At 58.8% G+C, this 162919-nt stretch carries 151 protein-coding genes, 1 tRNA gene, 1 other RNA gene, 1 pseudogene and 2 riboswitches; of the genes and pseudogenes, 94 read left to right on the plus strand and 60 right to left on the minus strand.

Annotated features, from left to right (window positions below; genetic code table 11):
• Positions 1-223 precede the first annotated feature (223 nt).
• On the minus strand, positions 224-808 hold the full coding sequence (gene sodB / locus AB5Y82_RS02595; protein ID WP_005334664.1) for a superoxide dismutase [Fe]: 585 nt from the start codon (positions 806-808) through the stop codon (positions 224-226).
• A 288-nt stretch (positions 809-1096) separates the two neighbouring features.
• Between sodB and AB5Y82_RS02600 the strand changes: the two genes are divergently transcribed.
• Positions 1097-1438 carry a Grx4 family monothiol glutaredoxin gene (locus AB5Y82_RS02600; protein ID WP_111900855.1) on the plus strand — a complete coding sequence of 114 codons (342 nt, stop codon included), beginning with the start codon at positions 1097-1099 and terminating at the stop codon, positions 1436-1438.
• Between the two features lie 117 nt (positions 1439-1555).
• Positions 1556-2510, plus strand: a pseudogene (locus AB5Y82_RS02605) (IS1595 family transposase).
• 123 nt (positions 2511-2633) lie between these two features.
• Here the strand turns inward: AB5Y82_RS02605 and AB5Y82_RS02610 are convergent.
• Positions 2634-3845, minus strand: a complete 1212-nt coding sequence (locus tag AB5Y82_RS02610; protein ID WP_111900853.1) for an RsmB/NOP family class I SAM-dependent RNA methyltransferase — start codon at positions 3843-3845, stop codon at positions 2634-2636.
• A 215-nt stretch (positions 3846-4060) separates the two neighbouring features.
• Between AB5Y82_RS02610 and AB5Y82_RS02615 the strand changes: the two genes are divergently transcribed.
• The 12 genes from AB5Y82_RS02615 to AB5Y82_RS02670 all read left to right on the plus strand — a co-directional run bounded on the left by AB5Y82_RS02615 (position 4061) and on the right by AB5Y82_RS02670 (position 16825).
• Complete coding sequence (locus AB5Y82_RS02615) at positions 4061-6037, plus strand: reprolysin-like metallopeptidase (protein ID WP_368173613.1); 1977 nt, start codon at positions 4061-4063, stop codon at positions 6035-6037.
• Complete coding sequence (locus tag AB5Y82_RS02620) at positions 6034-6363, plus strand: hypothetical protein (protein ID WP_111900851.1); 330 nt, start codon at positions 6034-6036, stop codon at positions 6361-6363. The genes AB5Y82_RS02615 and AB5Y82_RS02620 overlap by 4 nt, the downstream gene beginning before the upstream one ends.
• Before the next feature lie 252 nt (positions 6364-6615).
• Positions 6616-8580, plus strand: a complete 1965-nt coding sequence (locus AB5Y82_RS02625) for a reprolysin-like metallopeptidase (protein ID WP_159144119.1) — start codon at positions 6616-6618, stop codon at positions 8578-8580.
• Complete coding sequence (locus AB5Y82_RS02630; protein WP_159144118.1) at positions 8559-8897, plus strand: hypothetical protein; 339 nt, start codon at positions 8559-8561, stop codon at positions 8895-8897. The genes AB5Y82_RS02625 and AB5Y82_RS02630 overlap by 22 nt, the downstream gene beginning before the upstream one ends.
• 306 nt (positions 8898-9203) lie before the next feature.
• Positions 9204-11330, plus strand: coding sequence for a reprolysin-like metallopeptidase (locus AB5Y82_RS02635; protein ID WP_368173614.1), 2127 nt, complete (start codon positions 9204-9206; stop codon positions 11328-11330).
• Positions 11331-11506: 176 nt separating this feature from the next.
• The gene (pdxH, locus tag AB5Y82_RS02640) at positions 11507-12145 is read left to right on the plus strand and encodes a pyridoxamine 5'-phosphate oxidase (protein WP_069555642.1); all 639 of its coding nucleotides are present in this window, start codon (positions 11507-11509) and stop codon (positions 12143-12145) included.
• Positions 12146-12181: 36 nt separating this feature from the next.
• Complete coding sequence (locus AB5Y82_RS02645) at positions 12182-12796, plus strand: glutathione S-transferase family protein (RefSeq protein ID WP_213390316.1); 615 nt, start codon at positions 12182-12184, stop codon at positions 12794-12796.
• A complete protein-coding gene (locus AB5Y82_RS02650; protein ID WP_368173615.1) occupies positions 12796-14436 on the plus strand; it encodes a GNAT family N-acetyltransferase in 1641 nt (546 codons plus the stop codon). Before AB5Y82_RS02645 ends, AB5Y82_RS02650 begins: the two co-directional genes overlap by 1 nt.
• A 6-nt stretch (positions 14437-14442) precedes the next feature.
• Complete coding sequence (locus AB5Y82_RS02655; RefSeq protein ID WP_368173616.1) at positions 14443-14946, plus strand: GNAT family N-acetyltransferase; 504 nt, start codon at positions 14443-14445, stop codon at positions 14944-14946.
• A gap of 19 nt (positions 14947-14965) precedes the next feature.
• The gene (locus AB5Y82_RS02660) at positions 14966-16060 is read left to right on the plus strand and encodes a hypothetical protein (RefSeq protein WP_368173617.1); all 1095 of its coding nucleotides are present in this window, start codon (positions 14966-14968) and stop codon (positions 16058-16060) included.
• A gap of 11 nt (positions 16061-16071) precedes the next feature.
• A complete protein-coding gene (locus tag AB5Y82_RS02665; protein WP_368173618.1) occupies positions 16072-16389 on the plus strand; it encodes an STAS-like domain-containing protein in 318 nt (105 codons plus the stop codon).
• 16 nt (positions 16390-16405) lie between these two features.
• Positions 16406-16825 carry a hypothetical protein gene (locus AB5Y82_RS02670; RefSeq protein ID WP_368173619.1) on the plus strand — a complete coding sequence of 140 codons (420 nt, stop codon included), beginning with the start codon at positions 16406-16408 and terminating at the stop codon, positions 16823-16825.
• Positions 16826-16875: 50 nt separating this feature from the next.
• On the opposite strand, the gene AB5Y82_RS02675 is transcribed toward AB5Y82_RS02670, so the two are convergent.
• The 15 genes from AB5Y82_RS02675 to AB5Y82_RS02745 all read right to left on the minus strand — a co-directional run bounded on the left by AB5Y82_RS02675 (position 16876) and on the right by AB5Y82_RS02745 (position 34099).
• Positions 16876-18006, minus strand: coding sequence for a cupin domain-containing protein (locus AB5Y82_RS02675; protein ID WP_368173620.1), 1131 nt, complete (start codon positions 18004-18006; stop codon positions 16876-16878).
• Positions 18007-18145: 139 nt separating this feature from the next.
• The gene (gene purB, locus AB5Y82_RS02680) at positions 18146-19516 is read right to left on the minus strand and encodes an adenylosuccinate lyase (protein ID WP_047434256.1); all 1371 of its coding nucleotides are present in this window, start codon (positions 19514-19516) and stop codon (positions 18146-18148) included.
• A gap of 129 nt (positions 19517-19645) precedes the next feature.
• Positions 19646-20260: a high frequency lysogenization protein HflD gene (gene hflD, locus AB5Y82_RS02685; protein WP_005334622.1), complete on the minus strand. Its 615-nt coding sequence runs from the start codon at positions 20258-20260 to the stop codon at positions 19646-19648.
• A gap of 23 nt (positions 20261-20283) precedes the next feature.
• Positions 20284-21390: a tRNA 2-thiouridine(34) synthase MnmA gene (gene mnmA, locus AB5Y82_RS02690; RefSeq protein ID WP_005353619.1), complete on the minus strand. Its 1107-nt coding sequence runs from the start codon at positions 21388-21390 to the stop codon at positions 20284-20286.
• 303 nt (positions 21391-21693) lie between these two features.
• Positions 21694-22185 (minus strand): NUDIX hydrolase, encoded by a 492-nt coding sequence (locus AB5Y82_RS02695; protein ID WP_368173621.1) that lies wholly within the window; start codon positions 22183-22185, stop codon positions 21694-21696.
• Positions 22185-23108 carry a 23S rRNA pseudouridine(2457) synthase RluE gene (gene rluE, locus AB5Y82_RS02700; RefSeq protein ID WP_368173622.1) on the minus strand — a complete coding sequence of 308 codons (924 nt, stop codon included), beginning with the start codon at positions 23106-23108 and terminating at the stop codon, positions 22185-22187. The genes AB5Y82_RS02695 and rluE overlap by 1 nt, the downstream gene beginning before the upstream one ends.
• Positions 23109-23212: 104 nt before the next feature.
• A complete protein-coding gene (locus AB5Y82_RS02705) occupies positions 23213-23980 on the minus strand; it encodes a PTS sugar transporter subunit IIA (protein ID WP_368173623.1) in 768 nt (255 codons plus the stop codon).
• Entirely contained in the window at positions 23980-24285 is a 306-nt protein-coding gene (locus AB5Y82_RS02710; RefSeq protein WP_005334611.1) for a PTS fructose transporter subunit IIB, read from the minus strand. The genes AB5Y82_RS02705 and AB5Y82_RS02710 overlap by 1 nt, the downstream gene beginning before the upstream one ends.
• Positions 24286-24504: 219 nt before the next feature.
• A complete protein-coding gene (gene uhpT / locus AB5Y82_RS02715; RefSeq protein WP_005353611.1) occupies positions 24505-25911 on the minus strand; it encodes a hexose-6-phosphate:phosphate antiporter in 1407 nt (468 codons plus the stop codon).
• A 564-nt stretch (positions 25912-26475) separates the two neighbouring features.
• Positions 26476-28383, minus strand: coding sequence for a fructose-specific PTS transporter subunit EIIC (locus AB5Y82_RS02720; protein ID WP_111900841.1), 1908 nt, complete (start codon positions 28381-28383; stop codon positions 26476-26478).
• Between the two features lie 637 nt (positions 28384-29020).
• Complete coding sequence (locus AB5Y82_RS02725) at positions 29021-29545, minus strand: hypothetical protein (protein ID WP_147746109.1); 525 nt, start codon at positions 29543-29545, stop codon at positions 29021-29023.
• A 159-nt stretch (positions 29546-29704) separates the two neighbouring features.
• On the minus strand, positions 29705-30667 hold the full coding sequence (locus tag AB5Y82_RS02730) for a hypothetical protein (protein WP_111900840.1): 963 nt from the start codon (positions 30665-30667) through the stop codon (positions 29705-29707).
• Between the two features lie 816 nt (positions 30668-31483).
• The gene (locus tag AB5Y82_RS02735; RefSeq protein WP_111900838.1) at positions 31484-31747 is read right to left on the minus strand and encodes a hypothetical protein; all 264 of its coding nucleotides are present in this window, start codon (positions 31745-31747) and stop codon (positions 31484-31486) included.
• A 166-nt stretch (positions 31748-31913) separates the two neighbouring features.
• Positions 31914-32825: a BRCT domain-containing protein gene (locus AB5Y82_RS02740; protein WP_111900837.1), complete on the minus strand. Its 912-nt coding sequence runs from the start codon at positions 32823-32825 to the stop codon at positions 31914-31916.
• 236 nt (positions 32826-33061) lie between these two features.
• Entirely contained in the window at positions 33062-34099 is a 1038-nt protein-coding gene (locus tag AB5Y82_RS02745) for a Mal regulon transcriptional regulator MalI (protein WP_103252222.1), read from the minus strand.
• A gap of 291 nt (positions 34100-34390) precedes the next feature.
• Here AB5Y82_RS02745 and malX point away from each other — a divergent pair, with 291 nt between their 5' ends.
• Both malX and AB5Y82_RS02755 read left to right on the plus strand, forming a co-directional pair.
• Positions 34391-35962, plus strand: coding sequence for a maltose/glucose-specific PTS transporter subunit IIBC (malX, locus tag AB5Y82_RS02750; RefSeq protein WP_368173624.1), 1572 nt, complete (start codon positions 34391-34393; stop codon positions 35960-35962).
• A gap of 87 nt (positions 35963-36049) precedes the next feature.
• Positions 36050-37240 carry a MalY/PatB family protein gene (locus AB5Y82_RS02755; RefSeq protein ID WP_201902719.1) on the plus strand — a complete coding sequence of 397 codons (1191 nt, stop codon included), beginning with the start codon at positions 36050-36052 and terminating at the stop codon, positions 37238-37240.
• A 13-nt stretch (positions 37241-37253) separates the two neighbouring features.
• Here AB5Y82_RS02755 and AB5Y82_RS02760 read toward each other — a convergent pair whose 3' ends face one another.
• From AB5Y82_RS02760 to ascN, 12 genes are all read right to left on the minus strand, one after another.
• The gene (locus AB5Y82_RS02760; protein ID WP_320660584.1) at positions 37254-37709 is read right to left on the minus strand and encodes a DUF3142 domain-containing protein; all 456 of its coding nucleotides are present in this window, start codon (positions 37707-37709) and stop codon (positions 37254-37256) included.
• A 255-nt stretch (positions 37710-37964) separates the two neighbouring features.
• Positions 37965-40097 (minus strand): hypothetical protein, encoded by a 2133-nt coding sequence (locus AB5Y82_RS02765; protein ID WP_111900833.1) that lies wholly within the window; start codon positions 40095-40097, stop codon positions 37965-37967.
• A gap of 249 nt (positions 40098-40346) precedes the next feature.
• Positions 40347-40769 (minus strand): hypothetical protein, encoded by a 423-nt coding sequence (locus AB5Y82_RS02770; RefSeq protein WP_201902721.1) that lies wholly within the window; start codon positions 40767-40769, stop codon positions 40347-40349.
• Positions 40769-41719, minus strand: coding sequence for a hypothetical protein (locus AB5Y82_RS02775; RefSeq protein WP_058055773.1), 951 nt, complete (start codon positions 41717-41719; stop codon positions 40769-40771). Before AB5Y82_RS02775 ends, AB5Y82_RS02770 begins: the two co-directional genes overlap by 1 nt.
• A 137-nt stretch (positions 41720-41856) precedes the next feature.
• Positions 41857-42915: a SctU family type III secretion system export apparatus subunit AscU gene (ascU, locus tag AB5Y82_RS02780; protein WP_368173625.1), complete on the minus strand. Its 1059-nt coding sequence runs from the start codon at positions 42913-42915 to the stop codon at positions 41857-41859.
• Entirely contained in the window at positions 42912-43700 is a 789-nt protein-coding gene (gene ascT / locus AB5Y82_RS02785; RefSeq protein ID WP_019446797.1) for a SctT family type III secretion system export apparatus subunit AscT, read from the minus strand. The genes ascU and ascT overlap by 4 nt, the downstream gene beginning before the upstream one ends.
• Positions 43697-43963, minus strand: coding sequence for a SctS family type III secretion system export apparatus subunit AscS (gene ascS / locus AB5Y82_RS02790; protein WP_005334586.1), 267 nt, complete (start codon positions 43961-43963; stop codon positions 43697-43699). Before ascS ends, ascT begins: the two co-directional genes overlap by 4 nt.
• 1 nt (position 43964) lies before the next feature.
• The gene (gene ascR / locus AB5Y82_RS02795; RefSeq protein WP_005334585.1) at positions 43965-44618 is read right to left on the minus strand and encodes a SctR family type III secretion system export apparatus subunit AscR; all 654 of its coding nucleotides are present in this window, start codon (positions 44616-44618) and stop codon (positions 43965-43967) included.
• The gene (gene ascQ, locus AB5Y82_RS02800; RefSeq protein WP_111900828.1) at positions 44615-45541 is read right to left on the minus strand and encodes a SctQ family type III secretion system cytoplasmic ring protein AscQ; all 927 of its coding nucleotides are present in this window, start codon (positions 45539-45541) and stop codon (positions 44615-44617) included. The genes ascR and ascQ overlap by 4 nt, the downstream gene beginning before the upstream one ends.
• Positions 45538-46692, minus strand: a complete 1155-nt coding sequence (locus AB5Y82_RS02805) for a type III secretion system needle length determinant (protein ID WP_236758021.1) — start codon at positions 46690-46692, stop codon at positions 45538-45540. Before AB5Y82_RS02805 ends, ascQ begins: the two co-directional genes overlap by 4 nt.
• 405 nt (positions 46693-47097) lie before the next feature.
• Entirely contained in the window at positions 47098-47559 is a 462-nt protein-coding gene (gene ascO, locus AB5Y82_RS02810) for a type III secretion system central stalk protein AscO (RefSeq protein WP_058055778.1), read from the minus strand.
• Positions 47556-48878 (minus strand): SctN family type III secretion system ATPase AscN, encoded by a 1323-nt coding sequence (gene ascN / locus AB5Y82_RS02815; RefSeq protein WP_118853548.1) that lies wholly within the window; start codon positions 48876-48878, stop codon positions 47556-47558. The genes ascO and ascN overlap by 4 nt, the downstream gene beginning before the upstream one ends.
• A gap of 189 nt (positions 48879-49067) precedes the next feature.
• Here ascN and aopN point away from each other — a divergent pair, with 189 nt between their 5' ends.
• From aopN to ascL, 28 genes are all read left to right on the plus strand, one after another.
• Positions 49068-49946 carry a SctW family type III secretion system gatekeeper subunit AopN gene (aopN, locus tag AB5Y82_RS02820; protein WP_118853549.1) on the plus strand — a complete coding sequence of 293 codons (879 nt, stop codon included), beginning with the start codon at positions 49068-49070 and terminating at the stop codon, positions 49944-49946.
• Positions 49927-50208 carry a type III secretion system gatekeeper subunit Acr1 gene (acr1, locus tag AB5Y82_RS02825; RefSeq protein WP_159144100.1) on the plus strand — a complete coding sequence of 94 codons (282 nt, stop codon included), beginning with the start codon at positions 49927-49929 and terminating at the stop codon, positions 50206-50208. Before aopN ends, acr1 begins: the two co-directional genes overlap by 20 nt.
• Positions 50205-50576: a SycN family type III secretion system chaperone Acr2 gene (gene acr2 / locus AB5Y82_RS02830; protein ID WP_069528254.1), complete on the plus strand. Its 372-nt coding sequence runs from the start codon at positions 50205-50207 to the stop codon at positions 50574-50576. The genes acr1 and acr2 overlap by 4 nt, the downstream gene beginning before the upstream one ends.
• Positions 50573-50938 (plus strand): type III secretion system protein AscX, encoded by a 366-nt coding sequence (gene ascX / locus AB5Y82_RS02835; protein WP_159144099.1) that lies wholly within the window; start codon positions 50573-50575, stop codon positions 50936-50938. Before acr2 ends, ascX begins: the two co-directional genes overlap by 4 nt.
• The gene (ascY, locus tag AB5Y82_RS02840) at positions 50935-51285 is read left to right on the plus strand and encodes a type III secretion system chaperone AscY (protein WP_020379598.1); all 351 of its coding nucleotides are present in this window, start codon (positions 50935-50937) and stop codon (positions 51283-51285) included. Before ascX ends, ascY begins: the two co-directional genes overlap by 4 nt.
• Positions 51218-53383 carry a SctV family type III secretion system export apparatus subunit AscV gene (gene ascV, locus AB5Y82_RS02845; protein WP_272865867.1) on the plus strand — a complete coding sequence of 722 codons (2166 nt, stop codon included), beginning with the start codon at positions 51218-51220 and terminating at the stop codon, positions 53381-53383. The genes ascY and ascV overlap by 68 nt, the downstream gene beginning before the upstream one ends.
• Positions 53380-53835 carry an LcrR family type III secretion system chaperone gene (locus tag AB5Y82_RS02850; protein ID WP_111900823.1) on the plus strand — a complete coding sequence of 152 codons (456 nt, stop codon included), beginning with the start codon at positions 53380-53382 and terminating at the stop codon, positions 53833-53835. Before ascV ends, AB5Y82_RS02850 begins: the two co-directional genes overlap by 4 nt.
• Positions 53836-53874: 39 nt before the next feature.
• Complete coding sequence (gene acrG, locus AB5Y82_RS02855) at positions 53875-54159, plus strand: LcrG family type III secretion system chaperone AcrG (protein WP_005334559.1); 285 nt, start codon at positions 53875-53877, stop codon at positions 54157-54159.
• A 9-nt stretch (positions 54160-54168) separates the two neighbouring features.
• Positions 54169-55293: a virulence-associated V antigen gene (locus AB5Y82_RS02860; protein ID WP_111900822.1), complete on the plus strand. Its 1125-nt coding sequence runs from the start codon at positions 54169-54171 to the stop codon at positions 55291-55293.
• Between the two features lie 9 nt (positions 55294-55302).
• Positions 55303-55806, plus strand: coding sequence for a SycD/LcrH family type III secretion system chaperone AcrH (gene acrH, locus AB5Y82_RS02865; protein ID WP_111900821.1), 504 nt, complete (start codon positions 55303-55305; stop codon positions 55804-55806).
• Positions 55787-56959 (plus strand): type III secretion system translocon subunit AopB, encoded by a 1173-nt coding sequence (gene aopB, locus AB5Y82_RS02870; RefSeq protein WP_368173626.1) that lies wholly within the window; start codon positions 55787-55789, stop codon positions 56957-56959. The genes acrH and aopB overlap by 20 nt, the downstream gene beginning before the upstream one ends.
• A 12-nt stretch (positions 56960-56971) precedes the next feature.
• Entirely contained in the window at positions 56972-57868 is an 897-nt protein-coding gene (aopD, locus tag AB5Y82_RS02875) for a type III secretion system translocon subunit AopD (RefSeq protein ID WP_111900819.1), read from the plus strand.
• A gap of 134 nt (positions 57869-58002) precedes the next feature.
• Positions 58003-58446: a type III secretion system chaperone gene (locus tag AB5Y82_RS02880; RefSeq protein ID WP_106842692.1), complete on the plus strand. Its 444-nt coding sequence runs from the start codon at positions 58003-58005 to the stop codon at positions 58444-58446.
• Between the two features lie 2 nt (positions 58447-58448).
• Entirely contained in the window at positions 58449-58682 is a 234-nt protein-coding gene (locus AB5Y82_RS02885; RefSeq protein WP_069528263.1) for a T3SS regulon translocated regulator ExsE family protein, read from the plus strand.
• Entirely contained in the window at positions 58679-59080 is a 402-nt protein-coding gene (locus AB5Y82_RS02890; protein WP_111900818.1) for a YscW family type III secretion system pilotin, read from the plus strand. Before AB5Y82_RS02885 ends, AB5Y82_RS02890 begins: the two co-directional genes overlap by 4 nt.
• 344 nt (positions 59081-59424) lie before the next feature.
• Positions 59425-60240 (plus strand): AraC family transcriptional regulator, encoded by an 816-nt coding sequence (locus AB5Y82_RS02895; protein ID WP_019446814.1) that lies wholly within the window; start codon positions 59425-59427, stop codon positions 60238-60240.
• Positions 60241-60359: 119 nt separating this feature from the next.
• Positions 60360-61175 carry a type III secretion system negative regulator ExsD gene (exsD, locus tag AB5Y82_RS02900; protein WP_058058923.1) on the plus strand — a complete coding sequence of 272 codons (816 nt, stop codon included), beginning with the start codon at positions 60360-60362 and terminating at the stop codon, positions 61173-61175.
• Positions 61176-61190: 15 nt separating this feature from the next.
• Positions 61191-61616 (plus strand): YscB family type III secretion system chaperone AscB, encoded by a 426-nt coding sequence (gene ascB, locus AB5Y82_RS02905; RefSeq protein ID WP_368173627.1) that lies wholly within the window; start codon positions 61191-61193, stop codon positions 61614-61616.
• Entirely contained in the window at positions 61589-63442 is a 1854-nt protein-coding gene (gene ascC / locus AB5Y82_RS02910) for a SctC family type III secretion system outer membrane ring subunit AscC (RefSeq protein ID WP_368173628.1), read from the plus strand. The genes ascB and ascC overlap by 28 nt, the downstream gene beginning before the upstream one ends.
• Entirely contained in the window at positions 63439-64743 is a 1305-nt protein-coding gene (gene ascD / locus AB5Y82_RS02915) for a SctD family type III secretion system inner membrane ring subunit AscD (protein ID WP_368173629.1), read from the plus strand. Before ascC ends, ascD begins: the two co-directional genes overlap by 4 nt.
• Positions 64706-64921, plus strand: coding sequence for an EscE/YscE/SsaE family type III secretion system needle protein co-chaperone (locus AB5Y82_RS02920; protein WP_368173630.1), 216 nt, complete (start codon positions 64706-64708; stop codon positions 64919-64921). The genes ascD and AB5Y82_RS02920 overlap by 38 nt, the downstream gene beginning before the upstream one ends.
• On the plus strand, positions 64911-65174 hold the full coding sequence (gene sctF / locus AB5Y82_RS02925; protein WP_111900814.1) for a type III secretion system needle filament subunit SctF: 264 nt from the start codon (positions 64911-64913) through the stop codon (positions 65172-65174). Before AB5Y82_RS02920 ends, sctF begins: the two co-directional genes overlap by 11 nt.
• Entirely contained in the window at positions 65174-65527 is a 354-nt protein-coding gene (locus tag AB5Y82_RS02930; RefSeq protein ID WP_111900813.1) for a YscG family type III secretion system chaperone, read from the plus strand. Before sctF ends, AB5Y82_RS02930 begins: the two co-directional genes overlap by 1 nt.
• Positions 65524-66078 (plus strand): YopR family T3SS polymerization control protein AscH, encoded by a 555-nt coding sequence (gene ascH / locus AB5Y82_RS02935; RefSeq protein WP_111900812.1) that lies wholly within the window; start codon positions 65524-65526, stop codon positions 66076-66078. Before AB5Y82_RS02930 ends, ascH begins: the two co-directional genes overlap by 4 nt.
• On the plus strand, positions 66078-66416 hold the full coding sequence (ascI, locus tag AB5Y82_RS02940; protein WP_005320806.1) for a SctI family type III secretion system inner rod subunit AscI: 339 nt from the start codon (positions 66078-66080) through the stop codon (positions 66414-66416). The genes ascH and ascI overlap by 1 nt, the downstream gene beginning before the upstream one ends.
• Before the next feature lie 6 nt (positions 66417-66422).
• The gene (ascJ, locus tag AB5Y82_RS02945; RefSeq protein ID WP_179831119.1) at positions 66423-67163 is read left to right on the plus strand and encodes a SctJ family type III secretion inner membrane ring lipoprotein AscJ; all 741 of its coding nucleotides are present in this window, start codon (positions 66423-66425) and stop codon (positions 67161-67163) included.
• Entirely contained in the window at positions 67160-67786 is a 627-nt protein-coding gene (locus AB5Y82_RS02950; protein WP_111900811.1) for a SctK family type III secretion system sorting platform protein, read from the plus strand. The genes ascJ and AB5Y82_RS02950 overlap by 4 nt, the downstream gene beginning before the upstream one ends.
• Positions 67765-68430 (plus strand): SctL family type III secretion system stator protein AscL, encoded by a 666-nt coding sequence (gene ascL / locus AB5Y82_RS02955; RefSeq protein WP_368173631.1) that lies wholly within the window; start codon positions 67765-67767, stop codon positions 68428-68430. Before AB5Y82_RS02950 ends, ascL begins: the two co-directional genes overlap by 22 nt.
• 148 nt (positions 68431-68578) lie before the next feature.
• Here ascL and ruvC read toward each other — a convergent pair whose 3' ends face one another.
• The 5 genes from ruvC to AB5Y82_RS02980 form a co-directional block, all read right to left on the minus strand.
• A complete protein-coding gene (gene ruvC, locus AB5Y82_RS02960) occupies positions 68579-69100 on the minus strand; it encodes a crossover junction endodeoxyribonuclease RuvC (protein ID WP_005334512.1) in 522 nt (173 codons plus the stop codon).
• A gap of 115 nt (positions 69101-69215) precedes the next feature.
• Positions 69216-70265, minus strand: a complete 1050-nt coding sequence (locus AB5Y82_RS02965; protein WP_111900809.1) for an efflux RND transporter periplasmic adaptor subunit — start codon at positions 70263-70265, stop codon at positions 69216-69218.
• Between the two features lie 15 nt (positions 70266-70280).
• Complete coding sequence (locus AB5Y82_RS02970) at positions 70281-73343, minus strand: efflux RND transporter permease subunit (RefSeq protein ID WP_111900808.1); 3063 nt, start codon at positions 73341-73343, stop codon at positions 70281-70283.
• Positions 73344-73510: 167 nt separating this feature from the next.
• A complete protein-coding gene (locus tag AB5Y82_RS02975) occupies positions 73511-75850 on the minus strand; it encodes an acyl-CoA dehydrogenase (RefSeq protein WP_139460384.1) in 2340 nt (779 codons plus the stop codon).
• 48 nt (positions 75851-75898) lie between these two features.
• Positions 75899-76552, minus strand: coding sequence for a TetR/AcrR family transcriptional regulator (locus AB5Y82_RS02980; RefSeq protein ID WP_100653314.1), 654 nt, complete (start codon positions 76550-76552; stop codon positions 75899-75901).
• 468 nt (positions 76553-77020) lie between these two features.
• Between AB5Y82_RS02980 and AB5Y82_RS02985 the strand changes: the two genes are divergently transcribed.
• Positions 77021-77761 (plus strand): phosphatase, encoded by a 741-nt coding sequence (locus tag AB5Y82_RS02985; RefSeq protein ID WP_111900856.1) that lies wholly within the window; start codon positions 77021-77023, stop codon positions 77759-77761.
• An 89-nt stretch (positions 77762-77850) separates the two neighbouring features.
• Positions 77851-77926 (plus strand) — tRNA-Thr (locus AB5Y82_RS02990).
• Between the two features lie 156 nt (positions 77927-78082).
• Here the strand turns inward: AB5Y82_RS02990 and fdhF are convergent.
• The 5 genes from fdhF to smpB all read right to left on the minus strand — a co-directional run bounded on the left by fdhF (position 78083) and on the right by smpB (position 89533).
• Entirely contained in the window at positions 78083-82294 is a 4212-nt protein-coding gene (gene fdhF / locus AB5Y82_RS02995; protein ID WP_368173632.1) for a formate dehydrogenase subunit alpha, read from the minus strand.
• Between the two features lie 480 nt (positions 82295-82774).
• Positions 82775-83986: an EAL domain-containing protein gene (locus AB5Y82_RS03000; RefSeq protein WP_005353540.1), complete on the minus strand. Its 1212-nt coding sequence runs from the start codon at positions 83984-83986 to the stop codon at positions 82775-82777.
• Positions 83979-88223 carry a transporter substrate-binding domain-containing protein gene (locus AB5Y82_RS03005; protein ID WP_368173633.1) on the minus strand — a complete coding sequence of 1415 codons (4245 nt, stop codon included), beginning with the start codon at positions 88221-88223 and terminating at the stop codon, positions 83979-83981. Before AB5Y82_RS03005 ends, AB5Y82_RS03000 begins: the two co-directional genes overlap by 8 nt.
• A gap of 295 nt (positions 88224-88518) precedes the next feature.
• Positions 88519-88878, minus strand: a transfer-messenger RNA (tmRNA) gene (gene ssrA / locus AB5Y82_RS03010).
• 166 nt (positions 88879-89044) lie between these two features.
• The gene (smpB, locus tag AB5Y82_RS03015) at positions 89045-89533 is read right to left on the minus strand and encodes an SsrA-binding protein SmpB (RefSeq protein WP_005334498.1); all 489 of its coding nucleotides are present in this window, start codon (positions 89531-89533) and stop codon (positions 89045-89047) included.
• Positions 89534-89702: 169 nt separating this feature from the next.
• Between smpB and AB5Y82_RS03020 the strand changes: the two genes are divergently transcribed.
• Together AB5Y82_RS03020 and AB5Y82_RS03025 are read left to right on the plus strand one after the other, a co-directional pair.
• Positions 89703-90137, plus strand: coding sequence for an SRPBCC family protein (locus tag AB5Y82_RS03020; protein WP_005334496.1), 435 nt, complete (start codon positions 89703-89705; stop codon positions 90135-90137).
• Positions 90130-90477, plus strand: coding sequence for an RnfH family protein (locus AB5Y82_RS03025; RefSeq protein ID WP_058059898.1), 348 nt, complete (start codon positions 90130-90132; stop codon positions 90475-90477). Before AB5Y82_RS03020 ends, AB5Y82_RS03025 begins: the two co-directional genes overlap by 8 nt.
• 81 nt (positions 90478-90558) lie before the next feature.
• Here AB5Y82_RS03025 and AB5Y82_RS03030 read toward each other — a convergent pair whose 3' ends face one another.
• Together AB5Y82_RS03030 and fadE are read right to left on the minus strand one after the other, a co-directional pair.
• Positions 90559-91833 carry an amidohydrolase gene (locus tag AB5Y82_RS03030; RefSeq protein ID WP_368173634.1) on the minus strand — a complete coding sequence of 425 codons (1275 nt, stop codon included), beginning with the start codon at positions 91831-91833 and terminating at the stop codon, positions 90559-90561.
• 179 nt (positions 91834-92012) lie between these two features.
• On the minus strand, positions 92013-94469 hold the full coding sequence (fadE, locus tag AB5Y82_RS03035; protein WP_042054645.1) for an acyl-CoA dehydrogenase FadE: 2457 nt from the start codon (positions 94467-94469) through the stop codon (positions 92013-92015).
• A 256-nt stretch (positions 94470-94725) separates the two neighbouring features.
• Between fadE and lpcA the strand changes: the two genes are divergently transcribed.
• The 3 genes from lpcA (at position 94726) to AB5Y82_RS03050 (ending at position 96905) form a co-directional block, all read left to right on the plus strand.
• The gene (lpcA, locus tag AB5Y82_RS03040; protein WP_005353517.1) at positions 94726-95304 is read left to right on the plus strand and encodes a D-sedoheptulose 7-phosphate isomerase; all 579 of its coding nucleotides are present in this window, start codon (positions 94726-94728) and stop codon (positions 95302-95304) included.
• 164 nt (positions 95305-95468) lie between these two features.
• Positions 95469-96278 (plus strand): class II glutamine amidotransferase, encoded by an 810-nt coding sequence (locus tag AB5Y82_RS03045; RefSeq protein WP_005353514.1) that lies wholly within the window; start codon positions 95469-95471, stop codon positions 96276-96278.
• Positions 96279-96569: 291 nt separating this feature from the next.
• Entirely contained in the window at positions 96570-96905 is a 336-nt protein-coding gene (locus tag AB5Y82_RS03050) for an Hpt domain-containing protein (RefSeq protein WP_120415726.1), read from the plus strand.
• Between the two features lie 39 nt (positions 96906-96944).
• Here AB5Y82_RS03050 and yvcK read toward each other — a convergent pair whose 3' ends face one another.
• Complete coding sequence (yvcK, locus tag AB5Y82_RS03055; RefSeq protein WP_047438497.1) at positions 96945-97859, minus strand: uridine diphosphate-N-acetylglucosamine-binding protein YvcK; 915 nt, start codon at positions 97857-97859, stop codon at positions 96945-96947.
• Positions 97860-97972: 113 nt separating this feature from the next.
• Between yvcK and AB5Y82_RS03060 the strand changes: the two genes are divergently transcribed.
• Positions 97973-99157 (plus strand): FIST signal transduction protein, encoded by a 1185-nt coding sequence (locus AB5Y82_RS03060; protein WP_368173635.1) that lies wholly within the window; start codon positions 97973-97975, stop codon positions 99155-99157.
• A 31-nt stretch (positions 99158-99188) separates the two neighbouring features.
• Complete coding sequence (locus tag AB5Y82_RS03065; RefSeq protein WP_162632644.1) at positions 99189-101285, plus strand: ATP-binding protein; 2097 nt, start codon at positions 99189-99191, stop codon at positions 101283-101285.
• 249 nt (positions 101286-101534) lie between these two features.
• Here AB5Y82_RS03065 and AB5Y82_RS03070 read toward each other — a convergent pair whose 3' ends face one another.
• From AB5Y82_RS03070 to narQ, 3 genes are all read right to left on the minus strand, one after another.
• Positions 101535-102110, minus strand: coding sequence for an LON peptidase substrate-binding domain-containing protein (locus tag AB5Y82_RS03070; protein ID WP_005334473.1), 576 nt, complete (start codon positions 102108-102110; stop codon positions 101535-101537).
• Between the two features lie 103 nt (positions 102111-102213).
• Positions 102214-102852 (minus strand): two-component system response regulator NarL, encoded by a 639-nt coding sequence (gene narL / locus AB5Y82_RS03075; RefSeq protein ID WP_005334471.1) that lies wholly within the window; start codon positions 102850-102852, stop codon positions 102214-102216.
• Complete coding sequence (gene narQ, locus AB5Y82_RS03080; protein ID WP_005334468.1) at positions 102852-104564, minus strand: nitrate/nitrite two-component system sensor histidine kinase NarQ; 1713 nt, start codon at positions 104562-104564, stop codon at positions 102852-102854. The genes narL and narQ overlap by 1 nt, the downstream gene beginning before the upstream one ends.
• 78 nt (positions 104565-104642) lie before the next feature.
• Positions 104643-104783: riboswitch (molybdenum cofactor riboswitch) on the plus strand.
• Here narQ and moaA point away from each other — a divergent pair.
• From moaA to AB5Y82_RS03170, 18 genes are all read left to right on the plus strand, one after another.
• A complete protein-coding gene (moaA, locus tag AB5Y82_RS03085; protein WP_111901421.1) occupies positions 104771-105766 on the plus strand; it encodes a GTP 3',8-cyclase MoaA in 996 nt (331 codons plus the stop codon). It overlaps the preceding riboswitch by 13 nt.
• Positions 105767-106004: 238 nt before the next feature.
• Complete coding sequence (gene napF / locus AB5Y82_RS03090; RefSeq protein ID WP_111901422.1) at positions 106005-106547, plus strand: ferredoxin-type protein NapF; 543 nt, start codon at positions 106005-106007, stop codon at positions 106545-106547.
• A 29-nt stretch (positions 106548-106576) separates the two neighbouring features.
• Entirely contained in the window at positions 106577-106831 is a 255-nt protein-coding gene (locus AB5Y82_RS03095) for a chaperone NapD (protein WP_031227438.1), read from the plus strand.
• A gap of 101 nt (positions 106832-106932) precedes the next feature.
• Positions 106933-109422 carry a nitrate reductase catalytic subunit NapA gene (gene napA, locus AB5Y82_RS03100; protein WP_111901423.1) on the plus strand — a complete coding sequence of 830 codons (2490 nt, stop codon included), beginning with the start codon at positions 106933-106935 and terminating at the stop codon, positions 109420-109422.
• A gap of 16 nt (positions 109423-109438) precedes the next feature.
• Positions 109439-110176 (plus strand): ferredoxin-type protein NapG, encoded by a 738-nt coding sequence (gene napG, locus AB5Y82_RS03105; protein WP_368173636.1) that lies wholly within the window; start codon positions 109439-109441, stop codon positions 110174-110176.
• Positions 110173-111048 carry a quinol dehydrogenase ferredoxin subunit NapH gene (gene napH / locus AB5Y82_RS03110; protein WP_368173637.1) on the plus strand — a complete coding sequence of 292 codons (876 nt, stop codon included), beginning with the start codon at positions 110173-110175 and terminating at the stop codon, positions 111046-111048. Before napG ends, napH begins: the two co-directional genes overlap by 4 nt.
• Complete coding sequence (locus tag AB5Y82_RS03115) at positions 111048-111503, plus strand: nitrate reductase cytochrome c-type subunit (protein WP_005334452.1); 456 nt, start codon at positions 111048-111050, stop codon at positions 111501-111503. Before napH ends, AB5Y82_RS03115 begins: the two co-directional genes overlap by 1 nt.
• A gap of 11 nt (positions 111504-111514) precedes the next feature.
• The gene (locus AB5Y82_RS03120; RefSeq protein WP_005353459.1) at positions 111515-112105 is read left to right on the plus strand and encodes a cytochrome c3 family protein; all 591 of its coding nucleotides are present in this window, start codon (positions 111515-111517) and stop codon (positions 112103-112105) included.
• 242 nt (positions 112106-112347) lie between these two features.
• Positions 112348-112854 carry a molybdenum cofactor biosynthesis protein B gene (moaB, locus tag AB5Y82_RS03125; RefSeq protein WP_005344126.1) on the plus strand — a complete coding sequence of 169 codons (507 nt, stop codon included), beginning with the start codon at positions 112348-112350 and terminating at the stop codon, positions 112852-112854.
• A gap of 9 nt (positions 112855-112863) precedes the next feature.
• Entirely contained in the window at positions 112864-113388 is a 525-nt protein-coding gene (moaC, locus tag AB5Y82_RS03130) for a cyclic pyranopterin monophosphate synthase MoaC (protein WP_110302479.1), read from the plus strand.
• Positions 113385-113630, plus strand: coding sequence for a molybdopterin synthase sulfur carrier subunit (gene moaD, locus AB5Y82_RS03135; protein WP_113739135.1), 246 nt, complete (start codon positions 113385-113387; stop codon positions 113628-113630). Before moaC ends, moaD begins: the two co-directional genes overlap by 4 nt.
• Before the next feature lie 100 nt (positions 113631-113730).
• Entirely contained in the window at positions 113731-114204 is a 474-nt protein-coding gene (moaE, locus tag AB5Y82_RS03140; protein WP_110302478.1) for a molybdopterin synthase catalytic subunit MoaE, read from the plus strand.
• 87 nt (positions 114205-114291) lie between these two features.
• Complete coding sequence (modA, locus tag AB5Y82_RS03145) at positions 114292-115020, plus strand: molybdate ABC transporter substrate-binding protein (RefSeq protein ID WP_368173638.1); 729 nt, start codon at positions 114292-114294, stop codon at positions 115018-115020.
• 111 nt (positions 115021-115131) lie between these two features.
• Positions 115132-115812: a molybdate ABC transporter permease subunit gene (gene modB, locus AB5Y82_RS03150; protein WP_005353447.1), complete on the plus strand. Its 681-nt coding sequence runs from the start codon at positions 115132-115134 to the stop codon at positions 115810-115812.
• On the plus strand, positions 115809-116909 hold the full coding sequence (gene modC / locus AB5Y82_RS03155; protein ID WP_368173639.1) for a molybdenum ABC transporter ATP-binding protein: 1101 nt from the start codon (positions 115809-115811) through the stop codon (positions 116907-116909). The genes modB and modC overlap by 4 nt, the downstream gene beginning before the upstream one ends.
• Before the next feature lie 91 nt (positions 116910-117000).
• Positions 117001-117777, plus strand: coding sequence for an alpha/beta fold hydrolase (locus AB5Y82_RS03160; protein ID WP_180349376.1), 777 nt, complete (start codon positions 117001-117003; stop codon positions 117775-117777).
• A gap of 105 nt (positions 117778-117882) precedes the next feature.
• Complete coding sequence (parM, locus tag AB5Y82_RS03165; protein WP_103252105.1) at positions 117883-118926, plus strand: plasmid segregation protein ParM domain-containing protein; 1044 nt, start codon at positions 117883-117885, stop codon at positions 118924-118926.
• Positions 118916-119677 carry a hypothetical protein gene (locus tag AB5Y82_RS03170; protein ID WP_234916331.1) on the plus strand — a complete coding sequence of 254 codons (762 nt, stop codon included), beginning with the start codon at positions 118916-118918 and terminating at the stop codon, positions 119675-119677. The genes parM and AB5Y82_RS03170 overlap by 11 nt, the downstream gene beginning before the upstream one ends.
• A gap of 72 nt (positions 119678-119749) precedes the next feature.
• Here AB5Y82_RS03170 and moeB read toward each other — a convergent pair whose 3' ends face one another.
• Both moeB and moeA read right to left on the minus strand, forming a co-directional pair.
• On the minus strand, positions 119750-120505 hold the full coding sequence (gene moeB, locus AB5Y82_RS03175) for a molybdopterin-synthase adenylyltransferase MoeB (RefSeq protein ID WP_368173640.1): 756 nt from the start codon (positions 120503-120505) through the stop codon (positions 119750-119752).
• Positions 120502-121728 (minus strand): molybdopterin molybdotransferase MoeA, encoded by a 1227-nt coding sequence (gene moeA, locus AB5Y82_RS03180; RefSeq protein ID WP_368173650.1) that lies wholly within the window; start codon positions 121726-121728, stop codon positions 120502-120504. Before moeA ends, moeB begins: the two co-directional genes overlap by 4 nt.
• Before the next feature lie 308 nt (positions 121729-122036).
• On the opposite strand from moeA, the gene folE reads away from it, so the two are divergent.
• Both folE and AB5Y82_RS03190 read left to right on the plus strand, forming a co-directional pair.
• Positions 122037-122693: a GTP cyclohydrolase I FolE gene (gene folE / locus AB5Y82_RS03185; protein ID WP_139473435.1), complete on the plus strand. Its 657-nt coding sequence runs from the start codon at positions 122037-122039 to the stop codon at positions 122691-122693.
• Positions 122694-123104: 411 nt separating this feature from the next.
• Positions 123105-124760, plus strand: a complete 1656-nt coding sequence (locus AB5Y82_RS03190) for a methyl-accepting chemotaxis protein (protein WP_323926498.1) — start codon at positions 123105-123107, stop codon at positions 124758-124760.
• 123 nt (positions 124761-124883) lie between these two features.
• Here the strand turns inward: AB5Y82_RS03190 and AB5Y82_RS03195 are convergent, their stop codons facing one another.
• Positions 124884-126614 (minus strand): formate--tetrahydrofolate ligase, encoded by a 1731-nt coding sequence (locus AB5Y82_RS03195; protein ID WP_368173641.1) that lies wholly within the window; start codon positions 126612-126614, stop codon positions 124884-124886.
• 67 nt (positions 126615-126681) lie between these two features.
• Between AB5Y82_RS03195 and AB5Y82_RS03200 the strand changes: the two genes are divergently transcribed.
• Positions 126682-127110, plus strand: a complete 429-nt coding sequence (locus tag AB5Y82_RS03200) for a hypothetical protein (protein WP_149152506.1) — start codon at positions 126682-126684, stop codon at positions 127108-127110.
• 55 nt (positions 127111-127165) lie between these two features.
• On the opposite strand, the gene AB5Y82_RS03205 is transcribed toward AB5Y82_RS03200, so the two are convergent.
• Entirely contained in the window at positions 127166-128068 is a 903-nt protein-coding gene (locus AB5Y82_RS03205) for a LysR family transcriptional regulator (RefSeq protein WP_213386457.1), read from the minus strand.
• A gap of 109 nt (positions 128069-128177) precedes the next feature.
• Here AB5Y82_RS03205 and AB5Y82_RS03210 point away from each other — a divergent pair, with 109 nt between their 5' ends.
• From AB5Y82_RS03210 to AB5Y82_RS03225, 4 genes are all read left to right on the plus strand, one after another.
• Positions 128178-128738 carry a YceI family protein gene (locus AB5Y82_RS03210; RefSeq protein WP_005334411.1) on the plus strand — a complete coding sequence of 187 codons (561 nt, stop codon included), beginning with the start codon at positions 128178-128180 and terminating at the stop codon, positions 128736-128738.
• Positions 128738-129475 carry a hypothetical protein gene (locus tag AB5Y82_RS03215; RefSeq protein WP_368173642.1) on the plus strand — a complete coding sequence of 246 codons (738 nt, stop codon included), beginning with the start codon at positions 128738-128740 and terminating at the stop codon, positions 129473-129475. Before AB5Y82_RS03210 ends, AB5Y82_RS03215 begins: the two co-directional genes overlap by 1 nt.
• Positions 129476-129657: 182 nt before the next feature.
• Positions 129658-130782 carry an adenosylhomocysteinase gene (locus AB5Y82_RS03220; protein WP_113739144.1) on the plus strand — a complete coding sequence of 375 codons (1125 nt, stop codon included), beginning with the start codon at positions 129658-129660 and terminating at the stop codon, positions 130780-130782.
• Between the two features lie 76 nt (positions 130783-130858).
• Positions 130859-131167 (plus strand): SelT/SelW/SelH family protein, encoded by a 309-nt coding sequence (locus AB5Y82_RS03225; protein ID WP_043821170.1) that lies wholly within the window; start codon positions 130859-130861, stop codon positions 131165-131167.
• Positions 131168-131281: 114 nt separating this feature from the next.
• Here the strand turns inward: AB5Y82_RS03225 and AB5Y82_RS03230 are convergent, their stop codons facing one another.
• Positions 131282-132991, minus strand: coding sequence for a lysophospholipid acyltransferase family protein (locus tag AB5Y82_RS03230; protein ID WP_368173643.1), 1710 nt, complete (start codon positions 132989-132991; stop codon positions 131282-131284).
• A gap of 209 nt (positions 132992-133200) precedes the next feature.
• Positions 133201-134424: a peptidase T gene (pepT, locus tag AB5Y82_RS03235; RefSeq protein ID WP_368173644.1), complete on the minus strand. Its 1224-nt coding sequence runs from the start codon at positions 134422-134424 to the stop codon at positions 133201-133203.
• Positions 134425-135438: 1014 nt separating this feature from the next.
• Between pepT and speA the strand changes: the two genes are divergently transcribed.
• Together speA and AB5Y82_RS03245 are read left to right on the plus strand one after the other, a co-directional pair.
• Positions 135439-137340, plus strand: coding sequence for a biosynthetic arginine decarboxylase (gene speA, locus AB5Y82_RS03240; RefSeq protein ID WP_110302466.1), 1902 nt, complete (start codon positions 135439-135441; stop codon positions 137338-137340).
• Positions 137341-137609: 269 nt separating this feature from the next.
• On the plus strand, positions 137610-137798 hold the full coding sequence (locus AB5Y82_RS03245) for a hypothetical protein (RefSeq protein ID WP_104014346.1): 189 nt from the start codon (positions 137610-137612) through the stop codon (positions 137796-137798).
• An 80-nt stretch (positions 137799-137878) separates the two neighbouring features.
• On the opposite strand, the gene AB5Y82_RS03250 is transcribed toward AB5Y82_RS03245, so the two are convergent.
• The 3 genes from AB5Y82_RS03250 to AB5Y82_RS03260 form a co-directional block, all read right to left on the minus strand.
• On the minus strand, positions 137879-138166 hold the full coding sequence (locus AB5Y82_RS03250) for a hypothetical protein (RefSeq protein ID WP_108613157.1): 288 nt from the start codon (positions 138164-138166) through the stop codon (positions 137879-137881).
• A 267-nt stretch (positions 138167-138433) separates the two neighbouring features.
• Positions 138434-140440 (minus strand): methyl-accepting chemotaxis protein, encoded by a 2007-nt coding sequence (locus AB5Y82_RS03255; protein WP_368173645.1) that lies wholly within the window; start codon positions 140438-140440, stop codon positions 138434-138436.
• A gap of 202 nt (positions 140441-140642) precedes the next feature.
• Positions 140643-141938: an amino acid permease gene (locus AB5Y82_RS03260; RefSeq protein WP_021229327.1), complete on the minus strand. Its 1296-nt coding sequence runs from the start codon at positions 141936-141938 to the stop codon at positions 140643-140645.
• A 251-nt stretch (positions 141939-142189) separates the two neighbouring features.
• On the opposite strand from AB5Y82_RS03260, the gene AB5Y82_RS03265 reads away from it, so the two are divergent.
• From AB5Y82_RS03265 to AB5Y82_RS03295, 7 genes are all read left to right on the plus strand, one after another.
• Positions 142190-142573 (plus strand): Rid family detoxifying hydrolase, encoded by a 384-nt coding sequence (locus AB5Y82_RS03265; RefSeq protein WP_005344164.1) that lies wholly within the window; start codon positions 142190-142192, stop codon positions 142571-142573.
• Between the two features lie 22 nt (positions 142574-142595).
• Positions 142596-143885: a serine dehydratase subunit alpha family protein gene (locus AB5Y82_RS03270; protein WP_368173646.1), complete on the plus strand. Its 1290-nt coding sequence runs from the start codon at positions 142596-142598 to the stop codon at positions 143883-143885.
• Positions 143886-143949: 64 nt separating this feature from the next.
• Complete coding sequence (locus AB5Y82_RS03275; RefSeq protein WP_005334376.1) at positions 143950-144603, plus strand: transcriptional regulator; 654 nt, start codon at positions 143950-143952, stop codon at positions 144601-144603.
• A gap of 154 nt (positions 144604-144757) precedes the next feature.
• Positions 144758-145345 (plus strand): histidine phosphatase family protein, encoded by a 588-nt coding sequence (locus AB5Y82_RS03280; RefSeq protein ID WP_368173647.1) that lies wholly within the window; start codon positions 144758-144760, stop codon positions 145343-145345.
• A 323-nt stretch (positions 145346-145668) separates the two neighbouring features.
• Positions 145669-147294, plus strand: a complete 1626-nt coding sequence (locus AB5Y82_RS03285; protein WP_021229324.1) for a methyl-accepting chemotaxis protein — start codon at positions 145669-145671, stop codon at positions 147292-147294.
• A 287-nt stretch (positions 147295-147581) separates the two neighbouring features.
• The gene (fabV, locus tag AB5Y82_RS03290; protein WP_005361765.1) at positions 147582-148775 is read left to right on the plus strand and encodes an enoyl-ACP reductase FabV; all 1194 of its coding nucleotides are present in this window, start codon (positions 147582-147584) and stop codon (positions 148773-148775) included.
• 162 nt (positions 148776-148937) lie between these two features.
• The gene (locus tag AB5Y82_RS03295) at positions 148938-150413 is read left to right on the plus strand and encodes a YfcC family protein (RefSeq protein WP_005334369.1); all 1476 of its coding nucleotides are present in this window, start codon (positions 148938-148940) and stop codon (positions 150411-150413) included.
• Between the two features lie 63 nt (positions 150414-150476).
• Here AB5Y82_RS03295 and AB5Y82_RS03300 read toward each other — a convergent pair whose 3' ends face one another.
• Positions 150477-151691: a pyridoxal phosphate-dependent aminotransferase gene (locus tag AB5Y82_RS03300; protein ID WP_005334367.1), complete on the minus strand. Its 1215-nt coding sequence runs from the start codon at positions 151689-151691 to the stop codon at positions 150477-150479.
• Between the two features lie 381 nt (positions 151692-152072).
• Here AB5Y82_RS03300 and AB5Y82_RS03305 point away from each other — a divergent pair, with 381 nt between their 5' ends.
• Both AB5Y82_RS03305 and aqpZ read left to right on the plus strand, forming a co-directional pair.
• Positions 152073-152285: a DUF1653 domain-containing protein gene (locus AB5Y82_RS03305; protein WP_139442495.1), complete on the plus strand. Its 213-nt coding sequence runs from the start codon at positions 152073-152075 to the stop codon at positions 152283-152285.
• Between the two features lie 270 nt (positions 152286-152555).
• On the plus strand, positions 152556-153245 hold the full coding sequence (aqpZ, locus tag AB5Y82_RS03310; protein WP_368173648.1) for an aquaporin Z: 690 nt from the start codon (positions 152556-152558) through the stop codon (positions 153243-153245).
• A gap of 92 nt (positions 153246-153337) precedes the next feature.
• Here aqpZ and AB5Y82_RS03315 read toward each other — a convergent pair whose 3' ends face one another.
• Entirely contained in the window at positions 153338-154075 is a 738-nt protein-coding gene (locus AB5Y82_RS03315) for a lytic transglycosylase domain-containing protein (RefSeq protein WP_368173651.1), read from the minus strand.
• Positions 154076-154415: 340 nt separating this feature from the next.
• Between AB5Y82_RS03315 and AB5Y82_RS03320 the strand changes: the two genes are divergently transcribed.
• The gene (locus AB5Y82_RS03320) at positions 154416-154856 is read left to right on the plus strand and encodes a GNAT family N-acetyltransferase (RefSeq protein WP_041980377.1); all 441 of its coding nucleotides are present in this window, start codon (positions 154416-154418) and stop codon (positions 154854-154856) included.
• Between the two features lie 5 nt (positions 154857-154861).
• On the opposite strand, the gene AB5Y82_RS03325 is transcribed toward AB5Y82_RS03320, so the two are convergent.
• Positions 154862-155404 carry a DUF1439 domain-containing protein gene (locus AB5Y82_RS03325; RefSeq protein ID WP_368173649.1) on the minus strand — a complete coding sequence of 181 codons (543 nt, stop codon included), beginning with the start codon at positions 155402-155404 and terminating at the stop codon, positions 154862-154864.
• Between the two features lie 97 nt (positions 155405-155501).
• Between AB5Y82_RS03325 and cls the strand changes: the two genes are divergently transcribed.
• Together cls and AB5Y82_RS03335 are read left to right on the plus strand one after the other, a co-directional pair.
• The gene (gene cls, locus AB5Y82_RS03330) at positions 155502-156983 is read left to right on the plus strand and encodes a cardiolipin synthase (RefSeq protein WP_005361740.1); all 1482 of its coding nucleotides are present in this window, start codon (positions 155502-155504) and stop codon (positions 156981-156983) included.
• 107 nt (positions 156984-157090) lie between these two features.
• Positions 157091-158353, plus strand: a complete 1263-nt coding sequence (locus AB5Y82_RS03335; RefSeq protein WP_159144006.1) for a DUF945 family protein — start codon at positions 157091-157093, stop codon at positions 158351-158353.
• Between the two features lie 79 nt (positions 158354-158432).
• Here the strand turns inward: AB5Y82_RS03335 and purU are convergent, their stop codons facing one another.
• Entirely contained in the window at positions 158433-159269 is an 837-nt protein-coding gene (purU, locus tag AB5Y82_RS03340; protein WP_005361738.1) for a formyltetrahydrofolate deformylase, read from the minus strand.
• Positions 159270-159528: 259 nt separating this feature from the next.
• Positions 159529-159685: riboswitch (FMN riboswitch) on the plus strand.
• A gap of 106 nt (positions 159686-159791) precedes the next feature.
• On the opposite strand from purU, the gene ribB reads away from it, so the two are divergent.
• Both ribB and AB5Y82_RS03350 read left to right on the plus strand, forming a co-directional pair.
• Positions 159792-160445, plus strand: coding sequence for a 3,4-dihydroxy-2-butanone-4-phosphate synthase (gene ribB, locus AB5Y82_RS03345; protein WP_005334344.1), 654 nt, complete (start codon positions 159792-159794; stop codon positions 160443-160445).
• 225 nt (positions 160446-160670) lie between these two features.
• Positions 160671-160913 carry an Lpp/OprI family alanine-zipper lipoprotein gene (locus tag AB5Y82_RS03350; RefSeq protein ID WP_005334342.1) on the plus strand — a complete coding sequence of 81 codons (243 nt, stop codon included), beginning with the start codon at positions 160671-160673 and terminating at the stop codon, positions 160911-160913.
• A gap of 156 nt (positions 160914-161069) precedes the next feature.
• Here AB5Y82_RS03350 and AB5Y82_RS03355 read toward each other — a convergent pair whose 3' ends face one another.
• Entirely contained in the window at positions 161070-161918 is an 849-nt protein-coding gene (locus AB5Y82_RS03355; protein WP_111899466.1) for a tetratricopeptide repeat protein, read from the minus strand.
• A complete protein-coding gene (locus AB5Y82_RS03360; protein WP_111899467.1) occupies positions 161915-162637 on the minus strand; it encodes a 4'-phosphopantetheinyl transferase superfamily protein in 723 nt (240 codons plus the stop codon). The genes AB5Y82_RS03355 and AB5Y82_RS03360 overlap by 4 nt, the downstream gene beginning before the upstream one ends.
• Positions 162638-162919: the final 282 nt, after the last annotated feature.

Consider the following 162919-nt stretch of genomic DNA (forward strand, 5'->3'; position numbering starts at 1 on the left):
ATGCCATAACGCACCTGAGCCTGTTTGTAGGTGAGCTCGCCTTTTTCAATCTGCTCGACCAGTGCCAGTTTAAAAGTCAGCGAGTAATCGCGCTGCGTCCGTTTCACACCTTGTCCCATCGGGTTATCCATTTATTGGGGGGAAAGGTGTAAACCATATTCAGGACGGGACACGAGATAAAAAAACGCCCCGCTGAGCGGGGCGTTTTGGCAAGCGAGGCTGATTAGGCAGCCAGATTCTTGGCCACGAATTCCCAGTTAACCAGAGCCCAGAAGGTTTCCATGTACTTCGGACGCAGGTTGCGGAAGTCGATGTAGTAGGCGTGCTCCCACAGGTCAACGGTCAGCAGCGGGGTGGTACCGGCTTCAGTCAGCGGGCAGCCAGCGTTGGAGGTGTTGACGATAGCCAGAGAGCCGTCAGCTTTCTTCACCAGCCAAGTCCAGCTGGAACCGAAGTTGCCGATGGCTGATTTGGTGAAGGCATCTTTGAACTCGGCGAAGGAGCCGAATGCCTTGTTGATGGCATCAGCCAGGGCGCCAGTCGGCTCGCCACCGCCATTCGGGGAGAGGCAGTGCCAGTAGAAGGTGTGGTTCCAGATCTGGGCGGCGTTGTTGAAGATGCCGCCGTTGGAGGTCTTGATGATCTCTTCCAGAGACTTGCCTTCAAACTCGGTACCCGGCACCAGATTGTTCAGGTTGACCACGTAGGTGTTGTGGTGCTTGCCGTGGTGATATTCCAGAGTTTCCTGGGAGATGTGCGGTTCCAGAGCGTTGATTGCATAGGGCAGAGCGGGAAGTTCGAATGCCATTTTCTACTCTCCATTGGCTGGACCGTGCGAAGGCGACGGTTGCAAGACATTGCGTACTCTTTTCTATATGTGAAAAGAGTTGTTTTTAAAATGATGGGGCTGGGTAGCCCAAAGCCAAGGGATTGTAGCAGTATCAAAGATGGCCTAACAACTCTTGATTGGCGCCATGATCGCGATCAATCCTGTGTGGGTTCTTTGCACAATTCGAGCCGGGTCACCCCTTTGTCAGCTTGTGCTCGGGCAAGATTGCAGTAGAATGGCCGCCGAAATCGCTCTAGTGAGGCACCTATGGAAACTATTGAAAAGATTAAGCAGCAGCTGGCTGACAACCCCATCATCATCTACATGAAGGGCTCCCCCAAGCTACCCAGCTGTGGCTTCTCTGCCCAGGCCTCCCAGGCTCTGATGTCCTGCGGCGAGCCGTTTGCCTACGTTGATATCCTGCAAAATCCGGATATCCGCGCCGAATTGCCAAAATTCGCCAACTGGCCGACCTTCCCCCAACTGTGGGTTGAAGGTGAGCTGATCGGTGGCTGTGACATCATGATCGAGATGTTCCAGGCTGGCGAGTTGCAGGCTCTGATCAAAGAGACTGCTGCCAAGTACAAGCAGGATGACGCTGCTGAATAAGCGGGTGTTCACATCGCTGAAAAGGGAGCCATTATGGCTCCCTTTTTTATGGCTCTGTCCCAATTACGTGTTGAAAGGCTAATCTTGAAGTAGGCCATCACCTTGAGGTCTACCATCATGGATACTCCAGCCTTTCAACACCTGTTGTCCCTTTTTCCCCAGTTAACCCTGCGCCAGCGCCGTGTTGCTCAGCAGGAGCTTACTGCACCCCACACCATTACCTCGCTCAATACTCAATTACCGGCATGCAGTGGCTGCCCCCATTGTCAGGCCGATGTTACCCAGCTGGCGCCTTGGGGATGGAGTCGGGGACTGCGCCGCTACCGTTGCAAACTGTGTCTGCGCACCAGTACCGTTCTGACCAAGACGCCCTTGGCCAGATTGCGTAAAGCACAGTGCTGGGAAGACTACGCACAAGCTCTCATCGAAGGAGTGACTGTCCGCCAGGCCGCGCGGCGCTGTGGGGTCAGCAAAAACACCGCGTTCCTCTGGCGTCACCGATTCTTGCGCGCGATGGCAACCCATCAGGCCACCCGGGAAGAGGGCATTGTTGAGGTGGATGAGACCTTCTTCCTTGAATCGTTCAAGGGGCAGCGGGGACTGCCGCGTCCACCACGTCATCGCGGTGGTAAAGGTCGAACTCGTGGAACCGGGCCAGATTACATCCCGGTGATGGTGGTACAAGACTGTGCAGGCCACCATGCGGATTTCCAGTTGGAGAAAATAGATGCCGAGACGGTCATCGCGGTGTTGAAGCCGTTGGTGTCACCGGATGCGGTGCTGTGTAGCGATGGGGCGGGTGTGTATGCCTGTTTCAGCAATGAACAGGGTATAACCCATCAGGTGGTGCGCAATCGTCAAGGCGAACGGGTAGTCGGTGCGTATCACATCCAGCATGTGAACGGATATCACCATCGGTTGAAAGAGTGGATGGAGCGGTTCCATGGCGTGGCGACGCACTACCTGAAGAACTACTTGGGTTGGCGCCGGATGCTGGAGCGTTACGGAAAAGGCGTAAATATCAAAACATGTTTGCATGAGGCGCCCCATGCAACACGTAATTGGGACATAGCCTTTTTTATTTGCTGGCGACGCAAGCAGTAGACACTGTCACCCCCATCGGGAGTGTGTCAGCAAGCCAAAGCAAAGCGGCTGCCAATGGCAGCCGCTTTTGTCTATATGGTCATCGGGCAGATCAGGCGATCCGTTCGATACGAGCCATGTAGAAGCCGTCGAAGCCGGTCTCGGACGGGCTCACGGTGTGATCGTCACGCAGACGGAAGTTTTCGTTGGCGGCGAGGAACTTGTCCACCTGTTGACGGTTTTCCTCGGGCAGGATGGAGCAGGTTGCATAGACCAGCAGGCCGCCCACCTTCACCATCTGGCTGTAACGCTGCAGGATCTCTTCTTGCAGCGCGACCAGCACCGGCAGACGCTCGGCGGTATCACGCCACTTGGCATCCGGATTGCGCTTGAGTACGCCCAGACCGGAGCAGGGCACGTCCAGCAGTACGCGGTCGGCGCTCTCTTTGAGGCGCTTGACGGTCTTGCTGCTGGTGATGACCCGGGTCTCCACGTTGTGGGCACCGGCGCGACGAGCGCGCTGCTTGAGGTTCTCCAGCTTCCACTCTTCCACATCCATTGCCAGCAGACGGCCTTTGCCCTGCATCATGGCGGCGATATGCAGGGTCTTGCCACCGGCACCGGCGCAGGCGTCGATGACGCGCATGCCTGGGGTAACCTCCAGAGCCGCAGCAACCAGCTGCGAGCCTGCGTCCTGCTGTTCGAAGCAACCATCGGCAAAGGCCTTGGTACGGAACAGGGCGGCGTCGGAGGTGACCTGCAGGGCAGTCTCCACACCTTCAACCGGAATGGTGGTGACCTGCTCTTTGGCCAGCATGGCTTGCAGCTCATCACGGGTGCACTTGAGGGTGTTGACCCGCAGGTAGCGCTTGGGCATCCAGGCCAGAGCTGCACGCTCGGCAGGCCAGGCTTCACCCAGCTGCTCGCTACCCAGTTTCTCCAGCCAGCTCGGGCAACCATCCATCAATACCGGGTTCTTCTTCGCCTCGGTCAGGCGGCGGCGGAATGCCTCTTCATTGAAGCGATCCAGGGTCGGGTGGTTGGGCTGGGCAATTTTGTGGAAGGCATGCCAGCTGTGCAGCAGCGGCCAGACATTCTTTTCGGCCTGACGCACCTGAATACCGGTGAGGAAACAATAGAGGCTGAGACGGCGCAGCAGGTCGCCGGTGACCAGGGCAATCCTTGCCTGTTCTTGCGGTTTGAGTTCGATGCCTGAGAAGTGACGGGCATAGGCGCGGTCGAGGGTAAGACCCTGACCGAGCACATCGTCAACAATGGCAACGACCAGATCCCCGAAACGGGGCAACAGTGGGGATTTGAGCATGAGATTAACCTTGGCCAGATAAAGATGAACCGCACCTTTGTGAAGAGGAGCAGTTCTAAAATTGACAAATCCGCGCAATGATAGGGGTTAGACGGGGTTGGCGCAACACTCCCCATGGGGGAGTGGCTGAAACAGTGGCGCCGGGCTTTTTGATTCGGCGGGATAATGATGCCGGTAATGGTTCAAAAAAGTGCATGACTACAAGGATGACAAAGATGCATGTGAGCAGTAAGTGTTCGTTGGCCTTGTTGGTGGCCAGTTTGTTGGGGTCAACCAGCCTGATGGCCAGCGAGTGGAGTACGGTAGCCGCCAGCGCGACTGCGGAGCAAGGTTATGAGGTGCGGGCCAATCAGTTTCGGGTGGCCAAGGTGCCGCTCGACTATTTTGCCGGGCTGCAAGCCGGGGCGAGTGAGCTGACCCTGCCGTTGCCCGATGGGGGGGAGGTCACCTTTGCTCTGGAAGCCTACGACTTGCTGCCTGCAGATCTCGCCGCCAAGTATCCGCAGATCCGCACCTTCAAGGGTCACAACCCGGCGCATCCGATAGAGACGGGGCGCTTCGATCTGGGGCCGCAAGGTTTTCACGCCATGTTCAGCCATCAGGGCAGGATGGTGTTTGTCGATCCGCTGCGCAATGCCGAAGGCTACGCCGTCTATTACCAGCAGGATGCCCATAGTCGGCTGGAAGATGAGGCGGACAAGATCATTGGTTCGCAGATCAGCAAGCGGGTGCGCAAGGTGCAAGTGGATGGCAATGTCCGCAAGCAATATACCATCGCCATTTCGACGACGGGGGAATTTACCCGCTACCACGGTGGCTCCAAAGCGCTTACCATGGCGGCGATTGCGACCTTGCTCAACCGCGTCAATCAGGTCTATCAACGGGATGTGGGCGCCGAATTCGTGCTGGCCAGTGGCAATGACAACCTGATCTTTACCGATCCAGCCAGCGACTTGTTTGCCAATGATAATTCGGATGCGCAGACCAATATCGGGGTACAGGCTTATTACTTTACCAATATGCAGCTCGGTAATTTTGATATCGGCCATGTACTCAATACCGGTAGCGGTGGTCTGGCCGGTTTGGCAGTGCTCTGCACCAATCAGAAGTCTGGCGGGATGTCGGGTTCACCCACACCGGTGGGAGACGCCTTCTTCGTTGACTATGTGGCTCATGAAATTGGCCACCAGTTTGGTGCCGATCATACCTTCAACGGCACTACCGGGAGTTGCGGTGCTGGGACCCGGGTTGCGAGTCAAGCCTATGAGCCTGGTAGTGGCAGCTCCATCATGGCCTATGCCGGTATTTGTGGTGATGAGAATATCCAGGCTCACAGCGACCCCTATTTTCATAGCAAGTCCATCGAGCAGATGCGTGCGCACATGGCGACCGTATCGACTTGTGGAACCACACTCGCGTTGAGTAATAATGCCCCGCAGGCAGCTGCAGGGGGGGACTATGTGATCCCTGCCAATACGGCCTTTATGTTAAAAGGGGCTGGTGGAGATCTGGATAATGATTCTCTGCTCTACAACTGGGAGCAGATCGATCTGGGTACTGAATCGAGTAGTGCCGCCACCATGATTGACGATGGCTCCCGGCCGCTGTTTCGTTTTGTCTCTCCCACTGCATCGCCGGAGCGGATCCTGCCGAGTTTGCCATCCCTGCTCTCCGGCACGCTTGCCAAAGGAGAGGCCTGGCCGACTACCAACCGGGATCTCAATTTCAGACTGACGGTGCGTGATGGTCAGGGTGGAGTTGCCAGTGATGACATGAAAGTGCAAGTGATCAATACCGGTGCGGCATTTCGCATCACCAACCCGTTTTACGGGGTGACTCTCATTCCGGGGGCCAGTCAGGCAGTGGCATGGGATGTGGCGGGCACAACTGTAGCGCCGATCAGTTGCAGCAAGGTGGACATCTCGGTGACCCAGGATGAGGGCGTAAGCTGGACAATGCTCGCCGCCGGACAACCCAATAACGGCGCAGCAACGGTAACGTTGCCTGCCTATCTCACCAGCAGCGTCAGGCTGAAAGTGGCATGCAGCGACAATATCTTCTTTGCCATCAGTCCCCTCAAATTGCCTCTGGTGCAAGGTGGCTCGACTTCAGGTGGCGGCGGTGGTGGCGGGGCGCTCGGATTGTGGACGCTGGCTCTGGCGCTGCTCGGCTGGCAACGGAGGCGCATATGAAGGGAGTCCCTCTGTTGCTGCTTGTCATGCTCGGCGGTTGTCAGGCCGATGCCAGCACGCTGGAACAGGAGCTGAGTGCAAACCTCGCCAGACAGGATTACCGCCTGATAGTGATAGCCGGGCGGGGAGAGTTCGCCCCCGGTATTGCAGCCGAGCAGCAGGCAGAGGCCAAGGCGCGCTGTGGCAAGCGTTATCTGGATGGATTGGGCGATGTGATAAGACCCGGTCAGCAAGATATACATGCCAAGTTGAGCGCTTACGCCAGCGAGTATAACCAGCGTATGGTGATTCATTGCCCGATAGCATCGGGCGCGGACAAGCAGTAATACACCAACGAACCAATCCAAATGGAGGGGATATTCATCCCCCTATCTATCCGTGAAGGCGCCAATGGCGCCTTCACTTTTTCCGTTGTTGAATGGGGCCAGTCTGTATTGCCTGAGATGGGGATCGCGGGTGTAGCACGATTTTTCAGCGTGACAGAAGTTTTGTGCGAATGTTCTTTTCTGTCTGTCACGCAGATCGTCAATTGACGCTGCACCATACTTGTTGCCACCAAGGTAGGGCAAGGAGGCTCTATGAAGCATGGCATTGCGGTGATTATCACCAGTTTGTCTGTTCAGGTTGCAGCAGAACCCCAGTGGACCTTCATGGATGAAAACTTGGAAAGGGGAGGGATCTATGATGTGCGAGCTGAAAAGGTCAGAGTGGTGGTTCCTGACAAGCCTTTTGAACCCGGGCATCTCGCCAGTGTATTGACCTTGCCATTGCCGGATGGCACTACGGTGCAGTTTGATGTTCATCCCAATGCCTTGCTCCCGGAGCCGTTGGCCCAGCGCTACCCTTCTATCAATACTTACAGTGGGAAGGCTATCGATCGGGCGGCGGATACAGGCCGATTTGATGTCACCATACATGGTTTTCACGGTATGTTTACCCATCAGGGGCGTACTTTTTATGTCGATCCGCTTCAGGACGGTTTCTCTTATGCCGTTTATGAACAGCAAGATACCTGGCGGCGACAGGATGTGGATCAGGTGATTGATCCTCATGGTATCGAGCGTGAGCGAGCTGTGCTGGTCAATGGCAATTTGCGCAAGCGCTACACTATCGCCATCTCGGCAACTGGGGAATATACCCAGTATCACGGTGGTACCAAGGTTGCAGCACTCTCGGCCATTGCAACACTGCTTAATCGGGTCAATGAAGTCTATCGCCGTGATGTGGGGGCCGAGTTTCAGCTTGCAGCTGATACGGATAATGTGATTTTCACCGATCCTGCGACGGATCCTTTCACCAACTCGACCCAGGATATCGCAATCAACCAGACCCAACAGGGGGTGTTGCTCAATCCTTCTTTTGATCTGGGCCATCTGCTGGCGACATCAGGCGGCGGGGTGGCGACCCTGAGATCTTTATGCAACCCTTTCAGCCGTTCACGGGGCATGACCGGAGGCTCACAGCCTATCGGTGATGCATTCTTTATTGATTATGTGGCCCACGAATTGGGGCACCAGCTGGGGGCAGAGCACTCCTTCAATGGCATGGCCGACAGTTGTGCAACAGGTCGCAAGGCTAGCTCAGCTTGGGAACCGGGCAGTGGCTCGACCATCATGGCTTATGCCGGGATCTGTGGTGAGGAGAATCTGCAGGTTAACAGCACACCTTTCTTTCACAGCAAGTCGATCGAGCAGATGCGGGCTCTGATGGCCTCTCTGCCCTCCTGCGGCACCGACCTGGCGCTTGCCAATAACGCGCCGGTTGTGGATGCGGGGGGCGATAGGGTGCTCCCCGCCAATACGCCTTTCACTCTTGTCGGTAGTGCGCTGGATCTGGATGGTCATCCCCTCAGTTACACCTGGGAGCAGGTTGATCTTGGCAATGCATCCTACAGCGTGGCAACCATGGTGGATGATGGAACCCGCCCGCTGTTTCGCTTTGTTTCACCAACATCGGATCCCCGTAGAACATTGCCCGCCATGAGCTCTCTGATATCGGGTGTCTTGGCCAAAGGAGAGGCGTGGCCTGCGACCAATCGCAATCTCCAGTTCCGCCTTACCGTACGTGATGGTCAGGGGGCCGTGAGCAGTGATGAAATGGTGGTTCAGGTGATCAATACCGGCGCGGCATTTGCCATCACAGCTCCGCAGATCGGCGCCATGGTGGCGGGTAGCACTCAGCTAGTGACATGGAATGTTGCCGGGACCGATCAGCCTCCTATCAATTGTCCCAGCGTGGATTTGGCACTGACACAGAATGGTGGTTCTACTTGGACTACGCTGGCAAGCGGGCTTGCCAATAACGGGTCGGCCAGTGTGGTGTTGCCTGCACCGTTGACCAGCACGGCCAGGCTGAAGCTGGCATGCAGCAATAATATTTTTTTCTCTATCAATGGGATAAGAGGTAATGCGTCTGCCACTACGGAAAGTGCAACTGTCATTACCGACAACAATGCGGGTGGCGGCGGTGGTGGTGGTGCAGTGAATCTTATCGTGATCCTCCTGATGGGAGGGGCAGCCGGATGGCGCAGGTATTACGGTTAGCCGTCAGTTTGCTGTTTCTATATATCTGCGCAGCGCCTGTTGTGGCCGCATCACTGACCGAGGCAATAGATGAAAGTCTTGCTGCTCAGGATTATCGGCTCATCGTGCGTGGCGGGCGCGGCGGTATGGCTCCGGGGGTTGTGGAGTCATTGCAAACAGAAGCGAGAACCCGGTGCGGAGTCCGTTATCTGAAAGGGTTCGGTGATGTGATTGAGATGGGTAAGGAGTCGGAGTTTGAGCAGCGGATTGACTATGCCACCCGATATAACCGACAGATGCTGGAAAGGTGCATGCCGGAGGCGATTTCAAGGCCGTAGTGGCTGTTCAACAACGTCGCGTAAATCGGCAGGATTGGAGTTATAACTCTAATATTCCAAACATAGTGATAGTCTCATGGGAGTGATTCGATGACTCACATATGAGCCCCCATATACTTTTTTTTGGAGTTTTAACTCTATTAAAAAGAACTGCTGAAAATGCTAACAAAATGAGCTGTTTATAAACTTTAACTCACTAACATTATGATTTTAAATGAAATAAAATTCATTTAATTTTTATTGAAAAAGTTGAATTGTGACTTGTATCACGTTATTCTCGCCGGCTGTTCAGTCAGGTGATTAATAATGATGAAGTTCACAATAAATGCAATCTCAGTTGTCATCGCAATGTCAGCCAATATCGCGCTGGCATCCCCATGGCATATGATCGAAAAACGCAGCAAGCAGGCCGATGAACCTGTAAGGGCTCGCGCATACAATATCTTTGAGGTAGAGCCGGATTTTTTAGAAAATCTGCGCTTGGGCCAAACCGTGATTACGCTACCATTGCCTGATGGCAAGATGGTGCAATATGAATTGGAAGCCTATTCCGTATTACCGCCTGCGCTGGCAGCAAAATACCCAGATATCATGACCTATAAAGGACATGAAGTGGGCACCCCCAGCAATACCGGTCGTTTTGATATTTCTCCGCGTGGTTTTAACGGCATGTTTATGCATGCCGGTGAGCAGATATTTGTCGATATTCAGCGTAATGGTACCTACGCTGTCTATTACAAAAAAGATGCACATTCAATGAATGGCAAGAATATCAAGGAGATCATCGAAAAGTCAGAGCTGAAAAAAAAGTTAGCACACAAAACTGAAGCGGCTCGTAACGAGGCTGGCTATAGCAAGCCAGAGCTTACCCAGTACAGCATTGCATTCTCTACTACTGGTTCATATACCAGGTTTTTTGGTGGCCAAGCCCAAGCATTGGCATCACTGATAACCTTGACTAACCGTTTAAACGAGGTATATGAAAGGGACTTAGGGGTTCGTTTTGTATTGGCAGAGGGGAATGACAATATTATATTCGAAAATCCTGTTGATGACCCTTTTGTTAACGGTAAGTATCCTAAATTTAAAAACATCAGCACAATAAATACAGCGGTTCAGAGAGAGAAGCTGAGTAGTAATGAGCTTGGCTATTTCGATATTGGTCATGTAGTGACGCAAGTGGAAAAAAATGAAGGGGATGCGCATCTAGGATCATTATGTGACAATATAGATTTATATTATTCATATAGGTCTAACGCTGCTACAGGAAACAAAAATCCTGTTGGAGATGCTTTTTTTATTGACTTTGTTGCGCATGAGATTGGTCATCAATTTGGAGCTGACCATACCTATAACGCTGATAAGGGACAGAGAGAGTCATCCATGGCATGGGAGCCTGGCAGTGGTAGCTCCATCATGGCTTATGCGGGGATGATGGGGGAGCAAAATATACAGCTCAACAGCGATGCCTATTTTCATAGCAAGTCGATTGAGCTGATGCTCGAGCATATAAACAAGCGTGAAGCTAAAGCAAAGAAGAGTGAGATCCGTTTTTTTGGTGCACCATCGGCACTTGCTCCTCTTTTTTCCTCACGTTGTGGCACTGCTATCCCGAACCAAAATGGCGATAATCAGGCGCCAGTAATTACCGATGTGCCAGCAGAACATGTGATCCCCAAAGGGGTGGCATTTAGCCTGAGTGGCAAGGGTAATGATATTGACGGTGATACCCTTACCTATACTTGGGAACAGGTCGATCTGGGGGATGGAACGACGAGTGGCGATCAATTGAGTTCCGGTCGCCTTGCAACCGGCCCTCTGTATCGTTACGCCGCGCCGACCACTTCCCCGGTTCGTCACTTTCCTTCGCTGGCTACCCAGTTAAAAGGGGAAGCTGAGAAAGGTGATGTTTGGGTCAATGTGCCGCGCACCCTTAACTTCCGTCTGGTCGCCCGTGATGGCAAAGGCGGTGGCGCCTATGGTGAGACCTCGGTCGAGGTGGTCGATACAGGTTCACAAACCTTCAAGATATTGCCAGCCCCTGACCAGCGTATTCTGGTTGGCAACCCGACCACAGTGAATTGGCAAGTAGCTGGCACTGACCGTCATCCTGTCAACTGTCAGCGGGTCGATATCAGTTATAGCAATGATGAAGGCAAGAGTTGGCAGCCGCTGGTCAATGGCGTGAGCAACAATGGCGCTCATGAGGTAACCATTCCGGCCAATGCTGGCAGCGCTGTTCGCCTCAAGCTGGCCTGTAGCGACAATATTTTTTATGCCATTACGCCAAAGCTGGCGACCAAGAGCAGTAATACACCGGCCCCCCAGCCTGAAAGCAATGGCGGCGGCGGCGGTGGTTCGACCGGTCTGTTCGCGCTGTTGGGCCTTGGTATCGCTGCGCTGCTGCGTCGTCGTGAGATCATGAGCTACTAAACCAGATAACCCAAGGGTGAGATTACCCATCTTTGGCAAATTGATGAACCAAGCGAAGAGGCGTTAGCCTCTTCGCTTTTTTTGTATGGTTTACAAGGTCGCTTTATCGAGCGCACAATGCCTGCGTCACTCTCTTGATGGTCGTGGAACCATTATTTATTTGAAGGAAAATCAAGATGATGGATGTTGCTGATCTGCGCCGTGAGTATACCCGTGGCGGTCTGCACCGGGCCGATCTGCCGGCCGAGCCGCTGGCGCTTTTCGAGAAGTGGTTGGCGCAGGCCTGTGAGGCCAAACTGACCGATCCCACCGCTATGGTGGTAGCGACGGTGGATGCCGATGGTCAGCCCTGGCAGCGCACTGTGCTGCTCAAGCACTACGATGCCCTGGGAATGGTCTTTTACACCAACATGGGTAGCCGCAAGGCGCAGCAGCTGGAAGGCAATCCTCGTATCAGCCTGCTCTTCCCCTGGCATACGCTCGACCGTCAGGTGCATGTGACCGGTCGGGTGGAGAAGATGAGCACCTTCGAGGTGATGAAGTATTTCCACAGCCGTCCCAAGGATAGCCAGATCGCTGCCTGGGTCTCCAAACAGTCGACCCGCATCTCGGCCCGCGGCGTGCTGGAGGCCAAGTTCCTCGAGCTAAAGCAGAAGTTTGCCAATGGCGAAGTACCGCTGCCGAGTTTCTGGGGTGGCTTCCGGGTGGTGATCGAGACGGTGGAGTTCTGGCAGGGGGGCGAGCACCGGCTGCACGACCGCTTCTACTACACCCGTGACGGGGATGGCTGGCATATCGAGCGTCTGGCTCCCTGAGCGCGCTGTTCAAATCTGTTTTCACAAGGAGTGTGTATGCGTCTGTATGGTGATCTGCGTTCCGGCAACTGTTACAAGGTGTGGCTGCTGGCCCGCTGGCTGGAGCTGCCCCTTGAGTGGGTTGAGGTGGATATTCAGGCGGGGGATACCCATATCCCCGCATTTCTGGCCATGAACCCCAACGGCAAGATCCCGGTGCTGGAGATTGGCCAGGGCGATGCGCTGGCGGAATCCAACGCCATCCTCTTCTATCTGGCGCAAGGCAGCGCCTTGTGGCCCACCGATCCGCGCCAGCAGGCCGAGGTGCTCAAGTGGATGTTCTTCGAGCAGTACAGTCATGAGCCCTATATCGCGGTGGCCCGCTTTATCGTTCACTATCTCGGCCGCCCCGAGTCGCAGGAGGCGCGTCTCGACGGGCTGAAAGCCGGTGGCGAGAAGGCGCTGGCGGTAATGGAGCAGCAGCTGAAACAGAGCCCCTATCTGTGCGGTGATGCGCCTACCATCGCCGATATCGCCCTTTATGCCTACACCCACGTGGCAGAGGAGGGGATCTTCTCCCTGCAGGGGTGGCCCGCTATCCGCAGCTGGATCGCCCGTATCGAAGCCCATCCCCGCCATCTGACGCTGCCAGTGGCCTGTCAGGCCAGCTGATGGAACTGCTGATCGAGGCGACTCTGTGGCTACCGCAGTGGACTACGCTGTTGCTGTACTGGCAGCAGCAGGGTCATCGCTGGCAGCTGCTACTGGGCAAAGAGGCGGCCGCCGCCCTCGATCAAACCGATGCACCCTGGGCGAGCAGCCCTCCTGACGGTGTGCTCTGCCCGGGGGCCCTGCTGGCTGCTTGGCTCGATGGGGATCTGCTGGCGGATTTTCATGTTGATCCCAGCCGCCAGGTTCTGATCAGCGCCTCTACTTCCCTATTGACCCTCGCCAGGGAGCAGGGACTGCTCACCCTTGGCCCTGTGGGGGCCGATTTGCCGCTCACCCCCGAGGCCGATTTGGGCGCCGTGCTCAATCGCCTGCTGGCGCGCCGCGTGACGGTGCCGACCCTGGCTGAGGGGCATTCGCTATCAGGTGTCGTATTGCGACAACTGCAGGCCGACGATGAGCGCGAGATAGTGCGCTACTGCAGCGACGAGGCGCTGGCGCGCTACACCCTCAATATTCCTCACCCCTATCCGCCGGAGGGGGCCCGCGACTGGCTGGCGCTCAGCTGGCGCAAGGCGGCGCTTGGCCTTGGCTGGAGCTGGGCCATCACCTTGCCAGAGGAACAAGGTGCGGCGTTGCTAGGGGTGATCTCCCTGCACTGGAATGGCGAACTCGCCTGGTGGGTGGGCGTGCCCTGGCAAAATCGCGGTCTGGCGACCCGGGCCGCCAGCTTGGTCAAGGGGTTCGCCTTTGACCAACTGCAACTGCCTGCGCTGACGGCTCGCCATATGCCAGACAATTTAGCCTCCGGCCGGGTGATGGCAAAACTGGGGATGCACTATCGCGGGCGGCGCCATATCAGTGGTCGCCAGCCGTGCGAGGTGAGCTACTGGCGGCTGGATCGCCCCCTCTCCTTGCCAGCCCCTTTACTTGATGAGATTGATCATTGGCTGGCTGATGAGCGGATCGCCGTGGTGATCCTGTGGGATCACGCCACGACCAATCGGCAGAGTGCCAATGGCAAGCTGGCCATCTCGCTTTTTGTGGATGAGAAGGGCGTGGGGGAGGAGCCCTGCTGTCTGTGCTGCCCGCCGCAACTTGAGCGGTTGCTGGCGCTACATTGTTACCCCGTCGATCTGCTGGAGCAGGCCGAACCGGAGCAGTTGTCCCATCTTGGCGGCGTCTTGCTGAAAGACAGGGATGAACAGGGGTTGGCGTGGTTGCTGCAACTGGCCGCGCTGCAGCGTCAGGGGCCCGATCTGCTCAGCCGCGAGGAGCGCGCATCACGGCGCCACTGGTTCAACCAATTGATGGCGCAGGCGCTGGGCGATCAGGGTGACTCTTCGCAGATACGCTATCAGCAGTTACGGCTGCTGGTGGAGCTGCCGGAGCTGGTCGATGAGCTTGATGGTTGTTGGCATCAAACGCCCGAACTGACTTTTGAGCGGTTGGCGCGGGAGGCTCCCGCCCTCTGGCTTGCCTACCGCGAGGCGATGAACAGGGTCACCCCGGTGACGCTAACCGCCTTGCAGCAGCAGTTTGCCGCTCGTTTTCCTGAGTGCACCCTCCCATTTTTGGACAAAGGTACTCAGAATGACCAGCCGTTGTGTGGAATAATGCCCGCTCTGCTGTACGAGGAGTAATACCTGATGTTGAGAACCGAGCGCCCCGGTGACATGCTGCCGGTTTATGAGCTGCTGAGTGCCGCCTTCGGTCGTTCCGATGAGGCCGAACTGGTCAACCGCCTGCGCGAATGTGGTGCTGCCGTGGTGACCATGGTCGAAGAGGAAGAGTACGAGTTCATGGGGCACCTGATGCTAAGCCCGATCACCATTAACGGCATGGAAGGGCCCTGGCTCGGTCTGGCGCCGGTCGCGGTTCATCCCGACTGGCAAGGTCAGGGTATTGGCTCTGATCTCATCCGTGAAGGGCTTGATACGGCGCTCGAGATGGACTGGAAAGGGGTGGTAGTACTCGGGGATCCGGCCTATTACAGCCGTTTCGGTTTCCGCCCGGCTAGCGAGTTTGGCCTGCACTGCATCTATGAGGTGCCTGCCGACTGCTTTATGGCGATGGAACTGCAGGAGAGTGGTTTTACTGGGGCGCAGGGTGAGGTGCTCTATCACCCCCTGTTTGATGAGTGTCCAGAATAATGAGGAAGGTTGAATTTAGATGCATTTTTTTTCTATTAAAGGACGTCTTCGCCATATCAAGCTTAGCCATAAGCGATTTTTACGGCGTCTTTGCTCAAAAAATTTGAAAAAGTATGGTGTTAGGCGATTAAAAAAAGGTAAGGTCAGTCGTGACATTGTTGTGTTTGCTCCTCATGTTATAGACCTTTATAAAGTTAGGAATCATAAAGAATTTAACCGGTTTATTTATAGTATTGAACAGGCAGCACAGAGGGTTAGGTTGTCAAAAAAGTCCTTGAAAATTAATTTTCGAGATACTAGAGCAATCACAGCATCAGCATGTCTATTACTGATAGCAAAGGTTGATGTTATTATAAAAAGATATGATGGTGTTAAGTTTAAATTGATCAGGCCACATAGCAATCCTACATCTGGAATAAAGAAGCCTATTAATTTGGTTGATGCTGTGTTGTGTCAGGTTGGTTTTTATGAGTTAATAGGAAAGAAAATATGTTCTGCCGACATTAATAACCCCAGTGTGAAATGTTGGCGTTTTGCCAGTAGTAAAGAAAGTGATGGAACTATTGCTGGCTCCATTTTGAAAAATATCGATGATGAAAATATATCGCAGTCTGTTCTCTATCGTAGCTGTATAGAAGCGATATCTAATGCTGCTGAGCACGCCTATTCCTCTGATATTAAGGTGGATAAGCCTTTTATTTTAAAAAAATGGTGGATATTTGTTGGTAATATAAATAAAGAGTATGTGGTTATTATTTGTGATGTCGGGCATGGCATCCCGAATACGCTTGAATTAACCCAGCAAACTTCTTTGCTAAATAAAATATGGGCACTGATTGGACAGCAAAATTCGGATTCACATGGTGATTGTGAATATATTAAGGCGTCAACCTTGGTAAAAGAGACTCGAACGGGGTTGTCTCATAGAGGGAAGGGAACTACGGACCTTAGAACTTTTGTTGATAAAACAGACAGAGCAAAGATGGTTATCTTCTCTAACAGAGGCACTTACAGATACTATAATAAAAAATGTAATAGATTATCAACTGCATATGACAATGATTCATCAATTGGTGGTACTATAGTGGAGTGGTCAGTACCAAGTAGCTGCTGAGGGATGTTACTGTGGAAATAAAGATAATTGATTTTAGTGAATTCCCTGGGGCTCGATATAGAAAACTTGGCCCCTATAGTGGTGAAGAATTTAGAGATGATGTGCTAATTCCTGCAATCAAAGATAATAATCATGTTATCGTGAATTTTGATGGTGTTTTCGGTTATGGCTCATCATTTCTAGAAGAGGTTTTTGGTGGTTTAATTCGTTCTGGGATTAAACAGGATGTAGTAATGAATATTATTTCATCAGCAATATCCAACGATGATCCAGATATTTTATTGGAAATAAAGTCGTATGTGGAAGATGCCGTGAAAATGAACAAATAATGATGTGGTATTAGTAATGAAAGATGCTGAGCTAATAATAGCCGTGCTGGCACTTATAGTATCAATTATTGCTGTTCCTATTACACATCGTTTAGGTAGGCAAGCATCAAAACACGACTTCATAAATTTGAAGATTGATGACTTGTCAACATCATTGGACCGAATATTTGATGAGTGCATAGATATTATATCTAATAGTACCTTTGACAATAGCAAGTATTTATATCAGGTTAGTATGTATGTTAAGCTTCAATGGATCGTGAAAGAAATAAATTTATATGATAAGAATAATGAATTACAAAGAAAAGAATGTCTTTTGTCTGTTAAAAAGATAATGACGGATGATATATTCTTTTCAGGCGACAAAAAAAATTGCTTATTAAGTTTGCTAAATCAAATCAATAAATTGAAATCATGTTTTGAACGAAAGTTTTAATTTAAATAGAGTAAGGGCAGTAATTTACCACCCTTATATTAGTATTCTTTTTATGAAAAGAACCAGTACCCGCGGTTGACCAGACGGGTCAGCAGTTGCAGGAAACCGGCCTGATCGGCCAGCTCCACCATATCGGCCTGAGTGATGATGTCTTTGTCACACAAGAGCGAAATGGCTGCTGCGTCTTCGCTCTGCAGAGTCCAGGCTTCGCCGTCGATGAAGCATTGCTGGCTCTCGCCGCTGAACCAGACGGTGCGCAGACCCGGCACCTTGATGGCGGGCTCGCCCTGGGTCAGCAGGTCGGCCACTTCCTCGGCACTGTAGTCCGGCTCGACCGGATTGACGTCCAGATCGTGCTTGGCCTCGGAGATCATGGTGCCGAACCACTCCTTGAACAGGGTCTCGTCATCGAGGGCCTGCTGCATCAGCTCGCGCAGACGGTGCAGCTCGTGGGGCTGGATCTCGCCGTGACGGGCACGGGGCTTGAGATCGGCATCGCCGTAACGCTCGGTACGCACCTCGTTGTCGATCAGGTGATCGGCAAAGGAGGAGATAAGCGCCTTGGCATCCGGTGCGCGGAAGCCCACCGAGAAGTTCATGGAGGGCTCGATGGCGTAGCCTTCGTGGGGGAATCCGGGTGGAATGTAGAGGATGTCACCCGGCTCCATGATGACGTCGATGATCGCCTCGAACGGCTCGCAGTGGAGCAGGGCGGCGTGGGCGGCGAACTCGTTGAGGGGCTTGGCATCGCCGACTCGCCAGTGGCGTTTGCCCAGACCCTGGGTGATAAACACATCGTAATTGTCGATGTGGGGGCCGACACCCGCATGGGGGGTGGAGAAGCTCACCATCACATCGTCAAAGCGCCAGCCCGGGATGAACTGGAACGGCACGGCCAGCTCGTTCACCTCGGGAGCCCAGTGGTTGCAAGCCTGTACCAGAATGGTCCAGTTCTCTTCGCCCAGATGGTCGTAGGATTCGAAGGGGCCGTGAGCGGCATCCCACTTGCCGTCGAAACGGGTGACGAGGCGGGACTCGACCACCTCTTCCATGGCCAGACCCGCCAGCTCATCCGGGCTGATGGGATCCTGAAAGTCCTTGAAGCCACCCTTGATAAGGAGCGGGCGCTTCTGCCAGTAGTGCTCGAGGAAGTGAGCGATATCCAGATTGAGTTCGTACATGCTGTTTCTCGTGTCTCGCAAAGAGGTTTTGCCCAAGGCAGGCTTGGGAAAAGCCACTCGGGATCCTGCCGTGGCAGGGAAAATAACAGGGGCCCTGTGGCGTATCGTGCACAGGGCCCCTTCGTCAGTAGCGGCTGGCTTACTTCAGCAGGTCAACCAGACGCTGGGCGTCACCGATGTAGTTGGCCGGGGTCAGCTTCTTCAGCTCAACCTTGACAGCTTCCGGCAGCTCCAGGGTGTCGATAAAGGTACGCATCCCTTCGGCATCGACGCGGCGGCCACGGGTCAGCTCCTTGAGCTTCTCGTAAGGCTTCTCGATACCGTAGCGGCGCATCACGGTCTGGATCGGCTCGGCCAGCACTTCCCAGTTGGCATCCAGATCGGCGGCCATGGCGGCGTCGTTGGCTTCCAGCTTGGAGATACCCTTGAGGGTCGCCTGATAGGCAATCAGGGAGTAACCCACCGCCACACCCAGGTTGCGCAGCACGGTCGAGTCGGTCAGATCACGCTGCCAGCGGGAGATGGGCAGCTTGCTCGCCAGATGCTGGAACACGGCGTTGGCCAGACCCAGATTGCCTTCGGAGTTCTCGAAGTCGATGGGGTTGACCTTGTGCGGCATGGTGGAGGAGCCGATTTCACCCGCGATGGTGCGCTGCTTGAAGTGACCCAGGGAGATGTAACCCCATACATCGCGGTCGAAGTCGATCAGGATGGTGTTGAAGCGGGCCATGGCGTCGAACAGCTCGGCGATGTAGTCGTGCGGCTCGATCTGGGTAGTGTAGGGGTTCCAGGTCAGGCCGAGGGAAGTCACAAACTCCTCGGAGAACTGGTGCCAGTCCACATTCGGGTAGGCGCTAAGGTGGGCGTTGTAGTTGCCGACCGCACCGTTGATCTTGCCGAGGATCTCCACCGCCATGATCTGCTTGAACTGGCGCTCAAGACGGTAGGCGACGTTGGCCATCTCCTTGCCCATGGTGCTCGGGGTGGCCGGCTGGCCGTGGGTGCGGGAGAGCAGCGGCATGTCACGGTACTCGTGGGCCAGACGCTTGAGCTCGCTGATCAGCTTTTCGCAATAAGGCTTGATGACCTCTTCGCGAGCGGTTTTCAGCATCAGACCGTGGGAGTTGTTGTTGATGTCTTCCGAGGTACAGGCGAAGTGGATGAACTCGCTGACAGCCGCCAGCTCCGGGTTCACTTCGACTTTCTCTTTGAGGAAGTACTCCACCGCTTTCACATCATGGTTGGTGGTGCGCTCGATCTGTTTGATACGGGCGGCGTCACTCTCGTTGAAGTTGCTGACGATGCCGTCGAGCAGGGCGTTGGCGGCCGCGCTCAGGGCAGGGACTTCCGGGATCCCGGCGTGGCTGGCCAGTTTTTGCAACCAGCGCACCTCGACTTCGACGCGAAAACGCAGCAGGCCGAATTCGGAGAAGATAGGGCGCAGGGCATCGGCCTTGTCGCCATAACGACCGTCAATCGGGGAAACAGCAGTCAGCGCGGACAGCTCCATGGGGTGAACTCCTGATGATTTGTGTGGGGGATCCGTATCCACTCGCGCGTGGGGCTTAGTTGTCATCAAGGCTGATGTGCGGCTGTTCACCCTGATGTCGATCACGCTTGCCCGCGCGCGAGCCGATGATTAGTAACGTTTGGCCAGCTCCACCATCTTCTTGCGAGCGAAGATGATCTGGGTGCGGCTGCCACCGAGCTGACGCCACAGCACGCAGGCACGAATGCCTGCCAGCAGCAGGGCGCGCACTTTGTGCTGCACCAGCGGCTGCTGCAGGAACAGCGGGGTACCCGCCACCTGGATGCGTGGCCCGATGGGGCTGATAAGATCGCTGTAGATGCTCGCCATGTTGGCTAAAATCTGCTCGTCGAGCAGATCGAAGTGCTGTTGCTGGCGGCCAATCTGGCTGATCCGCTCACCCAGCATATTGAGAATGTCCTTGCGCTTGGCCAGCTTGCGCTCCAGTGCAATCAGGCTTACCACGTAGCGGGTCAGCTCGGCATTCTTCTGGCTGCCGTCGGCACCCAGCTGCTCGACCAGCGCACGGTAGCCGTCGCGAATGGCCAGATGGGTGTTGTTGAACACCTCGAGCGGCTGGCTCGGGTTGGTCACCAGAATGCTGGAGAGGCTCTCGCGCAGGGCGGCCTCGTCACAGCTGCCGTCTCGGGCCACCTTCTGCACCAGATACGCGGCCTGGCAGATGCCGGCAAAGGCCATTGTTCTGTCTTGGAATTTATCGCTCACGTCTGCTGCCTTCTGTTAAGGATTCAAACCGGATGGCTGAAACGTTGTTCGATGATGCCACCGCCCAGACACACTTCCCCGTCGTAGAAGACGGCGGACTGGCCAGGGGTCACCGCAGCCTGTTTCTCGTCGAAGATGACCCGGATGGTCTCGTCGTCGATGGGCTGGATCAGGCAGGGGATATCCTGCTGACGGTAGCGGGTCTTGACGGTGCAGCGACGCGGCTCGCGAATGGGAGTGCGATCCACCCAGTGCAGCTGGCTGGCGATGAGGCCGTCGGAGTAGAGGCGAGGATGCTCGCCCTGCGCCACCACCAGCACGTTGCGCTCGACCTCTTTGTCGACCACATACCAGGCCTCTTCGGTGGCATCTTTGCGACCACCGATGCCGAGCCCCTTGCGCTGACCCAGGGTGTGATACATCAGCCCCTGATGCTCGCCGATCACCTTGCCATCCACGGTCTCGATTTTACCGGGCTGGGCGGGCAGGAACTTGGCCAGGAAGTCCTTGAACTTGCGCTCGCCGATAAAGCAGATACCGGTGGAGTCTTTCTTCTTGGCGGTGATGAGATCCAGCTGCTCGGCGATGCGGCGCACCTCGGGCTTCTCCAGATCGCCAACCGGGAACAGGCTCTGACCCACTTGCTTTTCGCTCAGGGTATAGAGGAAGTAGCTCTGATCCTTGTTGGTATCGAGACCGCGCAGCAGGCGCGGGCGGCCGGTGCTGTCGTCACGGCGCACATAGTGGCCGGTGGCGATATAGGTGGCACCCAGCTCTTCGGCGGCAAATTCGAGGAACGCCTTGAACTTGATCTCCTTGTTGCAAAGGATATCGGGGTTTGGCGTGCGGCCAGCCTTGTACTCTTCGAGGAAGTGCTCGAACACATTGTCCCAGTACTCGGCCGCGAAGTTGATGGTGTGGAGTTTCATCCCCAGCTTGTCGCAGACGGCCTTGGCATCAGCCAAATCCTGGGCGGCAGAGCAGTACTCGTCCGTGTCGTCTTCTTCCCAGTTCTTCATGAACAAGCCTTCGACCTGATAGCCCTGCTGCTGGAGCAGGTAGGCCGAGACGGAAGAATCCACGCCGCCGGACATGCCGACGATCACCTTGATTTGGCTGTTGTCTGTCATTAGTCGAAGTTACCAGTTCGTTTAAACGGGGCGTATTCTACCAGAGTTTTGCGCCCCCGGTCACATATCCATGCCGCAGTTCCCATCAGGAGCCTGATAGCAGGAAATCGTTTTTCTGTTTGTCAGTACCATGATGAAAAAATGGTGCCAAACGATATCGGATAGCCTGTTCACGATCTGTCACGAGAGGCCGTCAGCAAGGTAAAGAGCAGCGCAGGAACCGGAGCGTATATATATACGTGAGGATTCCGAGCAGCACATGAGCCTTGATCACGGCCTCGCAATAAGAGCGTGGGCAGGCTCTCAGATGAAGGCCTTGAGTGCCGACAGCGGCAGCCGTGTCCCCGCCAGATAATCCTGAATGCACTGCCATACCAAGGGGCTTCTCAGGGCCGGTTTACATTCCGCTATTGCTTCCAGAGTGAGCCAGTGGCAAGCCAGCACATCACCGTCAGGATCCTCTGGATGGTGCTGACCGGGCGCTTTTTCAAGGTCGAAGATGATGGCGGTGCGCACATAGGTGGCCTCGCTGTCGGCCGGTTTGTAGAGATAGGTGCCAAGCCAGGAGGTGGGTGTGGCGGTCAGCCCCGTCTCCTCTTTCAGCTCGCGGCAGGCGGCGGTGAGCAGATCTTCACCGGCCTCCACATGGCCGGCGGGTTGGTTGAAGCGGCGCTGGCCTTTTATCTCCTCTTCCACCACCAGAAAGCGGCCCTGCCACTGCACCAGGGCGGCGACCGTCAGGCGCGCCTCCATGCGGGCGTGGCTGGTGGCCGATTGCTCTGCCTGATTGCTCATCATGACTCCTTGTCGCTGCTATTGGGATTGCCCGTACGGGCGGGTCTGCGTGCCGTTCCTCGCCCGCTGCTGCGGGGTTTGCCGCCGGTCGGGTTCGTGGCTGCGCGCTCGGTTGGGTGAGTGCTGCGGGGACGCTCGTCCCGTCTCGGCTGGCTAGCCCGCCGTGGCGCATCTCCTGCCGGTTTGGCCGGTTTGGCGGTATGAGCGCCTGAACGGGATGAGGAGATACGCGGGCGGCTGCTGGAGCTTGGCGCCAGCTCGGGGGCGGGTAGGCTGCGGCTCTCGCCGGGTGCCAGTCCATCGAGGGTCCAGTCACCGATGGCGTAGCGAATAAGGCGCAAGGTGGGGTGGCCGATATGGGCGGTCATCCGCCGCACCTGGCGGTTGCGCCCCTCGATGATCTTGATCTCCAGCCAGCTGGTGGGGATCTCCTTACGCTCGCGGATCGGCGGATTGCGCGGCCACACCGCAGGTTCATCCATGATGCGCGCCCCGGCGGGCAGGGTCATGCCGTCATTGAGCTCCACACCGGCGCGCAGGGCGGCCAGTTTCTCCTCGCTCGGGATCCCTTCCACCTGCACCCAGTAGGTCTTGGGGGTCTTCTCCCCCGGCTGGGTGAGGCGCGCCTGCAGCTTGCCATCGTTGGTGAGCAGCAGCAGCCCCTCGCTGTCGCGATCGAGCCGCCCTGCGGCATAGATGCCGGGCTCTTTGATGTAATCCTTGAGAGTCTCGCGGCCCGCCTCGTCGGTGAACTGGCAGAGCACCATGTAGGGCTTGTTCAGCAGGAGCAGCTTGCGATCCTCGGGGGCCAGCTCCGGCTTGCGAGGGGATGCATGGTGGGGGGCGGCTGGTTTGGCCGCCGTGCGCGGGGCGTTATCGCGCGGCGCGCGGCTGACAGAGAGACGGGAGCGGGGAGATTTCATCGGATACACACTTCAGACAGACGATGGCAGCGAGTGTACCACAGGGTGCTGAGGGCTGGATGAATGGCTGGTGTTTCAACAAGCAGCGCCCAGAGCCAATTCGCCTAGCTCAGCAGGCTCTCGATCACGATAGCCTGACGGGCGGGGGCCGAGCCCGCCAACAGCAGGGCGTGGCTGACCACATCGTCGATCATCGCCTGCGCCAGTCGGGTGAGGGGGCGCAGGGTCTCCCGTCCGCTACCAACCGGCACCGCCAGCAGAATAATGGTCTGCACCGGTCCGATTTGAGAGCCCCACTCGATGGGCTCCTTGCAATTGAGCAGGGTCAGCGCTGGCTGGCTGATCCCTTCGCTCAATACATGAGGCATGGCAAGGCCGGGGCGGATGATGGTGGCCGAGACCTGCTCGCGCCGTTCCACCGCGGCGGTCAGTGTGGCGCGGTCGGTGAGCAGCTCGGCGGGCAGCAGATCGATCAGATGCTCGAGGGCCTCGGCCTTGGTCACCGGTTCGGTGCTGTGGGCCAGCTGGCGCAGGGCAAAATGGTAGTCGGGCAGGGCGTTGGCCAGTCGCAACTCCGCCAGCGCGGCGGTGCGCGGGCGCACCAGTGGTTGACCCAGTTCCCCGCACCAGCAGGTAAAGGCCATGTGGGCGAGCTCGGCATCGCACCCTTCAATCTGCAACTGGCAGAGATCGCCGGGCTGGGTGGCGAGGGTCAACAGGGAGAGCTGGTTGCTTGCGGCAACGGTCTGACGCCGGGTGAGGTTGGCGCAGCGGATGGTGGATTTGAACATCCCCGCCAGCCGGTTCAACTGCTTGGCCTGGGTGATGCTCAACCCCTGCTGGCAGTAGAAGGTGATTTCACGGGTCAGCATCAGGCCGGGATCGGCAGGGCCTTGAGTACGGCGTTGGCATCCAGCAGCACGGTTTCCAGTCTCACCTGATGGATGGTGCAGCCAAGGAAGCGCTCTTTCTGCTCAATCTCGATATCGGAGGCAATCAGCACCAGATCGGCGCTGGCAATATCGCGGGCGGTCAGCATGTTCTCCATGCCCATGGCGCCCTGAGTCTCGACCTTGATCTTGAGTCCCAGCCCAGTGGCGGCTTTTTGCAGGGCATCGGCAGCCATATAGGTATGGGCGATACCGGTCGGGCAAGCGGTGACGGCGACGATCTTCATCTGCTCTCTGTGATGCTGACAAGGGGGAGCAACAAGATAGCGCCAGCGGGGGGCTTTTACCAAAAGTCCATATGAAAAGTGGGATCTTGATGGGGATATGCCCGTCCCTTGAACGGCTGTGCAGGCTCATGCTGGGCCAGTCGGGTGTCTGGTTGCTCCAAACAACAAGGGCCACCCCTGTGGGTGGCCCTGAACAATCTGCGTCTGTTGTTATGGCTATCAGGCGGTCTGGGCAGCCAGCTCGGCGGCTTTCAGTTCGCGCTTGATGCGGCGGATCTTGCGCTCCTCGGCGACCGCGACACAACCCATCAGCACCAGACAGGCGGCGGCTGCGATATCCAGCGCCGCGAAGGTGCCGGTCCAGCCGGTCAGACCGAAGATGGGGGTGCCATCGGCGATCATGCCCAGACCCAGTTTGGCGAAGCTGTCACCGATGAGGTAGGCAAAGGTGCCCTTGACGCCATCGGCTACGCTGATGCCCTGCTTGGGGACGAAGCCCACGGCGGCTACGCCGATCAGCAGTTGCGGACCAAACACCAGGAAGCCCAGGGTGAACAGGGAGCCCAGGAACATAAACTGGGTAGTCGCATGCTGGTAGAGACCCAGGGTGGCGATGATCAGCGCCAGCGCCACGCAGGCAACCAGACCACGACGGCCATTGGCCAGATCGGAGAGGTAACCCCACATCAGGGTGCCGACCAGAGCGCCCACTTCGAAGAAGGTAAAGCCCTGAATAGCCACGTCTTTGGAGAAGCCCAGCTCCTGGTGGGCATAGACGGTAGACCACTGGTCAATACCGATACGCACCACGTAGAGGAAGATGTTGGCAAAGCAGAGCAGCCAGATCACCTTGTTGAGCAGCACGTACTTCACGAAGATCTGCCACTTGGTCAGCTGCTGCTCCTCGGTGGCGATATCCTCTTCGCTCGCCACTTCGTCAAACAGCTCTTCCACCTTGCCAAGGCCATAGGCTTCCGGCGAATCGCTACCAAAGCGCAGGCCGATAAAGCCGACGATCAGCGCGATGATGGAGGGGAAGATAAACATGCCGAGCACGTTGCCATCGAACAGGTAGTTGGCACCGAACAGCGCCACACCGGCCGCGCCAGCACCGCCCACGTTGTGGGAGAGGTTCCACATACCGAGATAGGTGCCGCGCTTGTTGCGGGGCGTCCACTTGGTGATGGTGGAGTAGCTGCAGGAGCCGCCACAGCTCTGGAAGAAGCCGCTCAGGGCATAGAAGAAGATCATGAAGTAGAGGCTGAAACCGGTACCGCCCATGCTGGCACTGAAGCCCAGCATGCACAGAGCGGAGAGGATCAGCATCAGCGGCAGGAACTGCTTGGTGTTCTTGCCGTCGGCATAGTAGGAGACGATGGTCTTGCCCACCCCGTAGGTGATGGAGAAGCCAAGGCCGATCATGCCGAGCTCGGTCATGGAGAGACCGTACTCCTGGATCATGTCATTTTGCGCAATGTTGAAGTTCTTGCGGATCAGATACATGGTCAAATAGCCAATAAATACAACCAGATAAGATTGCATAAACGGCTTGAACCAGAGTTTGCGCCGGGCTTCGACCGGCAGGTCGAGGGTGGGGACCCGGACCTGTTGGAGCAATTTCAACATCTTCGTTCATCCTCTGCGAGATAGACGGTATTTCCGCCGCGCCCTTCATTTGTAGATAGGTTGTTCGAGGTCACGCCACGGAAGGGAGAACGGAACGCTGGGGCTGTCAGCCGTTGCTGCGCTCGACGCTCCATCCATATAAACCCGGGCCCGGCACGAGATGACGGGGCACATTGCCCGTCGCGGTGCGGGTCACGACATCAGGTGGGGTGACTCTAATAAGAGGGGCAAAAAATGGCTTGAGAGCCATCCCTAGTGGGGATAGGAAATTTTCCTAGTTTTTGCGCTTTCGCGGACAAAGCGTGAGAAACATCACACCACTGACGCCGGATTGCTGCCATTTCAGCCAGTTTGGCGCTTTGTGTAAGGTCTGGGCTGAGGAGGGGAGAGGTCAGAAGGGAGCCAAGTAAAGGAAAGGGGAGAGACGAGGAAGAGTGCTTATCGACCACTATTTCTCGGGGGCGATTTTGGGAAATACAGCCCACCAGCCATCCCCAAAAAACAAGAGGCCACCCCGTGGGGTGGCCTCTTTTATGCTCTACGAGCCGCGATGGCGAGGGGCACTCAGGCCGCCTTGGCCAGGGTCACCTCGTCACTCTTTTTGACTCGCAGCTTTTTCAGGGCAACCGCGACCACGCCGGTGACGATGGCGCCGCAGATCATGCAGAGCAGGGCCAGCAGCGGCTTGTTGACGGCACCCAGCAGGGCCACGATGGGGCCACCGTGGGCGACGCTGTTGGTGATGCCAAACAGGAAGGCCATCACTGCGGCGGTCATGCTACCCAGCACGTTGGCAGGGATAACGGCCAGCGGGTCACGGGCGGCGAACGGAATCGCACCTTCGGAGATCCCCACCAGACCCATGGCACCGGCGGCTTTGCCCGCTTCGATTTCAGACTCGTCAAAGATGCCGAGCTTGCGACCGAGCACGGTAGCCAGCGACATGCCAAGGGGAGCGGCCGGGATGGCGCAGGCCATGGCACCCATGAACTGGGTCTGACCGGAGGCGATCATGCCGACGGAGAAGAGGAAGGCCACCTTGTTGACCGGGCCACCCATATCAAAGCCGGCCATACCACCCAGCACGATACCCAGCAGCACCAGACTGCCACCGCTCATGGAGAGCAGCATGGCGTTGAGGCCAGTCATCATGTCGGCAATGGGAGCGCCGATGATGAAGATGAATACCGCAGCGATAAACAGGGAGCCGACGATGGGGGCGATCAGGATCGGCACCAGCGGTTGCACCATCTTGTGGTACTGACGGGTGGCAATCCAGCGCACCAGATAGCCGACCAACAGGCCCGCGATGATGGCACCGATAAAGCCGGTACCGGCATCCGCGCCGTAGAAGCTGCCGTTGTTGGCGATCCAGCCGCCGATAAAGCCCGGGGCCAGTGCCGGACGGTCACCGATGGCGTAGGCGATATAGCCCGCCAGAATGGGGATCATCAGGGTGAAGGCGGCCACCCCCACGTTGAGGATCTGGTTCCACATGCTCCCTTCCGGGATCTGCATGCCGCTCGGGGTCGGGTTGCCGCCGATGGCCAGTGCCAGCGCAATCAACAGACCGCCGGTCACCACGAACGGGATCATGTGCGATACGCCGTTCATCAGGTAGCGATAGAGATCGGAACTGCCGCCAGAGCTCTTCTCTTCACCTTTTTTATCTTCTTTGCCAGCCACATAGGCTGGGGCTTTCAGTGCTTGCTCAATCAGACCCTTGCCATCCTTGATGGGGGCTTTCACGCCGGTTTTGATGAGCGGCTTGCCGGCAAAGCGGGCCATGTCCACCTGCTTGTCACAGGCCACCACGATGGCGGCGGCGCGGGCAATCTCGTCCGCGGTCGGGCTGTTCTTGACGCCGATGGAGCCGTTGGTCTCCACCTTCACCTCATAACCCAGCTCCTTGGCGGCGCGCTCCAGCGACTCGGCCGCCAGATAGGTGTGGGCGATACCGGCCGGGCAGCCGGTGACACCGATGATCAGCCCCTTGTTGGCCGCAGGTGCGGCAGCCGCTTCCTCTTTCTTGGCCAGCAGCAGTGCCAGCGCATCGGCCGGAGTCTTGGCTGCCAGCAGGGCATCGATAAAGCCCTCTTCAATCAGCTTGGCGGAGAGCTCGGCCAGCACCTCGATATGGTGGTTGGCGCCACCGGCCGGGGAGGCAATCATGAAGAACAGTTTGGACGGCTTGCCATCTTCGGCGCCGTAGTCGATGCCGTTGCGGCTGATGCCGATGGCGACTGCCGGGGTGCTGACCGCCGCACTCTTGGCGTGGGGCAGGGCAACACCCTCTTCAAAGCCGGTGTTGTCCAGCTCTTCACGGGCCCACAGATCCTTGACGAACTGCTGCTCGTCGCTGACCTTGCCTTGCGCGACCAGCAGGCGGGCCATCTCGGTGAAGACCTCTTCCTTACGTGTCGCTTTCAAATCGAGATTGATCAGATGTTCATTGATCAAGGTGGTTATCATGGCGCTCTCCCCGCTCCGTTGCCGGAGCCTGTTGGCATGCCGCCCTTGCAGGCCGGCATGCAGACAAAATTGACCCGACTATTATCGCGCCGGGGGAGAGGTCACCCTATCGGACAAATGTGCGAATAACTGGATTTTTGTGCGCCATCACCTCGAGTGTGACCCTGATCGCAAAGCTGAATAGCTGCTGAAATGGGGGCGGATTGAATCGCTCATATTTTTATTGATGATTAAAATCAATTGGTTGTGTTTGTGCATGATTCAGCGCCTTGGCCGTATGGTGAGTTTTTACTCAGCAGATGGGAGCGCTCTTTCTGTAAATTTGTGAGGTGAAGAACGGCGGCGGGATGTGAGCCAACGCACAGAAATGGCCCCGCTGGCGGGACGCGAGGGGCGGACGCAGGGAAGGCGTGAGCAGAACAAGCTGGAGAAATGGGCTGCACCATCGGTGCCAGACAGCTCACCACAACGGGCAAGAAAAACCACAGCCATCGGCGCACCGTAGGGTGCAATGAACAAAGTGAATTGCACCGCCTGTTTGGGCAGGCTGGGGGTGGCAAAGATAGAGGTGCAATGCGCTGCGCTTATTGCACCCTACGGGGTTAAGGTGACCGGATGAATACCTGAATACTCGAATCTATGGACTGTCTTGGATCGTTTTTATAAGCGTGAGCTGGTTTTTATCAACAATGTAATAGTTCGTGTAATAAACAAAATGTTTTCCGTCTTGACTGTTTTCAACTTTAACCGTTGTGAGAAGGCGGCTATCAATTTGGGGCGATTCAATCCATTCTCCCACACGGGTATCAGACTCATCATTTACATCATATGAGCTATAAGCATTAAATACCGTATCAAGAACCTTGCCCGTGCGCTTGTTGACAAGGACTTGATCATAACAACCTGATGAACCACATCCCCAGCCTGTCAGTACATATTCACCAGCATATACTGGCTTTTGTGACAAGGCCGAGGTAAGTCGGGTACGGAATGTTCTGGCCAATTCAGAGTCTAGTGAAAGCTTGGCTGGCTTACCTTTATATACAGGTGGTGCCGGGTAGTCCTCTGTCTGAGGTGGCACTTGAGATCCGGTTTCATTAGCAAATGAGATTTGGCTGGATAACCCGAGGAAAAATAATAAGTAAATCATGCGTGCTTTCATAATTTTTGTCTTGATACTTAAAGTTGTAGTGCCGTAGGGGACAATAAACCAAGTGAATTGCACCGCTTGTTTGGTAACAGAATATATAGAAGCCGGAAGGTAGATTTTATTACGCGAATGTCCGAATACGCTTCGCTATTCGAACCTACGGGCAGCCTCTTAAAAGTCGTGAATAAATGACTTTTCATCTGATTGTTGTACTGCAGTTTTATTCGTTGCTACATCTAAACTGTTGTAGAGCGCATTTGCTAGGTTTGATGCATTCTCTATCAGCATTTCAAGAGCTAGATCTGTTATCACTACTGGGTTTCCTTCTTTATCCTTTCCTCCACGATGCACTAAGTGATTTCGATTAAGGGTTGCTAACTCAATATGTTCTATCGGCCAGTCTTTATGTACTTTTATATCAAACGTGGCTTTATAGCGGTCGATTACCTTTTTAGTGCTATGCCAGCTTGCACTGATCAAGTGCTCCTTAATTGACTTTATTAGCTCTTCTCTTATCTTCTCAATGGGTTCATCCTTGAAAGGTAATGCAGCAATCTCTTTGCTTACTTTAAATTCAGTCTTACCTTTCTCTATACAATTTGCTATGTAAACATCATTTCTCTCTATAGAATTAATGAATAGTTCAACATAAAGCGTTTCCAAAGCTGTAATGACATTTGTGTAGAGCAAACTAAGCAAATGGTCTTTTTGTTCTTGTTCTGTTTTATCTTTTGCCAGTGCTTTTATTTTATCGATGTTATTAATGAATTTTATATACGGTTCACCGGAAGACGTTACAGCATCATATAAGTCATCATCATACCAGTCATCTATGTTATTAGAGTTTCCAGACCATTCGTAACATTGCTCTTGTAGCTCGTCTGCCAATTCTTCAATGTATTCAAATTTTACGTATTGATCAAACATGGCTTGTAGTTCGTGGCTAGCATCATACGGGCCACCATAAATGTATGCGTACCCACCTTCGCGACTTTCGAAAGGGCAAGAGTTTGCAGGATCTTCATAGTTCTCATAAAACCATTCACGCATTACTTCGAGTTGATTTGCTTTACTTATGTACTTTAGCGATTTAAGTGGAACTTTCTTCCCACCTACATTAAAAATAATATTCATAATGCAATGCTTCCTTTATGAAATACATTAATATCATAACTTAATAATGAACTATGGTTTTCATTAGAGATACAATATGCACTTCTGTGAATAAATACAGCAGAAAAAGTATGGTTAGCCCGTACCTCTGATTAGTGCAGCGTTATTGGAAGTTTGTGTAAATTCAATCAAAAAGAGATATGTGCAATCCCCAACCAATAATAATCACACTCTTCTGTCAGCATCAGTTCCTGCGCTTTAGCCACCAGAATATCGAGTCGTATCCATCTCGTATGTTGGGCCACACATCGTAGGTTGGTGCTGAACGAAGTGAAGCCCAACGTTTACCGCGACAATATCCTAATTGCTTACATCGACTTCAATCGCCCCTGAAAATGGCGGTAAATATCCTCGTTATTAAAGCCATCCACATTCTGGCTGGAGAATATAAGCGGTGTGACCTCTTCTGTCAGAACTGTAAGTTCAATTTGCGAAGCGTAATCGGACGTTCGCGAATGTTGTATCAATATCTCGCTTGTTGGGCTTCGCTGCGCTCTGCGCCAACCTACAAAAACCACGCTACCGCCCGTGGATTACAGCCTCCAGCCTGCTGCGGTCATCCGGCGATGTGGTGGATGGCGAAACGGCTGCACAGGGTTATTTCTGCAAGAGTGGTTGCCAAGTGGGGCATATTAATCGAGAGAGGGGCAGGGTAAAACCGCAGTCGGGCAAAAACCTGCCAGAGATCAATAAATCGCTCATTAAGTGGGTGTTATCTGTCCACTTGGCGCTGTGAGTGCAAGCAGAGCTTCACCTCTTGCTATGTACTATCGCCACTCAATACTCCAGAAACTTCTCCCCGCACAGCTCACAAATAAGATGTTTTACATGGGTGGTCTGGTAGGCCAGTGTTTCACCAAACGCCCAGTTGGTGATGCTGCTGGAAGTAAAGGCTTGCCAGAAGGCTTTGCGCGGATCCTTAGGCATGATGTCCTGGCTGTGATCGCGGGCGACCAGCACCACGATATGGCGGGTACGCTCGCCGCATTTGTCACAGCGATGGATTTCAGTTGGCGGATTCTGGTCGTGCGGGTTGCTCATAAATGGGCTCGTGAAGTGAGGCAGGCGCCCATCATATTCCTCTTCACTTGGCTCTCAATCTCTCCTTGCCGGCGCAGTGAGCGGCCTCACGTTTTGGCGTGCTGTTGGCTAGCAGAAGGAGTGAATTGTCAAGGCGCGGGCGTGAGCCCCCGCCGTGATATAAGGTTCAAGCCGACTCGTGCAGAGAGTTGGCATGGGCAAGCCAGGCTTCTTCGGTGACGATACGTACCGAGTGTCCTTTCTCCTGCAACAACATGGCCTTTTCGATTTTTCTGCCGTATGAGGAGAAGCGCCAATCCCGCGAACTGAGCTCACCGATGATGAGGTAATCAAGTTTCTGGGTGACAGAGTCTTGGGGAGTTGCACCCAATAGCAAGGCTGTTTCCTCGCACTGTCGGCGTGTACCGGAAAGAAACATGCCGGTGAAGCAAACAGTACAGTCATATAGGGTATCTATTTCGAAGTCACTGATGGCCAACTTGGTTGCCATACCCGTGACAGCCCCATGCTCGAAGGGATTGCCGATAAACAACATCAATTGTTGCTGCAACTCCTCTCTCTCTTCGGCAGTAATAATGCCATCCAACAGGATACGCTCCACCGTCTGATACAGCTGTTTTCCGGGATAGTGGGCCCTCAGCATGCTGTTTTGTTTCATCCACCAGCTCAGGTATTGGATCTCGTCATCGGACAGCTGTTGATCTCCCATCAACCCCTGACAGAGCCCCTCGAGTAATAGCTTGTCAGATTCCTCTGAATAGAAGTCGACACCCGGTAGATGACGATATGTTTCCATCAGACGGGGAAGCGCACTCATAAGGTGGATTTTTTCTTCTTCACACAACTTACCGTCTTGCAGCACATTAGCGACCATTTCTCGTAGCTCACGAAAGATCCAGCTGTTAAGGCTGGCACTCTCTTTGAGCCAAGTATCAAGATACAGGATCTCCTGCTCATCGATGACACTGTCTGCGATTATGCCGTCCAAGATCCCCATCAGATTATTCAACTGCTTGTCGCGGTTGCGTGCTGCATTGTAGTTAGCGACTGGCTGGCCATGACGATTCAATTCACCCATTGCATGATCCCTTGCTGGTTACAAAGAGAGTGAGAACTACCCGTAGATATGGATCGCTGCGGGTGTACCTAATGACTTCATCATATAAAAGTTGGCTTCAATCAGGCCAGAAGACTTGCCTGCCATTAGTCACGCATGTGAGCTTTGTCGAATAATGGTTTCCTGGGGGATTGGAGAGATGCCCTTGCTTGCCGATTGGCGGGTCAGTTCCTGTTCATCTACTAAGTGGCGGGAACTCAAGCCGACTCCCGCTTCTGTAGATTGGGGGTGATGATATGGCGGTTGGGGGCGAGCTCGGGTTGCTGCATCCGGGTCAGCAGTCGTTTTGCCGCCTGACGGCCGATTTCGCGGGCCGGTGAGCTGACGAAAGTGAGGGCGGGGGAGGTGAGTTCGGCCTCCGCCACATCGTCAAAGCCGAGCAGGGCTACCTGCTGGCCGATGTAGTTGTCCTTGCCCACGGTGCGGCCGCTCGCCTCGACACCATAGATGGCGCCGAGCGCCACCTCGGGGTAGTGGCAGAGCACGGCGGTCACCTTGGGGTGCTGATGCAGCAGTTGGGCGATGGTGTCGGCGGCGCTGCGCTGGGTGCGTTCGCACTCCAGTACCCACTCCGGTTTGAAGGGCAGGCCATATTGCAGCAGGCTGGCGCAGTAGCCGCCGATACGCTCGGCGCGGGTGAGGGAGTCGGCCCGCCCGCCGACGTAGGCGATATGGCGGTGGCCCTGCTCGATAAGGTAGGTGGTGGCCTGCTTGGCGGCGTGGGTATTGTCGGGACCGATAAAGTCCACGTCATCCCGATAGTAGGAGCGGGCGGCGCACACCACTGGCAGTTCGGAGTCGAGCAGGGTCTCCAGGGTTTTGGCCGCCGCGCCGCGCACCGGATTGAAGATGATGCCCGCCACCCCCTGCCGTGACAGGGAGTGGATGCTCTGCTGCAGCCGCTCCGGGCTGTGGCCGCACTGGGTCAGAAACAGCAGATAGCCCTGCTGCTCCAGCACCTCGCTCACCCCGGCGGTCACCTCGGTATAGAAGGGGTCGGTGATGTCGCGCAGGATCAGCCCCACCAGATTGGATTGCTGGCTGCGCAGGTTGGCGGCGGCGCTGTTGGGCACGTAGTCGAGCTCTTTTATCGCCTGCTGCACCCGCTCGGCGGTGGCCGGCGAGATGCGCCCCTTGCCGTTGAGCACCATGGAGACGGTGGTGACCGACACTCCCGCCCTCTGGGCGACATCGGTGATCTTGGTGGCTTTGGCAGAGAGGGATTTGGGCGACATAGAGCGAACGGACGACGGACAGTTGAAAGCGAGGCCCCAGCATACCTGCTCAGATGCTCAAGTGAAACGTTACATCACCATCTGGCCGATCCGGCTCACAAATTTGGATCCTGCTGCCAGCCAGCCCCCTTATTCTGTGATCCTGTCGGCACTTGTAAGTTGATAAAACGTTTTATCATCCAGCAAAACCTGATGCTGACCCGCGCCTTTTGCTTCGAGATTGCTTCGAGATTGCCTCGAGCGGGGGAGGGCAGCCGCAGATATTGCTGTCTATTCACAAGGAGCCGTTTCATGGCCAAGCCTCAAGCCAAATCCACCATCTGGGAGTTCCTGCAGAGCCTCGGCAAGACCTTTATGTTGCCGGTCGCCCTGCTGGCCTTCTCGGGTATTTTGCTCGGTGTCGGCAGCTCGCTCACCAGCGATGCGGTCAAGCAGAGCATGCCCTTCCTCGACAATACCGTGCTGCAACTGCTGTTCCTCTGGATGACCAAGGTGGGGCTGGTGGCCTTTATCTACCTGCCGGTGATGTTTGCGGTGGCCATTCCGCTCGGGCTGGCGCGAGAAGAGAAGGGGGTCGCGGCCTTTGCCGGTTTCGTCGGCTATGCGGCGCTCAACCTCTCCATCAACTTCTACCTGACCGTGGCCAACGTCATCGGTGACGCGGCGGCGGAGAAGGCCTACGGGGTGAAATCCATCCTCGGTATCAGCTCCATCGACACCGGTATTCTGGGGGCCATCATCGTCGGGGTGATCGTCGCGAAGCTCCACGCCCGTTTCTACACCTACAAGATGCCAGATGCGCTCGCCTTCTTCGGCGGTGCCCGCTTCGTGCCCATCATCACCGCGCTGGTGCTGGGCGTGGTAGGTCTGGTCGTGCCGTTCGTCTGGCCCTGGTTTGCTGCTGGCATCAATGGTATCGGGGCGCTCATCTCCCACGCCGGTCCCTTCGGCCCCTTCCTGTTCGGTACCGGTGAGCGCCTGCTGCTGCCGCTCGGCCTGCACCACATTCTGGTGGCGCTGATCCGCTTTACCGAAGCGGGCGGTACCCAGCTGGTATGCGGTCACGAGGTGAGCGGCGCCCTCAATATCTTCTACGCCGAGCTCTCTTGCGCCGATACTTCCGGCTTCTCGGTCTCTGCCACCTCCTTCCTCTCTCAGGGCAAGATGCCAGCCTTCCTCGGCGGCCTGCCGGGTGCGGCGCTCGCCATGTATCACTGCGCCCGTCCGGAAAATCGCGGCAAGATCAAGGCGCTGCTGGTATCTGGCGTGGTGGCCTGCGTCATCGGCGGCATCACCGAGCCACTGGAGTTCCTGTTCCTGTTCGTGGCGCCGGTGCTCTACGTCATTCACGCCATCCTGACCGGTCTGGGCTTTATGACCATGGGGCTGCTCGGCGTCACCATCGGCAACACCGACGGCAACCTGATCGATTTTCTGGTGTTCGGCGTGCTGCAAGGTACCGCCACCAAGTGGTATCTGGTGCCGGTCGCAGCGGCCATCTGGTTTGCCATCTACTACAGCGTGTTCCGCTTCGCCATCGTGCGCTTTAACCTGAAAACCCCTGGCCGTGAAATCGAGACCAGCGAGGCTGCCCAGCCCGCAGGCAAGAAGGTCGGCAACAGCGGTTACAACGGTGAAATCATCCTTAACGCCCTGGGCGGGGCCGATAACATCCTCGCGCTCGATAACTGCATCACCCGCCTGCGGATGTCGGTGCAGGACATGAGCCGGGTCGATGACAAGGTATTGAAAGCGAACGGCGCCATCGGGGTGATCAAGCTCGACGAGCACAACCTGCAGGTGGTGATCGGCCCGCAGGTGCATCTGGTAAAAAACCAGCTGCAGAGCCTGATGGAGGCCTGAATCGGCCAATAAGATCCGAACGGGGGGCGCAAGCCCCCCTTGTTTGCCTCTCCCAATATGTCTCCTGTTTATGGAGGGAGAAACTTCATGCACGATATTTATGACTTCGACCGCGTGGTCGACCGCCACGGCACCTACTGCACCCAGTGGGACTATGTGGCCGACCGTTTTGGCCATGCCGATCTGCTCCCCTTTACCATCTCCGATATGGATTTCGAGACCGCCCCCTGCATTCGCCAGACCCTGGCAGCCCGCCTTGAGCACGGAGTATTTGGCTATAGCCGCTGGAATCACGACGACTTCAAGGGGGCGGTGAGCAACTGGTTTGCCCACCGCTACGGCGCGAGCCTCGACCCCGAGACGCTGGTCTACGGCCCCTCGGTCATCTATGTGATTGCCCAGCTGGTGAGCCTCTGGTCAGCGCCGGGTGAGGGGGTGCTGGTACATACCCCCGCCTACGACGCCTTCGGCAATATGCTGGCTGCCAACGACAGGGTGTTGCTGCCCTGTCCGCTTAAAAAAGAGGAGGGGAGTTACCAGATCGACTGGGCCAGCTTCGAGCAGCAAGCCGCCCGCCCCGATTGCCGGATTTTGCTGCTCTGCAGCCCCCACAATCCCACCGGGCGGGTCTGGACGCGGGATGAACTCGGCCGGATGGCCGCTATCTGCCAGCGCCACGGGGTCAAGGTGATCTCGGACGACATCCATATGGATGTGAGCTTTGCCCGCTACCTGCCGTGGAGCGAGGTGGCACCGGACGATCACTGGGCGCTGGTGAGCTCGGGCTCCAAATCCTTCAATATTCCCGCCCTTGGCGGCGCCTACGCTTTTATCGCCAACGCAGCGTCGCGGGCCGCCTATCTGCTGCGGCTCAAGGCGGCCCATGGCCTGTCTTCGCCACCCATTCTCGGGGTGCTGGCCCATATCAGCGCCTATCACGATGGTGGTGTCTGGCTTGATGCCCTTAAAAGCTATCTGCACGGCAACCTCGCCCATGTGGCGGCGCGGCTCAACGCCGCCTTCCCCGCCATCGACTATCGGGTGCCCGAGGGAACCTATCTCGCCTGGATTGACCTGCGCGGTCTTGGCATCGACTCCACCGAACGGATGGATGCGCTGCAAACCTTGCTGGTGGATAAATATCGGGTCGCCATCATGCGCGGCGACACCTACGGCCCGGAAGGCTCAGGCTATATCCGCCTCAACGTCGGCTGCCCACGCTCGAAGGTTGACCAGGGACTCGACGCCCTGATCGGCGCGCTGGGGGAGGTGGAGTAAGGGATATCCTGGACTAGCGATTGATCAAGAAGACGACCTCCCCCCGGTAGTGGGGGGAGGTCGCAAGCTTTGCCTGCCACGAGGGTTCCCACTCGCCCTCCTGCACCAGACCAACCTTGAATGGAATGGTGAGCTGCATCATGGCGGGTAGATAGGCGCTGTAACCCGGTACCGTATGTTTTCCCTGATAGGTCTGGATGACTATCTCATCGACCGGAAGGCTGTTGAGCTGCGCCACATCCCCCGTCTTGGCCCAGTCGAGCAGGCCCGTTACGCTGAGCTTGCACTCTGCCGGCAACACTTGTCGCAACTGCCGCAAAGAGGTGGCGTAACGATCCAGTTGGCGGGTGGCTGCATCAAAGTCGATCTGAATACCCGTTACTTTGGCTCCGGCCTTGCGCCACTCCTGATACAGCTTGACCAGCAACTTCTTGTGATCGGCAGAGAGCGGCAGCGTATTCACTCTCACGACAAGCCAGAGTTGTTCGGTCTGAAGTGGCGTTGGAGTGCGCCCCAGTTTGATAAAACGGGGGCCGGATGGCCTGTTCAGGATCTCCCCCTGATGCAAATAGAGGGTGGTTGCCTGTGCCAGGACTGGCTGATGTCGGGTGGCAGACCAGAGCCAGAATGCGTCATAGTTGTTGGCATCGACATTTGCCTTAAGTGGCGCAGCAAGTGTCGATAACAGAATTAGCAGGCTAGGCACGAGGGGCTGCGGCATGGTTTACCAGTAGTATTTGAGTGATTTGGCCCATACCGAGTTGCCATAACGTTGCTTGAGCGTGTTGAACCAGGCTTGCCGCATGCTCTTGGGGAGCTCCTGATCGTCACACCCGTTGTAGCCTGATGGTGCGTAGCAGTTGATGGCTCTATAAAGGGCATAGCTCTTGTCTTCGGGCTCGGCTTTAGGGTTGGCCATGACGGCCTGATATAGCTTTAGCCTGCTTGGTGCGGTGGCTGACTCAGGTTTTGACAATCCCCAAACCATCTCTTTTCCTTGCCACAAATTGATCGCGGGATCCTTGTTGCGCAGATATTCACCCAGGCAGTTGAGTGCGTGTCCGTCTCCGGGGTGTTGCAGCAGTGTGCCGAGAGTGGAGGCCAAATCACGGCAGTAATAGCCCTGCGGTGTGCCTTCACCTCCCCACTTGAATGCTGACAAGAGCACATCTCTGTTGGGTACCGGTTGCCATGGTTCATCCTTGGGTGGGGTAGCCTCCTTGTAGTCGGCCGGAATAAGTGTCACGTCTTTCAGGAACGTTGCGTAATCCTCTGCAATCAGGTCTCTCACCAGCAAGGTATGCAGGGCGATTTGTCTTTCCAAGGCGCTTGTGGCCTGCCGAGCCTGCTGACGAAGCAAGTCCGGATCTGCCGACTGTTTTAACACGACGGTGCGTATTCGCAACTGAGTGACAGGGCTCTCTTTGTTGAAAATGGCCGCAGTATTGCCGGTACGTACCCACTGATCTGCCAGCATGTTCTCCACGAATGCCTGTTGGGCTTGAGTGAGAGGTGCCGCTACGAGCGTCATCAGGGCTTGCTCTGCCTGGTCAAACGCCTTCATTCCTTGCTGTGCCCAGATGCGCAGCAACTGGCGGCTAAACGCCAGGGTTGATGCGTTTTGTCCTTCTGTTTTGGGCAACAGCGCCAGTACAGCATCAAACTGTTGGTTCTGCAGCAATCGATAAGCTTGCAGATAGGTAGCCTCTTCCGTTTTACCCGTCTCTTGCAGCTGTTGGATGGCCTCATCGATCTGCTCGTCACTCCAGTTGCGTTTCTGGTCATAGCCAGTTCTGAGGCCACGCAGTGCATTGATAAACAGCAGCTCAGGCTGAGTTTTATCCTCGTAGGCGAGTTCATTTCGATAAGCATCTGCGCTCAGCAAAGAGAGATCTATTTCGTTAACCAGCGCCTCAAGTTCCGGCAGGGAGTGGTCAGCGGCTATCGCTTCGCTATAGTTATCGCGCAATGAAGCCTGGTCACCCTCCATCCAGTTGATGCGTCTGAACATCCCCTTGGTCGAGCTGACGTAACGGCCTTGCGGATAGGCCGCCAGATACGACAGCCCCTGTGTCATGGCCTGTTTCAGCGCCTCTTTATCACTCTTGGTGAAATCCGTATCACCATACTCGCTCTGCGCATCTTTCACCGCTGCATTAAGGTGTGTTCGCATCACCATATAGCTCGCGGTTTCGGCAATCCACGGTGCTTTTGCCTCTTGCAGAGCCATAAAGCCGGTCAATGCCTCGGAGAAATGACCTTCGTAGAAGTGGCGTGCCGCATCTAGGTAAGCCTGCCACTCCTTGGCAGACTCGCTCATTGTGACTTCTGAAGACTGGGGGCTATCTTCCTGTTGACCAAGGAGCTGTAAGCGGGTTTTGAGTAGATGCGTGCGCTCGGTAGATGACAGGTCACTCTGCTCAAGGGCATCGAGAAATTGACTGACAGATTGCAGCGAGTTGGAAATGGCTCGGCCGTAAAGGGCATCCCGACCAGCATAGTGTTCCAGCAAAGTCGGGAGCGAGGCGTCATGGGCGGTGAGCCGGCTAACCAGCTGTTCACGTAGTTCCGGGACTTCCAACTCGTCGGGAAGTGGCAGGCGTTGCAGAGAGAAGAGTTCCATATCGCGTTCGTTGGCCGGATCGGCCGGAAGCATAAAGGGAAGGGAGAGTCGCTGCTTGTCAGCCAGCAGCATCAGCAAGTTGCTCTTGGTGTCATTTTCGGAAAGGAAAAGCGGATAAGCAGGCAATGGACAGTCTGTCAGCCAAAAACTGCACCCGTCTTGGTCGAATGAGGCAACCGAAGGAAAAGCAGCAAGCGTGAGTGCCAGTGCCGAACAGTATTTCAAGATCTTCATAAGAGGCGGTATCCACTATCTGCCGAGTGACAACTCCTTGAATCACGAGCCAAGAAGCCTGAAGCACAATGGCTGGCAATAGTACGCAAGTGGGTTGCAATCGACAACCTTTCAGTGGTTTATGATGGGCGTTCAAGCAGATAACAGAATGCTGATGGCCTTACGTTGTAAGGCCTGCAATAAAAACGGGGCCATCAGTGATGGCCCCGTTTTGGTTGCGCTGTTCTCCCTTACGAGCAGACGCCGATATCAGGCGCGAATGGTCGTCGGGATAGTGCAATTCTGGCGTGACATGGCTGGTTCGATTGCGGGCTCGCTGAGCTCGGTAGCTGCTAGCGCTGTGCCTTGGGTCAGGGCTTCAGCCTGATGAAGCATGCGGCTGACCATATCGGTCAGGAGATCCACATCCAGCTTGTCCAGCCACTCGCGACACCAGAGCAGGGTGCTCTGCTTGCTGTCTCTACTGAGTTGCAGCACAGGCCAGTCGGCCATGGCGGTGAGGGAGGGGGTCTGGATATCCCCCAGCGGGATAAACAGGGTCACCAGTTGATCCCGCTCGCGAATATGGAGGCTGAAGGGGCCCGCCTGCAGATCCAGCCCCTCTTCGTGCAGGCACTCCTGCGGCAGGGATAGCTGGCGAACGAGGGTCGATAGCATGGCATGAAACATCATTAATCCTCCCGATGAGTGTTATCAAAGACCGACTCTGTGGGCGGCCACAGGTTGGCGATAGGGGGGCGGGCGGGGGTACCGACCAGTGGCGCCCCTATGGTTGCGGCCCAGGGGTCGACTACCTTGGCGTGTGGCCCCCAGCTTTCCGGCTTGGTGAGTTCACTCCCTTCGGCGCGGCCAATCACCACAAAGCAGTGGGTCTGGGCGTGACCCTGTGCGCCACGATGGGCCAGCACTTCGATCCGCTGGTCACTGTTGTGGCGCAGCAGTTCGGCCGCCGCCGAATAGGCCAGGGTCGAGCAGCAACCGGCCTTGGCGTCATCCACCGCCTTGGCGATGTTTTCCATGGTGCGCAAGGAGAGTGGCTGCTTGTTTCTGGTGATCTGGATGGCGGCCATATTGGCGCTGTTGTTGGCGCGCTGGTTGGCTGCCAGGCGCTGGGGATCCTGTCCGAAGGCGTTGAGTTTGCCGATGATCTTCTGATAGCTCGGGTTGTTCGGCTGGACAAAGGTCTGGGCGTCGGTGCAGGCGTAGCTGCCCAGTTTTTCCAGTCCGGCCATGCTCTTTTGCAGTAGGGCCTGGGTGCCACCCGCCATCACTTTCGGTTCATGTCGCGGGGCGGCTCTGGTGATGGCCCCCTGTTCTGCCAGCGCCTGTTTCAGTTCAGTCAGACGAGCGCCACGTGCAGCCACCTCTTTGGGGTGGTGCTGCTCCCAGTGCTGGATTGCATCCTGCACCCGCTGCGCTTTGCCGCTATCGGGGGCGCTTTGCAACTGGCGCAGGGCGCTGATGACCTGCTTGAGATCGCTGCTCTGGAAGTGGCCGATGCCGCGCTTGACGGATTGTTCGAACAGCTTGTTACCCTTGGCCAGCAGCGGGCTGGCCTCTGTCTGTTGGGGTGATGCTGGGCGGTTGAGGTGAATGTGTCCACCGATTGCTGGTAAGGCCATGATGTGATTCCCGACAGGGTTGACGATAAGGAGATGATACCGAGCCGTGACGGCGCGCTATATCGGGGAGCGGTCGGGGATTTGTCAGTTTTCCGCGTGTTGTGCTGTTTGTTCGGCGATGTGGGCAGCTTGCTGCCCTACCACTGTGGCCCTTCGCTCTGGCGCCACTGCTCCAGCCAGCGCAGAACCTCGGCGGTCGCCTCAATCTGGTCGGCGGGAATGTAGTTGTTGAGTTGGGCATCCCGATAGAGGGCTCGGGCCAGCGGGATGCGTTGCAGCACCGGGATCCCCTCCTCTTCGGCAATCTTGCGTACCTGCAGCGCCTGGGCATCGGTGAACTTGAGGGTCACCACCGGCAGCGGCGTTTCTCCCCGCTCGTAGCGGATACCGATGGCGATATGGGTCGGGTTGGCGACGATGACCGAGGAGCGCTTGACGTCAGCGCGCATGTTGCTCGACTGCAACTCCTGATGGAACTGGCGGCGCTTGCTCTTGATCTCCGGGCTCCCTTCCATCTCCTTGTACTCCCGCTTCACCTCGTCCTTGCTCATCTTGAGCTGCTTGATGTGCTGGTAGTGTTCGAAGGCGTAGTCAGCGATGGCGATCACCACAAAGCCCATGGCGCAAACTGCCATCAGCTGGCCCAGCATGCCCCCCAGGACCGGAGTGATGCAGCTCATGCCGCAGCCGGGCAACTGGAGCATCGCTTGCAGATTGCCCTTTATGGTGACCCACACCAAGAGGCTCAGGAGACTCACCTTGAGCAGAGATTTGACGAACTCCATCAGGCTTTTGATGGAGAAGATCTTCTTGGCCCCCTCCACCGGATTGATCTTCTTGATGTCGGGCTTGATGGACTCGCCACTCAGCAGAAAACCGTACTGGGCGAAGTGGGAGGCGAGCACCACCAGCACCGCGACCGCGAGGAGCGGAATGCAGAGATAGGCCACCTCCTGCATCAGGTTCTCCACCACATGGTTGAGCGCCTGGGTAAAGGGGAGGTTGATGTGGGATTCCGGGATCATCATCAGCTTGCCCAGATGTTCGAGGTAGTAGTCGGACATCGCCATCAGCATGCCCACCAGACTGAGAATGATGGCGGTGGAGACCACCTCCTTGCTCTTGACCACTTGCCCCTTCTGGCGTGCATCTCGCAACTTTTTGGGGGTGGGTTGTTCGGTCTTCTCGCCGCTCATCGCGCCTCCAGAATGGGGATCAGCAGTTGCAGCGGATCCATCACCGCCAGCACCTGTTGATAGGCGTGGTCCATCATCAGCTTGATATAGATGACCAGCAGCAGGCTGGCGACGGCGCTTTTTATCGGCATCGCCAGCACGAAGACGTTAAGTGAAGGGGCGAAGCGGCTGATCAGCGCCAGCCCGAATTCGGCCAGAAACATGGCGATCAGCAGCGGCGCCGCCAGCAAAGCGCAGAGCAGCAACATATGGCTGAACTGGCTGTAGAAAAAGTTGACCCACTGCTCGTCGATGGTGGGGAAAAAGTGCGCCACCGGCCAGCTGATGTAGCTCTGGAACAGGGCGGCCAGCAGGGCGAGAAAGGCGCCGCTGGCAAAAAAGAGGGTGATCAGGGTCTGGGTCAGCAGCAGGCCGGTGGGACTGGTCTGGCTGCCGAGACTCGGGTTGAACAGGGACCCCATAGCGGCGCCGCGCTGGTTGTCGATCAGAAAACCGCTCGCCTCGATGGCCCAGAAGGGGATGGCGGCGACAAAGCCGATCAGCAGGCCGAGCAGCACCTCCTTGGCGATCAGCATGGCCAGCGCCATGCCGTCGATCTGATCCGGCAAGGTGTCGGCGACCGTGGGGTAGGCGTAGAGCGCCAGCGAGCAGACCACGCCGTTGCGGATCATCGCCCCTCCCAGCATCTGTTTGCTCAGCACCGGTAGCATCACGAAGCAGCTGATAAAGCGCGGCAGCAGCAGGGTATATGCCAGCATCTGGGCCTGCAGGCTCTCCAGCGTCATTGGATCTGCGGCACCTTGAACAGCACCATATCGGCAAAGCTGTAGAGCTCGTTACCCAGCCAAGCGGTGGTGGCAAACAGGGTGATCACCACGGCGATCAGCTTGGCGACAAAGCCCAGGGTCTGCTCCTGGATCTGGGTCAACGCCTGCAGCAAAGAGACAAGGGTGCCCACCAGCGCCGCCACCAGCACAGGTGGCATCGAGAGGATCAGCACCAGCCAGAGCGCCTGGCTGGTAAAGTGAAGGATATCGGCGTGACTCATCCTAACCTCCGTAACTGATGACCAGCCCGTGGGTCAGGCGGGCCCAGCCATCGAGTAGCACAAACAGCAGCAGCTTGAAGGGCAGCGAGATGGTCATGGGGGAAACCATCATCATCCCCATCGCCAGCAAGATGTTGGAGATGATGAGGTCGATGGCGATAAAGGGCAGGTAGATGAGAAACCCGATCTCGAAGGCGCGACTCAGCTCGCTCACGGTAAAGGCGGGCAGCAGGATCAACAGGCTGTCGGGCTCCAGCCGGTCGGCATATTTGCTGGGCCAGAGCTGCTTGGTGCTGTCGATAAAGAAGGCGTGCTCCCGTGGTTTTATCTGCTTTTTCAAAAAGTCGCGGTAGGGGGCAATCCCCTCATCGAGGAACTTCTCCACCGATTCGGCTTTCGCCAGCGACACCTCGTTCTGGCGCAGGTAATCCTGGGTGGCAAAGCCGACCGGCGCCATCACATAAATGCTGAGAATGATCGCCAGCCCGTACATCGCCATGTTGGGGGGGATCTGCTGCACCCCGAGGGCGTTGCGCAGCAGCGAGAAGACCACCGCCAGCTTGACGAAGGAGGTGGCCATCACGGCGATAAAGGGGAGCAGAGCCAGCAGCGCCAGCCCGACGATAAGGTTTAGCTCGTCCGGCAACTGGATCATGACTGTGACTCGTTGTCGAGGCGTTCGACCCTTACCCCCAGGCGCCCCTGGATCTCCACCAGTCGGCCCACTCCCAGCGAATGGCCGTTGCTGATGATGCGCACTTCGCCATCGAGGGGCGTGCCAAGATCGAGCAGGGCGCCCGGTTGCAGACTGGTGAGGGTATGCCAGTCCAGGGTCTGGCGGCCCACTTCGAAGCTCACCGGGATCGGCAGTTGATCCAGTTCGGTCGGGCCGAAGGGTTCAGCGGAGGCAGCATTATGCATGGCAGTCAGTTCCAGATGTTGTTGATGGGGTTGGCAGTAGGCAAAGGGGCGACCCTCCACGCAGATCAGCAGTTGCTGGCCGAGTTGCGGATGGGGTGGCGGCAGCAGCACATCGCCGATAGCGAGAGTGGCGAGCTCATCCATGGTCAGCCCCATCTCGCCCCACTGTAGGGAGAGGGTGAGGGGCAGCGGCAACCGCTGCTGCCGTGGCCGTGGTGGCAGCTTGTTCAGCAATGGCTCGGGCTGCGGCAGCCAGAGAGCGAGCGTGGCCCCCTCCCGTTGCAACAGCAGTTGCAAGGCTGGCTCATCGGTCTGAACGTTACTCTCCGGTCGGGTCTGCGCCGAGCAGGTGATGCCACCGAGGGGTTGTCCCAGCCGTTCGATCAACGCCAGTTGCAGTGGCTCGGGCAGGCTGAACAGTGCCGCCTGTTGTAGATCCGGCGCGAGCCAGTGCGCCAGCTCTGCGCCGTGGCACAACAGCGGCAAAGAGAGCCCCTGCCACTGCAGTTGCAGCCGGGTATCGAGTGTCGCAGGCGGCAAACCGATGGCGAGGAGAAGCTCGCCGCCACTCCAGCCAAAGTGCTGGCGGTATTGGCTCAGGGTCTGCTGTAAAGTCAGCTCCGCCAGCGAGGCGGAGGTGAGGGTAATCGGTGTCATGCGTCGGCATCCCACTCTTCGTAGATAGATCGTTTATGGCGCGAACCCTGTTCACTGCCGGGCTGGCCGAATAGATCGAGGGCGATCCGCTCGCCGGGATAGAGCCGTTGCAGGCGGTCGACCAGATCGCTGCGCCCCTGATTGAGCAGCAATTGCCCTTCGCTGGTTGCCAGAATCTCGATCTGCAGCTCGCCATGGTGGTGAGCGATGCGAATGGAGAGATCGCCCAGCTGTGGCAATGTCAGGCGTAGAAGCGGCGGGCGCTCCGGGCGGCCCTGCTCCTGATAGATATCCACTGCCAGCCGCTCCAGCAATTGACCCAGCTCCCGATTATTCTCGGCAGGTGCCAGCCGAGCGAGCTGCAGATCCCCGGGGGTAACGGCAAGGGGAGCGCCCCAGATAGTCGGGTTGGCAAAGAGCTCATTTTTTGGGGCTGTTTCACCTGTAGTGACTGGCTTGAGTGCCACCAGCGGTGGTATTTCTGCGTCAAGTTGAGCTACCTGTTCACCGACCTCAGTTGGCTGGGGGGTGGTTAGTTTGGGAGTTATCGCCTCGCTGTCCGTTGCCAATGGCAGTAGATGTGGCGTGGTATTGGCGAGGGTATGTATCGGGTTGGCGCTGCTTGCCTCATAAGCCTCAATGACTGGATGCTGTTCTTCAAGCCACTCGTTTTCAGTCAGCGTGGCTTGGGTAACATGACCATAGGGCTGGGTAATAATGGCGGTTAGCCCCAAATCGGCAGAGCTTTCAAGCAAGCTTGTCTCTGGATCTCTTTGCATGCTCTCCGGTTGCGCGGTGAGCTTGCTCCCAACCCCTTCGGTGAGCGGCAGAGACTCGTTGAGGTGCGTCGAAATTACATCGCTGCTGGTATTTGTTGGCCTCAGTGCGGCCGGATTAGCTGTTATCGTCAGTATGGGGGGGCGCTGTTCGTTGTCCTGTGCAGTGAGTTGTGTGTGCTTGGTTTGTTGACGAGATGCGCGAGCCTTATCAAGCGTCAGTGTTATTGCATTTATTGGTGCAATGGTTGGTGGCACGAGTGGTGTGTTGTCCGTTACCGCTATCGGGTTTGTGTCGAGCACTTCAGCGCCAGAATGTGCAGCAAAAGTGGGTTTGTCGCGCCTTTCTTTAGCTGAGATATCTGTTGCTGCCACTCGCTCATCAGTAAGGCGCTGGCTCTGATCTCCGTTAGAGGGCGTGAATGTTAGCTGTTGCGGGTTGGTTTGCTCGCTCCCCTGCCGCTGTTGTTTTGATGTGATCTCTTTGTTGTCAGGCTGCGTGTCTTTGGTCGTGTGGCGTAGGGAAACTTGCTTGCCAGCTTCTGAGGGCGCGCGGTAGATATTCTGTTGCGGCAAGGGGTGGACGTCCGTCACTCTCTGTGAATGACGGATCTGCCCTTTACCATCAGGCTGCGGGTTGTGGCCGCGTTCTTTGAGGTTCTGATCCAGCCGCATCGCCTGCTCGAAACGCTGTTGTTGCGACCGATTGGCTTCAGCCATCTGGGTATCACCCCGGGCTGTCACTGTGCCCTGTATCGGGAGGATTCGGGTCATGACTCGTTACATCCTGATCTGCTGGCGGAACTCTTCCTGTTCCTGCTCTTCGTTGTAGTCACGCAGGGCTTGCTGTGAGGCCTGCTCCTGACGGTGTAGTTCGGCAAATTTCTGTTGCTGCTGGCGGGCTCGGTGTACCGCCTGCTGGCGCTCCTGCAAGCGGATGCGCTCTTCGGCGACCCGCTCGGCCTGCTCGGCGGCAGTTTGTTCAAGCTGGGCCTCTTTCTCCCGCAGCAGCGCCACTTGCTGTTGCCACGCCTTGAGCCCCTTGCGATCGAGTTGCTCCGCCTGACAGATGGCAAATAGCCGCTCTTCTTCGGCAAGGCGCCACTGGCGATAGTCGAGACTCTCCTGCTCCGCTTCGCGCTGGCGGACGCGGGCGAGTTGCACCCGAGCCTGCTGGGCGGCGAGCTGCTGCTCGGCCCGATCCAGCCGCAGGTCTTTTATTCGTTGCAGGCGGCCAATCATCGGGTCAGCGTCTCCAGAGTCGAGAGGGCTTCCGGCAGTGAGCTGGGTTCATGAGTGCCTTGCCTGAGCCACTGGCGAATAGTCTCGATGCGGGCGATCGCCTCATCGGCTACCTTGTCCTGCCCTTTCTGGTATTCGCCGATCTGCAGCAACAGCTCCACCTCTTCATATTTCGCCAACCAGCTGCGCAGTCGACCAGCCTGAGCCTGATGCTCGGGCGCGATGATCTGGTTCATCACTCGGCTGGCGGAGCGCAGCACGTCGATGGCCGGGTAGTGGTTGGCCGCCGCCAGTTTGCGCGACAGTATGATGTGGCCATCGAGGATGGAGCGGGTCTCGTCAGCGACCGGTTCTGTCATGTCATCCCCCTCTACCAGCACGGTATAGAGGGCAGTGATGGAGCCCTTGTCCGACTGACCGGCCCGCTCCATCAGGCGGGGCAGGGCGGCAAACACCGACGGCGGATAGCCCCGTCGGGTTGGCGGTTCGCCAGCGGCCAGACCAATCTCCCGCTGGGCACGGGCAAAGCGGGTGACGGAGTCCATCAGCAGCAGTACCCGCTTGCCCTGATCGCGGAAATACTCGGCGATGGAGGTGGCGACAAAGCCCGCCTTGGCCCGTTCCATGGCGGGGCGATCCGAAGTGGCCACCACCAGCACAGCCTTCTTGAGCCCCTCTTCCCCCAGATCCGCTTCGATAAATTCGCGCACCTCACGGCCCCGTTCACCGATCAGCGCCAGCACGGTGACATCTACCTCGGCGCTGCGAATAAGCGACGCCAGCAGGGTGCTCTTGCCACCACCTGCGGCCGCGAAGATCCCCATCCGTTGCCCCTCACCGCAGGTGAGCAGGCCGTCGATGGCGCGAATACCGAGCGAAATGGGCTCGGCGATGCGCTTGCGGCTCATGGGGGCCGGCGCATCCCGATAGACCGGATACCAGGCATCGGGCTCCGGCAGATGGCCACCGCCAAAGGGGTTACCGAGGCCATCGAGCACCTGACCGAGCAGATGCTCGCCGACCCCGACCTGATGCATGGCACCGGTCGGGCTCACCTCGGTGTTGGAGGAGATGCCGAACATCTCGCCAAGGGGGGTGAGCAGCGCCTGATGCTGGGCAAAGCCGATCACCTCTGCCTGCAGGGAGAGAGTGTTGTCCGGGTTGCGTAGATGACAGAGCTCACCGATCCGCACCCCCGGGACGACCGCCTTGAGCAGGGTGCCGGTCACCTGGGTGACCCGGCCACGGATCTGGATCAGGCGGCACTCGTCGATGGCGTGACGAAGCTGGTCGGGAATGTGGTCGAGGGAGAGGGTCATAACAATCTGCGCCATTGAAACTGGTGGCCACTATAGGGGATGGGGGGCTACGGGGATTTCAGCGCGAGTCGGGACTTTTTAGAAAACCGTTGGGGGCGGGCTAAAAATTCACGGCCGATTTTGGCATAGGGGGATGAGGGCGATTTTTATAATGCCATCCTCGTCAATCCATTCGTCACGGGAGTTTCCATGGCCATTATCCAGAGCAACCCCTATGCCTCTGCCGCCCAGCCCGAGCTGCGCGGAGCAGAGGTCGCATCCCGTCAGGCTCCCCTGCAGGGTGGGCAATTTCAGGGGGAGCGGGTCGTGCTGGCCAGTGCCGCCCAGTCGCTGGCAGATGCCGCCGAAGAGCTCACCTTTGTCTTTTCTGAGCGCGCTGAGCTTTCGCTCGCCAAGCGCAAACTGAGTGACAGCCATGCCCGCATCAGCGAGATCGAGGCGCTGGTGGGGGATTACCTCGACAAAGTGCCGGAGCTCGAACGCCAGCAGAAGATCAAGGAGATGGTGAGCCACCTCGGCAGCGGTCGGCTGGCCAATCTCTCCCAGCTGCTGGCCTACCTCGAGAGCTATTCGGGGGAGGTGAGCGAGCAGTTCGAGGCGCTCTGCCAGGCGCGCAAGGCCCTCGCCGGACGACCGGAGATGCAGGGCACCCTGGCGCTGGTGGAGCAGGCGCTGGCCAAGCTGGCGGACGAGCAGGGCAGTGCCATCGTGCTGGGGGCGCGCATTACCGGCCCCGCGGCCGAAGCGGCCAAAGCGGGCGTGGGAGCCGAGCAGGATCTACGGGATCTCTATCGCGATGCGGTGCAGGACTACCGTGCCCTCTCTGCCGCCTGGCGCGATATTCACAGCCGCTTTGGCAACGGTGCGCTGGAGAAGGTGACCGGCTTCATGATGAAGGCCCTGAGCGCCGATCTCGACAGCCAGCAGCGCTGGCTCGACCCGGTCAAGCTGGAACGGGTGATGAGCGACATGCACAAGCTGCGGCTGCTCAACACCCTCTCGGCGCAAGTGGACGAGCTGTGGCAACGGGTGAAGGAGGGCTCGGCCCATGGCATACGGGCCTTCTGATCTGATGGGCGATCTGATCGCCCTGGTGGAGAAACGCTGGGCCAGCGTGCGTGATGTGGAGCAGGTCGGTGTGGTTCTTGAGCTGTCAGATTGTCGCCAGCAGGTGCTGCTCTATCAAGAGCTCAAGCGGCTGATCCGCCTGCTGCCGGTGGAGCTGTTCAGTGAGGAGGAGCAGCGCCAGAACCTGTTGCAGTGCTGTCAGGGGGCGCTCGATAACGCCATCGAGCGGGAAGAGGATGAGTTGTCTGGAGAGTCGTCATGAACTGGATTGAACCCCTGCTGGTGCAGTTTTGCCAGGATCTGGGCATCACCATAGGGGATAACCCCCATTCGCTGATCCAGCTTGAACTGGAGCAGAGCGGCACTCTGCAACTGGAGCGCCATCAGGGGCAACTGACCCTCTGGTTGGCCCGCGCCGTGCCCTGGCATCAGAGTGGCGAGGCGATCCGTCGCGCCATGACCTTGACCGCCGCGGCGCAAGGCCCGGCACTGCCGGTGCGCAGCGGCTGGTTGGGGGAGGAGCAGCTGATCCTCTTCGTCACCCTGGATGAGCGGGCCGTGACTCTGCCCCAGCTCCATCAGGCAGTGACCACCCTGACCCGGTTGCAGCGAGAGGTGCTGGCGTCATGAGCCGGATTACTGCCGCGCATATCGGTATCGAGCAGCTCAGTGCCATTTCTCTTGACGATCAGGAGCGAAGCCTGCCGGGGCGTTATGCCCTGTTGCCCGATGGCCAGTCCATCGAACCCCATATCAGCCGCCTCTACCCCGAGCGGCTGGCGGATCGGGCGCTGCTCGATTTCGCCACCCCGGACCGCGGCTTTCACGATTTGTTGTGGCCGGTCGATTTCAATCAGGCGATGCAGGGTCTGCGCAGTGTGCTGGCAGAAGGGCAGAGCCCCGAGTTGCGAGCGGCCGCTGCGCTGCTCGAAAAAATGCACGCCGATGAACAACTGATGCAGATGACCCTTCATCTGCTGCACAAGGTATGACCATGGTGCTTACGTCACAGCAGCAGGATGCGCTACTGCTCACCGGCTGGTTGCAACTGCAATATGGCCACCCTGACAAGGCGAGCGTGCTGCTGGCCGCCCTGCTGCAGATCCACCCCGACCATCAGGGAGGGCGACGGACCCTGCTGGTGGCCCTGCTCAAACAGGGAGAGGGGGAGGCGGCGCTGGCCCATGTCGATCAGCTGATGCAGCAAGGGGAGGCCGATGGCCCGCTCTGGCTCTGCCGCAGCCGGGCCTGCCAGTTGGCAGGGCGGCTGGATGAAGCCCGTTTTGCCTATCAACAATACCTCGAACTGGAAGAGCAGAATGAATCAACGCTCCCTTGAGTTGCTGCGCCGGATCGGCGAGCGCAAGGACATCATGCTGGCGATCCTGCTGCTGGCCATCGTCTTTATGATGGTCTTGCCGCTGCCGCCGGTGGCCCTCGATATCCTGATTGCCATCAACATGACCATCTCGGTGGTACTGCTGATGATGGCGGTTTATATCAATTCGCCGCTGCAGTTCTCCGCCTTTCCGGCGGTGCTGCTGATCACCACCCTGTTCCGGCTTGCCTTGTCGGTGAGTACCACCCGGATGATCCTGCTGCAGGCCGATGCAGGGCAGATCGTCTACACCTTCGGCAACTTCGTGGTGGGGGGCAATCTGGTGGTGGGGATCGTCATCTTCCTCATCATCACCATCGTCCAGTTTCTGGTGATCACCAAGGGTTCGGAGCGGGTCGCCGAGGTGAGTGCCCGTTTCTCCCTCGATGCCATGCCCGGCAAGCAGATGAGTATCGATGGTGACATGCGCGCCGGGGTGATCGACGTGCACGAGGCGCGGGATCGCCGCGGGGTCATCGAGAAGGAGAGCCAGATGTTCGGCTCCATGGATGGCGCTATGAAGTTTGTGAAGGGGGACGCCATCGCGGGCCTCATCATCATCTTCGTCAACATCCTCGGCGGTGTCACCATCGGGGTGACCCAGAAGGGGTTATCCGCCGCCGATGCGCTGCAGCTCTACTCCATCCTGACGGTGGGTGATGGCATGGTCTCCCAGGTGCCGGCGCTGCTGATCGCCATCACCGCGGGGATCATCGTCACCCGGGTCTCCTCCGAAGAGTCTTCCGATCTGGGTACCGATATTGGCGCCCAGGTGGTGGCCCAGCCCAAGGCGCTGCTGATCGGCGGTCTGTTGCTGGTGTTGTTTGGTCTGATCCCGGGCTTCCCGATGATCACCTTCTTTGCGCTGGCGGCCATCGTCACGGCAGGCGGTTATTTTATCGGCTTGCGTCAGCGCAAGGCGCAGAGCAGCAACAGTCAGGATCTTCCTGCCGTGCTGGCGCAGGGGGCGGGAGCCCCCGCCGCCCGCAGCAAGCCAAAACCGGGCAGCAAGCCGCGGGGCAAGCTGGGGGAGAAGGAGGAGTTCGCCATGACGGTGCCGCTCCTGATCGATGTGGATGCCGCTTTGCAGGCCGAGCTGGAGGCGATTGCCCTCAACGACGAACTGGTGCGGGTGCGCCGCGCCCTCTATCTCGATCTCGGGGTGCCTTTCCCGGGTATTCACCTGCGTTTCAACGAGGGGATGGGGCCTGGCGAATACCTGATCCAGCTGCAGGAGGTGCCGGTCGCCCGCGGTCTGCTGCGCCCGGGCCATCAGCTGGTGCAGGAGAGCGCCTCCCAGCTCGATCTGCTGGGGATCCCCTACGAAGAGGGGGCGCCGTTACTGCCGGGACAACCGACCTTGTGGGTCGCTAATGAACATCAGGAGCGGCTGGAGAAGTCACGGCTGGCCACCCTCACCACCGATCAGGTGGTGACCTGGCATCTATCCCATGTGCTGCGGGAATATGCCGAGGACTTTATCGGCATTCAGGAGACCCGTTACTTGCTGGAGCAGATGGAGGGTAGCTATGGCGAGCTGGTCAAGGAAGTGCAACGCATCATCCCGCTGCAGCGAATGACCGAAATTTTGCAGCGGCTGGTGGGGGAGGATATCTCCATCCGCAACATGCGTGCCATCCTCGAGGCGATGGTGGAGTGGGGCCAGAAAGAGAAGGATGTGGTGCAGCTCACCGAGTACATCCGCAGCAGCCTCAAGCGCTACATCTGCTACAAGTACGCCAACGGCAACAACATCTTGCCCGCTTATTTGCTCGATCAGCAGGTGGAGGAGCAGATCCGCGGCGGCATTCGCCAGACCAGCGCCGGCAGCTATCTGGCGCTCGATCCCACCATTACCCAGAGCTTCCTCGATCAGGTGCGCCATACCGTCGGTGATCTGGCCCAGATGCAGAACAAACCGGTGCTCATCGTCTCCATGGATATCCGCCGCTATGTGCGCAAGCTCATCGAGGGGGATTACCATGCCCTGCCGGTGCTCTCCTATCAGGAGCTGACCCAGCAGATCAATATCCAGCCCCTCGGGAGGGTCTGCCTGTGAGGGGAGACCCGTTAACCTCTGACCCCCTGATCCCCTGGCTGCAAGCCAGGGGTGTGGCGGTGGCCCCTCACCATCTGGGGGCGACCCCCATCCAGCTCGGCCACGGTTTTTGTTATCGCCAAATTTATCTCGCCTGGCGCTTTGATCTTGCGACCCGACGGGTCTGGATCCTGCTGGTGCGCCGTGAGGGAGAGCGGGCCGGACTGGCCAACCCCTTTGCCGCCCTCTATCTGCTGGCCGAAGCCACTCTGGCTGTACTCGGGCCGGGCCATTTCCTCTACGGCAACGTCGATGTCTTTCGCGGCAGTAGCCTGAGCGGTGAGCGGCTTGGCCGATTCTACTTGCGCTGGACGGGAGCCAGTGAACCCGAGCCCGGCTGGTTCATGCTGGCGGCCGAGCAGGTCTGTTCACTGCGAGATATGCGAAAACGACAAAAGCACGGCCTTGCGTGACAGGCATGTCCAAAGGGGCCTCATAGAATAGGAGCCAAGATGAAACAACCGCGTTTTGCCGACCATAGCGAGACCATTTCGCAGGCAGAGCAGGCCATTGCCGACAGCGATCATCGCAACGCTCTGTTGCAAGAGATGCTGGCTGGCCTCGCTCTCTCGGATCAGACCTGTCAGCTGCTATTCGATGCGCCGACCGAGCAAGTGGCCGTGGCCGAGCAGGAGTTGCTGGCTGAGATCCAGCGCAGACAGGCGTTACTGCCGGCACAGCCGGGAGAGGGCCGCAAGAGTCGCCGTCCCACCATGATGCGCGGACTGATGATTTAAGGAGTCGTGATGAGCACTATCCCTGACTACAACACCAACCCAGGCGCATTCGTCGGCTGGCTTGATGGGCAAGCGCTAGACGCATTGCCGGGCCATAAAAACCCCAAGTTGACCGAACTGGTCGAGCTGCTCAAGGGCAAGATCACCATCAGTGCTGACTCATCGACTGCGCTGAGCAAGGAGCAGTTGGAGAAGTTGCTGGCTGCCTATCTGACGGATCCCGCCTCGATCAACGGGGGTTGGGCGATGGGCCAGTTCCAGGGGGGGCAAGATGCGGCCATTGCCGCCATCAAGGGGATGATCAAGCGGGGAGAAAAACAAACCCCGCCAGTCACCCACTGGACCGTCCCTGAATTTATGCTGCTCTCCCTCAGTGCGCTGACCATGGATCGCATCGATGACGATCTCATCACGACCTTTACCGGGGTGATGGCGTTTCAGGACAACCAGCGTAAAGGGCTGCGGGATGAGTTGGCAGAGATGACCGGTGAGCTGAAGATCTACGGGGTGATCCAGTCCGAGATCAACAAGGTGCTCTCTGCGGCATCCAGCCAGACCTTCAACACTAATTTCAATTTGATGGATTACAAGCTCTATGGCTATGAGTCGCAGGCCAAATTTATGGATGGGGCCGAGTACAAACTGTTGTCAAAAATGTTTACTGATGAGCAAGTGAAAAAAGCACAACAAGATGTCAGCGAGGCTGAAAGTAATCTGAACGAGCTAATCAAGAATCAGCAACGCCATAATGCGGGTTTATCGACAGGTATCGCCATAAATTTCGAGTCACAACGTTCTGAACTGCAGGCTGCGTACGACAGTAAAAAAGCCATTTTGGAGCGGATCGTAGCGAAGCAGCACATCACAGTTAAAGATTTCCTGGAAAGTGATCAGAAGAAGAGCGGCGCGATGAAAAATATCGAAGCCAGCTACAGCTATGACAAGGACAACAACAAGCTTGGCAACTTCTCCACCAGTGTGAGCGACCGTTCTCGCCCGCTCAACGATCAGGTCAGTGAAAAGACCACCCGCCTCAACGACGTCAGCTCGCGCTACAACGCCGCCATCGAGGCACTCAACCGCTTTATCCAGAAATACGACAGCATCATGCGCGACATTCTTGGCGCAATTTGAGGAGAGATCATGCAGACCGATACCACCCTGACCCCGGAATATGAAGCAGAGCTGGAAGCCTTTATGGCTGACGGCGGCACCCTGGCCATGCTGCAGGATATCTCGGGCGACACCCTGGAGCAGCTCTATGCCCTGGCCTTTAGCCAGTATCAGGCCGGCAAGTGGGAGGATGCTCACAAGATCTTCCAGGCCCTCTGCATGCTGGATCACTACGAGCCGCGCTATTTCCTCGGGCTGGGTGCCTGCCGTCAGGCGATGGGGGAGTTTGAAACGGCGGTTCAGAGTTATAGCTTTGGCGCCATGCTCGACCTGAAAGATCCCCGTTTCCCGTTTCATGCTGCCGAGTGCCGGCTGCAACAAGGTGATTTGAACGGGGCCGAGAGTGGCTTCCACTCGGCCCGACTGCTGGCGGACACAGATCCCCAGCAGGCAGACCTGGCGGCAAGCGCCAAGGTTATGTTGGAAGCCATCGCAATCAGAAGGGATCTGCAAGATGAACCCGATCAGCAATGAAAGACAGGTTTCCCCGCTGGGAAACACAGGTGATGTTGCGGGCCTGGTGCCCGTAACCCAACCTCGCAGTGAAACACGGCTCGATGCCGCCACGGTGCAAGTCACCGGTCAGGCCCGCAAGTCAGGGGTCTCGCTAAACGCACCACTGGCGGTAAGCAATAGCCAGGTCAGTGCGCAGCAACTTGGTGAAATCGGCAAGTTGGTGGCTTCGGTGAAAGAGAACACCCGCTTGATTCTGCCGCACACCAACGGGTTGGTGACCGCAGCCTTTACCTCGCCCGAAGCGTTCGAGATTGAGCTGGGCAAGCTCACCAGCGATCTGGAGAAGACCCAGACCAAGCTGAAGCTTGATGATATCCGACAAGCTCGCACGCTGAACGAGAAGAAGATCGGCGAGAACCAGGCGAAGATCAAAGAGGCAGAAGAGAGTGCCCAGGAGGCCAAGAAGGCCGGTATCTTTGGCAAAATTTTTGGCTGGATCAGTGCCATCGCCTCGCTGGTGATCGGTGCCATCATGGTGGCAACCGGGATTGGTGCTGCCGCCGGTGCCCTGATGATCGCAGCTGGCGTCGTTGGCGTGGTCAACATGGCTGTGCAGCAGGCTGCCGCTGATGGCCTTATCTCCAAGGAGGTGATGGAGAAGCTGGGGCCAGCCCTGATGGGGATAGAGATTGCGTTGGCAGTGATTTCGGCCGCAGTCAGTTTCGGCGCGACCATTGGCGGTGCGATTGCCAAACTGGGCGCCAAGATTGGTGGCAAGGTTGCGGATGTTACCGCCAAAATCGTTGCCAAGGCGGGTGAAATGGCCGCCAAATTTGGTGCCAGAGCAACCGTTGAGGCGGTGAAGGTGAGTGACAAGGTGGCGAAAGTGGCCAAACTGGCCACCCAGGGTGCCGATATCCTCATTGATGTGAGCAGTGGCGTGGCCAAAACGGTCCAGTCGGCGAAAGAGTCCGAGTCTCTCGATGCCCAAGCTGATCTTGCCTTGAGCAAGAGCGAGATGACCGAACTGCAAGGGGTCATCGACAAGCTCAAGGAGGCGATAGCCCAGATGATCGAGGCGTTCCAGCAGACCATGGAGATGATCTTCCAGATGATCAATGCCAAGGGCGACATGATGAACAACCTGGCCCGCAGACCTGCCGCTATCTAAGGAGTACCGACCATGATTAACAGTGATTATGCAAATGGTGTGACCCGTACCGCCCCGCTGACCGAGGTGCAAGCCGGTGAGCCGCAGCAGGTTCGCAGTGCGACCACTGCCCATGAGGCTGCCGTTTCGACCCGTTCGCAAGGGGCAGAGAACAAGAGCGTTCCTACTCTGCCACGCCCCTCCATCCCCTTCGATACCAAAGGGGTGACCCAGATGGTTGCGCAGCTGGACAGTGCGATGGATATGATGTCCTTGCTGTTCAAACTGGCCCGTCAGGCCCGTGAGGAGGGGTTACAGGTTCGGGATATCGAGAACAAGCTGGTCATCAGCAACCAGCAGGCACAGGTTGATGAGATGCGCCACGGCGCCAAGCTGATGATCGCCATGGCGGTGGTCTCCGGCGTGATGGCGGGGTTCTCTGCCATTATGGGCGGGATCAGCCTGGGCAAGGGCGCCAAGACTATCAAGCAGCAACAATCCCTTGATGGCAAGATTGCCGGTCGCGAGGCCTTGATTGACGCCAAGGTTGATAGCTTGAGCAAGCAGGGCCAACAGGTTGACCGTGCTGATGTGGGCAAAGTCTGGAAACAGGATCAAGTTGCAGACAGTAATGCGAGCCGATTGTTGGACAAGAAATTTGCTCGCACTTCCGAACGGGGTCAGGTGTTCAACAGCGTAACCCAGTCTGTGGGGCAAATGAGCAACTCTGCGGTGCAGGTGGCGCAGGGTGACAGCCAGGCCAATGCGAAAGAAGACGAGGTCGAGGCGACCATCAGTCAGACCGAGAAGCAGAAGGCCGAGGACAATATGTCCTTCAATGCCAACTTTATGAAAGATCTGCTGCAACTGATGCAGCAGTATTCCCAGAGCCAGAATCAGGCCTGGAAAGCGGCATTCGGCGTTGCATAAACGTCATGGCAATCAAGGCGCCCACTGGGGCGCCTTTTTGTTTTCCGGCCATTTTTCTTAAAAGTGCCGCCCTTGAGTGACAGCCTGCATGGCGGTGGCAGGCTAACATGCCTTCCTCTCTGCTGGAGGAAATCATGGATGTAACTGTCATCATCAATCGACTGCTCGCTGAATTTGCCACCAAATATGGTTTGCCATCCCTGGCTCTGAATCAGGAGGGGGTTGCGGCGCTCTGCTTTGACGAGCAGTTCCAACTCAGCCTGATCCTGGTGCCGGAGCGTGATCAGCTGGTGTTGCAGGCCGACGTGGCCGAGCTGCATCAGGTGGGCGAGGGGATTTTTCGTCAGTTGGCCAGCTTCAATCGTCACTGGTATCAATTCAATCTTCACTTCGGTTTCGATGAAGAGAGTCTGACGGTGCAACTCTATCGCCAGATGGCGGCAAGCCGGTTGACCCTGGCGTACCTTGAAGAGAGTCTCGCCAGCATGTTGGAGCATGCCGAGTTCTGGCAGGAGTTGCTGCAACCCGGTACTCGGGAGGCAGGTAGCAGTGATCAGGTGATGGGAGTGCGGGTATAACCATGAAGATTCAGGAATCACAAGGTGCGCTGGCCCTGCATGGGGCAGAGGCGGGCAAGGTAGGGGCATTTGCAGGCAGAACTGTGAGTGCCCGGTCAGCTAATACGAGCCAGGTTCCCCTGTCGGCACTGCTGCGACGCTCAATTACCCTCAATCAGGTCCAGGAGCTGGCGTTGCAGCGACTGCAGCAGGGCGAGCACACCCCGCTGAGTGAACGGCGGATCCGGGTGCTATGAGAGGTCTGCTGGCACTGATGCTGTTGGCCATGCTGGCCGGTTGTGTCACCACCCCGGAGCTGAAGCCATCGCAACAGCAACTCAAGGGCGAGGTGCATTTCCCGCAAGCCTTGCCACGTCCAGCGACAGTGGAGGTGGCTGTGCTCAGCGTGATCGGGGGGCGTCCGTTGCAAGTGGCAGCCACCCGTTATGAGGTGACCATGCTGCCATTGCTGTTTGATCTGCGTTTGACCCCTCTGCAACTGGCGGAAGGGGAGATCTATCTGCGGGCCCGCTTGCGATTTATGGATGGCACCGCGGTACAGGCTATGAGTCAGCAGAAAGTTTTTAAGATTTTTAATGACAAAAAAATGGTTATTCAATTGCAGCCAAAAGCTTGTTATCCACAATGTCAGTAATGATTGTGTTTAAATAAAAAGCCTCAAATCAATCATTTATTAATTTATCAGTTAAGATTGAAGGTTTCTTTTTGTAACGAAGTATCTTTTGCTGTAAGCACACCATTAAGTATGAGTCGTTGCACTGGATAAATAGTGTGTTAGCTCTAATTTTAGGCTGGTTTTTCTGCTTGTGACTGTTGTAGGATCCCCCCTCATTTCAATGGTGATTAATTTTTGAATTCACTAGTGAATGACTTGATTACAAAATAATAAATAAAAATAACAGCAATAATAAAGCACCCGAGAGCGACCCGCTTCCGGAGGTGTTACTGGTACTACACGCAGATTCAGGAAAATAAAACATGAAGGGCATTACTACCACAGAGAAGGGCGATATGGCCCTGCTCCAGTGGTGCATGTCTGCTTTTAACGTTATCGAACATCCGCAAGAGGGAATTTATATTCTCCTGGAAGGATCGATGAAGTGGCAGGACTGTACCGATACCTATGAATTATCCCCCAACGAACTTCTGTTCGTGCGCCGTGGCAACTACGCGGTCTGTACCGGTGACGGCCCCTGCCGCCTGCTTTGGCTACCTCTGTCAAACTCCTTTTTGCAAGGCTTCTTGCAACGTTTTGGTTCACTATTGAGTGAAGTCCCCCGGCTGGAGGGGATGGCCCCCACGCTGTTGCCGTTTCACTCATCCCCCTTGCTGACCCAATGTATTCAGGGGCTGCGCGGGTTGACCGAACATGAACATCCCCCCGCACTGGCCCAATTACGCACCGAAGAGTTGCTGTTTCTGCTCGCGTTTGGCGAACAGGGGCCTCAACTGATGTCTATTTTGCGCCAGCTGAGCAATCGCCAGGTCGAGCGGTTGCAACAGTTTATGGAAAAGCACTATCTGATGGAGTGGAAGCTCAGCGAATTCGCCAAAGAGTTCGGTATGGGATTGACCACTTTCAAGGAGCTGTTTGGCTCGATATATGGTGTTTCTCCACGCGCCTGGATCAGTGAAAGGCGGATCCTTTTCGCTCATCAGTTATTACTCAATAGTGAAATGAGCATTGTCGATATTGCGATGGAGGCCGGTTTCTCCAGCCAATCCTATTTTACCCAGAGTTATCGTCGTCGTTTTGGCTGTACGCCAAGCCGTGCCCGACACGGCACAGATTAACGCCGGACTAAAATAATCTGACGTTTTTTATAAGCCGCGGAGCGAGGCAATGGATAGAATAGCCAGCATATCGAAACATCATTCCATTATTGCCCGCAGCAAGATGAGCAAGGCATAGCATGAGTCAGCAAGATCACCATTCACCTAACCAGGGCCTGTTTGCAGGTCGTCGGGTTACCGTTGTCCAGCCAGATACCCTGAGTCGGGATCGTCTGGTCGGCCAGCTGTCCGTGCTCCGTTATCAGGATGCCGGCGTGATCACCTCGCAGCAGATGGCCCTGTTGCAACGACTGTTGCCCAGAACCCGACTGGAGAGCCTGTTGGGCTCCATCTGGTTTCAGCGCCGTCTCGATGCCGCGCTGGCCGTCTCGCGTGAGGAGCTGCAACAGATCTTGCGTCTGGCAGGCAGCGAGCGTTGTGACTGGATGCAGCAGCTGGGGGACCGCATCAATCTGGCGGATCGTCCCTTGCTGTGGCACTGGGTGCTCTATCCCTTGCACCGCTGGTGGGTTCAGCGTCTTGAACCACTTTACGGCGCCTGGCTTAACGAACTGGAGCAGTTGCAGGTGATGCGCCGCCAGCTCAATGCCCAGGCCGTGTTCTGGCAGACCGTGGTCGATGTACCGGCGGATCTGGAGAGCCGGATCGCCGATCAGCTTGAGCAGTTGAACCAGCGCGAGCAGGAGCTCACCCGGCTGCAGAGTGATTGTGAGACACGTCTCCAGCTGGCCTGGCCTGCCTGGTATGCGCAAACGAGCAAGGAGGGGGACCCGGTTCACCTGATGCCGGTACCGCTTGAGCTCGGCACATTCTGGCATGCCCTGCAGGCTCTGCCCCATCAGGACGAGGCAGCCCTAACCCTGCATGAGTGGCTGGCCGGTCGGGGCATTGCCCTGGGTCAGGATCACTTCTACTGGCAGCCTCCTGCGCCCTAGATAGCCCGAGGAACTATGCAAACGCTACTGAATCGATTGGCCGCAAACCTTGGCCAAGGGCCTTTTATTGCCGACGCACAGGGAAAGTACCATCTGCGGATCGATGGTTATCCCCTTTTTCTGACCCCCAGAAACGGTGAATTGCTGCTGAGAACCCCGCTTGCAAGCAGCCAGAGGAATGACGCTGAGGCCCATGATCCGGCGCTGCTAAAGCGTCTATTGCAACAGGTGGTGGCCTGGGGCCGTCATGCCCCCCATGCTCTGGTGCTGGACGATCTTGGCAATTTGCAGCTGGAGGCGCGGCTCGCGCTGGAGTGGCTCGACGAGGCGCTGCTGGCGGAGCGCCTGAGCCAGCACATCGCCCTGCTGGAGCGCTTGGAACCCCAATTGACCGAGGCCGCCTTGGCCCCCCAATGGAGACAGATGATATGGCACCCTTGAGTGTGCAACCCCTGCTGCGTCCCCTGTTGTGGATCTGCCTCGCCGTGATGGCGTGGCAGCGTCCCGCCATGGCACAGGAGCTGGACTGGGTGCCCATGCCTTACAGCTATGTGGCGGAAGGGGAGAGTCTGCGCGACGTGCTGGTCAACTTCGGTGCCAACTACGAGGTCTCGGTGGTGGTCAGCGACAAGGTCAACGATCAGGTCAACGGTCAGTTCGAGCATGACGAGCCGCTCGCCTTTTTGCAGCAGCTCTCCTCCCTCTACAACCTGGTCTGGTACTACGACGGCAATGTGCTCTACGTCTTCAAGAACAGCGAAGTGCAGTCCCGTCTCATCAATCTGGAGCAGACTGGCGCAGCAGAACTCAAACAGGCACTGCAACGAGCCGGGATCTGGGAGCCCCGCTTTGGCTGGCGCCCCGATGCGGATAACCGGCTGGTCTATGTCTCCGGCCCGCCCCGTTACCTTGAACTGATCGAGCAGACCGCGCTGGCACTGGAGCAACAGTCCCAGCTGCGCAGCGAGAAGACCGGGCCGCTGGCCATCGAGATCTTCCCCCTCAAGTACGCCTCGGCGACTGACCGATCCATCCAGTACCGCGATACCGATGTGGCGGCGCCCGGTGTGGCGACTATTCTGGCCAAGCTGCTGAGCGATGCTGGCGTGCAGATGGTCAATGGCGAGGGTAGCAAGGCAGCGACGGCCACCTCCGGTCAGGCCATCGTGCAGGCTGATCCTTCCCTCAATGCGGTGATCGTGCGCGATGCTCCGGAGCGGATGGCGATGTACGGCAAGCTGATCGCCGCGCTCGACAAACCGGCGGCCCGCATTGAGGTGGCGCTCTCCATTATTGACATCAATGCCGAGGATCTCTCCCAGCTGGGGGTTGATTGGCGAGTGGGGATCCGCACCGGTTCCAACCAGCAGGTAATTATCAAGACCACCGGCGATCGCAAAGGAATTGAAGGGGGGGCCGCGCTCGGCAGTCTGGTGGATTCGAAAGGACTTGACTATCTGCTGGCGAGGGTCAATTTGCTGGAAAACGAAGGCAATGCCCAAGTGGTCTCCCGCCCGACCTTGCTGACCCAGGAGAACACCCAGGCGGTGATCGACCACAGCGAGACTTATTACGTGAAGATCAGCGGCGAGCGGGTGGCCGAGCTGCAGGGGATCACCTATGGCACCATGCTGCGAATGACGCCCCGGGTGATCCAGATGGGTGACAGACCCGAGATCAGCCTGAGCCTCCACATCGAGGATGGCAACCAGAAACCCAACAGTGCGGGGGCCGATGGCATTCCGACCATCAGTCGCACCGTGGTCGATACCATCGCCCGGGTCGGCCACGGCCAGAGTCTGCTGATAGGCGGTATCTACCGCGACGAGATGAGCGAGAACCTGAGCAAGGTGCCCTTCCTTGGTGACATCCCTTATCTGGGGGCGCTGTTCCGTAGCAAGGACACCCAGACTCGTCGTTCGGTGCGGCTCTTTATCATCGAACCTCGTCTGATTGATGACGGTATTGCCCACTATCTGGCTCTCGGCAATGGTCAGGATCTGCGAGCCGGGGTGCTCGGGGCTGATGAGATCTCCAATCAGAGTCTCTCCCTTGGCAAGGTGCTGGGGGGCGCGCAATGCCAGCCGCTGGCTGCAGCCCGTGACGTGCAGCAGCTACTGCGTCAGGGGGGCAAGAGCTCGTCTCTCACTCAGTGCCGGATGGGCAATGAGCTAGGGTGGCGTCTGGTCGAAATGAACAAGGATCAAAAATGTACATCGGCCGCCAGCTGGTGTGTGCAGGCGGGCAATGAGGGCACGACCCGATGAGCTGGAAGTGCCGCGTATATCGCGGGCTCAACCGCGGGGTAGAAGTTCCTCTGCCGGAGGGGCGTCTGGTCATCGGTTCCGATCCCCTCAAGGCTGATCTGGTGCTGGTGGATGAGGGGATGGCCCCCGAGCATCTGGTACTGCTGGTGACTGGTGAAGGGATCACCCTGCAAGCCTGGGCGGACGGTATTACCCCGACTCAGGACGGTGTCGCCCTGACCGCGGGAGAGACGCTCAGGGCGGGGACGCGCCTGGAGGCAGGCCCGCTGCTCTGGAGCTTCTGTGACAACAGTCGTTCGCTACCCGAACAGCTTGAGGCATTGGCGGCGGTGGTTGCTCCTTCTCGTGCGCCGCGGCGGCGGGCAGCGGGCGCCGATGTCTGGATGGGGGTCCTCTGCCTGAGTCTGGTGGTCGCCGTGGTCTTGCTGCTCGGCACGGGCTGGTGGCATGGCGCCGACGAGAACGAATCCGCCCGCAGTGAGCAGGCATTGAAGCGCTTTCTGGCCGCACCAAACTACCGTCAGGTGGTGCTGAACAGCAGTGACCCCGAGCTGTGGCAACTCTCGGGTTATGTCGATGAGAACAGCGCGCGTCTTGCCTTGCAGCAGTACCTCGACAGCAAGGGTTTCAACTACCGGCTGGAGCTGCGCACCATGGAAGATCTGCGGCAGGGGGCCGGCTTTATCTTGCAGAAGCTGGGTTATGAACAGCTGCAGATCCGCAATGGCAAGGAGCCCGGCTGGCTCAAGCTCAGCGGTGAAATTCAGGGGCAGGATGGCAAATGGAGCACTATTGAATCTCTGCTCAAGCAGGAGGTACCCGGCCTGCTGGGGGTTGAAAATCAGGTACAGATTGCCGGGGCTTATCGCAAGCGTCTCGATGCCTTGCTGCAGGAGCAGGGGCTGGCCAGTGCATTGCGGGTGCGCGAGGCGGGTGGGCGACTCGAACTCTCCGGCCAGCTGGATGAGCGTCAACTTGGCCAGTTTCAGCAGGTCAACCAGCAGTTTCGCCGGGAGTTCGGTACACACCCGACGCTGGAGCTGATCAATCAGACCAGAACGCCGCGTCAGGATGAGCTGGAGTTCGATGTGCGCAGCGTCTCGTTTGGCCGGGTGCCTTATGTGGTACTGGCGGACAACCAGCGCTATCCGGTCGGGGGCGCAACCTCCAGCGGCGTGCGGGTGCTGGCTATTCGCCCCGATGCGGTGGTGGTGAGCAAGGGCAAGCAGCAATACATCGTCAAATTAAAAGGAGCCGAGCGGCATGATGACCAATTTGGAAGCGCGACTGTCCGGCGCTGATCCCGCCTTTGCCCGTGAGCTGCATGAGCAGCTTGTTCAGGCGCAGGGAGACGTGAAGCGGCAACTGCTGCGCGGGGGAACCCCGCAACAGTATCGGGAGTGGCAACAACAGGCCGACGCCATTGAGGCGGGGCTCACGATTATTGGCAAGTTAAAGGAGCACAACCATGGCAATTGAGCGATTTTTTACCGACGGGGGATCTAGTAACAATACCCTAGATAGTGTTGCCAAGGCGCTGAAAGATCAGGCGAATGAGAGCAACCAAGCCGTCAACAAGGCCATCGAGGACATGAAGAATGCCCCGGACAACCCGGCGTTGCTGGCCGATCTGCAGCACAAGATCAACAAATGGTCGGTGATCTACAACATCAACTCCACCGTGACTCGGGCCATGAAAGACCTGATGCAGGGTATTTTGCAGAAGATTTGATGATGAACCCTGAACTCAAGCGACAACTGGCCGAACTTGCGCTGGCTGGTAGCGGCCACCATTGTCACCAGGAGGCGGCCACCATCGCCGACTGGCTGGCTGGTGCGCCGGAGATGACCGAGTGTGTAACGCTCATTCGCCTCTCCTCCCTGATGAACAGGGGGGATTACCAGGCTGCTTTGCAGCTTGGTGGCGAGCACTGCACTCCGGATATCGAACCCTGGCTGGCCCTGTGCGAGTGGCGGCTTGGTCAGCAGGATGCGCTGGCTGCACGGTTGCTGCGACTGGAACAGAGCGGTCAGCCAACCTTGCAACAGTTTGCCGCTGGCCTGCGCGAGCAGATGACATCATGAAAATTGAAGGTAGCGATCAGCTGGGGGGAGTGCAGCCGCAGCGTCAGCCCCCCCCGCCCGAATCCATGGCCCAACGCCAGTTTGAACGACTGCAGGCCAAAGCCCCCGAGTCGGATCTGTTCGAACGTTGGCAACAGGGGGCCCCCCTTGAGGGGTTGCTTGCCGGTGTAACACCAGCCGCCAAGCGTGAACTGCTCTGGCAGATCTACCAACAGGGTGACAAACAGGCGCCGGAGATTGGCAAGCAACTGTTTGCCCCTGTTACCGACAAGCTGATCGCGCGTTTTGGCGAGCGCCAGTCGCCGGTGGTGGATGCCATCGATCTGCCGGAGCTGCGAGCCACCATGCGGGAGTTTGACCCCCTTGCGTCGCGGCGGGAGAAGGTGTTGCTGAACTTGTTGAGCGAGCTCAGGGACGGGCAGGGCGCCGTGCCTGCGGGGCATCAATTTCTCGATGCACTGGCCCGGCGCGAGCTGATGACCCTGATCCCGCTCAACGGCATGGTAGACAATCTGATGCGCAATTCGCACAAACTTGATCTGGAGGCGTGATGGAAATTGCACAGTCTGCCCAGGCGGTGGTAACCAGCCTGGATGAGTTGAAAGCGGTGGATCTCTCCTCGCCCCATGTCGCCAGTTTTGAACAGGCGATGGGGAGCACATCCCAGGGGATGGGGAGCTCTCTGCTCGGGGAGCTGGGGGAGTTGAAGCAGCAGTTTGTCGAGGCCAAGCAGAGCCTGCAAGCCGAGCTGGCCACCCCGGGGGATGATCCCAACAGCCTGATGCAGATGCAGTGGTCGCTGATGCGGATCACCATGCAGGAGGAGCTGATTGCCAAGACAGTGGGCAAGATGAGCCAGAACGTAGAAACCCTGTTGAAGACCCAGTGAGGTAGTGTGAAGAGATCGATGCTGATGGGGGTGCTTGGCGCCTCGTTGCTGCTCAGTGGCTGCAAAGTGGAGCTCTATACCGGGGTCACTCAGAAAGAGGGCAACGAGATGCTGGCGTTGCTGCAAACCGAGGGGATCGCCTCGGACAAGCAGCCGGACAAGGATGGCCGCATCAAGCTGCTGGTGGAGGAGTCCGACGTGGCGCAGGCCATCGAGACCCTCAAACGCAAGGGCTATCCAAAAGAGAGCTTCTCCACTCTGCAGGATGTGTTTCCCAAGGATGGCCTCATCTCCTCGCCCACCGAGGAGCGGGCTCGCCTCACCTATGCCAAGGCGCAGGAGATCTCCAACACTCTGTCGGAAATAGACGGCGTGCTGGTGGCTCGTGTCCATGTGGTGCTGCCGGAAGGCAATGAAGGGATCAGCAAGAAACCCTCTCCCGCCTCGGCCTCGGTCTTTATCAAGCATGCGGCGGATATCCAGCTCGATACCTACATTCCGCAGATCAAGCAGTTAGTCAACAACAGTATCGAGGGGCTCGCCTACGACCGGATCAGCGTGGTGCTGGTGCCCTCGGCGGATGTGCGCCAGAGCCCGCTGATGCCGCGCAATACCTCGCTCTTCTCCATTGAAGTGAGCGAAGGTTCAAAGTGGCGGCTGGGCGGCCTGATTGCCCTGTTGCTGGCGCTGGTGGTGACCAGCAACCTGGCGCAATACATGTGGCACCGGAGCCGGAGTCGCGGATGACGGTCGGTTTGACCCCCTATCAGCTGCGCTTTTGCCCGGCCAGTTACCTCCATGAGGCGCACCTGCCCTCATCCTGGGCGCAGGTGCCCAAACTCCTGCCCGAGTGGCGAACACTGCCAGCCAGTAACGGCGCTCTGCTCGAGGCGCTGGCGCTGGGGATTGGTTATGAGATGCCAGTGCCTCTGGGTGGATTGGCGCTCTTTCCCCAAAGTGAGTTGGTGCTGTTGTTGCGCCGTTTGGGGGCCGTGCTGCACGGCGAGGCGATCCGTCGCTGTCTGCTGGCACCGATGCTGCGCCAGATCATCGCCTTGCTGGGGGAGGAGGGGCACAGAGCTGTACTTTCCCAGCTCGACCTGTTGATCGGCCCCTGGCCCGCTGGCTGGCAGCTGCCTCTGCCCGCTCAGCTCGATGAGGGGGTGCTGGAAGAGGCGGGCTTGCAGTTCTGGCTGGCGGCGGCCGGGGCAGGCTACCCCGACTGGGCTCGCCGTCTCACCCTGCGACTTTCCCCAGCGCCACCCGGGCCATCATGGCCTTTGGCGGTTGACCAGCTGCCACTGGCCCGGGCGCTTTGTCTCAAGATTGCCAAACAGGTAACCCCCCAATGCTGCCATTTGTTAAAATAAAGAGTGACCATCTGCAACTGGCGCCAAGCCAGCGTATTTTGCGTAGCCAGGATTACCTCTCCTACCTGAGTGCACAGGAGCTGGTAGAGGCCGCCCGGGCCCAGGCGGCTGATATTGTGGCCGAGGCCCGCGCCGTCTATGAAGAGCAGAAAAGCCTTGGCTGGCAAGCCGGGATTGACGAGGCCCGGCGCGAACAGGCGGTGCTGATCCACCAGACCCAGTTGCAGTGCCAGGGGTACTATCGCACCGTGGAGCAGCAGATGAGCGAGGTGGTGCTGCAGGCGGTGCGCAAGATCCTGCACGATTACGATCAGGTGGCGCTCACCCTCAAGGTGGTGCGCGAAGCGCTCTCGCTGGTGAGCAACCAGAAGCAGGTGACGATACGGGTTCATCCCGAGCAGGTGCAGGCGGTGCGTGACCAGATCGCCCGGGTGCACAAGGATTTCCCCGAAATTGGCTATCTCGAGATCTCCGCCGATGCCCGCCTCGATCAGGGGGGCTGCATTCTCGAGACCGAGGTGGGGATCATCGATGCCAGCCTCGATGGCCAGCTGGAGGCGCTCTCCCTCGCCATGAGTTCGGCGCTGGAAAAGCGTGGTGAACAGCAGGCCCGACTCGCCGGGGCGAATACCGCGGTTGAATAAGGCGGCTGAATATATGGCCGGCTACGTGAGAGAACATTTCTCTGACAAGTCCCGCCGGTTGTTACCTGCGTAAAACAAAACCGCCCCGGATATCCGGGGCGGTTTTTTATTTAGCGATACCGAGATGAGTCGTGGACGACATAAGAGCTCAGCGATAGCGGCCACGTACCGAGCTGCTGGCGCGACCTGCCATCTTGATCAGGCTCTGGCGGGTGTGCAGGTGGCAGAGCGCGACGCCGAGGGCATCTGCTGCATCCGCCTGCGGGGTGGCGGAGAGTTTCAGCAGATGGGTCACCATATGCTGCACCTGCTCCTTGGCGGCGCCGCCAGTGCCGACCACCGCCTGCTTGATCTGGGTGGCAGAGTATTCGCTCACCGGCAGATAGGCGTTGACTGCGGCGACGATGGCGCTGCCCCGGGCCTGCCCCAGTTTCAGGGCCGAGTCGGCGTTGCGGGCCATAAAGACCCGCTCGATGGCAAACTCGGTGGGTTTGAACTGGGTGATGATCTCGCATACCCCGTCATAGACCTGCTTGAGGCGCTCCGGCAGCTCGCCGCAATCGGTGCGGATGCAGCCAGAGCCAAGGTATTCGGCCTTGCCGCCCACGACCCGGATAACCCCGTATCCGGTGATCCGCGAACCCGGATCGATGCCCAAAATAATGCTCATGGGTGTTGATTGCTCTAAACGCGAGTGATGGCCGCCAAGATAGCAAACTGTGGCCCGTTTGGCTGTATGTCCCGGGTCAAGCGGGCAAAGATTGGCCAGCCTGCGTCGGGCGTGGCTACCCCTTGAACAATTCTATGGTGTCGCCATCCTGCAGGCTGCCCGCGCCACGCACCACCACCCGATCCCCCTGCTTGAGGGCGCCGCTCACTGCTACCTGCTGGCTGTCGCCAAACAGCACGGTGACCGGCACCCGATTCACCTTGAGCGCCTTGCCGCTTCGCGCCACCTGATAGACCACGCTGCCATCGGTGCCGAGCACCAGAGCGTCCCGGGGCAGCAGCATGCTCTGCTGATCCCCCAGTGGCAGGGCAACCCGCACCGGCGAGCCGATGATAAAGGTGCCCGCTTCCGGTTTGAGGCGCAGCTCGATCAGCCGCGACTTGGGATCGGCGCTGGCGGCTCGCTGGTAATAGACGCCGTGACCGCTCAGCTGCTCCCCCTCCACCCGCAGCCGGGTTTGCGGTGCCAGCTGCTGGGCCCAGAGTATGGGGGCCTGTAGGCGGATATCCGGCTGATCCGGGTTGACCAGCTCCAGCGCCTGCTCGCCCGCGTCCACATGCTCGCCGGGCTGGATGAAGTGGTTGTTCACCACGCCGTCGAACGGGGCATAGATGTGGCTGCGGCGCAGCTGTTCCTCAATCTGGTTCACCTGTATGGCGGCCAGTCGCTCGGCCAGCGCGGCCTGCTCCACATCGTAACTGGCCTTGTCGTACTGGCTCTGGGAGGCGCTCTTTTGCTGATGCAGCCGGGTGATCCGCTGGGATTCGGCGCGAGCGAAGCGCAGGTTGCTCTGCCATTTCGCCTGCTCGGCGCGAGCCTGCTCCAGCGAGAGGCGCAGTGCCGCGCTGTCGAGGCGCAGCAGCTCATCCCCTTTTTTGACCCGGCTGCCAAATTCGGCGATCCACTCCACCCGGCCGCTCACTTCGGCGCTGAGCGCAGCTTGCTGGCGACTCGCCACCGTGCCGCTGACCCAGATATTGGCGGCCGCATCCCCTTGGGTCACATCCGCCAGGGTCACCATCTTGCCCTGATCGGCCAATACCGGTAGCACGCTGCCTGCAATCAGCACAGCGCCAGCCAACATTCGGGTAATCATATGTGTCATCGATGAGCTCCTTGCTCAGGCCCGCTGGCGCAGGGGTTGTGGGATCGCCACCTGCTCCCCGAGACGCAGGAAGGCAGGCAACAGGATCAGGGTAAACAGGGTGCTGCAGCTCATGCCGCCGACAATGACGGTGGCGAGTCCGCGGTAAATTTCACTCCCTTCGCTCGGGCTCAGCATCAGCGGCAGCATGCCGAAGATGCTGGTGAGACTGGTCATGGCGATGGGGCGCATCCGGCTTTGCAGGGCATCGGCCACTGCCAGCTGACGGCTCATGCCGTCCCGCTCAGCGGTGCGGGTCTGATGCACCAGCAGGATGGCGTTGTTGACCACCAGTCCCAGCAGGATGACAAAGCCGATGATGGTGAGCAGGTCCATCGGCAGCGGCACCAGCAGCCCGCTCAGTTGCAGCGCCAGCACGCCGCCAACCGAGGCAAGGGGCAGGGTGAGCAGCACCAGCAGGGCATCCTTGAGGGAGGCAAACACCCCCCACAGCAGCACCAGCAGGATCACCACGGCGAACAGGAAGATGGTCCCCAGATTGTCGAGCGCCTGTTGCAGGCTGTCGGCGTTGCCGGCAATGCGTAGCTCGCCACCAGCGGGCAGCAGGGGGCGGATGGCGGCAAAACTGCGGTTTTTCAGGGTGTCGAGCACCTGCTCCATGGTCATGCCTGCCGGGGGCGCTATCTGCAGGCTGATGCTGCGCCGCCCATCGGCCCGGAAGATGCTGGCCGGGCCCATGTCATGCTCCACCCTCAGCAGCTCGCCAAGGGGAACGATGCGCCCGGAGGGGGTGGCCAGCGGCACTGCCTTCAGTTCGTCCGGATTGGCGGAGCTCTGCCCCATCAGCATGATGTCGAGCCGATCCTCGCCGTCGAAATACTCGCCGACCCGCAAGCCGTCACCAAAGGTCTGGATGATGGTGGGCAGGGGCGTGCGATCCCAACCCACTTCGGCGAGACGCCGATCTTGCGGCACCAGTTTGAGCTCGGGGGCGGTGAAGTCGAGACTCGGCTCGGGCCTGATTTGTGCTCCCGGCAAGTCCTTGCTGAGGATCCCCATGCTGGCACGGGCTGCCTGGTAGAGCTCGGGCAGGTTACCCCCCTGCAGCAGCAGGGAGACGCCGTTCTCGCTGTCAAAGCCGCCAAACAGCGACCCCTGACCGCCGAACACCCGGGTGTCGGGAATACCCACCAGCAGCTGTTTCATCAACAGGCTCTCCAGCTCCTTGATGCGGTTTTCGTCTTTGGGGCGCACGCCAATCTGGGCGCCCCCCGGGTAGCGCAAGATGTAGTAGTTCTTGAGGGCAGGCTCTTTCTCCCCCTTCATGTAGGGGGCGAGGCGGGCGATCAGGGTATCGATCACCTCTTCGCGCTGGGCCTTGAGGTTGACCCCGGGGGTGAAGTTCATCCAGACATCCACCGCGTCCCGTTTCACGTCCGGCAGATAGTCCATCTTGGGCAGCAGCGCCCAGGTGGCCAGTGCCGGCAGACTCATCATCAGGGTGATGACCGTCCAGCGCTGGCGTGAGGTCGAGGTCCAGCGGATCACGTGACGGGTAGTGCGCTGCCACAGCGACTCATAGGGGTCTGTCAGCATTTCACGCCCCATCCAGCGCGCCGCCACCGCTGGCAGCACGATGACGGCGACCAGCATGGAGACCGTCACGGCGCAGGCGATGGTCAGCGCCAGATCGGCAAACAGCTGACCCTCCACATCGTTGAGCAGCAGCACCGGCAGGAAGATAGCAACCGTGGTGAGGGTGGAGGCGACCAGCGCCGTCCACACCTGACGGGTGCCTTCGAGCGCCGCCTCCGCCTTGCTCAAATCCCCCCGCTCGTGGCGCCGGTAGATGCTTTCCAGCACCACGATGGCGGCGTCGAGCACCATGCCGACGGCAAAGGCGATGCCCGCCAGCGAGATGATATTGAGGGTGCGATCCATCACCTTGAGCAGGCAGAAGGTGAGCATGATGCTGATGGGGATGGCGAGGGCAATCATCAGGGTCGCCTTGAGTTGGCGCAGAAAGAGCCAGAGGATGGCACAGGAGAGCAGCACCCCGAGCCCCAGGTTGGCGGTGACCATGCTGACGGCGCGATTGATGTAGAGGGAGGCATCGAACGACTGCTCCATGTGCAGCCCGACCGGCTCCAGCACCTCGCGGTTGAGCTCGTTCACCCGAGCCTTGATCGCCTCAAGGGATGCCAGGGCATTGGCACCGCTCTCTTTGAAGATCTGGGCAGCGATGGCGGTATTGCCGTTCTGGATCCGCAGCACCGGGTTCTCTTCCCTGGCCACCCTTACTTCCGCCACATCCCGCAGATAGATGGGCAGGCCATTGCGCCAGTCCACCACCTTGTCCCCCAGCGTCTCGACATCGTAACGACCGGCGAAGCGCAGCTTGTACTCCCAGCGACCGATGTCGAGGGTACCGGCCGACACATCCCAGCCGGTGGTGGCGCGGCTGGCCAACACCGGGATCTCAACTCCCAGCTCGGCGGCTCGGTAGGGGTCGAAGCGGATCTGGATCTGGCGCTCGTTGATCCCCTCGACTGCGACCGTCGAGACCCCTTCAATGCGCTCCAGCTCGGGTTTGACCCGCGCCTCGATCAGCGCCTGATGATCATCGATCACCCCCTTGGCGCCGGGCAGCTGCTGGATGAAGAAGAAGGTAAGGGTATCGTTGCTGCTGTAGTTGTTGACGTAGGGGCCGCCAATCTTGTCCGGCAATCCCGAGACTCGGTTCAGTCGCGAAATCACATCGAGCTGGGCCCGCTGCATGTCGGTGCCGAGGGCAAACTCCATGTCGATTTCGGTAAAGCCGGGATAGCTGTTGCTGACAAGGCTCTTGAGCCCCTGAACCCCCTGCATCTCCTGCTCGATGGGGTCGGTGATCTCCGACTCCATCTCCTGGGGCGAGGCTGAACGCCAGCTCACCGAGATGTTGAGGTGTGGACGGTCGATGTCGGGGAACAGCTGGATCGGCAGTCCCCGGATGCTGAGCAGGCCCAGCAGGAAAATCAGCACGATCGAGACCGCCACCCAGATGGGGCGTTCGATCGCCGTTTTGGCGAGGTTCATTCACTCTTCCTGAGTTGTTGTTATCGGCCATTCCGCTGGCCTTGCTTCCAAAGCCCCTGCAACAGGGACTCAAGCATTTAACTGGAATTCTCCCGGCTTGTAAATGCATGGTTAACAAACAAAAAAACCGGCCACGAGGGCCGGTTTGGTAGAGGTTTGCCTGGGGATCAGGCGGCATGCTCGACCTTGTTTGGCTGCTTGTTTGCTTGCTGGGAGAAGCCTTCCAGCTCGCCCGGGGCGAAGTTGTCTACCTGGATCGCTTCGTAGCGCAGGGCATCGGCGGCCAGCAGTTTGTCCGCTTCGTCCTTGCTCAGGATGGAACCGGCCAGTGCGGCGGCAACCAGCTCCGGCAGCGCCAGTTTGCGGGGCAGTTTTCCCTCTTTCTGGGCCTGCACCAGCTTCTTCTCGTAGGGCTGCACTGCAACCATGGCCTGGAAGGCACGCTCCATCAGGCCGACCGGATCCGACTCGTCTTTGCCTACATAGCAGAGAGCGGTCAGACGGTCGCGGAATTCGCCCGGCTTCATCATGGCCAGACAGATGGCGTGGCAGCGATCGTCTGCCGGCATCTTGTAACCGACGCCGAACGGGAATACCACACGCTTGAGTACGGCACCCACCACCTTGTTCGGGAAGTTCTGGAAGAAGCCCTCGAACGCCTTGCCAATCAGGTAGAGGTTGCGCTCCACCGCGTACTGCACGAACGGCAGATCGGAGACCATGCGGCCCTGATCCTCGTAGTGCTTGAGGGTTGCGGAGGCCAGGTAGAGGTGGCTCAGCACGTCACCCAGACGGGCGGAGATCATCTCCTTGCGCTTGAGATCGCCACCCAGCATCAGCATGGAGACGTCGGCGCACAGCGCCAGCCCTTTACTCATGCGGGAGAGCTGCTTGTAGTAGCGGGCGGTTTCACCGGCCACCGGCGCGCTGTTGAACTGGCCCAGGGTCAGCCCCTGGAACAGGGAACCGAAGAAGTTGCCGGCGCCGAAGGCGATGTGTTTCATCAGCAGGGCGTCAAACTTCTCGAGACCGCGCTCCACGTCGGTATCAGCCGCCGCTTCCAGCTCGGCAAACACGTACGGGTGGCAGCGGGTGGCACCCTGCCCGAAGATCATCAGGTTACGGGTCAGGATGTTGGCCCCTTCCACCGTGATGGCGACCGGAATGCCCATGTAGGCGTAGCCGGTGTAGTTTTTCGGGCCCAGCTGGATGGCACGACCGGCGTGGATATCCATGGAGTCATCCATGATCTGGCGCGCCATCTCGGTCATGTGGTACTTGGAAATCGCGGTGACGATGGCCGGTGCCTGACCCAAGTCCAGCGAACCTGCAGTCATGCGACGGGCCCCTTCCAGCTGATAGGTGAGGCCGCCGATACGGGCCAGCGCTTCCTGCACACCTTCAAATTTGCCGATGGACATGCCGAACTGCTTGCGTACGTAGGAGTAGGCACCCACGGTGCGGCTCGCCATATGACCGCAAGCGGTGCCAAGGGCTGGCAGTGAGATGCCGCGACCGGCGGAGAGACATTCGACCAGCATGCGCCAGCCGCGACCGGCGTAATCCGGGCCGCCGATGATCCAGTCGAGCGGAATGAACACATCCTTGCCGAAGGTCGGGCCGTTCAGGAACGCCAGACCCATGGGGTAGTGGCGATCGCCGACACGCACGCCCGGGTGGCTGGTGGGGATGAGGGCGCAGGTGATGCCGAGTTCTTCCTTGTCACCCAGCAGTTTTTCCGGGTCATAGAGTTTGAACGCCAGCCCCAGTACGGTAGCGCGCGGCGCCAGGGTGATGTAGCGCTTGTTCCAGTTGAGGCGAATACCCAGCACCTCTTCACCCTTGTGCATCCCTTTGCAGACGATCCCCTTGTCAGGAATGGCACCTGCATCGGAGCCCGCCTCCGGCCCGGTCAGGGCGAAGCAGGGCACCTCTTTGCCATTAGCCAGCCCCGGTAGCCAGAAATCTTTCTGGGCCTGGGTGCCATAGTGCATCAGCAGCTCGCCCGGGCCGAGGGAGTTCGGCACCATGACGGTGACCGCCACGCTCAGGCTCTTGGTGGCAATGCGGGTGACGATGGTGGAGTTGGCAATCGCCGAGAATTCGCGGCCGCCGTAGGATTTCGGGATGATCAGGGAGAAGAAGCCTTCCTTCTTCAGATAGTCCCACACCGGTTCCGGCAGGTCTTTGGTTTCATTGACGATCTTGAAGTCGTCAACCATGGCGAGCAGGGTTTCGACCTGGTTGTCGATAAAGGCCTGCTCCTCTGCGGTCAGCTCGGCCTTGCCGTAGCCGTGCAGTTTTTTCCAGTCGGGGTTGCCGCGAAACAACTCGCCATCCCACCAGACGGAGCCGGCTTCCATGGCCTCCCGCTCGGTAGCTGACAAGGGCGGCAGTATCTTTTTGAAGATGCCGAACACCGGACGGGTTACCACCTTTTTACGGATGGAGGGTACGCCGAGCACAACGGCTATCGCCAGCACCAGCAGGACAAGCAATGTGATCATACCGAAGTTCCTTCTATTTCACTGTTTCCGTTGATTTATTGTTGGTTGTTACACGGCCAGGGAGAGCCTGGTCGACTCCACGGGCGCCCCGACTCCGGACGCCAGATAAGGAATAACGTTGCGCACCAGCCCTTCCACATCGAGCTGCTGGCCAAAGTCGGCCAGGGCGATGTCGCGCAGCGCATCGGCAGAGGCCATGGTGAATACGACGGTGCCCAGAGTGAAGTGCAGGCGCCAGAAGAGATCCGCGGGCGACAGGGCCGGATTGGCCTTGGAGATGGCCTGGGTGATCCGCTGCAAAATGGTGCCATAGTGGGCGGTGATAAAGCGGCGCAGGTGGCCCTGGCTGTCGATATAGCCGCGCCCAAGCAGCTGCATGAAGATGGCCGGGCCGTTGGCCCGCACCGCCGAGAGCTTCATCAGTGGCTCTACAAAGCTTTCAAACAGTTGCAGCAGGGTCAGCTGCTCCTGCTCCATCAGTACCCGCAGGCGGGCATCGAGATCGGGCATAAACAGGCTCAGATAGCGGTCGAGTACCGCCTGGATCAGCTCCTTCTTGGAGCCGAAGTGATAATTCACCGACGCCAAATTGACGTCGGCCTCGCTGGTGATCAGACGCAAAGAGGTATCGGCGAATCCCCGCTCGGCAAACAGCACTTCAGCGGCGTCGAGAATACGGTTTTTGGTATCGATTTTACTCACTGGACACCTCACTTAAACGAATGTTTAAAAAGTACGTTTCATAACGTGAAGTGTCAAGAGAATGTGAATGAGTGTTAGTGGAATGTTTTTCGATGAAAAAAGCAAAGTGGGCGGAACTTAGTCAAAAAGCAGGACTCTATATCTATGCCACTGCAATTAAACATTAAGTCTCGCCCAACCTGCACCATGCTAGTTGGGCCTTTTTTTGCGCGTCTGTTACCGGTTTGCGGCTTGCAGGCAAAAAAAACCGCCGCAGGGCGCGACGGTGGGGAAAGTGAGTTCGCGTCATCCTGACGGCAAACTGTCGATGCGAGTTCAGGCATGTATCGACGGGGGCAGTATGCCAGCCAGAGCCCCTCAGACTATGTCAGCTTCGCGGTATTTTGTGACAAAGTGTGGCAAGCACTGGCGTGGCCCAAGCTGCGGCTCTTTGCTATGCTGCCCTTTCAAAATATGAGGGGAGAGAAGATGAAGTACCCGGTCGATACCCACACTCACACCATTGCCAGCACCCATGCCTACAGCACCATCCACGACTATCTGCCGATAGCCAGGGCCAAGGGGATCAAGCTGTTTGCCACCACGGATCACGGCCCCGAGATGGCCGATGCCCCTCATGTCTGGCATTTTGCCAACTTGCCGATATTGCCAAGAGTGGTGGATGGGGTAGGGATCCTGCGGGGTATCGAGGCCAACATCAAAAACCTCGACGGGGAGATCGATTTTCCCGAGCGTTACGAGTCGCGCCTCGACATGATCATGGCGGGCTTTCATGAGCAGGTATTCCCTCCCTGCGATCAGGCCACTCACACCCAGGCGATGATCAACGCCATCAAGAGCGGCCGGGTCGATATGATCAGCCACCCGGGCAACCCCTCATTTCCCATCGATATTCAGGCTGTGGTCAAGGCGGCGGCCGACTATCGGGTGGCGCTGGAGATCAACAACTCCTCCTTCATTCATTCCCGCCCGGGGAGCGAAGGCAACTGCCGTGCCATAGTCGAAGCCGCGCGAGATCTGGGGGCCTATCTCACCTTCGGCTCTGATTCCCACGTGGCATTTACCCTTGGCGATTTTGACCATTGCCACCGTCTGGTGACCGAAGCGGGCTTCCCGCAAGAGCGGATCCTGGTGCGCTCCCCCCGCGCCCTGCTCGATTTCCTCGAGAGCCGCGGCCGTGCCCATATCCCCGAGTTTGTCGATCTGTAAATCGGGCTCTAACACCATGAGCCAACTCATAAAATCGAGCTGGTTCAATTGACTTGCCGGTCATTTTTTATGAATGTGGAGAGCAACAAGCCGGTATAGCTCAGTTGGTAGAGCAGCGCATTCGTAATGCGAAGGTCAGGAGTTCGATTCCCCTTATCGGCACCATATAAAACAAAGGGTTAGCTTCTCATCGAAGCTAACCCTTTGTGCTTTCTGGCTGGTGACCCTTCTCATCCCCCTCTTTTGCTATCGCAACCCAAAGGGGAAGGGGCAGCGGGCCAACCCTCCCGGCAGGCGGCTACGCAGGTTTTGCTATTCCCCTCAGGCAACCTCGATGTCTAGCTTGGCTGGCTCCTTCTGCATGGATAGCTCTCCAGCTTGCGATGAGGATTCCAGCTTGTCGATGCGCACCGCTGCCACCTTGAACTCGGGGATCTTGGCGTGGGGGTCGGTGGCATTGATGGTGAGCCGGTTGGCCGGGGCTTCGGCGAAGTGGAACGGGATAAAGACCACGCCCGGTTGCATCCGTTTGGTCACGAAGGCGGGCAGCTCGATATGGCCGCGGCGGCTGGTGACCTTCACTGGCTCGCTGTTGCTGATCCCCATCCGCTGCGCATCCGCCACGCTCATCATCACCCGCGGGCCAGCCAGCTTGTCGAGCCCCTTGGTCTTGCGGGTCATGGTGCCGGTGTGGAACTGCTCCAGCAGGCGGCCGGTAGTGAGCACGATGGGATAGGTCTCGTCGGGCAGTTCGGCTGCATAGCGGAACGGGGTGGCGACCATCTCCCCCTTGCCGCGGGTGAACTGCTTGCCGTGGAGCAGGCGAGTGCCTTCGGGCGCCGCATCGTTGCAAGGCCACTGTAGCCCTTGCGCTCCCACCTTGTCCCACTGGATGCCGGCGTATTGCGGGGTTACCCGGCAGATCTCGGCGGTGATCTCCTGCGCATTCTGATAGCGCCAATCACCGCCCATTGCATTGGCAATCTGCTGGATGATCCACCAATCCTCCCGTGCCTCGCCCGGCGCCTTGAGGGCGGGGGAGATGCGCTGCACCCGCCGCTCGGTGTTGGTGAAGTGGCCACTCTTCTCGGCAAAGGAGCAGGAGGGGAGCACCACATCGGCCAGCTGGGCAGTTTCGGAGAGGAAGATATCCTGCACCACCAGAAACTCCAGCTGCTTGAGCCCTTCGATGACGTGATGTTGATCCGGATCGCTCAACACCGGGTTTTCACCCATCACATAGAGTCCCTTGATGCTGCCCGCACAGGCGGCATCTATGGTCTCGGTGAGGGTAAGGCCGGGCGTGCGCGGCAAGTCAGGCTGCTGCCAGGCGGTTGCGAAGCGGGCATGAACCTCGGGGTTGGCCACCTTCTGATAGCCGGGCAGGCAGTTGGGCAGCGCCCCCATGTCACAGGCTCCCTGCACGTTGGACTGGCCCCGCAGCGGGTTGATGCCGCCCCCTTCGATGCCGATGTTGCCGCACAGCAGTTGCAGGTTTGCGATGGCGCGCACGTTGTCGTGGCCGGTGGTGTGCTGGGTGATCCCCATCGAGTAGTAGATGGCGGTGCGTTCGGCAGTGCCGATGAGGCGCGCGAGCTCGATCACCTGCTCGGCCGGTACGCCGGTGACAAGGGCGACCTTGTCCGGTGCATAGGCCGGGGAGAGCACCTCTGCTTGCAGCGCCTCGAACCCTTCCACTCGTGCGGCAATATAGGCCTTGTCGTGCCAGCTGTGCTGGATGATCTGCTGCATCAGGCCGTTGAGCAGCATCACGTCGGTGCCGGGGCGGTGGGCCAGATAGAGACTGGCGTGGTCCGCCATTTCGATCCGTTTCGGATCGGCCACTACCAGCCGCGCCTTGCCCGTGGTGACTGCCCGCTTGATATGGGATCCGATGATGGGGTGGGCCGCCGAGGTGTCGGAGCCGATGATGAAGATGAGATCCGAGTGGTCGATGCTCGGGATGTCGTTGGTCATGGCGCCGCTGCCGAGTGACGCTTCCAGCCCGGTGACGGTGGAGGCGTGGCAGAGCCGCGCGCAGTGATCCACGTTGTTGGTACCAAGCTCCCGGCGCATGAACTTCTGGAACAGGTAGTTCTCTTCGTTGGTGGTTTTGGCTGACGAGAAACCCGCCAGTGCATCGCTGCCATAGTGCTGGCGCAGGGCGGTGAAGCGCTTGGCAACCAGCTCAATGGCCTCCTGCCAGCTGGTGGGCACCAGCTCGCCATCCTTGCGGACAAGCGGCGTGGTGAGGCGCTCCTCGCTCTGGATAAAGTCAAAGCCGAAGCGCCCCTTGACGCAGAGCAGCCCCTGATTGACCGGCGAGTTGCGATTCCCCTCCACATAGCGGATGCGGTTACGCGCCTCATCGACGTAGAGGGTGACACCGCAGCCGACCCCGCAGTAGGTACAGATGGTATTGACCGGCGTGAGCAGTTCGGTGCGCCCCTGCGACTTGTCGCGGGCATCCACCAGGGCGCCGGTGGGGCAGACCTGTACACAGGCGCCGCACTGCACGCAGTGGGAGTCGCCCATCGAGAGTCCCGTGTCGAACTGCGGCCGGTTCGAGAGGGTACCATCGCTGTTCTTGGCAAAGCGCAGCACCCCTTGTACCGCCTGCTCACCACAGGTCTGCACGCACTGGCCGCAGCCGATGCAGCGGTTGGCATCAAAGACGATAAATTCGCTGCTGCTATCTACTGCAAACTTCTGGCATTGACTGGTATCGAGAGCGCTCTGATCGACCTTGTATTCGGTGGCGTAGTCGCGCAGTGCGCAATCGGTGTTGGCCTGACAGCCGCACTCGAGGCAGCGGCTGGCTTCGCTGCGGGCATCGGCATCACTCAAACCACGCTCCACCTCGGCAAAGCTGCCCTCGCGATCCTGCTCTGCCAGATGGGGCATGATGCTGCGGGCGACTTTTTTCAGGTGAGCAAACTGGGCGGGATCGACCTGCTTGAGTGTGGGTGCCTTGCAGGCGTTGAAGGGGCGAACCGGATCGATCATGTCACCGTGAAGGAACTGGTCGATGGCCAGCGCGGCCTTGCGACCATCGGCGACCGCTTCGATGGCGGTGGCGGGCCCGCGGCGCAGATCGCCTATGGCGAACAGGTTGCCGTGGCCGCTGTGCATGGTCTCGGGATGGGACTCCAGCGTCTGCCAGCGGGTGAAGGGGAGGGTGAGGGGCTCCCCTTCCATAAAGCTGAGATCCGGCTGCTGCGACACTGCCGCAATCACGGTATCAAACTCTTCAAGGAAGAACTCGCCGGTGGGCTCAGGGCGTCGGCGGCCGGAGGCGTCCGGTTCGCCGAGAGCCATCTTCTCGAGGCGTACCTGACAGACGCGACCAGCCTCATCGGCCAGATTCTCCACCGGATTGGTGAGCATCAAAAAGCGCACCCCTTCGTGCTCCGCTTCGTCGATCTCATATGCCTCGGCGGGCATCTCGGCGCGGGTGCGGCGATAGATAAGGGTGGTTTCGGCGCCGAGGCGCACCGCCGTGCGGGCGCAGTCGATCGCGGTATTACCACCCCCGATCACCGCAACCCTCTTGCCGGTGGTGAGCCGCTTGGTGAGCATCTGATCCTTGAGGTAATCGACCCCGAGATAACAACCGGCCAGGGTGCTGCCCGGGTAATCCATCGGCACCGCCTTGGATGCGCCGACGGCCAGACAGACCGCATCATAGTCGCGGCACAGTGCCGAGAGGGTGATCTGGTTGCCCAGCCGCTGCCTGGTGTGGATCCGCATGCCGCTTTGGCACATCAGGTCGATCTCCTGATCTAGGATCGCCTTGGGCAGCCGGTATTCAGGGATGCCGTAGCGCAGCCAGCCACCCGCTTCGGGCATCGCCTCGAACAGATCGACCTCGAACCCCTCGTAACCCAGATAATAACCGCAGGTGAGGCCGCCCGGGCCGCTGCCGATAATGGCCACCCGCTTGCCCTTGGCGGGCTTCTTTGCCGGTTGATAGGGGGCAACCTCGGCCAGATCGAGATCGGCGGCGTGACGCTTGAGGTGGCGAATGGCGAGCGGCTCATCTACCAAGGCGCGGCGGCACTCGGCCTCACAGAAAGCGGGGCAGACCCGGCCAATGGAGAGGGGCATAGGCAGGGTCTGTTTGATGACGGCCATGGCCGCCTCGTGCTCCCCCATGGCGATGTGATGCAGATAGGATTGAATGTCCACCCCGGCCGGACAGGCGCGTTGGCAGGGGGCTTCGCAATCAGCGTAGTGGTCCGAGAGGATGCGGCCGAGCGCCTGCTGGCGGTGTACGCGCAGGGCATCGCTTTGGCTGGTGATCACCATTCCTGCCTCGGGGGGCGTCTCGCAGGCGCGCCGGATGCCGAGCCCGGCAATCTCCACCACGCAGAGGTCGCACGGCGTCTTGGGGCCGTTGGTGTTGTCACCGCACAGGGAGGGGATGTCGATCTGGTGCTGTTTTGCTATCTGGAGCAGGGTCTGGGTCGGGTCAACCGTCAACTGAGCTCCATCGAGGGTGATGGTGAGCATGGCGTCATAACTCGGTTTCAAGGCGCAGAAAATGCTGCATCTGGCGGAGCCAGCAGGGGAAGCGACAAGGAGGCCGCTTGTTATACGCTCACCATAACAAAGATTATTTACAACTTTATTTGATTTTAGACAGCTTATTGTTCAAAAGGGAAAACGATTTCAGGTTGTCTTGTCTACCTCATCGGCTCGGCGCATCGTTGAGAATCATTCCTGTTACAGCAGGAAACTCATTGTCTTATTGTCAGTTTATGCGTCTGGTGGAAGAGAGGCTGCTCTCGCTCGCGGTAGGTGTGATCCGCCAGTAGCACCATTTGTTATGCAACTTATTTTGCATAAATGGTGACTTTGCTGAAGGCACTCGGCTGGATAGAAGGTTGCTGGAGAGGGGGCGGACATGCGTGAGTGGCGAGTCCTAGATAAAGAAAATGGCCACCTTTTCCAAGGCGGCCATTCACGTTGCCGATCGGCGCACTGTTGGCCCAAAGGGTTGGTCGCAGGAGATCAGCCGGATATCAGGGTGGGCAGCCGGGCTTGCCAGATCTGGTGCCAGTGCTGCAGTTCGCTGCGCGGCATCGGGCGGGCGGTAAAGAAGCCCTGACAGATATCGCACCCCAGCTTGGCCAGCAGTTGCCAGGTCTGCACATCTTCCACCCCTTCGGCGACTGATTTCAGCCCCAGCTTGCGTGCCAGCTCGATGCTCGACTCTATGATGGCCAGACGGGAGGGGTCGGCATAGCAGCGATCGACAAACGAGCGATCAAGTTTGAGCTCGGTAAAGGGCAGCAGCGCCAGCTGTTGCATCGAGGAGTAGCCGGTGCCGAAGTCATCGATGGAGAGGCCAAAGCCGTGCATCCGCAGCCGGGTCAGCACCTCCAGTGCCTTGCCGATATCCTCGACAAACGAGCTTTCGGTCACCTCCAAGGTGATCAGCTCGGGATTGACGCCCCAACGCTGGCACTGGTTGATCAGGAAGTGGCAGAGATCTCCCTCGATCAGCGAGGTGGTTGAGAGGTTCATCGACAGATTGAGGGAGAGGCCGGTCTGGCCCCACAGATGGCAATCCTGCAGCGACTTGTTAATGATGACATCGGTCAGCTGGTCGATAAGGCCGTTGTTTTCCGCCAGCGGGATAAACATGCCGGGGGAGATCAGCCCATATTCCGGATGCTGCCAGCGGGCCAGCGCCTCCATCCCCACCCACTGGCCGGACGCAAAGCCGACCTTGGGTTGATACCAGGGCAGCAACTGGTCGTTGTCGAGGGCGCGTTTGAGCTCGTCCACCGAGAGGACGAGGCCATCGTCCTTGCCCGAGGGGGCCGACTTGGGTGCCCAGGAGTCGATCAACTGGCGCAGCCGCTGCGGGCTGGAGGGTTTCTCGATGCGACCCAGCACATGGAGCCCATAGGCCGCGCTCATGCGCAGCACAGCCTCCACCACGTCATCTTCCAGCGCGCTGGAGAGGATGATGCCGCCCCGAAAGCCACCCAGCGAGAGGCGGCGCAGCAGCGCCATGCCATCCATGCCGGGCATCCGCAGATCGCAGAACAGGATGTCGACAGTGTGGCTCTGGCACAGCGCCAGGGCTTCGATGCCGTCTGCGGCCTCCAGCAGTTGCTGATAACCGAGCGCCCGGATCTGGTGCATCAGGGTCTTGCGTTGAAACCCGTGATCCTCGACCACCATGATGACCAACTCGTCTGCCGTTCTACTCATCGAGCCACAATCCCATTTCACGTTCAATATTGTTCATCTGTTCTTCCACTCTCTGTGTCAGCAGCGCGAGCTCGCTCAACTGTTTGAGGCGGGCCGCCGATTCCAGTTGCGCCGCCTGCTCGGCCAGGGAGAGCTCCCCGACCATTCTGGCTGCCCCTTTGATGCGGTGGGCGATCTCCACCAGCTCCTGGCTATCATCGGAGGAGAGTGCGCTCATCATAGCGTGGCAATCTTTCCGGTTGGAGGCCAGATACTCCCTTGCCATGCTTTTGGCAATCCCTTCATCGCCAAACAGATCTTGCCAGCGACCGATCATGTCGAGATTGATGGCCTGTCGTGCGGGCACTCTCTCTGTGATCGTAGTCGCGGGCAACCACCGCAGCAGCATCTGGCGCAGTGACTCCAGCGAATAGGGTTTGCACAGCATGCCGTTCATGCCGGCTGCCGTCATATTGGCTGCCGCCTCCTCCGAGGTATCGGCGGTGACGCCGATGATGGGGGCCTGCTCCCCTTGTTCCCGCAGGCGGCGGGTCAGGGTGTAGCCATCCATGTGCGGCATGTGGCAGTCGGTGATCAGCAGGGCGAAATCCCGGGTTTGCCAGGCGCGCAATGCCTTCTCGCCATCTTCTACTACCTCGCACTCCACCCCCAGAATCGCCAGCTGACGGGTCAGCAGGGCGCGATTGACCAGATGGTCATCGGCGACCAGCACCCGCCCGCCCAGTTTTTCGATGCTGGCGGCATGGGTGGTCACGGCTCGCCCGGTGATCAGTTCGCGGCAGCTTTCGAGCAAAAGATCCGGATAGAGGGGGGATTGGCCGAGGCGCCACCAGTTCTCCGAGCCCATGCGCCCCCGCAACGCTTCGCGGGGGGAGAGGATGATCCCCTTGAGAGTGCCGGACTGTAGCAAGGTGTGCCAATCGCTCCCCATGCTGGACTCCAGCGCGGCCTCTTCCGCCAACAGCAGACCGTCGAGATCGGCGGTGAGCTGGTGGATATCGAGGGGGATCAACCGGGCGCCGAGCCGTGCCATGGTGGCCTGCAAGGCGGCATTGCTACCCAGCCACCACCATTCGCTGCCCGCCAGTGCGGGTGGTTCCCACAGGACATTGAGCAGCGGGATGCTGAAGCGGAAACAGGCTCCTTCACCGAGCTGGCTCTTGACCGTCAGGGTGCCGCCCATCTTCTTCACCAGCTGATCACAGATGGCCAGGCCCAGACCGGTGCCACCAAAGCGGCGATTGATATCGGATTCCACCTGCTCGAACGGGGTAAAGAGCTGCGCTTGCTTCTCTTCGGCGATGCCGATGCCGGTATCCGTCACCGCGATAACCAGCTGCTGGTCGTGATAGCTGGCCTGGATCGAAATGGCGCCCTGCTCGGTGAACTTCACCGCATTGTTGAGCAGATTGGAGAGCACCTGGCCCACTCTGACCGGATCGATATCGGCCAGGTCGGGGAGTTGATCCTCCCACTGGAGCGTGACCTTCAGCCCCTTGCTGTAGGCCAGTGCGGCATGGCCGCGGATCACATCGCACACCACGGGTTGTAGACGGCAGGATTGGCGATTGAGGTGCAGCTGACCCGCCTCGATTTTGGAAAAGTCGAGGATATCGTTGACCAGATAGAGCAGGTGGTTGGCCGAGCTCTCCACATTGCGCAGCAGATAGCGCTGGTCATCATTGAGCTCGCTCATGCGCAGCAGCTCCAGCATGCCGTGCATGCCCGAGATGGGGGTTCTCAGCTCATGGCTCATGGTGGCCAGAAAAAGGCTGCGAGCCTGCATCGCCTGCTCGGCCGCGGCGCGCGCCTCACGCAGCTCATGCTCCTGTTGCTTGATGGCGGTGATGTCCTGCACCACGCCGTTGAGCAGGCGATCATGGCCCTGTTGCGCCACAAAGTTGCCGCGGATCTGGATATAGCGCTCCCCCTGAACAGAGGGCACCAGCACCTCCATATCGAGCGGCTCAAGGGTTTGCGCATGTTTGGCCACCTTATCGATAAAGGTTGCCAACGCCTCATCGTTCAAGCCGAGGATCACGCCGCCAGACTCGGCTGCCATCAACTCTTGATGGGTCATCCCGAGAATGTCGCTGGCTCCTTGGGACAGATAGAGGAATTTCCCCTTGCCGGCCCCTTGCCAGAGATATTGATAAACCAGACCCGGCATGCTGTCGGTGATGTCCCGCAGCCTGCCCTCCACTTCTCGCACCTTGTTTTCGGCGGCCTTGAGGGCACTGACATCGGTCAATACCGTCAGCACCCCCTGAATCGCGCCGTCTGCTGCGCGATAGGGCAACTTGACGTAGACCACGTGAAGGGGAATATCCCCCTCGCGCTGGGTATAACCCGATCCTTGGAAGCTCTCGCCGGTTTCCCAGACCGCACGCTCCTCGCATAGCATCTGTTGCCGCTCGTCCTCGGTCATATAACCCCAGCCATCTCCTGCGGATCCGTCACCGATAAACAGCTCGCGGTATGCCCGGTTGCAGAGGGTCAGGCGATGCTCGTGATCCCGCAATGCCACCATATTGGGCAGGGAGTCGAGCAGGGTCTGGACGAACACCAACTGCTCATTGAGTGTCTTCTCGGCCCGTTGTCGCTGCACGATCTCCCGTTTCAGGGTGCGGTTCCAGGCCCAGAACAGGGCAAACAGCAGGGTGGCTGCCGCGCCGCCCATTGCGAACCAGAACAGCACTGTTTCGCTATTGATGCCGGTCTGCACGCTCATGGAGAGCCAGCGTCTCTCCACTTTATTGAGCTCCTCCGGCGGTATCGAATAGAGCACCTTGGTGAGGATCCGCTGCAGCATGGGATCTTTGCGCGTAGCCATGGCGACCGGCAGGCGCAAGTCTTTGCCGGCATAGACCACCTGATAGCGTTCGCTCACCCGCTTGTTGATGGATGGCAGGGTGACCATCACGTAGTCGGCATCGCCCGTGTCCAGCAGCTCCAGCAAGCGGTTGTCATTGTTGACCTCTACCGGATGGGCGCCGATGTGGGTCAGTAGATCTTTATCCAGCGAGCCATGCACCATGCCGACCCGTTTCCCTCGCAGCAGTGAGAGATCGGTGATATCGGTACTGCCTTTGGGAGCAATAACGACCCGATCGACAAACAGATAGCCGGGGGTGAACAGCGCAAACTGGCCGCGGTCGTGGTTGGGGGAGATGGCCGGAATAAAATCGATCTGCCGCAGCTTCAGCATATTCTGGGTTTCACCCCAGCTATTGGTGCGAACCAGAGAGAACTTCAGCCCGGAGACTTGCTGCATCAGCGCCATCAGGTCCGCCACATAACCGACCAGCCTGCCCCGGTAATTGAATTCGCTCATGGAGGTCCAGTCCGGAGAGACGCCATAAGTCAGCTCAGGATGCTGGTTGAGCCACTCCTGCTCCTCAGGGGTAAACTGCACAGACTTCACCGCTCCTGAGTCCGCATGTTGGCTAGTCGTAGTGGCGGCCAGCATGTGACGACGATCTTCAACCGGTATCTCGTTGAATGCCTTGCTCACCAGGCTGACCAGTGCCGGGTCGCTCTTGTGCATATTGATAGAGAGAGACGTGCCGCTTACCCATTCCGGAGTGGCAATGGTGAAGCCAGCCTTGGGATGCTGATCTCTCACCATCACCAGTGACGGCATGTCGGCAAGATAGGCGTCAGCCATGCGCTTTTTGAGCATAAAGGCTGCTTCGCTGCGACTCTCTGCCTCGGTCACACGGGGAAATCCCAGTTTTTTCAATTCACTGCAAGCATTGACTCCTGTGACACAGACCCAGTGCAAGCCATGGGCATCCTGTCGTGACAACTTCGTTTTGCCATTGTTGAGCAGCACGCCGCGCGGCATGGAGAGCAAAAACGGGAGGGAGACAATATTGGATCGCCACTGTTCGCTTGGCTGGTCGTTCACCAGTATGTCGATTGCTCCGTGGTCAAGTCCGGACAGCGCATCCATGTAGGAGGGGTAAACCTTGTAGCGCAGGGTCAACCCGAGCGTTCTGGCAATCTGCTGCGCGATGTCGGGGACTGGGCCGGTAAAGCGTTGATCTGCATCCTTATAGCTGTATGGAGGGTCACCCATCATCGGCATGCCGATGACCAGCTCCTGGTGTGATGACAGCCAGGCGCGCTCAGACAGATCAAACTCGTCTTCATTCAGACTGGTAATGGCGTGCGCCGCCACGCCCCAGAGCAGTAGCAGGAGAAACAGGAATAGACGATCACATTGGCGGAGCATCAGAAGGAATCCAACAGAATTGGGCGCATATTGTAAGTGCATTAAAATGCAGCGGCCAACATCAATTTACTCAATATTGGGCCACGACATGCCAATGTGCGGCTGTGAGTCCGGCTAGTATCGGGATGGCAACCTGATGATAAAGCCTGCGCGGTGATGCGCCTGATTTTTTTTTGCCAAAGGCCAGTTCAAGGGGATATTGGAAAAAAATCCAACCAGTTTGATATCGGTAAACAACATGGACATGGACAAATAAAAAGGGCCACCTCTTGCGAGGTGGCCCTTTCCAAACGTTTGGTGGAGCTGGGGGGATTTGAACCCCCGTCCAAAATTACTACATCCTTGGCACTACATGCTTAGTCACTCTTTACATTCGCCAACCCGCTGCGGAGAGACACGCCACGAATTGACTAGCTCGATTGGTTTTAATGCTTCCGCCCCGAGCAGGACTTCCACACGATCCTGTGAAGGATGACCTTCCGATTCCCTAGGACACAGGCAAGCTAGGGTAGAAGGGCTCTATGCAGGTTATTAAGCTGCTAGTGCGTAGTTTTCGTCGTTTGCGACTATTTTTTTGCGGTTTATTAACGAGGCCTACCGCACCTCGGCATGCACCTTGGGTTTCGTGAATCTTGTCGAATCCAGAATCAGCCCCAAGTTGTTAATTGCGATTGTACGCAAAAATGCTGTCATAGCAAGGCGTTGATACCCATTCCCTCTGGCAGCCAGTCTGTTTGTCGATTTATTGTACGCAGCTGAGCCTGAAGAGCCAGCTGCGCCGGGGAAAGGTGAACTGACGTCCTGATCCTGCCAGTAGCAGGTTAGCCGCGATGCTTGTTCTTCATGATGCGGGCTTTTTCCCGATCCCACTCGCGGGCCTTGGTATCTTCGCGCTTGTCGTGCTCTTTCTTGCCCTTCACCAGGCCGATCTCGACCTTGACCCAGCACTGTTTCCAGTAGAGGGCGAGGGGAACTATGGTGTAGCCCTGACGGGCGATCAGGCTTTCGAGCTTGTCGAGTTCACGACGGCTCAGCAGCAGTTTGCGGGTGCGGGTCGGGTCACATACCACATGGCTGGAGGCCGCTTGCAGTGGCAGGAAGCTGGAGCCGAACAGATAGGCCTCGCCATCGCGGAAGATGACATAGGCTTCACTGATGTTGGCCTTGCCCGCCCGCAGGGATTTGACTTCCCACCCTTGCAGGGACAGACCCGCTTCGATCTTCTCTTCGATGAAGTATTCGTGGCGCGCGGTTCTGTTGAGTGCAATGGTGCTGGACCCGGCTTTGTTTTTACTGTTTTTTTTGCTCATGACGGGCGATTTCCGGCAATGACTAGGAGGCTCGTATTATACGTAGGCAGGGACGGCTGTAAAACGCGCAGCAGGTCAAGTGGTGGCTTTCTGAGCGGTTTGGCTGAGGTTTTACCTCCACAACCCTAAACATGGTGATAAAATCGCGCCGATTGGATGAGGAAAAGCCATGCCCCGAATTACGCGCAGTGCCCTGGTGATGTTCAGTGCAGAACAGATGTTCAAGTTGGTTAACGATGTGGATGCCTACCCGCAGTTTTTGCCCGGCTGTGTCGGCAGCCGTGTCCACGAGGCTGGCGATGACTACATGATGGCGTCGGTCGATGTGGCCAAGGCGGGGATTGCCAAGACCTTTACTACCCGCAATCAGCTGGATGTGAACCGCCAGATCAGGATGGAACTGGTGGATGGCCCGTTCCGCAAGCTGGCGGGCTGGTGGACCTTTACCCCGCTCGATGTGGATGCCTGCAAGGTGGAGTTTGATCTCGATTTCGAGTTTACCTCCAAGCTTATCGAGGTGGCCTTTGGTCAGGTATTCCGCGATCTGGTGAGCTCCATGGTCTCCGCCTTCTCCAACCGGGCGAAGGAGGTCTACGGTGTCTGACCAGCTCAATATCGAGGTTGTCTATGCCTTGCCGCAGCAGCAGACGGTGATTGCTCTGCGGGTGGCGCCCGAGACCTGCGTGCTGGCGGCCATCGAGCAGTCCGGCATCGTGCAAAAGCACCCCGAGATTGACTTGTCGGTCAACAAGTTCGGCATCTACAGCCGCCCGGTGAAAGGGAGCGAGCCGCTGCACGACGGCGATCGTATCGAGATCTACCGCCCGCTCATCGCCGATCCCCGCGAGATGCGCAAAAAGCGGGCCGAGAAGGCCAAAGAGGAGGGGAGAGCCGATAGCGTGACCGGTGGTCGCCCCGATGTGCATCGCAAGCTCCGCGAGTAGTGCTCAGGTCTTTCTTGCAGAAAAAAGGCGCCGTGGCGCCTTTTTTTGATCCCGTTAGCCGGTGAGCTGGCCGAAGGGATATCAAGAGAGGGCTGCTTCTGCCACACCCAGCCGTGCGCGTGCCCAGGCGGCCAGCAGCTCGACCCCGCTTTGCATCACCCGCTCATCGAAATCGAATTCGTTGTGATGGTGCGGCGCCGCCAGATCGGCCCCCAGGATGAGGTAAGCCGCTTCGCCTCCCTGCTTTTGCACCCGCTCCATCAGAAAACCGGCATCTTCGCTGGCACCAAAGCGGCGAGTCTGGATGGTAGCGAGCCCCTGCTTGCGGGCCAGCGCCGCCAGCTCGGCCTGCAGCGCCGGGCTGTTGTCGAGCGCAATGGCCTCACCTTGCTTGATGATGCGATAGGTGACGCCGTGGGCGAGGGCAGTCCCTTCGACGATTCGCTGTACCTGACTGAACATGTAGTCGTTGAGCGCGCTGTCGGCGCCGCGGGTTTCACCGCGCAGCTCGGCATGATCGGGAATGACGTTGCGGCCGCTGCCAGCGTGAAGCTGGCCGACGTTGATGCGGGTCATGCCGTCTCGGTGGCGGGGGATGCCTAGCATGGCGGTGGTGGCCATGCAGGCGGCTGCCAGCGCATTGCTGCCGGCATTGGGCTCGAGCCCGGCGTGGGCGGCGATGCCCATAAAGTGGACGTCGAACTTGGTGGAGCAGAGAAACTCGGTGGGGTTGATCACCAGCTCGCCGCTGCCAGCGTGAATACCGATATGGAGCGAAAGCAGGGCATCCACGTCATCGAGTGCGCCACCGGCAGCCAGCGCCTTGCCACCACGGCACCCCTCTTCGGCGGGCTGGAAGAAGAGCTTGATGCGACCACACAGCTGCTCTTTCATCGCCATCAGGCGGCTGGCCAGCCCCATGCCGATGGCGGTGTGGCCATCGTGAGCGCAGGCGTGCATCCACCCCTTGTTGTGGGAGGCAAAACCCTCCTGCTGCGGCTGGTGTTGTTCAGCATCGGACTCTTCCACCTCCACCGCGTCGATATCGAAGCGAAAGGCCAGGGTCGGACCGGGACGGCCGGTATCCAGCTCTCCCATCAGGCCAGTGACATCGCCGATCCGCTCCAGCCAGTCGGGATGGGCTCCCTGACGGCGGGCACGGGCCTTCTCGGCCGCCACATCCACATCACGGCCCATCATCAGATTGCTGGCCAGCAGTTTGTCGCCAAGCACGATGCGATAACCGAGCTCGCTCAGGTGGTGGGCAATCAGGCTGGTGGTGCGAAACTCTTTCCAGGCGGCTTCCGGCAGGCGGTGCAGGTCGCGGCGCCACAGGATCAGGTGCTCAAGGGTCATCTTGGCTTCCTTGGTGATTCGATTTGTCGGCTATTGTGCCTTTTTTCCCGGCTGACCACACGGGCCCGGCAGCTGGTCGGGGGAGCTGTGCGTGCAAGTGGTGGCTGTTCGGGCCGTGAATAGTGGTGAGCACCCATAAAAAACGCCTCCACAAGGGAGGCGTTGTCGATAGCTGGTTATCAGGCCGCGTGATGGTAAGCGGAGGCTTCAAACAGCTTCTTGTTGGCCACCAGATCGATGGGGTCAAAATCATCGACGTTGATGGTGCGCAGGCGACTTACCTCGGCGCGGCGCAGCAGCTCGGCTTCGCTCTGGGTCAGTACGCCAGCGGCCAGGCCGATGTCGGCCACCTTGTCCAGTGCCATGAAGGGGCGCTTGATACCATCGCTCTTGCAGACTTTCTCGAACAGCGGCTCGGCGGCCAGCACGTCATCGAGCGCCTGCTCCAGCAGACCGAAGGGGTTGCCCTCTTCGCGAGTCAGGTATTGGCCCTTGGCCAGGCGGCTGCGAGTTTCGCTCGGGGTTTGCAGCAGACGGGCCACTTGCTGGTCCAGCTTGTCGCACGGACGGTTCAGGTCACGGCCCAGCGGCAGCACCACGGCACGCAGGGCAAGGCCAATCCAGCGGTTCGGGAAGTTGCGCAGCAGCTCGTCGATCGCCTCTTGTGCCTTGAACATGGCATCTTGCAGTGCCCAGTGCAGCAGCGGCAGATCGGCCTGCTGGCGTCCCTCGTCCTGATAGCGCTTGAGGGCGCTGGAGGCCAGATAGAGCTGGCTCAGCACGTCGCCAAGGCGGGCGGAGACCCGCTCCTTGCGCTTGAGCTCGCCACCCAGGGTGCCCATCGCCATGTCTGACAGGAACGCCAGGTTGGCCGAGAGGCGGGAGAGCTGTTGGTAGTAGCCCTTGGTCTGGTCCTTGTAAGGGGCCGCGGCAAAGCGTGCGCCGGTGATACCGAGCCAGAAGCTGCGCACCAGGTTGCTGATGGCAAAGCCGACGTGGCTGAATACTGCCTTGTCGAAATCTTTCAGCGCCTGCTCCTTGTCGGGATGGCTGGCAGCCAGCATCTCCGGCAGTACATACGGGTGGCAGCGGATAGCGCCCTGACCATAGATGATCATGCTGCGGGTCAGGATGTTGGCCCCTTCCACCGTAACGGCGATGGGCGCACCCTGATAGCCACGGGCCAGATAGTTGTTGGGACCCATGCAGATGGCCTTGCCGCCGTGGATGTCCATGGCATCGATGATGCACTTCTGGGCACGGTCGGTGAGGTGGTATTTGACGATGGCGGAGATGACCGAGGGCTTCTCGCCAAGGTCGATACCGGTCACGGTCAGGTTGGCTGCGGCGCCCATGATGTAGGCGTTGCCACCGATGCGGGCCAGCGGCTCTTCAATCCCTTCCATCTTGCCGATGGGCAGCTTGAACTGGCGACGGATGCGGCTGTAGGCGCCGCTCGCCAGGGCCAGCATCTTGACGCCACCGGTGCTGTTGGAGGGCAGGGTGATACCGCGGCCGACCGACAGACACTCGACCAGCATACGCCAGCCCTGACCGGCCATGGCCGGGCCACCGATGATGAAATCGAGCGGGACGAACACATCCTTGCCCTGGGTCGGGCCGTTCTGGAACGGCACGTTGAGCGGGAAGTGGCGACGGCCGATGCCGACACCCTTGATGTGAGTGGGAATGAGGGCGCAGGTGATACCGAGCTCTTCCTCTTCACCCAGCAGGTGCTCGGGGTCACGCAGTTTGAAGGCCAGACCCAGCACGGTAGCAATGGGGGCGAGCGTGATGTAGCGCTTGTTCCAGGTGAGGCGCATACCGAGCACCTCTTTGCCTTCCCACTCGCCCTTGCAGACGATACCGAAGTCGGGGATGGAACCGGCATCAGAACCCGCTTCCGGGCTGGTCAGGGCGAAGCAGGGGATCTCTTTGCCTACCGCCAGGCGGGGCAGGTAGTAATCCTTCTGCTCGTCAGTGCCATAGTGTTGCAGCAGTTCGCCCGGGCCCAGCGAGTTGGGTACGCCAACGGTGGAGGCGAGCACGGCGCTGGCACCGCACAGCTTTTGCAGGACACAGGACTGGGCGTAGGCCGAGAACTCCAGACCGCCATATTTCTTCTTGATGATCATGGCGAAGAACTTGTTGTCCTTCAGGTATTGCCACACCTCGGGGGAGAGATCCGCGCGCTCGTGGGTCACTTCCCAGTCGCTCACCATGCGGCACACTTCCTCGACCGGGCCATCCATAAAGGCCTGCTCTTCGGCAGAGAGGGTGCTGACCGGGATGGCGTGCAGCTTTTTCCAGTCTGGGTTGCCCGCGAACAGGTCGGCTTCCCACCAAGTTGTGCCCGCTTCAATCGCCTCTTTCTCGGTGCGGGACATTTCCGGCATGATCGATTTGTAGATCTTGAACAGCGGCTTGGTTATTTGATTGCGGCGAAATTCCACCAGATTGAGCGGGATGGCGATCACCGCGAACAGCGCCCATACCAGCAAGGGCACATGACCATAGATGGCGCCAAGCACCAGGGCGGCGCCGGTGACCAGGGTGGAGATGAACAGGGATGCCCGGCGATAGGCCAGGGCTCCGATAACCAGGATCACCCCGAGCAGAGTGAGGGTCGTCGTCATTGCTTGCTCCTTGCGTGGTTAGGTTGCCAACGTGGCGTAACTGATCCAGAGGTCTGACCTGTTGGGTATGGCCACTGTTGTAATTCATACGCACAAAGTTATCAAGCTGTTTACATCTTCATTACCTTCTCTCTGTGATCCCCATAACGCTCACGCGCCGCCAGCGCTGTGGCTCGCAGGGGGGGCGACTGTGCGATTCGCTTGTGCGAGAATAGCCGCGATCTACACGCACACTAAAAACAGTGGAAGAGACATCATGTACCAAGAATTGATCCGCAATGAACTGACCGAAGCTGCCAGCGTGCTGCAGGCCTTCCTGGCTGATGAGCAGAACCTGAAAAACATCGAAGCGGCCGCCAAACTGCTGGCCGACTCTTTCAAAGAAGAGGGCAAGGTGCTCTCTTGTGGCAACGGTGGCTCCCACTGTGACGCCATGCACTTCGCCGAAGAGCTGACCGGTCGTTACCGCGAGAACCGCCCGGGTTATGCCGGTATCGCCATCTCCGATCCGAGCCACCTCTCCTGCGTCTCCAACGACTTTGGCTATGACTATGTCTTCTCCCGCTACGTAGAAGCGGTCGGCCGCCGTGGCGACGTGCTGCTTGGCATCTCCACCAGCGGCAACTCCGGCAATATCCTGAAAGCCATCGAAGCGGCCCGTGCCAAAGGGATGAAAGTGATCGCCCTGACCGGCAAGGATGGCGGCAAGATGGCAGGTCTGGCGGATGTCGAGATCCGCGTGCCGCACTTTGGCTATGCCGACCGTATTCAGGAAGTGCACATCAAGGTGATCCACATCCTGATCCAGCTGGTCGAAAAAGAGATGGTCAAGTAATCAGGCCATAACTACCAGTTAAGGGCTGCGCCGGTAGCATGGTTCGCCATCGGCCGGTTGTTGCCAGTCACAGGGGAAGGGATTGCGCCTTCCCCTGCTGTCTGTCGAACCAGCGTGCTGGTCGAACATGACACAAGCCAAATCATGAAAGGAGTCTGCCGGATATGTGCGAACTGCTCGGCATGAGTGCCAATGTGCCGACCGATATCTGCTTCAGCTTTACCGGGTTGATGCTGCGCGGCGGCAAGACCGGGCCCCACAAGGATGGCTGGGGGATCACCTTTTACGAAGGGAAGGGCTTTCGCACCTTCAAGGATCCCGAGCCCAGCGCCCAATCTCCCATCGCCAGACTGGTACAAGCGCTGCCCATCAAGAGCTGCGCCGTAGTCAGCCACATTCGGCAAGCCAACCGTGGCTGCGTGTCGCTGGAAAATACCCACCCCTTTACCCGTGAGCTGTGGGGCCGTTACTGGACCTTCGCCCACAACGGTCAGCTGACCGGCTACAAGAAGCTGCCAACCGGCCGCCACCGGCCGGTGGGGGATACCGACAGCGAGCACGCCTTCTGCTGGCTGCTCGACCGGCTGGAGCAAAAATATCCCAAGCGTCCTGCAAACTTTCCCGCCATGTTTCGCTATCTCGCCACCCTGTGTGACGAGCTCAGAGCATTCGGGGTGTTCAACATGCTGCTCTCGGACGGGGAGTATGTGATGAGCTACTGCAGCAACAACCTGCACTGGCTGACTCGCTGTGCGCCCTTTGGCGAGGCGAGCCTGCTGGATGAGGAGGTGGTGATCGACTTTCAAAGGGAGACCACCCCCAACGATGTGGTGACCCTGATCACCACCCGTCCGCTGACCGGCAATGAGAATTGGGTCAAAATGGCGCCCGGCGAATTCAATCTGTTTCGCATGGGGGAGCGGGTGGCGACCAATCAGGTCGCGCTTGAGCAAGATAAAAAAATACCAGGGTAGATACCTACCCTGGTTCTTCGCAGCAGCCATAAAAGGCAAAAGGGATGAGAGGTGTTGCTGAGCATCATCACTCTGACGGCATTGAGTGTTGATCAATTGTTAATTTGTGGCAATCAAGTTGTTGTCTTGACGGGCGTTTCAGCATCGCTATTTCGATACTGATCACATTTTTTGCCACTTTATTCCCTGAGCCATCCAATCGGGTGCTTCATCACAGCTTGGTCGTGAGCCACGACATCGAAAACTATCTATAGTATGGTCTGTTTGAATACCGTTCTGGAGGAGCCTCGCATGGAGTGGGTGGATCGCAAGGTGTTGCAGCAGCTGGCAGAGGATATCGGTCCGGATATGCTGCCCGTGGTCATCGCAGTCTTTATTGAAGAGGTGGGCGAGCAGCTGAGTCAGCTCAGACCCCTCTATGAACAGGGAGAGTGGGAGGTGCTGGCTCGGGTGGCGCACAGCATGAAATCATCCTGTGGCAGCTACGGCGCCATGCCGAGCTATCAGCAGGTGATGGCGCTGGAGATGGCCAGCAAGCAGGCCGATGTGGCCGAGGCAGAGCGCCAATTGCAACTGCTGGAGGCATCCTTGCCCCAAGTGCTCGCGTTTCTTGCCGATTATCAGTAACGGCGCCATGCAGGGATGCCGGGGCGCCGTGACCGTTGCCTAACGCTGGTTGAGCAGTTGCTGGATGATTCGGTCCAGCGCCAGTTTCAGCTTCAACCGATCGTGCCGATGGGGCAGCTCAAGCTCGCCCAGCTCGGCTTCGATCACTCGCCCCTGCCAGTCCCCCGCATCACCCGCGCCTTGTGGGGCCAGGATGGCATCCAGCCGACCCTGACCGACCCGGGATTCCAGCCAGCGACACTGACTCATCAGATCCAGCTGACTGGCAGGGCCGTTTTCCGCCACCAGATTGCAGACGAAAACCAGCATGGCGCTGCTCTCGTTGATGGCCTGGGCGATCTCGGCCAGCAGCAGTGGCGGCATGATGGAGGTGAGGAAACTGCCCGGCCCCAGAATGATCATGTCCGCCTGCTGCAATGCCAGCACCGCTTCCCGGGTCGCTTGCACTTCCGGCATCAGGCCGAGGGAGAGGGGAGGGGTTGCCAGTTGATCGATTGATACCTCTCCCAGGATCTGGGTGCCACACTCCATATGGGCGCAGAGATCGGTGGGAAATTCAGACATGGGTAGCAATTGTGACTCGATTTTGAGCATGTCACTGATCAGCTTGATAGCATCAAGAGGACGGACACAGAGATTATCGAGCGCCAGCAGCATCAGGTTGCCAAGGTTGTGGCCCGCCAGCTCGCCTTTGCCGGCAAAGCGGTACTCGAACAACAGGCTGCCGATGCTGGGATCGGTCACCAGCTGGTTCAGGCAGTTGCGCAGATCGCCCCAGGCGATGCACTCCTGACTCTTGCGCAGGCGTCCGGTCGAGCCACCATCATCTGTGGTGGCGACGATGCCGGTGAGCCGTTGACCGAGAAACGAGAGGGACGAAAGCACTCGTCCCATGCCATGGCCACCACCGATGGCAACGACCCGATCGAAGTCATTGATGTTTTTTTGCCACATATGGGCGTCCTGTTATTGGTCTCAGTTGACCGCTATGTTAGCAAGCGAAGCGAGATAATTGTTTGATAAAGGTATGATTTTTGCTTGAGGCTGCCATTCGATAAAACAAGGAGATGGTGTTGAAATTTCTGACCGTTCACTCCCTCGCCCAGAATTCATCGCTGGCGGCCCAAGATATCTGCGCGCAGCTGCGCCACCATGCCGATCAGGCCCCCTCCCTGCTGTTACTCTATTTTACCCAAGCCCATGAGGGGGCGATACTGCGCGACGCGCTCAAACGCCAGTTCCCGACGACCCGCTTGCTTGGGTGCAGCTCTTGCGGTGGCGTCATGACCGAGATGGGACACCACGCCCGAGACGGATATGGGCTGGCCGTTGCTGCCCTGTACGATGAGAAAGGGGCATTCGGTGTAGCCGGTGCCAGCGGTGACGGGGTGGATGTGCGACAGTTGCTGCGCCGAGCCATGAGCGATTGTGGTCGACCGGGCGAGCTGCCCCAGCTGATCCTGTTTCATGCCAGTCCCGGCAAGGAGGAGGGGCTGCTGGCCGGTATCGAGGCCGAACTCGGTGCCTCGGTGCCGGTGGTCGGAGGATCCGCGGCTGATAGCAGTGTCAGCGGTGACTGGCAGCTCTGCTGGGATGAGGCGGTAGCTCAGGATGGCATCGGTCTGGCGGTGCTCTATCCCGATTGCCAGCTCGCTTTTCAGTTTCACTCCGGTTATGTGCCTGCCGAATTCAGTGGCGAGATCACCGCCTGCAACGGGCGGGAGGTACTCACCATCGATCACCAGCCTGCTGCCGAGGTCTATGCCCGCTGGTGCGGGCGCGAGCAGCCCTGGCCGGTGGGGGCGATTTTGCGGGAGACCACGCTCACCCCGCTGGCCCGTCAGGTGGGGGCGCTGGATGGCATTCCTTACTACAAACTCTCCCACCCCGAAGCTGTGACCGAACAGGGCGGGCTGCGGCTCTTTACCGATGTGGTGCAAGGGGAGCGTCTGCTGTTGATGTACAGCAGTCAGGAAGGGTTGTTGCAGCGCAGCCTCAATGCCATGCGTATCGAGCCAGGGTATGGGGTCGACGTGGAATTGCAGCCTATCGGCGCTCTCATCATTTTTTGTGCTGGTTGTCGTTTGGCGCTAGGTGATGTGTTGTGCCAATTTGTCGAGCAGAGCCAGGCTCGCCTCGGCAAGATCCCCTTTATCACCCCCTTTACCTTCGGCGAGCAGGGGCGGCTGCCCAATGGCGAGCTGGCTCACGGTAACCTGATGGTATCGAGCGTGATTTTCCTGACCCGTTGAGTCGGCAGAACATAACAGAGCAGGCAACAAGATGATTGGCAACAGTGAACTGGAAGCCCTCGGCGACAAATTGCAGACCACGCTGGTCGATCTTATGCGTTGCCGCGAGCGCGAGGCCAAGTATCGTCACGAGTCCCAGACTCTGCTGGGGGGGGTTGCCACCCTCGCCGATGCCAAGACGCTGGAGCAGGTGCTGGAGAGCCTTATCCAGGTGCTCAAACCCTTTATCGGCTTTGAGCACGCGGATGTGGTGGCCTGGGAAGGGGAGCAGGGGTGTACCCACCTCAGTACCGAGCCTATGCTCGCTGCCCGCAGCTGGCGCATGACCCCGGCATTTGCCCGCGCCATCTCGGGTGAAACCCTGGTGATTTACGATCCCGCCCAGCTGCCCGAGCTGGCGCCGCTGGCAAGCGAGCCGGGCTGGGCCAGCGTGATGCTGACCGGGCTGCAGGCCCCCGGTTTTACCGCCACCCTCATCTGCCGCCACGCTCGGGCGGGCACCTTCGATCTCACCAGCAAGGCCGCCATGGAGCGATGTCGTCCGCTTATCGCCCAGGCGCTGGTCAACATCACCTATCGGGCCCGCTTGCAGGAGCAGGTTGCGGTAAAAACCGAAGCGTTGCAGGCCAGCGAACGCCGTTTTCGCAGCTTCGCCGCCATGGCTTCGGACTGGTTCTGGGAGACAGATGCCGAGCATCGCCTTAGTTACGCCTCTGAGCCGGGTTATCTGGATGAGATGACCCCGCAAGCGACCCGGCCGACCCTCTATGACTACGTCTGCAACAAGCAGAGCTGCGATGCCCAGAAATACCTGCAGCTTTTGGAGCTGCGCCAGCCGGTGCGAGGGGTGCGGATGCAGGTTGCGCTGCAACACGGCCCCTGCTGGATGGAAGTGAGCGCCGAGCCCTGTTTTGACCATGATGCCCAGTTTATCGGTTATCGTGGCACTGCCCGGGATATCAGCAACCAGATCCGCCGTGAAGAGGAGCTGGCGCGGGCACGGGATGAGGCCGAAGCGGCCAACCGTGCCAAGTCCCAGTTTTTGGCCATGATGACCCACGAGATCCGTTCGCCCATGAATGCGGTGTTGGGGATGCTCGATCTGGTGCAGCATGCCGAGCTGGCGCCGGAGCAACAGAGCCTGCTGCGCCATGCCACCCACTCGGCCAGATTGCTGCAAACCATCATCGACGACGTGCTCGATTTTTCGAAAATCGAGTCGCAAACCCTGGTGTTTCACTGCGAGACCCTGCAGCCCGTCCAGCTTTGCCAATCCCTGGTCGAGCCGCTGCAAACCCGTGCCGCCGCGAAGGGGATCGCGCTGGTTTATCGGGTCGATGAGTCTGTGCCCCGGGAGTTACAGGGTGATCCGATGCGTTTGTCACAGGTGATGGGCAATCTGCTGGACAACGCCCTCAAGTTTACCGAGCAGGGGCAGGTGACACTGCACCTGGGTTGGCAGGATGAGAAGCTGCTGATCTCGGTCTCCGACACCGGGATCGGGATCGCCGATGCGGATCAGGCGCTGCTGTTTGAACCCTTCTCCCAGGTCGACAACTCGGCCACCCGGCGTTTTTCCGGTACCGGCCTCGGTCTTGCCATCAGCAAGCGTCTGGTGACGCTTATGGGGGGAGAGATCCACCTGAAGAGCGAGCCGGGCAAGGGAAGCTGTTTCTGGTTCGAACTGCCCGGCATGGCGCTGCCTTGTCATAGCCAGCCGCAGCGGGAGGAGGGGGCTTCGGCACTGCTGCCACTGGATGTGCTGGTGGTGGAGGACAGCCCGGTGAACCAGTTGGTGGTGTCGCTGATGCTGCAAAAACTGGTGGGCAAGGTGCGGCTGGCAGCCAACGGTCTGGAGGCGCTGGCGCAGGTGGATGAGCAGCTCCCGGATCTGATCCTGATGGATATGCGGATGCCCCTGATGGACGGACTGGAAGCGACCCGACGCTTGCGTGAGTTGGGATGCACCATGCCTATTGTCGCCCTGACAGCCAATGCGATGGCGGAGGACAAGGCGTGCTGTCTGGCGCAGGGGATGGATGACTTTCTCGCCAAGCCTATCACCTTGTCACGGTTGAGAGAGTGTTTGCAGCGTCACTTTGGTCAGCGGTTGCCGACGCGCGGATAAAAAAAATGGTCAACTTTGTGGGTTGACCAGTTCTTCAGCAAATACTGAAGAGAGCACGGGATAAATCGGGTTGTATCAATCTATATGAAAAATCTGTGCCAACTTTTCAGGGACTCTTTTGTGTTCAATTTTGGCCGTTTAGCGCAGCGGCTCTCTCTTATTATGGCGTTTTGCGTTCCTACTTACTCGCAAAATGCGAATTTCACATTTTCATTGTTGGAATAATTGCATTTTGCAACGCTGTTTTTGTCATTGTGAAATCAGGCGATGCAGAAATTTACGGGCCGCTTCGCTGTTTTGTTTGGCAATCAGCATCTGCTTTTCATAAATCGGCATCGGCAATATCTCGAGCCAGCGTTGGCAGAGCCAGGCGGCATCTTCAAAGCGCTTGTCCGGATAGAGCTCATCAAGCTCCGGATACTGCTCGAACACTTCCCGCAGGCGATTGACCAGCAGCTTGTCGTTGAAATCTGAGTGGGTGCTCGGCCAGTTGGGCAGCATCTCCACCTTGGCCCGGCGTAGGCCCATCTCGTCTGTTTCCATCTCGTGGATGCAGAAGCGCTCCAGTCCCAGCACCGTCACCCCCAGCAGGCCATCATTAAGGGTGTAGAAGTCAGTCACCTTGACCCGGGTGCCCACCGGCAGAATGCGGCCGGATTGTCCCGAGGTGGTCGACTCTTCCATCACGATGCCAAAGCCCTGATCGTTGATGAATGACTCCTTGAGCATCTGCAGGTGGCGTGGCTCGAACAGACGCAGAGGAAGCTTGCCGCCCGGCAGTATGTGGGAAGGCAAGGGGAACAGTGCCAAAGGTTGTAGTTTCATGTTCCATCCTCCGTTGAGTAGTTGCTGAATATGACAATGCAGCGACTGTGCCAGAGAATGAAAAAAGCCACCGGAGGGTGGCTTTTCGGGCGGTTGAGGGCGCTTAGTTGCGCTGCTCCAGATACATGACAGCCGCTTCCACGCGGCTTTGCGCCTCGAGTTTCTTCAGCAGGCTCTTCACGTGAACCTTGACCGTTCCCTCGGAGATATGGAGTACCGAGGCGACCTGTTTGTTGGAGAGGCCTTTTGCAATTTCGCGCAGGATTTGCATTTCGCGACGCGTTAAGCTTTCCAGCTTCTGCTGCAGGTGATCCAGCTCGTAGATGTTTTCGAGATAGGGGCGCAGCGGCTCGCTCAGGATCTGCTTGCCGGTCATCACATCGGCCAGCTGGGCCAGCAGCAGATCAGGCTCGGTATCCTTGAGCAGGTAGCCGTCGGCACCGGCCTTGAGCAAAGCCACCACATCCTGACGGGCATCGGAGACGGTGAGGATCACCACCCGGGAGGTGATCTCTTCGGCCCGCAGCGCCTTGAGGGTATCGAGGCCGGAGAGCCCCTTCATGTTGAGGTCGAGCAGGATCAGATCCGGCTCGGACTCTTTGGCCAGCGCCACGGCATCTGTGCCGTTGGAGGCTTCACCGGTCACTTCCATGTTCTCTTCCAGAGCCAGCAACTGCACAATCCCTTTGCGCATGAGGGGATGGTCATCTACGACCAGAACTGTGTATTTCATCTCGTCCATCAGGCGTCTCTCGCTAGACTGGTGGGAAAGGTCAGATGCACGCAGGTGCCTTGTGGTTGCTGCTCGTTGATGGTCAGCAGACCGTGCAGTTTGCTGGCGCGCTCGTTCATGATGCTCAACCCGTAATGGTTGATCGCCGAGCTGGCGAGTCCGATCCCGACACCGTCATCTGAAATCTGAACCTCAATGTTACCACTGGCGAGGGTCTCACAGCTAACATCAATCACTTGCGCGTTGGCATGTTTGATGGCATTGAGCACTGCCTCACGGATCAGCTGCAAAATGTGGATATGCTGGCCCGCCTCCAGGTCGTTGTCGGCCAGTCCGTAATGGAACCGGATTTCGGCCTGGGTCTGGGGTTGCAGCTGATCGAGCATGACGCGGATCGCTTCCCCCAGATTGGCATCGCCAATGGTGAGACGGAAGGTGCCAAGCAGTTCGCGCAACTGGGTATAGGCATTGCTAAGCCCCTCGTCGATCTGCTGCATCGCCTCCTGCGCCTTGTCATGCTGCCCCTTGGCGTAAGAGCGCTTGAGCAGGGTGGACTGGATCTTGAGATAAGATAGGGCCTGCGCCAGCGAGTCGTGCAGCTCCCGGGCGATCACCGCCCGCTCCTCCATCAGCAACAGGCGCTGCTGTTGCAGCAGGGTCTGGTCTTTGTGCAGCACCTGAGCCAGCAGCATGGTGAAGTTCTTGATCAACCGCTCATCGATGGGGTGTTGGCTGATGATGTCGAGGCGGCCGAACTCCTGCTCATCCATCTGCAGATAGAAGCTGGCGACCGCATCGAGATCGCCGGGCCAGCCGGTGCGCCCCGAGATATAGACCGGCATGGCATTGTGCTCGAAGCGGGTCAGCCGGATATGGTCGATATGCTGGTGGGCGGCAGCCCTGTCCAGCAGTTTGATAAGGGTACGGGTGCTGAGCGGGGCAGCGTGCAGCTTTTGGGCGGTCGAGTAGAGAAACGAGAGGGTGTCGTTGGCCTGTTGCAGCTTGGCGGTTTTCTCTTCCACCTTGTTTTCCAGCTCCCGATAGAGTTTGCCCAGCTCGTCCGCCATGGTGACGAAGGCGCGCGACAGCTCCCCCAGCTCGTTTTCGCCGTGGGCGGGCAGCTTAAGATCGAAATCCTGCCGCTGGATCTGGCGGGCGCAGTAGACCAGCTGGTTGAGGGGGGCGACCACCTGCTGGCGGGTGAAGCGCACCGTGAACCAGGCGATGGTGATGATGGCCAGCAGGCCGAGCCCCTCTGCCAGTGCCAGCATCCGCACCTTGAATTCCACGTGGTACTGCATCTGATTGACGAAATTGTCGATGGCCGCCACAAACTGCTCGGTGTTATCGGTGTACCGTCTGGGGGTGCGATCCTCGATGTGCTGGCGCATTACCTGCCACTGGCCGAGCACCTCGCCATAGGTGCGACGCAGGGAGGCAGGAGTGATCCAGCGCTGGGTCTCCTGCAGCTCTTCGGCGTGCAGGGTCTCTTCAAACTGGGAGAGGCGCCCCAGCACGCTGTCGCCCCGCTCGATTTCGTAGGCCATCCGGTAGGCCTGCATCCGCAGCGAACCGGAGAGGTTGATTGCCTTGGCATCGGGTACCGAGTAGAAGAGGGTGACCATGGCGACCAGCGCGATCAGGCTGGCCATGAAGAGGATCAACACCATGGCGCGGCCAATGGCACTGCTGACCGAATGGACCCTGAACCGTTTTCCCATACTGATGCGCACCTCTGAATAGTGATAAGGACCCCGCAAGATGCGTGGGAGTGTACTCCAACTTGTGTTAGCATCGAAAAACTAGATGAACTCCGAGCGGTTTTGCCTAAGTCCTAGCGATAGGGGGAAACCAGCCGTCAGCCGACGTTCGAGCTGTAAGGGTCAGGAAAGAAATGCCCTGGCCTCCCGTATTTGGAAAGGTGTTTATGTTGCCACTTGAAGATGGTTTTTCCCGTCGTTTTTACTATTTACGTCTGTCAGTGACCGATGTGTGCAATTTCCGTTGCACCTATTGCTTGCCTGACGGCTATCGCCCCCCGGAAGGTCACAAAGCGGGGCGTCAACCCTTTCTCTCGATTGACGAGATCCGCCGCGTGGTCAGCGGTTTTGCCGCCATGGGCACCCGCAAGGTGCGCATCACGGGGGGCGAGCCCTCCCTACGCCGCGATTTTACCGAGATCGTCAAGGTGATTGCCACCACCCCGGGCATCGAGAAGGTCGCCATGACCACCAACGGCTATCGCCTCAAGGAGCGGGCTCAGGAGTGGTTTGATGCAGGACTCAACGCGCTGAATGTCAGTGTCGACAGTCTCGACCCGCGCCAGTTTCACCAGATCACCGGTGAGAACAAGCTGGCCGAAGTGATGGAGGGGATCGAAGCAGCACTGGCCGCCGGTTTCAAATCGGTGAAGATCAATGCGGTGCTGCTCAAGGGGCTCAACGACTACCAGCTTGATGCCTTTCTGGGCTGGATCAGGCACAAGCCCATCGAGCTGCGCTTTATCGAGCTGATGCAGACCGGCGAGATGGATACCCTGTTTCGTGACCACCATGTCAGCGGCGAGCAGATCAAACAGCGCTTGCTGGAGAGCGGCTGGGTGCAGCAGTTGCGGGGCTCGGATGACGGTCCGGCGCAGGTCTTTATGCACCCCGATTCGCAAGGTGGAGTGGGGCTCATCATGCCCTATAGCAAGGATTTCTGTGCCGGTTGCAACCGGCTGCGGGTCTCCTCGCTGGGGAAGCTGCATCTGTGCCTGTTTGGCGACAACGGCATCGACCTGCGGGATCTGCTCGGCGCAGATGGGCAATCTGATGAGCTGCAACAGCGCATTCGCGCGGCACTGGCGGGCAAGAGTGCCACCCATCGTCTCCATGACGGCAATGCCGGCATCACCCCTCATCTCGCCTCGATCGGCGGATAACCGCAAAAATCGCCAACGATTAAATAGCAATCCTCACATGGAGGTATTTTAACCGATACCTCCATTTTTATTGCGCTGCAAGGCTTTGATCTGGCGCAAAAATCCCCCCTGTTTATCTCCCTGGTGGTATATCCCTTACCTTGTCAGGGCCGCAATATACACCCACTCTTATAATTGGTATCAAGAATGCCAATCATGGACTCGTACTGTCCCCTTTTTCACCAGAACAGGAGTCAACATGCCGGATGAGATCGATCTTGCCCGCCGCGGCCTGTTCCGGGGGCGGCTGAGAACTGCCGAACCGCCGGTGCAGTTGCCCTGGTCAGTCAACTGGTCGGCATTTGTCGCCGACTGCACCCGCTGCGGGGACTGTCTGGCTGCCTGTCCGGAGCAGATCCTGGTGAATGGCGAGGGTGGTTTTCCGGTGGTCGATTTCCAGCGTGGCGAATGCACCTTCTGCACCGAGTGCGTCACGGTCTGCAAGGCGCCGCTGTTTCGCCCGACCAGCGAGTCCCCCTGGCACTATAAGGCCCATATCGAAGCCAACTGTCTGGCCAATGGTCAGGTGTTCTGCCAGCGCTGTCAGGACAGCTGCGAGCCCAATGCCATTCGTTTTATTCCGGTGCTGGGGTGTGTGCCCACCCCGACGGTCGAGCCGGATCGCTGTAATGGCTGCGGCGCCTGTGTGCAAGATTGTCCGGTTGGCAGCATCAAGGTCGACGGGCGAGCCGCCCCATCCGGTGGTGCGAGCCAGCACACCCTCAAGCAGGAGTCAGAATGAGTCAGAAGCCGTGTGACACAGAAGCCACAATGGATCAGGAGTTCCATGTATCGAGTCTGGTGGTGCTGACCCAGCCCCCATTACGCCATCAGCTCGCCGAGCAGATTGGCGCCCTTGAAGGGGCCGAGATCCACGCCGTCAGTGACGAGGGCAAGCTGGTCGTGACCCTGGAAGGTCCGAGCCAGCGGCCGATCATGGCGGCCATTGATGCGATACAGGCGATGCCGGGTGTGCTCTCTGCCGCCCTGATTTACCACCAGTTCGATGAACTGGGCGGTCACTGAAAAGAGTGATGGGATGCCGGGCGTGCCCTCTGCCGCTGATGGCTGGCTCCCGTTCGACAGATTCGACAACTATTACGCGATAAGCAATGTGAGGATATGCCATGAAGCTGAGTCGACGCGACTTTATGAAGGCCAACGCGGTGGCAGCTGCCGCTGCCGTGGCCGGTGTCAGTGCCCCCACGCTGGCAGCCAATCTCATCACCAGTACCGACAAGACGGCCATCCATTGGGATAAGGCTCCCTGCCGCTTCTGCGGTACCGGCTGCTCCGTGCTGGTGGGCTCTCAGGATGGTCGGGTCGTGGCGACTCAGGGTGACCCCGATGCGCCGGTCAACCGTGGCCTCAACTGCATCAAGGGTTACTTCCTCTCCAAAATCATGTATGGCCAGGATCGCCTGACCCAGCCGATGCTGCGGATGAAGAACGGCCAGTTCGACAAGGATGGCGACTTTGCCCCCATCAGCTGGGATCAGGCGTTCGACATCATGGCCGAGAAGTTCAAGGCAACCCTGAAAGAGAAGGGGCCGACCGCTGTCGGCATGTTCGGCTCCGGCCAGTGGACCGTCTGGGAAGGCTATGCCGCCGCCAAGCTGATGAAGGCCGGTTTCCGCTCCAACAACATTGACCCCAATGCTCGTCACTGCATGGCCTCTGCGGTCGTCGGCTTCATGCGTACCTTCGGCATGGACGAGCCGATGGGCTGCTACGACGATATCGAGCAGGCCGATGCGTTCGTGCTGTGGGGCTCCAACATGGCCGAGATGCACCCCATCCTCTGGTCGCGGATGTCCGATCGTCGCCTCTCCAACCCGGATGTGCAGGTGCACGTGCTCTCGACCTTCGAGCACCGCAGCTTCGAGCTGGCGGACAACGGCATGGTGTTCACTCCGCAGACCGACCTGGCGATCCTCAACTATGTCGCCAACTACATCATCCAGAACGACAAGGTGAACTGGGACTTCGTCAACAAGCACACAGTGTTCAAGAAGGGGGTCACCGACATCGGTTACGGCCTGCGCCCGACCGATCCGCTGCAGCAGAAAGCGAAGAACCCGGACAGTGGCGATGCCACTCCGATGACCTTCGAGGAGTTTGCCAAGTTCGTGGCGGATTACGATGTGGAGTCGGTCTCCAAGCTCTCCGGCGTCTCCAAAGAGAAGCTGGAAAAGCTGGCCAAGCTCTATGCCGACCCGAGCAAGAAGGTGGTCTCTTACTGGACCATGGGCTTCAACCAGCATACCCGTGGCGTCTGGGCCAACAACCTCTGCTACAACATCCACCTGCTGACCGGCAAGATCTCCGAGCCGGGTAATGGTCCTTTCTCACTGACCGGCCAGCCCTCTGCCTGTGGCACCGCGCGTGAAGTGGGTACCTTTGCCCACCGTCTGCCTGCCGACATGGTGGTGACCGAGCCCAAACACCGCGCCATTGCCGAGAAGATCTGGAAACTGCCGGAGGGGACCATTCCCGACAAGGTGGGTTTCCACGCCGTGCTGCAGGATCGCATGCTCAAAGATGGCAAGCTCAACGCCTACTGGGTGATGTGCAACAACAACATGCAGGCCGGCCCCAACATGAATACCGATCGCCTGCCTGGCTATCGCGACCCGCGCAACTTCATCGTGGTCTCCGACCCGTACCCGACCGTCACTGCTCAGGTCGCTGACCTCATTCTGCCCACCGCCATGTGGGTGGAGAAAGAGGGGGCCTACGGCAACGCCGAGCGCCGCACCCAGTTCTGGCACCAGCAGGTGAAAGCGCCGGAAGGGGCCAAGTCCGACTTGTGGCAGCTGATGGAATTCTCCAAGCGCTTCAAGGTTGAGGAAGTGTGGCCGGCTGAACTGATTGCCAAGATGCCGGAAGTGAAGGGTACAACCCTGTTCGACGTGCTCTATGCCAACGGTCAGGTCAACCAGTTCCCGAAAGAGCAGAGCAAGGGGATGCTGAACGACGAAGCCGAGCACTTCGGGTTCTACGTCCAGAAGGGCTTGTTCGAGGAGTACGCCACCTTCGGTCGCGGTCACGGCCACGATCTGGCGCCGTTCGATCAGTACCACGAAGCCCGCGGTCTGCGCTGGCCTGTGGTAGATGGCAAAGAGACCCTGTGGCGCTATCGCGAAGGGTTTGACCCCTATGTGAAAGCGGGCGAGGGGGTGCGTTTTTATGGCAAGCCCGATGGCAAGGCGGTCATCTTCGCCCTGCCGTTCGAGCCCGCCGCCGAGTCGCCCGATAAAGAGTACGATCTGTGGCTCTCCACCGGCCGCGTGCTGGAGCACTGGCACACTGGCACCATGACCCGTCGGGTACCCGAGCTTTATCGCGCCTTCCCGGATGCGGTGCTCTTCATGCACCCGGACGATGCCAAGGCTCGCGGCGTGCGTCGTGGGGAAGAGGTGATCGTCTCCTCCCGCCGTGGTGAGGTGAAGACCCGGGTCGAGACCCGTGGTCGCAACCGTCCGCCGAAAGGACTGGTCTTCATGCCCTTCTTTGATGCGAGCCAGCTGGTCAACAAGCTGACCCTGGACGCCACCGATCCGCTCTCGAAAGAGACCGATTACAAGAAGTGCGCCGTCAAGGTGATGAAGGCCTGAGGCGGGGGAGTACGAGATGAGTCGTAGTCGTCGCCAGTTTCTGGCCGACATGGCCAAGGGGGCCTGCGGTGTGGGCCTGCTTGGCGTGGGGCTCGGTGGCGTGTCCCGCCAGCAGGCACAAGCTGTGCCTGCCCAGGCGCTGCGTCCGCCCGCCGCCCTCGATGAAACAGAGTTCCTCAGCGCCTGCGTGCGTTGCGGGCTCTGCGTCGAGGCCTGCCCCTACGACACCCTCAAGCTCGCCCGGCTGTTTGACCCTGTGACCACTGGTACCCCTTATTTCAAGGCGCGTGCCGTGCCCTGCGAGATGTGTGATGACATCCCTTGTGTGGTGGCCTGTCCGAGCGGTGCGCTGGATCAGCAGATGACCGACATCGATCAGGCCCGGATGGGGGTGGCAGTGCTCATCGATCACGAGACCTGCCTCAACTATCTGGGGCTGCGCTGCGATGTCTGTTATCGGGTCTGCCCGCTGATTGACAAGGCGATCACTCTTGAGCTGCAGCATAACCAGCGTACCGGCAAACACGCCATGTTCCTGCCCACGGTACACAGCGATGTCTGTACCGGCTGTGGCAAGTGTGAGCATGCCTGCGTGCTGGAGGAGGCCGCCATCAAGGTGGTGCCACGTCAGCTCGCCAAAGGTGAGCTGGGTCATCACTACCGACTCGGCTGGGAAGAGAAGGCCAAGGCGGGGAACAAGTCGCTCATCGGCGACAGGCTCACCCTGCCCACCCGCAAACCGGAGGGGTTATGAGTCGTTATCCGGGGGAAGAGGCTCGCATCAAGCTGGGGTGGTGGCGTTCCCACCGCTTCCTGTTGCTGCGTCGGCTGAGTCAGTTCAGCGTGCTCGGGCTGTTTTTGCTGGGGCCGCTGGCGGGTATCTGGATCCTCAAGGGCAACCTCTCCAGCTCGCTGTTGCTGGAGACTGTGCCGCTGACCGATCCCCTCACGCTGTTGCAGTCGCTGATGGCGGGCCACTGGCCCATCACCACCCTCTGGTTGGGGGCTGCCATCGTGCTGGCCGGTTACTGGCTGGTCGGGGGGCGGGTGTTCTGCTCCTGGGTCTGTCCGGTCAACCTCATCACGGATGCCGCAGCCTGGCTCCGGGGGCGACTTGGATTAAAGGGCAACGGCCAGTTCAGCCGTGCGACCCGCTACTGGTTGCTGGCCATGGTGCTGGTGGTGCCAGCGGGGGTCGGGATGATGGCGTGGGAGTTGGTCAATCCGGTGTCGCTCGCCATGCGCGGTCTGCTGTTTGGCATGGGGGCGGGCTGGGTCCTGCTGGCGGCGCTATTCCTGTTCGATCTCTTCGTGGTTGAGCGGGGCTGGTGCGGTCATCTCTGTCCGGTGGGGGCCTTCTATGCCCTGGTCAACCGGGTCGGATTTATCAAGATTTCTGCCAAGGGGCGCGAGCGGTGCAACAACTGCATGGATTGTTATGCGGTCTGCCCGGAGCGTCCCATCCTGCGCGGGCCTGTTCATGGTGCCAAGCGCGGTCACGGGCCCTTGATTGCGGCTCAGGAGTGTACCAACTGTGGCCGCTGCATCGATGTCTGCGCGGAGCAAGTTTTTGAAATCACTGTAGGTTTTGCCGTCAAGGCAGAAAAAACGTCGGAGAACAAATAATGAAAAAGCTGATTGGAGCAATGCTGGCCTGCCTGATGGCGGGATCCTTGATGGCAGCGGCCCCCGAGATCACCAACAGTACCGGTGGCCTCAAGTCCGAGCGTGGCGCCACCGATCTGGTGACCGATGCCACCGCCGCTCCCCTGAAAAACTTCCGCAAGGATGGCGCGCCCTATGATCGCCAGTACATGCATCAGCCGCCGCTGATCCCCCACGACATTCGCAACTATGAGGTGGATACCAAGGTCAACAAGTGCCTGGCTTGCCACAGCTTCAAGAATGCCAGTGCCATGAAGGCCCCCAAGATCAGTCCGACTCACTTCGAGACCCGCGACGGCCTGACCCTGGGTGAAGTGTCGCCGCGTCGCTACTTCTGCCTGCAGTGCCATGTACCACAAGCGGATGCCAAGCCGCTGGTGGAAAATACCTTTAAACCGGTTGAAGCGCTGAACTGAGGAATCCATAGATGAAATTACCCGGCTTTATCCAGCGTCTGTGGACCACCTTCAAATCACCATCTAAGGCGGCTCTCTGGGTCATCCTGCTGATGGGCTTCTTCGGTGGCGTGATTTTCTGGGGTGGCTTCAACACCGCCATGGAAGCATCCAACACCGAGGCCTTCTGCACCAGCTGTCACGAGATGAAGGACAACGTGTTCGAGGAGTACCGCGACACCATCCACTACGCCAACCGCTCCGGCGTGCGGGCCAGCTGCCCGGATTGCCACGTACCGCACGAGTGGACCTACAAGATCATCCGCAAGGTTCAGGCTTCCAAGGAGCTGTGGGGCATGATCACCGGCAAGGTGGATACCCGTGAGAAGTTCGAGTCGCACCGGCGCGAGATGGCGGAGCGGGAGTGGCAGCGGATGAAAGAGACTGATTCGCGCGAGTGCCGCAACTGCCACAACTTCGAGTATATGGACTTCTCCCTGCAGGGGCAGCGTGCTGCCAAGATGCACTCTACCAATCTGGCCAGTGGTGAAAGTACCTGTATCGACTGTCACAAGGGGATTGCTCACCAGCTGCCCGACATGACCGGGGTGAAAGGGTTCTGATCCTGCGACGACAGGCCGGGTTTCCCCGGCCTGCGTTTTGTTCATATATGGGACAAGCATCAGATTTGTGTGTCTTTTAAATCCCATATCTCGTGAAACCTTTGATAGAATCAGCCCGCCGTCACACGCTTGAGCAAGTTGGTCACTCCTGTCTGCGTCCGTTTTTGCGCCCTGACAGCTGGCCTCTCATACCCCTTCTCTTCCTGCCTCGTTGACGGCCCATAGCCACAAGGAGCTGCCCGATGGGACAGAAACACAACGCATTTATTCCCCTCAAGATCGCCGTGCTGACGGTCTCCGACAGCCGCACTGCCGCCGATGACAGCTCGGGCGACTATCTGGTCTCGGCCCTTACCGACGCGGGCCATCAGCTGGCCGATCGGGCACTCTGCCCGGACAACCTGTTTCGTATCCGCGCGCGGGTGAGCGAGTGGATCGCCGATGAGGGGGTGCAGGTGGTACTGATTAACGGCGGTACCGGCTTCAATGAACAGAACCGGGTACCGGAAGCGGTCGGTGTGCTGTTCGAGCGCACCGTACAGGGTTTTGGCGAGATGTTCCGTCAACTCTCTTTTGCCGAGATTAAAGGCTCCGCCATGCAGAGCCGTGCGCTGGCGGGACTCGCCAATCGCACCCTGATCTGCTGCCTGCCCGGCTCCACCGGCGCCTGTCAGCTGGGTTGGGAGCAACTGATCCGCGATCAGCTCGATGCCCGCACCAAGCCGTGCAACTTTGTCTCCCACCTCTGAGAGCAAGTGATGAACCAGACCGATCCCAAGCAGACCCAGCCCAACCTGACGCATCTGAATCAGAGCGGCGAAGCCCATATGGTGGATGTGACCGACAAGCAGGTGACCGAGCGCGAAGCCCGTGCCGAGGCGTTTGTTGCCATGGCCCCCGAGACGCTGGCGCTGATCCTGAGCGGCCAGCATCACAAGGGTGACGTGTTCGCCACCGCCCGCATCGCCGGCATCATGGCCGCCAAGAAGACCTCTGATCTTATCCCCCTCTGTCATCCGCTGGCCTTGACCAAAGTCGAGGTGGAGATAGTGCCGCTGGCCGAGCAGAATCGGGTGCATATCCGCACCCTCTGCAAGCTCTCCGGCAAGACCGGGGTAGAGATGGAGGCGCTGACCGCCGCGTCGGTAGCGGCGTTGACCATCTACGACATGTGCAAGGCGGTGCAAAAGGACATGGTGATCGAACAGGTGCGGCTGGTAGAGAAAAAGGGCGGCAAGTCCGGCCATTTTCAGTTGGGGTCAAATAGCGGGGAACAAGCATGATCAAGGTACTTTTTTTTGCGCAAGTAAGAGAGCTGGTGGCCTGCGATGAGCTGAGCCTGCCGTGCGACTACGCCACTGCCGAACAACTGCGCGCGGCGCTCAGTGAACGCGGCGACAAGTGGGCGCTGGCGCTGGAAGCTGGCAAGCTCTTGGTCGCGGTCAATCAGACCCTGGTGTCCCTCGATACCCCCATCAATGATGGCGATGAGGTGGCCTTCTTCCCACCGGTGACCGGAGGTTGATGATGAGTGAAATAATGACTGTGGATCGCACCTCTGAGCTGTGTGGTGGCGATGAGGTGGCCTTCTTCCCTGCCCCTCCAGTAACGACCGGAGGTTAAGGATGAGCGAGGCAACCATGACCGATCGCATTCTGGTCCAGCGGGAGGATTTCTCGCTGGCGGACGAATATGCCCGCCTCGCCACCCGCCCAGACAGTGGCGCCATTGTCACTTTCGTTGGCAAGGTGCGCGACTTCAATCAGGGGGAGGAGGTGAAGGGGCTGGCCCTCGAGCACTACCCCGGTATGACCGAGAAGGCGCTGGCCGATATCGTACAGGAGGCCCGTCGCCGCTGGCCGCTGCAGGAGTGTACCCTCATTCATCGTATCGGCGAGTTGTGGCTTGGCGATCAGATCGTGCTGGTGGCGGTGAGCAGTGCCCACCGCGACGCCGCCTTTGACGCCTGTCACTTCATCATGGATTTCTTGAAAACCCGGGCGCCGTTCTGGAAAAAAGAGCTGACCGCCGAGGGGGTGCAACGCTGGGTCGAGGCGCTTGATCGCGACAACGCCGCCGCCGCCCGTTGGCAAGCCTGACCTGTTCATCACGAGGGGCGCAGGTTCAACGGGAACCACGGCCCCGCCAAGGGGCGCGGATGTGCGGGCCCCATCAGGAGAAAGGGAATGAAACCGCTGTTATCTGTTGTCATCGCCGGCGTCTGCGCCGCCACCTTGCATACCGGTGCCGTGCAGGCCGATGAAGTGAAAGTGGCCGTGGCGGCCAACTTCAAGGGCACCATAGAGCGTATCGGCAAGGAGTTCACCGCCAAGACCGGCCACACCCTGGCCATCTCGTCTGCCGCCACCGGAGTGCTCTACACCCAGATCAGTCACGGCGCACCGTTCGATCTCTTCCTCTCCGCCGATGCGGCGACCCCCGAGAAGCTGGAAAAAGAGGGCAAGGGGAGCGATCGCTTCACCTACGCCATCGGCCAGCTGGGGCTGTGGAAGAAAGGGGGGCCGGCCCCTGACGAGGCGACCCTGCGTAGCTGGAAAGGCAACCTTGCCATCGCCAATGTCCGCACAGCTCCCTATGGTGCTGCCGCCATGGCGACCCTCACCCATCTCAAGATCGATCCCAAGCAGTACCGGTTGCTGACCGGCGCCAACATCGGCCAGACCTGGCAATTTGTCGACACCGGCAATGCCGAGCTGGGCTTTGTCGCCTGGGCCAATCTGGTTGAGGCGGGCAAGACTGGTGAAGCCTGGGCAGTGCCTGCGAGCTTCTATCCCCCCATCGAGCAGCAGGGGCTGGTATTGAAGAAAGGCGCCGCGGTCGAGGCGCTGGTCGCCTGGCTCAAGGGGCCGGGTCAGGCGCAGATCAAGGCTGCTGGTTATGCCTTGCCCCAATAAGGGAATGGGCCTGATGCGATATCCTGAGTGGTCGGCCTTCGGGTCGGCCACTCTTTGCAATAAGGATGGATACCATGCCGTTGGGGGCATTTATCAACCGGGAGGTCGGCAATGAGTGAAGGGGATCTGCTGGCGGTCTGGCTCACCCTGAAGCTTGCAGCCAGTACCACAGCGATTTTGCTGTTGCTGGCTCCGCCGCTGGCCTGGTGGTTGTCGCGCAGTCAGAACCGCCTGCGGCCGCTGGTGGAGGCGCTGGTGGCGCTGCCGTTGGTGCTGCCCCCCACAGTGCTGGGGTTTTATCTGCTGCTCGCCTTCTCCCCCGAATATGGTTTCGGCGCCTGGTGGCGCGACACCTTTGGCGCCCCGCTCGCCTTCAGCTTTCTCGGCCTGCTGTTTGCCTCCATCCTCTATTCGCTGCCGTTTGTGGTGCAGCCGCTCACCTCCGCCTTCGTCAACATGGGTAACAAGGAGCTGGAGGCTGCCGCTACCTTGGGGCTCGGCCCGCTGGAGCGCTTCTTTCACATCATCTTGCCGATGACCCTGCCCAGTTTCGTGATGGCGGCAGCCCTCGGCTTTGCTCACACCCTGGGGGAGTTCGGGGTGGTGTTGATGATTGGCGGCAATATCCCGGGCGAGACCCAGGTACTCTCCATTGCCCTGTTTGATCATGTGGAGGCGATGGATTACCAGAACGCCCATATTTTGGCGGGCGGTTTGATGGCCTTCTCGCTGGTGATGTTGGTGCTGGTCTATGGCGTGTTGCAGCGCAGACAGCGGAGAGTGTTCGGATGAACCAGCCAGCTACTATTCCGCCAGTGAACGTGCCGCCCCGCCATGCCCTGAACCTCCATGCCCGGCGCGAGTTTGGCCCCTTTACCCTCCATTGCGCACTGACCCTCGAGCTGGGGGGGATCCTCGGTCTGTTTGGCCCCTCCGGCTGCGGCAAGAGCACCCTGCTGCGTATCATTGCCGGGCTCGATCGCCAAAACGGGGATCGCTTGCGGTGGCGCGATCGGGAGTATGCTCCTCTGCTGCCCGAAGCGCGCCGGATCGGACTGGTGTTTCAGGACTCGCGCCTCTTTCCCCATCTGACGGTGCTCGGCAATCTGCAACTGGCGGCCCGCAAGGGGCGAGGGCGCTGGCAGCCCGAAGCGCTGGCGGCTCGGCTCGGCTTTGCCGATCTGCTGGGGCAACCTGCCCATGCCTTGTCTGGTGGTCAACGCCAGCGGGTAGCGCTGGGGCGGGCGCTGCTGGCCGAGCCCGATCTGCTGCTGCTCGATGAACCTTTTTCTGCGCTCGATCGGCGCAGCCGCATCCATCAGGCTCATGTGCTCAAGGGGTTGCAGCAGGAGAGCGGCATCCCGATGATCTTCGTCAGCCACGCCATGGAGGAGGTGAGCCTGCTCTGCGATCAGCTGGTGCTGCTGGAAAGTGGCAGGGTCGAGGCGCAAGGCCGGCCGAGCGAGATCTTCGCCCGCACTGATCTCTCGCTCGCCAGCCGTGACGATGCCGGGGTGATGCTGGCGGCGACCCTCTCTCACTACGATGAAGAGGAGCAGATGGCGACCCTGCAGCTTGGTGAGCAGCAACTGCGGGTCACCATGACCCATGTTCCGGACGAGAGTGGCCCCTTGCAGATCAAGGTGGCGGGGCGGGATGTGGTGATTGCCACAGCCCCCATCGAGCACTCCAGTCTCTCCAACTGTCTCGTCACCCGTCTGCTGGCGGTGCGCGAGGTGCGCCCCGGCCAGACCCTGTTGCAGTTGGCGCTGGGTGAGCAGATACTGCTGGCCCGGATCACCAGCCGCTCCGCCAGGCGGCTGGCGCTGGCGCCGGAGCAGCAGATCTACGCTTATATCAAGGCGGTGAGTCTGGTCAGCGAAGGCTGATTGGGCGCCGTGCTGATAACGTGGCAGGATGGCCACGGGCAACATAACAACAAGAGATGGTTCAGGTGATGAGTCGAGAGGCAATACACTGATGCGCCGCAATCAGGTGATGAAATTCAACGGTCTTGCCCTGCGCAGTGCGGGGGAGGGCCCTTTGCTGTTGCTGCTGCATGGGCTGGGCTCCTCCAGCCTCGACTGGCAGGCGCAGATCGAACGGTTTTCCGAACAGTACCGGGTGGTGGCGCTGGACTTGCGCGGCCACGGCCAGAGCATGCAGGAGGGGCCGTTCGATGTGGCGACCCTGGCAGCCGATGTGGTGAACTGGCTCGATGCACAACCAGAACCCGCCTGGGTGGTGGGATTGTCGCTGGGGGCCATGGTAGCGCTGGAGCTGGCGCTGCAACTGCCCCACAAGGTGCAGGGGTTGGTGCTGGTCAACGGTTTTAGCGAGTTTCTGCTGGAGACCCCCAAAGAGCAGGAGCGTTACGCCCAGCGCCTCAAGTGGCTGCGCTGGTTTGGCATGCGCCCCCTCGCCTGGTGGCTGGGACGCGAGCTCTTCCCGGGCCCGGATCTCGCTCAGGTGCGCCACACCTTCCGACTGCGTTTCGTGCGCAATAAAAAGAAAACCTACAAGGCGCTGCTGGAGGCACTACCCGGCTGGTCGGTACGCGCCCGGCTCGGCGCCATCTGGCAGCCGGTGGCCATCATCTCCACCAGTCACGACTACCTGCCGCTGGCCAAACGGGTAGAGCAGTTTGCCGCCTTGCCCAACGCCACCATCCACACCCCCAACGGCCACCACGCCTGGCCCGCGGAAGATCCTTCCGGATTTAATCATTTGCTTCACCGGATTTTAGAAACCCATTAAACTTGTCGCCCTTTTACCCCGTGTATCTATTGGTTCGATCGCCTTGCCAAAGGCATAAGGCAAGGCAATCGGACCCATTTCTGATCTATTAACAGGTGTTTCCTCATGTCTGAAGTAATGAAAATGGCCATCGATGATGGCTCGACCAACGTCAAGGTGAGCTGGATTGAGAACAAGGTGCTCAAGACCATCATCTCTCCCAACTCCTTTCGCAAGGACTGGAAGAGCGCCGCATTGCGTAAAGACAAGAAGATCTACAACTACGAGATAGGTAACACCAAGTACACCTACGACGCGACTTCCGACAAGTCTCTGGCCACCACCCACGTGGAGTACCAGTATGACGATCTCAACCTGCTCTCCGTACATCATGCCCTGTTGCAGACCGGTGTGACGCCGTGCGATGTCGCCATCACCGTAACCCTGCCTATCACCGAGTTTTACAACCCGGATGATTGCCAGCGTAACGAAGAGAAGATCGAGAAGAAACGCCGCAACCTGATGCGTCCGATCACCCTTAACAAGGGCGAGCTGTTCAATATCGTCAGTGTCGAAGTGATGCCGGAGAGTCTGCCTGCTGCGCTTTCTCGTCTGATTGGTTCAGGCTGCAACGAGTTCACCAAGACGCTGGTGATCGACTGTGGCGGCACCACTCTGGATATGGGGATCATCGTCGGTGAGTTTGATGATGTCTCCGATGTCTACGGTAACAACGAGATCGGTGTCTCCATGGTGACCGACGCTACCCGCAAGGCGCTGGCCGCAGCAGACAGCGATTCGAGCTATCTGGTGGCCAACGAGTTTATCAAGCGTCGTCACGACATGAGCTTCGTACGCGATGTGGTCAACGATGAGAGCCAGATCCCCAAGATCCTCGAGAAGATGCAAAACAAGATCGACGAGCTGGGCACTCAGGTTGCGCATGAAGCGAAGAAGTTCGCCAAGAACCCGAACCGTGTCTATCTGGTCGGTGGCGGCGCATCTCTGATTTATGACGCGATCAAGGCGGCCTATCCCACCCTGGGTGACCGTGTCGAGCTGCTGGACGATGCTCAGTCCGCGCTGGCTCGTGAAATCTGCCTCTACACCACGGAAGAGGATGAAGTCTATCGCGAAGCGCCAGTGATGGCCGAGGTTGATGATGAGTAGTCAACTCAAGCGCATGACCTTCTCCATCTACATGGATCCGGGTGCGCTGGAGTCTGATCGCTATGCGGTCGGGGTATTGCAGAACTGGTATCAACGGGCGCGAAAGATCCAGGAGGGTACCGAGGAGTTCGACTTCTCCAAGAGCCGTTTCCACAAGGATATCTACCTCTCGGGCATGTTCATGTACGTGCTGGCGCCCAACCTCTGCAAAGCGATTGCCAATGCGCTGGGGCCGGAGCAGGTGAGCATGACGACCCTGCGTCATGCCTTTGCCAGCTGTGGTTTCAATCTGGGAGAGGTCGCTGGCGAGGCGCAGCCTGCCGCAGATGTGATGATCGACGAGATTGTGGCCAGACTGGCTCCACAGCTGGGACAGAGTGATACCACTTCACTGGTGGACGAGATTGTCAGCCGGCTTGGCGAGCAGCAACCCAGCGAGATGTGGGATGAACTCAGGCAGGGGCTGCCTGCCGCGCTGGATCATGACCAGCTGGCCGAAGCCATCGCTGGCAAGCTGCCATCAGCAGGGGCCGAGCAGGATCTGGCTCCCCTTGCCAGCAGTATCCAGCTGCTCTCTCGCCAACTGGAAGAGCAATCCCGGCTGATCCGCGAGCAGCACAGATTGATCCAGCGACTGGCCAGTGCCCCCGCTCGACAGAGTGTTGTCGGCACAGAGGCTGAACCTTTGATAGAGGATCTCTCGAGTCAGGTGGCCAATATGAAAAAGGTCAAAGCTAAGGGGATCTTCTGATCCCCGATACCGTTGCTAAATCGGAATACAAAAGCCGAACCACAGGGTTCGGCTTTTTTGATCCCGTTTGCGTCAAGGGTGGGAGCAGACCGGGCAGTCGGGGCGCTTGGGCAGCTTCATCTCGCGGAAGGTGCCACTCAGGCCGTCGATCATCAGCAGGCGGCCGCTGTAGCTTTTGCCCATGCCTGCCAAGAGTTTGATAGCTTCCAGTGCTTGCAGGCTGCCCACCAGCCCCACCACGGGGGCGAGCACGCCCGCCTCGACGCAGGTGAGGGCCTGCTCGCCAAACAGAGCGCTGAGGCAGGCGTAGCAGGGCTCATCTTCCTGCCAGGTGAAGCTGCAGAGCTGACCTTCGAGCCGGATGGCGGCGCCGCTGACCAACGGTACCCTGTGCTGGCGTGCCTTTTGATTCAGCAGGTTGCGAATGGCCAGGTTGTCGGTGCAATCGAGCACCAGCTGATGTCGGGGCAGCTGGGTATCGAGCAGCACCTCATCGGCCACGGCAGCGTGGGTCTCGACGTTGAGCCAGGGATTGAGGGTTCGCAGCGACTGGGCGGCAGAGTCTACTTTGTAGTGGCCAATGCGCTCATCGTTGTGCAACACCTGACGCTGCAGATTGGAGAGCTCCACCTTGTCGAAATCGACCAGGGTGAGCTGGCCAACTCCGGCTACCGCCAGATACTGGCTGGCGGCGCAGCCAAGGCCACCAGCGCCGATCACCAGCACACGGGCCTGCTTGAGCGCCTCCTGTCCCTCGAAGTCGAAGGATTTGAGGATGATCTGGCGGTTGTAACGCAGCAGTTCGGTGTCGCTCAGGATCTCGCTCACAGCAGCAACCCCCCGAATGGCTCCACGGTCACCGTCTCGCCCGCGGCAACGCGGCCCCGTTCCCGTTCAAGAACGATGTAGCAGTTGGCTCGCGACAGTGAGCTGAACACGGCGGAGTCCTGCGAGCCGGTGCTGCGCACCTCGAGGCCGTTTGGCCCCTGACTCAGGATGCCGCGCTGGAAGTCGAGTCGGCCCGGGCTCTTTTTGAGTGGCTCGGCCGCAATGGCTTGCAGCTGGAGCGGGCGCTCGAAGTGCTGGCCCGCCAGCTTGGCCAGCGCCGGTTGCACCAGCTGATCGAAGGTGACCATGGCGGAGACGGGGTTGCCCGGCAGGCCGAAGAACCAGGCGCGGGGCAGACGGCCAAAAGCAAACGGCTTGCCCGGCTTGATGGCAAGCTTCCAGAAGCCAATCTCGCCGAGCTCGTCCAGCAGTTGTTTGGTGAAATCCGCTTCCCCCACCGAGACGCCGCCGGTGGTGATGAGTACATCGGCCTCTTCGTCGGCGCGGATAAAGGCAGCGCGTAGCTGGGCCGGATCGTCGGGGATGATGCCAAGGTCGAGGCAGTCGCAGCCCATGCGCGCCAGCATGGCCCGCACGCCGTAGCGGTTGGAGTCATAGATATCGCCGTGGGCGAGCGGGGTACCGACCGGTTTGAGCTCATCGCCAGTGCTGAAGATGGCCACTTTCAGCGGTCGGCGCACCGCGACGGTAGCCACGCCGAGGGAGGCTAGCAGTGGCATCTCTCTTGGGGTGAGGCGAGTGCCGGCTGGCAGCACGCAGGCGCCCTTGCCGATATCGCTGCCGGTGCGGCGGATATTCTGGCCCGGTTCGGGTTGCGTAAGAAAAGTGATCCGATCGCCGTCGGCCTGCGTTTCTTCCTGCATCACCACCGCATCTGTGCCTGAGGGTACCGGGGCGCCGGTCATGATCCGCACGCAGTGGCCAGCGGGCCATTCGCCCTGATAGGGCTGACCGGCAAACGCTTTGCCCGCCATGATGAGCGGGGTGCCGCTGGCGAGATCCGCAAGGCGCACGGCGTAACCGTCCATGGCGGAGTTGTCGAAGGGGGGCACGGCGAGGGGAGAGGCGATGTCGCTGGCAAGAACCCGGCCAAGGGCCTCTGGCAGGGGCAACTGCTCGCTGTCGCAGCAGCAGGCGAGTTGTTCCAGCATCCCTTGCAGGGCATCGCTTAAGGGGAGTAGTCCGCTGGTATCAAATCCCATCGTCATGACCTCTTTCTATGATTGAAGGCGGGATTATCACAAAAATCCCCGGGGATGGGCAGGTTATCTCAAGGATTCTCGGGGTAATCGGCGCTGAAACGGAGTGAGATGGCCATAAAGTATGAGGTGACGCACAAGTTGACTTGAATCTTGGCGGCAATGGCCGTTTACTATGCCGCCATAACAGATGGCCGTCACATCCCGAGTGGCGACCATTACAGCGATACCGTCGGCCCTGTACGCCGCCATAACATAAGGGGTTGCTCGATGAGCGGCCCTCACAGTCCCTGAGCGTGGGAGAGAAGATAATGACAACCTTAAGTCCGGAAGCCTTGCTGGTCAGGGCTGCCCTCGAAGCCCAGGGACTGGAAACCCCCCTGGTCATCAACGAGCTGAACAGCCAGCAGAAGCGGGAGAAGATCGAAGGCCATATGCGCTCCATCATGGAGACGCTGGGGCTGGATCTGGCCGATGACAGTCTGGCCGAGACGCCGCATCGCATCGCCAAGATGTACGTCAACGAGATCTTCTCCGGCCTCGACTATTCCACCTTCCCCAAGGTGACTGTGATCGAGAACAAGATGCAGGTGGACGAGATGATCATGGTGCGGGACATCAGCCTCACCAGCACCTGCGAACACCACTTCGTCACCATCGACGGCATGGCCCATGTGGCCTATATCCCCCGGGGCAAGGTGATTGGCCTGTCGAAGATCAACCGCATCGTGCAGTTCTTCGCCCGCCGTCCCCAGGTGCAGGAGCGGCTCACCCAGCAGATCCTGCTGGCGCTGCAGACCCTGCTCGGTACCAAGGATGTGGCCATCAGCATCAAGGCGACCCACTACTGCGTCAAGGCGCGCGGAGTGATGGACTCCACCTCCTATACCACCACCACCTCCCTCGGCGGGGTGTTCAAGACCCAGCCCGATACCCGGGCCGAATTTCTGGGCGGCCTGCGCGGATAAGATGGCGGTTGTTTTGTAACCGCCACGCTGAATAAACGAGACGCCAGCAGCTATTGCTGGCGTTTTTCATTGGTCCCGGATGAGAGTGCCGGCCTGCAACGGCTTGACCCGCGCGGCTTGCCTTATGCAAACGTTATGCATTTTTTCGATTTATTCATCTGAGCGGTATATTTAATCGAGCACGATAAACCTCTCGTTTTCACCTTACAAAAAGTAACCGGACAGACTCTTTCCGAACCATCACAATCCGGTTACTCTAGCGCCCCCTCACGGCTCTCGCTGCCGCTCATGGAATTCAGAGATATTCATCAAGGTTGGATGGTGCGCCACTGAACAGGTGGCCAGATAGTTCATGCCAGGAGGGCGTGAACCGGACGAGTGCTACGAATTTAACGACCACCAGGATATCCCATGAATACCAGTACCATGACCATAGGTAAAAAACTCACCGCCGGCTTTGCCGTGCTCGGTTTGATGGTCGCCTTTATCGGCGGTTTTGCCCTTGTCCAGTTTGGCAACATGAATGATGTTGCCATCCGGTTTACCGACAGCATCTTGCCAGCGGTCAATCGCACCAGCGCGATCGGGGATTCTCTCGGTGAGTTGCGTCGTTATGAGCTGGGTTATTTCGTGGTGGCTGCCGAGCCGCTGAAAAGGGCTGAATATCGGAATATTGCCAGTCAACAGCTTAACTCGATCGCGCAGCAGCTGATTGCCCATGACAAGACGATCTGGCCTGAGGATGTGGCGGAGCGCCGTACCTTCGATACGGTGAAATCTGACTGGGATCGTTACGTCGCCCTGCACCAGCGAGTCAAACAGCTGCAAGACAGCGATCAGCTTGCCGAAGCCCAACGCATCTTCCTTGAGGAGGGGGTTCCCCTTTACACCGCGCTGAGCAAGTCAGTGGCCTCCCTTATCCAGATTAACCATGGTTATGCGTCTGAATCCCGCAGCGACATTGTCGACTCTTATCAATCCGCCAATCTGAGTGTCACCATCGCGCTGGTGCTCGGTTTGATCCTGGTGGTGGTGCTCTCAGTGGTACTGACTCGCCAGATCCGCGACCCGCTGATCATGCTGGCCCGTCAGGCCCAGCGTATTGCCAATGGCGATCTGGGTCAGGGCGAACTGCAGCAGTGGATCCGTGACAGCCGCTTCAACCGTGATGAACTGGGTCAGCTGGGCTCCGCCATCAACCGGATGCAGGGCTCCCTCTCTGATCTGGTGAGCGAGATCGCCGGCTCCGTGAGCCAACTCAGCAGCGCAGTGGAGGAGGTGAGCGCCATCTCCAGCCAGTCAGCCAGCGGCATGGCCATCCAGCAGAACGAAGTCTCCCAGGTGGCGACCGCCATGAACGAGATGCAGTCCACCGTCAATGAAGTGGCCCGCAACACCACGGATGCCATGAGCGCCGCCAAGGATGCCTCCCGCACCTCTGCTGCCGGCAGCGAAGTGGTTCGCAGCTCCATCGCCAGCATCGAAGAGGTGTCGGTCAAGATTGAACAGGCGGGCACAGTGGTGCAGCAGCTGGAGGCCGACAGCGCCAACATCAGCGTGGTGCTGGATGTGATCCGCGATATCGCCGGTCAGACCAACCTGCTGGCCCTTAACGCAGCCATCGAAGCGGCCCGTGCCGGTGAGCAGGGCCGTGGTTTTGCGGTCGTTGCGGATGAAGTGCGTTCATTGGCCCAGCGTACCCAGGACTCCACCGCCGAGATCAGCAAGATGATCGAACTCTTGCAGAGCCGCGCCGCCGAGGCGGGCAACGCCATGCAGCTGAGTCGTCACCAGATGCAGGAGAGCGTCGGTCTGGCGCGGGATGCCGGTACCAGTATCGAGACCATCAACGGTGCCGTGGTGCGCATCACCGACATGAACACCTTGATCGCCACCGCCACCGAAGAGCAGAACGCGGTGACCGAAGAGCTCAACCGCAGCATCGTCAACATTCACAATGCCGCTGACGAGAATGCCCAGGGCGCTCATCAGATCGCCCAAGCTTGTGTCGAGTTGAGCAAGCTGGCCAACACCCTGCACCATATGACCCAACGCTTCACCCTCTAAGGGTTGATGCATGGATAACAGAAGGCCCCGCAATTGTCGGGGCCTTGTTGTTTCTGGCTGGTTTGTTGAGCGTAGGGTCGATTAGCGAAGCGTAATCGGCCGACGCCAGCCCCTCACTGATCTTTAGCTAAGTCCAATGATCTCGCCATCTTCATCAATATCGATATGGCGATAGGCAGGCAGACTACCCAGCCCCGGCATGGTCATGATGGGGCCCGCCAGCGCATAGACGAACCCGGCACCGGCGCAGAGCTTCACCTCGTCGATGGGCACCTCGAAATCGGTCGGCACCCCTTTGAGGGCTGGGTCGTGGCTGATGGAGAGCGGCGTCTTGGCCACGCAGATAGGCAAGTGATCCCATCCTTCGGCGGAGAGCTGTGCCAGCTGCTGGCGCGCTTTGTCGGAGAGCTGCACTCCGCGGCCGCCGTAGCCGCACTCCACCAGGGTCGCCAGCTTGGCGTCGAGGCTCGCCTCGTCGGGGTAGAGCAGTTTCACCTTACCGGGTTGCTCGCAGGCGGCGACCACGGCGCGGGCCAGCTCGCTGGCACCGGCACCACCCTGAGTGAAGGCGTTGGAGATGGCTGCGCCACAGGCACCGGCTTGCTGCGCTTCATGGGCCAGCAGCGCCAGTTCGGCCTCGCTGTCGGTGGGGAAGCGGTTGATGGCGACCACCACCGGCACCCCGTAGCGGCGGGCGTTCCGGATATGCCAGGCGAGGTTGGCGCAGCCCTGCTTGAGGGTCGGCAGATCTTCCCCCTGCAGGCTGGCTGGTAGCGGCTGGCCCGGGCGAATATCCAGCAGACCGCTGTTGGCCTTGAGGCCGCGCACCGTGGCCACCAGCACCACGCAGGCGGGGGTAATACCGGATTGGCGGCTCTTGATGTTGAAGAACTTCTCCAGCCCCATGTCGGAGCCAAAACCCGCTTCGGTCACCACATAGTCGGTCAGACCAAGGGCGATGCGATCGGCGATCACCGAGGAGTTGCCGTGGGCAATATTGGCAAAGGGGCCGGCGTGCACCAGCACCGGCGTCTGCTCGGTGGTCTGCATCAGGGTCGGCTGTAGCGCGTCCTTGAGTAGCACCGTCATGGCGCCCGCTACTTCCAACTGTTCGGCAGTAATGGGCTTGCCGTGAATATCGCGGGCCAGCTGGATGCGGCCGATGCGCTGGCGCAGGTCTTTCAGATCGCTCGCCAGCGCCAGAATGGCCATCAGCTCGGAGGCGGCGGTGATGACGAAGCGATCGCTGCGCTCCACACCATCGGCAGCGCCCCCCTGTCCAATCGTGAGGTGGCGCAGGGCGCGGTCATTCATGTCGAGGGTGCGTGGCCAGAGAATGTTGTCAGCATCGATATTGAGCCGCGGCAGGCCGGTTTTGGCGCTGAACTGGTCGCCGAGTTTGCGCTCATGGAACAGGCGGGCATCGAGGGCTGCAGCCGCCAGATTGTGGGCTGCCGTTAGGGCGTGAAAATCGCCGGTGAGGTGGAGGTTCATCTCCTCCATCGGCACCACCTGAGCGTGGCCGCCACCGGCAGCGCCCCCCTTGACCCCGAATACCGGGCCGAGGCTCGGCTGGCGGATAGTGGCGATGCTGGGCTGGCCGATATGGTTGAGCCCCATGGAGAGGCCAAGGGTGGTCACCGTTTTCCCTTCACCGAGCGGGGTAGGGGTGATGGCGCTCACCAGTACCAGCTTGCCGCTCTGTGTGGGCTGAGACGTGAGCAGGTCGAGGCTGAGTTTGCCTTTGTAGTGGCCATGAGGGCTGAGCAGGTGCTGGGGGATGGCGAGGCGTTCGGCCAGCGCGTGAATGGAGAGACGGGGGGACTGGCGGGAGATCTCGATATCGCTTAGCATCAGCACCTCGTTGGCATATCGGGGTAAAATATGCGGCGCAGTCTAGTGGAATATAACGGGTAATCCAATGACGAAAACGATTTTATTTGGTGAGGGTGAGGTTCGTCAGAATCCTGTTCTGTTGGATCTCAACGAACTCTATCATCCCCCCAAGCAGCCGATGACGGCGCTGGGGATTGTCAGCGCGCTGGTGCCGCTGTTCGGTTTCGGCTGGCAGGCGATGACCCAGGACCCCGAAACCCAGCTGCGCCACGAGATCCGCAAACGGGTCAACAAGCACAAGACCGACGAGGCAAACCTCATTCTGATCCTGCAGCTGGCCGCCATGTTTGACTGCCCCGAGCTTGAGGTGGCGCTCCCCTATGCCCTGAGTGAGCAGCAGTTGTCGGTTGTCCGCACCCGACTGCCACGCTGGCAGTTGCACCCCGAGCAGGAGCGTCTGCTAGCCAAGCTCACCCCTGTTGCCGCATCCACCACCGCACCCGACCAGCGTTAGGTTTCAAGCCGGGTCAGCAGGCCGGACAGTCAGGCCGTACCCTCAGCTCTGGCAATCATGCCAGCTTATCCCACTGCTGTGGGGCGAGATAGCGCTCCTGCACGAACTCGATAAAGCAGCGCACCTTGGCCGAGACGAAGCGACGGTGCGGATAGACCGCATAAAGTCCCACATCTCCCTTGTCCCACTCCGGCAGCAGGCTGACCAGCTGTCCTGACCGCAGGGCCTCCCCCACGATAAAGGTGGGCTGCAATATGATGCCCTGATCATCACAAGCGGCGCGGGTCAGCGCCACCCCGTTGTTGGCCCGCAGCGGCCCCTGTGGCCGGATGCTCTGCTGCTCGCTTCCCCGTTTGAAGTGCCACTCCGGCTGGGTCAGGGTGTAGATCAGACAGTCGTGCTGCTTGAGATCCTCGGGTTTTTCCGGTCTGCCCTTGCGTGCCAGATAGGCGGGGCTGGCGCAGAGTTCGACCCGAATGGTGGCAAGTTGGCGCGCCACCAGCGAGGAGTCGCTGAGGTGGCCGATCCGCAGCGCCAGATCGAACCCCTCTTCCACCAGCGCTACCCGCCGGTCGCTGTACTCGATATCGAGCTTGAGATCGGGAAAGCGCTGGCGAAACAGCGGCAGGGCGGGGGAGAGGTGCAGATAGCCAAAATCCATCGGCACCGAGAGCTTGAGGGTGCCGTTCGGCTGCTGGTTGTGGTGGGTCAGCTGGCTGTGGGTCTCTTCCAGCTCCGCCAGCAGGGCGAGGGAGCGCTGGTAGTAGAACTGGCCCGCTTCGGTGGGATTGACCTGACGGGTGGTGCGCGACAGCAGCCGGGTGGCGAGGGACTCCTCCAGCTGTTGCATTAGTTTGGAGGCCATGGCGACCGAGATGCCGAGCTGGTTGGCGGCCTTGGTAAAGCTCTGGCACTCCACCACCTTGATAAAGGTGCGCATGGCGGCGATCTGGTCCATTTTCCATCCTCAGTAAATAATGAATTTAATAAATCACTGATTATTCATCTTCAGAACGAGGTTAGCATTTTAACCACTGATGTGAACCCCAAGATGAAGGAACGAACGGATGAAAATGACCAAGGCTCTGCTGGCCTCCTGCCTGTTTATGGCGACCCCTCTGATGGCGGCGGATTACGATGTGGATGCGGCGCACACCACAGTGCAGTTCAAGGTGGGTCACCTGGGATTCTCCGAGCTGGTGGGTCGCTTCAACACCTTCAGCGGCACCTTCAGCATGGATGACGCCAACCCGGCGGCCGCCAAGGCGAGCTTTGAAGTGGATGCCGCCAGCGTCGATTCCAACCACGAGGCCCGCGACAAGCACCTGCGCAGTCCTGACTTCCTCGACGTGAAGCAGTATCCCAAGATGACCTTCGTCAGCTCCGCTTACGAGGGCACCAAGGATAAAGGCGTGCTGAAAGGGACCCTGACCCTGCACGGTGTCTCCAAGGAAGTGGCCTTCGATCTGGTCAAAATTGGCGAGGGCAAGGATCCCTGGGGCGGCTACCGCAGCGGTTTCAACGCATCCACCACCATCAAGCGCAGTGACTTTGGCGTGAGCTACATGCTGCCCGGCATTCCGGACGAGATGAACATCAACCTGTTTGTCGAAGGCGTGCGCAAGTAATGGGCGCAGAACTTCTGCTGCAAACCCTGGCGGCTCCTCTGGGAGCCGCGTTGCTATCGTGGCGCTGGCCGCGAATGGGGTATCTGTGGGGCGCGCTGGCGCTCTGGCTGGTGGGATCCTGGCTCGGCGGCCTCTATGGCATGCCGGAAAAGGCGTGGCAGTGGTTGCCGCTGACCCTGCTGGTGCCCGCCATTGGGGCTCAGGTGAGCGACCTGCGCGGTTCGCTGCTGCTCTTTGCCGTGTTCAGTGCGCTGGTGTGGTGGCAGGGATTGGCATCGGTATTGGCGAGCGAACCCGGGATCTGGCTGGCACTGCTGCCCGCCATCCTCTGGTTTGGCTGGAGCACCTTGCGCAGTGACAGCCGCGAGGGGCTCGGGTTTGCCCTCGGCTTTATCTGGCTGGCGCTGGTGATCGGCATCGATGGCAGTCTGCTGATTGCCCAGCTGGCCGGTGCTCTGGCCGCTTTCGCCGGTTTTCGCGCCCTGCTCGCCACCTTTGTTGGCATCAAGGTAGCACCCGCCGGTCTGGCGCTGGCCCTCGCCTTCGTCCAGATGCTGGCCTGGCAATATGTGGAGGTGCCGCTGGTGGTGTTGCTGCCGGTCTGGTTGCTGCCGCTGCTGGAGTGGGCGTTGTGTGACAAACCGTGGCCAGTGCGTTGGGGTGGGCTGATATTGCTTGCTGCCGCGGGAACCGGGCTCAGCCTGTGGTGGGTGTGGCCTGCTGCTTCTTTGTACTGATTTTTGCATGAAAAACAGGCAATTACAGTCATTTTTGCATACTCGCTCATACTCTTGGCAGATAATGATTGAGCCCCATATGTGTTTCAGATAAAAAGGATTTTCATTTTATTTGGACACACACAGAACCCGGCCGCGCCGGGTTCTGTTTGCCTGCTTTGCGGCACATAAGGAGGCCACAGTTGCGCAGTCAAGGATCTGAGCATCTGTTTTTTCGCCATTTCACCGGACAGGGACGTATCGATGGTCTCTGCATTCTGCTGGTCACTCATCTGCTTCCCGATCGCCCCCGTTTTATCGACGCTCTCGGTCAGATTGGACGGATTGGCGCCATTTTACCCAAACCGAAATCGGTACACGGCCCGACCCTGGAGTGGGTATCACAACACTATCCGGTGCTGCCCCTCAACCGGCGCTGGACCAATGAACCCGACAGCATCATCCAGCAGATTGCACCGCTGGTGGCCCCCCACGAGCGGTTGCTGATCCTCGATATCGGCGGTTACTTTGCCAAAACTCAGGTGATCTTGAGCGAGTACTTCGGCCCCCGTTTCCTCGGGGTGGTGGAGATGACCGAAAACGGCCACCAGCGCTATGAGCAGGAGGTGCTGGCGACCCCGGTGGTGTCGGTGGCACGCAGTCCCCTCAAGCAGGCCGAGGATATCCAGATTGGTTTGAGCGTGGTCTACTCCGCGGAGTCGCTGGCTCGTAATCTCAACCGTACCTTCAACGTCTGCGAAGCCGTGCTGTTTGGCTATGGCAAGGTGGGGCGCAGCATCGCCCGCGACCTGCGCTGTCGCAACCTCCATCTCGGGCTGGTGGAGACCGATGTGCTGCGACAGGTCGAAGCGCTCTCTCACGGTTTTCGCCTGATCACCAAGGCTGAAGCCTTGAACCGCGCCGAGCTGGTGATCTGCTCTACCGGCAACGGCTCGCTGGATTTGGCGGATCTGCAGGCGCTGCGCCCCGGCACCATGGTGGCCTCGGTCACCTCGGCCGACGACGAGTTTGCCTTCTCGCTGGCCCAGTTGCCGTGGCCGAGCGAAGAGGTGTGCCCCCATGTGCTGGCCCTTAACCGGCCGGATGGTACCCAGATCTACCTGCTCAACCGTGGCGAGGCGGTCAACTTCGTCCATGGCGCCGTGATTGGTGAATATGTCTATCTGGTGCTGGCGGAGATCATGGAAGGGATCCGGATGCTGGCGGCAGGCCCTCTTGCACCCGGCCTGTTCGAGCTGCCAGAATCGGCGATGCGTACCATTGCCCGCCATTGGCTGGCCGATTTTCATGGGGTTGATCAGCACTGATTTGACCAAACCGGGATCGGCCATTGGGCGGCAGTACGCCACTTCCCGCCATTGTCGCTTTTTTATGGAGTCACTCATGACCGAGTCTGAAACCCTGATCAGCAAACCCCGCATCGAAATCCGCTACTGCACCCTCTGTCGCTGGATGCTGCGCGCCGCCTGGCTGGCGCAGGAGCTGCTCTCCACCTTCGACAGCGATCTGGGGGAGGTGGCGCTGGTGCCGGCCAGCAAGGGGGAGTTCCGCATTCTGGTGAGCGGGGTGCAGGTGTGGGATCGGGTGGTCGATGACGGCTTCCCCGAGGCCAAGGAGATTAAGCAGCGGGTGCGTGACGTCATCGCCCCTGAGCGGGATCTCGGCCACTCGGATCGCAAGGCGGCCGAGTAACGCCAGATGGGCCGAGCGCCTCGAAAAGGTGCTGAGCATGAGAGCGAAAGGAGAGGGAGGCGATGGCCTCTCTCTCCTTTTTTGCATTTGGCTGTTTGCCTGGCTCCAGCAGGGTTATAAGCGCGGTTCGGCCTGATGGCTGCCGATATAGCGGGCCCGCTTGTGGGACTTGATGCGGCTCACATCGACCCACACCAGCCCGTCGATGCAGTGGTTGAAGTCGGGGTCGATGCCAAAATCCATAAACTGGACGCCGCCCGGCTCGCACAGCTCGGAATACTGCTTGTAGAGGGTAGGGATGGCGCAGCCCAAATTGTCGAGGCGGGCCTTGAGAGCTTTGAGATCGGCGCCGTAATCCACCCCCTCGAACAGAGGTTGCGTCTCGGGGTAGGGACGGCGGGAGGGGGCCAGCGCCAGCTCGGGGGCAAAGTGCTGGCGGTAGAAGCTCACCAGCAGATCCTTGGCCGCCGGCGGCAGGCTGCCGGAGAGCGACACCGGGCCAAACAGGTAGCGGTAGCGGGGATAGCGGGCCAGATAGGCTCCGATGCCGAACCAGAGATAATCGAGCCCCCGCTTGCCCCAGTAGGCGGGCTGGATAAAGCTGCGGCCAAGCTCGATGGCCTGCTCCAGCCGGGGCAGTAACTTATCCTCGAAGCCGAACAGGGTATGGCTGTAGAGACCATCCTTCCCCTTGCTGGCCAGCAGCTCCGCCACCGGGGCAAAGCGGTAGGCGCCGATAATGTCGAGCCGGGCCGGATCCCAGAGGATCAGGTGGTGATAGTCGTTGTCAAAGCCATCGAGGTCCCGCCGTTTGCCAGATCCTTCCCCTACTGCGCGAAATGCGATCTCCCGCAGTCGCCCCAGCTCGCGCAGGATCACCGAGTGGCTCAGTTCGTGGCGGCGGTAGAGGTAGATCCCCTGACCATCCGGGGTGGTGCCGAGCTGTTCGCAGCTTTCGATGGCCTGTTTGAGCTGGCGGCGATCCTCCGGCAGGGCGATGGGGGCCTCGGTCTGCAGCCGTCCCGCCTTGCCACGGCCAATCCGGTAGAGGTGGTTGCGCACCAGCCGCGCCGCCGTCTTGGCGGGTAGATCCTGAAAACTGCCGAGCGGAATGCGCGCCCCTATGGTCACCGGTAGGGTCTGCCCCTGCTGGCGAAACAGCTGGCGTACCAGCAACAGGGCGGAGGCGGGCTTGTTGAGCCAGGAGGCGAGATAGAACCAGAGGCTGTTGCGCCCTCCCAGATGGATGGGCACCAGCGGGGTGCGGGTGCGCTGGGCCAGTTTGATAAAGCCTGCCTGCCAGGGGCCATCTTTCACCCCCTTGAGGCCAAGCCGGGATACTTCGCCTGCGGGGAAGATCACCAGCGCCCCTTCATGGGCGAGGTGCTCGTTCATGGCGAGGATGGCCTGTCGATCGGTCTTGCCCTCCATATTGTCCACCGGCAATAGCAAAGGGCGCAGCGGAGCGAGCTGGGCCAGCAACTGGTTGGCGACGATCTTCACATCGGGGCGGATGCGACCGAGCAGTTGCAGCAGCGCTAGTCCATCCAGCGAGCCGATGGGATGGTTGGCAACAAGAATGACTCGGCCGCTGGCGGGAATATGCTCCAGTTGCGCCTCGCTGACCCGATAGTCGAAATCGAGCTGGGTCAGCGCCTGCTCGACAAAGTCGAGGCCGCGCAGGTGCGGGTAGCGGGTGGCAAAGTCGGCAAAGGCACGTTCGTTGAGCAGCCAGCCCAGCAGCCGCTTGAACAACGGGGTAAGCAGGGGGTAGCAAAGCAGGCGGGGGAAGTGCTGGGTCAGCAGGGTATCGATAGTGAACATCTGGAGGGCTCCGGCGATCCGTTGCTCCCAGCATGATGTGGCACTGTTCCCGCGACATGTCAGCGGGATGACAGTTTGATGGCAGCGGCAGCCAGTAGCTCCTGAGCGACCCTCCCCGGTTTACCTTTCTTGATGGGTGATGGCCAGATAGCAAGGGGGGGCCGGTTGACCGGCTCCCCCCTTTTGCCCTGGTAATGATAGCGACCCGATTAACCGCGCCAGGCTGCGGTGAGGCGCACCAACTCCACCAGGGTGGCGACCGATTTCTCCATGGATTGCAGCGGGATGAACTCGTGCTTGCCGTGGAAGTTGTGGCCACCGGTGAAGAGGTTGGGGCAGGGCAGGCCCATAAAGGAGAGACGGGCGCCATCTGTACCGCCGCGAATGGGTTTGATCTTCGGCACCACGTCGGCGGCCTCCATGGCGGCCTTGGCCAGCTCGACGATATGCATGTGTGGCTCAATCTGACTGCGCATGTTGCGATAGCTGTCGGTCAGGGTCAGCTCGATGCGCGCCTTGGGATGCCCGGCCTGCATGGCGGCTACCCGGCTCTCCATCAAGGCTTTGCGCTCGGCGAAACGCTGGTCGTCAAAGTCGCGGATGATGTAGTGCAGGCTGCTCTCCTCCACGGTGCCGCTCATCTGGGCCAGATGGAAGAAGCCCTCATACCCGTCGGTGCACTCCGGGGTCTGCTCGGCAGGCATGGCGGCGTGGAAGCGGGCGGCCAGGGTCTGGCTGTTGATCATGCTGCCCTTGGCGGTGCCGGGGTGGACGTTATTGCCGATAAAACGCACCGTGGCGCTGGCGGCGTTGAAGTTTTCATACTCCAGCTCGCCCAGTTCGCCGCCATCCACGGTATAGGCCCACCTGGCCGGGAATCTCTCCAGCGGGAACAGGTTGGCGCCACGGCCAATCTCTTCATCCGGGGTAAAGCCGACCCAGATATCGCCGCGCGGGATCTCGGGGTGGGCCTGCAGGTGGTCGATGGCAGTGAGGATCTCGGCGATACCCGCCTTGTCGTCGGCGCCAAGCAAGGTGGTGCCGTCGGTGGTGATGAGGTCCTGACCCAGATAGTTTTTCAGGAAGCGGTAGTCACGGATGGCGAGCACCTCGTCACCCTTGCCAAGGCAGATGTCGCCGCCCTGATAGTTTTCGATGATTTGCGGTACTACGTGCTCCGCCTCGTAGTCGGCGGTGTCCATGTGGGCAATCAGGCCGATAGCGGGGGCGTCCGGCTGGTTGCCCGGCAGGCAGCCGGTGAGGTAGCCGTGTTCATCCAGGGTGACCTGGCTAAGCCCCAGCGCCTTCATCTCTTCTTGCAGGGCACGGGCAAAGATCAGCTGGCCTTCGCTGCTGGGGCAGGCTGGATTGGTCTCATCGGAGCGGGTATGAAAAGTTACGTAACGCAGAAAACGCTCAAGCAGGGTATCCATTAGTCAGCCTCTAACCGATTGTGAGCGGTCATTGTGGCCAATCCGTGCGGGGCACTCATTGCGTCAGCGCAGGTTTTTCCCATTTTTTGACGCAAGGGAAGAGCGGCGAATGTGCGGCGCGCGGGGCAACGTCCGGGAGGGAGATCGCATAAAATTTGCATTTATTACGATATTTAGGCGCTGGCGGTGGCGACCAAATTTCCCTCAGCGACCGCACAGCAAGGCGTCAGCCCAATCATGGCGTTTTCACACACTTTTCAAGAGGAAACCGGACTGTCGCATAACCTGCGCCATCCCAGAGCCCGCCTGCCCGCCAGCAAGATTTGATCGACTTATTAAAAGGGGATTTTGAACACTATTTTTTATTGTCACTGCCCGCGGTAAGTGTGTACACTCCGCGCCGATCCAAGGGTAACCCTGAAGCAGGCAGAGCCGCCAGAAACCCGACCGATCATACGCCTATAGGGCGAGGCACGCAGAAACGACAGACACTGCTGGGGAATGGTTTCTTTAATACCGGTTAGGCTCCGGTATCAGGGAGAACAACAGACTCTCATCCTTCATTTGACCGAGTGGGCCACCGGCTCATCATCTTCCCTTGTCATGGGCGGTCACTGACGGTGAGGTGGGCTGTGGTTGTTGTCGTCTATCAACACGCATGCGTGCTGGCGCCTTCGCTTCTCTTCCTTGGAACCCTCTCCTTCTGTCGGGATCGCTGCCGAATGATGAACTGACGGCGTGGCTGATGTCGTCTGTCATCAAAGTACCGCGGCGCCACGGCATAGTGGCACCGCATACCGTTGAGCTTGATGTAAAGCCACCAGCCCCACATCAAGACTCGTTACTTCCCCAAGATCCACCAGGCAGCCTCTGGCTTGCCGCGATGTGCAAAGGGTTGGTTTGGGTGGCTGCGTCTCGTGATGGCAGCGCTCGCCGTACTCTGCACTAGATGGTCTGGATGTGATTGAGGGTAACGAAGGCGACTTTGGGTCGCTCATTTGCGAGGCATAGCCCATGACTAACTGGTCCAGCAAGGACTCCTTGAAGGTCTACAACGTTCCCTACTGGGGTGCGGGTTTTTTCAATATCAATGACGCCGGTCATGTGACCGTCGCCCCCGACAAATCACGCCCTGACGCGCATATCGTGCTCTCTGACGCCATCGAACAGTTGCGTCAGTCCGGGCTGACCACCCCCGTGTTGCTGCGCTTCCCCGACATTCTCAAGAGTCGGGTCGATGCGCTGTTCAACGCCTTTGGTCAGGCCATCGAGAAGTCAGGCTATGAAGGGGACTACCTCTGCGTTTATCCGATCAAGGTAAACCAGCAGCGTCGTGTCATCGAGACCATCAGCCAGTCCTACAGCGACAAGCCCCGGCTTGGCCTGGAAGCTGGTTCCAAACCGGAACTGCTGGCCGTGCTGTCCCATCACCATGAGCAAGGCTCGGTGATCGTCTGCAACGGTTACAAAGACCGCGAATATATCCGCCACGCCCTCCTGGGCAACCTGATGGGCCACAAGGTCTACATCGTGGTGGAGAAGCCCTCCGAGCTGGAAATGGTGCTGGACGAGTCAGCTCGTCTCAACATCAAGCCCAACATCGGGGTGCGTGCCAAGCTCGCTTCCACCGGCTCCGGCATGTGGGAATCGAGCGGTGGCTCCATGTCCAAATTTGGTCTCTCCGCCTCCCAGATCCTGGCGCTGATCGAACGTCTGCGCGGGCTGGGCAAGCTGGATTGCCTGCAACTGCTGCACTTCCATCTGGGCTCCCAGATCGCCAATATCCGCGACATTCAGGGCGGCATCCGCGAATGCGGCCGTTTCTACGCCGAACTGCGTCGCCTCGGTGCCAACATCGAAGTCGTGGACGTCGGTGGCGGCCTGGGTGTGGACTACGAGGGAACCCGTTCCCAGAGCCACTGCTCCGCCAACTACAGCCTCTCCGAGTACGCCAACAACGTGGTATGGGGCATCGGCGATGTCTGCCGCGAGTTCGATCTGCCGCACCCGACCATCATCAGCGAGTCTGGCCGTGCCCTGACCGCCCACCACGCCGTGCTGGTCACCAATATCATTGGTGCCGAAGGGGTGGAGATGAACGACATCAGCGCGCCGGACGAAGATGCACCGACCATTCTGCAGAACATGTGGAAAGGCTGGCTGGATCTGCGCAGCGAAGATCCCTCCCTGCTGGAGATCTTCCATGACTCGGTGGCAGATCTGGGTGACGTGAATACCCAGTACACCATGGGCCTTTTGAACCTTGAACAGCGTGCCTGGGCCGAGATGCTGCACCAGAACACCTGTCTGGCACTCAAAGAGATGCTCAACCCGGTCAACCGTAACCACCGTGCGCTGGCTGACGAGCTGAGTGAAAAGCTGGCGGACAAGTGCTTTGCCAACTTCTCCCTGTTCCAGTCCCTGCCGGATGCCTGGGGTATCGGTCAGGTATTCCCGGTGATGCCGCTGGCTGGTCTCGATCGTCCGCTTAGCCGTCGCGGTATCCTGATGGATATCACCTGTGACTCCGACGGTCAGGTCGAGCACTATGTCGACGGTCTGGGGGTCGAGAGCACCCTGCCAATGCCGGTCTACGGCGAGCACGAAGAGTGCCACGTCGGCTTCTTCCTGGTCGGTGCCTATCAGGAGATCCTCGGCGATCTGCACAACCTGTTCGGTGACACCCACTGCGCGGAAGTGTGGCTGGACGAAGAGGGCAAGATGGACATTCGCAACGTGGTGCGCGGCGACACCGTCGACCAGCTGCTGCGTTACGTCAACATCGACCCGTCCGTGATCCGCGAAAACTACCAGCGGATCGCTGCTCACCCGGCGCTGGACGATGCCACTCGCAAAGCCCTGCTCGACGAGCTGGAGCTGGGCCTGCAAGGCTACGCCTATCTGGAAGACGAATAAGCCTTTTGGCTTGCCCCTCGCTTTGGTGGGGTGATGAAAAAACGGCGCCTGCGGGCGCCGTTTTTGTTGTGGAACGCCCGCAATGCTGTCGCGGGGCTTTCCCCATCTTCATTCGGATAGCAATGGGCCACTCCGGGCCGTGCAGGCCACAGATCCGGCAGATATCTGCGGTTGTCAGCCGCTTCTCTTGATCTGCATCAAGTGTGATCCGCGGCGGTTACTTTACGGTCAGAAGTGATGTTGTGGAGATGTAACAAAAGGATGTGAATATGGAACTGGAAAGGGATCCGAGGTGCTATACCGACGTCTGCATCAATGGTAAGTGGTATCACTACGACCACTGCAGCACCAATGTCTACATGTTGATGGGGGGCGCGGCCCCTTGTCTGCAGCTTGCTTATGAGCCGAGCAGCGAAGAGGAGCTTATCGAGATGCTCCAGCAGCTGGGGCGCTTCTGACTTACCGAATTGATGTCTTGCCATATGGCCATCGGGCGCGTTGCCACGATGGCCACCACTTTTCACCGCTGTGCCTAATCTCAGCGGTTTTTATTGCCCAATAACCCCTTGCCAATCTCCAGCATGGCGACGGCTGCGGCGTAGCTGCTATCGGACTTGCCTATCTCATCCGCCACGTAGAGAAAATTGGATTGGTACTTCTCGACGGCCTCCCGTGGACTGGTCGCGTCAATAAAGTCCTCCTCCACCTCGAATCCTTGGGTCAGCAGTGCCGCCTTTTCACTCAGAAAAGTCGGAGATGCCATGTCGATAAAGGTGTATTGCTGCCGATTGGATGCCGGAATGGTAAAAAACTGGTATCTGGCCATGGGTAAATCCTCGCTTGAAGCGGGTGATAGATGACGTGACGCTGGTTTTAATCTGTGGTTCGCAGGCAGCTTGGTTTCCCTCGACATCATCGAGAGTGCGTGTCGGGAATGCCGCATTTTGTTTTCGTTCGAGACTACTTTGTTGGCGTTTGCCCGGCAAGTGGGAGCAGCGATTTTCTGGATGATCCGAGCAACCGAGATGTTGTGGGCAGGGGCGAGACCGGGATAATGCCGGGCTCACGTTGAGCCCGGCTTGTCAGCGCTCTGTCACAGCACGAAGCTCTGTACCATGGCACGCAGCTGTTCGGTGAGCTGGTGGATCTGGCGGGCGGCATCGCGGGCGGTGTTGGCCACTTGCAGCGCCTCGTCACTGCCATCCGAGATGCGCACCACGTTGCGTTCGATCTCGTTGACCACGGCGCCCTGCTGCTCGATGGCGCTGGCGATGATGGCGTTGGTATCGACCATTCGATCCACCTTCTCGGTGATGGCGCCAAAAGCCTGTTTTGCCTCCTGCGCCAGCCCGACCCCTTCCTGCGCTTCATGGCTGGCCGCTGACATGGCGGTGACCGAGGCGCGGGCACCGGATTGCAGCTGTTCAATCATCTGCTGGATCTCGACGGTAGCCCCCTGGGTGCGGTTGGCAAGAGACCGCACCTCGTCAGCCACCACCGCAAAGCCGCGACCCTGCTCACCGGCCCGGGCCGCTTCGATGGCAGCGTTGAGGGCCAGCAGGTTGGTCTGCTCGGCGATGCTGCGGATCACGCTGATGACGCCGCCAATCTGGCTGCACTGCTGTTCCAGCTGGCCTATGGTGTCGGCGGTACGCAGCACCTCGCGGTTGATATGGTCGATTGCCTTGATGGTGCGTTCCACCACATCCTCGCCCTGACCGACCACGTTCTGCGCCTCCTGGGTCATGCGGGCGGCTTGCAGGGCGTTGCCCGCCATGTCTTGTGAGGTGGCGGCCAGCTCCTTGATGGCGGTAGCGACCTGATGGGTCTCCCCTTGCTGATCGGCAATGACCTCCTGCGAGCGGCAGGTGCGCGCTTCGATCTCGGTAGCGCTCTCCACCACGGTGACGCCATTTTCCCGCACTCGCAACATCAGGGTGCGCAGGGTCTCCAGGGTCACGTTGTAATCCCGGCTGATGGCGGCCAGCTCGTCCTGACCGACGATTTCGATATGCTGGCTGAGATCCTGGGCGTTGACCCGGGCGGCAATATCACGCACCCGCCCTACGGTGTCGCGCAGGGAGAGATAGGCACCGATCATCAGGTAGAGGTAGAGCAGCAAGCTGGCGGTCAGCGGCGCGGTGATCCACCAGAAGTGGCGTTGGTTGGCGGTCAGCCGCTGATGTAAGTCGGCCTCCAGCCGCTGGCGTACCTGGCCTGCCACTGCGGTGATGGCCTCGTCCATCTTATCCCCCAGTGCCTGCACCTCCTTGGTGGAGAGCTGCGCCAGCTGATCCTTCATCATCTTGTTTTCCATGGTCTCGACCCCCTGACGCACCAGCTGTATCAGAGCATCGGTCTGCTGACCCAGCTCGGCGCGGTAGGCCGGTTCCATCTGGTAGAGCAGGGTCAGATCGGCCTCCAGCTCCTGCAGGGTGGCGCTGATGAGGTCGAGACGAAAACGCAGGCCGCTGTAGCCCTCGGCCTGAAACAGGCCGAAATCGGCGATGGTGGCGGCGCGATCTCGCACCTGAGCCAGCAGGTCGCGCAGCTGCGGCAACCGCTCGCTGGCGAGGATCACCATGTAGTAGGTACCGAGCGCCGGATCCTGGATCAGGCTGCTACTGGCGGTAATGTGCTTGTAGAGGTGGCGCACCTCGGTCAGCAGCTTGTCGTGGCGCAGGTTGCTCTGCTCCACTTCCAGCTTGCCTGCTTCACTCTGCAGGGCGGCCCAGCTCTGCTGGATCACCTCAAAGGAGGGGTTGTTCTGGCGGGTGTCGGCAAAGGCTTGCAGGCTCTGATCAACGGCTTGTGCGGCTGCATTGACCTGATCATCACCGACCGGATCCACTTCATAGGCGTGACGGGTCACCAGATTGCGATGGGTGAGCAGGGCTTGCTCGATAGCGGGCACGGGGGCGAGATTGACCACTCCCGCCAGCTCGCGGTTGGCCTGGACGTTGTCATCCTGCAGCCGCCCCAGCAGATTGGTCATGCTGTACGCCAGTGGCAGCAACATCAGGCAGGACCAGAGCAGGAATTTGTATTTGAAGGAGAGCTGATTGCCCAGCCGGATGGCGGGGTTGAAAATCCATTTCATGTTAAGCCTCGATACCTGAGTGCGGGCGTGAGTCGTGTTGACTGAATAGTACTCCGAGCGGCCTCCCTTGGGTGATGGCCGGTTGCAAGTTGTGATCCCCTTGGCTTTTTACTTCCGGGCGGGGCGCCGTCAGCCGAGCCAATAGAAAACGGGCCACCCGAAGGTGACCCGTGGTCGATAAGGGGATATCCGCCTGCAACCGTCAGTTGAACGCCAGGAAGGGCGAGACACAGAGCAGTAGGCCGGTGACGATGATGATGTAGAGGGAGGTGCCCTTGTACTTGTGCAGCGCCGGCACCTGATAGACCAGATAAGCCGGGATTAGGCAACCCACCATGCCGAAGATGGGGCTGCAGATGGAGGTGAAGCTCAGTACCGGTGCGTTGAGCACGATGGCCCCCCAGGAGAGCATGACGGTAAACACCATGATGCCCTTACCCACCAATCCTTTGTTGATGCGGTTTTCCGGCAGCACCCGGCGCAGCAGGTTCATTGCCAGCCCCTGACAGGCTTCACGGAAACCGAGGTAAACGCCGAAGTAGGCGGTCATTACCGCAAAGATGTTGAGGGTGAGGCTCAGGAGCTTGAGGGTCTGGCCGGGCATCCCCTGGGCTACCATGGCCAGTGCGGAGATATTCTCTTCGGAGGCTTTGACCGCCTGATCGTGACCCATGGCCAGGGTGAAGGAGACCGCGTAGAAGAACACCACCACGAACAGGATGCCGAAGGCGATATTCATGGCGCGCATCGCCTTGAAGCGGGCCACTTCCAGCGACTTTTCCCGCGAGCGGTAGGAGATCACCATGGGGCTCAGGCTCTGGATAAAGAGGATGGAGGTGAGGGTAAAGGGCAGCATGATGATGGCATCCTTCATCCAGTCACCGGCAGCGGGCATGGCGGTGATGTTGGCCGCATCCCACTTGTCCACCATCATCAGGCCGAGCACGGCCACTACGCTGATCTTGGTCAGCACCATAAAGGTGGAGATCTTGAACAGCAGGTTTTCGCCGCGCGAGGCCAGTGCCACCAGACCGCAGATCAGCACCAGACCGTAGAGCGGGTTTTCGGAGAGCAGGCCGTCGGTGACGCCGAAGCTCTGCAGGAAGGAGGCGCTGTCATTGGTGATGGCGGTGGAGTAGACGAAGACCCAGATCACCAGCATCACGAAGTAGAGCGCGCCGAGCAGCACACCCCAGTTCTTGCCAAGGTAGCCGGTGATGACGCTGGGGTAATCCTTGCACTCCGGCGAGGTGGCCAAGGTGTTGATAAAGAGGCGCTGGAACATGTACATGGCGGGGTAGCCGATCACCGCCGAGAGCAGAAAGACCCACAAGCCCATCAGACCCACCTGTACCGGCAGGAAGACGATCCCTGCACCGATGGCCATGCCGATGCTCATGATGATCCAGCCCCAGTCGGTGCTGTCGAAGCGAACCGCTTCTTTCCATTCCAGCGTGCCCATCACGGGGCTGGCGAGTGTAGTGCTATGCGCGTCCATTAAAACCTTCTTTTTTGTAGGGATGTGGGAAAGCGGCGCAAATATAGTTGAATGAAACTGTCATAAACAATGCCCATAAGAGTACTTTTGTTCAAATCAGGATGGTGATCACGGTTTATATTGAGGCCGAAAGGTGCCTTTAAACGCCATTTTTGTATCTTTTTGTTGAATGGATAAAATAAAAAGCAAATAATGTTGAACGGAATGAGATTCATGATTGCAAAAAAAATTGCACAAACAGGAGTGGCTATATGAAACGCATCATCACAGCAGCAGCGGCACCTGACGCTATCGGTCCCTACAGCCACGGCACTGCCTATGGCGACCTTATCTTTACCTCCGGTCAGTTGCCGGTCTGCAAGCAGCAGGGTGGTGTGGTGGAAGGGGGCATTGCCGCCCAGACCCGCCAGTCACTGGAAAACCTGAAATCCGTGCTGGAAGCCGCTGGCGGCTCGCTGGATACCGTGCTCAAAACCACCTGCTACCTCGCCGAGATCAGCGATTTTGCCGCGTTCAACGAGGTCTATAAAGCCTATTTCCAGAAAGATTGTCCGGCGCGCAGCTGCTTCGCAGTGAAGGATCTGCCGATGGGCGTCAAGGTTGAAGTGGAAGCGATCGCCCATATCGCTCGTTAATGCTGATAAAAAGGTTCAAGTGATGAAACAAGCGTGGCAGCAGTATCTGCAGATTATTCAACAGGTTGTCAAACCAGCGCTGGGTTGTACCGAGCCAATCGCCGCCGCCTATGCCGCGGCTGTCGCCGTCCGGCAACTGGGCTGTGAGCCCGGTCGCCTCGAGGTTGCGGTGTCGGACAATCTCTATAAAAACTCGATGGGTGTCTATGTGCCGGGGACCGGCAAGATCGGTCTGGCCATTGCGGCCGCGGCCGGTGCCATCGGCGGCAACGCCGACGCCGGGCTGGAGGTGCTGGCCGCGATCCAGCCAGAACAGGTGGATCGTGCCCAGCAGCTGATCGATGCCGGCAAGGTGCAGGTGAGCCGCACCGCCGCCCCCGAGTTTATCTTCTGCCGCGTGACCGTTTATGGCACTGATGACAAGGGTGAAGAACACAGCGCCGAAGTGACCCTGTGCGGCGGTCATACCCGCATCGTCGAGCAGCGCCGCGATGGCGAGGTGACCTTCACCGCCGATCAGAGCCAGGGCGGTGCCACCGGCTCCATCTGCGACGGGGTAGATATCAGCATCGCCGCCATCTACGAGTTCGCCACCCAGGTGAAGTTCGAGCAGATCAGGTTCATCCTCAAAGCCTCGGAGCTCAACGGCAAGCTCTCTGCCGAGGGGATGAACAACCCCTATGGCCTCGAGATTGGGCGCACCATGCAGCAGAACATCAATGCTGGTCTTATCGGCGAGGATGTGATGAACCGCATCGTGATGATGACGGCGGCCGCCTCCGATGCCCGCATGGGGGGCGCGACCCTGCCAGCCATGAGCAACTTTGGCAGCGGCAACCAGGGCATTGCCGCCACCATTCCGGTGATGGTGATTGCCGAGCGCTTTGCGGCCAGCGAAGAGCAGCTGGCTCGCGCCCTCATCATGAGCCATCTGGGCGCTATCTATATCAAGTCCCACTATCCGCCGCTGTCGGCCTTCTGTGGCAATACCGTGACCAGCGCGGCCGCCTCCATGGCCATGGTCTATCTGGCGGGCGGCAGCTTCGAGCAATCCTGCTTCGCCATCCAGAACGTGCTGAGCGACAGTGCCGGTATGGTATGTGACGGGGCGAAGGCTTCCTGCGCCATGAAGGTGAGTACCTCCTCCGGCGCGGCGGTGCGCGGCTTCCTGATGGCTCTCAACAGCCACTCGGTGTCGGGGCAGGGGATCGTCGCCGGCGACGTGGATCAGACCATCCGCAACGTCGGTCAGATGGTGAAGGAGGGCATGTCTGCCACAGACAGCACCATTATTGATATCATGTCCGCCTGATGTCCCTGTCGGTTGCTGCCCGGCGCCCATTGTCCGGCAGCAACCCTTGCAAGAAGGTCCCATTGTGAAGCTGCAAGAGTTGAGTCCGAGCGATTTTGAGATCCTCAAGTCGATGGAGAACATAGTGGACGGCATCGCCGCCATGTATGGCCAGCACACCGAAGTGCTGCTCCACAGTCTGGATGCGCGCAATCCCTCGATCGTCAAGATTGCCAACGGCCATATCACCGGCCGCAGTGTCGGCGCCCCCATCACCAACCTGGCGATGATGAAGCTCAAGAGCGGGCAGGATATCTCCAGCCCCTACATGACCAAGTGTGCCACCGGCAAGACGCTGCGCTCCATCACGACCGTGATCCGCAACGGGGAGCACAGGGCCATCGGGTTGCTCTGCATTAACAGCGACATGGATGCCCCGCTGCAATCCGTGCTACGGACCATGATGCCGGAGTGCATGCATCCCCACGAGAGCCATGCCACCCCGGAGGTGTTCGCCCGCAACATCGACGAAGCGCTCAACAGCACTATCGACACCGTCAGTGCCGAGGTGCGTGGCAACGAGGCGGTGCCCCCGTCCCAGAAGACACGGGTCATCGTCAACCAGCTGCACGATATGGGGATCTTCGAGTTAAAAGACAGTGCCCAGATTGCGGCGCGCCAGCTCGGGATTTCGGTCCACTCTATCTACCGCTATCTGCGGGAGATCAAGAAGGGCTGAGCCGGTTTAATCTGGCCAAATTGGCAGCAAACGGGTCAGCCCTGACCCGTTTTTTACGCCCGTTTTAGCCTCTCTGTTTGGGCCATCCCCCAGGCTCATCTGCTATCATCTCCCCCCTTTGTTTTTCTATCTCTCTGAACGTGCTGGAGAAATCATGTCTCGACTCATCTATCTGCTGCGCCATGGCCAGACCCGCTTCAATGCCGAGCAGCGTCTGCAGGGGCGTTGCAACTCCGATCTGACCGACAAGGGTGAGGCGCAAGCTATTGCCATGGGGCGGCGGCTTGCCGACGAGTTGGCGGATCCCGCCCGCTGGACCGTCTATGCCAGCCCGCTCGGGCGTGCCCGTCAGACTGCGCTGCTGGTGTGCGAGCAGTTGGGGCTGGCGGCGGATCGCATCGTCTGGGACGATCGCTTGATGGAGCTGGGGATGGGGGAGTGGGAGAGCTGCCAGATCCCGGCGCTGCGTCTTGCCCACCCCGAGCTCGATACCGGCAAAGGGGACTGGTATCTGCAGGCACCGGGGGCCGAGAGCTTCGAGAGCATTCAGCGCCGGGCACACCAGTGGTTGCAGGATCCTGCCATCGCCGAGCGGGCCATCGTCATCTCCCACGGTCTGTTCGGTGCCATGTTGCGCGGCGTCTATGCCGATCTCGACTATGAGGCGACCTGGTCACTGGAGTTGCCCCAAGATGCCTTCTATAAGCTGCAGGATGGCCACATCACTCGCATTGCTTGCTAGTTTCGTGGACGTTGCCGCCATCAGTTCATGGACGATGCAGGCTGCAACACGCTACGGATTTTGCTTTGCGAAGATTAGACATCAACGAAATGATGAATAGACTCAAAAAGCGCATTATCAATAAGGGCATTAGCCCTTCTTCTGCGGTGATGTGTTTAAGGTCTGGTTTTGCGAACAGGTTGCAACTTGCATTGCACTATGGTGCACAGACCGCGCTTTTTAATGAGGTAAGCGGGTGATTGTATTGAAATGAGTGGTCGCGTGATGCTTGGTGTATCAATTGCATATTAAACGACCAGTGGCCTGAGTATGAGGACGACACCATGAAAGGGATCTCGGTTCGTAGCAAATTATTGATGCTGGTTGTGGTACCGCTGTTTTGTATGATTTTGCTGTGCACTCTCTCCCTTTGGGGGATGCGCCTGATGAATCAGGCTGCCCATCAGGTGAATGAAGAGGAGGTGCAGCAGTTATCCGAACTGAAGCTGATTTCAGACTTGTATGCGGTCAGTGTCGTTGATGCGATCAATAAAGCGCATGTTGGATTAATCACCCGTGAAGAGGCAAAACGTTCCGTTACTGAAGCGCAGTTAAAAGCCGCAACGGAATGGAAGCGTTACATGGCCCAGAAGATGTCTGCGGAAGAGCGGGCGATTGCGGAGTCTGCCCAGGTATTGATGAACAAAGCCGACATTACACTGGATGGTATTAAGAGTGATCTTTCATTAAAAGCTCCTCTTGATAAGGCAATTCATCAGTTATACAGCACGGTTGATCCTTTTAATGAGGAGCTGGGCAAGCTGGTTGAACTCCAGCTGAGATTTGCAGATGAGCATGTTGGTACCCTGGAAAGTCTGGCCGTTGATTTCTCATTTGCCTTCCTCTCCATCACCGGGATTGCCCTGTTCGCTTTATCCGTGCTGGGGATCTGGATTTTTCGCGGGATCAGTCAACCGCTCACCGCTTTGCGCAGAGCGCTTTACAAATTGCAGCATGAGCAGGATTTGACCGTCACCGTCCCCGTCATTCGGGAAGATGAATTGGGGCAAGTCGCACGGGCGCTGAATGATATGGTTAGCCATTTCCGCAGATTGATTGGCGAAATGGATGACGTGGCCGAACAGTTATCGACAGGCGCCGATGCACTGAACGAGCTGGGGCTAACCAGTGCAGAGCAAATGGCCCAGCAGCGTCTGGAGACAGATCAGAGCGCTGCGGCGATGAATGAGATGAGCGCAACGGTTAACGAAATCGCCCAGAATACAAATAGTGCTGCAATTGCCGCCCGTCAGGCTGAAAACAAGGCGGAAGAGGGGCAAGCGGTTGTCAAGGAGACCATTGGGAATATGGCTCTGCTCTCTGGTCAATTGCAAAATACATCCACTGTGCTGCAAAACCTGGCCATCGAAAGCAATAACATTACCCAAGTGATGGGGGTTATTCGCTCGATTGCCGAACAAACCAATTTACTGGCACTGAATGCGGCAATTGAAGCCGCCAGAGCTGGTGAGCAGGGGCGTGGCTTCGCTGTTGTGGCTGATGAAGTCCGGGTACTTGCTCAGCGCACCCAAAACTCTACCGGAGAAATCCAGAACACCGTCAATCGCCTGCAACAGAATGCAACTATGGCTGTTGATAGTATGAATATCGGATTATCTGAAGTGGAGAAGACGAATACCCTGATGCTGACCTGCGGCGTCTCTTTGGAAGAAATTGTGAGTGCCGTGGATGATCTGAATAATCTCAATGTGCAGGTCGCCGCTGCAGCCGAAGAGCAAAGCAAAGTCACCGAAGAGATGACGCGCAGCATGGTCAATATTGCCGATATCGCAGTACATACCTCGGACTCGGCAGCCCATGTATCGGCCAAGTGTCAGCGTCTTGATGAGATGGCCAAGTCAATGAGAACACAGATTAATCATTTTAAATGGCGATCACATGCCGCTTGATATAGTTCGATGACATTACCCCCAGGCCCCGAGAGTTCGGGGCCTTTTTGTATCATGTTGGTCGTACTGCACCTGTGTTGAAACATGTCATCGGTTTCCATAGATATGGGAAGATTCATTACCGGACTGATGAAGTGAGGCTTTCCGAAAAAATGTGCATTTTTGACGGCAGCTGTCACCCTGAATGGCCATTTTTGCCGCAGTTCAACACATCAGAGCACCTTATCGCGGCAAGATGAGGTATCTTATGCCCCGATTTCATCCATTAAACGGATCCGAGACCCCATATGATCATCAAACCCAAGGTTCGCGGCTTTATCTGCACCACCACTCATCCGGTCGGTTGTGAAGCCAATGTTCGTCGCCAGATCGCTTATACCAAGGCCAAGGGCACCATCGAGAATGGTCCCAAAAAGGTGCTGGTGATCGGCGCTTCCACCGGTTATGGCCTGGCCTCCCGGATTGCGGCTGCCTTCGGTAGCGGCGCCGCCACCCTCGGCGTCTTCTTTGAAAAAGCGGGCACCGAGTCCAAGACCGGTACCGCTGGCTGGTACAACTCTGCCGCCTTCGACAAGGCAGCTAAAGAGGCGGGCCTCTACGCCAAGAGCGTCAACGGCGATGCCTTCTCCAACGAGTGCCGCGCCAAGGTGATCGAGCTTATCAAGCAGGATCTGGGTCAGATTGATCTGGTTGTCTACTCCCTGGCCTCTCCGGTGCGCAAGATGCCGGAAACCGGCGAAGTGGTGCGCTCTGCCCTCAAACCGATCGGTGAGGTCTACACCACCACCGCCATCGATACCAACAAGGATCAGATCATCACCGCCACCGTCGAGCCGGCGAACGAGGAAGAGATCCAGAACACCATCACTGTGATGGGCGGTCAGGATTGGGAGCTGTGGATGGCTGCCCTGCGTGATGCCGGCGTGCTGGCTGACGGCGCCAAGTCCGTGGCCTACTCCTACATCGGTACCGATCTGACCTGGCCAATCTACTGGCATGGCACTCTGGGCCGCGCCAAGGAAGATCTGGACCGCGCCGCTGCAGCCATCCGTGGCGATCTGGCTGCCAAGGGCGGCACCGCTCACGTGGCCGTGCTGAAATCCGTGGTGACTCAAGCCTCCTCTGCCATTCCGGTGATGCCGCTCTATATCTCCATGGCTTTCAAGATCATGAAGGAGAAGGGCATTCACGAGGGCTGTATGGAGCAGGTGGATCGCATGATGCGCACCCGTCTCTACGCGTCCGACATGGCGCTGGACGATCAGGCTCGCATCCGCATGGATGACTGGGAACTGCGCGAAGATGTTCAGCAGACCTGCCGTGACCTGTGGCCGTCCATCACCAGCGAAAACCTCTCCGAATTGACCGATTACACCGGCTACAAGCAGGAGTTCCTGCGCCTGTTCGGTTTCGGTCTGGATGAGGTCGATTATGATGCGGATGTAAATCCGGACGTGAAATTCGACGTGGTCGAGCTCTGAGTCTGACTCAAGTGAAAACGGGGCCCCACGGGGCCCTGTTTTTTTGGCAAAAATCCCGCTAATTTGCGGAATTTTATTATCAGCGATCACCTTTTTCCCATATCAAACCCGCTAGTCTTGCGCTGATCGGATCACAGACGGCATTGCCGAGGTACGGAAGCTATGACCACTCCAAACGAGGCGCCCAAGAAGCGCCAACTCCCCACAGTTTATACCCTGCTTTTCATCATCATCGCGCTGATGGCCGCCCTCACCTGGGTGCTGCCAGCGGGCAAATATGACTATGTCACCGCCAAGACCCAGCAGCCGGTGGCGGCAGCGGCCGTGGCCGATTACAGCGGCGACGAGCGGCTGTTGCCGGTGCCTGGGAGCTACACCGAGTTACCCGCCCACCCGCAAGGGGTATTCGAGGTGCTCAAGGCGCCCATCCAGGGTTTTCACAAGGCGGCCGATGTGGCGCTGTTCGTGCTCATCATCGGCGGTTTTCTCGCGGTGACCATGCAGAGCGGTGCGCTTGATGCCGGGGTTGGGGCCATTGTGCGTGGCTTTGCCGGGCGTGAGCGGTTGCTAATTCCTGTGTTGATCGCCCTGTTTGCCCTCGGCGGCTCCACCTTCGGCATGGCGGAAGAGACGGTTGCCTTCTGGGCGCTGATCGTGCCGGTGATGATGGCGGCGGGCTTCGATCGCATGGTGGCGGCGGGCATTATCCTGCTCGGCTCCGGGGTCGGGGTGCTCGCCTCCACCGTTAACCCGTTTGCTACCGGTATTGCCTCCGGTTTTGCCGGCATTCCCATCGGTGAGGGGATTGGCCTGCGGGTCATCCAGTGGCTGCTGCTGGTGATCTTCGCCTCTTGGTTCGTGATGCGTTATGCCAAGCAGGTGCAGCAGGACAAGTCCCGCTCCGTGCTGGCCGATATCGTCTATGACGACGAGTTCTCCCAGATGAAGAGCGGCAACCTCGCCTTCACCGGCAAGCAGAAGCTCACCATGCTGGTCTTCTTCGGCACCTTCCTGCTGATGATCTATGCGGTGGTGCCCTGGTCGGATTTGGGGATCGACGTGCTGCCCACCTTTGGCTGGTGGTTTGACGAGCTCTCGACCCTGTTCTTCAGTGCCTCCATCCTGATTGCGCTGATCAACCGGATGCCGGAGTCCAACTATGTGGCGACTTTCCTGAGCGGCGCTCGGGATCTTATCGGGGTGGCACTGGTGGTTGCGGTGGCGCGCGGCATCTATGTGGTGATGGAGCAGGGCGTCATCATCGACACCATTTTGCATTGGGCTGAAGGGCTGGTGACCGGACTATCCTCGTCGGTCTTCATCCTGATGGCCTATCTGGTGCACATCATCCTGAGCTTCTTCATCCCCTCCACCTCGGGGCTGGCGACCGTCTCCATGCCGCTGATGGGGCCGCTGGCTGACTTCTCCGGCATCTCCCGGGATTTGGTGATCACCGCCTATCAGTCCGCCTCCGGCTGGATCAACCTGTTCGCCCCCACCGCCGCCCATCTGGTGGCCGGTCTGGCACTCGCCAAGATCCCCTACGATCGCTTTGTGCGCTGGGTGCTGCCCTTTATCATCGGCGTAGCCCTCATCACCATGGCGGTGCTGGTGGCCGGTGCCCTGCTGCACGGCTGATGGCACGGATAAAACCACAGATAACAAAAAGGCTCCCGCGGGAGCCTTTTTCATGAGCTTTGCTTACTGCTTGTAGCCCTTGAGGAAGCGGGCGAGGCGGCCGATGGCATCTTCCAGCTCCTCTTCGCGGGGCAGGAACACCAGCCGGAAGTGATCCGGTGCCGGCCAGTTGAAGCCGGTGCCCTGTACCAGCAGCAGCTTCTCTTGCTGCAGCAGGTCGAACACCATCTTCTGATCGTCGCGGATGTCATACACCTTGGGATCAAGGCGCGGGAACATGTAGAGCGCCCCCTTGGGTTTGACGCAGGAGACCCCGGGGATCTCGTTCAAGAGCTCCCACGCCTTGTCCCGCTGCTTGCGCAGGCGGCCGCCCGGCAGGATCAGCTCGTTGATGCTCTGGTAGCCGCCAAGCGCAGTCTGGATGGCGTGCTGCATCGGCACGTTGGCGCACAGTCGCATGGAGGCCAGCATCTCCAGCCCTTCAATGTAACCGCGGGCACGGCCCTTGGGACCGGTGATGACCATCCAGCCCTGACGGAAGCCGCAGGCACGGTAGGCCTTGGAGAGGCCGTTGAAGGTCACCACCATCACATCGTCACACAGGGTGCAGACGCTGGTGTGGGAGATATCGTCGTAGAGGATCTTGTCGTAGATCTCGTCGGCGAAAATGATGAGGTTGTGCTGGCGGGCGATCTCGATCACCTCCAGCAGGAACTCGCTGCCGTAGACTGCACCGGTCGGATTGTTGGGGTTGATCAGCACCAGGCCGCGGGTGCGCGGGGTAATGCGGGCGCGGATATCGTCGAGATCCGGGTACCAGTCAGCCCCTTCGTCGCAGCGATAGTGCACCGCATGGCCACCGGAGAGAGTGACGGCGGCGGTCCAGAGCGGGTAGTCGGGGGAGGGCACCAGCATCTCGTCGCCATTGTTGAGCAGCGCCTGCATCGCCATCACGATCAGCTCGCTGGCGCCATTGCCAATGTAGATGTCGTCGATATCGACCTTGCGCATCCCTTTTTGCTGGTAGTACTGCATCACCGCTTTACGGGCAGAGAAGAGCCCCTTGGAGTCGCAGTAGCCCTGGCTCAGCGGCATGTTGAGGATCACATCCTTGATGATCTCTTCCGGCGCATCAAAGCCGAACGGGGCCGGGTTGCCGATGTTGAGCTTGAGAATGCGGTGGCCTTCGTCTTCGAGACGGCGAGCCTCTTTATGCACCGGGCCGCGGATGTCATAGCAGACATCGTCGAGCTTGTGCGACTTGTCGATTGTGAACATGGTGACAGTGATTCCTTCCCCACAGGGACGCGTTGGCGAAAAAGGCGATTTTTAGTATCAAATTTCTTTTCCCCTATTCTTCACAGAATTGAATGCTAGAACAATCCTCTTTTTAGAAGAATTCCCTGATTTTTAGCCCTAAAACAGGGTTGCTAGAACGTTAAATTCAGCACAATCTTTGGTGCTAACCAAGGTTAACTAGTGAAACATGGGGAACGAATTAACAATGCTGCCTGACTGTGTTGCAATATCCGGATCCTGTGGCACGATTGGCTTGTGTAAAAAATCGTCTTCGTCCCCCTTTTCGATGAGTTGAATGGCACCCATGGTGTCATCTTTATGTGGTTCGCTCATCGGCGTTCACTTCTGTGAGGTTTTCCCATGCAAGCACCCGTTCCAGGCCGCTATCGTCACTTCAAGGGGGGTTACTATCAAGTGCTTGCCCTGGCTCTGCACACTGAAACCCGGGAGCAGCTGGTCATTTATCAATCCGAGCAGGATGGTCAGGTCTATGCCCGCCCCGTCGCCATGTTTATGGAGTGGATTGAGCATCAGGGGCAGGTTGTCAGCCGTTTTGCCCCTGCAGGAGACTGACCACGCCTCCGTTTTTATCGTTCAAGGGATGAGCACTCGAGCTAAACGGTGTCACAAGTTGTCGCATGACGCCCTTGGGTATGAGATGTGCAGCCAGCTACCTTAATGATAAATCCCTTATCTAATCAACTAATTGTGACGAATGTCACATTGAGTGAGCCCCGCCTGCCGGGTTCGCAATCTGGACTCACACTCCCATAATGCTGCGCTTGTTCAAGCATGGGCCCTTCTCGGGTCTTGTTCGGTGTTATCTCAAATGGGAGAAATAATGTGAAACCTGTTGCTGCTGAGTTTATGGGCACTTTCTGGCTGGTATTGGGCGGGTGCGGCAGTGCCGTGCTGGCTGCGGCCTTCCCTCACGTCGGAATTGGTCTGCTGGGGGTCTCGCTGGCTTTCGGTCTGACCGTGCTGACCATGGCGTTTGCCATCGGCCATATCTCCGGTTGCCACCTCAATCCGGCCGTGACCGTCGGTCTGTGGGCGGGTGGCCGTTTTCCGGTATCCGGTGTACTGCCGTATATCGTGGCGCAAGTGTTGGGTGGCATTGCCGCCGCTGCCGTGCTTTACGTGATTGCCAGCGGTCAGGCCGGGTTTGATCTCTCTGCCGGTTTTGCTTCCAACGGCTACGGTGAGCACTCTCCGGGTGGTTATAGCCTGACTGCCGCACTGGTGTGTGAAGTGGTGATGACCGGTTTCTTCCTGTTCGTCATCATGGGCGCCACCGATAGCCGTGCGCCTGCCGGTTTCGCGCCGATCGCCATCGGTCTGTGCCTGACCCTGATCCACCTCGTCAGCATTCCGGTGACCAATACCTCGGTCAACCCGGCCCGCAGTACCGGTGTTGCGCTGTTTGTCGGTGACTGGGCCATCAGCCAGCTGTGGCTGTTCTGGGTTGCCCCGATTGTCGGTGCCATTCTGGGTGCGCTGGCTTATCGCCTGGTGGCGACTGAGCAGAAGTAATCATTTGCGAAACAAAGTGTGGTATCGACACGCCTGCGGGCGTGTTTTTTGTTTCTGGAGGGGCAAGAAAAGAGCATTAACTGAGGCTAACCTCAGAGCCCTTTGGCCTGCAGCATCTCTTTGTAGCGCAGGTGAAGGAGCTGGACGCGCTCCACATAGGCACGGGTTTCCGCATAGGGCGGGATACCGCCATGTTTTTGTACGGCGCCCGCGCCGGCGTTGTAGGCCGCGGTCGCCAGCGCCACGTTGCCGTCATACTGCTTGAGCAGTCCCGCCAGGTATTTCACCCCGCCGAAGATATTCTGCTCCGCCAGCAAGGCATTGCCGACCCCCAGCTCCCGCGCTGTGGCGGGCATCAGCTGGGTCAGGCCCATCGCCCCCTTGCGGGAGACCGCCAGCGGATTGAAAGCGGATTCCGCATGGATCAGCGCCCGGATCAGCGCAGGCTCAACCTGATAGATTTTGGCGGCCGCCTTGATGGTGCTGGCATAGTCATAGAGAAACAGCCCTGTGGTCTGCCAGTTGACGCTGGATTTGGGGTCGCAGGCGAAGCAGTCGTTGAACAGCAGCAGCTCGTAATGGCCCTGTTCGGGCGCCATGTCGGAGTAGCGTACCACCCCGTTCTGTTGCACCGATTTATAGACCTGGATCTGCTTCTTGCCGTTGGTGGCGACTGCTGTCGTTTGAGCGGTGTCGGGTTGTGGGACGGGAGTGGCATCTTTGACCGGACGCAAGGGGGAGGGAGCTGCGGTCAGGAAGATCACCTCCGCGGGAGGGGGAGTCTGACTCCATCCGCTCAGGGGGATCAACAACATATGGCCTGCCAGCATCCATGCTTTCAACCCTGATACTCCTTCTTGTGATGACCATGTTGAGTAAAGCATCATGACGAGGGCAGAACAAGCGGCCAACAGGGGGCAAATGATCCGATTCGGTGACCGGGATCAAAGTATCCGCCGCAATAAAGGATTGTCATCATAAAGCACGGTTTTGGCCGTCAGGCGGTGGGTCATGGCCTCTTCCACCGGGTAAGCAAGCTGCCCATGACGTCCGCTTTTTTGTTGACGAAAGGCATGCTATCGTGCTGGCGTCATGTGGTCGGATTAGCGCACCGTATCTGGCACTAATAACTGATTATCAAAGGATTTGTCTGTGACAAGCAAGCTGGCGATGGAACTCACTTTCGAAGAGTACTGCGACGCCGACCTCTCCCTTATCAGGGACTATTACGAGACGACGTTTTCCCACTATGTGCCGGATCTGGCCGAGCGGATCTTTGTCGTACGTGATGCTCACTGGCTGGTGGGGGCGGTTCGGTTGCGGGACGAGGAGGAGTTTTACCATCTGTGCGGCTTTCGCCTGTTGCCCCACTACCAGTCGCTGGGATTGGGGTCACGGCTGCTGCAGCACGCCTGTCACGGTCTGTTGGACAAACCTGTGGTCTGTCAGGCGCTGCCCTTCGAGAAGCCTTTCTATCTCAAGGCCGGGTTTGCCGATATGCCCCTCAATCAATTGAGCGGGTCGCTTTTCTCCCTCTACGAGCGGCAACAGCAGCAGGGGTATCAGGTGGAGCTGTTGGTACGGGATACCACCCAGCCCCTCCTGAATTGAGCGATTTAGCGAGGTTTGGTCAGCAGGTGGATCTTGCCCGGTGACAGCTCCAGCCCCAGCAGATTCTCCTTCAGCCAGGCCTGATCCGGGTCCTTGTCATTGAGTTTGTAGACCGGCTTGGTCTCGAGTCGCTTCTCCATGCTCTGCAGCAGCATGTTGAGCATCAGCCCGAACTTCTTCTCGGCCGCCTCCGGCTCCAGCTTGTACTCCACCAGCTTCATGTTATCGAGAAACAGCGCGCTCAGGCTCTTGTCATAGCGGGGTCTCGCCTCATAGGTCATCTGCAGGCGGGCGTCATATTCGGTATTGTCTGGCAGGGCGATTTTGAGCTTGCCCTTGCCATAGACCCGGGCAGTATCGGGGCGTTGGCGACCGATCTGGACGTCGCTCTGCTCAAGCGTCACATGGGCCTTGATGATGCCCGGCAGCTCCAGCTGTTTGTCGACTTGCACCTGAGATTGCAGGTACTGGTTTATCTGTTGCTCATTGATGTCATATGAGCCTTGGCCTAGCATGGCCAGGCTGAGCAGCATAGATTGCAGGATCATGCGTGCGACCTGATAGAATGGATTTGCCTTACAGCATACCATCCCGGCCGGTTGGGATCTGCCCACCGCGCTGTTTGTCGATTAGAAGGAGTCCCCGTTGTTTAACGGTCTGGAACACGATCTTCAACTGCTGTTTTCCCGTTTTCTGGGTTGGCTGCTACTGCTTTTTCATACCGTGATTGTCACCGGTGTGTCGTTTCGGGTGGTGATGAAACGCCGTCCCATCGGGGTGTCGCTGGCCTGGCTGGCGCTGATCTATGCCATTCCGTTTGCCGGGGTGGGTTTCTATGTGCTGTTTGGTGAAATAAAGCTGGGGCGCCGCCGTGCCGAGCGCGCCCAGGCCATGTATCGCCCTTATGCCATCTGGATCCGCCAACTGGCCCGTCTGTTCCCGCAACACTGCTGCGAAGTGGGCGCCAAGGCACAGCCGCTGCACGATCTCATCCAGGGACGGCTCGCCATGCCGATGCTCTCCGGCAACCGCATGACCTTGCTCAACAAGCCGGACTGGATCTTGCGCGAGATTGCCCAGGATATCCGTCGCTCGACGCTCTCCTGCTATCTGGAGTTCTACATCTGGCATCCGGGCGGCGATGCCGACGAGGTGTGCGAGGCGCTGATTGAAGTGGCGCAACGCGGCGTGGATTGTCGCTTGCTGCTCGATTCGGTGGGTAGCAAGCAGTTCTTCCGCTCCCACTGGCCCAAAAAGCTGCGCAAGGCGGGGGTCAAGCTGGTGGAGGTGCTGCCGGTCGGCGCCTGGCGCATTCTGTTCCAGCGTCAGGATCTGCGGATGCACCGCAAGCTGGTGGTGATCGATGACAGGGTGGGTTACACCGGCTCCATGAACATGGTGGATCCCCGTTTCTTCAAGCAGGATGCAGGGGTCGGCCAGTGGGTCGACATCATGATCCGGGTGCAGGGGCCCATGGTGCCGCTGATGTGGTCGATCTTTGTCTGGGACTGGGAGATGGAGACCGGCGAGCGGCTGCTCGACAGTCTGCAGCATGAGCCGGAAGCCTGGCCCCAGACCAACTACCGCGCCCAGCTGATCCCGTCCGGCCCATTCGTCGGCGGCGACTGCATCCAGCAGAGCCTGCTGCTGGCCATCTATCAGGCGCGCAGCCATCTGGTGCTGACGACCCCTTACTTTGTACCCGACGATCCGCTGGCAGCCGCACTCAGTTCGGCGGCGGCGCGCGGGGTGCAGGTGCAGCTGGTGTTGCCGGCACGCAATGACTCCATCATGGCCAATTACGCCTGCAACGCCTTTATGGAGGAGTTGCTGGCGGCTGGGGTGGAGATCTACCGCTACGATGCCGGTCTGCTCCATACCAAGAGCGTGCTGGTGGATGATGACTTCGCGCTGGTGGGGACGGTCAATCTGGATCGGCGCAGCCTCTGGCTCAACTTCGAGGTGACCCTGCTGGTGGACAACCCCTCGTTCGTGGCCCAGATGACCCGGCTGGTACAGGGCTATATGGCGGAAGCCACCCCGATGACCCTGGCCCAATGGCAGGCCCGCCCCTGGTACAAGAAGGCGATGGAGAACATCTTCTATCTCTTCAGCCCCTTGCTGTGATGTTGTGGCGAGCCGCAAGAAAGTGGACTCGCCATCTGATTGGACTTGCCTAGCCCCGAGTCCGCCCCGTAGAGTGCAGTGACAACTCCCTGGAGACACATGGATATATGAAAAAGATAGTGGCCCTCGCCGTGGGTGCGGCACTGGTAGGTGGTGGTCTGGCTGCGTGCTGGTACACGGGCAACAGCTTCGACAACATCATGGCGGAGCAGATCGCCAAGGTGGAGAAAGAGAGTGGGCTCGACATGCAGTGGCTGCCGGGCAGCAGCAACCTCTTCACCCGTGACGGGGTCCTGAAGGTCGTGGTGACGCCGGAGGAGCTGGCTGCCATCGACAGCGAGCTGGAGGGCAGTCAGCCCATCGAGTTGCAACTGGTGGTCAAGAGCCAGATCCTCCCGCTCTACATCAAGAGCCACTTCCTGCTCGATACCCATAATGGCACGCTAGCGCCGGTTTTCACCGCACTGGGCATGGAGCAGTGGGAACTCGGTCTGGAGTCGGTCACCAGTCTCTGGACCCAGGGTAACAGCAGCCGTTTCTGGGCCAATGAATTCAAGATCAAACAGGGGCTGGACGAGTTCAGCTTCCTGCCCCTGAGCGGCGAGTTCCACGGCAATCTGGAGGGGAATGGTCACCTCACCATGACCTGGCAGGGGATGACGGTCCATGAAGAGCAGAGCAAGATGGACTTGGTGCTGGCTGATCTGAAAGGGAGTGCCGACATTGCCGAGATCAGCGGTGTGCTCCTCTCGCCCCAGAGCGAGATGACCCTCTCGGCCCTCACGGTACAACTGCCTGACAGCGTCAAGGTCGCCCTGCAGGGGATGACTACCGAGACTCAGCTGACCGGTGATGATGCCCAGACCCTCTCCAGCAGCTATCAGATGAAAATTGCCAAGCTGGATCTGGAGAACGAGACCGACACCTTGGCGGTGACCGACAGCAAGTTGGCGCTCAACCTCAACGGTCTGGATCTGGAAGGGTATCAGGGGCTGCAGGCCGCCGGTGGCAAGGGGGTTGAAGATGCCGCCATCCAGCAGGCGCTGGACAAGATGCTCAAACGTGGCGCGACCCTTGAACTGGCCGATCTCAGCGCCAAGCTCAACGGTGAGGCGGTGACCATGAAGGGGGACGTGAAGCTGGCCTCCACCTCGCTGGAGCAGCTGTTCAACAGCGACGCGGGAATGCAGGCCCTCTCCGGCGTGCTGCATGCCAGCCTCAGCGACAAGTTGGGCAAGGCGGTGCCGCAACTGGCACCCATGCTCGATCAGCTGACCCTGATGGGTTATCTGAAGGCCGACAAGCAAGCGCTGACCTCCGAACTGAAGCTGGAGAAGGGCGCGGTGACGGTAAACGGTCTGCCGCTCTGACACTCGGCACAGAAACAACAACGGCTCCCGCGGGAGCCGTTGTTGTTTCTGGTGTTTGCATACGTGCCGTGTGGGCGGATTACTTGAAGACTACGGTCTTGTTGCCGTAGACGAACACCCGCTCGTTCAGTACCAGCTCCAGCGCGCGGCTCAGCACCGATTTCTCCACATCCCGACCCGCCTTGGCCATATCGTCCGCACTGAAGGCGTGACCGACGTGGATCACGTCCTGTTCGACGATGGGGCCTTCATCCAGATCGTCGGTCACGAAGTGGGCGGTGGCGCCGATCAGCTTGACGCCGCGATCAAACGCCTGCCGGTAGGGGCGGGCACCGATGAAGGCGGGCAGGAAGGAGTGGTGGATGTTGAGGATCTTGCGCGGATAGGCCTCGACGAAGCTCGGGGTCAGCACCCGCATGTACTTGGCCAGGATCACATAGTCAGGCTCATAGCTGTCGATGATGGCGCGAACCTGCTCCTCATGTTCAGTCCGGCTCAGATCCTCGTGACTGACGGTGTGGAACGGGATATCGAACTTGCCGGTGAGCTCGGCCAGTGTATCGTAGTTGCCGATCACCGCGACGATATCCATATCCAGCGCACCCGCGTAGTTCTTCATCAGAATATCGCCGAGGCAGTGGGTCTCTTTGGTCACCAGGATGACGATGCGCTTCTTGCCCGCCTTGACCAGACGGCGCTGGGCACCGGTGGGCAGGGCATCATCGAGGTCGGCCAGCAGGGTCTCGTCGTTGAAGCGCCCCTCCAGCTCGGTACGCATAAAAAAGCGGCCATTCTCGTGATCCACAAACTCATCGTTCTTGATGATGTTGAGCTGGTGCTTGTAGCAGATGTTGGTGATCTTGGCGATGAGCCCTTTGGCATCCGGGCAATCCGTGAGCAGTATTTTCTTTTCCATCTCTGTCATTTTCCGTTTGTGGTGTTGGCGCTGCTGTCTGCGCCGGCAGCGTTGTTCAGGCTCTCTTTTCGGGCGCTGTTTTTTTGTTTCGGGAACTATGCCATAAACCGATCCGAGCCATAAAGAAATTCGCCAGTCATGGCCTCTCGTGCTGGCGAGCGTGCCGCAGAGCGGGATCCCGGGCGCAATGTTGAAACGCTTTTCAGCCTGCGGGGGATTTTGGCTGGTATCTGCAACCGTTTTTCTTTAGGCTGTCTGCGCTTATTCTCAGGGCGGGGCGCAATTCCCCACCGGCGGTATCCCGATTGACTCGGGGAGCCCGCGAGCGCCCGACCCGGCTGATTGCCAGGTCGGGGTCAGCAGATCCGGTGAGATGCCGGAGCCGACGGTCATAGTCCGGATGAAAGAGGATAAGACAGACCTTGCCGTGTTGGCCCTTTTGTGGGCTGGCCGCTGCATGCCCGTCTCTGTCTGCCTTTCCATGCCCTGATTCTGGTCCTTGTCTTGTTTAGGAGTTTTACCATGAATCAGTCTCTACTCAGTGAATTCGGTGATCCCGTTGCCCGTGTCGAAGCGGCCCTGTCTGCCTTGCGTGCCGGAGGCGGCGTGCTGGTGGCCGATGATGAAGATCGGGAGAACGAGGGCGACCTCATTTTCGCCGCCGAATCCATGACCAATGAACAGATGGCGCTGATGATCCGCGAGTGCTCCGGTATCGTCTGCCTCTGCCTGCCCGACGAGCGGGTTCGCCAGCTCGAACTGCCGATGATGGTGGAGGCCAACTCCAGTCACTACCAGACCGCCTTTACCGTGACCATCGAAGCGGCGCAGGGGGTCACGACCGGTGTCTCGGCGGCTGATCGCATCACCACCATCCGTGCAGCCATCGCAGACGGCGCTAAACCGGGCGATCTGCACCGCCCGGGTCATGTTTTCCCGTTGCGTGCGCGAACCGGTGGGGTGCTTACCCGTCGGGGTCATACCGAAGCGACGGTCGATCTGATGCAGCTGGCTGGCCTCAAACCGTTTGGTGTGTTGTGTGAATTGACCAAAGAAGATGGCTCGATGGCGCGTCTGCCAGACCTGGTTGCGTTCGGTCGCAAGCACCAGATGCCGGTGCTGACCATCGAGGATCTGGTGCAATATCGTCAATTGTTGTCAGAACGTACAGCCTGAGCCTCATACGAAATTGTAATAAGGCAAAAATTTGGTTAACCTTTGTCCGTGCCCCCACCACACGGCACTCATTTTTTAGACGAATCTGGACAAAAACTGTTCATTCAAAAAAAAATGAGGGTTTTAATGCATTTATCTGTGGTGGGGACTATGCAAAGTAGGATTTTTTTGTGCCATAATCACGCCGCTTGCTAAACGTCTGGCGAGTTCAAGGGAGCTTTAAAAATGAAAAAATTGTTGTTGGTAGGTGTTGTTGGTCTGTCCGCTCTGCTGGGCGGTTGTGCAAACACCAGCGAACTGGAAACTTCCGTTCAGAATCTGTCTAACAAAGTTGACCAACTGGCTCAAGATGTTAGCGCAGTTCGTGCTGATCAGTCCAAAATCGCTGCTGATGTTGCCGAAGCCAAGCAAGAAGCTATGCGTGCTAACCAGCGCATCGACAACATGGCTACTTCCTACAAGAAGTAATCCATGCGAAAAAAATGGCGCAGTTTTGCGCCATTTTTTTTTGCCTGAAATTCACCGTATCTCCACTATTCCCACAGCACCTTTTTCGTACTTGACCCATGAGGTCATGCCGGTCTCCCGGCACTCCCCCATCATTACCAGCCAGTTCGATTCCGATCAGTAGAGCAGACTATAGAGTTTGCGACGGTAGCTCTGTGCCGCCGGTGTGCTGCCCATGGTCGCCAGAATATCGAGATAGGTCTTTCTGGCATCGCCGAATGCCAAATCCCGCTTGAGGATCTCCAGCAGCAGTCCCAACGCCTCTTCCTGACGACCAGCCTGGTTGTATTGCACCGCCAGCTCCTGAGTCAGGGCAAAATCATCAGGCTGTTCTGCATGACGGGCTTCCAGCGCGCGCAGCTCCGGGCTGTCTGCCGCTTGCAGGGCCAGCGCCAGCCGTGAGCTCAGGGTATGGAAGTGGCTATCCTGCGCTACCATCGGGATGGCGCCGAGGCGCTCCTGCGCTTCCTCCAGCAGATTGAGGTCGAGCGCAGCCTGGATCAGCCACAGGCTGATGTCGTGACGTTCAGGAGCCAGCTGGTGTGCCTTGGTCAGATGGGCATAGGCGATGCTGGGCTGCTCGTCAGCCAGTGCCTGTTGCCCCTTGGCCAGCAACTCCTCCTCTTCTTTGGGGGCGAAGGCGGCGAAATACTGGCGCAGGGTGGCTTCATCCTGTGGCCCTTCGATGATCCCCTGTTCGTCAGGGCGACCTTGATGGAACAGCACCAGCGCCGGCAGGGCACGCAGGCCGAGCTGGCTGGCGAGCGGTTGCAACTGGGGATCGTTCATATCCACCTTGGCCAGGGTGACCTGCTCATTGGCGGGCCCAACCAGTGATTCGATCAGCGGTGTCATCCCCTGGCACTCCGGCATCTGCGGAGCATGGAAATAGATGACGACCGGCTTCTTCATGGACGCATCGATAAGTTCAGCGTGAAAATTCTGGGGAGTAATGTCGACGATCATGAGTTGGACTCTTCAGAAAGGGTGTTGAGTAACATGGGGTTAAGCGAGTGGCAATTCAAGCGCTCATCCAGCCGGTAAAAGGTCACGGGGGCTGCCGTTGTCGCGAGACTGAGCCAGCCGCTGGCAAAGGGCCAATCCTGTACCTGATAAGGGGTGTCATCGAGCCGGTTGTCGAGTCGCCATCCTTCCTCCGGGAGAAACCGCACCTTCTCCAGTCCCGCCGCTATGCCGCCACCGTGGGCTTTCAGTACCGCCTCCTTGCGCGACCAGAGCCGGTAGAAGGCCCCCTCCTGCTCTTGAGGAGGCAGTGCGCAGAGCCACTCATATTCACTCTGTGCATAAAAGCGGCGGGCCAGCGGGAGGGGGTGATGCCGCCGTTTGCCCAGTTCGATATCCACCCCCAGCGGCCCCTGTGGGCAGAGCGCCAGCACCAGCCAGCTGCCACTGTGGCTCAGATTGAACTGCCAAGCATCATCATGCAGTCGGGGCTTGCCGTGGGGGCCGTTGCAAAATTGCAGACTGGCGGCAGGTTGTTGCAGCCGCCCGGCCAATAGCTGGCGCAGCAGGGCGCGGCTCACCAGATATTCCTGACGTCGTTCAGGATGGGTCATGGCTTGCCAGATATGCTGCTCATCGGTTGACAGCCCTTCAGGCAATTGAGCAAGCAGTTCCTGGCATACCCTGGCCGGTTTTAACAAAAAAAGATCGGTTTCGATCATGATTTTTCACTTTAAAAAGGTGCTGAAGCAGGGATAAAAGCCAGTTATCTATGAGGCCCAAGGTTCTTTTTGCGATTGTATATTGTTTGGGCATGATCACATTAATTATGAAAAATCGTGCATTTCCTTGCAAAAATGTGAGCTTGATTGGGATTTTCACTTGCCTCGATAGAATTCTTGGATATAGTCGGGTGCTGTTGCCTTATAAATTGCCCTTTGGGGCCGTATTTTAACAAGATTTACTATTTAGCGGGGATAAAGGATTGCGCCACCTGATGCTAC

This window comes from Aeromonas sp. s13, assembly GCF_040907905.1.
GTDB lineage: Bacteria > Pseudomonadota > Gammaproteobacteria > Enterobacterales > Aeromonadaceae > Aeromonas > Aeromonas veronii.

Excerpts from the sequence above, each read along its gene's own strand:
- AB5Y82_RS02650 (WP_368173615.1), top strand. The coding sequence starts at position 12,796 with ATGGAACTGCTGATCGAGGCGACTCTGTGGCTACCGCAGTGGACTACG.
- ascO (WP_058055778.1), bottom strand. The coding sequence starts at position 47,559 with ATGATTGGCCGCCTGCAACGAATAAAAGACCTGCGGCTGGATCGGGCC.
- AB5Y82_RS03060 (WP_368173635.1), top strand. The coding sequence starts at position 97,973 with ATGGTGTTGAAATTTCTGACCGTTCACTCCCTCGCCCAGAATTCATCG.
- AB5Y82_RS03205 (WP_213386457.1), bottom strand. The coding sequence starts at position 128,068 with ATGGACCAGATCGCCGCCATGCGCACCTTTATCAAGGTGGTGGAGTGC.
- AB5Y82_RS03245 (WP_104014346.1), top strand. The coding sequence starts at position 137,610 with ATGGAACTGGAAAGGGATCCGAGGTGCTATACCGACGTCTGCATCAAT.
- AB5Y82_RS02675 (WP_368173620.1), bottom strand. The coding sequence starts at position 18,006 with ATGTACGAACTCAATCTGGATATCGCTCACTTCCTCGAGCACTACTGG.
- narL (WP_005334471.1), bottom strand. The coding sequence starts at position 102,852 with ATGGACGAGATGAAATACACAGTTCTGGTCGTAGATGACCATCCCCTC.
- acr2 (WP_069528254.1), top strand. The coding sequence starts at position 50,205 with ATGAACTGGATTGAACCCCTGCTGGTGCAGTTTTGCCAGGATCTGGGC.
- sodB (WP_005334664.1), bottom strand. The coding sequence starts at position 808 with ATGGCATTCGAACTTCCCGCTCTGCCCTATGCAATCAACGCTCTGGAA.
- AB5Y82_RS02695 (WP_368173621.1), bottom strand. The coding sequence starts at position 22,185 with ATGAGCAATCAGGCAGAGCAATCGGCCACCAGCCACGCCCGCATGGAG.
- acrG (WP_005334559.1), top strand. The coding sequence starts at position 53,875 with ATGAAACAACCGCGTTTTGCCGACCATAGCGAGACCATTTCGCAGGCA.
- smpB (WP_005334498.1), bottom strand. The coding sequence starts at position 89,533 with ATGAGCAAAAAAAACAGTAAAAACAAAGCCGGGTCCAGCACCATTGCA.
- purB (WP_047434256.1), bottom strand. The coding sequence starts at position 19,516 with ATGGAGCTGTCCGCGCTGACTGCTGTTTCCCCGATTGACGGTCGTTAT.
- aopN (WP_118853549.1), top strand. The coding sequence starts at position 49,068 with ATGGCCATTATCCAGAGCAACCCCTATGCCTCTGCCGCCCAGCCCGAG.
- AB5Y82_RS03210 (WP_005334411.1), top strand. The coding sequence starts at position 128,178 with ATGAAAATGACCAAGGCTCTGCTGGCCTCCTGCCTGTTTATGGCGACC.
- AB5Y82_RS03250 (WP_108613157.1), bottom strand. The coding sequence starts at position 138,166 with ATGGCCAGATACCAGTTTTTTACCATTCCGGCATCCAATCGGCAGCAA.
- napF (WP_111901422.1), top strand. The coding sequence starts at position 106,005 with ATGCCGGATGAGATCGATCTTGCCCGCCGCGGCCTGTTCCGGGGGCGG.
- AB5Y82_RS02635 (WP_368173614.1), top strand. The coding sequence starts at position 9,204 with ATGATGAAGTTCACAATAAATGCAATCTCAGTTGTCATCGCAATGTCA.
- AB5Y82_RS02630 (WP_159144118.1), top strand. The coding sequence starts at position 8,559 with ATGGCGCAGGTATTACGGTTAGCCGTCAGTTTGCTGTTTCTATATATC.
- AB5Y82_RS03095 (WP_031227438.1), top strand. The coding sequence starts at position 106,577 with ATGGATCAGGAGTTCCATGTATCGAGTCTGGTGGTGCTGACCCAGCCC.
- AB5Y82_RS03280 (WP_368173647.1), top strand. The coding sequence starts at position 144,758 with ATGTCTCGACTCATCTATCTGCTGCGCCATGGCCAGACCCGCTTCAAT.
- AB5Y82_RS02890 (WP_111900818.1), top strand. The coding sequence starts at position 58,679 with ATGAGAGGTCTGCTGGCACTGATGCTGTTGGCCATGCTGGCCGGTTGT.
- AB5Y82_RS02745 (WP_103252222.1), bottom strand. The coding sequence starts at position 34,099 with ATGTCGCCCAAATCCCTCTCTGCCAAAGCCACCAAGATCACCGATGTC.
- AB5Y82_RS03000 (WP_005353540.1), bottom strand. The coding sequence starts at position 83,986 with ATGAGTAGAACGGCAGACGAGTTGGTCATCATGGTGGTCGAGGATCAC.
- ascN (WP_118853548.1), bottom strand. The coding sequence starts at position 48,878 with ATGACCCTCTCCCTCGACCACATTCCCGACCAGCTTCGTCACGCCATC.
- AB5Y82_RS02740 (WP_111900837.1), bottom strand. The coding sequence starts at position 32,825 with ATGGGTGAATTGAATCGTCATGGCCAGCCAGTCGCTAACTACAATGCA.
- malX (WP_368173624.1), top strand. The coding sequence starts at position 34,391 with ATGGCCAAGCCTCAAGCCAAATCCACCATCTGGGAGTTCCTGCAGAGC.
- AB5Y82_RS03030 (WP_368173634.1), bottom strand. The coding sequence starts at position 91,833 with ATGACCCTTGAGCACCTGATCCTGTGGCGCCGCGACCTGCACCGCCTG.
- ascT (WP_019446797.1), bottom strand. The coding sequence starts at position 43,700 with ATGACGCTGGAGAGCCTGCAGGCCCAGATGCTGGCATATACCCTGCTG.
- AB5Y82_RS02765 (WP_111900833.1), bottom strand. The coding sequence starts at position 40,097 with ATGAAGATCTTGAAATACTGTTCGGCACTGGCACTCACGCTTGCTGCT.
- AB5Y82_RS03200 (WP_149152506.1), top strand. The coding sequence starts at position 126,682 with ATGACGAAAACGATTTTATTTGGTGAGGGTGAGGTTCGTCAGAATCCT.
- uhpT (WP_005353611.1), bottom strand. The coding sequence starts at position 25,911 with ATGTTGAAATTGCTCCAACAGGTCCGGGTCCCCACCCTCGACCTGCCG.
- AB5Y82_RS02730 (WP_111900840.1), bottom strand. The coding sequence starts at position 30,667 with ATGAATATTATTTTTAATGTAGGTGGGAAGAAAGTTCCACTTAAATCG.
- ascB (WP_368173627.1), top strand. The coding sequence starts at position 61,191 with ATGCAAACGCTACTGAATCGATTGGCCGCAAACCTTGGCCAAGGGCCT.
- AB5Y82_RS02620 (WP_111900851.1), top strand. The coding sequence starts at position 6,034 with ATGAAGGGAGTCCCTCTGTTGCTGCTTGTCATGCTCGGCGGTTGTCAG.
- fadE (WP_042054645.1), bottom strand. The coding sequence starts at position 94,469 with ATGACGACGACCCTCACTCTGCTCGGGGTGATCCTGGTTATCGGAGCC.
- AB5Y82_RS03265 (WP_005344164.1), top strand. The coding sequence starts at position 142,190 with ATGAAACGCATCATCACAGCAGCAGCGGCACCTGACGCTATCGGTCCC.
- moaE (WP_110302478.1), top strand. The coding sequence starts at position 113,731 with ATGAGCGAGGCAACCATGACCGATCGCATTCTGGTCCAGCGGGAGGAT.
- AB5Y82_RS02670 (WP_368173619.1), top strand. The coding sequence starts at position 16,406 with ATGAAAGATGCTGAGCTAATAATAGCCGTGCTGGCACTTATAGTATCA.
- ascI (WP_005320806.1), top strand. The coding sequence starts at position 66,078 with ATGGAAATTGCACAGTCTGCCCAGGCGGTGGTAACCAGCCTGGATGAG.
- AB5Y82_RS02615 (WP_368173613.1), top strand. The coding sequence starts at position 4,061 with ATGCATGTGAGCAGTAAGTGTTCGTTGGCCTTGTTGGTGGCCAGTTTG.
- moaC (WP_110302479.1), top strand. The coding sequence starts at position 112,864 with ATGAACCAGACCGATCCCAAGCAGACCCAGCCCAACCTGACGCATCTG.
- AB5Y82_RS03255 (WP_368173645.1), bottom strand. The coding sequence starts at position 140,440 with ATGAAATGGATTTTCAACCCCGCCATCCGGCTGGGCAATCAGCTCTCC.
- AB5Y82_RS02655 (WP_368173616.1), top strand. The coding sequence starts at position 14,443 with ATGTTGAGAACCGAGCGCCCCGGTGACATGCTGCCGGTTTATGAGCTG.
- rluE (WP_368173622.1), bottom strand. The coding sequence starts at position 23,108 with ATGAAATCTCCCCGCTCCCGTCTCTCTGTCAGCCGCGCGCCGCGCGAT.
- AB5Y82_RS03020 (WP_005334496.1), top strand. The coding sequence starts at position 89,703 with ATGCCCCGAATTACGCGCAGTGCCCTGGTGATGTTCAGTGCAGAACAG.
- AB5Y82_RS03170 (WP_234916331.1), top strand. The coding sequence starts at position 118,916 with ATGATGAGTAGTCAACTCAAGCGCATGACCTTCTCCATCTACATGGAT.
- AB5Y82_RS02610 (WP_111900853.1), bottom strand. The coding sequence starts at position 3,845 with ATGCTCAAATCCCCACTGTTGCCCCGTTTCGGGGATCTGGTCGTTGCC.
- AB5Y82_RS03215 (WP_368173642.1), top strand. The coding sequence starts at position 128,738 with ATGGGCGCAGAACTTCTGCTGCAAACCCTGGCGGCTCCTCTGGGAGCC.
- AB5Y82_RS02600 (WP_111900855.1), top strand. The coding sequence starts at position 1,097 with ATGGAAACTATTGAAAAGATTAAGCAGCAGCTGGCTGACAACCCCATC.
- AB5Y82_RS03325 (WP_368173649.1), bottom strand. The coding sequence starts at position 155,404 with ATGATCCTGCAATCTATGCTGCTCAGCCTGGCCATGCTAGGCCAAGGC.
- AB5Y82_RS03300 (WP_005334367.1), bottom strand. The coding sequence starts at position 151,691 with ATGTTCACAATCGACAAGTCGCACAAGCTCGACGATGTCTGCTATGAC.
- AB5Y82_RS03065 (WP_162632644.1), top strand. The coding sequence starts at position 99,189 with ATGATTGGCAACAGTGAACTGGAAGCCCTCGGCGACAAATTGCAGACC.
- AB5Y82_RS03225 (WP_043821170.1), top strand. The coding sequence starts at position 130,859 with ATGACCGAGTCTGAAACCCTGATCAGCAAACCCCGCATCGAAATCCGC.
- moaB (WP_005344126.1), top strand. The coding sequence starts at position 112,348 with ATGGGACAGAAACACAACGCATTTATTCCCCTCAAGATCGCCGTGCTG.
- AB5Y82_RS03360 (WP_111899467.1), bottom strand. The coding sequence starts at position 162,637 with ATGATCGAAACCGATCTTTTTTTGTTAAAACCGGCCAGGGTATGCCAG.
- modB (WP_005353447.1), top strand. The coding sequence starts at position 115,132 with ATGAGTGAAGGGGATCTGCTGGCGGTCTGGCTCACCCTGAAGCTTGCA.
- acr1 (WP_159144100.1), top strand. The coding sequence starts at position 49,927 with ATGGCATACGGGCCTTCTGATCTGATGGGCGATCTGATCGCCCTGGTG.
- AB5Y82_RS03355 (WP_111899466.1), bottom strand. The coding sequence starts at position 161,918 with ATGATCGTCGACATTACTCCCCAGAATTTTCACGCTGAACTTATCGAT.
- fabV (WP_005361765.1), top strand. The coding sequence starts at position 147,582 with ATGATCATCAAACCCAAGGTTCGCGGCTTTATCTGCACCACCACTCAT.
- AB5Y82_RS02975 (WP_139460384.1), bottom strand. The coding sequence starts at position 75,850 with ATGATCACATTGCTTGTCCTGCTGGTGCTGGCGATAGCCGTTGTGCTC.
- exsD (WP_058058923.1), top strand. The coding sequence starts at position 60,360 with ATGAGTCAGCAAGATCACCATTCACCTAACCAGGGCCTGTTTGCAGGT.
- ascS (WP_005334586.1), bottom strand. The coding sequence starts at position 43,963 with ATGAGTCACGCCGATATCCTTCACTTTACCAGCCAGGCGCTCTGGCTG.
- AB5Y82_RS02930 (WP_111900813.1), top strand. The coding sequence starts at position 65,174 with ATGATGAACCCTGAACTCAAGCGACAACTGGCCGAACTTGCGCTGGCT.
- folE (WP_139473435.1), top strand. The coding sequence starts at position 122,037 with ATGACAACCTTAAGTCCGGAAGCCTTGCTGGTCAGGGCTGCCCTCGAA.
- sctF (WP_111900814.1), top strand. The coding sequence starts at position 64,911 with ATGGCAATTGAGCGATTTTTTACCGACGGGGGATCTAGTAACAATACC.
- parM (WP_103252105.1), top strand. The coding sequence starts at position 117,883 with ATGTCTGAAGTAATGAAAATGGCCATCGATGATGGCTCGACCAACGTC.
- AB5Y82_RS02860 (WP_111900822.1), top strand. The coding sequence starts at position 54,169 with ATGAGCACTATCCCTGACTACAACACCAACCCAGGCGCATTCGTCGGC.
- ascU (WP_368173625.1), bottom strand. The coding sequence starts at position 42,915 with ATGAGCGGCGAGAAGACCGAACAACCCACCCCCAAAAAGTTGCGAGAT.
- AB5Y82_RS03195 (WP_368173641.1), bottom strand. The coding sequence starts at position 126,614 with ATGCTAAGCGATATCGAGATCTCCCGCCAGTCCCCCCGTCTCTCCATT.
- AB5Y82_RS02895 (WP_019446814.1), top strand. The coding sequence starts at position 59,425 with ATGAAGGGCATTACTACCACAGAGAAGGGCGATATGGCCCTGCTCCAG.
- AB5Y82_RS02725 (WP_147746109.1), bottom strand. The coding sequence starts at position 29,545 with ATGAAAGCACGCATGATTTACTTATTATTTTTCCTCGGGTTATCCAGC.
- AB5Y82_RS02625 (WP_159144119.1), top strand. The coding sequence starts at position 6,616 with ATGAAGCATGGCATTGCGGTGATTATCACCAGTTTGTCTGTTCAGGTT.
- AB5Y82_RS03270 (WP_368173646.1), top strand. The coding sequence starts at position 142,596 with ATGAAACAAGCGTGGCAGCAGTATCTGCAGATTATTCAACAGGTTGTC.
- AB5Y82_RS02880 (WP_106842692.1), top strand. The coding sequence starts at position 58,003 with ATGGATGTAACTGTCATCATCAATCGACTGCTCGCTGAATTTGCCACC.
- AB5Y82_RS03160 (WP_180349376.1), top strand. The coding sequence starts at position 117,001 with ATGCGCCGCAATCAGGTGATGAAATTCAACGGTCTTGCCCTGCGCAGT.
- ascR (WP_005334585.1), bottom strand. The coding sequence starts at position 44,618 with ATGATCCAGTTGCCGGACGAGCTAAACCTTATCGTCGGGCTGGCGCTG.
- AB5Y82_RS03050 (WP_120415726.1), top strand. The coding sequence starts at position 96,570 with ATGGAGTGGGTGGATCGCAAGGTGTTGCAGCAGCTGGCAGAGGATATC.
- AB5Y82_RS02885 (WP_069528263.1), top strand. The coding sequence starts at position 58,449 with ATGAAGATTCAGGAATCACAAGGTGCGCTGGCCCTGCATGGGGCAGAG.
- AB5Y82_RS02705 (WP_368173623.1), bottom strand. The coding sequence starts at position 23,980 with ATGCTGACCCGTGAAATCACCTTCTACTGCCAGCAGGGGTTGAGCATC.
- AB5Y82_RS03335 (WP_159144006.1), top strand. The coding sequence starts at position 157,091 with ATGAAAAAGATAGTGGCCCTCGCCGTGGGTGCGGCACTGGTAGGTGGT.
- AB5Y82_RS03285 (WP_021229324.1), top strand. The coding sequence starts at position 145,669 with ATGAAAGGGATCTCGGTTCGTAGCAAATTATTGATGCTGGTTGTGGTA.
- lpcA (WP_005353517.1), top strand. The coding sequence starts at position 94,726 with ATGTACCAAGAATTGATCCGCAATGAACTGACCGAAGCTGCCAGCGTG.
- ascQ (WP_111900828.1), bottom strand. The coding sequence starts at position 45,541 with ATGACACCGATTACCCTCACCTCCGCCTCGCTGGCGGAGCTGACTTTA.
- AB5Y82_RS02950 (WP_111900811.1), top strand. The coding sequence starts at position 67,160 with ATGACGGTCGGTTTGACCCCCTATCAGCTGCGCTTTTGCCCGGCCAGT.
- aopB (WP_368173626.1), top strand. The coding sequence starts at position 55,787 with ATGAACCCGATCAGCAATGAAAGACAGGTTTCCCCGCTGGGAAACACA.
- AB5Y82_RS02645 (WP_213390316.1), top strand. The coding sequence starts at position 12,182 with ATGCGTCTGTATGGTGATCTGCGTTCCGGCAACTGTTACAAGGTGTGG.
- AB5Y82_RS03315 (WP_368173651.1), bottom strand. The coding sequence starts at position 154,075 with ATGCTGGCAGGCCATATGTTGTTGATCCCCCTGAGCGGATGGAGTCAG.
- napA (WP_111901423.1), top strand. The coding sequence starts at position 106,933 with ATGAAGCTGAGTCGACGCGACTTTATGAAGGCCAACGCGGTGGCAGCT.
- modA (WP_368173638.1), top strand. The coding sequence starts at position 114,292 with ATGAAACCGCTGTTATCTGTTGTCATCGCCGGCGTCTGCGCCGCCACC.
- AB5Y82_RS02965 (WP_111900809.1), bottom strand. The coding sequence starts at position 70,265 with ATGACACATATGATTACCCGAATGTTGGCTGGCGCTGTGCTGATTGCA.
- ruvC (WP_005334512.1), bottom strand. The coding sequence starts at position 69,100 with ATGAGCATTATTTTGGGCATCGATCCGGGTTCGCGGATCACCGGATAC.
- AB5Y82_RS02720 (WP_111900841.1), bottom strand. The coding sequence starts at position 28,383 with ATGATAACCACCTTGATCAATGAACATCTGATCAATCTCGATTTGAAA.
- speA (WP_110302466.1), top strand. The coding sequence starts at position 135,439 with ATGACTAACTGGTCCAGCAAGGACTCCTTGAAGGTCTACAACGTTCCC.
- napG (WP_368173636.1), top strand. The coding sequence starts at position 109,439 with ATGAGTCGTAGTCGTCGCCAGTTTCTGGCCGACATGGCCAAGGGGGCC.
- pepT (WP_368173644.1), bottom strand. The coding sequence starts at position 134,424 with ATGGATACCCTGCTTGAGCGTTTTCTGCGTTACGTAACTTTTCATACC.
- acrH (WP_111900821.1), top strand. The coding sequence starts at position 55,303 with ATGCAGACCGATACCACCCTGACCCCGGAATATGAAGCAGAGCTGGAA.
- mnmA (WP_005353619.1), bottom strand. The coding sequence starts at position 21,390 with ATGACAGACAACAGCCAAATCAAGGTGATCGTCGGCATGTCCGGCGGC.
- AB5Y82_RS03230 (WP_368173643.1), bottom strand. The coding sequence starts at position 132,991 with ATGTTCACTATCGATACCCTGCTGACCCAGCACTTCCCCCGCCTGCTT.
- purU (WP_005361738.1), bottom strand. The coding sequence starts at position 159,269 with ATGGAAAAGAAAATACTGCTCACGGATTGCCCGGATGCCAAAGGGCTC.
- AB5Y82_RS03045 (WP_005353514.1), top strand. The coding sequence starts at position 95,469 with ATGTGCGAACTGCTCGGCATGAGTGCCAATGTGCCGACCGATATCTGC.
- AB5Y82_RS02775 (WP_058055773.1), bottom strand. The coding sequence starts at position 41,719 with ATGGCCTTACCAGCAATCGGTGGACACATTCACCTCAACCGCCCAGCA.
- AB5Y82_RS03115 (WP_005334452.1), top strand. The coding sequence starts at position 111,048 with ATGAAAAAGCTGATTGGAGCAATGCTGGCCTGCCTGATGGCGGGATCC.
- ascY (WP_020379598.1), top strand. The coding sequence starts at position 50,935 with ATGACCATGGTGCTTACGTCACAGCAGCAGGATGCGCTACTGCTCACC.
- ascC (WP_368173628.1), top strand. The coding sequence starts at position 61,589 with ATGGAGACAGATGATATGGCACCCTTGAGTGTGCAACCCCTGCTGCGT.
- AB5Y82_RS02770 (WP_201902721.1), bottom strand. The coding sequence starts at position 40,769 with ATGATGTTTCATGCCATGCTATCGACCCTCGTTCGCCAGCTATCCCTG.
- ascX (WP_159144099.1), top strand. The coding sequence starts at position 50,573 with ATGAGCCGGATTACTGCCGCGCATATCGGTATCGAGCAGCTCAGTGCC.
- AB5Y82_RS02735 (WP_111900838.1), bottom strand. The coding sequence starts at position 31,747 with ATGAGCAACCCGCACGACCAGAATCCGCCAACTGAAATCCATCGCTGT.
- AB5Y82_RS03005 (WP_368173633.1), bottom strand. The coding sequence starts at position 88,223 with ATGCTCCGCCAATGTGATCGTCTATTCCTGTTTCTCCTGCTACTGCTC.
- AB5Y82_RS03070 (WP_005334473.1), bottom strand. The coding sequence starts at position 102,110 with ATGAAACTACAACCTTTGGCACTGTTCCCCTTGCCTTCCCACATACTG.
- moaA (WP_111901421.1), top strand. The coding sequence starts at position 104,771 with ATGTTGCCACTTGAAGATGGTTTTTCCCGTCGTTTTTACTATTTACGT.
- AB5Y82_RS03350 (WP_005334342.1), top strand. The coding sequence starts at position 160,671 with ATGAAAAAATTGTTGTTGGTAGGTGTTGTTGGTCTGTCCGCTCTGCTG.
- AB5Y82_RS02985 (WP_111900856.1), top strand. The coding sequence starts at position 77,021 with ATGAAGTACCCGGTCGATACCCACACTCACACCATTGCCAGCACCCAT.
- yvcK (WP_047438497.1), bottom strand. The coding sequence starts at position 97,859 with ATGTGGCAAAAAAACATCAATGACTTCGATCGGGTCGTTGCCATCGGT.
- AB5Y82_RS02755 (WP_201902719.1), top strand. The coding sequence starts at position 36,050 with ATGCACGATATTTATGACTTCGACCGCGTGGTCGACCGCCACGGCACC.
- pdxH (WP_069555642.1), top strand. The coding sequence starts at position 11,507 with ATGATGGATGTTGCTGATCTGCGCCGTGAGTATACCCGTGGCGGTCTG.
- narQ (WP_005334468.1), bottom strand. The coding sequence starts at position 104,564 with ATGGGAAAACGGTTCAGGGTCCATTCGGTCAGCAGTGCCATTGGCCGC.
- AB5Y82_RS02920 (WP_368173630.1), top strand. The coding sequence starts at position 64,706 with ATGATGACCAATTTGGAAGCGCGACTGTCCGGCGCTGATCCCGCCTTT.
- AB5Y82_RS02710 (WP_005334611.1), bottom strand. The coding sequence starts at position 24,285 with ATGAAGATCGTCGCCGTCACCGCTTGCCCGACCGGTATCGCCCATACC.
- aopD (WP_111900819.1), top strand. The coding sequence starts at position 56,972 with ATGATTAACAGTGATTATGCAAATGGTGTGACCCGTACCGCCCCGCTG.
- napH (WP_368173637.1), top strand. The coding sequence starts at position 110,173 with ATGAGTCGTTATCCGGGGGAAGAGGCTCGCATCAAGCTGGGGTGGTGG.
- ribB (WP_005334344.1), top strand. The coding sequence starts at position 159,792 with ATGAATCAGTCTCTACTCAGTGAATTCGGTGATCCCGTTGCCCGTGTC.
- ascV (WP_272865867.1), top strand. The coding sequence starts at position 51,218 with ATGAAGCCCGTTTTGCCTATCAACAATACCTCGAACTGGAAGAGCAGA.
- AB5Y82_RS03120 (WP_005353459.1), top strand. The coding sequence starts at position 111,515 with ATGAAATTACCCGGCTTTATCCAGCGTCTGTGGACCACCTTCAAATCA.
- AB5Y82_RS02660 (WP_368173617.1), top strand. The coding sequence starts at position 14,966 with ATGCATTTTTTTTCTATTAAAGGACGTCTTCGCCATATCAAGCTTAGC.
- ascH (WP_111900812.1), top strand. The coding sequence starts at position 65,524 with ATGAAAATTGAAGGTAGCGATCAGCTGGGGGGAGTGCAGCCGCAGCGT.
- ascD (WP_368173629.1), top strand. The coding sequence starts at position 63,439 with ATGAGCTGGAAGTGCCGCGTATATCGCGGGCTCAACCGCGGGGTAGAA.
- AB5Y82_RS03305 (WP_139442495.1), top strand. The coding sequence starts at position 152,073 with ATGCAAGCACCCGTTCCAGGCCGCTATCGTCACTTCAAGGGGGGTTAC.
- AB5Y82_RS02970 (WP_111900808.1), bottom strand. The coding sequence starts at position 73,343 with ATGAACCTCGCCAAAACGGCGATCGAACGCCCCATCTGGGTGGCGGTC.
- AB5Y82_RS03320 (WP_041980377.1), top strand. The coding sequence starts at position 154,416 with ATGGAACTCACTTTCGAAGAGTACTGCGACGCCGACCTCTCCCTTATC.
- AB5Y82_RS03260 (WP_021229327.1), bottom strand. The coding sequence starts at position 141,938 with ATGGACGCGCATAGCACTACACTCGCCAGCCCCGTGATGGGCACGCTG.
- modC (WP_368173639.1), top strand. The coding sequence starts at position 115,809 with ATGAACCAGCCAGCTACTATTCCGCCAGTGAACGTGCCGCCCCGCCAT.
- AB5Y82_RS03295 (WP_005334369.1), top strand. The coding sequence starts at position 148,938 with ATGACCACTCCAAACGAGGCGCCCAAGAAGCGCCAACTCCCCACAGTT.
- moaD (WP_113739135.1), top strand. The coding sequence starts at position 113,385 with ATGATCAAGGTACTTTTTTTTGCGCAAGTAAGAGAGCTGGTGGCCTGC.
- AB5Y82_RS03190 (WP_323926498.1), top strand. The coding sequence starts at position 123,105 with ATGAATACCAGTACCATGACCATAGGTAAAAAACTCACCGCCGGCTTT.
- moeA (WP_368173650.1), bottom strand. The coding sequence starts at position 121,728 with ATGGGATTTGATACCAGCGGACTACTCCCCTTAAGCGATGCCCTGCAA.
- ascL (WP_368173631.1), top strand. The coding sequence starts at position 67,765 with ATGCTGCCATTTGTTAAAATAAAGAGTGACCATCTGCAACTGGCGCCA.